The organism is Psychrobacter sp. ASPA161_6 (assembly GCF_051970285.1).
Lineage (GTDB): Bacteria > Pseudomonadota > Gammaproteobacteria > Pseudomonadales > Moraxellaceae > Psychrobacter > Psychrobacter glaciei.
In genome coordinates, this window is record NZ_JBEFNJ010000001.1 from 1,211,101 (window position 1) to 1,441,786 (window position 230,686).

Annotated in this window: 214 protein-coding genes, 1 tRNA gene and 3 pseudogenes (2 of these 218 running past the window's edge); 78 read left to right on the forward strand and 140 right to left on the reverse strand. The window is 43.2% G+C overall.

Annotated elements, in window-relative coordinates; genetic code table 11:
• From cysT to ACTQ9T_RS04950, 3 genes are all read left to right on the forward strand, one after another.
• A protein-coding gene (gene cysT / locus ACTQ9T_RS04940; RefSeq protein WP_010198024.1) for a sulfate ABC transporter permease subunit CysT crosses the window boundary here: on the forward strand, positions 1-726 show its 3' portion. It extends 159 nt beyond the left edge of the window; 726 of the gene's 885 nt are visible here — the last part of the coding sequence; the start codon falls outside the window, past its left edge; it ends in the stop codon at positions 724-726.
• Between the two features lies 1 nt (position 727).
• Positions 728-1,663, forward strand: coding sequence for a sulfate ABC transporter permease subunit CysW (gene cysW / locus ACTQ9T_RS04945; protein WP_440464245.1), 936 nt, complete (start codon positions 728-730; stop codon positions 1,661-1,663).
• Positions 1,664-1,773: 110 nt separating this feature from the next.
• Positions 1,774-2,496: a sulfate/molybdate ABC transporter ATP-binding protein gene (locus ACTQ9T_RS04950; RefSeq protein ID WP_440464246.1), complete on the forward strand. Its 723-nt coding sequence runs from the start codon at positions 1,774-1,776 to the stop codon at positions 2,494-2,496.
• A gap of 399 nt (positions 2,497-2,895) precedes the next feature.
• Here ACTQ9T_RS04950 and ACTQ9T_RS04955 read toward each other — a convergent pair whose 3' ends face one another.
• Positions 2,896-3,225 (reverse strand): ArsR/SmtB family transcription factor, encoded by a 330-nt coding sequence (locus ACTQ9T_RS04955; RefSeq protein WP_189581943.1) that lies wholly within the window; start codon positions 3,223-3,225, stop codon positions 2,896-2,898.
• Between the two features lie 394 nt (positions 3,226-3,619).
• Between ACTQ9T_RS04955 and ACTQ9T_RS04960 the strand changes: the two genes are divergently transcribed.
• The 3 genes from ACTQ9T_RS04960 (at position 3,620) to bfr (ACTQ9T_RS04970) (ending at position 5,249) form a co-directional block, all read left to right on the forward strand.
• A complete protein-coding gene (locus ACTQ9T_RS04960; RefSeq protein WP_025652034.1) occupies positions 3,620-3,811 on the forward strand; it encodes a (2Fe-2S)-binding protein in 192 nt (63 codons plus the stop codon).
• Positions 3,812-4,216: 405 nt separating this feature from the next.
• Positions 4,217-4,705 carry a bacterioferritin gene (gene bfr / locus ACTQ9T_RS04965; RefSeq protein WP_440464247.1) on the forward strand — a complete coding sequence of 163 codons (489 nt, stop codon included), beginning with the start codon at positions 4,217-4,219 and terminating at the stop codon, positions 4,703-4,705.
• A 61-nt stretch (positions 4,706-4,766) separates the two neighbouring features.
• Entirely contained in the window at positions 4,767-5,249 is a 483-nt protein-coding gene (gene bfr / locus ACTQ9T_RS04970) for a bacterioferritin (RefSeq protein ID WP_440464248.1), read from the forward strand.
• 143 nt (positions 5,250-5,392) lie between these two features.
• Here the strand turns inward: bfr (ACTQ9T_RS04970) and ACTQ9T_RS04975 are convergent, their stop codons facing one another.
• Entirely contained in the window at positions 5,393-6,769 is a 1,377-nt protein-coding gene (locus tag ACTQ9T_RS04975; protein ID WP_440464249.1) for a DHA2 family efflux MFS transporter permease subunit, read from the reverse strand.
• A gap of 387 nt (positions 6,770-7,156) precedes the next feature.
• Between ACTQ9T_RS04975 and yghU the strand changes: the two genes are divergently transcribed.
• From yghU to ACTQ9T_RS04995, 4 genes are all read left to right on the forward strand, one after another.
• Complete coding sequence (gene yghU, locus ACTQ9T_RS04980) at positions 7,157-8,011, forward strand: glutathione-dependent disulfide-bond oxidoreductase (RefSeq protein WP_440464250.1); 855 nt, start codon at positions 7,157-7,159, stop codon at positions 8,009-8,011.
• Between the two features lie 412 nt (positions 8,012-8,423).
• Complete coding sequence (locus ACTQ9T_RS04985; RefSeq protein ID WP_440464251.1) at positions 8,424-9,509, forward strand: DUF1176 domain-containing protein; 1,086 nt, start codon at positions 8,424-8,426, stop codon at positions 9,507-9,509.
• Between the two features lie 606 nt (positions 9,510-10,115).
• Positions 10,116-11,783 (forward strand): DEAD/DEAH box helicase, encoded by a 1,668-nt coding sequence (locus ACTQ9T_RS04990; protein WP_189581957.1) that lies wholly within the window; start codon positions 10,116-10,118, stop codon positions 11,781-11,783.
• Between the two features lie 313 nt (positions 11,784-12,096).
• The gene (locus ACTQ9T_RS04995) at positions 12,097-13,341 is read left to right on the forward strand and encodes a DUF819 family protein (protein ID WP_440464252.1); all 1,245 of its coding nucleotides are present in this window, start codon (positions 12,097-12,099) and stop codon (positions 13,339-13,341) included.
• A 120-nt stretch (positions 13,342-13,461) separates the two neighbouring features.
• Here the strand turns inward: ACTQ9T_RS04995 and ACTQ9T_RS05000 are convergent, their stop codons facing one another.
• The 3 genes and pseudogenes from ACTQ9T_RS05000 to ACTQ9T_RS05010 form a co-directional block, all read right to left on the reverse strand.
• Positions 13,462-14,202, reverse strand: coding sequence for a peptidase (locus ACTQ9T_RS05000; protein ID WP_440464253.1), 741 nt, complete (start codon positions 14,200-14,202; stop codon positions 13,462-13,464).
• Positions 14,203-14,236: 34 nt separating this feature from the next.
• Entirely contained in the window at positions 14,237-15,022 is a 786-nt protein-coding gene (locus tag ACTQ9T_RS05005) for a transglutaminase family protein (protein WP_189581966.1), read from the reverse strand.
• 951 nt (positions 15,023-15,973) lie between these two features.
• Positions 15,974-17,614: pseudogene (locus ACTQ9T_RS05010) on the reverse strand (circularly permuted type 2 ATP-grasp protein); the annotation flags it as partial.
• A gap of 238 nt (positions 17,615-17,852) precedes the next feature.
• Here ACTQ9T_RS05010 and ACTQ9T_RS05015 point away from each other — a divergent pair.
• Positions 17,853-18,491 (forward strand): GDSL-type esterase/lipase family protein, encoded by a 639-nt coding sequence (locus ACTQ9T_RS05015; RefSeq protein WP_194618522.1) that lies wholly within the window; start codon positions 17,853-17,855, stop codon positions 18,489-18,491.
• A gap of 159 nt (positions 18,492-18,650) precedes the next feature.
• Here the strand turns inward: ACTQ9T_RS05015 and ACTQ9T_RS05020 are convergent, their stop codons facing one another.
• Positions 18,651-19,745 (reverse strand): DUF2855 family protein, encoded by a 1,095-nt coding sequence (locus tag ACTQ9T_RS05020; RefSeq protein WP_194618520.1) that lies wholly within the window; start codon positions 19,743-19,745, stop codon positions 18,651-18,653.
• Between the two features lie 42 nt (positions 19,746-19,787).
• Positions 19,788-21,227, reverse strand: coding sequence for an NAD(P)-binding protein (locus ACTQ9T_RS05025; RefSeq protein WP_440464254.1), 1,440 nt, complete (start codon positions 21,225-21,227; stop codon positions 19,788-19,790).
• A gap of 119 nt (positions 21,228-21,346) precedes the next feature.
• Here ACTQ9T_RS05025 and ACTQ9T_RS05030 point away from each other — a divergent pair, with 119 nt between their 5' ends.
• The 4 genes from ACTQ9T_RS05030 to rhuM all read left to right on the forward strand — a co-directional run bounded on the left by ACTQ9T_RS05030 (position 21,347) and on the right by rhuM (position 26,196).
• A complete protein-coding gene (locus ACTQ9T_RS05030) occupies positions 21,347-21,940 on the forward strand; it encodes a TetR/AcrR family transcriptional regulator (protein ID WP_440464255.1) in 594 nt (197 codons plus the stop codon).
• 199 nt (positions 21,941-22,139) lie between these two features.
• Positions 22,140-24,194 carry an autotransporter domain-containing protein gene (locus tag ACTQ9T_RS05035; RefSeq protein ID WP_440464256.1) on the forward strand — a complete coding sequence of 685 codons (2,055 nt, stop codon included), beginning with the start codon at positions 22,140-22,142 and terminating at the stop codon, positions 24,192-24,194.
• A 191-nt stretch (positions 24,195-24,385) separates the two neighbouring features.
• The gene (locus ACTQ9T_RS05040) at positions 24,386-25,129 is read left to right on the forward strand and encodes a zinc-dependent peptidase (RefSeq protein WP_189581987.1); all 744 of its coding nucleotides are present in this window, start codon (positions 24,386-24,388) and stop codon (positions 25,127-25,129) included.
• 71 nt (positions 25,130-25,200) lie between these two features.
• Positions 25,201-26,196 (forward strand): RhuM family protein, encoded by a 996-nt coding sequence (gene rhuM / locus ACTQ9T_RS05045; RefSeq protein ID WP_440464257.1) that lies wholly within the window; start codon positions 25,201-25,203, stop codon positions 26,194-26,196.
• 143 nt (positions 26,197-26,339) lie between these two features.
• On the opposite strand, the gene ACTQ9T_RS05050 is transcribed toward rhuM, so the two are convergent.
• Entirely contained in the window at positions 26,340-27,011 is a 672-nt protein-coding gene (locus ACTQ9T_RS05050; protein WP_440464258.1) for a hypothetical protein, read from the reverse strand.
• Positions 27,012-27,213: 202 nt separating this feature from the next.
• Here ACTQ9T_RS05050 and ACTQ9T_RS05055 point away from each other — a divergent pair, with 202 nt between their 5' ends.
• Positions 27,214-27,711 carry a hypothetical protein gene (locus ACTQ9T_RS05055; protein ID WP_440464259.1) on the forward strand — a complete coding sequence of 166 codons (498 nt, stop codon included), beginning with the start codon at positions 27,214-27,216 and terminating at the stop codon, positions 27,709-27,711.
• Positions 27,712-27,933: 222 nt separating this feature from the next.
• Here ACTQ9T_RS05055 and ACTQ9T_RS05060 read toward each other — a convergent pair whose 3' ends face one another.
• The 3 genes from ACTQ9T_RS05060 to ACTQ9T_RS05070 form a co-directional block, all read right to left on the reverse strand.
• Positions 27,934-28,872, reverse strand: coding sequence for a response regulator (locus tag ACTQ9T_RS05060; protein WP_440464260.1), 939 nt, complete (start codon positions 28,870-28,872; stop codon positions 27,934-27,936).
• A gap of 33 nt (positions 28,873-28,905) precedes the next feature.
• A complete protein-coding gene (locus tag ACTQ9T_RS05065) occupies positions 28,906-31,263 on the reverse strand; it encodes an ATP-binding protein (RefSeq protein WP_440464261.1) in 2,358 nt (785 codons plus the stop codon).
• A gap of 315 nt (positions 31,264-31,578) precedes the next feature.
• Positions 31,579-32,979: a PLP-dependent aminotransferase family protein gene (locus ACTQ9T_RS05070; protein WP_440464262.1), complete on the reverse strand. Its 1,401-nt coding sequence runs from the start codon at positions 32,977-32,979 to the stop codon at positions 31,579-31,581.
• Between the two features lie 168 nt (positions 32,980-33,147).
• Between ACTQ9T_RS05070 and ACTQ9T_RS05075 the strand changes: the two genes are divergently transcribed.
• Positions 33,148-34,098 (forward strand): EamA family transporter, encoded by a 951-nt coding sequence (locus tag ACTQ9T_RS05075; protein ID WP_440464263.1) that lies wholly within the window; start codon positions 33,148-33,150, stop codon positions 34,096-34,098.
• Positions 34,099-34,199: 101 nt separating this feature from the next.
• On the opposite strand, the gene ACTQ9T_RS05080 is transcribed toward ACTQ9T_RS05075, so the two are convergent.
• The 3 genes from ACTQ9T_RS05080 to ACTQ9T_RS05090 all read right to left on the reverse strand — a co-directional run bounded on the left by ACTQ9T_RS05080 (position 34,200) and on the right by ACTQ9T_RS05090 (position 37,845).
• On the reverse strand, positions 34,200-34,433 hold the full coding sequence (locus tag ACTQ9T_RS05080) for a DUF1272 domain-containing protein (RefSeq protein WP_440464264.1): 234 nt from the start codon (positions 34,431-34,433) through the stop codon (positions 34,200-34,202).
• A gap of 156 nt (positions 34,434-34,589) precedes the next feature.
• Positions 34,590-36,998 (reverse strand): TonB-dependent receptor, encoded by a 2,409-nt coding sequence (locus ACTQ9T_RS05085; RefSeq protein ID WP_440464265.1) that lies wholly within the window; start codon positions 36,996-36,998, stop codon positions 34,590-34,592.
• 205 nt (positions 36,999-37,203) lie between these two features.
• Positions 37,204-37,845 (reverse strand): RraA family protein, encoded by a 642-nt coding sequence (locus ACTQ9T_RS05090; protein ID WP_440464266.1) that lies wholly within the window; start codon positions 37,843-37,845, stop codon positions 37,204-37,206.
• 76 nt (positions 37,846-37,921) lie between these two features.
• Between ACTQ9T_RS05090 and ACTQ9T_RS05095 the strand changes: the two genes are divergently transcribed.
• Positions 37,922-38,272, forward strand: a complete 351-nt coding sequence (locus ACTQ9T_RS05095; protein ID WP_025653320.1) for an IS630 transposase-related protein — start codon at positions 37,922-37,924, stop codon at positions 38,270-38,272.
• Entirely contained in the window at positions 38,259-38,771 is a 513-nt protein-coding gene (locus ACTQ9T_RS05100; RefSeq protein ID WP_037025933.1) for an IS630 family transposase, read from the forward strand. The genes ACTQ9T_RS05095 and ACTQ9T_RS05100 overlap by 14 nt, the downstream gene beginning before the upstream one ends.
• Positions 38,772-38,813: 42 nt before the next feature.
• Here ACTQ9T_RS05100 and ACTQ9T_RS05105 read toward each other — a convergent pair whose 3' ends face one another.
• The 11 genes from ACTQ9T_RS05105 to ACTQ9T_RS05155 all read right to left on the reverse strand — a co-directional run bounded on the left by ACTQ9T_RS05105 (position 38,814) and on the right by ACTQ9T_RS05155 (position 55,839).
• Positions 38,814-40,952 carry an IucA/IucC family protein gene (locus tag ACTQ9T_RS05105; protein WP_440464267.1) on the reverse strand — a complete coding sequence of 713 codons (2,139 nt, stop codon included), beginning with the start codon at positions 40,950-40,952 and terminating at the stop codon, positions 38,814-38,816.
• A 4-nt stretch (positions 40,953-40,956) separates the two neighbouring features.
• Positions 40,957-42,912 carry an IucA/IucC family protein gene (locus tag ACTQ9T_RS05110; RefSeq protein ID WP_440464268.1) on the reverse strand — a complete coding sequence of 652 codons (1,956 nt, stop codon included), beginning with the start codon at positions 42,910-42,912 and terminating at the stop codon, positions 40,957-40,959.
• 120 nt (positions 42,913-43,032) lie between these two features.
• Positions 43,033-44,532 (reverse strand): MFS transporter, encoded by a 1,500-nt coding sequence (locus ACTQ9T_RS05115; RefSeq protein WP_440464269.1) that lies wholly within the window; start codon positions 44,530-44,532, stop codon positions 43,033-43,035.
• The gene (locus tag ACTQ9T_RS05120) at positions 44,532-45,134 is read right to left on the reverse strand and encodes a GNAT family N-acetyltransferase (RefSeq protein WP_440464270.1); all 603 of its coding nucleotides are present in this window, start codon (positions 45,132-45,134) and stop codon (positions 44,532-44,534) included. The genes ACTQ9T_RS05115 and ACTQ9T_RS05120 overlap by 1 nt, the downstream gene beginning before the upstream one ends.
• Positions 45,135-45,195: 61 nt before the next feature.
• Positions 45,196-46,590: a lysine N(6)-hydroxylase/L-ornithine N(5)-oxygenase family protein gene (locus ACTQ9T_RS05125; RefSeq protein ID WP_440464271.1), complete on the reverse strand. Its 1,395-nt coding sequence runs from the start codon at positions 46,588-46,590 to the stop codon at positions 45,196-45,198.
• A gap of 103 nt (positions 46,591-46,693) precedes the next feature.
• Entirely contained in the window at positions 46,694-48,523 is a 1,830-nt protein-coding gene (locus ACTQ9T_RS05130) for an IucA/IucC family protein (protein WP_440464272.1), read from the reverse strand.
• A 1-nt stretch (position 48,524) separates the two neighbouring features.
• Positions 48,525-50,030 (reverse strand): pyridoxal phosphate-dependent decarboxylase family protein, encoded by a 1,506-nt coding sequence (locus ACTQ9T_RS05135; protein ID WP_440464273.1) that lies wholly within the window; start codon positions 50,028-50,030, stop codon positions 48,525-48,527.
• 140 nt (positions 50,031-50,170) lie between these two features.
• Positions 50,171-51,520 (reverse strand): diaminobutyrate--2-oxoglutarate transaminase family protein, encoded by a 1,350-nt coding sequence (locus ACTQ9T_RS05140; RefSeq protein WP_440464274.1) that lies wholly within the window; start codon positions 51,518-51,520, stop codon positions 50,171-50,173.
• 380 nt (positions 51,521-51,900) lie between these two features.
• Positions 51,901-54,042 carry a Fe(3+)-hydroxamate ABC transporter permease FhuB gene (gene fhuB / locus ACTQ9T_RS05145; protein WP_440464275.1) on the reverse strand — a complete coding sequence of 714 codons (2,142 nt, stop codon included), beginning with the start codon at positions 54,040-54,042 and terminating at the stop codon, positions 51,901-51,903.
• Positions 54,039-55,025 (reverse strand): ABC transporter substrate-binding protein, encoded by a 987-nt coding sequence (locus ACTQ9T_RS05150; RefSeq protein ID WP_440464276.1) that lies wholly within the window; start codon positions 55,023-55,025, stop codon positions 54,039-54,041. Before ACTQ9T_RS05150 ends, fhuB begins: the two co-directional genes overlap by 4 nt.
• A gap of 49 nt (positions 55,026-55,074) precedes the next feature.
• The gene (locus ACTQ9T_RS05155) at positions 55,075-55,839 is read right to left on the reverse strand and encodes an ABC transporter ATP-binding protein (RefSeq protein WP_440464277.1); all 765 of its coding nucleotides are present in this window, start codon (positions 55,837-55,839) and stop codon (positions 55,075-55,077) included.
• A gap of 193 nt (positions 55,840-56,032) precedes the next feature.
• Here ACTQ9T_RS05155 and ACTQ9T_RS05160 point away from each other — a divergent pair, with 193 nt between their 5' ends.
• The 3 genes from ACTQ9T_RS05160 (at position 56,033) to ACTQ9T_RS05170 (ending at position 59,639) form a co-directional block, all read left to right on the forward strand.
• The gene (locus ACTQ9T_RS05160; RefSeq protein ID WP_440464278.1) at positions 56,033-57,358 is read left to right on the forward strand and encodes an SIP domain-containing protein; all 1,326 of its coding nucleotides are present in this window, start codon (positions 56,033-56,035) and stop codon (positions 57,356-57,358) included.
• A gap of 677 nt (positions 57,359-58,035) precedes the next feature.
• Positions 58,036-59,307, forward strand: coding sequence for a tyrosine-type recombinase/integrase (locus ACTQ9T_RS05165; protein ID WP_440464279.1), 1,272 nt, complete (start codon positions 58,036-58,038; stop codon positions 59,305-59,307).
• An 86-nt stretch (positions 59,308-59,393) separates the two neighbouring features.
• Positions 59,394-59,639, forward strand: coding sequence for a hypothetical protein (locus ACTQ9T_RS05170; RefSeq protein WP_440464280.1), 246 nt, complete (start codon positions 59,394-59,396; stop codon positions 59,637-59,639).
• 275 nt (positions 59,640-59,914) lie between these two features.
• On the opposite strand, the gene ACTQ9T_RS05175 is transcribed toward ACTQ9T_RS05170, so the two are convergent.
• Positions 59,915-60,364, reverse strand: a complete 450-nt coding sequence (locus ACTQ9T_RS05175; protein ID WP_415228446.1) for a hypothetical protein — start codon at positions 60,362-60,364, stop codon at positions 59,915-59,917.
• Positions 60,365-60,522: 158 nt separating this feature from the next.
• Between ACTQ9T_RS05175 and ACTQ9T_RS05180 the strand changes: the two genes are divergently transcribed.
• The 3 genes from ACTQ9T_RS05180 to cueR all read left to right on the forward strand — a co-directional run bounded on the left by ACTQ9T_RS05180 (position 60,523) and on the right by cueR (position 64,341).
• Positions 60,523-60,960, forward strand: coding sequence for a hypothetical protein (locus tag ACTQ9T_RS05180; protein WP_415228445.1), 438 nt, complete (start codon positions 60,523-60,525; stop codon positions 60,958-60,960).
• A gap of 413 nt (positions 60,961-61,373) precedes the next feature.
• Complete coding sequence (locus ACTQ9T_RS05185) at positions 61,374-63,851, forward strand: heavy metal translocating P-type ATPase (RefSeq protein WP_440464281.1); 2,478 nt, start codon at positions 61,374-61,376, stop codon at positions 63,849-63,851.
• A 97-nt stretch (positions 63,852-63,948) separates the two neighbouring features.
• Positions 63,949-64,341 (forward strand): Cu(I)-responsive transcriptional regulator, encoded by a 393-nt coding sequence (gene cueR / locus ACTQ9T_RS05190; RefSeq protein ID WP_440464282.1) that lies wholly within the window; start codon positions 63,949-63,951, stop codon positions 64,339-64,341.
• Positions 64,342-64,536: 195 nt separating this feature from the next.
• Here cueR and ACTQ9T_RS05195 read toward each other — a convergent pair whose 3' ends face one another.
• The gene (locus ACTQ9T_RS05195) at positions 64,537-65,010 is read right to left on the reverse strand and encodes a winged helix-turn-helix transcriptional regulator (RefSeq protein ID WP_440464283.1); all 474 of its coding nucleotides are present in this window, start codon (positions 65,008-65,010) and stop codon (positions 64,537-64,539) included.
• A 102-nt stretch (positions 65,011-65,112) separates the two neighbouring features.
• On the opposite strand from ACTQ9T_RS05195, the gene ACTQ9T_RS05200 reads away from it, so the two are divergent.
• From ACTQ9T_RS05200 to ACTQ9T_RS05210, 3 genes are read left to right on the forward strand one after another with little or no spacing between them, the layout of a single operon-like run.
• Positions 65,113-65,841 (forward strand): SDR family oxidoreductase, encoded by a 729-nt coding sequence (locus ACTQ9T_RS05200; RefSeq protein ID WP_440464284.1) that lies wholly within the window; start codon positions 65,113-65,115, stop codon positions 65,839-65,841.
• Between the two features lie 57 nt (positions 65,842-65,898).
• Positions 65,899-66,486, forward strand: a complete 588-nt coding sequence (locus ACTQ9T_RS05205) for a 2-hydroxychromene-2-carboxylate isomerase (protein WP_440464285.1) — start codon at positions 65,899-65,901, stop codon at positions 66,484-66,486.
• Positions 66,487-66,498: 12 nt separating this feature from the next.
• Positions 66,499-66,648, forward strand: coding sequence for a chlorhexidine efflux transporter (locus ACTQ9T_RS05210; protein WP_440464466.1), 150 nt, complete (start codon positions 66,499-66,501; stop codon positions 66,646-66,648).
• Positions 66,649-66,662: 14 nt separating this feature from the next.
• Here the strand turns inward: ACTQ9T_RS05210 and ACTQ9T_RS05215 are convergent, their stop codons facing one another.
• Together ACTQ9T_RS05215 and ACTQ9T_RS05220 are read right to left on the reverse strand one after the other, a co-directional pair.
• Positions 66,663-67,409: a carbon-nitrogen hydrolase family protein gene (locus tag ACTQ9T_RS05215; RefSeq protein ID WP_440464286.1), complete on the reverse strand. Its 747-nt coding sequence runs from the start codon at positions 67,407-67,409 to the stop codon at positions 66,663-66,665.
• Positions 67,410-67,482: 73 nt separating this feature from the next.
• On the reverse strand, positions 67,483-68,373 hold the full coding sequence (locus ACTQ9T_RS05220; RefSeq protein WP_440464287.1) for a LysR family transcriptional regulator: 891 nt from the start codon (positions 68,371-68,373) through the stop codon (positions 67,483-67,485).
• Between the two features lie 139 nt (positions 68,374-68,512).
• Here ACTQ9T_RS05220 and ACTQ9T_RS05225 point away from each other — a divergent pair, with 139 nt between their 5' ends.
• Positions 68,513-69,382, forward strand: a complete 870-nt coding sequence (locus ACTQ9T_RS05225) for a DMT family transporter (RefSeq protein ID WP_440464288.1) — start codon at positions 68,513-68,515, stop codon at positions 69,380-69,382.
• A 96-nt stretch (positions 69,383-69,478) separates the two neighbouring features.
• Here the strand turns inward: ACTQ9T_RS05225 and ACTQ9T_RS05230 are convergent, their stop codons facing one another.
• Positions 69,479-70,390, reverse strand: a complete 912-nt coding sequence (locus tag ACTQ9T_RS05230) for a LysR family transcriptional regulator (protein ID WP_440464289.1) — start codon at positions 70,388-70,390, stop codon at positions 69,479-69,481.
• Positions 70,391-70,552: 162 nt separating this feature from the next.
• Here ACTQ9T_RS05230 and ACTQ9T_RS05235 point away from each other — a divergent pair, with 162 nt between their 5' ends.
• A complete protein-coding gene (locus tag ACTQ9T_RS05235; protein WP_440464290.1) occupies positions 70,553-71,230 on the forward strand; it encodes a glutathione S-transferase family protein in 678 nt (225 codons plus the stop codon).
• A gap of 118 nt (positions 71,231-71,348) precedes the next feature.
• Positions 71,349-72,476, forward strand: coding sequence for a zinc-binding dehydrogenase (locus ACTQ9T_RS05240; RefSeq protein WP_352309138.1), 1,128 nt, complete (start codon positions 71,349-71,351; stop codon positions 72,474-72,476).
• Positions 72,477-72,660: 184 nt separating this feature from the next.
• Here the strand turns inward: ACTQ9T_RS05240 and ACTQ9T_RS05245 are convergent, their stop codons facing one another.
• Complete coding sequence (locus ACTQ9T_RS05245; RefSeq protein ID WP_440464291.1) at positions 72,661-73,326, reverse strand: hypothetical protein; 666 nt, start codon at positions 73,324-73,326, stop codon at positions 72,661-72,663.
• A gap of 237 nt (positions 73,327-73,563) precedes the next feature.
• Positions 73,564-74,571, reverse strand: coding sequence for a hypothetical protein (locus ACTQ9T_RS05250; protein WP_440464292.1), 1,008 nt, complete (start codon positions 74,569-74,571; stop codon positions 73,564-73,566).
• Between the two features lie 242 nt (positions 74,572-74,813).
• On the opposite strand from ACTQ9T_RS05250, the gene ACTQ9T_RS05255 reads away from it, so the two are divergent.
• The 9 genes and pseudogenes from ACTQ9T_RS05255 to prpF all read left to right on the forward strand — a co-directional run bounded on the left by ACTQ9T_RS05255 (position 74,814) and on the right by prpF (position 85,930).
• Positions 74,814-75,824, forward strand: coding sequence for a LysR family transcriptional regulator (locus ACTQ9T_RS05255; RefSeq protein ID WP_440464293.1), 1,011 nt, complete (start codon positions 74,814-74,816; stop codon positions 75,822-75,824).
• 458 nt (positions 75,825-76,282) lie between these two features.
• The gene (locus ACTQ9T_RS05260; RefSeq protein ID WP_440464294.1) at positions 76,283-77,554 is read left to right on the forward strand and encodes an NRAMP family divalent metal transporter; all 1,272 of its coding nucleotides are present in this window, start codon (positions 76,283-76,285) and stop codon (positions 77,552-77,554) included.
• Positions 77,555-77,915: 361 nt separating this feature from the next.
• Complete coding sequence (prpB, locus tag ACTQ9T_RS05265; RefSeq protein WP_010200405.1) at positions 77,916-78,809, forward strand: methylisocitrate lyase; 894 nt, start codon at positions 77,916-77,918, stop codon at positions 78,807-78,809.
• Positions 78,810-78,910: 101 nt separating this feature from the next.
• On the forward strand, positions 78,911-79,561 hold the full coding sequence (locus ACTQ9T_RS05270) for a DUF2059 domain-containing protein (protein ID WP_440464295.1): 651 nt from the start codon (positions 78,911-78,913) through the stop codon (positions 79,559-79,561).
• A gap of 91 nt (positions 79,562-79,652) precedes the next feature.
• The gene (gene prpC, locus ACTQ9T_RS05275) at positions 79,653-80,792 is read left to right on the forward strand and encodes a bifunctional 2-methylcitrate synthase/citrate synthase (protein ID WP_189582089.1); all 1,140 of its coding nucleotides are present in this window, start codon (positions 79,653-79,655) and stop codon (positions 80,790-80,792) included.
• Between the two features lie 277 nt (positions 80,793-81,069).
• Entirely contained in the window at positions 81,070-83,703 is a 2,634-nt protein-coding gene (gene acnD, locus ACTQ9T_RS05280) for a Fe/S-dependent 2-methylisocitrate dehydratase AcnD (RefSeq protein WP_440464467.1), read from the forward strand.
• Positions 83,704-83,961: 258 nt separating this feature from the next.
• Positions 83,962-84,219, forward strand: a pseudogene (locus tag ACTQ9T_RS05285) (type II toxin-antitoxin system Phd/YefM family antitoxin); the annotation flags it as partial.
• 104 nt (positions 84,220-84,323) lie between these two features.
• Positions 84,324-84,584 (forward strand): Txe/YoeB family addiction module toxin, encoded by a 261-nt coding sequence (locus ACTQ9T_RS05290; protein ID WP_180958073.1) that lies wholly within the window; start codon positions 84,324-84,326, stop codon positions 84,582-84,584.
• Positions 84,585-84,664: 80 nt separating this feature from the next.
• A complete protein-coding gene (prpF, locus tag ACTQ9T_RS05295; RefSeq protein ID WP_440464296.1) occupies positions 84,665-85,930 on the forward strand; it encodes a 2-methylaconitate cis-trans isomerase PrpF in 1,266 nt (421 codons plus the stop codon).
• Here prpF and ACTQ9T_RS05300 read toward each other — a convergent pair.
• Positions 85,927-86,391 carry a DMT family transporter gene (locus ACTQ9T_RS05300; RefSeq protein ID WP_010200434.1) on the reverse strand — a complete coding sequence of 155 codons (465 nt, stop codon included), beginning with the start codon at positions 86,389-86,391 and terminating at the stop codon, positions 85,927-85,929. The two genes, prpF and ACTQ9T_RS05300, sit on opposite strands and share 4 nt — an antisense overlap.
• Positions 86,392-86,505: 114 nt before the next feature.
• Here ACTQ9T_RS05300 and ACTQ9T_RS05305 point away from each other — a divergent pair, with 114 nt between their 5' ends.
• The 3 genes from ACTQ9T_RS05305 to ACTQ9T_RS05315 all read left to right on the forward strand — a co-directional run bounded on the left by ACTQ9T_RS05305 (position 86,506) and on the right by ACTQ9T_RS05315 (position 90,759).
• Positions 86,506-88,371, forward strand: coding sequence for an ABC transporter ATP-binding protein (locus ACTQ9T_RS05305; RefSeq protein WP_440464297.1), 1,866 nt, complete (start codon positions 86,506-86,508; stop codon positions 88,369-88,371).
• 72 nt (positions 88,372-88,443) lie between these two features.
• Positions 88,444-89,070: a GNAT family N-acetyltransferase gene (locus tag ACTQ9T_RS05310; protein ID WP_010200440.1), complete on the forward strand. Its 627-nt coding sequence runs from the start codon at positions 88,444-88,446 to the stop codon at positions 89,068-89,070.
• A gap of 144 nt (positions 89,071-89,214) precedes the next feature.
• On the forward strand, positions 89,215-90,759 hold the full coding sequence (locus tag ACTQ9T_RS05315) for a bifunctional 2-methylcitrate dehydratase/aconitate hydratase (RefSeq protein ID WP_440464298.1): 1,545 nt from the start codon (positions 89,215-89,217) through the stop codon (positions 90,757-90,759).
• A gap of 130 nt (positions 90,760-90,889) precedes the next feature.
• Here ACTQ9T_RS05315 and ACTQ9T_RS05320 read toward each other — a convergent pair whose 3' ends face one another.
• Entirely contained in the window at positions 90,890-91,657 is a 768-nt protein-coding gene (locus tag ACTQ9T_RS05320; protein WP_440464299.1) for an SDR family oxidoreductase, read from the reverse strand.
• A gap of 255 nt (positions 91,658-91,912) precedes the next feature.
• On the opposite strand from ACTQ9T_RS05320, the gene ACTQ9T_RS05325 reads away from it, so the two are divergent.
• From ACTQ9T_RS05325 to ACTQ9T_RS05340, 4 genes are all read left to right on the forward strand, one after another.
• Positions 91,913-93,301: a DUF2868 domain-containing protein gene (locus ACTQ9T_RS05325; protein ID WP_440464300.1), complete on the forward strand. Its 1,389-nt coding sequence runs from the start codon at positions 91,913-91,915 to the stop codon at positions 93,299-93,301.
• 237 nt (positions 93,302-93,538) lie between these two features.
• Entirely contained in the window at positions 93,539-95,194 is a 1,656-nt protein-coding gene (locus tag ACTQ9T_RS05330; RefSeq protein WP_440464301.1) for a DUF3482 domain-containing protein, read from the forward strand.
• Between the two features lie 366 nt (positions 95,195-95,560).
• Positions 95,561-96,229 (forward strand): hypothetical protein, encoded by a 669-nt coding sequence (locus ACTQ9T_RS05335; protein WP_189582129.1) that lies wholly within the window; start codon positions 95,561-95,563, stop codon positions 96,227-96,229.
• A 90-nt stretch (positions 96,230-96,319) separates the two neighbouring features.
• On the forward strand, positions 96,320-96,883 hold the full coding sequence (locus ACTQ9T_RS05340) for a hypoxanthine-guanine phosphoribosyltransferase (protein WP_189582132.1): 564 nt from the start codon (positions 96,320-96,322) through the stop codon (positions 96,881-96,883).
• 78 nt (positions 96,884-96,961) lie between these two features.
• On the opposite strand, the gene ACTQ9T_RS05345 is transcribed toward ACTQ9T_RS05340, so the two are convergent.
• The 4 genes from ACTQ9T_RS05345 to ACTQ9T_RS05360 all read right to left on the reverse strand — a co-directional run bounded on the left by ACTQ9T_RS05345 (position 96,962) and on the right by ACTQ9T_RS05360 (position 109,064).
• A complete protein-coding gene (locus ACTQ9T_RS05345; protein WP_440464302.1) occupies positions 96,962-97,483 on the reverse strand; it encodes a MepB family protein in 522 nt (173 codons plus the stop codon).
• A gap of 54 nt (positions 97,484-97,537) precedes the next feature.
• The gene (gene recD, locus ACTQ9T_RS05350) at positions 97,538-99,745 is read right to left on the reverse strand and encodes an exodeoxyribonuclease V subunit alpha (protein ID WP_440464303.1); all 2,208 of its coding nucleotides are present in this window, start codon (positions 99,743-99,745) and stop codon (positions 97,538-97,540) included.
• Positions 99,746-99,819: 74 nt separating this feature from the next.
• Positions 99,820-104,361 carry a UvrD-helicase domain-containing protein gene (locus ACTQ9T_RS05355; protein ID WP_440464304.1) on the reverse strand — a complete coding sequence of 1,514 codons (4,542 nt, stop codon included), beginning with the start codon at positions 104,359-104,361 and terminating at the stop codon, positions 99,820-99,822.
• A 248-nt stretch (positions 104,362-104,609) separates the two neighbouring features.
• Positions 104,610-109,064 (reverse strand): exodeoxyribonuclease V subunit gamma, encoded by a 4,455-nt coding sequence (locus tag ACTQ9T_RS05360; protein WP_440464305.1) that lies wholly within the window; start codon positions 109,062-109,064, stop codon positions 104,610-104,612.
• A gap of 440 nt (positions 109,065-109,504) precedes the next feature.
• Between ACTQ9T_RS05360 and ACTQ9T_RS05365 the strand changes: the two genes are divergently transcribed.
• From ACTQ9T_RS05365 to ACTQ9T_RS05380, 4 genes are all read left to right on the forward strand, one after another.
• Positions 109,505-110,053, forward strand: coding sequence for a hypothetical protein (locus ACTQ9T_RS05365; RefSeq protein WP_440464306.1), 549 nt, complete (start codon positions 109,505-109,507; stop codon positions 110,051-110,053).
• A gap of 79 nt (positions 110,054-110,132) precedes the next feature.
• Positions 110,133-110,927 (forward strand): hypothetical protein, encoded by a 795-nt coding sequence (locus ACTQ9T_RS05370; RefSeq protein WP_440464307.1) that lies wholly within the window; start codon positions 110,133-110,135, stop codon positions 110,925-110,927.
• A gap of 73 nt (positions 110,928-111,000) precedes the next feature.
• A tRNA-Arg gene (locus ACTQ9T_RS05375) sits at positions 111,001-111,076 on the forward strand.
• 174 nt (positions 111,077-111,250) lie between these two features.
• Complete coding sequence (locus tag ACTQ9T_RS05380; protein WP_440464308.1) at positions 111,251-112,468, forward strand: tyrosine-type recombinase/integrase; 1,218 nt, start codon at positions 111,251-111,253, stop codon at positions 112,466-112,468.
• A 151-nt stretch (positions 112,469-112,619) separates the two neighbouring features.
• On the opposite strand, the gene ACTQ9T_RS05385 is transcribed toward ACTQ9T_RS05380, so the two are convergent.
• From ACTQ9T_RS05385 to ACTQ9T_RS05625, 49 genes are all read right to left on the reverse strand, one after another.
• Positions 112,620-113,045: a hypothetical protein gene (locus tag ACTQ9T_RS05385; protein ID WP_440464309.1), complete on the reverse strand. Its 426-nt coding sequence runs from the start codon at positions 113,043-113,045 to the stop codon at positions 112,620-112,622.
• Positions 113,046-113,054: 9 nt separating this feature from the next.
• Positions 113,055-120,020 (reverse strand): SNF2-related protein, encoded by a 6,966-nt coding sequence (locus tag ACTQ9T_RS05390; RefSeq protein WP_440464310.1) that lies wholly within the window; start codon positions 120,018-120,020, stop codon positions 113,055-113,057.
• Positions 120,021-120,164: 144 nt separating this feature from the next.
• Complete coding sequence (locus tag ACTQ9T_RS05395) at positions 120,165-120,932, reverse strand: Gp49 family protein (protein WP_440464311.1); 768 nt, start codon at positions 120,930-120,932, stop codon at positions 120,165-120,167.
• A 26-nt stretch (positions 120,933-120,958) separates the two neighbouring features.
• Positions 120,959-121,687 carry a glycoside hydrolase family 19 protein gene (locus ACTQ9T_RS05400; RefSeq protein WP_440464312.1) on the reverse strand — a complete coding sequence of 243 codons (729 nt, stop codon included), beginning with the start codon at positions 121,685-121,687 and terminating at the stop codon, positions 120,959-120,961.
• 304 nt (positions 121,688-121,991) lie between these two features.
• Complete coding sequence (locus tag ACTQ9T_RS05405; protein ID WP_440464313.1) at positions 121,992-122,468, reverse strand: hypothetical protein; 477 nt, start codon at positions 122,466-122,468, stop codon at positions 121,992-121,994.
• A gap of 56 nt (positions 122,469-122,524) precedes the next feature.
• Entirely contained in the window at positions 122,525-122,713 is a 189-nt protein-coding gene (locus tag ACTQ9T_RS05410) for a hypothetical protein (RefSeq protein ID WP_440464314.1), read from the reverse strand.
• Between the two features lie 10 nt (positions 122,714-122,723).
• Complete coding sequence (locus ACTQ9T_RS05415; RefSeq protein ID WP_440464315.1) at positions 122,724-123,458, reverse strand: hypothetical protein; 735 nt, start codon at positions 123,456-123,458, stop codon at positions 122,724-122,726.
• 15 nt (positions 123,459-123,473) lie between these two features.
• Positions 123,474-124,319 carry a hypothetical protein gene (locus ACTQ9T_RS05420; RefSeq protein ID WP_440464316.1) on the reverse strand — a complete coding sequence of 282 codons (846 nt, stop codon included), beginning with the start codon at positions 124,317-124,319 and terminating at the stop codon, positions 123,474-123,476.
• Positions 124,319-128,206: a hypothetical protein gene (locus ACTQ9T_RS05425; protein WP_440464317.1), complete on the reverse strand. Its 3,888-nt coding sequence runs from the start codon at positions 128,204-128,206 to the stop codon at positions 124,319-124,321. The genes ACTQ9T_RS05420 and ACTQ9T_RS05425 overlap by 1 nt, the downstream gene beginning before the upstream one ends.
• Before the next feature lie 143 nt (positions 128,207-128,349).
• On the reverse strand, positions 128,350-128,970 hold the full coding sequence (locus ACTQ9T_RS05430) for a hypothetical protein (RefSeq protein WP_440464318.1): 621 nt from the start codon (positions 128,968-128,970) through the stop codon (positions 128,350-128,352).
• Positions 128,960-130,591, reverse strand: a complete 1,632-nt coding sequence (locus tag ACTQ9T_RS05435) for a hypothetical protein (RefSeq protein WP_440464319.1) — start codon at positions 130,589-130,591, stop codon at positions 128,960-128,962. Before ACTQ9T_RS05435 ends, ACTQ9T_RS05430 begins: the two co-directional genes overlap by 11 nt.
• A 13-nt stretch (positions 130,592-130,604) precedes the next feature.
• Positions 130,605-131,252, reverse strand: coding sequence for a hypothetical protein (locus ACTQ9T_RS05440; protein ID WP_440464320.1), 648 nt, complete (start codon positions 131,250-131,252; stop codon positions 130,605-130,607).
• Complete coding sequence (locus ACTQ9T_RS05445) at positions 131,249-132,136, reverse strand: hypothetical protein (RefSeq protein WP_440464321.1); 888 nt, start codon at positions 132,134-132,136, stop codon at positions 131,249-131,251. Before ACTQ9T_RS05445 ends, ACTQ9T_RS05440 begins: the two co-directional genes overlap by 4 nt.
• A gap of 8 nt (positions 132,137-132,144) precedes the next feature.
• A complete protein-coding gene (locus ACTQ9T_RS05450; RefSeq protein ID WP_440464322.1) occupies positions 132,145-132,414 on the reverse strand; it encodes a hypothetical protein in 270 nt (89 codons plus the stop codon).
• On the reverse strand, positions 132,414-133,292 hold the full coding sequence (locus tag ACTQ9T_RS05455; RefSeq protein WP_440464323.1) for a hypothetical protein: 879 nt from the start codon (positions 133,290-133,292) through the stop codon (positions 132,414-132,416). Before ACTQ9T_RS05455 ends, ACTQ9T_RS05450 begins: the two co-directional genes overlap by 1 nt.
• Positions 133,289-133,555 (reverse strand): phage upper tail fiber protein, encoded by a 267-nt coding sequence (locus ACTQ9T_RS05460; protein ID WP_440464324.1) that lies wholly within the window; start codon positions 133,553-133,555, stop codon positions 133,289-133,291. Before ACTQ9T_RS05460 ends, ACTQ9T_RS05455 begins: the two co-directional genes overlap by 4 nt.
• A 9-nt stretch (positions 133,556-133,564) precedes the next feature.
• On the reverse strand, positions 133,565-133,834 hold the full coding sequence (locus ACTQ9T_RS05465) for a hypothetical protein (protein ID WP_440464325.1): 270 nt from the start codon (positions 133,832-133,834) through the stop codon (positions 133,565-133,567).
• Entirely contained in the window at positions 133,819-134,325 is a 507-nt protein-coding gene (locus ACTQ9T_RS05470; protein WP_440464326.1) for a hypothetical protein, read from the reverse strand. The genes ACTQ9T_RS05465 and ACTQ9T_RS05470 overlap by 16 nt, the downstream gene beginning before the upstream one ends.
• A 34-nt stretch (positions 134,326-134,359) precedes the next feature.
• Positions 134,360-134,986: a hypothetical protein gene (locus ACTQ9T_RS05475; protein ID WP_440464327.1), complete on the reverse strand. Its 627-nt coding sequence runs from the start codon at positions 134,984-134,986 to the stop codon at positions 134,360-134,362.
• Positions 134,987-135,124: 138 nt separating this feature from the next.
• Positions 135,125-135,583 carry a hypothetical protein gene (locus tag ACTQ9T_RS05480; protein ID WP_440464328.1) on the reverse strand — a complete coding sequence of 153 codons (459 nt, stop codon included), beginning with the start codon at positions 135,581-135,583 and terminating at the stop codon, positions 135,125-135,127.
• A 100-nt stretch (positions 135,584-135,683) separates the two neighbouring features.
• Positions 135,684-136,313, reverse strand: a complete 630-nt coding sequence (locus ACTQ9T_RS05485; protein WP_440464329.1) for a hypothetical protein — start codon at positions 136,311-136,313, stop codon at positions 135,684-135,686.
• 1 nt (position 136,314) lies between these two features.
• Complete coding sequence (locus tag ACTQ9T_RS05490) at positions 136,315-137,778, reverse strand: hypothetical protein (protein ID WP_440464330.1); 1,464 nt, start codon at positions 137,776-137,778, stop codon at positions 136,315-136,317.
• Positions 137,762-138,091, reverse strand: a complete 330-nt coding sequence (locus ACTQ9T_RS05495; RefSeq protein ID WP_440464331.1) for a hypothetical protein — start codon at positions 138,089-138,091, stop codon at positions 137,762-137,764. Before ACTQ9T_RS05495 ends, ACTQ9T_RS05490 begins: the two co-directional genes overlap by 17 nt.
• Complete coding sequence (locus tag ACTQ9T_RS05500) at positions 138,088-138,504, reverse strand: hypothetical protein (protein WP_440464332.1); 417 nt, start codon at positions 138,502-138,504, stop codon at positions 138,088-138,090. Before ACTQ9T_RS05500 ends, ACTQ9T_RS05495 begins: the two co-directional genes overlap by 4 nt.
• 32 nt (positions 138,505-138,536) lie before the next feature.
• Positions 138,537-139,082 (reverse strand): hypothetical protein, encoded by a 546-nt coding sequence (locus ACTQ9T_RS05505; protein ID WP_440464333.1) that lies wholly within the window; start codon positions 139,080-139,082, stop codon positions 138,537-138,539.
• A gap of 135 nt (positions 139,083-139,217) precedes the next feature.
• Positions 139,218-139,454 (reverse strand): hypothetical protein, encoded by a 237-nt coding sequence (locus ACTQ9T_RS05510; RefSeq protein WP_440464334.1) that lies wholly within the window; start codon positions 139,452-139,454, stop codon positions 139,218-139,220.
• A 9-nt stretch (positions 139,455-139,463) separates the two neighbouring features.
• On the reverse strand, positions 139,464-140,378 hold the full coding sequence (locus tag ACTQ9T_RS05515; RefSeq protein ID WP_440464335.1) for a hypothetical protein: 915 nt from the start codon (positions 140,376-140,378) through the stop codon (positions 139,464-139,466).
• A gap of 73 nt (positions 140,379-140,451) precedes the next feature.
• Complete coding sequence (locus tag ACTQ9T_RS05520) at positions 140,452-141,828, reverse strand: hypothetical protein (RefSeq protein ID WP_440464336.1); 1,377 nt, start codon at positions 141,826-141,828, stop codon at positions 140,452-140,454.
• An 81-nt stretch (positions 141,829-141,909) separates the two neighbouring features.
• Positions 141,910-142,470, reverse strand: coding sequence for a hypothetical protein (locus tag ACTQ9T_RS05525; RefSeq protein ID WP_440464337.1), 561 nt, complete (start codon positions 142,468-142,470; stop codon positions 141,910-141,912).
• Positions 142,471-142,520: 50 nt separating this feature from the next.
• Entirely contained in the window at positions 142,521-142,799 is a 279-nt protein-coding gene (locus tag ACTQ9T_RS05530) for a hypothetical protein (RefSeq protein WP_440464338.1), read from the reverse strand.
• Positions 142,800-142,871: 72 nt separating this feature from the next.
• A complete protein-coding gene (locus ACTQ9T_RS05535; RefSeq protein WP_440464339.1) occupies positions 142,872-143,714 on the reverse strand; it encodes a hypothetical protein in 843 nt (280 codons plus the stop codon).
• A 115-nt stretch (positions 143,715-143,829) separates the two neighbouring features.
• Positions 143,830-145,647 (reverse strand): hypothetical protein, encoded by a 1,818-nt coding sequence (locus tag ACTQ9T_RS05540; protein WP_440464340.1) that lies wholly within the window; start codon positions 145,645-145,647, stop codon positions 143,830-143,832.
• A 160-nt stretch (positions 145,648-145,807) separates the two neighbouring features.
• Entirely contained in the window at positions 145,808-145,966 is a 159-nt protein-coding gene (locus ACTQ9T_RS05545; protein WP_440464341.1) for a hypothetical protein, read from the reverse strand.
• Between the two features lie 493 nt (positions 145,967-146,459).
• Positions 146,460-146,705 carry a hypothetical protein gene (locus ACTQ9T_RS05550; protein ID WP_440464342.1) on the reverse strand — a complete coding sequence of 82 codons (246 nt, stop codon included), beginning with the start codon at positions 146,703-146,705 and terminating at the stop codon, positions 146,460-146,462.
• Positions 146,698-146,985, reverse strand: coding sequence for a hypothetical protein (locus ACTQ9T_RS05555; protein WP_440464343.1), 288 nt, complete (start codon positions 146,983-146,985; stop codon positions 146,698-146,700). Before ACTQ9T_RS05555 ends, ACTQ9T_RS05550 begins: the two co-directional genes overlap by 8 nt.
• Positions 146,978-147,544: a hypothetical protein gene (locus ACTQ9T_RS05560; protein ID WP_440464344.1), complete on the reverse strand. Its 567-nt coding sequence runs from the start codon at positions 147,542-147,544 to the stop codon at positions 146,978-146,980. The genes ACTQ9T_RS05555 and ACTQ9T_RS05560 overlap by 8 nt, the downstream gene beginning before the upstream one ends.
• Positions 147,541-148,731, reverse strand: coding sequence for a hypothetical protein (locus ACTQ9T_RS05565; protein WP_440464345.1), 1,191 nt, complete (start codon positions 148,729-148,731; stop codon positions 147,541-147,543). The genes ACTQ9T_RS05560 and ACTQ9T_RS05565 overlap by 4 nt, the downstream gene beginning before the upstream one ends.
• Positions 148,724-149,029 carry a hypothetical protein gene (locus tag ACTQ9T_RS05570; RefSeq protein ID WP_440464346.1) on the reverse strand — a complete coding sequence of 102 codons (306 nt, stop codon included), beginning with the start codon at positions 149,027-149,029 and terminating at the stop codon, positions 148,724-148,726. Before ACTQ9T_RS05570 ends, ACTQ9T_RS05565 begins: the two co-directional genes overlap by 8 nt.
• 28 nt (positions 149,030-149,057) lie before the next feature.
• Positions 149,058-149,807 (reverse strand): hypothetical protein, encoded by a 750-nt coding sequence (locus ACTQ9T_RS05575; RefSeq protein WP_440464347.1) that lies wholly within the window; start codon positions 149,805-149,807, stop codon positions 149,058-149,060.
• Positions 149,808-149,809: 2 nt separating this feature from the next.
• Positions 149,810-152,041: a hypothetical protein gene (locus ACTQ9T_RS05580; protein WP_440464348.1), complete on the reverse strand. Its 2,232-nt coding sequence runs from the start codon at positions 152,039-152,041 to the stop codon at positions 149,810-149,812.
• 196 nt (positions 152,042-152,237) lie between these two features.
• Positions 152,238-153,788, reverse strand: a complete 1,551-nt coding sequence (locus ACTQ9T_RS05585) for a hypothetical protein (RefSeq protein WP_440464349.1) — start codon at positions 153,786-153,788, stop codon at positions 152,238-152,240.
• A gap of 9 nt (positions 153,789-153,797) precedes the next feature.
• Positions 153,798-154,343 (reverse strand): hypothetical protein, encoded by a 546-nt coding sequence (locus ACTQ9T_RS05590; protein ID WP_440464350.1) that lies wholly within the window; start codon positions 154,341-154,343, stop codon positions 153,798-153,800.
• Positions 154,344-154,345: 2 nt separating this feature from the next.
• Complete coding sequence (locus ACTQ9T_RS05595; protein WP_440464351.1) at positions 154,346-155,236, reverse strand: hypothetical protein; 891 nt, start codon at positions 155,234-155,236, stop codon at positions 154,346-154,348.
• A complete protein-coding gene (locus tag ACTQ9T_RS05600) occupies positions 155,233-155,694 on the reverse strand; it encodes an HIT family protein (RefSeq protein ID WP_440464352.1) in 462 nt (153 codons plus the stop codon). Before ACTQ9T_RS05600 ends, ACTQ9T_RS05595 begins: the two co-directional genes overlap by 4 nt.
• Before the next feature lie 9 nt (positions 155,695-155,703).
• Positions 155,704-156,630 carry a hypothetical protein gene (locus tag ACTQ9T_RS05605; protein WP_440464353.1) on the reverse strand — a complete coding sequence of 309 codons (927 nt, stop codon included), beginning with the start codon at positions 156,628-156,630 and terminating at the stop codon, positions 155,704-155,706.
• A gap of 76 nt (positions 156,631-156,706) precedes the next feature.
• A complete protein-coding gene (locus ACTQ9T_RS05610) occupies positions 156,707-156,985 on the reverse strand; it encodes a hypothetical protein (RefSeq protein WP_440464354.1) in 279 nt (92 codons plus the stop codon).
• A gap of 134 nt (positions 156,986-157,119) precedes the next feature.
• Positions 157,120-157,845, reverse strand: a complete 726-nt coding sequence (locus tag ACTQ9T_RS05615; RefSeq protein ID WP_440464355.1) for a BRO-N domain-containing protein — start codon at positions 157,843-157,845, stop codon at positions 157,120-157,122.
• 1 nt (position 157,846) lies between these two features.
• The gene (locus tag ACTQ9T_RS05620) at positions 157,847-158,434 is read right to left on the reverse strand and encodes a Rha family transcriptional regulator (protein ID WP_440464356.1); all 588 of its coding nucleotides are present in this window, start codon (positions 158,432-158,434) and stop codon (positions 157,847-157,849) included.
• Positions 158,421-158,597, reverse strand: coding sequence for a hypothetical protein (locus ACTQ9T_RS05625; RefSeq protein WP_440464357.1), 177 nt, complete (start codon positions 158,595-158,597; stop codon positions 158,421-158,423). Before ACTQ9T_RS05625 ends, ACTQ9T_RS05620 begins: the two co-directional genes overlap by 14 nt.
• Positions 158,598-158,749: 152 nt before the next feature.
• Here ACTQ9T_RS05625 and ACTQ9T_RS05630 point away from each other — a divergent pair, with 152 nt between their 5' ends.
• Complete coding sequence (locus ACTQ9T_RS05630; protein WP_440464358.1) at positions 158,750-159,043, forward strand: Arc family DNA-binding protein; 294 nt, start codon at positions 158,750-158,752, stop codon at positions 159,041-159,043.
• A 597-nt stretch (positions 159,044-159,640) separates the two neighbouring features.
• Here the strand turns inward: ACTQ9T_RS05630 and ACTQ9T_RS05635 are convergent.
• The 19 genes from ACTQ9T_RS05635 to ACTQ9T_RS05725 form a co-directional block, all read right to left on the reverse strand.
• Positions 159,641-160,798: a restriction endonuclease gene (locus tag ACTQ9T_RS05635; protein WP_440464359.1), complete on the reverse strand. Its 1,158-nt coding sequence runs from the start codon at positions 160,796-160,798 to the stop codon at positions 159,641-159,643.
• A 67-nt stretch (positions 160,799-160,865) separates the two neighbouring features.
• Complete coding sequence (locus ACTQ9T_RS05640) at positions 160,866-161,222, reverse strand: hypothetical protein (protein WP_440464360.1); 357 nt, start codon at positions 161,220-161,222, stop codon at positions 160,866-160,868.
• On the reverse strand, positions 161,179-163,458 hold the full coding sequence (locus tag ACTQ9T_RS05645) for a hypothetical protein (protein ID WP_440464361.1): 2,280 nt from the start codon (positions 163,456-163,458) through the stop codon (positions 161,179-161,181). The genes ACTQ9T_RS05640 and ACTQ9T_RS05645 overlap by 44 nt, the downstream gene beginning before the upstream one ends.
• 73 nt (positions 163,459-163,531) lie before the next feature.
• Positions 163,532-164,386 carry a hypothetical protein gene (locus ACTQ9T_RS05650; RefSeq protein ID WP_440464362.1) on the reverse strand — a complete coding sequence of 285 codons (855 nt, stop codon included), beginning with the start codon at positions 164,384-164,386 and terminating at the stop codon, positions 163,532-163,534.
• Positions 164,379-165,101: a helix-turn-helix transcriptional regulator gene (locus ACTQ9T_RS05655; RefSeq protein ID WP_440464363.1), complete on the reverse strand. Its 723-nt coding sequence runs from the start codon at positions 165,099-165,101 to the stop codon at positions 164,379-164,381. Before ACTQ9T_RS05655 ends, ACTQ9T_RS05650 begins: the two co-directional genes overlap by 8 nt.
• Before the next feature lie 286 nt (positions 165,102-165,387).
• Positions 165,388-165,576: a hypothetical protein gene (locus ACTQ9T_RS05660; RefSeq protein ID WP_440464364.1), complete on the reverse strand. Its 189-nt coding sequence runs from the start codon at positions 165,574-165,576 to the stop codon at positions 165,388-165,390.
• The gene (locus tag ACTQ9T_RS05665) at positions 165,573-166,043 is read right to left on the reverse strand and encodes a DUF1064 domain-containing protein (protein ID WP_440464365.1); all 471 of its coding nucleotides are present in this window, start codon (positions 166,041-166,043) and stop codon (positions 165,573-165,575) included. The genes ACTQ9T_RS05660 and ACTQ9T_RS05665 overlap by 4 nt, the downstream gene beginning before the upstream one ends.
• Before the next feature lie 20 nt (positions 166,044-166,063).
• Positions 166,064-166,369 carry a hypothetical protein gene (locus ACTQ9T_RS05670; RefSeq protein WP_440464366.1) on the reverse strand — a complete coding sequence of 102 codons (306 nt, stop codon included), beginning with the start codon at positions 166,367-166,369 and terminating at the stop codon, positions 166,064-166,066.
• On the reverse strand, positions 166,366-166,692 hold the full coding sequence (locus ACTQ9T_RS05675; protein WP_440464367.1) for a hypothetical protein: 327 nt from the start codon (positions 166,690-166,692) through the stop codon (positions 166,366-166,368). The genes ACTQ9T_RS05670 and ACTQ9T_RS05675 overlap by 4 nt, the downstream gene beginning before the upstream one ends.
• Before the next feature lie 268 nt (positions 166,693-166,960).
• Positions 166,961-167,224, reverse strand: coding sequence for a hypothetical protein (locus ACTQ9T_RS05680; RefSeq protein ID WP_440464368.1), 264 nt, complete (start codon positions 167,222-167,224; stop codon positions 166,961-166,963).
• Between the two features lie 3 nt (positions 167,225-167,227).
• Positions 167,228-167,614: a hypothetical protein gene (locus tag ACTQ9T_RS05685; RefSeq protein ID WP_440464369.1), complete on the reverse strand. Its 387-nt coding sequence runs from the start codon at positions 167,612-167,614 to the stop codon at positions 167,228-167,230.
• Between the two features lie 123 nt (positions 167,615-167,737).
• The gene (locus ACTQ9T_RS05690) at positions 167,738-168,631 is read right to left on the reverse strand and encodes an ATP-binding protein (RefSeq protein ID WP_440464370.1); all 894 of its coding nucleotides are present in this window, start codon (positions 168,629-168,631) and stop codon (positions 167,738-167,740) included.
• Positions 168,632-168,637: 6 nt separating this feature from the next.
• Positions 168,638-169,567 (reverse strand): replication protein, encoded by a 930-nt coding sequence (locus tag ACTQ9T_RS05695; protein ID WP_440464371.1) that lies wholly within the window; start codon positions 169,565-169,567, stop codon positions 168,638-168,640.
• A gap of 20 nt (positions 169,568-169,587) precedes the next feature.
• The gene (locus ACTQ9T_RS05700) at positions 169,588-170,556 is read right to left on the reverse strand and encodes a GIY-YIG nuclease family protein (protein WP_440464372.1); all 969 of its coding nucleotides are present in this window, start codon (positions 170,554-170,556) and stop codon (positions 169,588-169,590) included.
• A gap of 78 nt (positions 170,557-170,634) precedes the next feature.
• Positions 170,635-171,660: a hypothetical protein gene (locus ACTQ9T_RS05705; protein WP_440464373.1), complete on the reverse strand. Its 1,026-nt coding sequence runs from the start codon at positions 171,658-171,660 to the stop codon at positions 170,635-170,637.
• Between the two features lie 26 nt (positions 171,661-171,686).
• Positions 171,687-171,938 (reverse strand): hypothetical protein, encoded by a 252-nt coding sequence (locus ACTQ9T_RS05710; RefSeq protein ID WP_440464374.1) that lies wholly within the window; start codon positions 171,936-171,938, stop codon positions 171,687-171,689.
• 7 nt (positions 171,939-171,945) lie between these two features.
• Positions 171,946-172,158 carry a hypothetical protein gene (locus ACTQ9T_RS05715; RefSeq protein ID WP_440464375.1) on the reverse strand — a complete coding sequence of 71 codons (213 nt, stop codon included), beginning with the start codon at positions 172,156-172,158 and terminating at the stop codon, positions 171,946-171,948.
• Positions 172,159-172,202: 44 nt separating this feature from the next.
• Positions 172,203-172,430 (reverse strand): hypothetical protein, encoded by a 228-nt coding sequence (locus tag ACTQ9T_RS05720; RefSeq protein ID WP_440464376.1) that lies wholly within the window; start codon positions 172,428-172,430, stop codon positions 172,203-172,205.
• 3 nt (positions 172,431-172,433) lie between these two features.
• A complete protein-coding gene (locus tag ACTQ9T_RS05725) occupies positions 172,434-172,679 on the reverse strand; it encodes a Cro/CI family transcriptional regulator (RefSeq protein WP_440464377.1) in 246 nt (81 codons plus the stop codon).
• 133 nt (positions 172,680-172,812) lie between these two features.
• On the opposite strand from ACTQ9T_RS05725, the gene ACTQ9T_RS05730 reads away from it, so the two are divergent.
• Positions 172,813-173,538, forward strand: coding sequence for a helix-turn-helix domain-containing protein (locus ACTQ9T_RS05730; protein WP_440464378.1), 726 nt, complete (start codon positions 172,813-172,815; stop codon positions 173,536-173,538).
• Between the two features lie 130 nt (positions 173,539-173,668).
• Complete coding sequence (locus tag ACTQ9T_RS05735) at positions 173,669-173,938, forward strand: hypothetical protein (RefSeq protein WP_440464379.1); 270 nt, start codon at positions 173,669-173,671, stop codon at positions 173,936-173,938.
• Here the strand turns inward: ACTQ9T_RS05735 and ACTQ9T_RS05740 are convergent, their stop codons facing one another.
• Positions 173,939-174,391: a hypothetical protein gene (locus ACTQ9T_RS05740; RefSeq protein ID WP_440464380.1), complete on the reverse strand. Its 453-nt coding sequence runs from the start codon at positions 174,389-174,391 to the stop codon at positions 173,939-173,941.
• 355 nt (positions 174,392-174,746) lie between these two features.
• On the opposite strand from ACTQ9T_RS05740, the gene ACTQ9T_RS05745 reads away from it, so the two are divergent.
• From ACTQ9T_RS05745 to ACTQ9T_RS05820, 16 genes are all read left to right on the forward strand, one after another.
• On the forward strand, positions 174,747-174,920 hold the full coding sequence (locus ACTQ9T_RS05745; RefSeq protein WP_440464381.1) for a hypothetical protein: 174 nt from the start codon (positions 174,747-174,749) through the stop codon (positions 174,918-174,920).
• 36 nt (positions 174,921-174,956) lie between these two features.
• Positions 174,957-175,214, forward strand: coding sequence for a hypothetical protein (locus ACTQ9T_RS05750; protein WP_440464382.1), 258 nt, complete (start codon positions 174,957-174,959; stop codon positions 175,212-175,214).
• Positions 175,211-175,438 (forward strand): hypothetical protein, encoded by a 228-nt coding sequence (locus ACTQ9T_RS05755; protein ID WP_440464383.1) that lies wholly within the window; start codon positions 175,211-175,213, stop codon positions 175,436-175,438. Before ACTQ9T_RS05750 ends, ACTQ9T_RS05755 begins: the two co-directional genes overlap by 4 nt.
• A 79-nt stretch (positions 175,439-175,517) precedes the next feature.
• Positions 175,518-175,688, forward strand: a complete 171-nt coding sequence (locus tag ACTQ9T_RS05760) for a hypothetical protein (protein ID WP_440464384.1) — start codon at positions 175,518-175,520, stop codon at positions 175,686-175,688.
• 55 nt (positions 175,689-175,743) lie between these two features.
• A complete protein-coding gene (locus ACTQ9T_RS05765) occupies positions 175,744-176,256 on the forward strand; it encodes a hypothetical protein (protein ID WP_440464385.1) in 513 nt (170 codons plus the stop codon).
• On the forward strand, positions 176,253-176,825 hold the full coding sequence (locus tag ACTQ9T_RS05770) for a hypothetical protein (protein ID WP_440464386.1): 573 nt from the start codon (positions 176,253-176,255) through the stop codon (positions 176,823-176,825). Before ACTQ9T_RS05765 ends, ACTQ9T_RS05770 begins: the two co-directional genes overlap by 4 nt.
• Positions 176,822-176,995 carry a hypothetical protein gene (locus ACTQ9T_RS05775; protein WP_440464387.1) on the forward strand — a complete coding sequence of 58 codons (174 nt, stop codon included), beginning with the start codon at positions 176,822-176,824 and terminating at the stop codon, positions 176,993-176,995. The genes ACTQ9T_RS05770 and ACTQ9T_RS05775 overlap by 4 nt, the downstream gene beginning before the upstream one ends.
• A complete protein-coding gene (locus ACTQ9T_RS05780) occupies positions 176,995-177,654 on the forward strand; it encodes an ATP-binding protein (RefSeq protein WP_440464388.1) in 660 nt (219 codons plus the stop codon). Before ACTQ9T_RS05775 ends, ACTQ9T_RS05780 begins: the two co-directional genes overlap by 1 nt.
• Positions 177,655-177,675: 21 nt before the next feature.
• Entirely contained in the window at positions 177,676-178,488 is an 813-nt protein-coding gene (locus ACTQ9T_RS05785; RefSeq protein ID WP_440464389.1) for a hypothetical protein, read from the forward strand.
• A 65-nt stretch (positions 178,489-178,553) separates the two neighbouring features.
• Positions 178,554-178,985, forward strand: coding sequence for a hypothetical protein (locus ACTQ9T_RS05790; protein WP_440464390.1), 432 nt, complete (start codon positions 178,554-178,556; stop codon positions 178,983-178,985).
• A gap of 71 nt (positions 178,986-179,056) precedes the next feature.
• Positions 179,057-179,593 carry a hypothetical protein gene (locus tag ACTQ9T_RS05795; RefSeq protein WP_440464391.1) on the forward strand — a complete coding sequence of 179 codons (537 nt, stop codon included), beginning with the start codon at positions 179,057-179,059 and terminating at the stop codon, positions 179,591-179,593.
• On the forward strand, positions 179,590-180,348 hold the full coding sequence (locus ACTQ9T_RS05800) for an exodeoxyribonuclease X C-terminal domain-containing protein (protein WP_440464392.1): 759 nt from the start codon (positions 179,590-179,592) through the stop codon (positions 180,346-180,348). The genes ACTQ9T_RS05795 and ACTQ9T_RS05800 overlap by 4 nt, the downstream gene beginning before the upstream one ends.
• 49 nt (positions 180,349-180,397) lie before the next feature.
• Complete coding sequence (locus ACTQ9T_RS05805) at positions 180,398-180,862, forward strand: DNA N-6-adenine-methyltransferase (RefSeq protein WP_440464393.1); 465 nt, start codon at positions 180,398-180,400, stop codon at positions 180,860-180,862.
• 1 nt (position 180,863) lies between these two features.
• Positions 180,864-181,016: a hypothetical protein gene (locus ACTQ9T_RS05810; protein ID WP_440464394.1), complete on the forward strand. Its 153-nt coding sequence runs from the start codon at positions 180,864-180,866 to the stop codon at positions 181,014-181,016.
• A gap of 11 nt (positions 181,017-181,027) precedes the next feature.
• Positions 181,028-181,219, forward strand: coding sequence for a hypothetical protein (locus ACTQ9T_RS05815; RefSeq protein WP_440464395.1), 192 nt, complete (start codon positions 181,028-181,030; stop codon positions 181,217-181,219).
• A 326-nt stretch (positions 181,220-181,545) separates the two neighbouring features.
• Positions 181,546-183,018 carry a tyrosine-type recombinase/integrase gene (locus ACTQ9T_RS05820; protein WP_440464396.1) on the forward strand — a complete coding sequence of 491 codons (1,473 nt, stop codon included), beginning with the start codon at positions 181,546-181,548 and terminating at the stop codon, positions 183,016-183,018.
• A 149-nt stretch (positions 183,019-183,167) separates the two neighbouring features.
• Here ACTQ9T_RS05820 and ACTQ9T_RS05825 read toward each other — a convergent pair whose 3' ends face one another.
• Positions 183,168-183,734, reverse strand: a complete 567-nt coding sequence (locus ACTQ9T_RS05825) for an IS630 family transposase (RefSeq protein WP_440464397.1) — start codon at positions 183,732-183,734, stop codon at positions 183,168-183,170.
• Positions 183,661-184,011 carry an IS630 transposase-related protein gene (locus ACTQ9T_RS05830; protein WP_352310224.1) on the reverse strand — a complete coding sequence of 117 codons (351 nt, stop codon included), beginning with the start codon at positions 184,009-184,011 and terminating at the stop codon, positions 183,661-183,663. Before ACTQ9T_RS05830 ends, ACTQ9T_RS05825 begins: the two co-directional genes overlap by 74 nt.
• Positions 184,012-184,152: 141 nt before the next feature.
• Between ACTQ9T_RS05830 and ACTQ9T_RS05835 the strand changes: the two genes are divergently transcribed.
• From ACTQ9T_RS05835 to ACTQ9T_RS05855, 5 genes are all read left to right on the forward strand, one after another.
• On the forward strand, positions 184,153-185,013 hold the full coding sequence (locus ACTQ9T_RS05835) for a hypothetical protein (protein ID WP_440464398.1): 861 nt from the start codon (positions 184,153-184,155) through the stop codon (positions 185,011-185,013).
• Between the two features lie 86 nt (positions 185,014-185,099).
• Positions 185,100-185,450, forward strand: coding sequence for an IS630 transposase-related protein (locus tag ACTQ9T_RS05840; protein ID WP_025653320.1), 351 nt, complete (start codon positions 185,100-185,102; stop codon positions 185,448-185,450).
• Positions 185,437-185,949: an IS630 family transposase gene (locus tag ACTQ9T_RS05845; RefSeq protein WP_037025933.1), complete on the forward strand. Its 513-nt coding sequence runs from the start codon at positions 185,437-185,439 to the stop codon at positions 185,947-185,949. Before ACTQ9T_RS05840 ends, ACTQ9T_RS05845 begins: the two co-directional genes overlap by 14 nt.
• Positions 185,950-186,037: 88 nt before the next feature.
• Positions 186,038-186,319, forward strand: coding sequence for a helix-turn-helix transcriptional regulator (locus ACTQ9T_RS05850; protein WP_440464399.1), 282 nt, complete (start codon positions 186,038-186,040; stop codon positions 186,317-186,319).
• 2 nt (positions 186,320-186,321) lie between these two features.
• Positions 186,322-188,205, forward strand: a complete 1,884-nt coding sequence (locus tag ACTQ9T_RS05855; protein WP_440464400.1) for a DUF927 domain-containing protein — start codon at positions 186,322-186,324, stop codon at positions 188,203-188,205.
• 240 nt (positions 188,206-188,445) lie between these two features.
• Here the strand turns inward: ACTQ9T_RS05855 and ACTQ9T_RS05860 are convergent, their stop codons facing one another.
• From ACTQ9T_RS05860 to ACTQ9T_RS05920, 13 genes are all read right to left on the reverse strand, one after another.
• Positions 188,446-188,886, reverse strand: coding sequence for a hypothetical protein (locus ACTQ9T_RS05860; protein ID WP_440464401.1), 441 nt, complete (start codon positions 188,884-188,886; stop codon positions 188,446-188,448).
• 215 nt (positions 188,887-189,101) lie between these two features.
• Entirely contained in the window at positions 189,102-191,780 is a 2,679-nt protein-coding gene (gene pglZ, locus ACTQ9T_RS05865) for a BREX-1 system phosphatase PglZ type A (protein WP_440464402.1), read from the reverse strand.
• Positions 191,780-195,364, reverse strand: coding sequence for a BREX-1 system adenine-specific DNA-methyltransferase PglX (gene pglX / locus ACTQ9T_RS05870; protein ID WP_440464403.1), 3,585 nt, complete (start codon positions 195,362-195,364; stop codon positions 191,780-191,782). Before pglX ends, pglZ begins: the two co-directional genes overlap by 1 nt.
• A complete protein-coding gene (locus ACTQ9T_RS05875; protein WP_440464404.1) occupies positions 195,361-196,113 on the reverse strand; it encodes a hypothetical protein in 753 nt (250 codons plus the stop codon). Before ACTQ9T_RS05875 ends, pglX begins: the two co-directional genes overlap by 4 nt.
• Before the next feature lie 7 nt (positions 196,114-196,120).
• A complete protein-coding gene (locus tag ACTQ9T_RS05880) occupies positions 196,121-197,290 on the reverse strand; it encodes an AAA family ATPase (protein WP_440464405.1) in 1,170 nt (389 codons plus the stop codon).
• 8 nt (positions 197,291-197,298) lie between these two features.
• Positions 197,299-200,970, reverse strand: a complete 3,672-nt coding sequence (gene brxC / locus ACTQ9T_RS05885) for a BREX system P-loop protein BrxC (RefSeq protein WP_440464406.1) — start codon at positions 200,968-200,970, stop codon at positions 197,299-197,301.
• Between the two features lie 40 nt (positions 200,971-201,010).
• The gene (locus ACTQ9T_RS05890) at positions 201,011-201,589 is read right to left on the reverse strand and encodes a DUF1788 domain-containing protein (protein ID WP_290177309.1); all 579 of its coding nucleotides are present in this window, start codon (positions 201,587-201,589) and stop codon (positions 201,011-201,013) included.
• Positions 201,586-202,185, reverse strand: coding sequence for a DUF1819 family protein (locus ACTQ9T_RS05895; RefSeq protein ID WP_440464407.1), 600 nt, complete (start codon positions 202,183-202,185; stop codon positions 201,586-201,588). Before ACTQ9T_RS05895 ends, ACTQ9T_RS05890 begins: the two co-directional genes overlap by 4 nt.
• A gap of 359 nt (positions 202,186-202,544) precedes the next feature.
• On the reverse strand, positions 202,545-203,069 hold the full coding sequence (locus tag ACTQ9T_RS05900; protein ID WP_440464408.1) for a hypothetical protein: 525 nt from the start codon (positions 203,067-203,069) through the stop codon (positions 202,545-202,547).
• A 303-nt stretch (positions 203,070-203,372) separates the two neighbouring features.
• Positions 203,373-206,522 (reverse strand): tyrosine-type recombinase/integrase, encoded by a 3,150-nt coding sequence (locus tag ACTQ9T_RS05905; protein ID WP_440464409.1) that lies wholly within the window; start codon positions 206,520-206,522, stop codon positions 203,373-203,375.
• On the reverse strand, positions 206,515-208,827 hold the full coding sequence (locus ACTQ9T_RS05910; protein WP_440464410.1) for a hypothetical protein: 2,313 nt from the start codon (positions 208,825-208,827) through the stop codon (positions 206,515-206,517). Before ACTQ9T_RS05910 ends, ACTQ9T_RS05905 begins: the two co-directional genes overlap by 8 nt.
• The gene (locus ACTQ9T_RS05915; RefSeq protein ID WP_440464411.1) at positions 208,814-209,266 is read right to left on the reverse strand and encodes a hypothetical protein; all 453 of its coding nucleotides are present in this window, start codon (positions 209,264-209,266) and stop codon (positions 208,814-208,816) included. Before ACTQ9T_RS05915 ends, ACTQ9T_RS05910 begins: the two co-directional genes overlap by 14 nt.
• Positions 209,267-209,626: 360 nt before the next feature.
• On the reverse strand, positions 209,627-209,845 hold the full coding sequence (locus ACTQ9T_RS05920; RefSeq protein ID WP_089554762.1) for a helix-turn-helix domain-containing protein: 219 nt from the start codon (positions 209,843-209,845) through the stop codon (positions 209,627-209,629).
• Positions 209,846-210,095: 250 nt separating this feature from the next.
• On the opposite strand from ACTQ9T_RS05920, the gene ACTQ9T_RS05925 reads away from it, so the two are divergent.
• Positions 210,096-210,416 (forward strand): hypothetical protein, encoded by a 321-nt coding sequence (locus ACTQ9T_RS05925; RefSeq protein WP_440464412.1) that lies wholly within the window; start codon positions 210,096-210,098, stop codon positions 210,414-210,416.
• Between the two features lie 219 nt (positions 210,417-210,635).
• Here ACTQ9T_RS05925 and ACTQ9T_RS05930 read toward each other — a convergent pair whose 3' ends face one another.
• The 6 genes from ACTQ9T_RS05930 to ACTQ9T_RS05955 all read right to left on the reverse strand — a co-directional run bounded on the left by ACTQ9T_RS05930 (position 210,636) and on the right by ACTQ9T_RS05955 (position 215,158).
• The gene (locus ACTQ9T_RS05930; RefSeq protein WP_440464413.1) at positions 210,636-211,256 is read right to left on the reverse strand and encodes a hypothetical protein; all 621 of its coding nucleotides are present in this window, start codon (positions 211,254-211,256) and stop codon (positions 210,636-210,638) included.
• An 18-nt stretch (positions 211,257-211,274) separates the two neighbouring features.
• Positions 211,275-212,519 carry a PD-(D/E)XK nuclease family protein gene (locus tag ACTQ9T_RS05935; RefSeq protein WP_440464414.1) on the reverse strand — a complete coding sequence of 415 codons (1,245 nt, stop codon included), beginning with the start codon at positions 212,517-212,519 and terminating at the stop codon, positions 211,275-211,277.
• A gap of 45 nt (positions 212,520-212,564) precedes the next feature.
• Positions 212,565-213,008: a DUF1810 domain-containing protein gene (locus ACTQ9T_RS05940; protein ID WP_440464415.1), complete on the reverse strand. Its 444-nt coding sequence runs from the start codon at positions 213,006-213,008 to the stop codon at positions 212,565-212,567.
• A gap of 89 nt (positions 213,009-213,097) precedes the next feature.
• On the reverse strand, positions 213,098-213,775 hold the full coding sequence (locus ACTQ9T_RS05945) for a hypothetical protein (protein ID WP_440464416.1): 678 nt from the start codon (positions 213,773-213,775) through the stop codon (positions 213,098-213,100).
• A gap of 27 nt (positions 213,776-213,802) precedes the next feature.
• Positions 213,803-214,894 (reverse strand): helix-turn-helix transcriptional regulator, encoded by a 1,092-nt coding sequence (locus ACTQ9T_RS05950; RefSeq protein WP_440464417.1) that lies wholly within the window; start codon positions 214,892-214,894, stop codon positions 213,803-213,805.
• 123 nt (positions 214,895-215,017) lie between these two features.
• A complete protein-coding gene (locus ACTQ9T_RS05955) occupies positions 215,018-215,158 on the reverse strand; it encodes a hypothetical protein (protein WP_440464418.1) in 141 nt (46 codons plus the stop codon).
• A gap of 441 nt (positions 215,159-215,599) precedes the next feature.
• Here ACTQ9T_RS05955 and ACTQ9T_RS05960 point away from each other — a divergent pair, with 441 nt between their 5' ends.
• Both ACTQ9T_RS05960 and ACTQ9T_RS05965 read left to right on the forward strand, forming a co-directional pair.
• A complete protein-coding gene (locus ACTQ9T_RS05960) occupies positions 215,600-215,770 on the forward strand; it encodes a type I restriction-modification system subunit M N-terminal domain-containing protein (protein ID WP_440464419.1) in 171 nt (56 codons plus the stop codon).
• Positions 215,771-215,932: 162 nt separating this feature from the next.
• A pseudogene (locus tag ACTQ9T_RS05965) lies at positions 215,933-216,736 on the forward strand (HsdM family class I SAM-dependent methyltransferase).
• Positions 216,737-217,477: 741 nt separating this feature from the next.
• Here ACTQ9T_RS05965 and ACTQ9T_RS05970 read toward each other — a convergent pair.
• From ACTQ9T_RS05970 to ACTQ9T_RS06025, 12 genes are all read right to left on the reverse strand, one after another.
• Entirely contained in the window at positions 217,478-218,932 is a 1,455-nt protein-coding gene (locus ACTQ9T_RS05970; RefSeq protein ID WP_440464420.1) for a NosD domain-containing protein, read from the reverse strand.
• A gap of 159 nt (positions 218,933-219,091) precedes the next feature.
• On the reverse strand, positions 219,092-220,699 hold the full coding sequence (gene mdlC / locus ACTQ9T_RS05975; protein WP_227680878.1) for a benzoylformate decarboxylase: 1,608 nt from the start codon (positions 220,697-220,699) through the stop codon (positions 219,092-219,094).
• 123 nt (positions 220,700-220,822) lie between these two features.
• On the reverse strand, positions 220,823-221,869 hold the full coding sequence (locus ACTQ9T_RS05980) for a TRAP transporter substrate-binding protein (RefSeq protein WP_197101021.1): 1,047 nt from the start codon (positions 221,867-221,869) through the stop codon (positions 220,823-220,825).
• Positions 221,870-222,008: 139 nt separating this feature from the next.
• A complete protein-coding gene (locus ACTQ9T_RS05985; RefSeq protein ID WP_440464421.1) occupies positions 222,009-223,463 on the reverse strand; it encodes an aldehyde dehydrogenase family protein in 1,455 nt (484 codons plus the stop codon).
• A gap of 128 nt (positions 223,464-223,591) precedes the next feature.
• Positions 223,592-224,881 (reverse strand): TRAP transporter large permease, encoded by a 1,290-nt coding sequence (locus tag ACTQ9T_RS05990; protein ID WP_440464422.1) that lies wholly within the window; start codon positions 224,879-224,881, stop codon positions 223,592-223,594.
• Positions 224,878-225,405, reverse strand: a complete 528-nt coding sequence (locus tag ACTQ9T_RS05995) for a TRAP transporter small permease (RefSeq protein ID WP_440464423.1) — start codon at positions 225,403-225,405, stop codon at positions 224,878-224,880. The genes ACTQ9T_RS05990 and ACTQ9T_RS05995 overlap by 4 nt, the downstream gene beginning before the upstream one ends.
• A gap of 171 nt (positions 225,406-225,576) precedes the next feature.
• Positions 225,577-226,221: a 3-oxoacid CoA-transferase subunit B gene (locus tag ACTQ9T_RS06000; RefSeq protein WP_440464424.1), complete on the reverse strand. Its 645-nt coding sequence runs from the start codon at positions 226,219-226,221 to the stop codon at positions 225,577-225,579.
• Positions 226,218-226,892: a 3-oxoacid CoA-transferase subunit A gene (locus ACTQ9T_RS06005; protein ID WP_440464425.1), complete on the reverse strand. Its 675-nt coding sequence runs from the start codon at positions 226,890-226,892 to the stop codon at positions 226,218-226,220. Before ACTQ9T_RS06005 ends, ACTQ9T_RS06000 begins: the two co-directional genes overlap by 4 nt.
• Positions 226,893-226,937: 45 nt before the next feature.
• Positions 226,938-228,128, reverse strand: coding sequence for a 4-hydroxybenzoate 3-monooxygenase (pobA, locus tag ACTQ9T_RS06010; protein WP_440464426.1), 1,191 nt, complete (start codon positions 228,126-228,128; stop codon positions 226,938-226,940).
• A gap of 75 nt (positions 228,129-228,203) precedes the next feature.
• The gene (gene pcaG / locus ACTQ9T_RS06015) at positions 228,204-228,836 is read right to left on the reverse strand and encodes a protocatechuate 3,4-dioxygenase subunit alpha (RefSeq protein WP_440464427.1); all 633 of its coding nucleotides are present in this window, start codon (positions 228,834-228,836) and stop codon (positions 228,204-228,206) included.
• A gap of 3 nt (positions 228,837-228,839) precedes the next feature.
• A complete protein-coding gene (gene pcaH / locus ACTQ9T_RS06020) occupies positions 228,840-229,568 on the reverse strand; it encodes a protocatechuate 3,4-dioxygenase subunit beta (protein ID WP_201614317.1) in 729 nt (242 codons plus the stop codon).
• Positions 229,569-229,644: 76 nt separating this feature from the next.
• A protein-coding gene (locus ACTQ9T_RS06025) for an alpha/beta fold hydrolase (protein ID WP_440464428.1) crosses the window boundary here: on the reverse strand, positions 229,645-230,686 show its 3' portion. It continues 131 nt past the right edge of the window; 1,042 of the gene's 1,173 nt are visible here — the last part of the coding sequence; its start codon lies off the right edge, out of view; it ends in the stop codon at positions 229,645-229,647.

Consider the following 230,686-nt stretch of genomic DNA (forward strand, 5'->3'; position numbering starts at 1 on the left):
TATACCACAACGCAAATGGGCTGGACCGGCTTTTGGGAAACCATTACCCAGCCGCAAGTGACCGCTGCTATAAAATTAAGCTTGTGGATGTCGTTCTTAGCGATGCTCACTAATATGGTGTTTGGTACGTTGGTCGCTTGGGTACTGGTGCGTTATGAGTTTTGGGGCAAATCTTTAATCAATGCTTTGGTTGATTTGCCTTTTGCACTGCCAACCGCTGTCACCGGTATCTCTCTTGCCACTCTTTACGCACCTAATGGTCTGATTGGTCAATGGTTCGATAAATTCGATATTCAGGTGGCTTTTACGCCTATTGGTATTTGGCTCGCCTTAGTAGTGGTCAGCTTTCCGTTTATTGTTCGTGCGGTACAGCCCGTACTGGCCGAGCTATCGGTTGAGTTTGAAGAGGCATCTGCGGTATTAGGCGCAAATCGCTTTACCACTTTTCGTAAGGTTATTTTACCAGAGCTGTTACCCGCTTTACTTATGGGTGCAGGCATGATGTTTGCTCGTGCGACTGGCGAGTATGGCTCGGTGATTTTTATCGCTGGTAACATTCCGATGCAGTCTGAGATTTTACCGCTCATTATTATCAGTAAACTTGAGCAGTTTGATGTTCAGGGTGCCTCCGCCGTGGCGTTATTTATGCTGCTGATCTCATTTGTGATTTTATTGACCATCAACATCGTACAGTGGAAACTGTCGCGCCGTGTAGGAGCTCGCTAAGATGCAGATATCCAATAGCTACGATTATCAAAGTAATCCAGCGACTAAAGACAGCCCATGGATTAGACGTACCTTTATCACGATTGCTGTTTTATTCATGGTTATCATGTTGGTGGTGCCATTGTTTGCGGTGTTCTACGAAGCATTTAAAGGTGGCTGGCAGCTGTACATTGCCTCGTTGGTCGATCCAGAAGCCTTGCAAGCCATTAAGCTGACATTAATTACGGCTGCTATCGTGTTACCCATTAATATGGTGATGGGTATCGCGATTGCATGGTTGGTCACGCGTTATCAGTTTAAAGGTAAGCAGTTGGTCACCACTTTGCTTGATTTGCCATTCTCAGTATCCCCTGTTGTCGCAGGTCTGATGTTTGTGTTGTTATTCGGGCTGAACTCTACCATGGGTGGCTGGCTTGAGAGCATGGGTTTCCAAGTGATTTATGCCGTTCCTGGTATCATTTTGGCGACCTTATTTGTGACGTTCCCCTTTGTCGCGCGTGAGCTAATACCCTTGATGCAGACGCAGGGCGACTCTGAGGAGCAAGCAGCACTGACTTTGGGCGCAAGTGGCTGGCAGATTTTTTGGCATGTGACACTGCCTAATATCAAATGGGCGCTGCTATACGGTTTGATTTTGACCAATGCCCGCGCCATGGGTGAGTTTGGTGCGGTCAGTGTGGTGTCCGGTCATATTCGCGGTGAGACAAACACGATGCCGCTACTGGTTGAGATTGCTTACAATGATTATAATTTTACCGCGGCTTTTGCCTTATCAAGTTTACTTGCTGCGCTCGCTCTAGTGACGCTACTGATACAACAAGTCATGACCAAAGTACAAGAGCGTAAATTTGCCAAATCTGAACGGCTGGCAAGTGCCCCTGAGCTGCCAGTGAGTGCCAATGCCACCGTAGCAAAGAACGAAAATAACAGCCTGTAAATGGTTCAAGTAGCTGTTAATAGTTCGCTACTTATATTTAGCTACTAATAAAACAGTAATCGAAGACAATCTGCCACGATAAGACAAAAGATATAATAAGAGACACTATTATGAGCATCGAAATTAGGAACGTTAATAAAAGTTTTGGCAATTTTACTGCCTTAGACAATATTAATATCACTGTGCCTACTGGTAAATTGACGACCTTATTAGGCCCATCTGGTTGCGGTAAGACGACACTGTTACGTATTATTGCTGGGCTTGAATATGCGGATTCGGGGCAGATATTGTTTGATGATTTAGACGTTACCAACATGCCGGTTCAAAAACGCCATATCGGCTTTATGTTTCAGCACTATGCCTTGTTTCGCCACAAAAATATCGCTGATAATATCGCCTTTGGCTTAACGCTGTTGCCAAAGAACGAACGCCCAAGCAAAGCTGATATCAATAAGCGGGTGGCAGAGCTGCTAGAATTAGTACAGTTGCCGCAGATTGCCAATGCTTACCCACATCAATTATCTGGCGGTCAGCGCCAACGTATTGCACTGGCACGAGCACTGGCGGTAAAACCAAAGTTATTACTACTGGATGAGCCGTTTGGCGCACTTGATGCCAAGGTGCGTAAAGAGTTGCGTACCTGGCTAAAAGACATTCATCATGATCTTGGTATTACCAGTATCATGGTGACCCATGATCAAGAAGAGGCGCGCGCAATATCTGATGAGATTGTGGTGATGAATCATGGTCATGTCGAGCAGGTAGGTACTTCAGAGGAGCTGATACACCATCCAGCTAACGCTTTTGTCAGCGACTTTTTAGATTTAGTATAATCAGACTTCTTTAAGTCATATAGTCAATGCAAAGTAATATCGATACATCATGCAATGCTGATATCAATTTTTCTTGCTTGCTGTGTCTATGCAGACAGAGGCTACAAAAAATTAATATCAGCAGTATCGTAGCGTTTTTGGGATATTTTGACTATATCTCATCGCGTTTTAGCTATGTTTAAGACAACCAGTCTGTGCAGTTGCTGTCATTTGCAAATAAAAAAAGACCTAAATTATTAGGTCTTTTTTTATGGATTAAGCTATTTATAAGTGTCAACTTGAGGGGCAGAACAATGGCCAACCCAGCAGATAGTAACGCTTAATGAATAGCTTTTAATTACCTACTATCCTAATCGCTTACCATCTAATCACTTATTAGTAGTAACTACTTAATAGTAACTACGCAAGTTTTTGCATATCACCGTCTAAGTCTCCGAGTGAGGTTTGCTCATAAGTGATGTCTAAGATATCTTGGCACCAGTCAGGCAGGTCATCTGCTACTTCATACCACATCCACGTACCGTCGCGAACACAGCTTAAAATACCCAGTTTTTTCAAATGGTTTAAATGGCGAGAGATGGTTGGCTGCGGTTGATCCAATATTTCTACCAATGCGCCTACACAGCGTGCCTCTTTTTTGAATAAAATTTGGAAGATTTTTAAGCGTGTCGGATCAGATAAAACTTTAAACAATTCGATAGGTTGTATCGTAAAATTATTATCAGACATAGGGTAATCCCAAGAGAGCTTTTATTAATAGGATGTCAATATAACAGCAGTTATCAATAAAATCGATTAAAAAGTGAGCAAAATTACACTTCATCGTCAATTTAATACCGTTAAAAATGTTCGGTTACATGTTTGTGTGTATGCAGTTACATGAATTGAGCTTTTATCAAGATTCAATAGCAGTAGATTTATGACGGACAGATAGGTCAATGCTATTGCAAATGGTAATAATTATCGTTATTATAACGACCAACAAGATAAAGTATTGAACATCAAGTAACCTATATCGTCCAAAACATATCTCTTCATTTTTAAGTACCTCTTTATTTCTAAGTACCTATTTATTTTTAAGTACTTCAGCAAAGCATATAGTAACCATCGTAGGAGCAAGCACATGTACGTATGTATCTGTAACGACGTAAAAGAAAAGCAAATCAAAGCCGCTATTGCTGCTGGCATCGATACCCTTGACGGTCTAAAAGATACCCTTGATGTTGCGACGTGCTGTGGCTGCTGCGAACCTATGGTCAACGATTATCTTGATGAACACCATGCTAAATTAGATGTCCTAGCTTATGCCGTTTAACGATTGTTAGATAAGCACCGTTTACGCTTGCGCATGACAACTAATCCTACCTTCGAACAACCGCCTCTTCTATTATCGCTGTTTACCCTTTATAGCTAGATTAGCTGTTATGAAGGGTAGGGCAATTATCATGCTTATATCCCGCACTGAACTTTCTCTATATTGCTCAAATATCTATTGAGCGTCTTCAAAAAAGCTGGCTAATTATGATTCTCAATTAGCATCGTATTCTTAGTTAATAACGTTACAAGTCATACAGCGTCTATATGCTACTATATCTATCTTGATTTAGAAGATTTTTTGTTGTTTTCAATTTGACCGTGCAGGTTACTGATAATGCTATCAATACAGGTATTATTACTATTACTGTAATCTGAAAGACGAATAAATATAGGAGTGCGTGTGATGATAGGTAGCCCAAAAGTTATTGAGTATTTAAATTTTCTATTAGGTGGCGAGCTTGCAGCTCGTGACCAGTATTTCATTCACTCAGAGATGTATGCGGAATGGCATTACGGCAAATTATACGACCGTATCAATCATGAGATGCAAGATGAAACCTTACACGCACAGGCTATCATTCGCCGTATTCTAATGCTCGGCGGCACGCCAAAGATGAAAGTCAACGATATCAATGTTGGTAGCACCGTTCCTGAAATGCTACAGCTTGACCTTGATCTAGAGTATGAAGTGCAACAGCATCTAAAAGACGGTATTGCGCTGTGTGAAGAACAACTTGATTACGTCACTCGCGAGATGTTGGTTGTGCAGCTAAAAGACACTGAAGAAGATCATGCGCATTGGCTTGAGCAGCAGTTGCGTCTCATCGATATGATTGGTCTACCAAATTACCTACAAAGTCAAATGGCTGAGGTATCTCCTCATCTTGTTTAATAGCTATCGATAGCGTTACACGACATTTAATTTACTAGGTAATGATAAAGGGAGAGATATTATGAAAGGGGATAAAGACGTTATTCGTGTACTCAATAAAGTGCTTGGTCAATCACTAATCGCTATTAACCAGTATTTTTTGCACGCACGGATTGCTCGGCATTGGGGTCTCGAAGCGCTGAATGACTCGCTATACCATCAATCAATTGCTGAGATGAAATGGTCAGACGATTTAATCGAGCGTATCTTGTTACTTGATGGTTTACCGAACTTGCAAGAACTGGGTAAAGTGCTGGTGGGTGAAGATGTGCCAGAGATTATTGATTGCAATTTGCGTTTAGAAAAACAGAAATTCGACATTCTTACCGATGCGATTACTTTGTGCGAGACACATCGTGATTATGTATCTCGTCAGCTATTGGTGAAGCTCAAAGATGGCAATGAAGAATATCAAGACTGGCTAGAGACACAAGAAGACTTGATCGAAAGCATTGGTGCAGAACGCTACATCCAATCACAGATGGATGATGACAAAGCGCCTTAGTCCTTCATCGCTTAAGCCCTTCATCGATTAAAAAGCCAGTAGGCGTTTGATATCATTCAAACCTCTACTGGCTTTTTTGTGTCTGGTATTTATGAGTATGTTTATGACATCATTTGTCTTCAGCTTTTAAATGAGGACATGCCCTAATACAAACCGCGACCATCTTCAGGTTTGAGACGTAAGAAATACAGTCCTGAGAGAATCGTTAGTATTCCCAATATCCAATACGTTGTTTGAAAGGCAGCCAAGGTATCAAGCTCAAACCGCTCACGTAGTAGATTCAGTAGCGCAGCCCCAAAGGCAATACCAAAGCTAATCGCGAGCTGCTGATTAACAGCCATCAAGCTGTTACCGCTACTGGTTTGTACGCCTTCTAAATCACCGATGGTAATGGTGTTCATTGCGCTAAACTGCATAGAGTTACAAGCACCCATTACGGTCAAAATAGGGATGAACCAAAGCCACTGTGAGGCATCATTAAACTGTGCCAACATAATGATGAGCGTACCCATAAAAAACGTATTGTAGACCAATACCGTGCGATAACTATAACGCTGAATAATTTTACTCACCCAAGGCTTGATGCCAATTGCCCCAACCGCGATAGGCGCTAGTAGCCAACCTGCCTGCGACGGTGAGTATTCAAACACCACTTGTAATAGTAACGGTAGTAGAAACGGCACGGCACTAATGCCTAAGCGCGTAAATAAGTTACCCGTAATCCCAATCTTAAAGGTACGAATATCAAATAGGGTCAAGGGGAATAACGGCGCTTGACGGCGTTTGGCATGCCAGATATAAGCACCTATCAGCAGGCTTGCACCCAAACCACAGAACAATCCATAAAGCTCTCGTCCTGCCTGTGAGCCAAACTCTACTGCTAGCGTAAACCCACAAGCCGCAGCGGCAAATAATAAAAACCCTGTCCAGTCTAAATGCTTAGTATCTTCAAATAAAGCCGGTACCAGTTTTTTGCCCATAATAAAACCAAAAATACCCATCGGTATATTGATCAAAAATATCCACTGCCAGCTGGCATATTGCACGATATAACCGCCGAGTACTGGCCCTACCAAGGGTGCTACCAATGCTGGAATCACCGCAAAGTTCATCACGGTCAATAGCTTATTGCGAGGATATGACTTGACCAATATCAACCTAGCAACAGGTGTCATCATCGCACCGCCAATGCCTTGTATCACACGTGAACCAATTAAAAAGTCTAGGGTTGGTGACGCCGCGCACAGCAATGAACCAATACAGAAGATGATGATCGCGGATAAAAACACCCGACGTGTGCCATATTTGTCCGCTAAAAACCCACTGATTGGTATAAAAACAGCTAAGGTTAATGCATAGCTAATCACGGCCCATTGCATCTTAAGTGGTGACTCACCCAGTGCTTGTGCCATTTGTGGTAGCGAGGTATTCAAAATGGTGGCGTCTAAAATTTGCATGAACAGCGCCACCGCCAGCACATAGGGTAGGTATTTATTTTGTGTGGAGGTTAGCGTTACCATACTGACATCACCATATCTTAAGGCTAGGGTATTCAAAGAGCGTGCTCGTGAGCGACTACCTTTATCTCTAAAGACCGTTAAATTGTGCGTAGTATAGAAACAATGGCAAAGTAGTTAAAGGTGAGCAAAGTAACCAAAGGACTTTTTATCCTAAAAACCACTACATTAATTACACGACAGGACTTTAATAGGTTGAGAGATAGCCGTTATAGTAGAGCACACATTCAGTCAGTCTCATATAAATTGGATACATGAATTAAATAATTCGTTAGGTTTGCTCAGCCTACTGTTTATAGTGCTTTTGCCTGCTTTTTTATCCAAATTATCTTGAACGGGCTATTTTTAGTAAAATTATATTTTGTGACACAATAACAAATAGGATCTCTGATGAGTAATGACAACAATCAATCAACGACCAATAATAATGTAAAAGAAGCGACTTATACGCCACCTAAGGTATGGACACAAGATAAAGAAAGTGGCGGTAAATTTTCTAGTATCAACCGCCCAACGGCTGGCGCGCGTCATGAAAAAGAGCTGCCAGTAGGCAAGGCGCCATTACAGCTCTATTCACTAAATACGCCAAATGGTGTCAAGGTTAACATCTTATTAGAAGAGCTGGCCGAGCTTGGTGTGGAAGGCGCTGAATATGACGCCTATAAAATTGACATCTCAGAAGGCGATCAATTTGGTTCGGGCTTTGTGGCGATAAACCCTAACTCAAAGATTCCAGCCTTGGTCGATCATTCTGCCGATACCGCTGGCGAGCCTATTGCGCTTTTTGAGTCCGGTGCCATCTTAATGTACTTGGCAGAAAAATTTGGTCAGTTCATACCTGTAGCCGCTGGTAAAGCGAGAGCAGACTGTCTGTCTTGGTTGATGTGGCAAATGGGTAGTGCTCCTTTCTTAGGCGGTGGTTTTGGTCATTTCTATGCTTATGCGCCGGAGCCGATGGAGTACCCCATCAATCGCTATGCCATGGAGACCAAGCGCCAGCTCGACGTACTCGATAAACACCTAAAAGACAGCGCATACATGTGCGGCAATGACGAGGCAGATTATAATATTGCGGATATCATTATTTGGGCATGGTATGGACAATTGGTTTTGGGTAAGCTTTATGAAGCCGCTGAATTCTTACAGGTCGACGATTATAAAAATGTACAGCGCTGGGCGAAGCAAATAGCTGAGCGTCCTGCGGTAAAACGGGCAGTCGATCTGTCACTAAAACCAATGGCTTAAGTAATTAAGCATCATAGGTCTTCATTAGAAAAATAAAAATAATGAGACTGTCAAACAAGGCTGGTAAGCAATTTGCTTATCAGCCTTGTTTTTTAACATATTGATAGTGCTATCTTTATATATCGATATATTAAATTAGCAGTATACTTGTATCTTTACATAATGGTACATTAGTACAACAGATAGAAACATTGATACGTTAAGATAACAGGTCGCCGTCTTAAAGGACGTGTGTTTATAATTCTTCTATTGATGAGTCATTATTATGAAGAAGCATAAAGTTCTAAGTGCACCATTATTGTTAACTGATAACAATGCCAGTTGCTATATCAATATTCATAAAAAATTTAATGCAAAAAATGTGACTCATTCTGCAAATAAAGCTAAAACAACAACAAAAATAAGCCTATTAATGTCAAAAAATAAAATTTTATTACCCATACTGACGGCACTGACTATCACATCATTTAGCTCTATGAGCCACGCTCATGCTGCCGCCGTTGAATTTACCAGCCAAGATTGGCAGGTTGCTTGTGATAATACCCGTACTTGCCGGCTGGCAGGATACCAAGCAGAAAACAATAGCCAGTTGCCCGTCTCGGTATTGCTGGTGCGCCGTGCGGGGGCCAATGCCACCGTAGACGGTCAGGTTAAGTTTGGCGGTGCTAAAGAAAGCGCTGCGAAAGCCTTGATGCAACTGGGTAATCGCCATCGCATTTCTTTGGTTATCGACGGCAAAGACTTGGGTGAAACCAAGCCTTTCTCCGCAGCAGCAGGCAATGCGGAGCTGACCTCGTCACAGGTGACCGCACTGCTAGATGCCTTGACTAAATCAAGCAAAATCGAGCTGGTACTACGTAACTCACGTTGGCAGTTGTCTGATAAAGGGGCTAGCGCTGTCATGCTCAAGGCAGATGAGGCACAGGGCCGCCTAGGCACATCGAGTGCCTTTATCCGTAGCGATGATGCTAAAAAGCCCAATAGTAGTGTCTTGCCACCTAAGCCTGCACCATCGCTCCGTTTTGTAGCACCCAACCCTGCTGCTATATCTAGCAGCAACAAAAAATTTGTGATGAAATCCTCGCAGTTGTCAACAATGATGAAAACTACCATGCGAGATGCCGATAGTGACTGCCCAAATTTGTTCGATGAAACCTCATGGCGTGTCAGCCGTTTGAACAATACGCAGTTATTAGCACAACACGAATGCTGGGTAGGGGCTTATAATGCAGGTATAGGCGTCTGGGTGATAAATGACAATAAACCTTATAAGCCGACCTTGGTTACCACCAATGCAACCGATTACGACAAAGGTAAAATCACGTCGGTACAAAAAGGTCGCGGGATTGGTGACTGCTTATCCAAAGCCGACTGGATGTGGACAGGTAAAGCTTTTGAAAAAAGTCATGAGAGCACTACGGGGCTGTGCCGTATGGTCGAAGCAGGCGGGGCATGGCAAATGCCAACTTATGTGACAGAAGTAAAAATTCTACGCTAGAACATTCGACGTTCATTTTAGTGACCAATCATTTACTTAAAGGCTGAGGCATGTCTTGATTAAATAAATGATTGGTTATTAAGAAGATAGCGCTTATTTTGATAGTAAATGGAAAAATAGATACAGATAGTGTTTGTACTGTGCTATACTGCGTCGCCACGTTAGCATTGACTAGCGTGAATTATGAGATTGATAACATCGCCTGCGATTTTGGGTCTAGGATGACCATAAGTAATTGTTGCCGATGATTTTGTGTACTTAAATAACCTTTTAAAAAATATCAGTTATTTTTGACTCATATCTTATCTACTGGCCCATATAAATATGGTCTAGATTGGTTGTTGTTTGCCTTTATCTGCTTTGGACAAAGCATTGATAATGCGCTGATATCAGGCAAGGATAAGACACTCGGCACTACCACCAAAATACGTCAGACAGCACGAACGCATTTATTGAAGAAGTAGAGCTTTATTAGCTTGGCTTCTGATTATCGACATTTTCATATTGCTCGGTAATTTTTTAATAAAAGCAGCGTGGTGAACGGTTATCAGTGGTATGCATCAAGTTTGCTGAATTTACAGCAACTTATACTTACCAAGGATTCTCATGACTGACATCTTATCTGCAATCGCCGCTGAAAATGGCATTATCGAAGACACCACTCAAAACACAACTACTAATGAAGCAGCTTCTACTGACGCTGACGCTTCTGACGAAAATCAAGTTACTTTTACTGACCTCGGTATTGCCAAGCCAATTTTGACCGCGCTTGATCGCAGTGGTTATACAAACCCAACACCTATTCAAGCACAAGCCATTCCTTTTGCTCTAGCGGGTCGTGACCTTCTCCTATCAGCGCAAACCGGTAGTGGTAAAACGGCAGCTTTCGTTATCCCTGTACTTGATCGTTTAAGCCGCGCCACTAGCTTTGACAAACTAACCAAAGCACTTATCCTAACACCAACGCGTGAACTTGCTCAGCAAGTACATGACAGCGTTCGTACCTACTCTAAAGATATGCGCGGTTTGTTCTGTGTGCCATTAGTAGGCGGCGCACCGTACAACGGTCAGATTACTGCTTTGAAAAAAGGCGTACAAGTTATCGTTGCGACCCCTGGTCGTTTACTTGACCATATCAATGCCGGTCGCGTTGACTTGTCAAACCTAGAAGTATTGGTACTTGATGAAGCTGACCGCATGCTAGACATGGGTTTTGCTGATGACATCAGTGATATCCTACGTGCTGCACCAACGGATCGTCAAACCATCATGTGTTCAGCAACTTGGGATGGCCCAGTAGGTAAAATCGCTGCCAGCTTCACTAAGAACCCTGAGCGCGTATCAATCAAAGTAGAATCTGCACATATCGAAGAAAAAGTGTACTACTGTGATGATTTTGATCATAAAAACCGTTTGCTTGACAAAATCGTTTGCCAGCAAGACATGGAACAGATCATTATCTTTGCTGCTACCAAGCGTAGCACTGAAAAACTGGCCAAACAGCTACAAGAAGCGGGTCATAAAGCAAGCTTCCTACATGGTGATTTGCCACAAAGCAAGCGTAACCGTATCGTTCAAGACTTGCGTAATGGCAAAATTAAAATCCTAGTAGCGACGGATGTTGCCGCTCGTGGTCTAGATATCCCAGCTATCTCGCACGTTATTAACTATGACTTGCCACGTCAGACTGAAGATTACGTCCATCGTATTGGTCGTTGTGGTCGTGCCGGTCGTACTGGTATCGCTATCAGCTTATGTAGCATGGATGACCGTCCACAGCTAAACGCGATCAACCGTTATTTAGATCGCAAAATGGAAGTATGTATCATCGAAGGCATGGAGCCTAAGAAGACTTACGTACCTAGCGAAAACAAAGGCAATGGTCGTGGCCGTGGTCGTGGTCGTTCAAACGGCGGCGGCGGTAATGGTCAAGGCCGTGGTCGCTCAAGCGGTGGCTATCAAGGTAATCCTGCTAATGCTCGCGGTCGCTCAAGTGACAGTGCTTCAACCGGTCAACGCGCAAGTAATGACAGCGGTTATCAAGGTAAGCCACGTGATTCATCTGGTAAGCCAAATGAGCGTTCAGGTGGCAAGCCGTATCAAGGCAAGCGCACTGGTGCTCCTAGCCGTGGTGATAGCACTGGCGTTCCACGCGGTGAGCGTGCTGCAACGGGTCGTGGTCGTCCAAGCGGCAGCCAAGGTCGCCCAGCTGGTCGTGCTGACAGCCGTGGTCAAGGTCGTTCAAGCGGCGGTAACCGTAGTAACAACTCGTAATACCGTTATATTTAATGATTAATAAAGGTTATTAATAAAATAGTCCTTACTTAATCGGATAAAATAGCGTCAAAAAGCCAGATACTTGTTATCTGGCTTTTTTGTGCACAGTGGTTTTATATGTATCCGATTAGGGCGTGTTCTCATATCAATCCAGTATTCTCCAAATGGGCTAACAATGAGGACACGCTCTAGGACTGATGAGCTGCCAAAACGAACAAATATATCTTTGTAGTCAATCGTTGCTTGCACCTGTTTTTCGCCTTATCTATACTGATTCACTTTTGCTAGCTGTAACTCTTGGAGTACCTTGATGCCTGATATTTCTCATTTAGCCATTGATAGCTTGCCGTTAGCCTTTGGTATCATCATGGCTGTTATCGGATTGGTGTTCTATACTCAAGGTTTGCCCGGTAAGTTTTGGCAGCGCTTTTATGCGGTATTGCCGGGTATCGTACTGTGCTGCTTTATACCAGCCACACTAAACAGTTTGGGCGTATTTGCCGATGGCATTGGTTCGCAGATTTATGGTTTTACTGCTACTTATTTGCTGCCAGCAAGTTTGCTATTGATGACGCTATCAATGGATGTACCAAAGATATTGGGGTTGGGATGGAAAGCGATTGCTATGTTCTTTGCCGCCAGTATCGCCATTGTCATCAGTGGCCCGATTAGCTTAGGGATAGCCAAATGGATATCGCCTGACATGTTTACAGATGACACGCTATGGCGCGGATTTTCAGCAGTGGCGGGTAGTTGGATCGGCGGTGCCGCTAACCAAGCGGCCATGAAAGAGCTATTTGGGGTTAGCGATGATTTATTTGGCATGATGATTTTGGTCGATACGACCAATGCCTCATTGTGGTTATTGGCGATATTAATCATGGCAAAGCATAGCGATAAGATAGATCGCCTATTAAGAGCGGATACCAGCAGTATCGATAAAGTGATTAAAGCGGTTGAAAGCTACGAGCGTGATCATACGCGTCCAGCGACTTTAAATGATTTGATGGTGATGTTTGGCTTATGCTTTGCGATGGTTGGGGTGGCGCATTTCATAGGCGGTCAGATTGCAGAGTTTTTTGCACCTTATAGCTGGGCGGTACAGTATAGCTTTGCCAGCTCGTTCTTTTGGATGGTGGTGATTATCACCCTAATAGGTGTCATCTTTTCTTTTACTAAAATTCGCAGGCTTGATCATGTGGGTGCCTCAAAAATCGGTACCGTATTTATCTTTGTATTAATTGCGGCTATTGGTATGCAAATCAATTTGGCTGGTATCGTCTCGCAGTGGCGACTACTACTCATTGGTCTATTGTGGATGAGTATTCACGTTGTTATCATCTTTGCTGTTGCTAGAGTCATTCGTGCGCCATTTTTCTTTCTAGCAGTTGGCTCTAACGCAAATACTGGCGGTGCATCATCGGCACCGATTGTCGCAACGGCCTTTCATCCATCGTTAGCACCAGTTGGCGTATTTTTAGGTATTTTGGGTTATGCAGTGGGCACGTTTGGTGGTTATATCAGTACGCAGCTAATGCGATTGGTGGTGACATAACCTTATAATTTGAAAAAATGGTTATAAAAAAAGCAGCATAAGGTCGATTTATGCTGCTTTTTCTACGTCTGTCGGTTGATCCGCACCATTCATTTAAAACAGTTTTTGCCCTTCATATACCTATCCCCAATAACCATCAGGACATTTAGGCAATTCAATCAAAATACGACGCAGCTCCTCTGACCATTGATGGCGAATGCTATTAAAATATGCATCATTCTCATCAATACGTCGGCCAGTGGGCATGGTCAGGCTGTCATTGTCATATAGTATAAAATCAATTGGCATGCCCACTGACAAGTTGGATTGAATGGTTGAATCAAATGACAGCATCAACGCGCGGGCTGCATGTCTTACGTCTGTATTGTAGCTGACAGAACGATCTAGAATGGGTTTGCCATATTTGCTTTCACCCAACTGAAAAAACGGGGTGTCTTCAGTGGCTTTGATACAATTGCCTGCAGGATAAATCATGTACAGCTCAGGCGGCTGGCCTTTTATTTGACCACCCAGCATAAAAGAGCTGGTAAAGGCGCCATCGACACTAGAATTAGCAACTTTTTTTGCATGGTTCATTTTTTCACGCATGCATTCACCAACCATTTGCGCGGCATCAAATAAAGTCGGGACCGTATTGAGATTACTCTCAAGACGCTGGTCAATATCATTTTGCAGCTTGTTAAACACCGCCTGCGATGTCGCTAAGCTGCCAGCTGTCTGTAATACGATAAAGCGCTCGCCCTCAACGCCATATTGATAGAGTTTTCTAAAGGTTGAGATATGATCAACCCCAGCATTGGTACGTGTGTCGCTAGCAAAAACCATCCCTTCTTTCAGGCGAATAGCGGCACAATAAGTCATAACTGATCCTTAGTAGAATAGGCTTAAAAATAGCCTATGATAATCTCGAAACCAATACTTGACTGTAAAGGTTTTCATAACCGCCGCCCATTCTAACACCGCGGACAGGAGCTGTATCTAAATAGTCTCGACCAATGGCGACGTAGACATGAGAGCTTGGTTGAAACAGCTGATTTGAGATATCAAAGGTGTACCAGTAACCGTCCAGCCATACTTCTGCCCACGCATGACTGGCCATATGGTTTTCGGTATCGTCGTATAGATAGCCTGACACATAACGGGCTGGGATATGCTGATCCCGTAAGCAGCCTAAAAACACATGGGTGTGATCTTGGCAAACGCCAGCGCCTGTCGCAAAAGACTCAGTCGCTGTCGTACCTACATGAGTCACATCTTTCACAAACGGCATCTTCATGATAAGGGCATTGGCCATCGACTTTAGGCTGTCATGCGTGGGGTTTTTTAGATAGGGCGCTGAAAACTCACGCATCTCTTGTGAACATTTGGTCAATGGCGTTTGTACAGTAAAGAGCAGATAGGGGACATGTGCCATATCCTCTAACCGTTTGGTCTCTGTATCAATCTCGACGATACCTGACGCTTGCATCTGCAAGTTATTATGCGCCTCGTTACGGCTGAGGGTAAGCCAGTCATTGCCAAAGCCGTCCTTTTGATTGGTCGCCACTTTGGGGAGCATCACCTCCCATTTGTGAATGATTTGGTGCGGCATCTGCATTGGCGTCATGCGTATATACTGGACACTGCGCTGTGCAAGCTCGCCGTAATAATAGTTGGTTTGATGGCTGATTTGAAGTTTCATGATAGCTTCCTATTTTTCTGTTTATTTCATATGTATGGTCAATCCCATATAAATCGGATATGGCGTTAGGCTTGCTTAGTCTACTATTGGTAGTACTGTTACTCGCCTTGCTATTATCCAAATTATCTGGAATCGACTGTATCATTAGCGCCTGTAATCATCTTGCGACTAGACACCTTGACGCAAGATGATATTAAACTCTTTGCTAATCAGCTGAAAATCACTAAATTTCTTCGATCTAATCATCTGATTGGCCAGACGTGTCAGCTCACGCCAGCGCGTGTTTTCAGGCAGCTCATTGATCCAGTACTTAAACTCAAGACTGACTTCTATTGAGTCCTCTTCCAGTAGCACAGCCCGCTCTAGCTGCTCAAAATGACGCCCTAATTGCCAGAAGCAGGTCACCGTTGGATGCTCTTGTTTCATAGCTGCGTTACATGCGTGTAGCTGTAAGGTTGCAGCCCGATAAGTACCAGCACTTGAAAGCCGCTTAATCAAATTATATAACTCAGCCGTGTCTTTACCAATGACGCCTTTGGCCTCTTGCACATTGTCATCTATCGATTGAACGATGTTCGGTATGATATTTCGTTCCAGATCAGACAGCATCTGCGCTTTCATGGTCTTAAACGATTCATCCGCATCCGCGTCAAAACCTAAATGGCTGATTAAATGCTTCAGCTGTGATTTTTTGAGATCGTCTTTGACCAGTTGCTTCATGACATTATCATAGTAATACAGGCGCTCGCTGTATCGGCCTAGCCATATGAGATGACTGGCAGTGGAGAGTAGCAAGATCATTGGTGCGTCATCTAGCATCTCATAGCCTGCTTCTTTAGGCTGCACACGATCATAATAGTTGGCGTGATCTGAGTTGTTGGCATCTAAAGGCACAGGCGTGTATTTGCCAGCTTGACCATTACCGTTTGGTTTTTTGGTTTCAGATTGTAGGTGACTGTCATCGACGACCCAAGTGTCCTTAATACCGCCACCTTGTGATGAGTTGACGACTAATGAGCCCTCAACCATGGCCACACGAGTCAAGCCACCCGGTACGATATCGACTGTGCCATCGCCGTGACTGAGGATAAAGGGACGCAGATCAATGTGACGTGGCGCAATGCCATCGCTGACAGCAGTGGGGTTGGTCGATAACGAAATAGTCGGCTGGGCAATAAATCCAGCTGGGTTTTCAAGTAAGCGCAGGCGATACTCTTCGATCTCCTTTTTGGTAGAAGTCGGCCCAATAAGCATGCCGTAGCCTCCCGAACCTTGGGTTTCTTTTACGACTAGCTTGTCTAAATTATCAAGCACGTATTTGAGCTCATCAGGCTTGCGGCATTGATAGGTTTCTATATTAGGCAGAATCGGCTCTTCGTTTAGATAGAATTTAATCATGTCTGGTACAAAAGGATATAGGCTCTTATCATCAGCCACACCTGTACCTGGTGCATTTACGATAACGACATTACCAGCGCGATAGGCGCTCATTAGCCCTGAGACGCCCAATATCGAGTCAGATTGAAAAGCGAGCGGATCAATATAGGGGTCATCAATGCGTCGGTAGATCACATCGATTTGTACCTTGCCACGAATACCTTGCATATAGACTTTACTGTCCTCAACTACCAAATCATAACCATGTACGAGTGGCACATTCATCTCATGTGCTAAGAACGCATGCTCATAATAGGCACTGTTAAAGCGGCCAGGTGTCAAGATGACAACTTGTGGATCATATTTGGAGGTTGAGCTGGCAAGACAGGCTTTGAGGCGGTCGGGATAATCACTGATGCCCATAATAGAGGTGTCAGCAAACATATCAGACAATAATGTCTCTGATATTTTACGGCTCTCAAGCATATAGGAGACACCAGACGGAGTACGCAAATTGTCCTCTAATACACAGAACTTGCCAGACTCGTCACGGATCAAGTCGATACCACTGATATGCGAGTAGATGGGTTTGTCAAGCTCAATACCCATCATCCAAGGCTCATAGCAGCCGCTGGCATAGACATAGCTGGCAGGCACGATGTCGGCCTTCATGATGGCTTGGTCATGGTAGATGTCATGCAAAAAAGCATTGAGTGCGGTGATGCGCTGCTTACAACCGGCTTCTATCAGACGCCACTCGCTTGCAGCAATAATACGGGGGATAATATCAAACGGAATCATACGCTCGATGTTTTTGGCATCGCTATAGACGGTAAAGGTAACGCCCTTACGATAAAAGATATTTTCTGCTTGTTCGTTTAGATAATTGAGGGCATCCATGTTGATGTTATCAAGCCAATTACCAACGGCTTTTACCACTGGACGATACTGACCTTTAGCCGTTTGGAGCTCATCAAAGCTTGGTGCTCGTGATGGGGGAGTATCTGCTAAATTCTTGACGGGTGTATCCTCTGACTGATTCTGTGATTGGCTTTGCGATGGCTCTGAAGCGTTGTCTTTTGTACTTGTTTTAGGGGCAGCCGTGTCCTTATTTGTGTTTTGATTCTGACTTTGGTCTTGCGACTGGTCTTCTTGTGATTGATTTTGGCTCTGAGACTGAGACTGAGACTGAGATTGAGATGATTTTTTATTCATAAATACCACACGTATCCTTGGTAGAATCTAGATGATAGTGGACAGACAATAGCGTCAATTCGCCATACATAGCGCCTGTATCTTGTATGAACTATACAACGTCTACTGGGCAATATACAACAATCGTTCTATAATAAAATGGAATATATTCAATATGTTATGAATTAGAATATTACAAACAAGTGTTCTATGGTCCACTAAATAAGACAAGAAATCGTTGAACAAGGTCAATAAAACTATGAAAAAATACCATCGTTCTTTAATACTGGCAGGTATAGGATTGTCAGCGACTATCAGTGTGACTGGCTGTGGTAGCGAACCACAACAAGATCTCTTGCCCGCTGGTAGCACAGTGATAGCGCTTGGCGATTCATTGACTTATGGCTATGGCGCGAGTCCAGAAACTGCCTATCCTAAGATACTTGCAGACTTGAGCAAATGGAGAGTCATTAATGCAGGTGTCAATGGCGATACTTCTGCAGATGTGCTGGCTCGAGTGGACGAAATCACTAAGCAAAACCCTGACTTGGTACTGCTTGGCGTCGGCGGCAATGATGTGCTGCAACGCGTTCAATCTGATACGACGCGTGCCAATATTACCGAAACGATTAATCAGTTTAAATCCGCTGACATTTCAGTGGTACTGATAGCACAGCCTTATTTTAGTACCAGTGCGCTGTTCGGTAAGGCCAGTGACAACCCTATTTATGAAGACGTTGCAGATGCTGAAGATGTGCCATTATACTCTGATGGCTGGTCGACTATTCTGTCAGATGACGCATTAAAATCTGATAGAATTCATGCCAATGCGGCGGGATACAGACAGTTCGCCGAAGGGTTACATGGTTATTTAAAAGACGAAGGCTGGGTACATTAAGCCGCAAATATTAACCTTGAAAACGGTAAGTAGGGCGTATGCGTTTGGCATCTAGAATACCATAAGAAAAAAGCAGAGTGCCTAGTTAATAGACGCTCTGCTTTTTTCTTAATGACGAATCAACAATTTTTATAGTCAGGCCTTTATAGCCCTGTCATTTTATTCATCGTCACCCATGACGACTACTAAACCTTCATCAGCGGCTATTTTGCCCTCGCAAATGTTTTTATAAACCTCCAGCAAGCCATTAACCCCGTCAAGCTCTTGAATTTTTAGCCATGCATTGGTTTTCGCGGTGCTATTCATGATATAGCGCATGGAGCGTTTGTTAAATTCTTCAGGGCCCCATTCTTTCATGCATTGCTGTACATGGCTGGGCGCAAAAAACTGCTGGCTACGTTCTTGAATGATACCGTCTACATGGCGCGGTTCGTCCCAATGCGTGAGACCGACATTGCTGGTGTAGCGCATGTTATCGCCTAAGTGTCTATGTAGACGGCTAAGCACGTCAGTATTGGCTGACATATCTACAATGACCGTCGGCTTAGTCGCATCAATCTGCTCCAGCGTGTCATAGCTCAGCACACCGTCATAAGCATCGATGGAATTAACAAAATCTATATGACGGTTTGATGTGAGACCGATAACGTGCGGCGCGTCTTTATCATCAGTGAGGCCATAGGCTAGGCCGATACTGGTTTTACTAGAGGCACTGATAATCACCACTTGTTCTGCGCCAAACCAGTCATTGCGCTTTAATAAATCATGCAAGCAGAATGAGGTCAAATGTAAGACAAAAAGGAGCATCCGCTGATTATCATAGGCACGGTCATAGTTTGGTTCGTGGTTAACGCGCTGATACATATTGTAGCCGGGTGGCAGCTCGGCACGATGGGCACTACCATCGAGCAGGCTGGTTTGCGTGACTCGCTTGGGGGTAATAACCAATTCGCTGGCAGGCGGAAAGTAACCAAATAGCCGTTCACCGACGGGCAGCGCCTCACTATTTGATTCGATGACATCGGCAAAGCCCCATACAGGAATAATGCCCCATTTTTCGGGTTCATTCCCATTTGGCGGAAAAAACTGCCAATAGCGTAATTGGTCGCCCATGACTGCATAAGTAATGTTGTTGGCAGTAAAAGCAAAGCGATCAACTTTGACGCGTACTTCACCATCGCCAAGAGTGTGTATAGGCGTCTCTTGCAGGCGAGCTTGGGTTAGGTTTGCTTTGTTGGTTTGAAATTCTGTCATAGTCGCTTCCTTGATAGATATTATTGGCAGTTCTAGCATTTTTTAGGCATTAGCGGTGTTGGCGTGACGTGCTGCCGTGATTTGCATAATTTCACCCATGAGCTTGGGCATGTTTGCAGCGGCTTTTGGTCCTGCTTCTTTTAGACGTTTAAGGATAGCTAGCTCTTCAGGTGGCGTATCTTCGCTGGCACGTACCAATTTAGTGAAACCGTCTAAGCGATTGTTAATCATCCATTCACGTAGCGCAGGCTCTTTTGACCAACGCATTTGATTCTGCATTTGTTTAACGAGTCCAACTAGAAAGTCCGTATCATGATTTGGGATCGGTACCACTTGGCACAACTCGTTTTTGACAGTTTCGTCATCGTAACTGGCCTCGATGTGGGCGATGAACGCAGCACTGAATACAGGCTGGTAGGTACGTACGGTTTGTACCACCACAGTATCACCTTTGAACACATCGTACGTCTCTGTCACTGGTACTGCTCGTGCTGAGCAGTCGATATGCATTGTGTTGGGCGTGGTAGCAATGCTGTCATCACCGAAATAAATCTTGTCAGTATCTAAACGGGTCACACGACCTTTGCGCACAATGTTTTTAACACGGCGTAACTGCTTAAGCTCTTCACTACTAATGGTGGCGCCATGGAACATTTGCGGGCGTACATTTGGATCAATACGCATTAATACGCCGCCTTTTTCTAAACGATCAAAAAGGTCTTTGATATTTTCAGCATCAGCAATCGCTTCTGCCTGAGTGGCCTGTGCTCCAATAGTGTGGATGAAAAAATCACGAGAGGGCTGGGTGTTTTTACGATCGATTAGCCAAGCGTCTCTGGGCATAATCCATGTGATATGGTCTGGATCAATATGGTTCTCCAGTAGCCATAATACTGCATCTATACCTGTTTTGCCGCCACCTATAATGACATAACCATTATGTGATGTGGTTAGACTCGGCAAGTCATTTAACGGGCCAAATTTCACGCCTTCAGCAATTTCAAAGTTTGGGGTATGGGTCGCTGGTACTGAAGTTTTGAAATAAGTACCATCAATGATTTTTTTATTGACCTTAACCTCATAACTGGTATCAGACAGTAACGATGAAAACTTGCCGTCGCCTTTGTATTCACACATAGGGAAATACTTCACACGGCCACTCGGTAAAAACGTATGCTTCATGACTCTATCAAAGTACGCCATAACTTCTGCGCCTGATGCCAGCTCAGACAAGCCTTTGTTTAAACCAATCTCATCAATCATACCGCCGCAAAGCTCACGTGAGCTAACACCATAAAAAGACGATGGCTGATGTAAGGTGACAAACGAATAAGCATCGTTCCAATGACCACCGGGCTTATGATGTTTATCGACGATAATAATATTAGCATCCGTTTCTGTCAGCAAGACGTCAGCGAAGGCCATGCCCACCGCGCCACTACCAATGATTAGATAATCCGTTTCTAGCTGTTGAATACTCATAGTGTCCTTACTCTCAAGTGAAGTCTTTATCAATACAATCAATTCATAATAGTTTGTACATAACAGTGTTATATACTAGAATAACACTGTTATAATTGTCAAGACATAGTGAGAATCTAATGGATGCCAGAACCAAAATACTAAATGCAGCATCTGAGCTTTTTTTAGAAGGGGGCGGGGATGCCCTAAGCGTGCGTGCCATCTCTAAACGTGCAGGATTGTCCACTATCGGTATATACAGTCATTTCCAAGGTAAGCAAGGCATATTAGATGCGCTGTACATAGAAGGGTTTAATCTGGTACGTGAAGCTATGGATGTGATTCCAGAAGGTAGGGCAAGCAAAGAGCAAGTATTGGAAGCATGCTTGGGTTATCTCAATGTGGGCGCGCAACATGAGGCACACTATCGGCTGATTTTTGGGGAGTCTGATGCAGGATATCAGCCCTCAATCGAAGCTATTGCTGCAAGAGATAGTGCTTTCTCAAAGTTGGTACGAGTGGCTGGCTCGTATCTACCAGATAGTGCTAGCGCGACGGAGCGTCGACAAATAGCGCTAGATATCTGGGCAATCGTGCACGGCTACGTGAGTATTAGTCACCATATGGTGTTTACCGATGATATGGATTTAGATTGGAAGACGATGGCTCTGCGAGTGGTAGCAGTGCAGTTGGATGCTATTGGCATAACTAAAGCTAAAGTAAAACCCTTCTAAAAACGATCGTAATTAGCAATATAGATATCAAACAGCAATCAATAAATACTCATAATAATCAGATAAGTGGCATTTCAATCAACCGCCGCTTTATTCAAAAAAAATAAATAAGTAAACATGGATTTTTTGTCTTGTAAACCATATTTTTTTAGGTTATTTTTTAACATTGATTACATTTCTTTGACCAAGGAGAGGCCGTTTGAATACTATCTTATCACCGCTTACCGTTTCAGTCGTTGCGGCTCTAGCAATGCTAACAGGCTCGCAAACATTTGCAGATGCTCAGTACGGTATTTATGGTGAAGAAACGGCATTAACGCTTGCCCGCGATTATGCTGGCAGGTATACAGGATCTGACAAAGAAGTCCAAGCTGCTGACTATATGCAGCAGCGTATGACCATCGATGGCAGTAATAACCAAGTCAATCGCCAAACTTTCGATTTCGTAGCGCCTCGTGGTTTATTTAGAGGTGAGACGTTAACGAGCAATAACGTTGTCGTGACCCAAAAAGGCAGTGCTAATACCAACAGAACGCTGTTTGTCGGTGCACATTATGATTCTGCCGTCGCCTATCCAAATTATGAGAATTTAGAGGCGCTGGATGATAACGCTTCTGGATCTGGCGTTTTGACTGAGTTGACCAGAAACCTGACTGGCATTGAGACGGAGCATGACATTCAGTTTGTGGCATTTGGTGCAGAGGAGGGCGGTCTCAATGGTTCAAAGGCGTTTGTTGATCAGCTCACGGACGCAGAAAAAACGACAGCACTGGGTATGATTAACCTAGACAGTCTGATTACAGGCGATAGAATGTATGCCAACGCAGGGCGAAATGCTTACGATAATAACGGCAATGAAGTGGCTGCCAATGTAAGTTTGCGTGAAAATGCGCTGCGTATTGCTAAAGAGCTTGGTATTACAGTGGAGGTCAATCCAGCCATTATTGCACCAGGTAATACAGAACCATATGAGCCTTATGGCGTTGGGTGCTGTAGTGATCAGGAGTCTTTTGATAGCGTCATGCAGGTCGTCGGATTTGAGGCAACCAACTGGAGCCTCGGGCCTGACTATGATGGTTACACACAAACTGAAAACCCAGACATTCCAGGTGGCTATACGTGGCACAACCCTGCATTAGATAATGAGGAAGTGCTTACTGCTGCTTTTGGCGCAGAACGACTATCACAAAGAATGCGCGACTACTCTCGTATCATTAGTAAATTGATTGTCGAGCAAACCAATGCCGATATCATCGCCTCAACCAAAAGCGCTATCACTCTGCAAAACATGATGGGCGCCGCGTTAAAAATTAATGCTACCGACTCACATTCAGCTGTGCTTGAACGTGCCAATGCTTTGGCGCTACGGGCAATGGATAACACCAATCTAATGGATTATGAGTCGCGTGCTCAGGTTTGGGTAGATGGCTCTCAAAGCTATGTGGACGCTGATAATGCACAAGAAGGCACTCGTGCCAATATTGGTCTATATGGCGAATATATGGTACAGCCGAGCTGGCGTGTTGGCGCAGGTGTGCAAGCGGCCAATCAAAACAATAATACCGTAGAAAACGGTATTAAAAAAGACACAAGCTATGGTGTTCAGGCCTACTCGTTACTGGGCGGCAAAGACACAGCTTGGTGGAATACTACTTCTTTAAGTCTGTCTAAGCATGACTTGGACGTTAATAGAACCGTCAGGCTGGATGGTAATGATGGTATCAATATTATCAACAATAGCGAACGTGGTAATTCTGATGCCGATGTGTTTAGCGCACACAATGAGCTTGGCTACAACTTTCTTATGCAAAAAAATATCGCCCATGGTGCCTTTTTGGGTCTCAATTACAGTGATACAGACATAGATGGTTATACCAGTGGCAATGGTAATTCTCGCACTGCGCTCAAGATTGATGATACCTCTAGCGAGGCATGGGATTCAGAGCTTGGTTACCAGTTACAGTATGGTTTTAATTTGATGGGCACGCCTGCCAAGCTTCAAGGCAAAGTCGCTTATGTACATGTGATCGAAGATGGTCTGATAGATAATTTATCGACCACGTCTTTAGCTGATGGTCGGACAAGAGAGGTTAGCATCACTCAAGCAGATAAAGACGACGATTATGGACGTTTTGAGCTGAGTGTGAGCAATAAGGTTCATAAAAACGTTTATGCGTATCTGAATGGCGACACCACCTTTGCACGTGACGATAAAGACAGCTCAGTACAACTAGGATTGCAATATCAGTTTTAAATCTCAATGTATGAATGTCATAATTTGTGAATATAAACCTGCGCTGCTCAATAATTGATTTATGAGCAGCGTTTTTTTCTTATACATTTCAATATACCAATTATAATGGCGTATTATTGGTTACCGCTATAATATTCAGAGGTGGTAATAAAAAATGTGTTCCAAATATTATAAGAATAGGGGTGACGTGTATGTTTGGCATTATAAAAGACTGGCGTGAACAGCGTATATTGGACAACAGCGAGTTTACCCATGCCGATTGGGTACAAGCGGCTGAGCGTATTGTGATACTGGATAGATTAAACAATGACGAGATGACGCATCTGTTTGAGCTGGCGACTTTGTTTTTGGCTGATAAATCCATTACTGGTGCGCAAGGGTTTGAAATAACCAATGCTGTTAGGCAGTCTATTGCGCTGCAAGCCTGTTTGCCTATCTTAAACCTAAGCCTTGAATGGTATGCTGGCTGGTCATCTGTCATTATCTATCCAGGTTCATACAAAAGCGACAGCACTACGGTAGATGAATTTGGTATTGTCCACGAAGGCAGTCAGCACCGTAGCGGGGAAGCATGGCAGCGAGGTCCTGTTATATTGTCATGGAAAGATGCCAAGCATTCTGGCGAACGTGATGGTCATAATGTCGTGATTCATGAGTTTGTGCACAAACTTGATATGATGAATGGCCGCGCCAACGGTTTTCCACCGATGCAACCTGATATGGATCCTGCGCGCTGGACTGAGATTATGGCGCGAGATTTTGAGGACTTTCAAACCCATCGCAAGTCAGGACTAGATCGCTATGGAACGACCAATCCTGCTGAGTTTTTTGCCGTACTCAGTGAGGTGTTTTTTGAGACACCGCAAAAGCTAGTGGACGCGTATCCAGATATTTATGAGATTATGGTGAAATTCTTTAAGCAAACACCACTATGAATAAAGAGTACAGAACCTAAAGCCTTCAATACGGGCTAATCAATTGAAGGTTTTAGGATTGGGAAGCTGAGATGATTAACGCTATAAATGATGACATGTCAAAAGTAGAGATCTATGAAAGTGCTGATGGAAAGGCGCAAGTAGATGTGCGTTTTGAGCAAGAGACCGTCTGGTTGTCACAAGCCCAAATGACCGAGTTATTTGGGCGTGACCAATCAGTGGTTTCTCGTCATATTGCCAATGCCATAAAAGATGAAGAAATCGATGAGAAAAGCAATATGCAAAAAATGCATATTGCAAACTCAGACCGTCCGGTGACTTTTTATGACTTAGACGTGGTTATATCAGTCGGTTATCGCATCAAATCTCCTCAAGGTGTGCAATTTAGACGTTGGGCAACGCAGCGCTTACGTGAATACTTGGTACAAGGCTATACGCTCAATCAACAGCGCTTCGATAAAAACTCTACTGAATTGCAACAAGCGCTAAAATTAATCAAAAAAACCGCCCAAAGTCCCGAGCTTAACACCGACGAAGGACGCGGACTGGTTGAGATTATAAGCCGCTATACGCAGACATTTTTATGGTTACAGCGCTATGATGAAGGTCTACTTGATAATCCTACAGGACAAGACGGTGGTGTCTTACCCAGTACGGCTGAGGCGATGGCAGCGCTGACAAACTTGAAAGCGCAGCTGATAGATAGGGGTGAGGCGACTGAGTTATTTGCTAAACCTCGTGGTGATGGTTTGGATAGTGTATTGGGTAATTTGCAACAAACTGTCTTTGGTGAGCCTGCGTACCCAACTATCGAGAGTAAAGCGGCACATCTACTATACTTTATGGTAAAAAACCATCCTTTTACTGATGGTAATAAACGCAGCGGTGCGTTTCTATTCGTGGATTTTTTACACCGTAATCACCGCCTGCTGAATGATAAAGGTGACATGGTCATCAATAATACTGGGCTTGCGGCATTAACCTTATTGGTCGCTGAATCTGACCCCAATCAAAAAGAGACTTTGATTAAGCTGATTATGAATATGTTGTCGTTAGAGGGCCAATAAACAAGCTTGTCATCAAAAACCAAGTAACATAAGTTGCAAAATATATCTTAATATTTGAATATATTGTATTTATAATCAGATAGATCAGGCTGCCATTTTAAACGCACCCTATAAAAGTGGTCAGTCAATCGTTTCTATACACTCTAAACCGTCCATTGGTCATTAATAATCGCCACCAGATAACGCTTGCCTTGATACTCATCAAATACCAAACGCATCGCACGCCAATCCATACCGCTATATTTTTCACTGCCATTACTGTAAAACTCAACGAAGTCAGAATTTTGATATATTTTATTTAAGTTGTTAATACTATTGCCCATAGCTTTACTACTATTAATACCAATCTCTGCATTCTGATCAAATGCACTAGCAGCGACCCAATTGCTCAAATAGTCAGGTAGCGGCGTGATCAATAAATCACCCGTGCCATCTTTTTCACCCCACGTAAAGCGAATATTGGACTGTTGTAGATACTGTGCATACTGCCCGTGACTAAAGACTTTATCAGACTCAGGGCGCACATAAGCATACATCGAGAACCGGACGCCACGTGTGGGATGAATATCATTGGTGATACTGGCATAGTCGCCATTAGCCAGTGCGTGCTGAATGCGCAATGATTGCTGTTTAAGCGTTTGCTGACTGATATCAGCATTGCTAGGCATTGATGAGCTACTGGTTGGTTGAGACACAATGGCTTCGCTGGACTCAGAAGTAGACTGGCAGCCAGTCGCGGTCAAAGTAAGCAATAAAAGGCTACTAGAGGCCAATGTCGCAGATTTTTTCTTAAAAAAAGCAGGTAATATCGTCATAAAATCATCCTTAACACGATTATCAGAGATAAAAAATCACTCAAAATTGTCATGAGAACAAATAAAAAAGTAGCATAAGCGCGCTATGAAATGGTTCTTTTGGTAAGTAAACCTGAATGATACGATAATACAGCAGAGTCCAAATATGGGTATGATGTAATAGGTTGTAACACTTGTAGAATAAAAGCTTGTAGAGAACATCATGCCAACATATAAATCACTCATATTTCTGCTAACCATAGGACTGATGCCTGTCGGTAGCGCTACAGCAGATGTGACAACATCAGATCAGAAACAAGCTGTTATGGCTGCCATGAAGATTGCGACCATCACAAAGATGTATCAACAAGATGCTGATGACCAAGGGTTGAGCAATCCTGCTGCGCTACAGCAATATGCAAATGCTGATTTACAAGCAGCCATGCAACTTGAACAAGATTATTTTGATAAAAATAAAACGTCCTGCAATATCGATTATGATGTGCTGTGGGATTCTCAAGATCCTGACTATACACAAGACAAAAAGTTTTCGATGACTGAGCAAGGTTTGGTTCAGGTTAGCTTGGCGCAAGGTAGCGATATCTATTATGAGTTGTCATGTGATGCTAATAATAAGACTGCTGATTGCAAAGTCGCAGATGTAAGTTTAAATGACGATGGCAGAACTTTACGCAGATATTTGCAGGAAACGTGTCGTTAACAGTTGAACTTAATACCAGAAATATCTGAGCTAAGACAGTATTTAAGTATAAGATACTTACCTTCCAAGACCGTTGGTTTGTTTTCGCATAATGTATATTATGTTAAATAAACAGTTTAATACTTAGTGAGTTGACACTTATATGTAATGGCTCTTATGCTTATATGAGACGATGATTTTTTCAAACCATGGATAGAGAATGTTTAACATGCCCTATTCTTTTTATCTACTAATGCGCCAACCTCTGAATTTGGCAAAGAAACCTTTCAGTCTTTCAGAAAAGTTAAAAGCCTCTGACTCCGGTACTTCTTCAACATGGTGGCGAGCCGCCAGTATCGGCTGCTGCACCAATCTTTCGTGATGATCAAAAGCCCGATCAAGACTGATACTCATGATAGATAAATTAGTCGGACGTGGTAGACAGCGATACACCTGACCCTTATTAATTAAATCAATGACCATATGAGCGTCTTTGAACTCAGTCAGCATCAGAACCATTAGATCTGGCTGGATGTTTTTTAAGGCATAAACAATAGGTGTAATATTTTCTTTATTGAGCGTCGAATCCGTAATCGTGACGCCAAAGCGTTTTTTTTGTAGTAACTTTGCGGCCTGTTCAAGGTTACTGGCCCAGCTCACGGTATAAGCGCTCTTAAAATGACTTTTTATTTGTTGATAGACGCTCTCATCGTCATCTAATACCAATATATTGCGATTGCTAACCGTGCCACTATCAGCATGGTTTTGAGTCGCATCCTTCTCCATAGGATTTTGCGTTATTTCTTGGGTTTTCTGAGCAATTTCTGTGGCTTTATTAACGATTTTTTTAAGCTCATCATTTTGCCATGGTTTAGTGATATAGCGATAAATTTCGCCCTCATTCACAGAATCCATCACGGCATTTAGATCCGCATAACCCGTTAACAAGATACGAATAGTATTTGGTGAAGCCGCTTTGATGTCACTCAATACTTCCGTACCTTGCTTATCTGGCATGCGTTGGTCGCTGATGACCACTTGCACCTCATTCTGGCTGACATATTCCATCAGCTCAGTAGCATCGGTAGTAATAAATACGTCATGTGACTGGCGAAAATGCATTTTTAAGCTGCGCAAGATACGCGGCTCATCATCGATAAAAGCGATTTTTGGTTTTTGCATGACGCTCTCTTTAAATAAGTGGCTGGAAGTCTCTTAACTTTCAAATAAGGCTTGCGAAGGTTTCTTTTCATGAGCGATAGACTTTATCGGTAGCATGAGGGTAAATGTCGTGCCCTCCCCAACTATTGAGCTAACCTCAATGCGTCCATCATGTTGCTCCATAATTTGTGCTGTAATGGCCAATCCTAACCCTGTGCCATCGCCTGCTTTTTTGGTGGTAAAAAACGGCTCAAAGATATGATTTAAAACATCCTCTTTGATACCAGATCCATTGTCTATAATGCGTACCACAACATACTGCTGCGCCTTATCCACAGACGAGCTGACTTGTAATGTCCCTTTATGATCACTCGGTATGGCTTGGGCGGCATTATTAAATAGGTTCAATAGTACTTGGTTGATTTGCGAAGGATTACATTGAATCAGCGGCAGCTCGGCTAAATTGGTTTTGACGTCTAGAGTTTTTAAGTGATTGCGAGCCATAATCAATGAGGTATTGATGCACTCATTGATATCGATATCTTTTACCTTAGATTCGTCAATTCGAGAAAAATCGCGCAAACTGACGACCAGTTCAGCAATTTGATCAACACCATACAATCCGTCCTTAATTAGATTGGTCAAATCTTCACTGACTTCATCTTCTTTGATTTCCTCACAGCATTGTAGCGTTTGCTCTATCAGCTGTTTGACTTGCTCTTGGTTGATAGTTGGCGCTTTTAACGCTTGCAATAATTGATCGGTATGTTGTAGCAGCTCATCAAAACGAACAAGATTATCGCCGACCAGCTCCATGTTACTACGCACGTAGCCCAGCGGCGTGTTGACCTCGTGTGCCACGCCTGCCACCATTTGACCTAATGTAGCCATTTTTTCGGAGCGCACCAGATGCACTTGTGAGGCTTTTAACTCATTCATGGCTTGCTGCAAGTCTTGCGTACGGGCGGCGACTTGTTTTTCTAGATGAACATTGATTTCAGCAAGTGCGCCTTCATTTTCGACGACGCGGTCGATCAATTGGTTGGTCTGCTCACTGATGATTTGAATTTCGCTGACATTTGAGTGTGGTAGTTTAAGCGCGCTTAATTGTTGATATTTTTTTTGCTCAATCAATGCGCCCATATCAGCCACTGCTAGTGCCATATACTTTAGCGGTCGCGTAAAGTAGCGACGGAACACCCACGCGGTCAACAACAGGATAGGAATAAAACCCAGTAGCATGGTTTGAATCAGCTGGTTTGACAATGCATTTGCCACGCTCATCATGTCATTATTGGGCTTGACGATGACCATCTTCCAATAGGTAAACGGCATACGAAACACAAAGGCGGTGGCAGGCTGCTGCAACACAAAATCATTGGGCACAGCGATGGTCCCAATCAAGTGACTGTCTACCAAATTAAATGTTTGGTCAATATTTAATAGCAGTAATGCTGACAGTAACTTGGATTCTTGTTCGCCGATTTTATTCAGGTTAGTCGTACTCAAAATACTACGTGCCGCGAGCGTATAACGACCTTCATCTTTGGCAACGGCCTCATCAATGAGTGTTTGGTTAATATTATCTAGGCTATCCGCAATAGGTGCAAAGGTAGGGTTTTTCTCGGCCAATTGATGCGCAGTTACCATCTCGCCTTGGGGGTTGTCCTCAGTCACTTGCGTGACTATAGATTGATCAGGAAAGGTCAAAAATCGATTGTCCAAGTCTACCAAAAAGACATAACCACCCAGCTTATCTTGCCACTTTTTCATGGCGTCATCGAGGTTATCTAATAGCAGATTAAAACTCACTACCCCATCAAAAGCTTGATTGCGACTGTCATACAATGCCTTGGCGCAAGTCATCATCGGCTGATTGCTTTGCGGATCAACATACGCACGGCTCCAGACACAGTGGTCATGGCGTGCGTACATCGCAGGAATGTACCACCACTCTCGATAATAGGGACTCGGCGTTTGGCGCACTTGATTATAATACTCTAACGGCTGCATGTTTCCTGAGTCATCACGCGCCCACACAAACGACTGGCGCTCTCGGTTTTGAGCATACATATTTGGATCAAACCACACGCCGCCGCCCACAATCCGTTGATCGGTTTGTTGCATGAGATTGCCAAAGGTTTCTTTATAAAGGCGGTCTTCTTTTGGCAACCCGCCAGCCATCGCACTGGCTGCCTTTGCCAGTCCGTCGACGTGGCTGATATTCGCCATAATGCTATTAATGGCTTCGTTACCCGTTTCAACCACCGTCTCTGAGGTCATCTCCAGTATGCGCGGCTTAGCTTGAGTTTCGATGACCCAGTACACCATCAGGATAATTAGTAAAAAAGCCAATGCTAAAATAATCAGCATACGTGTGGAAATACTACCCAGCCGACCAGCAACACTCATAGATAAACCTTATATTGATGCGTCTACCAACATCAATAAATCACTTAATGAATAAAGACATCAGTGATACGCAACCACCATTTATAGTGGGCTCAAGGATACGATGCCGTCATGACAATATGATGACAAAAGTTTTGTTTTATCAGGTGTTAACCAGTAGCTTTTAATTTTAGCGACAACTGTGGTGATGTTAGGAGATACAATCCTGCCAGCATTTGTCTTTGCTACTTGCTTAGTATAAATTAGGTAGGTGTGAACATTATTTTGCTTACTAGTGGTAAAATTATATTTTTGATAGAAGGCAGTTACTTATATTTAATTATCTAAATACTTCCTTAACCACGCCAAAAAATCATCGCCCGTTGTTGATACATTGAGTCGTAGATGGCTTGAGGCGCTCGCATCTGGATAAAACAATTGCCCCGGTGCGACCAGCCAGCCTTCTTTGTAGGCATCTAGTGCCAGCTGGCTCGTATCCTGCCCAGTATCTACCCAAACAAAGAGACCTGCTTGTGTATGCTCAGGGTAGATAAGTCCTATCTTTGGTAATGCTTGGCGCATTCTTTCATGAGCGCTATATAAATGCTGCTGCACTTTTTTAATCTGTCGACGATACTCACCATGCGTCCATAAATGATGACAAACTCGTTCCCCAAATTCTGGCGTGTTTGAATTACTCAAGGTTTTCATACGTAATACATCATCGATATAGTTATCAGGACAGACTAACATGCCGACTCGCCAGCCGGACGCCATCGACTTTGAAAATCCTGTCGCATAAAACACCCGTTCAAACTGGTCAAGACTGGCATAACGCAGCACTTGGCCACCCGGTACGAATGCAGCGTATAAATCATCTTCAAAAATATAAACATCGTACTCATGAATAAGATTGAGTATTTGGTGCGCGCGCGCAGGATGTAGATTATAAGAAGTCGGATTATGTAGCACACTGTTGGTTAAATATAGCTTAGGACGATGCGTGGCAAATAGCTTTTGCATGTGCTCGATATTAGGCCCTTGATGGTCACGTTCTACAGAGACGACGTTTAAGCCCTGTTGTTGCAGGCAGCTTGATAGCCAATACCAGCCCGGCCCATCAACGACCACCGTATCCCCAGATTGAGTAAGAAGCCGCGCCACCATGGTCACGGCTTGCGACACTCCTGCTGTAGTAATCACATGGTCAGCATTAGTTTGCATGCCTAGCGTATGCAGGTGTTGAACCAGTTGTTGACGTAGCGGTAGATAGCCGTGAACATTGCCATAATCATAGATAAAGCTATCGGCTTGCTGGGTGACCTGCCGTATGGCCCATTCCATCTTATCATTACGTATCCAGTCTCTCGGTAATGTTCCCAATCCTGGCGAGCGATGATGTGGAATATCACTAAAGACTTGCTGTACCAGCCAGCGCGTATCTATTACTGGGTGCTTAACGACCACTCTTTTATCATTATTTGGCTGGACTACTTTTGCTTGCGTATTGACATAATAGCCCGAGCTGGGTTTGGCGATTAATACGTTGGTAGCGACCAGCTGTTCGTAAGCTTGTACCACCGTAAAGGTTGATATATTTAATAGTTTCGCTAACTTTCGCACCGATGGTACGCGTTGGTTGGGCAAGTAAATCTGCCAGTTAATACGCTGCTGTAGCCATTCAGCGACGGCGGCAGTTTTGGTTAAATTAGGATTGAGTGTATAGGTTTCGACCATAATGAAGGACGCCTATTTTTATATGAGGTTTATGAATAAAAGAAGTGTCATGCTGAGAATAACTATACACTTTGTTCACCATTAGTGAAACTGTATCGGGTCTGTTATGGAAATTTAAACTATAGTTGAGTGCATCAACAACGAATAATCATTATTTAGGATAATCCTATGACCCCAATCCACATTGCCTTAGCCGTATTGGTTACCTTTATATGGGGCGTGAACTTTACCTTTATTGCATGGGCGCTTGAAAGCTTTCCACCACTAATGCTCACTGCCCTACGCTTTTTCTTTACCGCTGTGCCCCTTGTTCTTTTTCTCAAGCCGCCTAAATTTAACCGTACGCTATTTATTTATGCGATAGGCACCTTTGTCATGCAGTATGCTTTTGTATTCACCGCCATGCATTTGGGTGCATCGGCAGGATTAACGGCGTTATTGCTACAAGTTCAGATTTTTATTACCGTATTACTGGCTTTTGTCATACTGGGTGAAGCAGTGAGTCGCATGCAGATCATCGGTATGGTAGTCGGTGTGCTAGGACTGGGCGTGATTGCGCTTAACCTTGGCGGTGATATGCCCTTGGTTGGCTTTATCTGCATATTGATTGCGGCCATAGGCTGGAGCTTTGGCAACATTGCTTCAAAACAAGCCTCAACGCAGCAGAGTACCAGTAATATTTCTACTGCCTTGCCTGTCAATAGCAACAAAAAAGCTTCAAATAAGACATCGGCACTGTCGGCGCTAGCACTGGTGGTATGGGGCGGTCTGATCGCCTGTGTGATTTTGATGTTATCTTCTCTACTGTTCGAAACCGAAGCATGGCAGCTTGCAACATTTACGCAGGCATCGCTCAAGTCTTGGCTATCGCTTGGGTTTATAGTCTATATCTCAACCCTGATTGGCTTTGGACTGTGGGCACATCTGCTGGCGCAAAATACCGCCTCCAAGGTTATGCCCTTTGCTCTACTGGTGCCCATATTCGGTATGGCGACCTCAGTGCTGTTCACAGGAGAGGTGGTGACATGGTGGAAGATGCTAGCGATGATGCTCATCTTATCTGGACTGATATTGGCAAATGTGAAGATAGGATTGGGAAGGAAAGCTGTTCTTACTTAGTAGCGGATAACGCAGCGCATTTATTGATAACGACTGAATTGAAGACGCGCCCTAGTAAATGGCAATAAATAGACATCTAAACACTATATTTTAACTGTCTTTTAACTGTCTTTTTTGACCACACGCTTTAATGATGCCGGATACTGCTGAAGTAGAGACGCAGGACGTATAGGACGGACAGTTAAATTACCACCACAATTAGGCCAATAGTTATTTAAAACATTAGCCGCACAAGAGGTGCAAAACGTACATTCAAAGCTACAGATCATCGCATTTGTAGCATTAGGCGGCAGGTCCTTATCACAGCGTTCACAATTGGGTCTTAGCTCAAGCATATTGTCTTCCATTTTCAGTAGTAGTATTAAATAATATCAAATAGAGAGACTTTATTTCATTTTTATCACCATTTTTAAAATGAGGACACGCCCTAAATAAAAAAGCCTTCCATACTATCAAACAATTAGTATGAAAGGCTTTTGAGTACTTATTATTCAATAATCAACAGTATAGCTTAAGCCATAGGTGGTGCCTGATGCCGGTAAGCGGTTCAGGTCTCCGTAAGTGGTTTGATGATAGACTGTTAGATAGTCTTTATTGAGCAAGTTATAAACACCATAATCTACTCGTCCGACTGGCATTTTTACTTGTCCCAATACATCAAGTGTCATATAGCCGGTGACAGGCAAGGCACTAGAGTCAGGATCTTTTTGTTGATCTTTAAAGGCTTTGTCATCGCCGCCTATCGCTAATGCCTGCAAGCGGACATTGCTGCCTTCATCAAAGTTGTATTGTGCAAATGCGGTACCTTTGAGCGGTGTTAGACGTACTGCATCTAGCTCCAACCAGTCACCATCTTTGTCATACTGACCGCGGGTATAGGCAACACTACCACCCACTTGCCATTTATCACTAATGTCATGGCTGAGCGATCCTTCTACGCCATAAACACGCTCATCAGTATCGACCACTTCTACGGTATAGCTGTCAGTAAAGCGTACTACTTTGTCTGATTCGTTATAAAAACCGCTCAAGCGTGCCGCTGTATCACCGTGTTTTCCCTGCCAACCAAACTCGTAGTTGTTGGTTGCAATCGGTTGAACATTGTCTGAATTAACCACGAAGCCGGCACGCACATCACGTAAAGCTCGCTGTATATCTGCGGTATCAAGACCTTGTGAGAAGTTGGCAAACAATTGATTTTTCGGTGTGATCTGATAACTGGTACCAAGATTAAAGAGTACTTTATCGTGGTCGGTGCTGCCAGCTTCTACGTCGCCTGCTTGATAGTCAATGCCATAAGCTGCGCTTGTCGCACTGATAGCAGAACTATTGAAGTACTCTTCAAGCAGCTGCTCATAAATAGGCGTAAAGGTATCAGTCTCAGATTTTAGCTTTTGGTAACGTACGCCAGCACTGGTATGCCACTTATCGGTCAAATCTACATCTGCATTGACAAAAGCGCCCCATTTATCGATGGTAGTATCTGGTCCACCGTTATAAGTAAGCCCATTGGTTTGGGCGCTTAAGCCATTACTGGCAAGAAATGTGTTTAGGTTTTGACCATAATAGGTCTGCTCACTGTTTTCACGTTCGAAATCAGCGCCATAGCTAAATAATGTCTTTTTACCCGCGATTTCACTATCCGTTTGCATGGCGGCACGTAGGCCCATTATTTCGATATCAGCTTCTGACTGAGTGACGACGACTGCCCCGCCCAATAATTCTTCTAGCGTACTCTTATCGGTAAGACCATTAGCTACCCAGACTTTGCCCGCTTGTTTAGGGAAATCTTTACCAGAAGGATAAAAACGGCCTTTTTCATCTCGGTAGTAACCCGTCAAGCTTAAGCTAGACCCTGAGCCTACAAAGTCATCATCGCTATAGCTTAAATTTACTGAGCTTTTTTCGGTATATGGCTCATTTTCTACGTTAGCACCATCGATGGCTTTTAAAGACGGTGGTGCGTCCTTAGGTTTTAGCAAGACCTGTAAGTTATCGCCATAGTCTGGACCATAGTCGGTGTCTTGTTCATCCTTATAGTAAGTCACGGCGAGATCAAGACGTTGGGTATCCGTTAGCTCTATACCTAAGCTACCATTAACACTTAGCGATTCGGTATCTTGTTGGTCCGTTTGGTTCACATCTGGGCTGATACGATCGCCATGACTATCAAACTTGCCACCTTTGGTCTCATAATCAACATCTAAACGCCCATAAACCCGCTCGCCACCATATCCTAAGGTTTGCCCTACATTATAGCCAAATGAATCTGAATCAAAGCCACGACTGCTACTGACGCCGACTCTGGTTTGTCTGATGGGACCATAACCGACCAAAGATTTGGTCACAAGGTTGATAAGACCACCTGCCGCGCCAGCACCATAGATACTGGTGGCACCTGAGAGTACCTCTACCCGCTCAAGCTGTGACGTATCAATACTATTTAGCTCACGTGAAAGACTGCGTGAACCGCTTAATGGTACGCCATTCAGCAAAAACTGTACTGGACGGCCATGCATGGTGGTGCCGTAGTTACTGGTTGAACCGCTACTGGCACCTAGGCTTGGAATCAGCTGCGCCAATATATCACCAGTGGTACGGTCACCCGTTGCCTGCATCTGAATCTCATTTTCAGTAATCACTTGCGTGACGGCTGGCATCTCGCTAATTTTTTGCGCCAGTGCCGTACCTGTTCTGGCCTTAGCAGTGACATTGATAGTGTCTAAAGTCACATTGGGAGTTTCAGTTGATGCCGAACTTGATGTTGAATTTGAGGCCAACGCTTCTGACGTAGCCGCATTGAAAGCAACGCCCGTAGTACTGACATCGGTTTGTGCATATAATTGCTGACTGATGCAAAGGGTAAGAACGGATAGAGCAACTTGATGATGGCTTTTCATATTTACTTCACTTAGTTGGATAGTCAAATAGTGGTATCAGTTATATTTAGCTAACAATACTGTGTGTACTAACTTTGTGAACGATATTGTAAATGATAATCGTTTTTATTTCTATATGTATTTATACTTTGTTAGTAAGTGCTTATTTATGATGATTGCGGCTTAGCTGAAAATCTAATTTTTGATAACTTCACTAGGACACGCCCTAGCTCTCAAACAACTTATCTAACTGATTATTACGATACGCCTCAAAAAATAGCTGAAGCTTAACCTCATCTTCTTTATGCTTCTTTTGGCAATCTGGTAATAGCTGCTGCGCTACATCAACAGGCAATATAAACACACCATCATTATCCATCATAGCGATATCGCCTGAACGGATAATCGTTGTCTGCTCACCAAAGCGATAGGCAATATCGGATGCTAGCGTGCCTTGTATGTGATCGCTTTTAAATGTGGTCACAGCACTGATACCTTGTGCAAATACAGTAAAGCCCAGCTGCTGAATTTGTATCGAATCCGTTACCTGTCCAATGACAATGACGGCGGACAGCTTCTCGTAGATAGCGGCGCAAGTGCGTAATGCCCCCCAACATGCCTTGATGCCTAATACTTGAGCATCAATACATAACACATCATTAGGCGCTGCTTGAATCAATGCTTGATTGATCACATCCGTGTTGTCAGAGGTTAGCTGGACTGTTAACACTCGGCCTACTATAGTATTTGAGCAAGGGTTGAGTGGTTTTATATCTGGCAAATACCCTTCCCTCGTTAGATGACCAATGGTTGAGGTGCCTATCTCTTTATAAATATCTATAAGGTCGTGAATATCGATGTCATTCATTATGTTCTCACTATAGTCAATCCCACCTAAAAGTGTTATAAACTAACTATCAAATTCAATTGTTATTATAAAGACCATGACTTACTCGCTAGATTTTCGCAAACAAGTACTAAAAAGCTTAGACGAGGGTATGACCTTTGCCGAGGCAGCTGAGTTTTATAATCTGAGCCCAACCACCATACAAAACTGGAAGCGGCGTGTTCATAGTAAAACAACCAGGCAAACCAAACCCTATAAAATACCAGATGATGTGCTACTTAATGATGTCAAAGAACATCCCGACGATTACCAGTATGAGCGAGCACGTCGTCTAAACTGTAGTAAAACAGGCATTCATCATGCCCTAAAGCGTCTAGGCATCAGTCAAAAAAAAGACTTTAGAACATCCAAAAGCCTGTCCGATCAAAAGAGCGATATATCAGAATAAGCTTGAGCACTTTAAGCAGCAAGGCTACCCCATTGTATATATGGACGAAAGCGGCTTTGAGCACGAGACCATTCGCTCTCATGGCTATGCACCGATTGGTGAGCCTTGTATCGATAGCTACAACTGGCAAGGTAAAAGGCGAACCAACGTTATCGGTGCTCTATATGAAAAGATGCTGTTTGCCCTAGATTACTTTAAGCACAACATCAACAGCATCGTCTTCTATCACTGGTGCAAACACAAGCTAATCCCAAGTCTTAAAACCAAATGCGTGATTGTGATGGATAATGCCAGATTTCATAAGAGTAAGCGTATTCAAAAGCTACTGAATAGGCATGGTCATCGCATTTTATGGCTGCCACCCTACAGCCCTGATTTGAACCCTATTGAGAAGAAATGGGCTCAGGTGAAGTTTCTACGCCAAGGCTGGATGGAAAACGACTTATCCAAATTGTTTTATGATGTTTGTCCTAACCATAACAATTTTATTTTGAGCTGACTATATAATACTTTTTAGCTTTTGTTTATTTCTCGATAACTTTTATCGCATTATTAAGTAGCTACTAGTTAAATGGGTTAATTGGCTAGCTATTTTTTTGACACGCTTGAACGGATTAATTGTTTTACTTTCTCCAGCTGGCATACTGCCATGAGGGTCAGAGCCACGGGCAATCACAGGCAATAGCAATGTTTTATGCGGATAGTGTGAACTGCTTAATAACTCTTCATGAAGTATCTGACGTTGATCGTCATCAAAATCGATAGTCACTAAGGATTCCTCGATACTGGTCATTGCCTCGTGCCACAGCGTATTTTCATTGATATGATAGTGCTCAACCAATGACTCGATAATCGCTCGAATGTTCACTAACAGCCCTAATGACTGTAGATAAAATATCAGCGCTTGCGGCGTCTCTCGATATAGACGGTTTTTAAAATCTGGTGGGCTCAGATATTCAGGGTCTGCTATTTGATGACGTGCCAGCCATGGTAGATAAATACGTACAGAGTCATGGTCACGCAATAACAGACTGGTAAAACGATTGTCTTTTAATACGATGACTATATTCTGCCCATGCATCTCAGGTGCGAACCCTAGGCGTAAACAGCGCAGCATCGTACCCAAAAACACATCACAAAGATTCTTAAAGCACGCTATGACAGCAAGTGTTTTGTCTTGTGTCGAACCTTCTTGAAAGCTGTCTTGACCACCAGTATTCTGAAAAATCCCGTCAAAAACGTGATGACTAACACCTTGCTTGTAGACCAACATACCTAAGCTTGCCATGGGAAACAGTTGAATCGAATCGTCGCAGAGATCTGCTGGTAGTTGGCGTAGCATCGCGCCTAAATGCGTGGGTTTTTCTTGATAAAATTGCGGATTGATAGCGCTTTTATCATGCAAATGAGACGGAGACATATAACCCCACCATAGGCGCTCGTCCCATAACCGTAGCTGTGCTGATAGTACAGGGTCTAACGTTCTTGCCTGCATCAATATGGCTTGGTTTTTTTCACCATTGATCAGCTTGAGGGCTGGCAAGTAGCGTTTTGAGTTCAGTGCGTACACACCTATAGGCAGCTTAATGCTATTTGGCGTATCAGCATCAATTAACATACTGCGCATAGATGAGCTGGCATAAGTGATGAGCGTATCAAACTTGAGGGCGACAACTGTGCCATTGGCAAGATCGTCGGTATACATGTCATCAATCATATGAGTCATTTGCCAAGGGTGTACGGGCATCGCAATGTGCGTCTCCGTAATACCTTTATCATCTAGCTCTCGCATCAACTTCTGCTGCTGAGTAGTATCCAAAAGATATTTCGCTGGATTTTGCGTTGTTGTGTCTTGAACATGCTCTGCCACCATGACATGGCTTTTGGCAATGGCGATCCATACCAGCGTAATGGGCTGGTTAAACTCTGCCATATAGCGTTTATATTCTTGTGCAGTAAAACCCAACTTGCTCTTTGCCAATGGATGAAACGGACGATCCATCAGTGAAGCCCACTGCTCCGCTGCAATCAAGGTTTGATGCCAATGCGGATGCTGACATACTGTAGTCGTGATGTTTGCCCTGGCTGATTGATGTTGCGCTATAAAGGAGGCTTCTAAGCTCTCTTTTAGCTTTAAGACACCGATATCAGATAAGCTGGCACTATCCATCATTGATAAAAAGATGTCTAACAAGTGCTGTGCTGAGCTTACTGGCTCTAGCAAAGCGCTATTTACATGGTGGCTATTACTAAGGTTATTATCAAGACTGTCATTCAAGTTGTTGTTCAGACTGGCATTGACGTTATGTATGACAGGCAGACAGGATTTAGATAATCGCCACGGTGACGCGTAAGCAGGCTTTACCGATAGTAATAACTGTCTATCTTGGTCAACTTGCATCACCATCAATGAGTCGTCTTGGTCAAAGAAATATCGATACTGCTGTGGTAGTGACTCTAAAAATTGATGCGCGTCTTGAGCTTGAGTCATCTGATGATTTGCTAAATACTCAGCGGTGGTTGTCACTTGAATAAGGTGCTCATCCACCCACTGCTCTAATAGAAAGCACTCTACTAAATGGCTAATCAGCGACCATTGAACAGCCTCGACATCTAGCTCAGGGTTTGCATCAAGGTGGCTGTTTTGCGAAGAATTTTGTACAGGAAATAAGGTATGCATCGTCTTACCCCTGACTTTTAAACAATGGGTTATTGATGTATTTAATCGGGAATGCTTTATCTCCGAATAATCGGCGCTTAGCCAATGACTCAATGCGCGTTTGTTCAGCGAATACATCAAACAAGTCGAACCGTACTTGATGCTCTGGATGAGAGGTTTGATAGTCGGTCACGCAGTCAGCAACCTGCTGCCAAAACGCCACTTCAGAATAGTGATAATGCGTCTGCATAAAAATCGCAATATCTGACAACGCCACAAAAAACAAGCAAGCAACCGTCATATCTCGAATGCCGTCGGTATCTTCGGTCTCGATAAATGAGCCTCTATTCAAGGCAGCATGAGCAGGTGGCAAGCTATAAAAGTCTGGACGCAGATGTTGTTGGGTTAAGTGCTCAGGTGAATAACGAACCCCATCATGCAAATCTTTTAATAATATCTTGATGGGATAGCCATTTTCATGTACTAAGACGATGTTTTGCGCATGGCATTCTAGTGCCACACCATAACCAAATAAAATATGTAGTAAAGGGGTGACAGTGACCTTAATTAACTGCGCAATCCATGTCTCTACACCATATTTATCAAGCCAAGGTGCTATCAGATGCGAGCCGTCAGCATTGATATAACTGACACCATTGAGCGGAAATGCAGTTTGACCTTTTGATAGATACTGACTGACATTTTCCCGCCAAATCGCAGCCAGCCCGCCATACATATTTGGATGCTGATAGCCACGTGTGCGTAACGCCTCATGGTCGAGACTGACACCAACGGTCTCACCCAAAAACGCAATGGGTAATGCTTGGGCAGTTTTGTCATCTGCAATCAGTTGATTCAACCAAGTAGTGACAACAGCCGCATTCATCACGGTATGCTTTGCTAGTATTCGCGTGCTTGAGGTATTAATCAGGTGCATACTCAGCTTTAAGTAGGCTTTATTATTACTAACGTCATTATCACCATTAACATTGTCATCGCTATTACCAAGCATCGTCAATGAGCGAATAGACTGCTGAGCGCGGTACTGATGACCTGCACTACCTAAGTAGATAACTTCTTGCGTGGCAAGCAGTGGCTGTAATGCTTGAATTAAGGTATTTTGCCATTGCCAAGGATGTGCAGGTATTAGGCAATAATTATTAGCCGTCTCGTCTACTTCATGACTAGCCGTACCTTCGTCTTGCTTATTTGCGATTGCAAGTACTTCTGTGAGTTTGGCATTGAGTGCATCAAATTCATCAGCGCCCATATAATCTTTCACCCATTCATTTATATCGATGCCGGTAGTGGTATTGCTCACCAGTAGCTCTTTTTTGACCGCCAACCACACTACGTCGATGTTTTGATCAAACTCTGGGCCATAGTCATAGTTATCTTGCAAATCAAAACCAATACGAGACTTAAAACACGGATGATAAGGATGCCCTGCCGTCAAATAGCCTTCGAGTTGCTCATAAGTGAGCGTATCAATAGGTACAGGTATATTAGAAGTCAGTATCTGAGCTTGTATTTCGTTCACTAAGGTATGGCGTAGCTCTTTGATAAAGCTGTCTTTGAGTTCTGCACCTTCAATATTGAGCAAGATATCACTGATTACATGTTCAAGAATGGCGTCTTGGGCAACACCATTAACCACTCGCTGCACATTTAACTCATTTAAGCGGATGATGTCAAAACTGTAATGAATATGGCCTTGCGCGGTATAACGGACATCATCACTTGCTTGTATGACAAAATTCAGCAGCGACTTGTTACCAGTACTTTCATGAGCGGTGTTCGCACTTTCAAATTCAAACTCAATGATATTTTCATATAGTAATGCTTGTAGTAATTGCTTGATCACCCGTTGCTCAGCGCGTGCTATGATCTTAGAATCGACAGGTGCTTGCCACGGTTTAGTCGCACAAGTGACATTTGCACTATTATTATTTTTGATAGAGTTTGCTAGATGATTGGACATAGATATAAACTTCCTGTCTGAAAATTGAATCAAGTAAAAGTATGAATTTAGATGCGTGTAAAGCGAATGATAATTATTTACGTTAATAAGTTGAAGTAAACCCCGATACGGGGTATTTGTTTATGGGGATCGTGGTAATTTGCACGCTGAAGGAATCGTGAATAATAAAATCACCGCGATTACTACCAGTATTTCTTGGATCGCGCTTGCCATGCCGTTACTACTACCTGCTGCTAATAACTGCGCACTTCGACTGCCTATATAAAGGGTCGACAGCGTGATAAATATAGTAGATATGATGCGGCGACTGATATTATTAAGTGCGGCGCCTTCAGTAACAGAGTCTTTTGGTAAGCTGCTAAACCCAACGGTCGTGGTTGGTAGGTATGCTAGACCCACTCCGACACCTCGCATACTCATAATCAACATTAATAGCCAAAGCGTGGGCTGATACAAGCACCATGCCAGCATCAAGGTAGACAGCGCACTAATCGCAATTCCTACGATGCCAATCCCTCTGGCACCTTGCTTATCTACCATCTTGCCAGCGTAATGCGTGGTGATACTGGCCACGAGGGTCGCGACCATTAGGACAACGCCTGTCCATAAGGCACTCTCACCCATCACATCTTGTATCAACACGGGTAATAGTAAGAGACACAGCATCAAACCGACTGTTTGGCTAATGCTAATGATATTACTGTGCAAATAGGTCTTATTATTGAACAAGCGCACGTTTAATAATGGATGACGCTGACGCCGCTCGTATGCCCACCAAGCCATCGCAGACAGTAAAAATACGACAGACAATAAACCTAAAGTGGCTATCTTTAATAAGCCCTCACTGCTGAATAATCCACTAGTAAAATCTATCTTCAGCGTGCTCAGCCAAACCATCATCGCAAGCAGCCAAATGAGCAAACTGACAAACCCGATGGTATCGAAAGGGCTCTTTTTGTCATGTGAGCGTATATCGGGTATTAGCCGCCATACCATCGCCATGACCGCCACACTGAGTGGCAAGGTAATGGCAAACAGTGTCCACCACGCAAACTGCTCAACCAAATAAGCCCCCACCAAAGGGCCAAACGCCAACGACATCATAATAACAATGCCCCATAGCGCCATTACTCTGCCATGCTGCTGCTGCGGATAAATCTGATACAGCATACCAATAGATAGCGGGATAATCAGACCGCCACTCAGTCCTTGTATGGCTCTAGCAATGATGACAAAGCTCATGCTAGACGCCAGCATGCCAATGACTGAGCCCAACATAAATCCAAGAATTGCCGCCAAATAAACATGCTTAAAAGGGAACTTTTTATTTAAGTAGCCACTCAGCATCAGCCCTACACTCATGGCCAAGACATAAGCATTTAGCACCCAGCCACCCATCACAATATCGACATCAAACACCGACATAAAAACAGGAATTGCTGGGTTAAGCGCACTATTACTAAAGCTGACGACCGTACCGCCGAGTAATAGTGTCAGTAATACCTGCTGTACTTGTTTATTGCTCAAGCCATGACTACTATTATTCGAGGCTTCGCTTATAGGCGACTCATTGGTAGATGCCTTATTTATAGGTGCTTTATTTATAGGGGCATTGCTCATTAAGCAGTGGCACCATAAAAACTGAGATACCCTCTAGATTCCAAAAACTCATCGCGATTGCAAAAATACAAGGCGGCGGTCTTTTCTGGCATCTCAATCAGGCGTTGTACTCTATAGGCAAAGCTATCTGCTAGCCATTGATACACCTCAACCTTGCTATCGGGCTCACCCACGATTTTTTTGGCCTCAGTATGCTCAAATATAAACTTACTAATCATCATTCCTGTGGGCTTTAGATAGCCTTTGCCAACCACCGCTGGATCGCCAAGCAAAATATGCCACCCCATGTCCGTCTCTTTGGCTTTGTAATACTGAGACAACTGGTCACGAGCCGTCTCATAAATCTCTGTATAGCCAATCGGCTTATCATCACAAAGTATGAGGTAGAGACGCTGATGATCATCAGCCAGCATTTTTTCAAAATGTGTTTTTAGCTGCGGCATCGGGAGATGTAGCTGCCACTGATCGACCACATGCTCAGCATGCATCCATTTATACAGCAATGGCATATCATCTGGATATTTGACAGGTCTCAACGCAAACGTCTTTTGATAAGCTTCAATGCTAAACGTATCGGGCAGGTTTTGGGTGATGGTCGGCATGACTTGCTCCTAGTTATTATTTTATTCGATGGTTTTTATGAAATACGATGCTTATAGAAAACTACGCGCCAAATTTTTGAAATACTTTTAAGGCGTCAGTGTCGTAAGTTTTTTCACCTGTCAACTGATTGATGATACATCCTGCTCGATAAGCACCCAGCCCCAAGTCTGGTGCGCCAACGCCATGAGTATGAACCTCTTGGTTTTGTACAAAAATTTTGCCATCAGTTGCGATATCTTTTTGATGCGTCAGCACATATTTCAGTGCATAGTCTCTATCAATGATTGGCTGCTCAAACGCATCATGCGCGATGCTAGGCAGTAGCGTATTTAAACACTCAGGCAGACCGTAACGATAGCCTGTACCAGCAATCACACAATCATACTCAGCAGTAAAATCTTGATTCTGTTCACGCTGTCTACCTACCAGTTTTATGGTGCCTGTCAGTTCTGGCTCTTCTAGCATTGTTGTCAGAGTGGCTTCAACCACTTCACAGTTGGACAGCAGTGTTGAATGCAAATCTTGATTGGTAATACTGCGCTCATAGAGACGGTGATAAATACCCTTTATGGTCTCAAAGCCCATGCCTTTATAGAGCAGGTCTTGCTTGGCAGTAACTTGTGGCTTGGTTGCTGAGTCTAAATCATAAAAGTAATCTGTATACGCAGGGCTAAAATGCTCTAAACCTAATGGGGAGTATTCCATGGGGAAAAATCCTGCCGAGCGCGTCATCCAATCTAACTGAAACTTAGGGTCGTCATTAGTACTATCATCGCCATCAAACTGCTGATCAAACAGCGTTCGATATACCTCTGCTGAGGACTGCCCAGATCCCAGTACCAATACTTTAGTCAGCTTGTTGTCTGTCTTGGTGCTATTCACATCAGGACTACTAGAGTTGAGGCTGTCCAAGTCAAAATTGTCTGCAAAATGGGCGGTGTGCATACAGCGGTTGGGCGCTTGTTTGGCAATGTCCTGCAACGACGGTGGTAGTGTGGCCTGTGTGCCCGTACCTATGACCAGGTTTTTAGCATGATAGGTGTTTGGTTTGCCTTGTTCAGAGACTGTCACTACAAACCCATCATTATTGTCGTCAAACGCCACGTCTATCACTGCCGCATCAAAATTTAGACTATCCAGCTGCCCTGCTACCCATTGGCAATAGTGGTTATACTCTTTACGATAAATTTTAAACTCTTCTAAAAAGTAAAACTTGAGCAATCGCTGCTGAGTATGTAGATAATTCAAAAAAGAATACGGACTGGTTGGGTCTACCAATGTCACCAAATCTGCCATAAAAGGCACTTGCAGCGTAGTGTTTGGCAATATCATGGCTTTATGCCAATTAAACTCAGCCTTTTGCTCAAAAAACTTGGCGGTTACATCGGTTTTTGTCAGTAATGCCGCCAAACTTAAGTTAAACGGCCCTACGCCAATCCCAATAATATCTAACACGGTCGCCCCTTAGTGATTTAGTGGTTACGTTAATTCTGATGCTAATTCTTGTTGAACCGTAATTTCTATTGTGTGCTTATCTTTGCCGTCACAATATGATTTGCTACATCGCCATAGGGTTTGGGATATCGACATAAATAGACTGAGTCTCAACAGGTGCGGTCAGCTCATCGAGCGCATAGAGTCTGGTGAGTAGATTGCCCTTGAACGGCAATGTAGGGCTACGCAACAACAAGTCAAATAACGAGCGATGCGGGTATTGTTGCTCTAACGCTATTAGACATGCTTTAAACGTCGTAATTAATGTCTCCTCACTCACAAGCTGAGTACGAGCAATAGCAGTGATTAAGCCAAATATACTGTTACCAACTAAATAATAGGCAAATCTTGAGTCGGCAAAGTCTTCTGGAATGACACACTCTCCTTCGCTAATCAGCTCTGGATAAGCATCAATGAGCGGCGTGGCATACTCTGCAATATAGCCAAACCCTTGATTGTCTCTAGCCCAAAATTTAGTAGGATAGCCGTCTTTTAGCTCAATCAGACTGTTTTGCTGATGTACCTCAAACCCAATACCATGCTGATAATACATATGAACCAGCGGTATAAAACCAACTTGTAAATAAGTGTCAAACCACTGGATAGCCACCTGCTCTAAAGCTTCATCTGTCCGTTTATGAATAGACTTAAACAGTGTCTCTAAGCGATTGGTCAGACGAGTTGGATGGTCTTGGCTTAAGCTGGCAAGATTGGTGACTTGTGTATCCTCTGTAAAAGGGTTGTCACGTAAGATACAAATAGTCTCATCAATGATTTTGCCGTCGACACGTAAGGCAATCCAAGCAGGATCATTCAATACGGCAATCGTAGGGTACTCGGTTTTGAGCTGAGTACCATAGTCGCTACGCCATATTCGGCAGGCATGCATCCCGCGTTTACATTCTTTGGGCAGGTTAATCCGCACCGAATTGGTAATCGCTACAGACAACGACAGTTTAAACATCCAAGGCGCATCAAAGGCTGCTAGCGTGCGTACTGATGTAGTCGGATGCAGATACCAACCGAGTTCACCCAAGTCGAACAATTGGCCTTGTTCTAGCAGCTTTTGATACCACGGCTGCTGCTGCAAAAACCTTGCTTGCCAAGGGTGCAATGGCAACAGCTTATAGTCTGGATGCTCATCGACAAGTTGCTGCTGATAGCCACTCATATCAGCTTGTAGCTTTGATTTGAGCGCTGTGGTAATGCTGTCGCCATCTACGAATTCTTCTGTAATGCAGCTGGGGTACACTAGCCAATAATGCAGCTGAGTTTTGCTACTGGTCTCGGGCGCATACTTTGCCCATTCGGCACCATAAAAACCAGCACGGCCTTTGGGTGTAGGATGCATGGCATGACCGTAAATAAGGTTTTGTTCGGTTTGAATGAAATCTTGCTGATAGTCAATGATGTCATCAATCTCATCATTGCGATGCTCTAAAATAATTTGTAGCCCCTCATAACTCTCAATCCAGCGCTTTAATACACCATTGGCATCTAGCGTCGCTTTGTCTTTATAACGATGTACGATGTCTTCAATAATCAAAGATGCTAGGCTCATAGCAGAGGATTTTATCCATCGGCTGTTTTGCAAAGGGTCGTCCAGTTGCGTGTCTAATTTTGATTCTGATCGTATGCTTACCTGCTTATTCAATATAAGCGGCGTGCCCGCCAAACGATGCTGACCCAATTGGCTCACTCTATCGACAGGTACGACCATTACCGTGTTCGAAGGCAATAGCATTAGCACTAATAGAGGCTTGTTTTGTGAGGCCTGCTTCTGTATATCATCCTGCTGCTCTACGGCAATAATATCGCCGCGCCCAGTCTCAAAACAGTAAGCATTGATTAGATTTTGTAGTGTGAGACGATCAAGCGTTTTATGCTGCATCATGTTATTTCTTCCCATCAACGTTCAGGTTGTCAGAATTAAGTTGGTTAAAACCAGCAATAGCCATCTGCTCAATGATGTCTGCAATATCATTGATTTGGGTACTGGGATTTAGAATGGTGAATTTAAGGCAAAGGCGCTGCTCAAACTGGGTGGTGGCCACATTGGCGATATTGTTGACCAATAATGCTTGTGCAATGTGGCGATTGAGCTGTGCGAGTTGCTCATCAGATAGCGTGGTATCTTTGGGTGTAAAGTAAAACAAAACACTGCTAATAATAGGCTCATGTACCAGTACAAAATTTTCATTTGCATCAATCAGCTGTGCCGCCTGCTTGGCAGTATCCAGACAGCTATCAATCAAGGTTGCATAATCATCTGTCCCTAGTAAGTCCAGCGCCATCCACAGTTTTAAGGCATCGAATCGGCGTGTGGTCTGTAAAGAGTACGTCACTAAATTTGGGATATTGTCTTGTTCGTCATTAGCAGAGTTTAGATATTCGCTATGATGGCGAATGCTCTCGAAATTTCGATTGTCTCGTAAGAGAAAAGCGCCGCAGCTGATCGGTAAGAAGAAATGTTTGTGAAAATCTAGAGTGATAGAGTCAGCTTGATTCAGACCGTCAATCAAGTGTCGATAGCGCTGTGATAATAGCAATGCCCCGCCCCATGCTGCATCGACATGTAGCCATATCTGTTCATCACGGCAAATTTTGCCAATAGCCATTAGAGGATCAATTGCACCCAAATCGGTAGTGCCAGCAGTTGCGATGATGGCCATCACATTGTCCGCGCCTAGACGATCTATCTGATGCTGTAAGTCAGACATCAGCATGGCGCCTAATGCATCGGTCGCTATTTTAATGACGGAACGTTGGCCTAGACCCAGCAGTGTCGCGTTTTTTTCAATAGAAAAGTGCGCCTGGTCTGAGCATAGAATACTGCCGCTAGGCTGACCCATCAGGCCATCCTTTTGCACATCAACGCCCTTAGCTTTATAGAATTGATTGCGTGCCAGCAGTAGACCCATCAGGTTACTTTGCGTACCGCCACTGGTAAAGACACCACCAGCGTTATGGCCTATCTGTTCATCAAAGAGGGCACCAGAGATGTCATCAAACTGACAACGTTGACACAGCCAATGGATTAAGTCTTTTTCGATATAGGTCGCTGCTGGGCTTTGGTTCCACGAGTCCATACTTTGGTTAGTGGCTGCGATAATCATCTCAGCAATCTGACCGATGACCAGTGTGGGTGGATGTAAGTGGGCTAAGCAATTCGCATTGGCCGTCGACACACAACTGGGTAAAAACTTACTTTGAATATCAGCGAGTATCGTGTCGATGTCTCGGCCTTGCTCACGGATGCTAAAGGTATTGGTCGCTTGCACTTGTTGCGGTGTGCCGCCCAAATACACGTTATTGTCGTCTAACCACTGTTTGATGACAGCGCTGGTTTTTTGCATATGCGTGACATATTGCTCACTGGTTTGCTGGTTTAATAAATGCAAGATGTCCTCACTTGTTTATTCTACGAATGTATAAATCGCAAATAAGTGACTTATTATTAGAGTCGTTATTAGAGTCGTTATTAGAGTCGTTATCAGAGTTTTCTTATAAATGTGTGAATCATGCTAAAGCGCTGGCAAGACTATTGATTGTCTTCTAGCGCCATATCAAGCCTTTGCAAGACTTGCTGCAGCTCATCTTTGGTTATATTGAGAGGTGGCAATAATCGCAGTACGGTGCCACCGCGCCCGCCCTTTTCAATCACCAATCCATGTTTGAAACACGCTTGCTGGATTTTGGCAGCCACATCGCTGTCTGCTGGATAGCTACCGTCATTTTGCTTAGGTAGATTAGGATTGATAATTTCTATGCCAATCATGAGACCACGCCCTCTGACTTGACCCATTTTTGGATAGCGCTGTTGGCGTATTTTTAACTGCGCCATGAACCATGCGCCTATTTCTAAAACATAGTCAGCAACGTTATTATCTTTTAAGTAATTAAGGGTGGCAAGGCCAGTTGCCATGGCCAATTGATTGCCTCTAAATGTGCCAGAATGATTGCCCGCCTGCCATACATCGTATTGTTTTTTGATACCTAATACCGCAAGTGGCAGCCCACCACCGATTGCTTTTGACATCACAATCATGTCGGGATCAATATCAGCGTATTGATAGGCGAACCAACGTCCTGTGCGGCAGAATCCTGTTTGTACTTCATCGATGATAAGCATGATACCAAGCTCTTTTGTCACTCGGCGCACATGCTTCAACCACTCTATGGGTGCCGGGTTGACACCGCCTTCCCCTTGTATAACTTCTAAAATGACCGCGGCTGGTTTTACCACACCGCTCTCTACATCTTTTAGGAAGTTTTCAAAGTAGCTCATATGGGCATGAATGCTCTGCTCAAAAGGCAAGCCAAACGCGCAGCGATACATATTGGGATAAGGTAAGAACTGTACCGAGCTCATCAGACCTTCGATACCTTGTTTAGGTGCCAAGTTCCCTGTCACCGCCAGCGCACCATGTGTCATGCCATGATAGCCACCGCTGAAGCTAACAACACCTGAACGACCAGTGACTTGCTTGGCCAGTTTAATAGCCGCTTCTACCGCATCAGCACCCGTCGGGCCACAAAACTGCAAGCAATACTCATCGCTATTGGTGGCGAGTAGTTTGTACATGAACTCGCTGAATTTATCTTTTAAAGGTGTTGTGATATCTAATGTATGCATCGGTAGGTTGCTGTCCAATAGCGCTTTGATGCTTTCTATGACCACAGGATGATTGTGCCCAAGTGCCAGCGTGCCAGCACCAGATAGGCAATCGATATACTTATTACCTTCCACATCGGTAATCCAAGCACCTTTAGCTGATTGAATCGCGAAGGGCAGCTTACGTGGATAACTACGAACCTTCGATTCAAATTGTTCTTGACGGTTTAAGTAGCATTCGTTATCAAGTGGTTCGTCTAAAAGGATCGTGTCCATAGCTTCAGCCTTGTTATTGTCAGTCGTCTTGGATAAACATTCGAAAGTAAGTTGTGACGCTTACTTCTTAAAATATCGTTCATTTATATTGAATGATAATGTAAATGATAATCATTATTATTATTAATGAAGCGTAGTATCTACTACCAATAACTGACTGTCAACCCAGTTTGCAAACTTTCTATCGGTAAAAATGATAAAGATAGCCGTTAGCGTGAATCTAAGAACGCTAAATCAAGAGCGAATAATTAAGAACAAAGAACAATGTAGGATACTTCAAACTACCGACTAATCAGTGACACACAGCTACCCAGCACAGATAGTTTTAGACTATCTGTGCTCACTTATATCGTTGATTAATAGCTATATAAAGACAGCAGCTATCTACTCGCTGAAGCTGGTACCTTACGAATGAGCCATAAGAAGTAGCCACCACCGATAATAGCTGCAATCGTGCCAGCAGGCAGCTCATAAGGGAAAATAACATAACGGCCAATCCAATCTGCTATCACCATCACGCCTGCCCCTAACAGTGCAGCTAATGGCAATTGCCGTTCAAGCTTTACAGCGCCTAGCGAAGTAGCTAAGTGAGGCACCATTAAACCAATAAAGCTCAATGGACCAACGGCAAGCGTACTGGCCGTGCTAAGCGCTGCTACTAGTGCCAGTAGTGACAAGGTAACGGGCGTAACTGCCACACCTAGATTACGCGCCACACCTGTGCCTAAGCCAAGGACACGCAAGGGTTTTATCAGCAGTAGACTGAGTACAAATAAGATAGCGGCAATACCAATGAGATACCATACCGTACTGGGCTGGGCGCTATAAGTTGTCCCTGACAGCCAGCTGAGCATCGCCTCCAGACGCGGATCTCCTGAAAGCTTGACCATATGCATCACCCCGTCCATCATGGCGGCAATACCTATACCTACTAATAATAAATAACCTGAGCTGACCCTGCGTGCTAGCCAAATAATCAATAGCAGCACAGCCATCGCACCTGTCAGTCCTGAAACCAGCAACGTTCCTGCTCCAGCAGATAGCCCTAAACTTGGTAATAGTAAGAACCCTAAAATAACCCCGAGTGCAGCACCTGAACTGACACCCAACACCTCAGGACTGGCCATGGGGTTACGCGTTAAAGTTTGCAGTAGTACACCGGCGACTGCCAGCATTAAGCCTGTGGCCGCAGCGCTCAAACTACGAGGCAAGCGGTACTGCTGCGTGAGCACCCACTCCGTACTGAATCCCCACCCATTGATATCTTGCACAAATAGACAAGCCAGCAGGATAAGGGCGAGCACACCAGCGCCCCATCGCCAAAATGCAATGGAGGTATGCTTACCTGTAAGCATCGGCGTCACTGTCTCTATCCGCGCGCGGCGCTGAAGTAAAATTAGCCAAATAATCAATGGTGCACCCAAGATACCTGTCATGGCACCAGCTGGAATCTGCATATCAAGTATCGGCTCAAGCAGTAATGCGACATTGCTGGTCAATAATAACAGCAGTGCTCCCAACCCAAAGGCAGTGGCTAAACGCTTACCAATCGCGGAGATGCCAAGCGCATTAACCAAACTTGCCGCACCAAGACCAATGAAACCAATCAAGCCAACTTCACTAATAACTAAGGCGGTCACAACGGCAACAACCAGCACAACAAGTGCACGAATGCCATTAATAGGCACACCCAGACGTTTTGCTTGGGTGTCATCTAGGCTCATCAGCGTTAATGGCTTTAGTAATGGCAGACATACAACCGCCATCAAAATAGCAGTGATGACTAGCGCAATACTGGTATGCCAGCTGTTTTGTGCCAAAAACCCAGCCGCCCATGACAGCATGCCATTGCTACGCTCAGCAAAAAACAACACCAGTACATTGGCCACTGCGGCCAGCAAAATATTAACCACCAAACCGGCCAATATCAAAATCAATGGATTAAATCGGCTGGGTGCTGATAAGGCAAAGACTAGACCCATACTGATGATAGCCCCTACAAAGGCCACATAAAGTCCGCCATAAATGGCTAAGCTTGGCAAAAATAACGTGACGATGAGCATGGCCAACTGTGCACCCACGCCCACACCTAGCGTCGTATCTGATGCTAAGGGATTTTTTACCAATTGCTGTAGTAGAATGCTGACAACACCTAATAGCCCACCAGCCAACAACGCCACTACGCTGGTCGCCACTATATGCAGCTGTATCGCCATACTGGCAATATCTAATTGCGAGCTGGGTATAAGCAAGTCACTAAGTGGGCGCGTCCACTGCTGATCTAGCAGTACCCAACTGCTCCATAATGACAAAGCCGCTAGTCCGATAAGCATAACCCACAGTCGCCAAGACATACTGGCAAACAAAGAAGTCTGGGGATTAGGTTGATTCGGTGGCGGCAATAAAGATGACGACGATAATGGTTTTAGAGTCGTTACGGTTTCAGAAGCTGATGTCATCGTATGAGCACTGTCGGTGTTGTTATTGATATGATTGTTGTGAGTATTTATATTGGCGCTCATAGTACATCCCCGCCTTTTAATGAAACGTCTGACAAGTTATTTGCTAGGCTGACCAATGACGACATCCCACCATAAATCCATACTGGAGGTAGCTCACCCACACAGCGGGTATTGCCATAACCTAAACGCTGCCAAATCAAGCTGTCATCAATTTCAGCGCTAGTGATTGGACTGAGTGGATCGATAATTAATAAACAAGTCTCATCATCTAACTGTGCCAAATCTCCCATTCGTATCGGCACAAATCCCCAATTATTGCCTTTGCCCAATACCACAAGCTCTTTACCCATCTGCTCTAACGCAGGTTGAAATAAGCTGTTTGCCACATACATACGCATATTGTTAGCATCCGCAAACTGCACCACCGCAAACTTTTTGACTCTTGGATAACGCTGATGCAATTGCTGACTTGCCAGCTGTATGTCTTTCTGACTTTGTACAATATAGTCCTCAGCCATCTTTGGGTTATCGATCAGCATGCCAAGCTTCCGCGTTGGTTCGGTATAGTCAGCCCACGTTGCTGTCTCTCCTTTTGCCGCAGACATCACAGACTCAGCAGGGACATCACCGTATAAATTACGTGCATGCTCATAAAAGTAATTGTCTATGACCATATCAACAGGCAGTTGGGCGATTAGCTCAGCATTGGGCTGATAGCGGATGCCCAAATCTATGGTTGATGAGGGCAATTTAGGGCTTCCAACCCACCTATCCCAAACCCTTATATCACCTGTCGCAATTGGTGCATGCCCCATCGCTGTCAAAGTCGCCGCATTGCCCCAGTCAGGAGAGGCGATATTCATCCTATCGCTATGACTACTTTTTGATTCTGAGGTAGTGGATGTCTGATTATTACAGGCCGTCAATACCAAGCATAATGAGAGCGCGAACCATTTCAATATTGTCAATGACGTCACTGATACTGGCTTAAGCTTAGCTATTGGGCGTTTCGATGAGTGTTCTGTATAAAGAATGGGAGGCATAGAAGCATATCTTTGTAGGCGAGTTAAAAAAGGGAGCAAAAGTAAGACGTTAAGCCACTGCAACAGGCTGTCCAGTGATAGGATGACTGAGCAGCTGCATATCGACATTAAAGATATCGCGTAGCACGGTAGGTTGCATGGTACTGGCGATATCACCGTTGTGACATACTTGGCCATTTTTTAGCGCAATGATCCGATCGGCATACTGCGCGGCCAAATTAATATCGTGGATAATAATCACGACGCTCAGGCCTTGTTCGTCTACCAAACGACGAATAAGCTGAATAACCTCAATTTGATAATGCATATCAAGAGCAGCAAGTGGTTCATCGAGCAACAAATACCGCGTATCTTGTGCCAGACACATCGCGAGCCAAGCACGGGCGCGCTCACCACCTGATAGCGTGGCAGTGATGCGATCAGCAAACGCTTCGGTTTGAGTCACTTTCAATGCTTGCGCGACTTTGTCTTTATCTATTTGGGTAGGCTTTTGCAGCCATTTTTGATGTGGATAGCGCCCTAGCATAACCAGTTCACGCACCGTGAATCCAGCCGCTTCTGGCAATTGTTGCGGTAGATATGCCATCTGCCGTGCCAACTCTTTACTGCCATAGTTGTTGATGCTGCGCTCGTCTAATGTGACATCACCACTACTACTTGCCATCTCGCCTGCCAATGCTTTAATCAAGGTCGACTTGCCAGAGCCATTATGCCCAACCAAAGCCACCAGTTGATTGGTATCAATCTCACAGCTCACATTGTCTAATAGAGTATTTCCTTGACGGCTGATAGTCAGCTGGTTTGCACGTAGCATATAAGCACTCATTGTTGATAAAAGTAATATGTCATAAGAATGATGGTGTATCGATCATTGGTTATAGACCAATTTTTGGAGACCAAACCACAATAAGAATTGATTTTACTCGTAAATGATAACAAAAACAATTATCATTAACTAAAAACTCATTCACTTTAATTTCAACGCTCTGTTGATTGCGAGTATTTATATGACTAAACAGCTTTTAGCTACTACAGAAAACGCCAACAACCAAAACAGCCAATACACCTCATTAAATGACCCTGAAATAGCCAATGTCGTCGCTCATATCAATGAAGAGCATCTCGATGAATTACTCGGATTTTTAAGTGTATTTACCTCACTATCCACAGCTGAATTGGATCGCGTAGATGCACAGATAACCGATATTTATGCTGAAGGCATTACAATACAAACTCGCCAAAAAAAATTAAAGTATCAACCGACTGACGCTCAAGATAACTCCCTCTATGACCAGACTTTCTTTATCGCTTTTACTGCACCTATCTCCCAGCTTGATGACTTGCAAGCCCAATATATCTTGCTAAAACAAAGAGCAGATAAAAAGCTAGGCAAAAAAACAATCAAACTGACCAAGCAAGTATTTGATGTACAAAACAGTTATAACGTCAGCAAAAATATGCTGCGCCTTGAATTGAGCATGCCGTCATTAAATGACGCTCAACTAAGTGATGACGTTCAATTAAGAAATACTAACAGCGCAATGTCAGTACCTATCAACGAAGCAGGTTACGCGTACTTATTTGATTTAGAGCACAATGCGACAACGAATGCATTGATGTCTGACGAGGTTGATGACAGCAAAGCTGATGACAATGCGGTTAATGACAGTGAAAAAAATAACGTACGCCCTACTCGTCCTCACTGTTATTACACGCTAAGAAAAGCATGGCAAGCTGATGATGAGATAAGAGTTTGGGTCGATGTTTTTTTGCATGGGGATACGCCGGGCGGCAACTGGGCTCAGTCGCTACAAGCAGGCGAGACCGTTGTCACAAAACGAGAGTTTCCTGAAAAGGTAGAGCACTTGCGAGGTGGTCAAGCGGTATTGATTGTTGATGAAACATCGATGCCAACGGCAGCACGACTGCTGGAGCTATGGAATAACCCTAAGCCACCATTAATCATTTGTGTGACGCAAGATGCAGACGATCAAAGTTATTTTGATACAGTGAAAATGCGCAGTAGCCTTGATAGCATTGGTAGTGACAACAGTAGCATTGATAATAAAATTGATTGCGACACCGAAACCCACGGCAATGACCACTTTGCTGTATTGCCTATAGTAACCAATCAAGCAAACTCAGGAGCAGAGTTAGCCACACTGATTGACAGTACACTAGGTGATTATTTAACTGACAACCCTCTACAGATTGATAAAGTTTGGGGCGCACTAGAAGCAAATACTGCCAAAGCATTGCGCCCATTGTTGAGAGAGCGACTGACACTCAGTCGTACCGATGTTGTGGTAAAAGTATATTGGCGTCACGATTAGTTTGCATAAATGACGTTATGTCTCTGACAATACCGGAGCGCTTTATTTTGATAGAAGGAGTCACAATAGCTTTGCGCTAGTACTCAGCGCTTTGCACCATCAAAAAGTGTTTCAGATTAGAGAATCACTTATTAGAGAAGCATTTATTAGAGAGTCACTTATTAGAGAAGCAGTTAGTGGTCTTTTGAATATCTCTTGTTCCCATTAAGCTATTTAAATCTAACGCATTGAATTTAATGCCGTCCAAATTTGCACAGAACAGTACTATGACCCTGATTAAGTGATTCTGTGCAAGTACAGGAGCATGCGTTTTTACCTAAAGGTGCTCAAATCCTCTTTTATCCAATGCAAGCCTTGATAGGCTTCTCCATATTTATGATGCTCACCAATCATTAATCGCCCGCACGCCAATTGAGATATAGCTTAGTCACTCTATCTCCACTATACTAGATTTATCCCCAAGTGAACCTTGGGAATAATTAAGACTTAAGTTGCTATAATAAATAGTTTTATTCAGATATCTGGCGATAATTAGTGTCCATAACAGTGTCCAATGATCTTTGTAATTTATACATAGCAGGACTTTCAGTAGTCATCATTGTTTTAGAAACTATACTCTCAATCTATCTACAAATACTTTGAATGCATTCCACCTGCAACATTTACGGATATACATAATGGCTGTCAATACTATAAACGATATCAATAAACTTGAATACCGAGATAAAGATTATTCAATCAGTATTTCAGGCACTTCTGGTCTAAGTGTTCGTATTTACCCAAATGGCAAAAAAGAATACTACCTTCGTTATTCGCATCCACATATCGACGGCAAACGACCTAGGATGATGCTTGGTAAGGTTGATGATATTAGCTTGTATGAGGTGAAGCATAAAGCCGAGTCCATACTCAATCTAGTCTCAAAAGGCTCTGACCCCAAGGCCATACAGCAACAAGAACAAGTTAATAAGTATGCTCATCTAAAAAACGCTACGTTTGCTGAGGTTGCACAGGCTTGGAGAGACCACAAGATAGGGAGTCGTCATCATAGTAAGGCTAAAAAGCCCTCGTTTAGTGAGTCGACCCTCAAGTTTTGGGATTTGTGTCTAGGATATATGTGTCGTGAGATTGGCGACTTAAAAATGAATGACATCACCAGCGAGATTATTTTGGGTGTATGCGAGGCCATTCAAAACAATGAAAATCAAGCAACCTTTGTGGGCGCAAGTACCCGACTTTATACTGAAAAAGTATTTTCGTTCGCAGTAGCGCGAGGATTATGTGACAAAAATGTGGCGATGGACACGCGCGGTGAGCTTGCCCCAGCCAATTCGGGCAATCATTTGCCAGCCATTACTAAGCCTGATAAGTTTGCAATATTGTTACGAGACATGGACTCATTTAAAGGCGCAAGCGCCATTACAATAGAGGCAATGAATCTGCTGCCTTATGTGTTTGTGCGTAGTATCGATTTGCGATCTATGCGCTGGCAGGATATAGACTGGGACAATAAGCTATGGGCGTTCTCCCCTACCAAGGGCGAAGGTCGTGAGGACATGGTGTCGCACTTAGTTGTACCATTAGCGACACAAGTAATTGCACGTCTAAGAAATATACAGTCAATCACAGGTCATAAAGAGTACGTATTTGCATCGATGCGCGCCTCAAGCAATTCATATATTAGCAAAGCAACCCTAGTACAGATATTTCATCGGCTTGGATATAAGGATGTGCAATGCGCTCATGGATTTCGGGCATCAGCCAAAACCTTGCTGATGGAGCAACCCGAACTGCGCTATTCGGACATCGTGACAGAGTTGCAGCTGGGCCATAGAATCAAAGACACGCATGGCGGTGCTTATAACCGGCTTGATGAGATCGATACCAGAGTGCAAATGATGCAGGATTGGGCCAATTATATAGATGGGCTACGGAATCATTCTGAATAGCAATTATACATCAGTCATAACATCATCATAAATCAAGTATAAACTTTAGCAAAACATGACAGAACGTACCTATATGCACACTTAAAATGCATCGAATAACCGCGCTAATCTCTGCATACTATGCATTGAATAGCATTGTTGTTAATCACCGCATCCTCCTCAATACCTTACTAACAAGTTTTTATGGCAAACTGACCACCAAAAAATGGGCAACGATAACCAAGTGCTCGGCTGATACTGCATTAAGAGATATTAATGACTTGGTAGAAAAAGGCATGTTAAAAAAATCTGATGCCTTAGGGCGTAGTACGAGTTATGGAGTCATGCTGTGAATTTAGAATATTAATAAACAATTTTCTAATTACACTTTACAATTTGAGAAACGTCCAATTAGGGATGATCTAGAGTATCAAGGCTCGCGGTCTATTATTAGTGGTTCCATTATACCAGTCTGTTTTAAGTAGTCTATTAATTGATTTGAAGGCTGAAATAACTGGCTCCCTTGGGGTATAGTCAAAGTTTCTTGCTATATATTTTGATGAGTTGAACCCAAAATATATGCTTTGATTATGTCAAAATCAATTAGACAGTGCAGTTAATTTCTAGCTTAACTTGTGACTTTTTCAAGAGTCATAGTCTTCAATTCTATTTTTTTGCATTCAAAAACTATTTCTGTATCACCTAATAAAAATAGTGAATGTATGATATTACTATCAGGCGTTACGTCTACTTCATGTACCATTATGGTGATTGGTAATATACAACAATTGATATTAACATTTACAATATCGGAATAGATGATTTCTATTAGATCTTTGCCTTGTCTTTGCTCGATCTTCAACGAAATCCTATCATTTTCTAAATCATAATAAATCGTCTGGATTATGCCTTTATTAAGTGTCTTCTCTCTATTGTCTATTCCGTTTAAATCACTTGATAAAATCAGGCTTAACTCCTCCCTATGTTTAAGTATCTTAGGAACTACTTCATGATAGTAGTACGTAAAATCCCAAGTACGCTCTCCATAAGAATTTACAAAGTGTTTGATGTATTTCATTATAACTATCCTTACATCTGACCCATGCCGTTAATCTCGTAGAAATTAACTTGGAAAATTTTCATCATATAGTTCGATGCCTGTATAGCGCACCGAACATATACTGATAACTCATTGAGTGAATATACCACTTTGAAAATGGGTTTAGAGACTGAATTATGTTTAAAGAAGAGTTAATAGAATTTCTATTGTCTACCGAGAACTTCAACGAGCTTGGTGAATGGTATATGTCTGATTTTGATGATAAGCATGTCCAAGGTATCAATTATGAGCAAGGCTATCCTATGCTAGAAGACTGCTGTGAGGTCTGGATACAATATCCAGAGTATACTTGTGAGTTAATAGATATTATGGGTAGTATAAGAAATATAATATCAACCAATACATTCCCAGATATTTTTATTGAGAACAAACAAAATATCTTAGCTATCTATTTTGATACTGAAAATAGAGTTCGAACTATAATTAGTAGAGTTCATGAAGGTAATAATATTGATGAGAATTTAATTAAAAGCTCCATAGAGTCAGGAATCAAGGATGAGAAACTTATGTTTGCTAAGCTTTTCTACCGTTCTAATATTAACTGGTCTGTTTGAACTGTGAGATGCTTGCAAATATATCCCTAAAATCCTTATTGCACCTATAACAATGCTTATGATGAATAAAGATGATGTTATCTACTACCAAAAGCTTACTGCATGTAAACCATGAAGCACATTGTGACTATTCCAGTGTTTCAAAACGTTGATACCATCATCCTACAGCCTAGTGTTCAAGTCCTGAATAGGGTACCGCCCCTGTTTCCATGAGATAAGTTATCGGCAATACCCTTCTTTGTTATCTACCACTCCTCTCATTTTAACCTTCCGCACCTTCACCTCGTCACCGCAATAAGGCTCAAGTATGCTTTTTTGAAAGTATTGTAGAAATACGCTTGACCTTACCATGATGTCAACCTATATGCTGTCACTATAGATTAAAAACAGAATTAAAAACGACAGAGGTTGTTATGAAAACAAAAAATACTAAAGCCCCTATTTATCATGAAGTGCTGAGCATTGAAGGCATGAGTTGCGCATCTTGCGTCGGGCGTATCGAAAAACAATTAAAAAATATTGAACACGTTGAAAACGCCGAGGTAAACCTTGCCACCGAACAGGCGACTGTTTACTCATCTCAGCCTGTAGATGTCGCCCAATTAAACAAAGCGGTAGAGCGCGCAGGCTATAAAGTAACTGAAACCAAGCCTATCGAGCTATCCATAGAAGGCATGAGCTGTGCATCGTGTGTTGGACGAGTAGAAAAATCCTTGGCAAAAGTCGCTGGCGTGCAACAAGCTACTGTAAACCTTGCGACTGAACGTGCTTGGATTAAAGGCGATGCGCAAATACAAACGAGCGACTTAATTGAGGCCGTTAAAAAAGCGGGCTACGAGGCCAAACTGGTAGAACAAGACCAAAGTGATCGACAAGATAAGAAAGCATCAGAGCAAAATCAGCTTAAACGAGATTTAGGGCTTTCTGCGCTGTTATCACTGCCCGTATTCATTTTAGCAATGGGCTCGCATATGATTCCCGCCTTTCATATGTGGGTAGTGAATAACCTCGGCACTCAGCAAAGTTGGCTGATACAGTTTGTTTTGACCACACTGGTACTACTCTTTCCAGGCCGACGCTTTTATCAAAAAGGCGTGCCAGCCTTATTGCGTTTTGCGCCAGATATGAATTCGCTAGTGGCGATTGGTACTATCGCAGCGTATGGCTTTTCTCTAATAGCGACCTTTATCCCGCAAGCGTTACCTGAAGGCACGGTGCACGTCTATTACGAAGCCGCTGCCATGATTGTAAGCTTGATATTATTAGGTCGTTATTTTGAAGCAAAGGCTAAAGGTCGTACTTCTCAAGCCATTCAGCACTTAGTGGGCATGCAGGCAAAGACCGCCCGTGTACAGCAAGATGGTAAAGTCATTGAAGTCCCTGTAGAAGACGTCACTGCACAAATGATGGTTGAGATTCGTCCAGGCGAGCGTGTGCCTATCGATGGCGAGGTGGTTGACGGTCACAGTTATATTGATGAATCTATGATTACTGGTGAACCTGTTCCTGTGAAAAAACAAGCAGGTGATCAAGTAGTCGGCGGTACTATCAATCAAAATGGCACCGTGAATATTCGGGCAACGGCCATTGGTGAAGATTCTGTGTTGGCACAAATCATTCGTATGGTAGAACAAGCCCAAGGCTCTAAATTACCGATTCAAGCATTGGTGGATAAAGTCACCATGTGGTTTGTACCAGCGGTGATGTTTTTATCAGCATTAACCTTTATAGTTTGGTTGATTTTTGGCCCTGACCCTGCCTTAACCTTTGGTTTAATCAATGCGGTTGCCGTGCTCATTGTGGCTTGCCCTTGTGCAATGGGATTGGCCACTCCCACCTCTATTATGGTCGGCACGGGTCGTGGTGCAGAATTGGGTGTGCTATTTCGTAAAGGTGAAGCGCTACAAATGCTTCAGGATGTGAGCGTGGTTGCCGTTGATAAAACAGGCACATTGACTGAAGGCAAACCTACGTTAACGGATTTTCAAGTACAACAAGGGTTTGAGAAAGAACAAGTCTTACGTGTGGTGGCATCGGTTGAAGCAAAATCTGAGCATCCCATTGCCTTAGCCATTGTTCAAGCCGCAGAACAACAGAATATTCAACTGCTTCCTATCACTGACTTTGAGGCGATGACTGGTCTAGGTATTCAAGCAAACGTGGCAGGCCAAGTGGTTCATATTGGCGCAGATCGTTATATGCAACAATTGGGGCTCGATGTTGCGCCTTTTGAACAAGATGCGCTACGTTTGGGGCAAGAAGGTAAAACTCCGCTTTATGTATCTATTGATCAGCAATTGGCCGCTATCATTGCCGTTGCCGACCCTATTAAAGAGACGACTCATACCGCCATCGCCGCACTACATCAGTTAGGCTTAAAAGTGGCCATGATTACAGGCGATAATCGCCATACCGCCCAAGCGATTGCCGCAAAATTAAATATCGATCAGGTAGTGGCAGAAGTATTACCCGAAGGCAAAGTAGATGCAATACGCCATTTGCAAGAACAATATGGCCGAGTGGCGTTTGTTGGTGACGGTATCAATGATGCCCCAGCATTGGCTCAATCCGATGTTGGACTGGCCATTGGTACAGGCACAGACGTGGCGATTGAGGCGGCTGAAGTGGTGCTAATGTCAGGTAGTTTGCAAGGCGTGCCTACCGCGATTGCCTTGAGTAAAGCAACCATCAGTAATATCAGACAAAATCTGGCTTGGGCGTTTGTCTATAACATTGCTTTAATCCCAATTGCGGCAGGTGTGTTATATCCTGCCTTTGGTATTTTACTCTCACCTATTTTTGCAGCAGCCGCAATGGCCCTGTCTTCTGTTTTTGTATTGGGCAATGCATTACGCCTCAAGTACTTTAAAGTACCCGTCATTACAGAGTAAATATAGAATCGTAAAGTATATCCATATAGGGTTTAAATAAACAGGTTATTTAAACCCTTTTGTTATTTAAGTCCCTTTTTAAGTTAGGAGGACAATTATGAATATTGGTCAAGCATCAAAGCAATCAGGTATCTCTACCAAAATGATTCGCTACTATGAGCAAATTGGCTTGCTAGAAACAGTAAATCGCTCGAACTCAGGTTATCGCTTGTATTCTAAAGACGATATAGATGACTTATGCTTTTTGAGACATTCTCGTGACTTGGGATTTTCATCCAAGCAAATGAAAGAGTTACTGTATTTGCGCAAAAATGCCAACCGTCAGAGCGCGGATGTTAAGCAACTGACACAAGAGCATATTGAAACGTTAAACCAAAAAATTGCCCAATTGCAGGAGATGGTCAATTCGCTACAGAACTCTTTTGATCATTGTGCAGGCGATGATAATGCAGACTGCGCCATTCTAGAAGATCTAGGACAAAATCAGTAATTCACGAACCTGCCAGCCTAGATGAGCAAATCTATAATAGACTTGCTCTTATAATGAACCTGAAAAAGCGACAAATAATATCATCAGTATCAGTGAGACGATATTGACAATAGAACCAAAGCTGATGGTAAGCAGTACAACCCCCTACTCGAATAACTTATCATAGAATAATTTTGTATGTAAAATGACGATTTACTAGATACTCACCTCATCGTCACCTATCCACTTAGGGCCTATCTCCACCTCAATATCACGTGCAGTGATGGGCTCAGAACATTCAGAGCATACCGCTACAGGATGCATGATATGGCCACATTCTTTATGTCTATGTAATAGTGGCGCACCGCGTTCATCAGCCATGTGCTTGTCTCCCCAGCTAACCAATGCGAGAACGATAGAGTGTAGATCTAACCCGCGCTCTGTCAGCCTATACTCCTCGCGCAGTGGTTTTTGCTGATAAGCTATCTTTTTCAAAATATCATACTCAACTAACTTGCGAAGACGGTTAGACAGGACGTGACGTGTAATACCTAAGCGTTGCTCAAATATATCAAACCGTCTAATCCCTAAAAAACAGTCACGTAAAATCATGAGTGTCCAACGATCACCGATGACTGCCAACGTACGAGCCACCGAGCAAGACTGCTTATCAAGTTCATCCCAACGCATATACTATCTCCCTCATCTTTGAGTAATAGGTTAGCTTGACAGTGCCCAAAAATAAAGATATATTTTTATTAGTTCTAAAAAGGAACCTATAAGGAAATAGATATGTATAGAGCACCTGTAGCGGTTGTCATTGGCGCAGGCGATGCCACTGGCAGCGCTGTTGCAAAACGTTTTGCAAAAGAAGGTTTTACCTTATGCGTGACCAGAAGGAGTGTCGACAAACTGGACACATTAGTCAGTGACATTGAGGCGGCTGGCGGAGCAGTTAAGCCATTTGGTTGCGATGCGCGTGTAGAACAAGAAATGGTTGAGCTATTTGCTCATATCGAACAAGACATTGGGCCGATTGAAGTGGTGATATTTAACATCGGTGCGAATGTGCATTTATCCATTGTAGACACTACAGAAAGAGTCTATCGAAAAGTATGGGAAATGGGCGCTTTATCTGGGTTTCTCACAGGTCGGGAAGCTGCGAAAGTCATGATCCCGCGTGGAAAAGGAACGATTATTTTTACTGGCGCAACCGCTTCTTTGCGAGGCAGTAAAGGTTTTTCTGCTTTTGCTAGCGCTAAATTTGCCTTGCGGGCTTTGGCGCAAAGTATGGCACGTGAGTTGGGACCAAAAGGCATACATGTGGCCCACCCTATTATTGATGGTGCCATTGATACCGCCTTTATTCGTGATAACTTTCCTGAGCGCTATGCACTTAAAGAACAAGACGGTATCTTAAATCCAGAGCATATCGCGGAGCAGTATTGGCAATTGCACTGTCAGCCAAGAGACAGCTGGACACATGAGCTGGATCTGCGTCCATGGATGGAGACTTTTTAAGCCCATCTAACTAATAATCTCCAAAATTTTCTAATATATATTGCAAGGAATGCAAAGATGAGTAAACAAGTAGAGTTTTTCTTTGATGTGGGTAGCCCAGCCAGCTATTTGGCATGGACACAATTAGAGAGCATGGCACAGCGTCACAACGCTGAGATCATTTGGCGACCTATATTACTTGGAGCGGTTTTCCAAGCTGTTGGCAACACCTCACCTGCTGCGGTACCTGCAAAAGCTGCTTATATGCTCAAAGACCTTAAGTGTTTTTCAAATATTTATGGGGTGCCTTTTCGCTTCAATCCGTTTTTCCCCTTGAATACCATGCAGCTCATGCGCGGTGTTACGGCTTACTTGGGGACACCTGAATTCCAGACTTATCTAGAAGCCATTTTTACCGCCTTATGGTCTAAGAAATTGAATATGGAGTCACCAGAAGTTGTTGCTCAAGTCTTGACCAAAGCAGGCTTCAATGCAACTGACTTTATGACTCGTATCAGCGAGTCTGAGGTTAAGGAGCATTTGAAAAATACAACTGAAGAAGCTGTAGCACGAGGGGTATTTGGAGCCCCAAGCTTCTTCGTAAATGGTGAGATGTTCTTTGGACAAGATCGTTTGAGCTTCGTCGAGGATGCTTTGAGAGACTGATTTTGATGGGCCATAGTATTAGGTATCAGCCTGTGGCAGGCCTTTATGATGGATATTGCGATGGCTACTTTCTATGTGGTCTATGCCTTCTTCTATAACTTAAGTTACGACAAGGTATTCCCTATTCCAGAAAATCACCTTGCCACTCAATTTAATCGTTAAGTCTTATGGTTGAATCAAGCTAAGTCTATATAGCGGTAGTTTTTCTTAGAGTGTTCTATGTCTGTTAAATCGATGTCCACTACTGCTATTTCTTGCATCGAACCAAGTTTTTTTATAATTTGTCCTGTAGGAGAGACAACTAGACTTTCTCCTACAAACTCACCGCCATGACCGACGCCCACACCGTTGCAGGTAATCACAAAACATTGGTTTTCAATGGCACGCGCTTGAGTCAGTACATAATGGACATTTGCATAGGGAGACATGTTGCCATTTGGCATAAAAATAATTTTTGCCCCTTTCTTTGCCAGTGCTCTCGAGCCTTCTGGAAACTCTAGCTCAAAACAAATCTGAGCACCATAAACTACATTATCAATTTCAACGATGGAAAACTCATCTCCGCTGGTAAACACGCCAACATCATCTAGCCAAAGTTTTGACTTTCGGTGCTTATAAATGATTTCGCCGTTTTTTATAAAAAAGCATGCGTTGTAGAACCGTTGATCATGTTTTTCAATGTGCCCAATAATAATGGTTGAATCCGTATGTTTGCTGGCTATCAGTAGGTTTTCAAAATGCACTTGTGACTGACTACATAAAGAGTCAATGTTATCTGCTGTCGGAAATCCTGTAAAAGCGAGCTCTGGAAAAATCATAAAGCCATTGCAAGCTTTATGATCATTGATTGATTTCAATATAAAGGCGGCATTTACCGATACTTGATAATCAGTGATATCAATCTGGTTGATGACTATTTTCATAGAATTTTATTCTCATTAGTGAGGGATGGTTATAATGGCTATTATTGCTAATATTCTTTAATAGCAATACTCTTTAATAGCACTGAGACTCCAACCAACGACTCAATTTAATAATGTCCGCTTGGTTAGATTTTAACTCATTGTAAAAAAAATAAAACTCATCCCCTGTTAGTAATTCATGCATCGGTATTTTGATAAGATTTTGCTTATGTGCTTGATCCAACATCATATAGTTATCAATAAGCGCAATACCTAAGTTATAACGTGCAGCCTCTGTGGCAAGTAATACATGGCTAAATTGATTGATTTTTACATCGCTCGGCAATTCAAACCCACCTGCTTTACACCACTTTAGCCAATCATTGGCCGCATTTTCACTTTTGCCAGAATATTTTACGGACAGGATAGGGTGTTGCCATAACGCCTCTGGCAACGACTGATCCTTTATCTCTTCCCAGAGCTTTTGACCACAGACAGGAAATAGCTTTTCAGCGAATAAAAACGTGCTGACCACGTTACGCTTTGGCGGATTGACGGTTATAAAACAATCAGAACATTGCTCATTATAATCGTCTTGGTCTGTCACCATGTTTAAGGTGAGCTCAATCTCTGGGTGTTGTTTATGGAAGTCTTGCAATCGAGGAATCAGCCAATTAACAGCCACCGAGCTATACAGTGCTAGGCGAATATGCCCAGGTTGGTCATTCCGAATGGCCTGACTGGTATTAGAAATAGCCGCCAATGATTGATTTACTTCTGTGAAATAACGCGCCCCTATTTCTGTCAACGAAAGTGTCCGACCCTGCCTATAAAACAAAGCTTCACCAAGGTATTCCTCAAGTGTTCTGACTTGATGGCTCACGGCGCTTTGCGTCACATTGAGACTTTCTGCTGCTTTTGAAAAGCTATTCAGTCTTGCAACGGATTCAAAGCACTGTATCGCGCGTAACGGTGGCAATTTCATTATTACCTCAGCTAATACTAAAGAGTTTTATATCATTATACGTCATGTAAATATATGAATATACTGCTTACTCAAGTATTAAATGAACGTCACTTGATGTCAATTTTTAACTGTTTTTAGAGTAATGCTAAGGGTTGTTATGCCAAAGATGAGTGTTGGGTTTGCCATGATTCTATTGGTTGTGGGGAATATGATTGCCGTCCTATCAGATGCGTTGATAAAAGAGTTGCCAGATGGCGCAGCGGTCTATCAATTTGTTCTATTGCGTCAGCTGACAGCCGTTTTGATGCTACTGCCCTTTTGCTTTTTGAATAAAAAAACCAAGTTGATTAGTAATATAAAATGGCATTTTGTACGGGGTCATATTTGGTTATTTGGTGCGGTATTCATGGTGTTGTCTATTCAAGCGCTACCGCTGGCTACGGTGAATGCTATTTTTTATACTGCTCCTCTGCTCATGTTGCCGTTAGGATTTTTGTTTTATAAAGACAGACTCACAGCGCCAAGCATCGTTGTGGCAATGCTAGGTTTCGTTGGCATTCTTATCATTGTAAAGCCAACGCAAATTAATATAGGTGCTATATTTGCGCTGATAGTGGCCTTAACCATGGCCACTAATAATCTATTGGTTCGCAAACTGCCTTCGAATCACACCGTTGCACAAACATTGTTTTTGACCAATTTAGTGGGTATTCCATTTGGGCTTAGTTTGGCTATTTGGGAGAATGAACCTTTGAGTTGGTATGCGCTATGGATAGCAGCGGGCTCAAATTTGTTTATTTTGATCTATGCGGGTATCTGTGTACTGGTCTACCGATCGGTGGAAGCCCATAAAATCTCTAGTGCAGAATATACGGGACTGTTAGGGGCAGTATTTATTGGCATCGTGTGGTTTCATGAGATACCGGATATCAGCTTATTGATAGGTTCAGCATTGATTATTATTCCTCTCATTTGGCTAGCCACACGAGAGTCTGTCAAATATAAGAGATCGGTTCCGATAGAGTGAATATTAACCTTGGCAACCTACTTAATCTCTCTTAGATATCAGACATCACATCAAAAAAATCACATCGAGTTAATGTGATTTTTAATCAATGAAATCTTACTGCGCATTTTTCACTTTTATCCTCTCAACCAAGAAGTCTACGGCGGCTTTCACTTTGGGTACGAGATAGCGCTGCTTTTGATACAGCAAATACACAGCCATATCAGCATGTTGCGTAATCGCTAACGGATGCTCAAATTTAATCTCTTGTAACGCGCCTGACTCAAGATATGACGACAACGCCCAGTGGGTAGACATTAAAATACCTTCCCCATCACAAGCCTTTTTGGCAAGCCATGGTCCGTTATTCGAAATTGCCACTGCTGGCCCCGAGACATCATGCCACTGATCATCCACATGACATAACCAAGGCGTTGGCCCGTTTGGCGCTTTGAAATACAGGCCTTTATGTTCTTTCAACTCCATCACATGATTGGGTGTACCATGCATCTCCAAATAACTGGGAGACGCAACGGGAATAAACCCATTGTCCATTAGCCTAATAGCAATCACGCGCTCATTGGGTGCATAACCACCGCGAATCGCAATGTCTACATCGTCACGTCCTAATGCTGATAGTTCATCGCTGAGACTAACATCCAATACAATCTCTGGGTATAACTTACCAAGTTCGTCTAACAACGGCAGCAGTATCTTTTCACCAAAACCCACCATCGAGCTGATTCGTAAGCGCCCCATAGGCGTGGTCTGGTAACTGCGCACCGTTTCTTTGCTTTGTTCTAATTGGTTCAATATCTGCTGCACGTCGTTGTAATAGACTTGCCCCACTTCGGTCAGCTTAACGATGCGGGTCGAACGCTTTAATAATGTCGCGCCCAAACTCTTTTCTAAATCAGAAACACGTCTCGACAATGATGATGGCGGCACATTAAAGGCACTTGCCGCTTTGGTAAAACTACCCATTTCGACGACTTTACTAAAATACCGTATTGCACGTAGTTGATCCAACCTATTTCTCCATTCAATAAATATTTGAGTATTTTCGCTCTATTATTGTCTTAATAACAATAGTGATTCACGTTTTCCCTTATATATAACCATATTAAAACCAGTAATAATGTGTTTAACTTAAAAATTACAACTTTTATATCAACAATGGAAAATGGACTTATGATTACTTTGCATGGTTTTGCTGCGAGCAACTATTACAATATCGTGAAACACACCCTTTTATTCAAAGAACTATCATTCCAAGAAAACCTTGTCTACGGTAGTAGTGACGAGTTGATGAAAGTCAGCCCAGTTGGCAAAGTACCTGCCATCACAACCCCTGATGGCTTTGATTTGTCAGAATCGAGCGTTGTTTGTGATTTTTTAGAAGAAACTTACCCAGAAAAGCCGTTATATCCTAAAAATGCGGCAGAACGCGCAACTGTGCGTCAAATTATGAAGATATCAGAGCTTTATTTTGAGCTGCCAAGCCGCAGGCTAATCCCTTATGTTTTTTCAGGCACTGATGCCCCTGAATCTGTCAAGGATGAAGTCCGCCAAGTATTGAGCCGCGGTATTATTGCCTTGAATCGCTTGTGTCAATTCTCGCCTTGGATTGCAGGTGACGAATTCACGATGGCTGACATCTATGTTTATTATGTGAATACTATTGTCAGCGCATTTGCCTCTACCCAACTTAACTGGGATGTGCTGGCAGAGATCCCAGGTATGAAAGAGTGGAATGCTGCTGTGAAAGAGTCTGATACTGCCAAACAAGTAGAAGAAGGTCGTCTAGCAAATATGCCAGAGTTTATGCAGCATGTGACAGCTCAAATTAAAGCCGCAAACGCTGGCTAGTTTGATATCAAAAAGTACTTAACTACAGAACAACCTTTGTATTCAATAACCAAAAAATAGGGCCAATACAATACTGTCATTGGTTCAATAACTATAACGATTTGCAGGAGCAAACCCTATGACTGATAAAAACATCCAACTGACCTCAACCATCAGTGAAGACAATAAATTGACATTGGCGTTACAAGAGATTGATATGCCGCAGCCTGGTGCCGATGAAGTCGTTGTGCGCATTGAAGCGGCCCCATTGAATCCATCTGATTTGGGGGTTATGTTCAGCGCCGCCAATATGGCAACCGCTGTACAATCAGGCACCGACGAAAACCCAGTCATCACGGCTGATGTCCCCGCCCAGTTTATGCCATCGCTAAAAACACGTGTGGGTAAAGCCACGCCTGTGGGCAATGAAGGCGCAGGGACTGTGGTCGCAGCGGGCTCATCAGATGCCGCACAAGCATTGATGGGTAAGACGGTAGCTGTGATTGGCGGTGGGACTTATCGTCAATACCACTGTGTCAATGTACAGAGCTGCCTAGAACTAAAAGAAGGCACGACGGCTAAAGAAGGCGCCTCTTCTTTTGTGAACCCGCTTACTGCGTTAGCGATGGTTGAAACCATGCGTGCTGAAGGGCATAAAGCCATCATTCATGCAGCGGCAGCCTCTAGCCTTGGTCAAATGTTAAACCGTATTTGTATGGCTGATGGCATTGATTTGATCAATATTGTACGTAGAGATGAGCAAGAAACGCTATTGCGTGATATGGGCGCAAAATATGTGGTCAACTCAAGCAGTGACAATTTCATTGCTGATTTAACGGCAGCGATTATCGAAACAGGTGCTACTATCTCATTTGACCCTATTGGTGGCGGTCAGTTAAGCAGCGATATTCTGAACTGTATGGAAACTGCTATCACTCGTGATGTAGAAGAATACAGCGTTTATGGGTCTGATACTTTTAAACAAGCTTATATTTATGGCGCACTAAACCGCGGCCCTATCACATTGAACCGTAACTTTGGTTTTGCTTGGGGTGTTAATGGATTCTTATTGTTCAATGCGCTAGGCAAACTGGGCACCAAGACAGTCATGTCGATGCGCAAACGTGTTGCAGAAGAAATCACCACGACATTTGCCAGCAGCTATACGCATGAAGTGTCATTGGCAGAGGCATTAAAACTACAATCAATCGCCGCTTACGGTAAACAAGCGACCGGTGAGAAGTACTTAATCACGCCTCAAGCTTAATTGTTGTTTAAAAAGTAATTTAGAAACAAAAAAGCAGATATCGATTATGATATCTGCTTTTTTTATTTGCATGTTCAACAGACCCTAATGACCATTAACTCATTTATAGTTTCTCTAAAAATTAACTATATTGGTTGATAGTACGTTTTGTTGTATCAGCCTGAATCTTGGTAAATAACTGGGCTTAATATTCGTTATCACGGTATAAGGGATTTTGCGCCTCTGCCATGAAATCCTCGTAAGTAATAGCAGGCTCAATGCTGACAGACCTATTCTCTACTATTATGTTTTGGTTGATATCTCTTGCATTGCTATGAGCACCCGCATGATTGACTGTGTTTAAACTGTCATCAACGGTATGTTGGATTATTGAAACTGCCTTTGCTACGAGCTCATCTTCAGCAATGCCTGCATCGGTGCTCGTCATTGGCGTTTGCTCAATAAACGAAGTTGAGCGCTCAGAGAAAGCGGCTAAAATACCATTCATATCAAGCGTTACGACGGTAGCGGCAATAATTAAGGCGCTGGTTATAGCAGTCACAGCCATCAATTTGATATTGCTGTGAGACTCACTTGCTGATTTTTTTGGGGTATTGGGAACTGGCTGTGTTTGTTCAAATGCAGCCTCTATAGGTGTTTGATTGAGATAATTATAAGTATCCCGATCTGCTGTTTCTGCTGCTGCGGTTTCTGAGATAGGCTCTTGCGCTTGGACCACGTTTTCTATGGTGTTTTTCAAATATTGTTCGTAGACACCACGAGTACGCTTGTTAATATTCAGCTCAATGTCACCATGTTTAGGTAACTCGATGCCCTTATTAAGGCTACTTTCACTATCTGCAATTTCCATAAGTCAATACCAAGTCAGTCTTCGTAAGCAACGGCACATAATCGTGTTGTATATTCGTAATAATACAAATATATTGATTCTATTCAACTTATTTTGGTATGAGCGCTATGACTGACAGACAAACGGTACATTTTTTTGCGAAAGTATCATTTTGGGTTGTCGTTTTTCTAAGACAATTCTCTAAGACTATTTGGATGGTAGTAAAATAAATATCAATGCGTTATTTGGTTGATAGCATCAATCACTGGTCTCACGATACAGCGTACTTTGTGACTCTTGCCTAAAATCTTCATAAGAAATCGCGGCTTCGTTGTCCAAGCCATCGGTAGTTGCTTCTACTATCTGCTCTGTCTCTTTATCCGCTGCGACACTTGATGGCGCATCATTTTGATTGGGATTGATAACTGCTGATGGTTCAGCGTCAGTCACTGGTGGATTATTCGAGAGGGTTGTCGCCTTAGCTGCCTTAGCCTGAGTTTTAGGTTGAGTATCGCTACTGACATTGGTGTCAATAGCGCTCGCCACCTCTTTAGAGGCGTCAGACACTGTACCTTCTGTCGAAGGAGATAAGATGCCACTGGCATTAATGGCTAACACAATAATAGCGGCCAATAATGTCCCGATAGCAATGCCAATGATGAGAGGCTTTTTATTACTGGCGAGCTTACCCTGCGGTTTTACTGCTTCGTTGTTAGCAGGTTCTGCCATGTTTTCAACGACTGTATTTTCAGCAACTTTGCTTTCAACCACTTGCTCATCATTATGAGCTGGGTGAAAAGTATCAGTATCATCACTGGTATGCTCAACATGACTGCTGTCTAGTTCAAGGTCTGAATTTTCATCCAAATCATAGCTATCTGGATAGTCTTTATTTGATGATTGAGGCGTATCTGCTAGTGATTCATCGTTGCCAAATAGTTCCTCTTCATTAATAAAGTCAAAGCTGACATCTGTAGTTGTCGTATCTGATATATCAATGTCTATCCCCTCATTACCCTCTGAGGTGGCAAAAAACTGCAATTCTTCTGAGCTTAAAGACTCATAATTAGGAGATTGTCGTATATTTTCCCATGGCGTTAAGTGGTCAGACTTGCCCTCGTCCTGATTGTTATCCTCTGTACCGTCAACACGACTGATAAAGCGTTCATAGATATTATTTTTGACAAGCTTACGCGATTTTTTATTAACAAGTTTGGCCAACTCCTCGTCGAAATCAGTACCGATGTCTTTTTTTTCATCGTTCATAGAATAACACCAAGCCAGTTTATTCTACTGGCGTTAAATGACTGCTAAAATAAAATTGTAATTTTTCTTGCGCAAGTGTAACAATGTTACCAACCCTCAATATAGTTGCTCACCTCACTATCTTCAAGCATAATTTATTCGATATCACTAATATTTATACGTCGCCTCTCAAACAGTAAGGTGAATACGTATGAAAAACCGATCTCTATAGAGACACCCTATACCATAACAGGCGCAATAATATGGATTTAAAACAGCTCAATGCGTTTATTGCTGTTGCAGATTTGCGTAGCTTTAGCGCAGCAGCGACTAAAACTGGATTGTCACAGCCAAGTCTGAGTCGCCTGCTCAAACAGCTTGAGACCGATATGGGCGTGGTACTCATTGATCGCTACCATCGACCGCTCCATTTGACTGAAGCGGGTGCGTTTTTTTACGATAAAATCAGTACCATACTGACAGAGATTGATACCGTTACCAGCATGACGCAACGCTTATCAGCGCCAAGCAGCGTCTTAAACATTGGTTTTGTGCCGTCAGTGCTGTATGGACTACTGCCTGAAATAATTGCAACGCTCAAGCAATCCAATCCTGATATTGAGGTCAATTTAAAGGATATTAGCTCTTATCAGCAAATGGATGCCCTAAAAAGTGGTGAAATTGACATTGGTTTTGGTCGTTTTGCTCATCAGGATGCATGGATTCAACAGATACTATTGCGTCATGAGCGTTATGTGGTGGCGCTTCCTAAAGCCCATCCGTTGGCTCATGTGCGTGAGCAGCGTTTGATTGATTTGGCAAATAACCGCTTGATTCTATATCATCAAACGCATCTGCCAGTCTTGACGACGACAGCAAGCACATTAACAGCTCATACGGGAAGTAGCGCGGTAAACGCCAATAGTGAGCAGCCACCGCTGAATGAGCCCATCACCGAACCTTTGCTACATCTGTTTGCACAATATGGTATTTCACCATTTATGACCACCACAGTGAGCGATTTGCAAGTCGCACTTGGTTTGGTGGCTGCGGGCGAAGGTATTACCTTAGTGCCTGCCAGCCTACAAACGGTACGCACGGAACAAATCAGCTATCAACGTTTGGTTCATGAAAACGTCACCTCGCCTATTTTTCTGCACACCCTCAAAGATTTTGTGCATCCAAAAATACCTGATTTGCTCGTCGCCATTTATCATGTCTATGAGCAGCGCGGCATCACATACCGGCAGCAGAAATTTGTGTCAGAGCCTTAAATTATCAGCTATCGAATGAATATTGTGTTATAAAGAACCGCCAAAAAATAATCAATCCTAATGCTTGATATTATGGATTGATTATGCTAACTAAAAAGAATGGCAATGCAAACAAATAGTAATAATGATTAGGGTGTGTCCTCATTTTAAAAATGGTGATAAAAATGAGGTAAATTGTAGTCAAACAAGGAAAATAGTGCAGATAATATCGAGATATTACCTAGCTATTTGACGATGTTTGGCAAGATTTAACCATTTTTAGCCCATTTAGAGCCCTATCGATTGAATTGAGGGCATGCCCTAGAATAATCGTTCTCCTGAGTAGCATTGGTGTGCTAAAGTCGATACAAGATGAATCGTTTTATATTTAAGCAAGTGATAGACCGATTCTCTAATGATCATTGGCAAGCTGACACAGGTAAGTGATAATTTGCCGTTTTAACCATTTCGAGGTATTTATGACCACACAACGTATGAACAACCCTGATAGCGCTACTGCCCAGGAAGGCTTTAGTTGGCGCATCTTTGGTCCTGGCATTCTGATGGCAACGGCTGCCATTGGCGGCTCGCATTTAATTTCATCAACGCAGGCGGGTGCTATCTATGGCTGGCAGCTGGCAATCATGATTATTTTGGCCAATGTCTTCAAGTATCCGTTCTTTCGTTTCGCGACAGATTATGTCTATGACACAGGCGAGAGCTTAATCGCTGGCTATGCCAAACGCTCAAAAGCCTATCTGTGGATTTACTTTATATTATCCATTTTATCAGCCGTCATCAGTACTGGCGCAGTCTCTTTGATCGCCGCAGTGATATTGGGCTTTATGCTCCCCGCCTCCCTCGGGTTATCAACGATGGCGTTGTCGTTAATCATCGTTGCCGTTTCTTGGTTCTTTTTGATAGCAGGACATTATAAGCTGCTCGATGGCCTGACCAAGTGGATTATGATTGCGCTGACGACGGCGACCGTTGCTGCCGTGATTATTGCTGCTGGCAAGCCGACAGTGATGACCGTTGACTTTGTTGCTGCCTCTCCTTGGAATTTGGCGACCTTGGGTTTCATCGTCGCGCTAATGGGCTGGATGCCAGCGCCGCTCGAATTTGCCGCCATTACCTCTATGTGGACGTCTGCTAAAGTCAAAGCCGACCATACAACCAAGCGTCAAGGGTTACTGGACTTTAATGTTGGTTATTCAATTTCTGCTATTTTGGCGTTGTTCTTTTTATCGCTTGGTGTTTTTGTGCAATATGGCTCGGGTCAAGAGATTGAGCTGGTCGGCGGTGCGTATATCAATCAGCTGATTAACATGTATACCGCCACTATTGGTGAATGGTCGAGATTACTGGTCGCCTTCGTCGCCTTTATGTGTATGTTTGGCACCACGATTACCTGTGCGGATGGCTATGGTCGCGCCAATGCAGAGTGCTGGCGTTTGATTAAAGGCGAAAGTGAAATCACCAAAAAACAAATTGCTTTTTGGACGACCTATGCCATCGGTGGTGGCTTGGTTATTATCACTTTCTTTACTGGACAATTAGGCTCTATGCTCAAATTTGCCATGATATCCGCTTTTGTCTCCGCGCCTATCTTTGGCTGGTTAAACTACTCGTTGGTTCGTAGTCATCAAAAACTATCGGCAGGCATGAATGCGCTATCAGTTGCAGGCTTAGTCTTCTTAGGCGGCTTTGCGCTCCTATTCCTAGCTAATTTGGCGGGTCTGTTTGGTTAAACAAACACTGACAACCTAACGCGTCTAGTCGTATGTCATAAAAGCCCTAATAGCTGAGTTATTAGGGCTTTTTTAATGGCTATTGATAAATAGACAAAGCGATAATGCTTCCAATAATTGTAACTAAATGTAAAAAATTAGTAATAAGAATTTTGATTGCTTGAGAAAAATGAATAGTTAGCCAAGAAGATCGTTATAAAATACATAATGCTATTCGTATTATGAATAATATTAAATTTGATACATTGACTTATTAAAATAAATAAAAAATAATTCAATGCGTAGCCTTTGCAGGGGTGATTAATTGGGTATAATCAATAACAACAAAGATAAAACTATCCCTCCACGTAAGGACTACGACATGACCTCACCATCCGCTGGCGCGCGCTTCCGCAGTGCAATGAAACAAAAAAATGATAACAATCAACCATTACAGATCGCTGGCGCGATTAACGCCTATACAGCGATGATGGCGACGCAGGTCGGTCATCAGGCTTTATACCTCTCTGGGGCTGGCGTGGCCAATGCCTCATTCGGCTTACCTGATTTGGGTATGACTAGCCTTGATAATGTCCTAGAAGACGCCCGCCGTATTACGGATGCGGTTGATACGCCGCTGCTTGTCGATATTGATACTGGCTTTGGTGGCGCATTCAATATCGCCCAAACCATCAGAAAAATGGAAAAAGCAGGCGTGGCAGCGGTACATATCGAAGATCAAGTCGCTCAAAAGCGCTGCGGTCATCGCCCAAATAAAGAAATCGTTAGCATCTCAGAAATGGTTGACCGCTTAAAAGCCGCTCTTGATGCCAGAACGGATAAAGACTTTGTCATCATGGCTCGTACTGATGCCTTATCTGTTGAAGGACTTGATGCAGCCGTTGAGCGCGCTGTTGCCTTTCAAGAAGCGGGCGCTGACATGATCTTTGCAGAAGCCTTAACCGATATCGAGATGTATCGTAAGTTTACTGATGTGCTTGATATCCCAGTACTAGCGAACATGACAGAGTTCGGTCAGACGGATCTATATACTACGGAGCAATTATATGCTGTCGGTGTTGATATGGTGCTGTATCCACTATCAGCTTTTCGCGCGATGAACAAAGCGGCATTAAACGTTTATCAGCATCTATTGAATGATGGCACCCAAGACAAAGTTGTGGATACCATGCAAACCCGCATGGAGCTGTATGATTTCTTGAATTATCATGAATTTGAGCAAACGCTAGATAACTTGTTCGCTGATAATAAGTAGTTAGTCATTAATAGTTAGCACCTGGCAACGCCGTAGAGATAGATCACCTTTGGGTGTTTTTATCTCTATGAAATTCGTCTTTATTTAATTTTAGGTTATTTATGTCATTTTTTAATTCTAGTTCTGTTGTAAAAGCTTCACTACTTAGCAGCACGCTTGCCGCTTTGTTATTCACAACAGGCTGTGATAAAACACCAGAAACCGCTGATGACACGACCAGTAATGCAAGTGACGTTGCTGTTGCCGATACGTCTGCTGCACAGCCAGCCAGTCAAGATGATCTTGTGATGACGACAATTACGTTAGATACCGTCAACAGTCTGTTGTTCGCCCCGATTATCACTAGCGGTGCGCTCAGTGCAGAGCAAGTAAGCTGCCTTGAATCGCGTGACAAAGACTTGGGCAAAGCCGAAGTCGATAGCTTCTATAAAAGTCAGTTCACTGATGCTGAGTTAAAAGAGTTGGATAACTTTTATACCTCAGATGTAGGGGAAAAGTTGATTGCTTTTGGCAATGAGCAATTGCGCGTCATGAATGGTGAGGAAGTTGCAACGCCAATGGCTGATCCCACCCCAGAAGAAATGACTGAAATCCAAACCTTTATGGAATCACCGCTTGGCGTCAAGTACATGAAAATTAACAATGCAGAAGGCGCAGGCAGCGCGATGGAAGTATTGAATGTGCCTATTGAAGCTGAGTTTGAGCGTTGCAATGTCGATTTAGATGATACACAGCCTGAACAGCCTACATAGCTGTCAGTCAGCGATATAGTAAGTCATAAATTAACGGTAAGAAATACTCCCTTTTCAATTCAAAAAAGCTACCCACAAAAGGAATTTAATCATGGCAGCACAGAACCCATCAACAAAAGTATTGTCAGGCGCAGGACTACGCGGTCAAGTCGCTGGCAAGACCGCTTTATCTACCGTTGGCAAATCAGGCTCAGGCTTGACGTATCGCGGTTACGATGTGTCAGAGTTGGCAGACAAATGCATCTTTGAAGAAGTCGCCTATCTATTGCTTTATGGCAACCTGCCTACTCAAAGTGAGCTTGATGCGTATCAAACCAAGTTAAAAGGTCTACGTGGTCTATCACAGCCGCTAAAAGACGTGCTTGAGCGTATCCCAGCTGACGCCCATCCGATGGATGTCTTGCGTACTGGCTGCTCTATGCTCGGTAACCTTGAGACTGAAATGAGTTTCGACGAAGAAAACGACCAAGCTGATCGTATGCTTGCTGTTTTCCCATCTATCATTAACTATTGGTATCGCTTCACGCATGACAATGTACGTATCGAAACCGAGACGGATGATGAAACCATCGGTGGACATTTCTTACATCTACTAAAAGGTGAGAAACCAAACGAGCTACATACCAAAGTAATGAACGTTTCGCTTATTTTATACGCTGAGCATGAGTTCAACGCTTCAACCTTTACTGCGCGCGTCTGTGCCTCTACCCTATCTGATATCCATTCTTGTATCACTGGTGCAATTGGTACCTTACGTGGTCCTTTACATGGCGGTGCCAACGAAGCCGCGATGGATATGATTGAAGGCTTTAGCTCACCTGATGAAGCTGAAGAAGAAATGATGGGAATGCTGGCTCGTAAAGACAAAATCATGGGCTTTGGTCATGCCATCTATAGTGAGTCAGATCCACGCAATGTCGTGATTAAAGGTTGGGCGGAAAAACTGGCCGCTGACGTTGGTGATGAAGTGCTGTACCCCGTATCAGTACGCTGTGAGGAAGTGATGTGGCGCGAGAAGAAGCTGTTCTGTAATGCGGACTTTTTCCATGCGTCTGCCTATCATTTCATGGGTATTCCAACCAAACTATTCACACCTATCTTTGTCTGTTCACGCTTGACGGGCTGGGCATCTCATGTATTTGAGCAGCGTGCGAATAACCGTATTATTCGCCCAAGTGCCGAATATACTGGTGAAGAGTTGCGTTCTGTACCAGATATGAGTGCCCGTTAATTTAGCACTTAATGTTGAGTAATTTTTAGCTTGGTAGGGTGTGTTCCATCGTATTAATAACGACTTTCAGGTATACAGGTCGCACCCTACCTTTTCTTATTCTTACCTTTATTTCCCTTGCAAATTTATACCGTTTTTTTAGCAAAGCCTGCCAGCACTACTAATGACAACATTAGCGATAACAACGGCATAGCAATGATTTTGCTAAAAAAATTTTAACCTAAATTAATCAGCCAACCGCCGAAGGTGACTTATGGACAACGCCCTAGTACAACCCATGAATGAGCAATTCAAAAAGCCATTACCTGATACGGATTTATATTACTTTGATACCCGTGAAGCCGTTGAGAATATCGAAGTGGGTGCATATGACAAACTACCGTACTCATCCAAAGTACTGTGTGAAAACTTGGTTCGTCGTTGCCCACCTGAAGACTTAACTGCCGCATTGACCCAGCATATTCAGGGTAAGCAAGACCTTGATTTTCCTTGGTATCCGGCTCGCGTCGTCTGTCATGATATATTGGGTCAGACAGCGTTTGTTGATTTGGCGGGCCTGCGTGATGCCATCGCTGAGCAAGGCGGTGACCCATCGAAAGTAAACCCTATCGTTCCTACTCAGCTCATCGTTGATCATTCACTAGCTGTTGAGCATGCCGGCTTTGAAGAAGACGCGTTTGAGAAAAACCGTGCCATTGAAGAGCGCCGTAACGATGACCGTTTTCACTTTATCAACTGGTGTGAATATGCCTTTGATAACGTCAACGTCGTACCGCCTGGTAACGGCATCATGCATCAAATTAACTTAGAGAAAATGTCGCCAGTGGTACAAGTCGTAAAAGGCAAAGACGGTCGTGAAGTGGCCTTTGCTGATACCCTCGTTGGTACGGATAGCCATACGCCTATGGTTGATGCCTTAGGTGTTATCTCAATCGGTGTTGGCGGCTTAGAAGCCGAGAGCGTCATGCTGGGGAATCCATCCTATATGCGCCTGCCTGATTTTGTTGGCGTAAAATTAACTGGCAAACTGCAAAAAGGCGTTACTGGTACTGATTTAGTCCTCGCCATGGCTGAGTTCCTACGCAACGAAGGCGTGGTCTCTACTTATATTGAATTTTTCGGTGATGGCGCACGCCAGCTAACCGTTGGTGATCGTGCTTCTATCTCTAATATGACCCCTGAATATGGCGCAACGGCAGCGATGTTCTATATCGATGAGCAAACCATCGATTATCTGCGCCTTACCGGTCGTAGTGAAGCGCAAATCAAACTAGTCGAGCAATATGCCAAGCAAACTGGCCTATGGGCTGATGGCATGGAAAACGCCGAATACGCGCGCGTCCTTGAGTTTGACTTGTCAGCAGTCGTACGTAATCTGGCTGGCCCTTCGCGTCCACATGCACGGGTATCGACCACGGATTTGGTTGCCAAAGGCATTGCTCATGGCGCTGACGAAAAACTACCTGAACCAAAAGACGGTCTGATGCCAGATGGCGCGGTTATCATTGCTGCCATTACCAGCTGTACCAACACCTCTAACCCTCGCAACATGGTTGCCGCAGGCCTCGTCGCCCGTAATGCCAATGCAAAAGGCTTATTACGTAAGCCTTGGGTAAAATCATCGTTAGCGCCCGGCTCTAAAACCGTCAAGATGTACTTAGAAGAAGCTGGTCTCATGTCTGAGATGCAGCAAATTGGCTTTGATGTGGTTGGCTTTGCTTGTACCACCTGTAATGGTATGAGTGGCGCGCTTGATCCTGATATCGAAAAAGAAATCATCGATAATGATCTATTCACCACCGCAGTTTTATCAGGCAATCGTAACTTTGATGGTCGTATCCATCCGTATGCCAAGCAAGCCTTCTTAGCATCACCACCATTAGTTATCGCTTACGCAATCGCGGGTAATATTCGCTTTGATATCGAAAAAGACTCATTAGGCCAAGACCAAAATGGCAATGAGGTTTACCTAAAAGACATCTGGTTCGACGATGATGAAGTGGATGCTATCGTGGCAGAAGCCGTGAAGCCTGAACAGTTCAATGCCGTCTATATTCCGATGTTTGATGAGGCCAAAAAAGACACTGGTAAAGCATTAAGCCCATTATACAACTGGCGTGATCAGACTACTTATATCCGCCGTCCGCCGTATTGGGAAGGCAAAATGGCAGCGATGAACAAATTAAAAGGTATGCGTCCGTTGGCAGTATTGGGCGACAATATCACGACCGACCATATGTCACCATCGAATGCTATTTTGGGTGATTCAGCGGCTGGTGAATATCTTGATACCATGGGCTTGCCTGCCGAGGACTATAACTCGTATGCCACCCATCGCGGCGATCACTTAACGGCACAGCGAGCAACTTTTGCCAATCCTAAATTGCTTAATGAAATGGTACGTGATGAAGACGGTGAAGTCATCCAAGGCTCACTGGCGCGCGTAGAGCCAGAAGGTCAAGTCATGCGCATGTGGGAAGCGATTGAGACCTATATGAACCGTGAGCAGCCGCTCATCATCATCGCAGGTGATGGCTATGGTCAAGGCTCAAGCCGTGACTGGGCTGCCAAAGGTGTGCGTCTCGCTGGTGTCGAAGCCGTCGTTGCTGAGGACTTTGAACGTATTCATCGTCAAAACTTAGTTGGCATGGGCGCGCTACCTTTACAGTTCGAAGAAGGTACGACTCGTCATACTTTAAACATTGATGGTTCAGAAACCTTTGATGTCACGGGCGAAGTCTCTGCTGGCGGGTTGATGACGCTAGTTATTCATCGTACTGATGGCACTACTACTGAGACACCTATTATCTGCCGTTTAGATACTGCTGACGAAGTAAAAATGTACAACGCTGGCGGTATGCTACAACGCTTTGCTAAAGAGTTTATCGAAGGGACTTTAGATATTGTCTAAGGGTATCCTGTAGTTTTTAGCGTGATAAGCAGCAAAGTATAAAAATCGCCGATGTTGTATAACCTGTTTATATGACATCGGCTTTTATTTGCTAATGTTAAAGCTTAGTTCAAAACATGGTTTGCACGCTACACACTGAGCCTTCTTACTTATATCTTAATATTGAAAAACAGCTAAATATTGAGTTTGCTTCACCAATAGCGTAATATGTACTATATACTGTACAAGTTATAGAGTATGTCATGAAAGGAGTAAGCCATGAGAGTCGTTAGTTTTTCAGAAGCCAGAAAGCACTTAAAGTCCGTCCTAGACACGGTAAATGATGATGCCAACGCCACTATCGTGACCCGCCGTGACGCTGATGATGCAGTGGTTATGTCATTAGACTATTACAATAGTCTGATGGAAACCGTCTATCTATTAAAATCTCCTGCCAATGCAGTACACTTAGCGGAATCTATTGCCCAATATAAAGCTGGCAAGACTGTTACGCGTGAGCTAATTGACACGGCAGAAGGCAGTGATAAAAGTGACGGTAGCAGCGATGACAATGAGCATACGGATAGCAATATTGAGAATGCTTGAGCTCAAAGGCTTTAATAAACGTAAAAGGTCTGATAATGAGTGAGCAATTAGCATGGACAGATGCTGCGTGGAAGGACTATTTGTACTGGCAGACACAAGACAAAAAAACACTCAAACGTATCAATAAGCTCATCATCGAATGTAAGCGTAATCCGTTTGAAGGCATTGGTAAGCCTGAGCCCCTAAAAGAGAATCTATCAGGGTTTTGGTCCCGACGCATTGATGACGCCAATCGTTTGGTCTATGCCGTCGATGATAATTACCTCACGATTATTTCTTGTCGCTATCATTATTAATGAGCGTTCTTAGTCGTTAGGGTTTGTTTGTCGATTAAACTACACCCAATCTTATAACCATATAAAAAGGACTTAACACAGTGACCCAAACCAATTCTAAATCAGAACCAACATTCGCCCCACAAATCTCAGTTCCAGCTACCTACATGCGCGGTGGCACTTCAAAAGGCACTTTCTTTAAATTATCTGATTTACCTGAGCGCTGCCAAGTCGCTGGCGAGTCACGTGATAAGTTTTTGCTACGTGTCATCGGTAGTCCAGATCCTTACGGTAAGCAGATTGATGGTTTGGGCAATGGCAGCTCTAGCACGTCAAAGACGGTTATTTTATCGGCTTCTGATAAATCAGATCACGACGTGAACTATCTGTTTGGACAAGTCAATATCGCCAAGCCAATGATTGATTGGGCGGGAAACTGTGGGAACTTAACCGCGGCCGTTGGTGCTTGTGCCATTAATATGGGTCTAGTTGATGCTGACAAAATTGCTAGCAGCATCGATGAAGGTGCTGAAAGTGGTATTTGTGAAGTACGCATTTGGCAAGAGAATATCGGTAAAACCATTATCGCCCACGTGCCTGTGTATCAAGATGAGCAAGGCAAGGTACAAGTTCAAGAGACGGGCGATTTTGAATTAGATGGCGTGACCTTCCCAGCTGCTGAAGTCAAAATTGAGTTTATCGACCCTGTAGATGCCACTAGCGATATGTTCCCTACTGGCAACTTGGTCGATGACTTCGATGTAACTGGCTGCGGTCTAGATGCTGATAGCGTCAAAGCCACCTTTATTAGCGCAGGTATCCCAACCATTTTTATGAAAGCCGAAGATTTGGGCTTTATCGGTACTGAATTGCAAGGTGATATCAACAGTGACGGTGAGCTACTTGCCAAGCTGGAGAAAATCCGTGCCACAGGCGGCGTGGCAATGGGATTGTTTAAAGATGTGAGCGAGGCGCAGACCAGCCAGCACATTCCTAAAGTGGCTTGGGTAGGCGCAGCACAGAGCTATACGGCCTCTAGTGGTAAATCGGTCGATGCAGACGAGATTGACTTAGTCGTACGTGCTATGAGTATGGGTCAATTGCATCATGCCATGATGGGTACAGCAGCAGTTGCTATTGCTGCCGCGGCAACCACACAAGGCACGCTCGTCAATCAAGCGGCTGGTGAAGGTCAATCTGAAAAGCAGCTTAATGAAGTACGTTTTGGTCATCCATCAGGTACATTGCTTGTCGGCGGAAAAACTGAACTGGTTGATGGACGCTGGCAAGCCAAAAAGGTATCGATGAGCCGCTCTGCTCGCCGTATCATGGTTGGTGAGGTTTTTGTGCCAGCGGATGCTTTTTAAACGTTAACTCTCGTCTCACCATATATCATTAACATCCCACCTATAGTAACTAATGCTAAGCCAGCGATTTTATAGATATCTATCGCTTTAACCTCTAAGCCAAACAATCCAGTTTGGCTTAGTATCAGGGCAAAATACATTTGCCCAAGAAACACCCAAAGCAGCGTATTCCCTGCGCCTATCTTTGGCGCGGCAATGAACATGAATAAGATATAAAAACTGCCCAAAAATCCTGGCAACCACATCCACCACGTCGCGTTTTCGATCATTGGCGGCTTGATACCTCCGCTCATTATATACGATAGTACTAAAGAAGCTAATGCACCTCCTAAGTATAAATAAAAGGTAGATTGTATTTGAGAGGCTTGTGTACTTTCTCGAAAAGCATTGACGATAGCCAGTTGCAGCGGAACAATAGCACCACCTAAAAGGCTGATTAAGACGTAAGGAAGGATTTTCAAACGGTATTCACCAAAATTAAATAAAAAATGTCTTTATATAATACTAAACTTTATTTCAATAATTTAATATAAATACGATTTAGTGAAATATTAATACCTATGAGTTAAGCGTTTATGCCAAATTCTCCCCAACCGAGCCGCGTGTCACTAGATAAGCCACTAGACAAGAAACCTCCGATCAAGAAAACTGAACGGCGGGCGTTGCTGTGGGATATTTTAAAAAAACTGGCAGTATTTGCCGCGCCTTACAAAACCTTAATTATTGCCACTTTAATATTAACAGTGCTTGGCTCGTTTACCGCTCAGGTCAACGCCTTTGTACTGCGTTATACCGTTGATACCTTGACCGAAATTGCCACGCTTGCTGATCCATGGCAGGCTGGTCTACACATGCTCGGCATCATTAGTGCGGTGCTCTTGACCAAAGAAATACTGTCGATATTTATCTCTTTTGGTCAGCGCTTTTTTGGCGAAAAGATTCGTATTAACTTGTCTCGCGACTTGTCCCAAAAAATCATTGAGCGCATTCTTACTTATCGCATGGCGTTTTATACCAGTAGCGAAAACGACAGCGGCAAGTTGCAAACCCGTATCGATTATGGCGTCAGCAGCTTAACCAGTTTAGTGCAAAACTTCTTTATCGATATGCTGCCGCTGTTTGCCAGTGCGATCGTCTCACTCATCATTATGTTTTCGACCAATTTTTGGATAGGCTTAGTTGGTCTTATTATCATTCCGATATATTTCTTCATCAGCCAAAAACAAGCGCGGCGTCTGCAAGGCTTCCGTCGTCAGATGCGTGGCTATAGAGAAGCTAAGAGTGGTTTGGTTATCTCGCTGATTAACTCTATCAGCGTAGTAAAATCCTTTGTCCGCGAGTCCATCGAGGCTGAAAAGCACTTAGCCATTCAAAAAGAGATGACCGACAATCAGCTGCGTATTCGCAGTATCGGTTTTATTTATGATGCGATAAAGACCTTTATCGAGCAGATTGGTGTGGTGGTTATCATTCTTCTCACGGCTTATTTTGTGTTACAAGGTGAGATGACGATTGGCATGATTTTGTTTCATGTCATGCTGTTCCAAAACGTCGCGGCCCCTATCCGTCAATTGCATCGCATCTATGATCAGATTAATAACGCCCTGACCTATGCCGAAGGGTTTTTTGAGATATTAGAAGATGACGAGCAAGTTGAAAATATCACGGGCAGAAGTAGTAAAGATTTAAAAGGTCACATTGAGCTAAAAAACGTCGATTTTACCTATCCTAATGGTACACAAGCACTAAAAGATGTCAGCTTTACTATTAAGCCAAATCGTATCACTGCACTGGTGGGCTTAAGTGGTGCTGGCAAGAGCACGATTATTAGCTTATTGGTAAAATTTTACGCGCCGGATGCTGGCATGATATGCTTAGACGGGCATAATTTAGCCGACTGCGATACGCATGAATTGCGCCAACATATCGGTTTGGTACTACAAAGCAATCATATTTTTTCCGGTACGATTAGCGAAAATATCCGTTATGGTGATATGAATGCGACTGATGAAGATATTATCATAGCAGCAAAAAAAGCCTCCATCCATGAGCAAATCATTAATTTATCTAAAGGTTATGAGAGCACCGCAAAATCCCTATCAGGCGGTCAACAGCAGCGTATCGCCTTGGCAAGGATGTTTTTAAAAGACCCACCTATTGTGTTTTTGGATGAGCCAACTGCCAGCCTCGATGCCATCGCTAGCCAACAAGTTAAGAAAAGCCTAGATCTCATCAAAAAAGATCGAACCGTGATTATGGTCTCACACAATATTGCCCAAATCATCGATGCTGATGACTTGGTCGTGATAGAAGATGGTCGCGTGGTTGAAACCGGTACGCACGAGGCACTTTATGCCCAGCGTGGCAAATACTTTGAAATCTTTAGCGCCATGTCGGATAGTCTAAACTTAGATAAGATCAGCCAGACCCTAAACGGTTAGGAATGGTTAATACCTGCCTAAATCGTTATAATGCCCATTATTTTACCGCCTATTGCCAGAAGCTAGCCCACTATGACTTGTGAATTTTCTATAAAAACCTTTGACGAGCTGACCGCAGTTGATCTCTATCATATTTTAAAAGCGCGCTCGCAGGTCTTCGTTGTCGAACAAAACTGTGCGTATCAAGATATGGATGAGGTGGACTTTGATTGTCTGCACTTAGTTGCGCATAAAAATGAAACGTTGATTGGCTATTGCCGCATCATTCCACCTGAATTCAATAAGCTGAAGTCCAATTTGTCGGTCGCCGATCCCGCCGTTAAGACCAATCATACGTCTATGCCTGCCATCGGTAGAGTGCTGGTATTATCAGAGCATAGAGGGGACGGCCTAGCACGGCAGATGATGAATCAAGCCATTGCGCATTGCCGCAAAAAGTATGGTAAGAAGCGCCCGATTATACTCTCTGCACAGGCTTACTTACTCAGCTTTTATGAGTCTTTGGGTTTTGTACCTGAAGGCGAGCATTATCTTGAAGACAATATCGAGCATGTAAAAATGGTGCTATACGTTGCTAAGAAAAACAAAGTCAAAAAAGAGAGCACGGATACCGCGACAACGACGACCAAAATTTTGGGATTTTTGCTGTTTATTATGGCCGCTTTGTTTATTTTAGGTCTGCTGTATTTAATGATTTAAACGGCTGCTAACGTCTTAATTCTTAACATAATTCAATTTGGTTGTTCCATATTGAGTATGCTACTTTTAAATGATGACTGCTTTAAAAAGATAACCAAGATAATTGGTTAAAGAAGTAGCACACTCAAGGAAAAGGAGACGACCATGTCAAATACCAACTCAGATACCACCCATTCAGATATAAGTAGTGCGACAGTAGAAAGCAACGTCCGTCCAGAATATGACGATGAAATTCAAAAAATCGCCGACTATGTTTTAACTTACTCTATCGATAAAGACTCCGAAAACAGTGATGACGCTTGGAGTACTGCCCGTTACTGTTTAATGGATACACTGGGCTGCGGTCTACTGGCGCTACGTTTCCCTGAATGCACCAAGCACTTGGGCCCCGATTGCCCCGATCAAATCACCCCAAATGGCGCGCGTGTGCCCGGCACGAATTATCGCCTCGACCCTATCAAAGCCGCCTTTGACATAGGCTGCATCGTACGCTGGCTAGACTATAACGATACGTGGCTGGCGGCTGAATGGGGACATCCGTCAGACAATCTCGGTGGTATCTTGGCGGTCGCAGATTATATTAGTCAGCAAAACGTCAGCCAAGGTCGCGCGGCGCTCACCATGAGAGACGTGCTCGAATCGATGATTATGGCGCACGAAATTCAAGGCGTACTGGCACTAGACAATTCCTTTAACCGCGTTGGGCTTGATCACGTATTCTTAGTAAAATTGGCCTCAACTGCGGTCGTCGCCAAGCTCTACAATCTACCGCGTGAGCGCATCATGGCGGCTATCTCACAAGCCCTCGTCGATGGACAAGCACTACGCACCTATCGTCATGCGCCCAATGCAGGGAGCCGCAAGTCTTGGGCAGCAGGTGACGCGACCAGCCGTGCGGTACGCTTGGTAGATATCACCAAACGTGGTGAGATGGGTATTCCTGGGGCACTAACCGCACCGCAGTGGGGATTCTATGATGTGTTGTTTAGCCACACCAATAAGGACTTAGCCACCAAGCCCGAAAACGAGCGTCGCTTTACCTTCCAGCGTGACTTTGGCAGCTATGTCATGGAAAACATCTTATTTAAGATAAGCTTCCCCGCTGAGTTTCACGCGCAGACGGCATGCGAGGCGGCCGTTATTTTGTACCCACGTATCGAAGATAGAATTGATGACATCGAAAAAATCGTTTTGACGACCCATGATTCAGCGATTCGCATCATCTCAAAACAAGGCGAGCTTGCCAATCCTGCTGACAGGGATCATTGCTTGCAATACATGGTGGCTGTGCCGTTGCTCACAGGAGACCTAATGGCAGAAAACTATGAAGACGATTATCATGAGCAGCATCATATATTGATCGATGAGTTGCGCAGCAAGATGGTGGTAGAGGAAGATCCGCGGTATTCAAAAGACTATCATGACCCAAGCAAACGTTCGATTGCCAATGCCATTCAAGTGTTCTTTAAAGATAGCACCAGTACCGATAAGGTCGCTGTAGAATATCCTATCGGTCACAAACGCCGCCGTGAAGAAGGTTTGCCTGTATTAGAAGCCAAGTTTCGAGCCAGTCTGGCGACGCGCTTTATTGACAGTCGCTGCGAGGCTATTTTTGCATTATGCAGCGATCAAAAACGTTTGGAGCAGACACCCGTGCATGAGTTTATGGACTTGTTTATGGCGAACTAAGCATTTGCTCACCTAGAGATTTACGCTAAATTTATCCTTGTCTTATCAATAAAATAGGGCGTGTCGTTAATATCATGATAGCGACACGCCCTATTGAGTTGAATCAATTTTAATATTCAATCGTTTGACGCTACCAAGGTATAGATTCCCCTGCCCAATCAACAAAGCTGCCCGATTGCGCAGCCGTCATGCGGCTTAGTACTTCTAATAAGCATTCTGCACTATAGGCTGGCGAGAATAATTGCCCATCAGCCACATTACCTTGAAAAGGCGCTGACAGCTGCGTGTTGACGGTTCCGGGTTGCATGACCACCACGCACACATCTTTGAGCGACCGTGACCATTCGATACTTAAATTTTTCATGCCCATATTGAGCGCCGCCTTGCTCATCCTATAGCTGTACCAACCGCCCAACTGATTATCGCTGATACTACCGACTCGTGCAGAAATGGTCGCAAAAACGGCAGGATTGTCATTACTACGCTCAGATTTGGCCAATAGAGGTCTAAAATGCTTAGCAATAAGCAGACCGGCTAAGGCATTGACCTGCATATTCATTAAGAAGAAATCTGTCTCAATCTGCCGTAGTGATTTTTCGGGTTGCTGCGTCGCAGTATGCAAAAGCCCTGCACAGTTAATGAGCCAATCAATATGGCTGGTATGCTGGCTAATGACATCCGCCGCTTGTTTGATACTCTGTTCGTCACAGATGTCCATGGGCACCCAGTAGAGATTGTCCGCTGCAAAATCAGGAACGCTCTTATGATAAGTAGCAAAGACGCGCAGGTTGTCCTTGTCTCCATCATTATTGTTGGCCGTACTCTCTACCAATTGCTCTACCATGGCTTTGCCAATGCCACCCGTACCGCCGATGATTAGATAAGTTTTGGTACTCATAACGATTCCTTTTTTTGTGTTTCTAAAATGAGGACATGCCTAGTGTATGGCTTATCTTTATGACTATCCTGTCTATCATTCATTCTGGCTGATTTTTATCACCTTTACCATGACAAAAATGCTTAATAATGGCTCATTTAGTTAGCATTGGTTTGTGACGCTGCAAAATAACAGCAGTAATCATCATTATATATACGCTACAATAATCAAAAATTGTCTTCTAAATGAACGCTTTTATACGGATATTATCACCTTATGCTCTCACCCCAAGATCAATTGACTGAGCTGGTACGCACGCTTGAGACGCAGCAACATGTCTTTGCCACTGACCCGCTATTAATCACGGAAAAACTGCAAAATGAGGACGGAAAACCCATCCAAAAACTGCATCGCCGTGCCTCACGTATCGACAGTAACGGCGCGCTAGCACGAGTATTGGGCAAGATTGATGGGCGCATAAAAGGCATCATGGTAGTCATGAGTGTGGTCTGGTGCATCTCGGGTTTTTTAGGGTTATTTACCTTACTACAAGCCAATGTCGTCAATTTCTTTTATGTCTTGGTCTGTTTGCTTGGGTTTCATACCCTTATGCTGGCTGGTTGGCTGGTCATGACCTTGCTTAACCAAGGTCGTCAGTCGCCCAGCTGGTTTGCCAGTTTTGTCAGCCCCAGTTATCTTATCCGTGGTAAGGACGATGTCACCCAAGCGGCGGTTGACTTGTACGAGCGTCAATTACAGCACAGTGGTATGCGCTGGTATTTGGGTCGTTTTAGTCATCAGTTATGGCTTGCCACCTTAACCGGTATGCTCTTTGCGATTATATTCTTATTGATCGTGCGCCAGTATAGCTTTAGTTGGGAGTCGACGCTGCTATCCGATCAGGCACTGATTACCCTCACCCAAGTGCTCGGCTGGCTACCCAGTATGGTCGGATTTGGTGTACCTGACAATGCTGCTATCGTGCAGAGCCGACTGGTGACAGATGCCATGCCATTGTCTGTCGCGCGGCAATGGGCAAGCTTGTTAATTGGTAGTTTGCTGATGTATGGTATCGTGCCACGGGTGATAGCGTGGGCGTTTTGTGCCTTCATGTTCCGTCGTAAAAAAATGCGTTTGGACATCAAGCTGCCTTATTATCAAAAAATCCTAAATTTTTGGCAGCGTCATGTGGTTGATGCCGATGATTTTACGGAGGTAGCGGCGCCTATCGCTCCAAAGGCAACTGTCAGCGCTGGCAAGAAGCTGGTTGCGCTACTGGAATATCCGTCAGAGCAAGATAACTGGTGGCAAAAAGGTCTGGATGCCAATACTGATGATAATAGTGAGATAGAGAATTTCGGCATTGTTGATGACCGTGATGATATGGATCGATTAACCGTGTATCTAAAGACCCATCCAGTACAAGTCTTGCTTGGTATTCATAGCAAAGCCCTGCCCGACCGTGGCACGCTACGCAAGCTCGATCAAATTGCGGCTCATGCTAAAGACGGGCTGATTGTGCAGCTACTTAATGATGAGTCTGACACTACTGACGCCTTGCAACAAAAATTTTCGCAGCAACAAAATGTGCGATATCAACAATGGCAAACAGCTCTATCAGCACGAAAGATTGGCTTGGTAAGTACTAGTACTTATACTGCTTAATAAAAAATGATAATAACTTTTTCAAATTTTCGCCAGACTCTAGGGCGTGTTCTCATTTTAAAAATGGTGATAAAAATGAGATAAATTGCAGTCAAACAAGGAAAATAGCGCAGATAATATCGGGATATTAACCAGCTATTTAACGATGTTTGGCAAAATTTAGCCATTTTTAGCCCGTTTAGATATGATCAATTGAATTGAGGACACGCCCTAATAAATATAATACGGAACCAGATGATGGATAATAATAAAACGAAGAATGAGCCTGTTGGTCTCTTCGCCGACAAGGCATTAAAAGATGAGCCTATCAACGTAGAAAATTCAACGACAGCACCTACCCAGCCTATTAATATTAATAAAACCAGTGCTAGTCATACAACCGACGTCGCCACTTTCATCAATACCAGTTCTAATTCTAATTATGAAGCAGAAGATTCAACAACTCGCGAGAGTAAGAAAACCACGATAGCCAGCGGTGAGGCATTAAAACTGGCGGTGGTTGGTCATACCAATACGGGTAAGACCTCTATTTTGCGTACCTTATTACGTGACGTGTATTTTGGTGAAGTCAAAAACGAAGCCGCGACGACACGCCATGTCGAACGCGCCCAACTGACCGATAGTCAGACCGGCGAAGTATTGGTGGCGTTATATGACACACCAGGTCTAGAGGACGCATCGGGATTGATGGATTGGTTAGAGGACAATACTGCCAGTCGTCGCGATGGTATTGAGCGCCTACAGCAATTTTTGGCGGCTGATATCGCTCAAGGTGGTGATGCATTAAGTAGCAATGAGGACTATAGCCAAGAAGCCAAAGTTATCCGCCAATTGCTGGCAAGTGATATGGCAGTTTATGTCGTCGATGCGCGTGAGCCAGTATTGGGTAAATACAAGGATGAGTTGACCATTTTATCGTGGGCAGCGATACCTGTTATGCCGGTGTTCAATTTTACTGACAGCCAAAATGCGAATATTGATGAGTGGCAGACCATGCTGGCAAGACGCAATCTGCACATTTCTACCCGTTTCGATTCAGTCGCTTTTGAATTCGAAGATGAAATGCATTTGTGGCAAAATCTTGCGACCATGCTTACCCATTCAGAGATGCTTGAACAGCTCATTCAGAGACGCACAGAAGACTGGGCACAGCTATACGATGAGGCTAATATCATCATTGCGGATTTTTTATTGAATGTTGCCGCTTTCGTGCGTGAGATTAGCGATGATGACGACCCGATGCCAGTATTGCAGCAAATGCAAGAAGCCGTTAGGCAAAGTGAGCGCGCGATGCAGCACAACTTACTTAACCTTTATAAGTTTTATGACAATGCGGTCGCAGCAACACCGCTTGAACTACAAGCGTATCAGCAAGATCCTTTTGACCCTGAATTGCTCAAAAGCTATGGCATTCGTACGACATCGGGCGCGGCAGCTGGTGCACTGCTTGGATTGGGCATTGATGCGGCAGCACTTGGCACGACGTTGGGATTGGGTGCGGCAATAGGTGGTATCGCAGGTGGGCTATTATCGAATACCAGTAGCATCGCCGACCGGATTACTGGAGTAAAACGCTTATACATTGACCCTGCTACCCTAACCTTGCTCGCCACTCGTGCGATAGATTTACTCACTGCCCTACGCCATCGTGGTCACGCTGCGACTGATGCCACGCAGCTATTATACAAAGGTGATAAAGATAGTAACGATCTGTCTGGAGAAGACAATAACGTGACACCATGGCCAACGAATAAGCTACCAAGCGAGCTTAAAAAAGCACGGGGCAAACCACAATGGTCATCGCTCAGTAGTGGTAAAGCAGAACTTGCCCAAAGTTTGCGGCTCGATATGGCATGGTCGCTTTCTGGGAAATTGCAGTCACATAAGTGCTAGCAGTCGTTGAATAGTTCTTTGGCCTCTGTCGTACAAATCCATGTAATCGCAGGATTGCAATAGCCTCAATGTTCATTAGATAAGTAATTAGATATTCTTATGAGTTCAATATTTTTAAATCAGCATATAAAAAATATGCTAAATTAGTGGGCGTTGAGCGACTCAGATCACTGGTTATTATGGAAATCACAGCGCTCCCGTCAGGTCATTGCTGGTTAACATAGCCTTGCATTTATAATTGAGGCATGTCCCTCATCAGCATAAAGTATGGCGAGTCTTTACTTAGCAGGTTATTTAAATGGTAATCGACTTGATGAGGGATGTAACGCTGGTTAAACATGAAAAACAACAAATAAAGGAAGTATCATGGAACATTATTTTGGATTCGTACCTTCAGATAAATTAAAAGCATTAATCATTGAGGCCGAACAAGTCATTGCTTCAAATGAGCAAGTGGATTATTACCCGTATCGCGATGCGCTTACGCATCAGACGGCTCGCGACCTTACAGATAACTTATTGGTTGGCTTGGTAGATATTATTCCTAATCCCGAGCGTCAAGCCTCTATGCGAAAAATTGTTGTAACGATTGAGCGTGCGACCGATACTCTACTCAATATTTTATTGGGTAAAGAAAACAATGAAGAAGTGCTTCCTAGCTTTCACTTCTTAAGGGATCGTGCCACATTTATCGACAATGAAGGTGTCAAGCGTATAGGTTTCAAACTGTCAGACTCAGATGCAAAGACCATCGATGAAGGTTTTGCCGCTATTACACCTGAGCATGTGGATAGAGCGAAGTTCAAAACAGCACTCGAAACTGTCAATGAAGAGACGCTTACCCACTTTGTCAGTCGCTTTGCTGAAACGCTGAAGCTCGGTATGATTAAACGTAAGTCTGTGCCAGTTGCCAAAGCCGCCATTGATAAAGGAATGAGCATGGCGCTGAACAAGTTATTGCCGGACCTACCTGATACATCACTGAATCGTTTGGCCAATTATTACCGTCCGTTCATTGTAAAAAAGCCATCATAGTAAAATTTATATTCTTATTAAAAAGGTAGTGTTGGGCAAATTTGCTAAAATTTGCTAAAATAGGCGGCACTTTTATCCAAGGCGCAACTCATGACCCAAATTAGTAATCAAGAAATTGAAAAAACCCTACGCAACTCAGAGTGCCTTATCAGCAGTATCGAAGTAGCCGCTGCTTATGAGCGCCTTGCAGCGCAGCTCAACCTACATTATGTGGGTTTAAACCCAATCGTTATGGTCGTTATGAACGGTGGTCTTATCCCAGCCGGTCAACTGCTTACTCACCTTACTTTCTATCATCGCATGCATTATATCCATGCCTCACGCTATCGTGATAACGAAGGTACCAGTGAGCTTGATTGGAAATTTAAGCCTGATGTTAACATCGAGGGCGAACACGTTTTATTGATTGATGATATTTTTGACGAAGGCATCACTCTAAAAGCCATCGTTGAAGAACTGGGTAAAGAAAAGCCATTGTCTATCGAGTCTTGCGTCCTACTCAATAAGCAACACGATCGTAAAGTTGAAGGGTTTGACGTTGATTTTGTGGGTATTGATGTTGCAGACCGTTATGTTTATGGTTGTGGTATGGATTTTCATGGCTACTTGCGCCATCTGCCTGGTATCTATGCAATCAAAGAAGGCAAAATTTAAGTCTTATACTTTAAATGCTTAAAAATATTTGAGTTCTAAAAAAGCATTCAATTTGGATGCTTTTTTATTGCTTAGATTTTATGATTCATACAATGCTCGTATTTTTTCTGTAGGTAGTATGCCTGTATCAGTAACCGTGAAGAAATAATCGAGCTGCCAATTCTGAGTCTTTACAGCAGTATTACTGGTTGGCTTATCCCAGCTAGGATACACCCTCATACCCATCTTACCTTTTGTAAAATGAGATTGAAGAATATTATGCTTAAGCAAGACATGCTTCGGAAAAACAAACTGACCAAATGTATGATTGTCTTTAAATGTCGTGATTACTAACAAGTCTGGTGACTGATCATATTGGAAAGGTTGATTAATGCCTGTGGTGTCCTTTTCCCAAAAGGTAACGAACTGCCCTATTTTGGTAGTTGTTTGCTTAGCCACTCTACCTCTAGCTGTTTTAATAGCCGACCGAGAGGATAAGGTAAATAATCCTGCTGCGTATTCAGAGTTTTGTACCTCCTGTTTAATCGAGGATACAATGAATTGGTGAGGCTCATAAATGATTTCATTGATATGATCTAGCACACTATCAAAGGTATGCAACTTTAACCCTCCTTTTATACATCTTGTACTTTCATGTCCTGTAATAGTTATCTATTAAAGCTTAGAAAACTGTAATGCCAAGCCTGTATGGCGCTCAGTTGGTGTTTTGACAGCGCGTTCGAAAGCTTGCTTGGTACTATAAATGGTCACCTGTTTCTTAGCACGGGTCACTGCTGTATAAATAAGCTCTTTGCTCAATAATCTTGCATGACTATTATCAAAAGTAATAGCCACATGATCAAACTCAGACCCTTGTGACTTATGAATGGTCATTGCATACGCGGTGGCGATCACCTCTTCATTTAGTAAATTAACCGCAATTCCTTGTGTTTTATTCTCAAAAAATACTTCTAGTCGACTTCTATCATCGCTGGTCTGTAAGCAAAAACCAATATCACCATTAAACAATCCCAGTTCATAGTTGTTTTGTAGAACCATGACAGGACGGCCATGAAACCATGTGTTTTGACCCAACGGTAGCTTTAGTTCAGCCAGATGCCACTGGGTGAGATAGTTATTAATATAATAGTCGCCCCACTCGCCATTATGACCAGCACTTAAGACTCTAAATTGGTTAAATGTTTCCATTAATAGAGATACAGTATTTTTTACTGATTCTGGCATAGATTTTTCTATTGGATTTTCCAGTAAATTTTGAATTTTATTTACGTATGAATGGTAATTTCGAGCTATTTTTGATAACATATTTTTATTGCTTAGGCTATTTTTTTCTTTATTATCTAATATAGACTCTGCTTGTAGCGTATTCACATATCGAAAGCTCAATGCTTTATCTTGTTTTAACAACTTCCAAATAGCTTGCGTATCTACCTCTGCTTCATTAATTTGCGAGGCCAGCTTGCCGATACCTGAATCAGCGCTAAATCGGCGGCTCTCGGTTAGCTCTGCATGAATAGATTGCAGTAGTGGAATACGACAGAGATCAGCCAATACAGCCCCTGCATCTACTGCTGCTAACTGGTTCGCATCGCCCAATAATATCAGCCTAGCACCTGGTTTTACCGCACTCACAAGATAATTGGCCAACTCTACCCCGAGCATCGATGCTTCATCAACGATGATAATATCTTCTCCTAGTGGGTTATCCGCATTGTAACGAGGCCTGCCTGTTCGGCCGATACCTAGCAGACGATGAATGGTTTTTGCTTCTTGCAATTGTAATTCTACATTCGCCGCGTCTAGAGCCGCCTGCAGAGACTCTTGCATTCGCTGGGCAGCCTTACCAGTCGGTGCTGCCAATGCCAAACTGGCACTGTCCGTACTGAACCGAATATGCTCAGCCCCATCCCCCCCACTCTCTGTCGCTTGCTGCAGCGCAATGACCAATTGAGCCACGGTGTATGTTTTACCTGTACCTGGGCCGCCAGTAATAATACTAAACGCGTTGTTATTAGCGACATGAATCGCCTTTACTTGGTGTTCATGAAGGTTTTCAGGCATTGCTATCTGTAAAGGGCTTACTTGCTGATTTAAGATATTGTTGATATTTTTTGCTAAATTAAACTCTGCTTGCCAAGCACGATGTAACCAAAAAGTGAGTGTTAGCTCCGTTTCATTATTAGCTTGATTTTCTTGTATTTGATATATGATAGGTTTGTTTTTGCTTAGGCTATTTTTAATATTACTATTATCTATATTGACGTCAGAAAACAACTCATGCTCGTGAATTGACTGAAGGAAAGTCGTTAAGTCCGTATTTTTTAGGCGCTGATATAGCATAGCTATCGTATCAAACCGTTTGACCATCATTTCTCTTTCATGGCTGCTAAGTGCTAACTGCGCCCATAGCTGAGCTCGTTTACTAAACAAAGCATCTAATGAGCCAAATAATGGTGGCTCAACTGAAGAATCATCTTCTAGTTGCGTGTCTGCTTGAGCATCCATCAATGCGAGTATCGGGGTTGCCATCATCTCTAATAAGTGCTGCTGCCACGCATATAGTGCGACCAACTCACCATTGATTTGACTTTGTAGCGGTGTGTCATGCTCAGCTGCCTCAATGGTCAATACGGTATGACCCTCCTCCAAATGAGTGGCCAACATAACGAATAAAGCCGTAAATAAGCCGTTATCCTCTGTCTTACCGATATGCTTACTCTCAGCCTCTACCTTTATATCTGTCACGTTATACGCTACATGCGTTTGCTGACGACGCAGCAAAATATAATCACTAAGATTACTGGCCCAACTCTCTTGTAAGCTAATAGCTGACTTGCTCTTCTTATTATTATTATTACTCATCGTGTGCTTGTCTCTTTTTGATCTGATTAAGTGTTATAACAATTTTTGCCCATCTAATTGTCATATTAAGTTTATTAATCTGGCGTGCCAAATAGTGCGTCTAAACCTTTAACAAAGTCGATAGGAATGTCCCAAGTGACCAATCCATAGCAGTTATAATTCTCTAAATTGTTACTGCTCGGCTTATTATTATCTTGAGATATAGTGTCAGCGATTTTAGCATTCGGATCATACACACCGCGTAAAAACACATACTCTACAGCGCCTAAGTACTTATCTTCGTTACCCGTATAATCACTGATTCTCATGGCAAGGAACCGATGTAAAGCCACTTGATAAATCGCTGCTTGTAGCCAATACCCCGCCTTAGACATTGCTTGTTTGAGCGTATTTTCATTATAATCGCTTAGGCTATTTCCTAAGAAGTTACTTTTATAGTCGACCACATAATACTTGCCAGCATGCTCATACACTAAGTCAATTTCACCACGCAAATAACGATACAGATGAGCTTTGTTTTGTGGCACTAAAGTGACGTGCTTATCTATCTCGTCAGGTAAATACTGTTGGAAAAGCTTACTGATATCCTGTGCTTTAAACCTTTCTGACAGCCCCATGTTGAACTCTAACTCAGCAAATCGCTTACCTTTGCTGAGAGCGATCAAAGGTTGGTTGGAAGATAGTAATGGCGCATGCAGTACCTCTTCAACCCAATTGATTAATGCTTCATGCTTCGTTGTATCTATTGACTCAAGATCAAACCCATCACTATTTCTTTGTTTCTTGCCTTGTGATCTGCGGCTCTGTTGTTCAGCACTACTATATATGAGCGGCAACTGATAGCTACTAATCGCTCTATCAATAACCTGAGACCACTGAGCTTTATTGGTGAAATCTATTTGTTCAAATATCTCATGCAAAAACGTACCGGCATTGGCACCTTTTACAAAGGTAAAGCGGATATCCTCTTCTAACTTGAGGCTTAGTTCACCGTCTTGTTCGAGAGACTCTTTGCTATTCAGTGAAGAAAGGTCTGAAACTGAAGACTCTGTCATATCAATGTCTATCGCATCATCAATACGCTCATCCACTATCGCCATTGCTTGTGTAGATTCATCTAGCTGACGCGCTAAGGCGGTAAAGCTGGTCTTAGCCCAACCATAAAAATAATTGGTTTTCATCACCTCAGCAAAGGGTGCGTACTCAATAGCCTCTGTTGTAGGCTTATAAGCATTTGATTTGGTTGCAGCTAGCTGAGCACTGTCATTTATACCTGCTGAATCAGCAGCATTGCTTACGTAATTATTGTCATAAAACTCATTAACCTTATGCCCTCTGAGCATGCCTATGGTACCTTTGAGTCTATCTGGTAGCTCAAATTTTGCTTCTGGCGATTCAAACCAATAAAACACTGGCTTTAGCTCAAACCCTGTCTTGTTACTCGGATCTCGCAGCACCACATAAAGCTGCTCGCTGGCCCGAGTAAATGCCACATAGCCAAGCCGTCTTATCTCATCAAAACCTTCTTGTGTTTCGATATCCGTATAGTAACCCTCAACCGTGGCAGAGCCTTGCAATGGTGAGAATCGGCGCTGATTACCCGTTGATTGACTGTCTATCGACTGCTGCACTTCTATCGACTGCCGCACTAGCGCTGAAGGCGCTTGTTGCGCGTTATATAGATACAGCCCATAGTCTTCCTTATTCCCAGATTTCCTACTGGCATCACCCATTCCCAATACATAGACAATAGGGAACTCAAGCCCTTTTGACTTATGAATGGTCATTAACTGTACGCCAGATTCTGTCGGTAATGGGTATTGCTTAGCCCAATCACTGTTGGGCGCTGCATCTATGTGCTGCCTGAACCACGCCAGTAGCTCATACTCACCCATGCCTAGACCATACTGCGCCAAGATGTCCATCACATGACGCAAGTCCATGATATGACGGTCACCTTCTGGATGCGCAGCTAAGGCCTGCCAAACACCTTGCGGCTGTACAGGGCTTTTATCTAATAAATAATGTAGCGCTGATAATATGCCAAAGTGCTGCCAACGCTGTGCACCTTCTTTTAGATAGGTAATAAAATCTTGATAGCTCTTTTTATTATCAGTCGTTTCATTGGCTGGAAGGTCTTTCGAATTAGAGTTTTGTGAATGGAAGCTTGTTGTACTGCTGCCCTCAGTAACGCCTGACTCATGATCCGTCATCATGGCTTTGATGTTTTTAATACTCAGTCCATATAGGTGACTGGTCAATACCCGATTAATCATGTCATGACGATATGGATATAGCATGGCACTCAGTAGCGCCGCCACATCTTCTGCCATGATAGTCTCAAAGATGCTGACATCACTGGTCGTCAAGGTCGGCACATTAAGTTTTACAAGCTCATCTTCAACGCGTTTCAGATCTTTTTTGGCACGTGCCAGCACCCCAATATCACTCGGCTGTATCGGCTTACCTTTTAGCGTCTGACCACTAGCAAGCAAAGTGGCTATATGGCGAGCTGTTATTTCATGCTCATCGTAATCAAACTCTTTGTCCTTGTCATAAGGCAGGTGCAATAAGCTCACTGGCTGAGCAGAAAGCACCTCTGTCACCAGTACATCATCTAGACTATTTGACTCATTAAACCAAGACAGCTCATATTCCGGTTTTGCTGCTTTGATGTGTTGGTAGTGAATACCCGTACCCAACTGCGACAGCTTATTCTCAGCAGTTGTTGCATTAGCCATACCAAACCAACAGTTCAATGCGTTAATCACACCGGCATTTGAACGGCGATTGATATCAAGTGTCCAGAGCGTACTCTTGTCAAACTGGGCTTTCATGTAGTTATAGTTGGCCACATCACCGCCACGAAACCCATAAATAGCCTGTTTGGGATCACCAACCAATAGCAGAAACTCATGATTGGCTTTCTTAGTGGTTGACTGCTTGTCACTGTCCGACTGTTTACGCTTATTCTTTGGCAAGTAGATGCTTTCAATCATAATGGCTTGCTCGCCATTGATATCTTGCGACTCGTCAATCAATGCCACTGGGTAATGATGACGAATATAACGCGCCAGCTTGTCTCCTTGGCGACCAGTTAATGCTTGGTTTAAGCGTACCATCTGCAAACTAAAGGTCGTCTCGCCGCGCTCTTCCAAAATGACTGGTAGCCTATTACGCACAGCCAGCACAATATGACGGTTAAGATTGGCTAAGACCAATAAAACATGCTGATTTAAACTGTCTAGCATGTCTAAGATAGCCATTAACTTACTAATGGTCTCTAACTCAAAAAGCGTCTGATGCTCTTTTTCTTTATTCTTATTAAAGTTCTTAATTTTGCCATCTTCATCGGGATATCTAGAATCCTGCAATGATGTCAGAATCTTATTCTCGCTTTCATTTAAATAGCTATTAAATGTCAGCTGATACTGCGATATCTTTTGATGCACCTCGATAATGGCATCAAACTGTTTAAATAAGTTAGAACGTCCATTGAAGCCTTGAGACTTTCTATAATCAGGATTTAAATAAGGCTGGATATCGGCTAAATCTAACTGAGAAAACTCATTGATTAGCTTCTCGTATGCATCAAAATCAAAGCCTTTCTCAATCCTTATCTCATCAATCGGCGCAGAGATAAAATTAAGCGATCGAGTCACATATTTCTTATGATCGCCTACTGCAGACAGCTTACCTTGCTGATCCATTAGCGCGTAAAGTTTAGGCTGCTCATAGTATAAGCGGCTTTGAAATTGACGCAGCTCATCATGAACAATGCTATCGGTAACCTGTTCAATACTGCTGTCTTCAATAATCCCCATGCCCTGCTGGTGACCAGTCTCGCTACTGTATTCCGTCAACCATTTTTGCGCCAAGCTATCGAGAGTACCTACGAATAGCTTATCTAATGTGGTGAGTACCAATGCGGTACGTCTGATAGCTTCAGCCATTGGGTAACTGTACACGTGATCTAGCAAATAACCGACAAGATGCAAGTTAATAGGATCTTGCATGATACCGTCTAAGCGCACATATTTGGCCTGATTAACCAGCCAATCTTCACGGTCTTTCTTTGCCTGTTTACGTTGCTCAGCCACCGCTTGCTTATCAGCAGCAAGGTCTTGATTTAACTCGTTAATGCCCGTCTCAATGTTTGCGTCTACGTCTGAATCATTGCTTGCTTGTGCGTCTTTATTACCCTCAGGCATGACTTGCAGTATATTGGAATAGAGACTCTCTTTATTGCTAATATCAGCACTTAGGCTATTGACCCATTGTAATAACTGATAGAAATCTACCAAACGATCGTGGATACGCTGACGCATTTCGGCAGCGGCAGCTCGAGTAAAAGTCGTGGCGATGATTTGCTCTGGCGCACGTCGCGCTTCAATCAGTAGGCGCAGTACAATACCAGTCAGCGTCCAAGTTTTGCCAGTACCAGCTGAGGCTTCAATCAGGTGCTTACCCGTTAGGTCAACGTCAACTGCCGGTATGACATCAGCTTTACGTTCAGGTATAGCAGCCGAGTAAGGCAGCTCATCTGAAGGTTCATTGAATAAGTTCGGTTGTGTCGACGAGTCAATGGTATTGGTTGGGTCGCTAAGGTCTGTCATATGGGCGCATACTTTTAATTATTATTTATTAGGGCGTATCTTCAATTCACTCGATAGTTATCTAAATGGGCTAAAAACAGCTAAATTTTGCCAAACATCGTCAAACAGCTGGTTAATATCCCGATATTATCTGCACTATTTTCCTCGTTTAACGGCAATTTATCTCATTTTTATCACCATTTTTGAAATAAAGACACGCCCTAGAACAAAATAGCAAAAATTAATTAGGGGCTGCTTTAGATAATGAGCTAACCATCTAAGTTAGTTAACGCATTAAACATCGGCGCGTATAATGGCTGAGCTAATGTAGTCAACGCTGCTGACAAAGCCTTAAACGCATCTTGGTCACGCAGTACATATTGCCAAATGGCATGCTGCGAGCAAGTATCATATACCGTGTCTGAGTTATAGTTAGGTCTTAACCAGTCGGAGAAGTCGGCCCGTTTTGGCCAGTAGCTGTTGCCGTCACCTTCTTCAGGCTTTAGATACTTATCAAGGTAATTAAGTGCATATTCTGGCAGTAATGTAATAGGCACTTGCCCAGATAGCTTGGCAAAAATCGCCCATTTTATCAGCTCAATCACAGCGTCTTCATAGACAATGGGGCTTAGTTTAAATGCGATTACTTTCTCGTACTTTTTGACTTGCGAGCTGGCCTTATTAAAGCGCCAAAGACTTACGCCATCATTTAATACCACTTGCTCGGCAGTGGTACGTCTAGCCACTTGCCAATACAAATGTGACAACCAAAATTTGAGTAAATGCCTAGGGCTGGCAGAATTGGGCAATATATTTAACCATTGCTTGGGCGATTGTTCAGCGTAGGACGCGTCTGCCTGAATAACAGATGTTGGTACTGATGTTGATATTGGTACTGAGCCTTTTATCTTAATGGATTTTGGCAACAGCTTGAGCAGTGTTTTTTTGTCTTTGACATCTGTTAATACAGTTGCCAGCTCTATCTTAACAGGATGCTCGGCGGTTGGCGTTAGTAGCTGCAAACCTGTCGTACCCTCTATCCCATCTTCATTAGGTACAATATTTTCGCCAAAACCATTAGCCATTAACTGCTCTTTGAATTCCAAGCATTGCTGTTGCAGTTTCTGTTGTTGATTGGGTAGCGTGGTTTGGCGAGCGATACCAGCTGGCATGATTTTTTGATACATCAGGATTGGAGTAGTGGTTTCAGCCGCTGCATTACTATTATTCTTACTCTCATCAGTAACCAACTGTTTAATCAAATGCTCTTTGATTTGATAGGTAGTCAAACTGTTTAGAAATAATGGCTCTTGATGCGACAGTGCTTCTTCACCTTGTACCACATGTACCTTTTGAGACCGTAAGAACGCTTTGGCAGGATGGCGCACTTGGTAAGCCAACACCCCTTCAATATCTATCTCTCCGATGTTAAATACGCTATCAGATAACACTTGGATGAGCGCTTCCGTCATGCTACCGACATCGCTAACATCAACAGCTGTATCTAGCGCCAATAGTTCGACCAATGCAGACAATGTTTGGTTGTCTACTTGACCTAGCTGACCTAAGCCTTGACCAAGCACCTGAGCGATTGATTCATACTGCGCTTTTGTGGGTAGGCCGACCAGTTGCATAGGCTCACCAGACACTCGCCCTTTCAATGTATCAAACACCGCTTGCCAAAGCGGCGCAGGCGGAAACTGTTTTTTCTGAGCCAGTTTGGTTTTGCGCATGGCTGCATTTAATAGAGTATCCAGCTCATCAATCATATCGACAAGGCTAGAGTCCTGAGCATTGATATTAACGTTGGCATTAGCATTATCATCAATATCAGGAGACGCTTGCTCAAAAACATCAGTGCCTTCGATTGCTGTCTCAAACAGACTCTCATGAAAAGGTAGTGCAGGATGCTCAGTCACTAACCACTGCTTAATCAATTTAGGTAAGTAACGCTTGAGGCTTTCGGTGGTAGGATCAATATTCTCAGGCAACGTCTCAAGCGAGTTCACCTGCCATTGCACCTCGCCTTGTAGGAATTGCAATAGCTCACTCACTGGGTTGGCTGGCAGATGCTCATGAGTATCCGTCAAGCTTTGACCATTGTAGAACATCCAGCATGCACTGCGCGCGCACAATAGCGCATCTAAAAATGCGCCATTGTCATCATCTTCACTAACTCTGTCACCGCGGCGTGCATTGGTCGCTTTCATCAAATCATAGCGGTTATCACGGTCACGCCCAGGAAACTCAGAGAGATCCATATTGAGCATCACCACCAGCTCAAAAGGCACGTTTCTTAGTGCACCGAATCGACCAAAGGTAATCACCCCCGTCGGCTCCGCACTGACCTGCTGACTCTCAAGCTCGTTTTCAATACTGTCTAACATAAAGCTCAGCTTGAGCGGCAACTGCTCCACACCTGCCAGCCTCTGCTCTACTTCTCTGTTGTCGCTATCACCACTAGCGTACTGCCTATAGTGACGATTGGCTCGCAGACTGGACTTAAAACCATTCATTGCGTTGTAAATGGCACGCATAGTACGCGTTTGGTCCACATCGCCAAAGTAGCGATGGATAACTTGTGTCTCAATCTGGTCGAGCCAATCTTCCGCTTTCATTTTTTGTGTATGGTCATCACGTCGTGCGACCAAGCCAGTATAAATGCGGCAAAGCGCTTCAACAATCAACGCATCATTTAGGCTCACTTGTGGTAACGGTAAGGTCATTTCTGGCAACGCAGTGCTTGGCCATTCATCCTCATCTAAAGGATACAAACAGTCACTTAACTCGGCCTCTGGCATCACCAGACCTAAGGTCAATCTATCTAACGCTTGCGCAAAGCTAAAGCGATAGTCGTAATCATTACTGTCCAAGGTTTGCTTAAGATGCAGCTCATCAAAACCACGAATAAAGCCTGCCTCTACCAACAAGTCACAACCACGGCTCATCTGCTCATGAGTCAGTCCAAAGCTTTCAAATAAAGGCGGTAACATGAGCCAGTCTAAGACTTCAGCTGCTTCAAAACGAGCGCTATGACTACCCAATAGTTTGTAAAAACCAATAATGGCTTCCCATAACTGGCGAATATCGGCATCAACAACACCAGTCACTTTAGCAGGCAAAGTCAAACCGTCTTGACCCTTACCATTGACGAAAATAGAACCAATCAATGCATGATGACGCTCAACATCGGGTAGCAGCACAACAATGTCAGAGATATGGCGTTTTTTCTCACCCAGCTTGATAGGTTCGTTCAACCAGCGGCCAATCATGATACGCAACACTTCAAGCTGGCGCTGCAAACTATGACACGAATGAATGCTTAGGCTATTATCCTGCGAAGAGATTGCCCAAAAACGATCTATCTCAAAGCGCTTATTCTCTAACACCTCATCTTCATACCAAGCCGTTTCTGGCTTCTCTTCATCAAAGCTTGACTCTAGTTGCTTACTTACTGCTTGCGAGACTGTAGCGGCCGTTGCTTGCTGGGTCGATTGCTCATCAAGCATCAACACATCGTTCTGTAAACGCCTTAACAAACTTGGACTATTTTGAGTACTACTAGCATCATCAATATACTCAGCAGCAACCTCATCATTGAAACCACTATCAAAATTATCTTGCCATTCAACCAGTGCATCGTCGTACTGCTCATTACCAGACAAGTTAGCAAGCATTGCAAAAGCATCACGCGATTGCTTCCCTAGACGCGACAACAAACTGTGACCATAATCACGCAAGAACACACTTTCAGGGTTAATGATCTGCTGACGCTGTAACCATGATTTATCGACGATATCCGCCCAAAACAGCTTTGATGGATTATAATGTAATAACGTGATATTCATGTATTGCGACAGGCGCTGTAGGAAATCTAGCTCTGTCTGTGGTAGTTGCTGGATGGTAAAAATACGCAATATGGTTGGCAACTGGTCGCGCTCATTCGCCTTGTTATTTTTTAAGGCCGACCAGAACGCACGCTCCAGTGCCACACGGTGTAGATGAACATCAGCAAATAAATGCGACCATAAGAATCGTTGGGCGATTTCTAACTCAACATAATGCTCGACCAACCACTCAGGCGTGCCACGCGCATATTTATCAAAACGCAATGACAGTGCATCTTTATCCGCTATCAACTCATCCACATTCAGCGGTTTATTATGTGACCATAGCGCCAGCCAATCCTCACGATGGGTTAAGTATCGGTTAAACACCCTTGCCAAATCGCTTGCCAGCTGCCAAATACGGGCATCTTGTTGCGCCTTATCCTGTCGCACATTGTCCTGTTGAGCATCTGCCTGCGGTTCATCAATCAAAGACGCCAGTAGTGGATTGACTGGATGTTTCTCATCTGCAACAATCGACTCTTGATAGTAAGTCAAATACCCAAACAATCGCCATTGCATTACCGTTGGTGACAACACCGCCACTTCCGGCACGTTTAGAGTTGTCGCTTCAGGGTTTTGCGCCAGTAAGTACGCATTATGGCGAGTCAATACATCTTGCATCAGCGTCCATTGATACTGACCCCAGAACTTAGTACGCACCAAGGTACTAATGCCAGCGCGACTGGCAATGGTCTTATCCAACCAATCGCCCAATACCATTGAGGGTACAATGACAATAAAAGGCTCAAAGACAGGCTGATCCTTGGACTGATATTGTACAAGCAATTGATCTACAAGGTTTTCGGTACGGTGCGACTGAATAATAGTGAACATAGACAATAATCTGATTGGAATAAGGGTGAGATACTGGGATTGATAAAAAAGGCTTAATTTATAGATGGGATGTCTGTATCCAATTTCAAAAACGCTATAAAACGTCCAGACAAAACAAAAATCAATACTCATCAATCCATGTTTGATGGTCGTTACTGTTATGCATTTCTGCTAGCATGAGGGCCATAAACAAAAACAACCATAGTAGCAAATTCTACATATCCATTGATGACGTTGACATGCCGAATTCACTATCAGTGTGCCATTGATGGTTATCGTTTACTAGTGTAGATGCCGACATTATAATAAGCTTGCGACATTTAGTGTCGTTTTATACTATCATTCATATTTATTGTGAAATAATTTCATTGCGGTTTTTAAATTGGCCTTTACAACCTGTATATAAATAACACTTTCTATTGACGGGATTACTTAATATTATGCCATTGCGTCCCATTGATGCCATTTTTGTCCATCCAAAACAACGCTTATACGTCGTGTATTATCGCGGTGAGTTGTGGCAATTGCCACGTATGAAAATCGATGACAGATCATGGCAGAACAGACGACCCTATAAGGATGATAGTAGCTCACTTTACCTGAGTATTCATCAAGCTATCAGCGATCCTCTACTTGCGCAGAAATTGAGAACGCTAGATCTACCTGTGGCGGTACGTGGTAGCACGTTGCCACGTTTTGAAGCATGGTGGGAGGCACATGGGTTTAAATGGTTAAAAGACAGACTATTAACAGGTGAATCACCACTAGCAGCGCATACTAAGACAGGCGCTATCAATAATGGCGAAACTGACTCTACTGCCCCGCTAAACAGCAAATCACCCTCAGTCGATAACAATAGCACTGGACAGCAGAGCCGTGTGCAAAATAGCGATACTAAAAAAGCACGCAAACAAGATGATAACTTGCAAGCAAAGGATGTGTTTGCTGATATGCTGGCAGACTTGGTAGAGGAAGTGTTGCATAAATAGCTTTATATTTAGCAGAAAATCACTCACTATATGCCATTTGAAGATTTAATTAAATCCACCAAAACAAGAACGATAATATATGAAAGACTACAAGCTGCTATTGGCTGGCCTGCTTTTGCTGCTGCTGATTATACTTATCGCTGTCTTTACTTGGCTGTGGAGTAGCAACCGTAAAAACATAGACCCGCTGCCCATTATGGCAAGCGAGAATGAGCCAATGACTGAGACAACTGAAGACGATGCTAAGGCTGCCAGCGATAGCACTTTATATGTGCAAGTAGAGGACAGTTTGCAAACCCCACTAGACCATGTTATCGCTCGCTTTAAAACCCGCTATCCGCATGTGCAGGTGTTGGCAAGCTATGTACCTTCGACAGCGCTTTTGACTTTGCCAGAGGGCGATACTAATGGCACGTCTGTTATCAACAATACCGATATAATTATTGCTGATGATGGCTTGTCAGCCGAGCGACTGTCACCCTTACAAACCCAGATCGACGTCGAGCAAGGTAAGCACAACCAGCGCAAAGCTAAGACTGATAGTACCGCTAAAGATAACTCTGATAGTGTGAAAGCAAATAAAATTGCAGTAACGGATAATACTGAAGCACGTCGCCTGAATTCTTTCAGCTATGCGTTAAAAGACGAGCATGCGCTTGATGGCGTTATTTTGACACACAACCCTACAGCGATCGGCTTTCGTAACTTTTTACTTTCGAGTGTAGGGCAAGACATATTGAAGAAGTATGATTATGAAAACATCAGTGGCTACAAAAACAGTGTAAATGACTTATTTAAACCAACATCACGGGCAAAAAAAGCAACAGGCAACAACCCAGTAGATGTCTCTGATGCGCTGAGCAACAGCGAATAAATTTAAATTGTCTCTATTTGTCTTTTCTTCATTGCTTTTGTACAGGCTTTTTTTTACAATAGCACTCCATAATGCGCCTATAGCTCAACAGGATAGAGCAGTTGCCTCCTAAGCGATCGATCCGAGTTCGAGTCTTGGTGGGCGCACCATTAAAGCTACCGATAGTCCACGATAAACCACGCTAAGCCCCGATTATAAAGGGTTATAAGTCACGATAGTCACCGATAAGCCACGATAGGAAACGGTACTAATAGTTTGTAAACGATGTTTTTTACAGTATTATTAACGGTATCAAGCCAGCGCAAAAACAGGATACCGTAAAGATGCCGAAAGTCTCTAAGCCATTAACCGACAGCCAAGTCAAACAAGCCAAGCCATTAGATAAGGCTTATAAGCTGACCGATGGTGCTGGCTTGTACCTTTATGTTAGCACCACTGGCGTTAAGTCATGGCGTATCGACTACGCTAAACCAGTTACCAAAAAGCGTGCCACCCTCACCATTGGCACTTATCCTGAAGTAAGTTTGGCGCAAGCTCGCACATTTCGAGCTGAGGTGAAAGCCAACCTTGCAATAGGTGTTGATCCCGCTGACAAACGTAAAGCTGATGAGCGCGAAGCATTACTACAGTCAAACAATACCTTTGCGGCTATTGGTGCGGAGTACATGAGCCGCAAGACGCATATAGCCCCCTCTACTACCACAAACAACAATAGGCAGCTTAAACGCCTAAATAAGTACATTGGCGATATACCCATTACCGATATCAAGCCAATGGATGTGCTGGAGGCTTGCAGGTCAGCGGAAGCGCAAGGCTATCTTGAGACTGCGGTGAAGATGCGAACGATGGCGGGGCAGGTTTTTAGATATGGCGTACAGACTGGACGATGTGAGCGCGATATTACACAAGACTTATTGGGCGCATTAAAAACACCAGTAGTTGAACATCATGCTACTATACTCGATACTACTGAGCTTGGTCGCTTACTAAATGATATTGATGACTACCAAGGATCATTCGAGGTTAGGACTGCCTTAAAGCTTATCCCTATGCTGTTTGTACGTGCTGGCGAGCTGCGTTACGCTCTCTGGACTGACTTCGACCTTGATACTGGTACATGGACGTTTACCCCTCGCAAGACGCAAAGGCGCACTGGCTTATCGCTTATCGTGCCACTACCCACGCAAGCTATCGAACTTATACGTGAGTTATCCCTACATGCGCGTAGCAAGTATTTATTTCCTGCGATTCATACCACTGTGCAGCCTATGAGTGAAAATACGATGAATCAGGCGCTAAAAAGGCTTGGTTACAGTGGCTCTAAGCAAACTGTGCATGGCTTTAGGGCGACAGCTCGCACACTGATTGTAGAGAAGCTAGGTTTTGATGAATCATTGGTTGAGCAGCAACTGGCTCATAGAGTGCGAGATATGCACGGTAGGGCCTATAACCGTACTGTGTTTTTAGATGAGCGTCGTATCATGATGCAAGCGTGGGCAGACTACCTTGATAATCTAAAAGCAACTACCGAGGATTCCTAATTAGTTCGGTTACAATGTAAGTCTCTCTCATTCTTTCTCTCAAAACTCTCTCACTTCTCTCAAATTTTGCGTTCATTTATCGTGAACGCAAATAAAAAAGCCGCTAAAGATATTTAACGGCCTTTTTTTGTTAGTGATAAATCAATAACTGTTAGTAGGTCAGTGTGCTATCCGCTACGCTGGCTCGCTCTTCCATATCGCTATCATATAGCACGTAGTCACGCTTGCGATCATCAAGCGTCCAAGTATTGTTATTAACCGGCTTAGTCTTACTCATATCAAGATAGAATAAATCAGCCGCCACTATTGTCTCAGCGTCACTACTACCGCAATACTTGCCAGCCATATCGCTGTCTGTCTCATCGCCCACATTGTAATCCATACGGCGTAGCACGTCTTTTAGTGCCCACCAATAAGGACCATAAACGCGGTATCGCTGTATATTGCTCTTTAGGCGATCAAAGATCACGCCAGCGGCAAACTCAGTAAAGCTAGCATCTGGCTTGCTGCTTGCCAGCGCTGTTTTAGCCACTTCTGTTCTACCTGCTAGATCATCTTTATCAAATAAATAATTCATAAATATTCCTTATATTTTAGTTTGCATGGTGAGTTCGTCTGCTAGGGCCGGTCTATCTTCTATCATTTTCTGCCATGCTACAAAACTTGTTACCCATACGCTATTGGAACCATTCCAGTATGCTTTTTGTTTAGTACCTCTAATCACTACGCCGTGTGAGTTAGCATAAGCCTTTATGGTTTTCTTATTAGCCATCGTCTCACCGCCAATATAGACTATCGTGGCTGGTGAGATATCGCCCTCACTTTCACTTTCACTTTCACTTTCACTATCTACAGCCTTGCTATTGTTCAATATAAACGCTCTTAATGTAAAGTCGACTTTCATATTGGCCTTGAGTGCGGTAATACTACCACCTTCAAAAGCCTCAAAATACGCCTTCGCCTTTTCTTTATCTACCGTGCTTTTTAGGTCATCAAAGCGTCCAAACTCATTGATATTATGCTCAGTCGCCCCGCTATCTAAAATCGCTTGCAGTTTTGATCCATCTAAACCTAGATTTTCTGAAAACTGTTCAACGCTATCACCATTTTTTGCCGCATTGCTTACTGCATTGCTGATAACAGCTTTTTTTAACGCTTCAGCGAAATGCTCGATCACATCAAACGATCTGATATAACTAGGTGAGGCTTCTTTATAAGCGGTATTAATCAACGCAAGCTTAATATCGTCGCTAAGCCCTTTATCAATATACTTACCATCATACAAATGGTTATCGAAAACATCTATAGCAATCTTATTAAAGCTTGCCGGATCAGTATCAGCCGTTATTGATTCTTTAGCGGCTTTTACAGCGTCAAAAGTAGCGGCGCCATTTTCTTTTAGTAAGCTATAGAGAATACGATCATTATCAACAACAACTTTATCGCTCGCTGTAATCTTGGCCCCGCTATTTTTGATGAGATCAGTAACGGCGTTGAAGTAATCCGTCTGTCCGGGGTAGTAGTGTTTGCGCTTAACAGTAACATCGTCTTTAGTGATAAAGGTCCCGTTATCAATATTAACCTCAAAGCCTTGTTTTTCGTACTGGGCCAACATAGCTTTAGCAAACGGCGTGCCAGCGTTTAAAGCAAACAAAGGAAGCATGATAGCCAAAGGGCTGTTATCAATGCTGGCATGACTGCCTTCAAAGTCTGCACTCATATTCCAGATAGGCTTAATGCTGTCGTCGCGGTATTCTGCGACCTCTGGCAACATATCGCTATACTTGACCGATATCGGCTTTAAAGCGCCTTGTAGGTGCAAATCATCTTCAAAGGCGGCTATTTGCTTGATCGCACTTAAGTAGCGACTACTATTAGGGTTAATCACCATGTCCGCTTCGATAAACATAGTAATGGATGGTGTGCTATCTGATACAGAATAAACACCGCTACTACCGCTAAAACGATCCTTGCCAATCTTACTTAGTACAAGTTTTCCGTCATTCATGCGAGCGACATAGATATCATCAGGTCTATCGCCAGATTGCGGTTTAATAACGATTGATCCCGCCTGAATATAAACACCGCTAACAATGACCGCCTCTTTTTTAGCGATCCGCTCGCCAGCATCAGCGGGCAAGCTAATACCATCAATCCCCGTCTCTTCAGCAATATAATTAGCAGCAATAACAGACTGGTTGATAAGTCCTTCAGCGGTTTCTTTGACTTCATCATAAGCCGCTTGGTAGATACTGCCCTCGTTGATAACAAGTTTGTCGTTACTGTGATTATAAGAGCTACCTAAAATCTGCATATTAGAAAATTTCTTGGCCCATTCATCGGTTTTACTTGGTGGGTACTCAGTAGTATCATTCATTATACTGTCATAGATAGCGTTAGCCGTGGTACTAGGACTAATAATGCCGCCGACGGGCACATACTTGTGTGTCTTATCCCAATCCTCGGCCTTCTCGTAGGGCTGCACACCCACTGAGTCTAGGATATCGCTTAACTGGTCAAGCGCGATCTGTTTTGAGTTCTCATAAAGCAGCTCATTCTTTTTGCGAGTATCAGCTTTAGCGGTCGATTTCTGATTTTTGGTAAGTAGCGTTCTATTGTCACGGATAAGACTGACTACATTGATGACGGCCTGCTCATAGAATTTATCAATAGTAAGATCAGCCATCATGCTAGCCTGCTCACGCACTACGTCCATATTGATACCTTGGCGCTTAACTGCGGCGTTATATCTGACCTCCTTCTCTTTAGCGTCCTTAGTGGCCTGATACTCGCGCATGGCCTCCTTGTTACCCATTGTAGCGATAAGTGCGTCTTGCTCGGTACGTGAGATACTACCAGTCACTTCAATAGTATTTTTGCCATCGTCTTTTAATACACTGCTGATCCACTCATCTTTTTTATCGATCATCGTGCGCTTAAATTCATCAAATGTGCCATCAGCATCATAATGATAGATAGCAACCTTTTGCGTCTTGTTACCTTGACGCGCCCCGCGACCGTTACGCTGCTCTAAACTATCGGGCGTCCAACCAGTCGTTAAATGGTGGATTGCTTGCGTGCCACGCTGCAAGTTAATACCAACCTCAGCTTTTTTATTGGCAATGATAACCTGGTACTGATTGTCGTCACTCTCAGCATTAAAGCCATCTTGAATATCTATCATTTCATCCGGCTCATTGTTGATCTGCCCGGTAATGATCGCAATCTTACTGGCTGGCACGCCTGCGCGCTTAGCAACCAATTTTTTAATCTTGTTATGCAAAAATAGATGATCGCAAAAGATAATCTGCTTAACGATAGTGCTGGTTGTACCGTCTGAATTGGCACCGCGCGGCTCTGCCTGCTCAGTCTTAAAGTTCTCAAGCATGGCCGCGATTTTTGCGGAGGTGGTCACATCAAGATTAAGCTTATCTTTATCTGCAATATCTTCAAATCTTGATTGCGTTTTACCGTTTAGGGTATCGACGACAATACGCTGGCGGCCATCATGTAACACTATTTTAGCCTCAACCGTAATCTTATACTCTTTGAAAACCTTTGTATCACCGTCTTTAGTGTAGACCGATTTAGCATTTTCCTCGTCAGTGTAAGGGCTTAAGCGTTTACGGCTGTCTGAGTACGCTTTTTTATTAAACTTATCAATAACCGACTGTGCGAGCTTTTCTTGCGACTTCTCGAAGTCGTAGAAGGTTGCCATTTCGCTAAACTCGCTGTCTGCAATCATGACATCCATTTTGCGAATGAGGTTAAACGGGTGAGCCATAAGCTCAACATCCTCGCCATACTTTTTCTGAATAATACTAAACGGGCTATTAGGGTTAAAAGGGCTTTGCGGATGATTGATGTCTGCAAGCTCGTTATCCAGCTTATCTTTCTCAAGCTGTTTAGCGACGGTATAAGCATCTTGGAACATACGAAGCTGATCCATTACGTCTTTACCTAAATTAACCTCGGTAGAGACCTCTTCACGATCTGGGATAACCACCGACATACCGACATCTTGCGCGTCTTTGATAACCGCATTTGATCCAATGACAGTACGCAAGATATTAGCGTTACGAATACCGGTAAAGACGTTTTGTGAGCGTTCGCCGCCATCAATAGTGGGCATCACCTCTTCTTGGATTTGGCACATGATCTGAATGAAGTCATCAGCACCATTGATGCCGCCACACATTTTATTAATCGTATTACGGCCACTTGCCAGCGATAACATAGAGTAAATCTCAAGCGGACTATTGGTAATAGGCGTCGCTGTGAGTAGCTGCACACCATCGTTATTAGGCGTGCTGCCACGTACATACCAAAGCTTGGCTTGTGCATCCTCACCACGCGCTGATTGACCAGGCTGTGACAAGTATTTAATGCGATCATCAGTATTAGGCGCAGTGATAGAGTTTTTAAAGGCGTGGGCCTCATCGATCACCACGCTATCAACGCGCATATCTTCCAAAAATGGCGCGTTACTGTTCATGGTTAGGCGCTCGATAAGATCAGCGGTTAAACCGTTAACTTTCTCATCGTCTTTTTGCAACTCTTTTTCTGAAAAGGCGGTATCGTTTTGTTTGATGTAGTCCGCATAATCGCCTAGTGTGCTGTCTTTTAAGCGAATGCGCTTGAACGCCTCAAACGTCATGAATATTTTGCGGTACTTGCCATCGATAGCGCTTAGTAAGTCCTCGTCATATTTGTTTGACATGACACGGAATTTTTCGCCGTCCTCACGTAAGCCCACAAAAATACAATCTTCGGTATTTTGGTAGGCGAAGTTAGCTTCTTTGCGCCAGTTGGACAGTACGCTATTAGGGACTACAAAAATGGTTTTCTTTTTAACGCCGATATTATGCACATGCTGCACGCTGGCAAGTGAGGTAAATGTTTTACCAAGTCCAACACCGAAGCCGTTAATACCACCAAAGAAGCGACCTTGTTTGCGTACCTCAGCGTTTTGATAGCCGTGCAAGCTTAATGCTGGATTCATGCCAGCAATATCAATCGGCGTCTCATCTGCATTTTGAGTAAAGTATAAATTATCCTCATTGGTCATCATGGCCTCAAGACCTGACATGATGTTTTTGTTGGCTTTGACCCACGAATTAAACTTGATGTTAGCGGTATTGATCTGCTCCGTCATCCAGTTTAGGGCCTCACGTTGGCTCATAGTCTCAAGCTTAACGCTGCCTAGCGTGACGGTTCCTTTGCCAAGCCAGTCACCGATACGGTTATACAGCTTGTCCTTGTCTTTTTTCTCAAGGCTGTCTTTGGTGCTACTGCCTTTAATATCGATGTCTGCAATACCTCGACCTTGTGCGTTATAAGCGACAAAAGCGTCTTTATGGACCGTTTGCTTTAAAAACCTCACCTTGTCTTCAGCACTAATAAGAGGAGTGCGAAGATCAAGCTCAAGGCGCTTCACATCGATACGCGCCACGCTGTCACGAGCAATGGATTTTTGCTTAATAAGCTTGGCTTTAATCTGCTCATCATCAGCAAGTGCAATCTGTTTATCGATATCTTTTAAGCGGTCCGATAAACTACCGACTAAGAAGTCATTAGCGGCGATAATCTGGCTGCCATCATGATTGGTAAACCAGTCATCGTTATTGATAGGATCAGCGGTAGGATCAATCTGTTTTAGCTGCTCAGGCGTGACATGAAGGCTTTTATTTTCGTACTGAATACGTGCAATAACGCTTTGATAACTCTTAGCGGCACCATTATCGACGATCTCGCTATTAATGTTACCAAGCCAAGCATCGTTATATTGACCGTTGGCATAATACAGTGCCACGAGTTTATGATCTTGCTTGGCATCGCCTGACAGCTTAGTATTTTTGCCATCTAAAAAGGCGTATTTCATAAAGTCCGTGATTTCAGGCTCGCCGCTTTTAAAGTCGTAACCATAATCACGTTCAGCAATAGCATCTTGAATAGCTTGCGCGCACAATACACAATTCCATGCAGCCGCACGATCAGCAACCGCACTCTTTGAGGCGCGATCCAACATTGCTAGAGCGCCGCTAGGGATTAATCCTGCTTGACCAGTTTTTTGGCTATACTCAAAAGTGGCGCTTATCTGCTCATAGGTCACGCGAGCCATAACCATGTCAATAGCACCGCCCATGTTGGCAAGTTGCTGTTGTATCTCAAGCTCAGTGCTAGTGACTTCTTTTTCTATCGCCTGCCAGCGCCCATCTTGATATTCTAATTGCTTGCCGTCTTGGAATATGACATCGCCGTTTTTGTAATCAACAATTTCAACGCCTGCCGCACCTAACATATCCCAATCGATACGGCTGTCACCAAACTTCTTAAGCATTTTTGATACTTTAGGGTTTTTCTTATTCTCCTTAACGGTATCAATCTCTTTGCCCCACTGATTTATGGCTTTAGTTTCGTCACCTAAGATGAATTTTTTATGTTCGGTTTTTTTGAAGTAATCACCGCTTAGGTAGTCATCCCAAAATACTTTTGATTGAGCAAGGGTGTCAATACCGCCGCTATTGTATAGGTCCATTATCTGATCTGTGGCGTCGCTACTATGTTTGCGATAGATGACAATATCAGTCACAACATTAGCGCCTGTTTGATCAAAAACCTCTGTTGGCATACGATACGCCCCCAGGAAGTCAGCTTTTAGGCTGGTGAGCTTGCGTAGTTTTTTCTTATCATTCGCATATCCCGATATGACTGAGGTAGGCGCGATAAATACCGCCAATCCGCCGTGCTTTAGCTTCTCAAGCGATCTTAAGATAAAGTAGTTCTCAAGCGTCTCGCTTTTATAGCAATCATCCTTGCCAGCATTGGCACCGCGCACCTTATTGCCACCAAAAGGTACGTTGGTAATAACCATATCAAGGCTATTATTCGCCATGATTTTGGCTTGCGCCTCAAAAGGAGAGACAATCGTTTTACTACGTTCGCCATCATTCAATAATTGAGCAATAGCGCCTGATGTTTCATCAAGCTCGATACTGTCAATAACGGCGCTTTCTGGGCTAGTTGCCGCAAACACACCGGTCCCCGCACTTGGATCAAGCACTTTACCGCCACTAAAACCCATCTCGCTTGCTAGGTCCCACAAGGCGCTAGCAACATCTAGCGGCGTATAATACTCGTATTGGCTGCCACGAAGTCGTTTACCCTTCTCATCGGCTTTAGCTTTTAGTCCGCCACCACTACCGGTATATTTAGCTAAGGTTTCTAGTTGCTCATCGGTTAGGTCATCACGGGTTAGCCCCTGCTCTTTAATACTTGCCAGCAACTCAATAGCGGCATCATTGGCCTTTTGACGGGCGGCTTGCTTGTCTGGAATAGCGACAGTAGATCGATCAACTATCTTTTTGGTAGTAGCGTCTTTACTGGTAGGCGCTGTGCTATCTAGTGGCTTGGTTTTGGCGAACGCACCAAGCTCTCTTAGTGCAGTGGTCAGCTCTTTTCCAGCACTTACACGGCTCTTGATATCATTAGCCACTTTAAAGCTGGCAAGCGCGGTCTGCAGTCGTTTTAATCTAGCAAGTTTCTCGTTCATAATTAATGGCCTGGTTGGTGTTATCGTCCTCTTATTATGAGGGGTGATAGCGCGCCAGCTTTTAGCGTGTTCCACAAGCTTGCAATAAAAAGCCCCACCATCTAGGCGGGGTTTACTGAGTAGAGGCAATATCTCTCAATATGACTAGCTAGCCAGCATCCAGTCTGTAGCAAGTGCATCTGACTGACTGATAGTCCAAGGCACAACTTCACCGCTAGCAGATTTCAAGGCGATATAAGCGCTGTACGGCACCATATCATTAGGATAGTCGCCCACTAAAACGCCTTTAGCGTTACGCTGCGCTGGATAGCTAGCGGCTGGCACGATGTAAATAAACATGCCTTTGCCGTTCCAGCCTTCACGTTGCATACGCTCGCCCAACTCCATCAAGTGTAAGGATGTGCCAAAGTCAACGTGGTCGCCTTCTTTTATCGGATGCGGCTCATCAATATCTTCACCCGCCTTCTCGTATGACCAAGAGACACTATCAAAATACTCGTCATCGGGCGATACCACCTCGCAACAATCGCATAACGAACCACCGCTTGCCAACGTCGCAACTTCATCTTCGGTCAATTCTTGGTCGGGGTCTTGGGGTGCGGTGCATTTAACTGGTAAGTCGCCTGCCTGATTTTCAAGCCACTCAGTGCGACCATGTAAGTGTGCATCTAGCAAGTAGCCCTCAAGCTCCCATAGCTTTTTAATGGCGTTTTCGAGCGCGTATGTCTCGCCAAGCTCTTTTTTAAAGTTTTTCGCGTCAACACAAGACGCCTCACCAGTGACTTTAAACTTATTCGGCAAGGTGATAACAGCTACAGTAAGTTTGTTATCAAATACTGCGTACTCAACTTTGCTTCTAGCAACCAAGTCGTCTAACTGCTCTTTGGTTACTGTGTTCGGTAGGTCTGTCATGGTTAATCCTTTTTTATTGGTTTGTTTTAGGCTGCAAGCATATTGGTTTTAACGTCTTTAAACTGCATAGCGGTCATAATGGTTTTAGCATACCCAGCAATCAAATGGCGCTTATCACGACCATTGATAACATAGCGCGCCTGCACAAACTCATCAAAGGTGCCAAACGTAATGTAATGCGGAATACTCTTACCCGTAAACAGCCCTTGCATTGATCCAGTTACCAGTATGTCGGCTGAAATATCAGGATCGAGCGCAAGATCGGGGTTGTTAGTAAGATCCACGCCTAGAATTAGCCCTAACTTAATGTAGTTATCTAACCAAGTCAACTGGCAATCCCCGCGCCCAAAATACAAATGCGGGTAATCAGACTTTAAGTAAGCAGGGCGTAAAATATGACCGTTACGAATGCCATAGATAACGCCTTTGCTGTTTTTAAACCATTGACCATAACGCTTTTTAATGCCCTTGCCGTACTCGTTGATAGGAGTCATGGTTGTGGCGCTTTCATGCCATACAGTCGCTAGAATATAGGCGGCGTGCTGCGGCGATAGATTGGCGCGATTGCAAGCCGCCATAATACGGTTAAAGCCATCTACTTGAGATTGACTAAAAGAGTTTACTAGCTTGCGTCTTAGGTAAGCCCAGTTAAAATCAAGCTGTCTGCCTTGCGCTAGGTAGGCTCGTTGCGAGTCACCGCCCCACCAACCATCAGCAAGTACGCCTAATTCCTTTTGCATTTCAATAACTGCCATGATTACACCTCTTTTCATTTAATTGGTTTGCGTAGGCCGTGCGCTCTTTTGCATCGATTGATGATTAGTTTTTTAAAATGCCAGATATTTAAAATCAAAACGATTGTTCGAGCTGCTGTGGTAGACCATGACGGCTCAAAACTACTGCTTGGCAGTGACGCGGCGACTAGGAATATCCATACAATAATCCAGCAACCTAGCTGACCAAGTATTTCTTTTGAGGTTGTATTAAATCGATCTGACAATAAAAAACAGGTGCATATAATGAGGCCAGTAAAAGCCAATAATGTGTTGATGATAGGTATCACTTATCACCCCCTGAGAATCTATTGATCCATTTTAATATAAAGTTTTTGACAATAGACTGAACACCCACCTTGAGATCATCGTCTGCTGATAGCTCTAGTATCATGCGTAAAAATATCGTACCAAGTAGTCCACCAAAAAAAGCGGTTAGCATCATAATGACGACGGTTGGCTTATCATTGATTGCTGGCAGTATGACGAAGGAGATGATAAATCCGACGACTATCGCTAACAGCAAGTTACCCCAAAATGTGCCTTGCTTCTTCATATAATCGTTGGTCATTGCAAGCCCTGCGCCCACAAAAACCAGTAAAACTGTGGCTACTAAAAAGTACCAATACGGCAAGCTTAGATATAAAAAGGTGTGAGGCTCATTAAGTTGCACCATCACACTGACTGCGCTAATAACCGTGCCGCTACCTGACAATGCCAGTAGCTTGGTTGTCTGCACAGCCGAATAGTATTTGTCTGGCATTGTCTGTCCTAATTAAATTAATGATTAAATATAACTACTGTTGTAATTTGACGGCATCATCTACGGCTCTGATTGGTTTTAATAATGGCATCAAGCCGACTAATAACAGCGATTTTATGTAGATTCTCACTTTCTAGTCGCTTAGATACCAAGTCAAAGCTTGATGATGTTTTGTACATCGCTACAAAAGATAGTCCTATTTTAAGCGCTTCTGGCAAGCTCATATTGCCGTGTTCCATCATCACAAATGCGTCATCAAGCAATGCACTCTGCAATAACTCGGGCGATCCCTTGTAGGCCGTCAAGGGTGAGAAATCGTGACGGCTCGTTACCGTCACCTCCTTGACTGATAACGGTTAAACCTTTATTTTCACAACCCAACACCAAGAAGTGAGATAGCGCATCAACGCCTATACTATAAGCATCATGTAGGATATTAAAGTTACCATTAGCGCCCAACTCATCGATAATCTCGCTACGCTTTTGTATGACTTCGTTGATCTCGTTATCGCTCATGCCAGCGTCAATAACATCCCATTTCAAGCCATCGCTGTCACCACCTACTACTGATGAGAGATCACCGCTAAGCTGGCACGCCATCTGTCCTTTAATCCAGTCATAAACGTTCTCGCAAATACCCTCAAGCACGACGACATGAGCGCCCAGTAAGTGATTAATATACATATCGCCTACTTGGTGACGCTGTGGCACGTCAGCTTGTACCGTGGGGATGGTGTAGCTATCAATATCATTGACATCACTATGCTGGCTTTGCGATATGGCTTGATGGCTGAGCAAAATAAAGTAGCGCTCTTGTGCGGTCAACTTACCAGCCAAGCTAGGATCACCGGTTAGGTGCGAGATCATGGCGCTTAATCGTTTTTCGTTGAACGCCACTGGTATTTTGGCGATATCCATTGCTTGGCCTATCTGAAGGTCAGGCAGTAATACGCTAGTGTCTAAAAGCTGTGCATCTAAAGTAGTTTCCATATCTATCCTTTTGGGTTAACGACCCATATCTATAATATTTTGTTGGTCCCATGCAGTTAGGGATAAGAAGGTGACTTGTACTTTGACAGCAATACGATTACCGTCTTTGGTCATTGGCGCGGTAATAGGTGCTGACACGCTCTCAATCACCAGTGGCTTATAGGTTTTACCGCCGTATTGTAGTTGCACCATTGGCGGTATCTCTGACGGGAACATGGCTGACAATCCTTCATCAAGCGCACCGACAATCAATGATGTGTTTGATAAGCTCTTAGCGGACGCCCAGCGCTGTAACTGACTTACGGCGGCTTCTACTTCGGTTGCCGCGTCGCTCCATGCTTGAAAGACAAGGCTACCGGTGATACGTACTGAGTTTGATGAGGTGAAAATTTGGCGGCTATTGAGCTTGGTAAAGTTGGATTTACCCATCAGGCCCTCTAGTTCAGCTTGGCCTTTTTCAACAATGCCTTTGGCCCCAATGAAGCTAGCAGTCGCATCAGCCACATCAGCGACTACGCCGCCGCCAGCAGCAGCAAATATACTGTAACCAGCCGCCGCCGCTTGCCCTGACTGAATCATACCCATCAAGTTAGGCAGACGCCCTTCAGGGTTCGATGACTCAAAAGGCGTACTGTACTGTGACTCAATGGTAAATTCAGCATCTTCAAAGATGGATTCAACGGTTGGCTGACTAGCATCAACATCATAAGTCTGCGCCCCTTGCCCGCCTTCAATATTGCTCTCGATTACTGGCCGTATTTTGACAAGAAGGTTTTTGTTTAACCCCTTCTCGCCCCAAGTGCTACCAATAGTGTTGCTATTGGTAGTCTTGTTTTTATTGGTGGCTGGCGCATTTGGCATTAGTTACCTGCCATGTCAGACATTGCTTGCATGGCGATAGCGATCAGCTTGTTTTGATAGACCTCGCTTGCGGCCTCAAGTTTGGCGGTCAGATCGCTATTACCTTTAGCTTCGTCTGCAATGCTTGCCAGCGCATCAATATCAAAAATCTCTGGATCAAAGTCGCTTGCGTTGATCTCAGCGACTATACCGTCAACTTTAGCGGCTAGGTTAGCTGTATTGAAGTCGTCAAGCGGGGTGTTGTTTGTGACCGGCTCAACTGGCTCATCTGTTACCGTGTCATCTACTACCGTCTCGTTAAACATATCAAGTGTCCCTATAGTGTCGGTATTATCATTAACCTGGTTGTTGGCGTGTGCGATGACATCAGCGAGTGATAACGGCTCAGGTTCACCGAACATATCTAGTGTTTGACGGCTTACGCTGTCCTGCTCGATGTAGCTTGCCATTGCGTTAAAGTAGTCGGTCATTTTCTTAGCGCTGCGAGCATTAGCGGCTAGGAATACCGCAAGTTCAGCGGTGGCATCGTCCACTTGCTCAAAAAGACCTTGCTGCAGTACGTATTCTTTAATGTCCTGGTTGCTAAGCTTGGCATTCATAATCATGTTGGTGGCATCAACAATGGCGTTTTTAACCTCGTCGCTTAGCGACTGCTCGACACTATCAACCACTTTTTCAGCCAAGTCCTGCGCGTCACTACGGTTGACCGCTTGTGCTGCTACAAACTTAGGCGCGGCCATTGTTAGCGCGTTTAGGGTGTTTTGTAGCTCAGGCTTGGTTTGATCTGCCATCATTTCAAGCAAGCGGTCATCGTCATAAGCTTTGCTAAATAACGCGCCCTTAATACGCGCCACTAGCGCTTGAGTTGGATTGCCGTTACTGTCGGTATATTGCGCCGCTTCGGTTGCGCCTAGGCTGGCTAGAAACGATTTTACAAAGCTGCGGTTACTGGCGGCTAAGATGTCGCCTGACTCGCTAGGATCGAATAGCTCTAACATGCCAGCATTAACACGCTTAGCATCTGATTTGGCGCGTTCTGAGGCGGTAAAGCTTAGCTTGTCGTCTTGGTTCGCTTCTACTGCAAACTCGCTACGGTTCACTTGCGTGGTACGCATACGCACAAGAATAGGCTGCTTATAGCTCTCTACTTGCTTAGCGGTCATACCGAACATATCAGCGTTCTCAGCAAGCCATTCTCTGTACTCGCTAGCATCACCATTGGCGTAGGCCATCTTGATCGCAATAGTGCGACCGTTGCCGCTTTCTACCACTAGGTCATCACCAACGATAGGCGCACCGGTATCAACGCGACCAGTACGACCTAAGCTTTCAGGATCAAGTTCTTTTGAGGTTTTTTGTACCCATGCGATAGAAGACTCGCGGGCACGGTCACGCGGCTGTAATTCTTGTGGGTATTTAGGGTTTTTACTACCGTTCGCGGTATGTGAAGCGATCAAGAATTTAGCGTCGACCAAAGCAAAGACGCTTTCAATCTTGGTGCCTTTGGGGGTTTTAGCCTTGTTTGATTTGCCCTTAACGATTTTTTTGTTGTTGGGTCCATCTGGCGTGTTATCAGGATCAGGCGTATTGTCCTCACCTAGTAACGCAAGGTATTTTGCGTGCATGTCTTTTGCTTGAGTGACAAACCCATTGATATCGTCAACCTCGGTCATTGCGTTATTTAGATTGCTGCCATCGCCGTTTTGAACAAAATAAACGGTTGATAGCTCACCGTGCTTCAGCTTAAACGAAAAAGCGCTATTATCGGTTTTTGTACCGTACTCGTACTCGTTATTCTCACTAGATGTAAGCGTTAAACCTAAGTCAGTGATTAGCGACTGTATTCTAGTGTCGTTAATAATCTCATCATTACTTGCGGTATCGACATCGTAACCAGCTGGTAATACGGCGGCATCCTCAGCGCCCCAGTGGATAGCGGCGGTTTTTGACTTATCAAGAATGTCATTAAAAGCGCTTTCTACACTGCTATTGGTAGCACCCGTGTAGCTAGACTCGTCATCTAAGCTCATAAATACCGTTATAGGGTATTTGCTATCGTTGACCGCAACCACCCAATCGCCTATGGCTTTGCCAGCAAGCGCCGCTTCTGCCTCATCGTTATTCTTGATAAACCCGTTAAAGCCTGCATGGGTTTTGGCGAAGTCCGTTACTGATGTTACAAGCTGGTCTTCTAATGGTTCGCTGGCTGGCGCGTCGCTATCGTTATTTTCGGCCAATTCTAGCTCACGCTCACGATAAAGACTTTTCAAGCGCTTTTTAACGCGGCCCATCTCACCGTTATTATTGGTCATCTGATAATCAGCAAAGCCAGTTCGACCAGCGTAATCAGGCTCTTTTAGGGTTGCGATTTCTTTATCGTTTAAACCCATCTTACTAAGCGCGGCGTCATCACCTTTACGCACATGCTTGTTAGCAGCACGCATCACGGCTGCAAACGCTTGCAAATAACCCAGTTTAGCTTCTAGTTTCTCGATAGCGTCCGGATCATCTGATTTGATAGCCTCACCAGACTTAGGTGCTAAGTTTCTAAGGCTTTTAAGCTCTTCCATTTGGCTTGGTCTGGCTAGTGCGATATCTGCTTCGGTATCGTTGGTAGGTTCAACAACTGGCTCGACTTCAGGTTCGATAATCGGCTCAACTTCAGGTTCGATAATCGGCTCAACTTTAGGCGCTTGCATAGCCGCATCAATCCGACTGTGCAGACCTTCGATATCTTTATCCAACTGCTCAATAGTAGAGGCTTTGGTATCAACCAGCGCTTGAGCATCTAGTAAGTCTTGCTCAAGTTTAAGCTGGCGCGCCTGAGTGCGCTTAAAGCGCGTAGAGTTCTTGGCGGCCACGCGCATGATCCGACTTGCCAGCACGGGCAACTGGACGTTATCGCCCTGCTTTGGTGACAAGGCGGCGGTCACATCACGCTTGTTTAACATCCACTTCCAGCTAATCATAATATCGCTTGGCATAAGCTTGCTTGGCGTGCTGTCAGGATTGTGGAACCAGATAGACAGTTTTTGACCGTCCGATAGATCAAAGACGAAGGCGATATTGGTCACGCCTTGGCGCTTAAACGGCTTGGTTTCAGTGACATTGGCAACTGACACCGTATCGTTACCGGCACGGCTCATGGCGTTATACAAACGGTCTTTAAGAAGTCCTAAACGGTTCTTGGTGTCCATCAAAGCATCAAAAGCTTGCTCAGGTTCAGCACCCAACATATCAAGCACGTCTGCAAGCTCAAATTCATTCACTAAGTCACTGCGAGTATCAGCGCGTGTCATATCGAGCATGAGCGTACTGTCACGACCATCATGACTTAGTAACTCATTACTATTATCAGCCCACTGCACACTATCAAAAGTAACGCGGTCTGTCTCATAGGCCAGTTCTGAGGCGGTAATGATCGGCAAGTAGCTCTTATCTTGTGAGGAGTTGTCCATAAGCTTATTGATGGCATCGATTGAAAACGTGCCAGCGTCCGACCGATTGAGGCTGTCAAACTGAATTAATCCAGTGTCAATAAGTTTGAGGCTTGATGCGCCTAGGCTTGATGCGCCTAGGCTGTCAAGCTGAGTCTGTGCGACTACGACAGCATGATCGCTATCCATAGCACCGCCTACTGCGATAGTGTTCACGTATGAGCCATGCTTATCGAAAGCGTTTAATACATGCCAGCTATCGTCATCACTACCGACTGCGCTATCAAAGCTATAACCGTCACTGCCCGTACTATTGGCTAAAATGGCTGGCAAGTTGCGCTTGTTGCCAGTAATTATGCCCGTCTCATAGCGGCTATACTGGCTAGCAGGCTGACCATTGATAGTCGTTTGATGGTGGGTGTGCGCTTTATTGAGGGTGATATATGCCATTGCCTGATGCCTATGTTTATTAGGGGATAATAAGATAGGTTTATTGTGGCAAGTTTTGGCGGCTAGGCTGTGGGGGTGTTCCGTTGGGGTTTAGGCAAAGAAAAACCCACTCGTTAAAGTGGGTTGTTATTAAGTAAGGTATATCACCTTTCAAACATCAATGGTCGTAACTTTTGAAAGGTCGCTGTCACTTTCACTACCTCACTACGACCCGTACTACTAATCTCAGGACGGGCGCTTTTGGCACCAACCAACCATGATCTTGTGATAACTGGCTCGCTATTGGGTTTTTTATGATTAATAAGGCCAACACTTAATTTGAAAGCGTATTTTTTAGACTCGTTCACCGTGCCGTCATCATTAAACGCAAGTTTATGACAAGCTCGGTAGGAGTTGGATATATCGCCATTGATGGTCTCAATAAACGTAACATCCATATCATCGGCTGTTTTTTGCGTCAGATACCCTGCTTGATACGCGCCAGCGTAAAAGGTCTCACTATCAGCACTACCCAGCGACATATCTGCCTCAGTTGCTAGGTAGCATAATGTTTTATCTCTAAACCAAGGAATGTTAGGGCCATTGCCGAATATGTCTTCAATCTTGACCACATACATACACTGCAATAACGCTTCATGTACCCGTAATCTACCATAGAGTAGCTGTAAAGACTGCATGTACTCTGAGTTGGTTGCCGCGCCTAATTTTACACGCCCAACATCATTCTTGCCAGCGACTAGCGCTTGTACTAGATCAGTCCTCATAGTCGTCATCCATATCATCCAGTCCTTCAGGCAGCTCGTCATCTTCAAAGTCGTCATGCTTGCCGCTGTCACTAGGAGGTTGCGGCATCCCTGCTGGCAAGCCACCTTCCTCACCTATTGGCGGCGCGGTAATAGCAATAGCGACTTTTTCAGCAAAAGCTAAGTCATAGTCTAAGCGATCCTCAAGCATTAGCTGTGTCGCTTCTTTGCCAAGCCCTAAATCTTTTATCATCTGCACCGCTTGCATCTCGATAGTCAATGTATTGGCCTTGTTTTGCTTATTGCTCAGTGCTTGCGCGGTTGCAGCTCCGGCATCTGAGAAGAAGTCGAACTGCCACGGATATTCTTTAGCATCAAAATACTCATCGTACTTAATACCCCAATGAATACTCATTAAGTGATTAAAGGCATCAATCAATGCGGTACGGATAAGGTTGGATCGGCGCATGATCTGTGCCGACGTTTGAAAAGCTGCACCATCACCCAATCCACCTGCCAGCATATCTGCCCAGCCCACTAGGGATAAATCAATCCCTAGGCCACCTGCCACGCGGCGAAGGTTAAGCATTAATGTCTCAGGGTTAAGCGGCATGTTACGCTGTGATAAGTCCCCTACTGATTGCAGTATTTGCTTATCGCCCCACTGTGGCAACACATGATACTTAGTGCCGTGCAATGCCTCACCGCCTTTAAACGCCTCTTGTATCTGATCGCGGTAATTGGTCAGCATTTTAGTAATACTTTCTTTATATTTGTTTTGCTGTTTTGGCGGCATACCTTCCATATTGACCGTTAAAAAGGCTTGCTTAACACTATCGGCTATTTGCTGATTGTTGAGTCCAGCAAGGCTAATCACAACATCTTTCCACGGCCCCTCGACTGGATAAAGGAATGAGCCGCCGATTTCCGCTGGCAAGATAGGATTGTCACAGCGCTCATCATAGATTAGTGTTTTCTGATCTTGCCATACCTGCATGGTCATCTGCGGGATAACTTCAATGCGCTGCATTTTGACGCGCAATAGCTGCCTAGGGGTAAGCTTGGCAATAGATCGCTCGTAGTCCTCTTCTTCTAACCCATGAAAGCCGACGGTCTCGCCTGCCTGCTCAAAAGGCATGATAAGCGATGGCGCGGTATGGCGATTGTTCATAAGCCCTACTACGCCCTTACGCTTGTCAGTGTAGATACGTGCGTAACTGTCCCCATAGGCGATGGCTTGACGCGCTAAGGTAAAAGCGTATCGGTTAATAATGGGCGCGATATGCAATGCTTCACGCTCGACCTTATCGCGCAATTCTTTTGCACGTCGACCTTTACCACGTACACGCTCATGTGGGGTGATAAAGATCATATCGCCAGTAGTCTCATGCCCGCCTAGTGCTGCGGTAACATGCAAGCTTAATGCCTCTGCTATTTGCGGGTCCTTTTGCATCAGCTCCCACGTTGAGTAAATATCTTGACGGGTTCGCGGTGCGTTTTCAGGACTGTTAAAGGTGCCAAGCTCCATTTGGTTGAGCGCTTCATACTGGCGGTTGACATCACCAATGCTAGCTGGCGTGATAGACCGCTTGATCTCACGATTGCTAATCAGCAGGTTTGACATGGTGTTAAGTAGTTTCATTTTTTACGCCTAATTAATTGGGTTTGCTGACCTGACCGCCGCTATCACCTGTATGACCATGATATCTAACTGATATATTCCCGGCTTTTACATCTACTGTTGCGTAAATACTACCGTTGATCTTTTGATTGCCGTATGACACGCTATCGCCATTAATCGTTTGGCCACCATTGATTGTTTGATTGCCTGCCATGAAGTAATCGCCTACTTGGTTGATATCGCCTTTGGCGTTAGTCTGTGCGGTAATATTAAAGTTACTAGCCTTAAGGTTTACAGTGCTTGCATCAAGGTTGATGGTTTCAGCTTTTATATTTACAAAGTCTTTAGCATCAAGGGTAATGGTTGAGCGTGCCAGCAGCTCGATGTTTTCTTGACGAATACGCCTGGTATCGATAACTGCCTTTCCCTGTCCATGGCGGCGGTAAAAAGCAATCACTGGCATTGAGGTGTCGCCTTGCTCAAAAAACACCCAAACATCCGCGCCTGGTAGTAATTCGCGCTCAGTATCTAAGTCGTCATCGCCTATTGGATAGGCAAGCATGGCGGTTATGCCATCCTCTACACCATCAGTTAATCCTGCAATGGATACCTTAGCGGTGCGATTTACCTTGTCGTAGCTGATAAGTTTGGCTGGGTGTATGTAGGGTGATAAAAAACTCATGATCTATCCTCCACTGTGGCAAGCCATGCTTTTGTTGCCATGACAGCGGGACCACCTAACGCGCCTGACTCAAAGCGATGGGCGGCAGTTAAAGCAACTAGGGTTTTTTCATCAACCTCAATTAGCTTGCCTGCGTCCAAGCGCTCATCGAGCTGGCGGGTAATGGTGGCTTTGGTGATGAGTATGCGGCGCAAGTTTTGCAATTCACGGTTATCTGCGCGTGGGTAGTATTCTATTGAGCGTTCAGGTCTTGCCGTGCCTAGAATATCCGAGCCATTGTCATCGATAGATAGGTAATTGACGTTACCGTGCCGGATGGCATTAGGGTGATCGATCCACTGTACTGCGCTTTTGTCAAACAAGGTTGGATCGCCTATCATTAGCTCGTTTAGACGGATAACTGATAGCCCTTTTCCGCTGTGCTTAATAACAGCCGATTCCTTTTGCAGTGCTTTAGCAATAGCTACGGTTGGCATCTGTCCTTTTAGGCAGACGAAGCTGGCAAGTTTGATATCACGCTTTATTCTTATCTTAGCGCCTAATGCGCGGTACACCTCGTTAAAGCTGGTATTCTCTAGGCTAACGGCTTTTTTGGTGACGCCTAGCAGTGGCTCGCATCCTGTTAGTACGGCAATGATATGCAGCGCAGCAATACGCTTGCCAGCCTTGATAGATTGCTCGTTGATGACTTGTGATTTAACGATGGTTAATGACACGCCTTGCGGGGTGGTTAGTTTTTTATCGATCAATAGTAGCTTATGCAGTCGGTCATCAGCCTTGACGACCAGCTCAATGGTGACGGGCACGGGCACAAGATCAGTGCGGTATATTGCACTGATTAGATTATTGCCGATTGAACTGCCATCTTCGATCTGAATATTCATGTAGACGCCTAACTAAAACTATGAACTGGATTATCTGCTACGATTACGTACTCATCTAATGAATCGCTAGCTGCACGTAGTCGCAAATCAACATGATACTTATCACTGACTACTATGACAGTAGGTTCGGCTTCTAAGTTGTTCTCGTCGTATTCATAGCGTTTTATATTACCAATATCGTATCTAACGTACTGGCTTGGGTGTAACTCACCTGTAACTTCCTCTATTACATCGTTAGCTTGAGACTCACTATCAAACACTAATTTATAATCAATCATTAGTTAATCTCCAATGAACGTATGCGACCATAACCACTGTGTACTATCTGCCCATTGCTGATTGATAGAGTTAATGTGCTATCCCAATCGCCTGTAATGGCTGTGCATGTTACCTTGCTTTGAATAAAATCAGCAGGACGTGTTACTGGCGCTGTGGTTGTTGGGATATAGCTACTAGATACCTTACCTATCTCATGTTGCTCATAAAGGGCAGTAGCTGCTAGATTATTGCCGATAGCGGTATAAGCGGAGCTAGGTGGAGTATAACGCATAGAAGTGCTAATGTTTTCTGAACCGCTACGAGTAAATACTATTTTGCTTCTCCCATTTACCTTACTTATTTTCATTGTAGGGTCTAATGTTAGTGCGTGGTCAGAGGTTTTTACGTAAGTTGCGTCTTTTACGTTAACCGTAAATGTAGTTATTCCTGCATCACCTATCGTTACCTTTTCAAAAGCTGTATGCTCTGACTTTATATGTATAGTTGAAGTCATATATCTACCTATAGCATAATACACAGCAAAGCCAAAATAGCCGAATGTACTCTCTGTAGTTAAAGATACATTATTTCCATTCCACGTACAATTTACGACATTTCTACTGGTAGCTAAGTTAGTCGCTGCTTGCTCTATTAATAAACCATCATCAAATCTAGGTGTATCAACTGCGTACTCAACTAAGCCAGTCTCTTTTACTAGCCATGCTTTACCTGCACGATTGAAGTCAAAGACCTCCGCGAAAGTCTTAGTTACGCCACTTGCTTTGTATTCACCCGTGATGAAGTTAGCGGATAGCTTAGGTGGTGCTTGCCACACTAAACTTTCACCTAGGTATGCTCTGATAGTATTTGTTACACCTATCGATATATTTTTTATCATAGCTTTATCACATATAAGGTATTAGCATCTTTTGGCGTAACAGCGTCATACTGAACCTGTGCGCCTGTCCATACCTTGATGCTTTTCTGGGTGCGTTGGTCGATAATAGTATTACCATCTACACCATCAGCGCCTTTGAGTGACAAAAGCCATTCATTTTGCGTGCCAGCAAAGCCATTAATAACCGCAATCTCATAAGCTGATTTACCATCTTGACCCTCATTGCCAATGACCGAAGCAGGACTACCAAATTGTTGTGACATAATTAATCCTTATCTCGTGACAATAACTGACTGATCGCTATCAGCATTGAGTACATTAAGTCGCAACCACACTGGTGCGTCTCTATGAAAATTAGCGTGCTCAGCAAGGGTGATACGCATGAAAACATCTGTGTCGCTGGCAGGTTTTGTGCCGCCTACCACTAAGTCAAAAAACGTCTTATTGTAGGCGTCTCTATCATTAACAGACTGCACCTCACACTGACTAGGCGCTAACCGCACCCATTCACGAGTTACTAAAACTTCTACGGTTTCTGCCATGTTGTACTCCAAAATTTATCTTTAAAAAACTCGTCTAAGGCGTTGTTTTCAGGAATATCTACACTAAACGGCTGACACTGGAATGCCTCACGCTTCATAACCTCAAGTGACTCTTTGTAGTATTGCAGCGCCTCGCTTGATGACATGCCAGAGGGTTGTACGCCTAAATTCTGTGCGCCCTCCATACGGCGGGCTTGCACAAGGTCGCAATGAGCACGAACGACCGGCTCTAGTATCAGCCAGTCATCCACACCTAAAACGGTATTCTCAGTGATCGTAAGTAGTGGCTTAACGCATGAGGCATCGTCTTTTGGGCAATGCTGCAATTCACCTGACCAGCCAGCGTATTTCTTGGTATTCACGATCATGATCTTAACGACATCGCTAAGCATGACCGATGAGCCAGTCGTTAGCAGCTCGTCATACAGCTCATCGCTAGCATCTTGCAATGATCCGATAACGTGATGGGCGTCTGTGTCAGTGGTGCTCATAGATTAGCCTTGGCTTTATTGATTGAGATTAGGGTTAACCGAAGATAGTTACATCGTTTGAGTTAAACTGCGGGGTTAGGCCGCCAAGACTGCTAAGCGCATTAACCAGCGTGTTAGCAAACACATCAGCACCGCTACCGGTTGCACCGATCTTGCCACTTTGACCAAAATAGTTATAACGACATGAGGCTTGCACCTGCAATATCTGGCTACGGCTGGCTGCATCAATCTCACCGCCGCCATCGGTAAAGGTGATCGCACAATCAATCAATTCATATTCACGACTGCCCTTGATGTTGTCGCCGTCACCGATAAAGCCGTCATAGATACGTACTAGCGGCAAGATACCGCCATGCTTGACTGCAATTTCTTCAGCGAATTTAGAGATCGCGCCTGACTCAGTTTCGATTAACGTCCACTGACCCTCAAAGTTGGTTTTAAGTGTACCTGCTACGTGCGCTTGCAGACCACGCGCATAGTCAACATCAGCACTATCGTTATGACTCATGATAGGGCGCTGAAAGTTTTGAATAAGCATATATAGATTGTTGTAACCTTCAGGTACTAAAACCGCATTACACGCCAGCATCGCCGCGCCTAGTGATTTTGCGGTTTCATACTGCTTGCGGTACGCCTGAGCGCTAGGTGTTTTGGTTTTCATGAAGTAGCCCTATAAGATGATAAGTAATAGAGCTATTTTGACTTGCTTTGGGCGGGCGTGTTTAGGGGTGTTCCATGTGCTAGATAAAGAAAAACCCCACTATTTCTAGTGAGGTTGGTTGTTAGATATATCGGTTTTTTACGTGGGCTTAATTTCCCAGTGTGTCAGTGCGTACTTAACTTGCGTTTTAGATTCAAATGCTAAGGCTATAATCTCCTCATCGCACTCATCGCAATTAACAACAAACTTTTCACAAAGTCGCGCCCATTCAGTATGCCAGTATTTTGTGTCCAGATCGGCTTGGCAGTGAGGGCAATTTAACTCTGATTCGTTATCATAAACTCTGTTGCGAGTATCATCAGGACTTTCACCGTCATACATTAGCAAGTGGGTGTCCATCAAATCCTTTATAGTTTCTGTTATCTCATTTTTGCCACTCAAAGTATCATTAGTAATACCCCATGACACTGATTCTGCTAGATGGTCATAGCAAGCAAGGCGTATTGAATCACTATCAATATACACTACATGAATTATGCAGTTAAGTGCACCATCTGTAGCAAGCCACCTTTGCCCTACCTTTACTTGGTTATTCATATCATTAACACCTATTCAGATAAAACACCCTACAAGGTGTGGCAATCGGGGGTGTAATCCGACTTTCGAGAGCTACTCTAGCCACATAATCATTATACCACTAATAAGGCGAAAAGTTAGCGACTTGAAATATCTCACCTGCCAGCGCGACCTTGACGCCCATGTTCTCAGTATCAATACTAACTGCCACCTCTGGCACAATCTGCCAAGGCACTAAGCGCGATAGCGTGGGCGCAAGCTCTGACAATTCAGTGATATCAATATTAGAATCTATCTTGATGCGAATGCGGCTGGTTAAAAAACTATTAGCCCCTTGTGACTCGCTAAGGTATAGCGGATAGCTGCTTGCTTGTGCTATTGAGTGCCAAAGCCTGGCTATCTCGTTTTGATTTGGGTATAGCATATCAAGCATGAATTGCAAAAACGCTAGCCCTCGCTCACTAGCCATTGATTCCCAGTTCGCATAAATAACGCTCATAAGCTTATCGGACAAGCCACCATCATTGCGACGTAGTACCGCTAGGCCGTTAAGTTTGGTGAAGCGCTCAACCACAGTAGGACTACCAAGCCACGGCACGCCATAACTATAAATATCATTAAGCTGATCTACTTGATAATCCTGAACCACAGCAGTAAAAACCCCTACCATCGCTCGCTCAAGCTCATTAGCTTTGTGAGTAAAGGCAAGCGGTGCTAAAAAGTCACTGGCATTTAGGGTTGTGTTGTCCATATCACATTGTCCATATCGCATTACCGCTGTCAGCAGTACGGGTTAAGTTAATAATGATACTATCGGCATCCAAAAAAGCCCATTCATGCGGTTTTACCGGCTGGCTTGCCACGTCCTCACCACTGACAGTAAAGTCACTAATGCGATCTTGAAAAGCGCTTATCGTTGAACGTATGCGCGTGGCAATTTCCTGCAAGTTAAAGCCATCAGCATTATGATGAATGGCGGCAAGCGAGCCTTTACCATAGTCTGCTAGCAATAGCTCTTTAATTTGCGTGCGTACCGAATCGATATCATGCACCGCTGCTAGTCGACCGGTGATATTAATCGCATAAGGGCGTAATGCTACCGCTTTTACCCTGACGCGGCCCTCAAGCAAGCTATCAGCACGCGCCACCAGTTGCTTAATATCCGTAATAAGCTGCTCACGCTCAACTGCATTGCTCGACTTAGCGACTACGGTTAAGTTTAGGTGATTAATATCGTTCACGTTAGCGCCATAGTAGCGCTCATGGATGGTTTCATTCCATATGGCCATGTAGTCAAAGCGATTCATAAAGTGCTGCATCACCAAAAAGGTGAAGTTACCCATAAATACCGCGTTTCGGTCATACATAGACGGGAAGCTGGCTAGCAATCTAAGCTGATTGATGGTCAAGGGGTTAGCCCCTGCCCGCACCATGTCACCCGCTTTAAAATATAGGTTTAACTGGCTCTCGTCGCTGACATTAATCTCACTAAGCGCGGCTTGCCTTAAGCTGCTAGGGTCAACCTCTCCATAGCACTGAGTAATCGAAATTTGGTACACCTCACCTGCCTGTACTGTCTTACCAGCCCTATCGCTTGCCCCAAAGATCACATTAATATTGGTTAGATTGTCGCTTTGCAGCGTGTAGGCTGGCGCGTTTATTGCGGCATTCATAAAGTTTGGCGTGTGCTGATAGACTTCGCCTGACGTGGTATTGACGACACTGATACCTGCAAAATAAGCGTCATCCGTGGTAGACAAGCCAGCGGTATAAAATGGCTCGTTAAGCGGTACAGTCATATCAATACGATTAACAATACTTTGCTCAGCCAATACCGCCTTGCTTCCACCGCTTGCCACCGTGACCGCTGCTAGTAGTCGCCATTGTCTGCCTGTGCCATCCTCGACAAGCCGACCTTGCGATAAGGTAAGCGTGACCGCCGACCCGTTCTCAACGGTAATTTTATGCTGGCAAGGTGTGGCAACCGGAAGTATGCCTTTGTTAATAGCATCGGCAATGATGGTACGGTTTTTTGACTTGATAAACGGCTCAATCGCATTAACATCGTTGTCGCGTTTTAAGAAGATAACCGCCTCAACGATTGAGGTCATCATGGCGCGCACCGTCGGATCACCTGCTCGCCAGCGCTCAGCTACCTCTGGGTAATCATTAATATGACTGTTAATGCTATCAAGTATCTTACTGCGCTCTGACATCGTAATAATCCTGATCTGAATTTTCGGTTTTGGCCTCACCTAAATCTATCGCAATGTTGCCGATAAATAGGTACACGTAGAGCTTGTCAAAGTCGCGGGTTTCGGTGCTGATACTAAGTTGACTGTCATCGAACTGAGCCAGTAACGGTATGTCGCGCCTAAGCTTTTTAAGCAAATTGTCCGCATTGTCGCTAGATAGTTCGCGTAGCAGCATATTACGCACGTCAGCGCCGTAACTTTGACCAAAATAGCCGTTTGGCGGGGTATCGAGCCAGTGATTGACCATCGCTTTGATTTTGTCCGCATCAATCATGAGTACGCGCCCCTAGCGGTGCTTGGCTGCGGCATTGGCTTGTCATCATCGACTACTTCGGTAGAACCAATAAAGCGGCTATGCTTGACGCAAACAAGTAGCACATACAGCCATATCATAGGAGCGCCTGTCGCAAACATGATAACCAAAAGCCCTATACCGCCTGCACCCCACGCCTGACTTGCCAGCATGAGGCCATAAAAGCGCCATAACATGAAGCTTAGGATGGCAATAAAAGGCACAGCGATAATGATGGATGTTTTTAATAACCTGGTGATCGCCATCAAAAATGATTCAGGCGTGACCAAGTTATTAAGCTCGGCAATCCGTGATCGGCAAGTAAAGTATAGATAGATGAGCGACACCCAAACGGTGCCAGATAAAAATGCATCGACAATATAGCTGTTTTGCATAACAATCCTTACAATACGTGGCTTGTGACAGCTTACGGCTGGCTAGTTAAGGTAGTTAGCTGCTGCTCAAGCCCTGCTTTCTCTTTGGTCTTGATATCAATAGTCTTATCAAGATCACCTGCGTCGTTGACGAGCTCGTTAAGTTGCTGGGTTTTATTCTTAGGTGCGGGACCGGTGCGCGGCTTGCGTATTTTTTGCTTAGCACGTTTTTTATCAAAAGCGTTTTGGCCGGTGCGTAGCATATTACCCAGCGCGGTCACTGAGGCATCAAAGGAAGGCTTGTAGCTGTTATCGTAGTCGCCTGATAGCGGTGTTGACTTGCCGTTAATATCAATACGGAAGATATCAAAACGCTCAACATCCTTGCCGTTGTCATCTTTAGCAGTGACCACACGCAAGTATATTTTAACGCTCTGCCCGTTCTCTAGCACCATATCGACAGGTCGAGCGCTAGCACCTGAGACGCGCGCGGTTTTACCTACCTCAACAATAGGGATGGCTTGCTTGGTTGATTTTTTGAGCTGCGCCACAAAGTCTTTGACAAGCGGTGTTTTTTCGGTGATATCGGATAATTTCATAGTGAGCCTAAATAGATAGTTGCTGATTGATCTATTGTATCGCTGTCCATGCTGGCTCGTTTGGTGTGTTCCATGGCTTCATATGGAAAAAACCTAGCCATTGCTGACTAGGTTTTTGTGATTTAACGGCTTGTACTACTGCTTTGATCGACAGCCTATTGAGTAGCAACTAACAATCAGTATTACAACCAATCCCACCAAGGTGCACTGCTTTAGCGTGATACTAGAAACTGTACCCTCTAAGAAGTCAGTGTTCATCAGAATTAGCGCCATAATGATAAGCTGAGATATTAAAAAATTGAGCTTTAGTGAGCCAAGCTCGCTGCTAATATCAAAGCCATTTTTCTTTAAAGAAGCAATTAATTGGTTCATGGTCAATCCTTAGTTCTTGCCAAAATTAGCTTTCGTGCTACGCGCATAACCCGCATTTTTAAGTGCTTTTAGGCGGTTTGGATTGCCTTTGTAGATATTGGCTCGCAAGCCCTTACCAAACGAGCGCATTTGCTTACGAATAGCGGAGGACGTGCCAGCTTTGCGACGTGCTTTTTTAAGCCCGGCGCGTTGCCCAGCATTCAGTTTGACTTTACCGCTAATACGCTTATTGATTGTGACCTTTTTGCCGTTACGAATAGCCTTAACCGCTTTGTAGACCAGTGTTTTACCATTAACTTTCTTAACGGTTTTCTTGCCAACACGCAATTTTTTCTTAGCAGCATCAAACTGGTATTCATCACTCATACCATCAAAGCTCTCTTCGTCGTCTTCGTCGCCGCCATCATCGCTATAAGCAAAGCTTGCGACAAACTCATCAAACGCTTCGCCATCGTCCGGCATGTTTTCAAGTACGGTCTCGCTTGCAGCCAAACAAGCCGCATCAGCCACATCAATCTCATCATCAAACAGATCGGCGATAACCGCATCTTCAACGCCCAATGTAGATAGCGCGTCTGATACGTGAGCTGAGAAGGTAATACGGACATTTTCGTCGATCTCGTCCATATCGCTATCATCATCATCGTCGTCAGTAAAGGCTTCGATCATAAGCCCGTCTAGCACTTCACTTGGCAACAGCTCTTCATCGTCATACTCGCCATCCGTTAGTACAGCGGATAGCATAAAGGCGACATTTAAAGCAGCAAGGCGCATCTGGCTAGTGGCAGTAATTGCCATACGCTCAGAGATAGGATCAAGCTCCATCTTATCGGCGGCTTCTTGCGGGGTTAAGGCATCAAACTGTGCTTGTGCTTGGTCGTATTGACGGGCAAGGCGGCGCTGGGTAATAAAATCTCGTGACATAATAAAATCCTTTCGATATATATGGGGTTAGGTGTAGCGCCATACCCTCATGACGCTGTTTAATGTAAAAACGCTACTTAGTGACCGTCCCTTCAAAGAATACTTGACGGGCGCATCCTTCAGGACGGCGGCTAAACTTAATATCCGCTTTACTAAACGGATCATCAGCGCGTGGGGTTATTTGCAGTAGATAATACAAGCCGCCAAGCTCAGATGGTAAAACGAGCAAGCCTGCTGCTACGCACGAATCAAGGGCGCGGCTACATTCGTCTGTGGCATCACGTACAAAACTGGTCATACCCTTAAGCATGTGTTTTTTGACGATAGACAATACAAGATTGGTCGTATAGGTCTCAATCTCAGCGCTATTGGTTAAACGCAAGGCGCTATTTTCACTATCGTACTGAGTGATTGCGTCGCCATAAATCCAGCGATCACCACCTTCAAAGCGCTCGTTAATAACCACGTTCACGCCAGCGCTGGCAAGTGCGTTTTGCGCCTCTTCATCAAGCACTACGCCTGCCATTTTTTCCATATCACGAAACGCCACTGGGAAGTCGTAACCAGCCACGGGGCGATTGATAGGCGGTATGCCTGAACTATTGGTACGCGCATTGCGTAGTAGCGTTTGCGCCAAAAGATCACCAACGCATGGACGCCACTTTTTACGTGCCAGCACGGTTGCCGCATTGTTAGGACGTGACTTGTTGGGATTCCAGTAGAGCGTTAAGCGGTGATCGTCGATACCGATAGACTCAGCCAACGCGGTGACAAGCTCCCAACTGGTTAAATTGCCCACATCGACCATCACATGGCAGTTGATCTTATCCATCACCTCAGCAAGCGCTTCGATGTATGGCAAGCTGTCGGTCTCAGCACACACTAAGTAGCGCGGCTGATCCTTCATATCAAGCAAGGTACGCTTTAGCTCATCGGCGGTTGCTGGCACGACGGCTGTGGCTGGCACAGCAATAGTCTTACTTTTGATGCGATAGTCGCCCATCTGATTTAAGATGCCATTGGTGGTGAGCGCGGTTTTAATAGCAGCGGCTTGAGCGACGGTATATTTGGTCTCGACACTTTCAAAGAAGTCGTACTCGCCATCAAGCGCACCGTAAAAATCAAGCTTGCCTACAATGTAGCTAAGGTTATTAGGGTATTGCTCTTCTAATGCCTCAGCACCGCCACCCGTGAATAGGCGACCTTGCATCTGCGTGATTAGACTGTTATCAATCTTATCGCGTAGCTCGACTTTAAAAACGATGTTATTGAGTGGGTCTGTGGCGCTGACAGCTGACTTTTCATCAACCGCTACGATGGTGGCGACAACATTGTCATCAAAGGCGTAGTGCGTGGTCATCTCAATGCTGGCAAGTGCTGCGGGGTTGGCAGCGTCACTCAACGTCATGGATGACGCAAGGATACTTAGGAATAACGTCTGAGGGGTCATGGTAAAATGCCTATACTGTGTTGGTATTCCATCAGTATAGGCAAGGTTAAGGTTAGAGGTTTAGGGGTGTTCCAGTGTATGCTAGTAGTCCGGAGGCAGCATTAGTTGAGAATTAATGGTGTACGAGCCATCTGGGTTTTTAATGGCTGGTGTAACGCCTTGCTCTGCGAAATACTGTAAATCAGCTTGCGTATACTCAGCAGGGTCAACGATGTAATCAAATAAATCTTGGTCAATGTTTGCACTAGGTAGCTTAGATGCTGGGTATAGCGTTATGACGAACTCACCCTTATTATCTGTAAAACCATCTAGCAACAGTTGACCTGCTGCCACAGAAAAGTCAGTAAATATTTTGTCGTTTATACCAAAAATATAAGCAAAATTTGAATCTAGTGGCAGTGGCACTGGTGGAGTGGGTGATCCATTCCCCAATAAATCAGTTTCATAGGCTAAAAACAAAAAAGTAAGGTCGTCCCCATTACCAGTCATTGTAGTTGAGGTAACAGCTCTCGACGCATGAACGTACTCGGAGCTTTCTCTTATTGACGCTCGGATTGGTTGGTTGTTTAGCTTGTAAACTATTCCTGCATTGACATCTGAGGTAACCTCTATAATTTCTGATATGAGCTTCAAAAAATTCATTTCGGGTGTATCATCACCATCGCCACCGCCCGAACCATCAGACGGCGCCGTTACTTTCCCGACGTACCAACTCTCCGAACGCTAACCTGACTCACGCCACGATTAAACACATCCTCAACCGCTTGATAGCTAGGGTTAGACGGATCATGACCTAGCATGGCTTTGTAGTTATCACGAGTGACAACAAACGCCTTATCCATGCGCCCACGCTTAAACTTGCCAGTGATAACCGCGTCCCCTGTCGATGGGAGGCTTGTACCTTCTGTTTTATCTATAACGCCTTGGTTTTGAATACCAACCGCTGCACCTAAAATATTACTCTCAATCATGGTGATTCCTTGATAGTTTGATTTGGGATGAGCAACCACAGTCTAATTGCAGCCACTCAGCAAGCCCATTTTTTAGTTGGTGATAGTCAGCTTATTACCACGGGTGTGATTGTACTGAGTGATATTGCGTAGCACCTGCTCTTTGGTAGCATAACCTTTGATGTAGACTTTAGTGGTCTCGCCAGCGGTCACCAATGTACCGGTAGCAGGCTCTAGCATATTAAAGCCGCCATTATTTTTGACTTCCACGTACTCAAGCTCACTTACGGCCGTTTTGGTAGGCGCTTTGTCAGTGGGTACTGAGCTGCTATCGGCTGCTTTATCGCCTGTTTTTGCTGGCTGGTTAGCTTCGTCTGCGCTAATGTCATTGCTGTTACCAGTATTCGACGGCGCATCACTGTCGGCAGTGTCAGCCACTCCATCAGATTTTTCGCTGTCGTCCGTGCTTGCACTATCGGAGCCGGTATCGGTGTTTGCTTCACCATCGACCTGAGCGCCATGCTCATCGCTAGTATCGTCTTGAACCGTCTGTGCATTTTCATTGCTATCGCCTTTGTTGATTGAGGTTACTGATTTAGTAGAGTTGCTAGTATCGCTATCGCCACCGCTGTCACCGCTAGTAGCAGCGTCAACGCGAACATCGTCATCAGTGCTGCTATCAATAGCCTTAGCGCTATCAATAGTTTTTTCAGCATCATCTTTAGTTTCTGCATCATCATTACTCTCAAGCTTGCCTTGATGGTCAAGCAAGCGCCACACCAAAGCTGCTTTATTGTCTGCACTCAAGAACTCAACGTCGGCTTCTATAAGCTGCATTTCAAGTTTATCGACAGTATTATTGTCATACGTCTTTTTAAATTCAGGGTTTTGTTCAAACGCCTTGATATTATCGGGTAGTGCCTTTGCTTCTGACATGATATTGATCCTTATAATAAATAATTATGCTTAATATATTTAATTGAAAAACCTTGCTGCCAGCTATGACAACAAGGTTTTAGTGGCTATACCGTTTTAACTGTTTGCTAGCAACTTATAACGCTGGCAAGTTAATCATCTCAATCAGCATGAACTGATTAGCGAAACGCGGGATAGGGTTCGTCTCAGCAGCAGTGCGGCTATAGATAGCCACGTCTTTCTCATAAGCATTGCCATTAGAGGTCATAACCATAGGCGGTACAGCGACCATACCGACAAACGGTGCTTGTGCTGGGCTGATTGCGCGTGGCACTAGCAAAGCGTGAGCTGTGGTAGATGATCCGGTCTCATTGAACACGCCCATAGACTTAGGCACGTAGTAAACGTTAGCACCGCTGTTTTTAAGCGTACCAATACGATAGATACTGGTCTGGTCACCAGCACTCTGACCTGTTGATGTGTAGTTCTCACCACTTAAGCCTGAGAAGAATGCTTGCCCGCGATCTGAGACGTACAAGTCATAACCACCAACGGCCAAGTTAATAGCGGTTGAAAGACGGGTACGCGCCATACCAAGAGTGATGTTAATGTTAGCGAAGGCATCAGCGATATTAGTCGGTGATACGCCGCCTTTAGTGAAGTCAAACGTGACCACACGACCAGTTTCAGGGTCTTGATTAGCCAAACACATATTGATAGCGGTACGAAGCAAGCGACCTGTCTGCTCGAAGTATTGCTTTTGCATAGCGATGGTCTGTACTGCACCGAACCAAGATAAACCAAGCTCGTTCATTAGCTGGGTAATTGCATCGATGGTTGCCACTGAGCGAGAACGGTTAGGGAAAGCGTAGATTGAACGATGACCAAATTCCATGTCGATTGATGGCTCACGTAAAATCTGATTGCCATTGTCGTCTTTACGCTCATAGTCAAAGAATAGCTCAGCAGTCACATCGCCTTCAGCGGGTTCAGCACCAGCAGAGATATCGAACTGTACGTTGATTACATGCGTATCAAGATCGGCGGTTGCGCTGGTTAAGATATAAGTATCGGCACCAATAGTAATCTCATCAATCGGCTGTAAAGTGCTAACACCAGAAGTTGTTGGATGACGACGGCTTTCATCGCTGCCGATTTTAATACCTTTTACAAATACCGAAACACGGCCACCTAAGAATGGGGCTTTAGTAGATGAGGTATCAACTTTAAACTGAGTAGTCTTGTCCGCTTTAACGCTGGCAGTGTAGGCCACATGCGAGGTTAAGCTAAACGCACCAGTAGCACCTTTGTCCATCGTCAAGATATGACGGTTTTCAGTGTAAGGCATACCCGCCTTATCACCATCCATCGCGTCGCCTTTACGCATAACGCCCATATTCATGCCAGCAACCGCCGTACCAAACACGATAGGCAGCTCGTTTGAACCCATAGGGTTAGGTAGCATAGATACTAGCGGCAAGCTGTTAGCGATACCATAAGTGATAACCACTTGTGTTGCGGCTGGCACGACTGATAACGCTTCGTGATGACCTAGTGACAAGCTGTCAAACGTAGGTTCTACAGTTGAGTCGTACTGGTCAGCACCACCAAACGGCATAGCAGCAGTCGCAAGGGCAGCAGCTACAACATAGGCTGACGGCTCTTCACCACCATTACGGCGTTTATATTCGATAATACCTTCGCTAATACCATCAAAAACCGCTTCAGGGTGATCCTTGATGACGGAATGGCTAAGCATACGCTGCATAGACGATGGCAGCTTGTTAAAGCCTACACTGCGATCAGAGTGTTCGTTCTGAGCTAGCATAGAGTCAAACGCGGCGACTTCTTGACCCGCATTCGCTTTGTTGGTGAAGATATGCATGATACCGCGCGTGGCTTGCACCTCTTTATGGGCGGCATCGTTTAACTCTCGTGCTTGTTTCTCTTGCATGGGGATAATCCTATACGGTTGGTTGGTCAGGTGATTACATATAACTGATATGATTATAGTAATGCCTAGCCAAACGGCTCGTTTAGGGGTGTTCCATACAGCAAAAAGCCAGCGGTTAGGCTGGCTTGATGGTTTGATATCTTACTTGTGTTGTTTAGGGTTATCTATCAATATTGAAATTCAAAATAGCTTTAGTTATCTTTTCTGCATCTTTAACTAGACCGTCAGTTTCAGAAGAAAGGTATTTATCCGCGATTCGATTGATTACTTCCTGCATCAAAGCCTGCTCTTTCGTTAGTGGTTCGCGTTCTGTGCTCATAGGTATTGCCTTTTGGTTGGTGGGTTATACTGGGTTTGAGTTACGATTGATTAGTAATTTTCGTTATTAATTTTTACTCATGAAAATAGGTGCTTCAAAGATTGGACTGTTTGATACATACGTTGGACGTCTTAATTCGATATGTTTTGTCTCCTTTATTTGTAAAAAACTATGGACTATAGCGGCGTTTATCATAGGATCGGGTATATTGCTTGTTCCCATTAGCTGTAAATAAACAGCGTCATGTGACGGTGACGATCTAAATAAACCCACACAAACTCTAATAACGCCGTCCTCCATTGGTATCTTGTAGTATAGGGAGTATAGGCGATCAATGCCAGATTCAAACGCCTCATTAAACCCCACCCAAACATTACGGCCCTGTAGATTTAACTGCATGTAATAGCGGCAACCACTTTGCATGGCCTTGTCTACAATATCACCGATATCGCGGTATCTTAGCTTGATCGTGTCGTTGTAGTCTGTGTAGTGTCTAGTCATTAGTACCTCTTACGTGCTTATCGAATGCTTGATTAAAACTAACAGACAAATCGCGCTTAACTCTAGGTAAGTTTGGGTCCATTATATCAATGGTCGCCCTACCCGTAATACAAAACCATTCTTTACCGTCATAAACCATATCATGCAAACTAATCATGCTCATTGATCCGCCAGTGAACTCTACTTGTTTGCCTTTAAAGTTTCGCCGCAAGTAAGCCAATATTTCATCTTTAATCATTAGTAGCTACCTCCATACTCTTAGCTGTCAAATACCCTTGAATAAAAGTGCTGGCAATTCTCACACCGTCTCTTAACGTGCCAGCACTCATATCAATATGTGATAAATTATCGCGACCTATGTTGCGCAGTGCAATATCAAAACACTCGTTGCAGTAGTCTATGTTTTTACTTGATCTCGCTATGCTATTTGCTATCAATCGATGGTTAATTACAGTTGTTGCGAAATCTTGCCGTAGATCGTCTATCTCTTGTGGGGTTATGGTCATATCATCACTCATAAGGCACCGTCACATCATTAATATCTTGCTCATCAAACGCATCAAGATAGTTAAGATCAAAGCGCTGAGCTAAGGCGTATTTCTTACCATGACTTGCCAGCATCGACTGCCCCATTATACCAGTAACCTCATGATACTCCTTGTGATTATTGAGCATAAAACAAAACAAGTCGCCCTTCTCTGGCGTCCAGTTTGGCTTAAGTTTAATACGATCATCACCTTCTAGCGATATGTCGTAAGGCTCAACCAATGCCATTGAAGACAACTCCTCACTGGTGACAAACATACCGCCATCATGAAACGCGCCGCCTAAGCTATCAAGGATCAATACCATGGCGTGACCTAGCGGCTCATAGTCAATAGCATGTTCATCACTATTGCTGACCGTGCCAAGTCCTGACCATGTGACAAAATCACGGCTATCATCACCAGTATTGACTGGCAATACCACACGCCTGAAGGCAAAAACAGGTATCACCGACTGACTACGCAAGGTAATGATGCGATTGGTCAGAGCTTGCCCGCCTGCGACCAGCTCGTTTTCTATTCTTAAACTCACGTATTACCCCACTTACCTTGATAGGTATTAATCTCGGTTTGATATATCTCTTTAAAGTTGTCTGGCACACCTTTTTTGCCTATCTGCCCTTTCGCGTACTGGTAGCTGGCTCGTTCTGCTTGTGTCGGTTGATTGGGCGATTTGGCTTGCGCGCGTTTTTGCTCAGCCTTGATCTGTTTCTCAGCCTTAATCGCCGCTTGCTTAATCTTTTTCGACCAATGAAGGCGACCGTTCCAGTTGTTAAGCGCCTCAGTCTGCCTTGCTGCTTCACGCTCTAATTGCTTAGACGTTTGACGGTGAGGCTTGACCTTGTTGCTAGCCTTAGCGATATCATCTGTGGCATAGCCTTTCACCTTGGCGATCATGTGCGGACTCATCAGATGCTTCATGACGCGCAAAGCGTGCTTACAAGCCACACCCGTTAATTTAGGGTTACGGGTTGAGGGATAGCGGTTCTCATCGATACCAAAGTTATATTTACCCACAGTGGCAAGGTAGCGAAACCAATACCTATGACGCCCGCAATCGCAATCAAAGTTGATTTTGCCATCAATGACCGCTTTTTTAACATCGACCACACTAGGCGCACGGGTACGTCCTAGCAATAGCTCTGGATAGTCTAGTAATTGCACTGAGACATAATGATGGGTATCAGGACTGCCCACGCCAGCATTGGTGACAAACTTTATAATATTGCCTTGGCGCTTAAAGACGCTGGCTAGAAATATCTGAGTATTGGCGCGGTTGATATCCTCACGCCTTGACTGATTGATGACATCGGTTGGTGTTATGCCGCCTAAGAATTTGTTGGATGCTTTTTTGACGTTGGCAAGGTAGGCATCGAGCACCGCCGCATTCATGGTTTTCTTGAGCTCATTATTACGCTTGGTATCGCCTAACGTGAACTCTAATAGCTCGCTAGCACTGATACCAGCGCGGCTTTTGGCTGACTTGATAAGAGAGGCAAGCTGACGGTTATTTAGCCGCTCGCCTGCCTCAATATCTTGTAGCGTCTCCTTTAGGTACTTGTTATGGGTGCTGGCATGTTTGCGCTGATCGCCCACGCTTTTACCAGTACGCAATCGCCATGCCCTAAGCTCATCAAGGGTCATGTTATTGGTCTTGCGATCCTGCCAGCTTGTCGAGTCCTCGCGCTCTTCACTGAGATAATTGGTAGGCTCAGCCATTTAGTACACCATCTGTCAATCCGCTATTGGTATAAGTGCGTTTTATTTGAGCTAGGCTGGCTGGCAAGGGCAAGTAGATGCGCTTATTTGGTAGCGCCTCACCTATCCTATTCGTGCCAGCGCACAGCATGACGATATCCGCATCATCACGGTTGCCATAAGCGCGGTAGGCGATAAGCGTGGGGTCATGGGTTTCATCACGCCCTACGTCCCACACAATGAGCTTATCGTTACGCGCGCGGCGTACCAATAAGTCAACGTGAGATCGGACGGTATTTAAGTAGATATTATTTAGCATGTTAGCGCCTTGTTAGATAGCCGTAAGGTTATATTCTTTCCCATATATGTGTTGTGTGCAGCGGGTATATCTGTGGTCGCTGCCCTATCGCTTCAGTTGTCATGCCTTTTTGTCCAAACGTATCACCCACAGTATCGATAAAGCCATCGCTGTCATCGGTTGCAACAATAATTTTGCCGGTAATACGCCGCCAGTTGGTACTAACTCCTAGCAGCTCATCAAACAAAGGTTTTGGGTTTATATCGCTATGACTAAAGTACAAATAGCCAATAGGTAGTGCTGTATCAAGTAGTCGCTGCAAGCGCGGCGTGTCTAAATATTGGCTGTGTGGGTTCTGCGGACTTAAGTGATTCTCTACTACTGATAACGGCTTGTTGTAATTATTATTACTGACAACCGACACCTTAGCCGCGTCACTCTCGCTGAGTGAGATGCCGAACGAGGCCGCAAAATCCACAGTCTGGCATACAGTGAAGAACGGCATAGCATTTGAGCCAGCAATGGCAAATAGCAGATCACCTTCAGCAATCACACCCACTTCAAACACAGATTGATTGCTCGTTGCGGTAATATCGGCACTGAACCGTAGTACATGGCTTATCGGTTCAACACCGCCGCTAATGATAGGTGCTCTAGCCACTTCATTTGTTAGCGAAACCTCACTACCTGTAGTAGATCGCCTGCCCGCACCTACTGCTACGTGCGATAGTTTAACTGCACCGCTGGCAAGCGCCTGCCTGCCAGCATTGGTTATCTCAAAAACAATAGCATTAACCATGATTAGCGCCCCTTGGTTGTGCCAGACGAGTAATTATTGATAGTGACACTACCTTGTTTGATGTATCCTGCGAGACCGCCAGCAGCTGAGCCTAAAACTTTTAGCATGTCAGTATCTGTGCTCTGTATCTGACTACCATTTGCATCATAATATTTTTCTATATTGCCATCGGAGCCGGGCTGACCAAGGTTTCCACCATCACCACCTTTGTTTACGGCTATGTCAGCAGCGGTAATGACAGTTATGAATCTAGCCCCTTCGTTGTCACCTGACTGATAGCCACCTACGCCATTGCTACCACCTACGCCACCCTTATCCGTAGTGGCCGGTTGCGACATAACTAAATCACAACTAAGACTTCTACTTTGACCACTACCATTGTTTACTCTTATTTTGTGCTTTGTGCCTACAACAGAAGTTGAAGCATAAAATACATAGGGTTTATCAGCAGATGGCGAAGTGCTAGCACCAGTGCTATCTATAGTTGCATCCCCACCAACAGAAGAAACGCTGGCACTATTTACAAGAATAGCGTCTAACTCTCCGGTATAACTGGCTTTAACAGGGAATCTATCATCTTGTAGATACGCTAACAAAGAGGACTCGTTAGGACTGTTTAACCCTAGTGGCGCACCACCACCAGTACCGCCACCACCACCGTTTGTTTGATTACTATAATTATGGTTTTCAAAATTCTCATGTACCCATGCGCCCATACCACCACCGCCACCGCCGCCACCAGAAATCAGAGAGTAGTTCTCAACATTAATAGTTCGGCTTAGAGATTTGATAGCCGTACCACCGTTGCTACCAGCGACAGCCACATCTTGAGCAAACGGTAAATCATACTTATACACACCAAAGATTCGAGCACTGCGGCCACCATTGCCACCGCGCCCTAAAATACGACCACGGTTTTCAACAATAGGGTTGGTTGCGGCTGGCCAATTGGCACCTTCAGTTAAAGCAGGGGTTGCAGTGTTTGGCGCAATGATGTCCACGCCATCATCGACGATGAATCGAACCTTATCAGTGGAGGATGGGTAGCTACCGGACTGCGCTTTGTAATACTCTGCTAAATTAATACCACTGGTTGTTGATTGGCTGATGTGTAGCACAGTCTCCGTGTTACCAAGATCATTTATTGGCACGTTGATAGATAGGTTGGCTGGTGCTCCAACGGTTAGGCGCACATGCTTTTGCGATTCCACTTCGTTGTCGTCAGGCGTGGTGGTAAAATCGATTGTCGCACTGCCATTTTTTAAAATAACCGTGCCACTTTGGGATTTCTCAGGCGCAGTTATATCATTGCTGCCACTATTGAGCGCCCCCTCCTTTACTGTCCAGCTAAGTATTTGACCATCGGGGATATTGTTCGCTGTTACCGTAAAGCGTACCGCACCGCCCTCGGCTACCGATGTTTTATTAGAGGTTACTCTCCATACCGTCTCTATCACGTCATCAGGATTATAACGCTCAAAAATATGCTTGGTATAAAGCGGATAAGCGTTTGGGCGCTCACTGCTTCCTGCCAGCTCAGTCATACCTTTTTGACCTAGAGTCACACCCACGTCTTTGATGTAAGCATCATTAGGGTCTGTACCGACAATGATTCTACCTGCCAGCCTGCGCCAAAAAGTATTGATACCTAGCAGTTGATCGAACTTGGTTTTTGGGTTGGTTGTGCTGTTGGTGTGATGTAAATAACCGACTGGAAACATGACATCCAATAAAAGCTGAAAGCGACTTAATGCTACATATTGCGGGTGCGGGTTGGCGGCTGCTACATGATTCTGCATAAGTATGGTTGCTAATCCGCTATTGCTATCTATACTGACAGTAATATTACCTGCATTGATATCATCAATAGAGATGCCGAATGAGGCTACAAAAGCGATGTCAGGATAAACCGTGACAAGCGGAGTTGTATTAGATGCAGCAACAGCAAACAACACGCCTGTTCTAGTCAATATTCCCATCTCATATACTGGCGTTACTTCATTAGCATAAATAGTGCTAGAGAAACGCAAGGTATTGCCTACCACCTCCCCTGATACGATATCAGTGCGCACCGCCTCGTTTTTTAATGAAGTCTCATTACCAGTCGGCGTGTATTTACTTTTACCTACGGCTACGTGGGCTAAGTCGATAAGTATCTTGGTGTTGTCATTGATGGCTTGCAATGCGGCTTGCTTGCCAGCCTCGGTGATCTTAAAAATAATAGGGTCTGCCATCTCTTTTATCCATAACCGTTTAATTATGGTATTAGTGTAGCGTGTGCTGGCAAGTACGGTGGGCGGTGTTCCAGTGGTTAGATAATCTCTAATAACTGAACTGTTCGGTATTTCCGAACTATTGATAGCTGTGGTGTGGCTTAGACATTCACGTCCAACTTTAGACCAACTTTAGACCAACTTTAGACATTCACAGCTAAAGCATAGCTGCCAGCTCGTTTAAATCCTCCCATTGCTCTTTGTCCTTCACGCTACCGACAAACTCAGCTTTATTGACTGGTGAATAGCTTATCCGCTCCATAAAGCCAAAGGCGAAAGTATCCGCTAAATCGGGTGAGGTGATACCATCTTTTGCCATATCTTTTTTACTAACAATGCCCCAGCGTGAGCGCTCATCAAAGAAGTACGGTAAGCGGCTCATTTGCGTTTCCATATCCTTAATCATCTGGTACTGACTACGCACTTTGTCACTAACACTAAAGATGCCGCGCTCAACCGATTTTGCCATTGAGACATAGGCATGAGCACGTTTGTTGAAGTAAAGCGCTTTTAAATTATTGTTAAAACAAGGAACGCCCCAGTTGACCGTCTCAAAGTATAAGCCTTCGGACTTGAGTAATTGACATAAGCCCATGCCGGCGCCCATTGGATCAATAACCAGCGTTGCCCCTGCATACTCAGCCATGACGCTATAGATATTGGCTTTTAGCTCGTTAATATTTGCCCTATTGCTAAATAGCGGTATATCAACCACATGGACATGACGCTCAATACGCCCGTTATAGTCTTTATCAACAACTTTCATAACGGTGATAACGCTATGATCTCGCCCAACGTCCCCGCCGACATCGACTGTCACAATATAACCGTACTCATCGTCCTCAGTCACAGCAGGCTTACGTGCCAGCATGTTAGTGATCTCAGTACGAGTGAGTAAGTATTTGCCTTTGAGTTCGGGGAATAACCCACGTATGCGGATTAGATAGCCCGGATGATCGCGGCTGCCATACTGATACAATGCCTCGATCAGCTTTGTTTTGCTGACTAGTGGCGACTCTTCACCATTAAATATAAGATTTACCCATATACCGCCATTGGTGAGGCTCAGACTGTGGTGCGTGTCATAGAAAAACCCCGTGCTAGTGGCAGGCTGGCTTGTGAGTACGGCGCGGTTATTCTCATGCGTCAATGCACCAATAACGACTTCCATTACCTCGTCATCAATACCGGCAGCCTCATCGCCCCATACCATGTAATAATCACCATGTTGACCGGCAATGTTGGTAGGTGAATGCTTGGGTGCGGTTTTAGCGAACACAAACCACGTATCTTTAAAGTTTTTGATGTAAATTTTTTCAGCCAGTACGACCACAAAATCAGCTAGCCAGCCAAGCGACGGGTTGTTCTTTAGTCGCTGCAAACAGATATTAATCTCTTTCCAAACGACCGTGCGTAGCTGTCCAATTTGCGGGGCCGTAAACAACATGACTGATTCAGGATAAAAAAGTAGATGCCATAGGGCGACGATGCCAGCGCTGCGCGATTTTCCGGTACCATGACCAGATGCTACCGTGGTACGACTACCAGGCACGACAATAGATTGGAATAGTGTTTGTTGCTGCGGGGTCACACCTTGATTATTGGCATAAGTCATGCCCAGCGCTTCGACAGCAAAGCGCGTTATGTTGTAGCGATACCGCTTGCAAGCCTCTGCCCATTCAGGCAACTCATAAAGGTTTTCAATCACTCAAGGCCCTTAGATGCTAAATGGCATCATTTCAAACTCGCTATCGTCGTCGTCCTGCTCTTCATCGCTATCATCTTCAGGCTGGCGCGTTATCACATAGCCCCCATGTGCCTGTCTTGCCGCCCAAATAGCAAGAAGTACCGCGATATGCCCGTTATTCATACCCATACTGTCAAAGTCTAATGCTCGTCCGCGCTCGTCAAACTTGCGCGTCTGGATAACATTTTTAGGGTCGTAACGTGCCAGCGAGTCATCAATACTTAACAAGCCAGCCGCATTAGCCGCCTTGTAAGCACTCATAACTGTACTCATCTGCTCTTTTTCGTTAAACGCCATGCCCCAGTGACCAAAAAGGTTAGGCGTATCAGTAACGACAATCGTACTTTCTTTGGCTTTTGGCTGGTCTTTCCAGTGATCTTGCTTGGCGACCAGTATCTTGCCGCTGTCAGCCGATGTGACCGCAAGTATGCGTACTGGATCACCGTCGTAGCTTGCGGCTCTGGCATCAATGGTGATTAGATTGGGATTGGTAGGTTTGGCTGGCTTGGTGGTCACGGTTAATCCTTAATTTCAGTCTGAGTAATAACCCCAGTGTCAGGATCAGCATTAACCCGCGTATGGCGACCATGCGCTTTATCGATAACATCTGCCTCAATAACGACACCGTTTAAGGATTCAGGCGGGTCACGATGGCCTTGTACTGGTGGCAAGCCCGGCGGGATACTACCGTCCGGCTCTCCCGTATCGGTTATATCATCGTCAAGATGCCCTAATCCGACCACAGTAGGCTCAAGCCCAACCACCACACAATCAACCGTCGCTCCATGGATGTTTTTAATGCCAACATCGATCTTGTCCGGGTAAAGCGTGTTTTCGACGACCTTAAAATTCCAGTTGTCTTTAACGATAGACGTGCCAGCAAAGCCAAGCTCATAGGCCACGTCAAAACTACGTTTGCCTTCATGCGTCCAGTAGTTTACAAACTGCTTGGCAATGGATGAGGCAGCATGTGGATTGGGCGCAAAGAAGGCGATCTGACAACGATAAGCGATAGCAGCGGTACGCAGTTGCACCACACGCTGTAATGGGTCCGCTGGCACGATAACGTTTATCCAGTTAGCGTTAGGCTGAACAATATCGCGCTCAGGCGGTGATTCAATAGCACTAATGGCTGTCACCATCATAGGCAGGTAAACGGATGTGCCACTGTTGGTGGTATCGCCCATTGCCTTGGCATTCTCATTTTGCTGCACCGCTTTTAGCATGGCCTCAGCATCATCAACCATCTCAGATTTTGAGACGATGATAGCGCCCTCAATGCGGCGCGTTTTCCAGTCACGGATAGACTTTTGGCCAGATGGTGAGCACCACTGCCTAAAGTCCCTAAGCACCATGCCCCACGCCATTTGCATAGACTCAAGGGGTGATAGTAGTCTTTGATTGCTCATGAGTAGCCCTGCTTATTGTGGTTGAATAGATAAACGCGTTCACGCTCACGCCCCACATCCTTGTCTAGTGCACCCTGTTTATTCCAGATAGTTATAGTGTCGTCATTTTTGTAACGCGGGACTATATGTACATGAAGATGAAATACTGTCTGATCGGCATTAGCGCCTTTATTGACGATCAAGTTATAATCCTCATAACCTAAATCGTCTGCAATCATAGCGGCAAGCTGGAATGTCAAACCTGTGATAACTGGCTCATCGTTAGCGTCATTAACATGGATTACCGGTATAACAACCAGGTGTCCTTGCGTTATCGGATTGAGCGGTGTGAATGATAGGAAATCAAAGCCTTTTAGCCGATACTCTTCTATGTTTGCCGCCTGTATCTTGGAGTGATCGCAAAACACACAGCCAGACTTTTTGCTTCTAGCTCTAGCTTCATCAATGGTCATAAACATGCCAGCCCCTTAGTGTTTGCCAAATAAGAAAACGCGCTCAGTCTTACGCTCGCTATCCAAGTGCGTTTTTTTAGCGCTCTCAGTCGTGCGTAAATCTTTGTCGCTAGTATCTTGATCGTTAAAGCTATCCCATTGCGCAGTAATCTCGCTAAAAGGCACTGACGGGCAAATTAGGCTGTCAAAAATAGCTTCTTTACGGCTTACACGGCTGGCACGTATGTTATTTAAGCGCACCTCACGATTGATCGCCTCTTCTTGCGCGGCAACCACCTCATTTTGATAATGGTTAATCATGGCGTCCGACTGAATAGCCGTTAGTATGCTGTCGTACTGGTGGACAATGGCGGTCTCTAATGCCGACTTGATGGCAGATTGATGCGGTGTCATGCCAGCGATACTATCGAAGGCAAATTCACCCTCTTCTTGCTCGATGAATAGCGCGTCAAACAGTCCGTCACCGCGATTGGTGTTGTAGTTTGGCTGGCGCACAAAGTCATAGCCGTAAAAACCTGTGACATCGTATAACCCGCCAGCACCGCGCTTACGCATGACAGCACTAGAAAAGCCGCCTACCTTGTTTGCATATAGGCGCTCTGAGTATTTACCGCTGTCAGTGTCTAAAAATTCATGCTGAGTTGAGACGTTGCCGCTATTGTCAGCCGATAACTTGATGGTGCGAATAGCCGGTTCAATACGGATCGTTTCATTGGTATTAGGGTTTACCCAAACGTCCGGCGGATTCATACCAAAGCGTCCGCGCAATTCATGACCGTAATAGCCGTACATATCCCCGCTATTGACCAGTTCTTGAGTGCGACTTGAGTTGATGTTATCAACCATTGACTGAACGCTTACGTCTGATCTGTCTGTACCGATATCGGCTGAGCGACCACGATCACTTAAATTATAAGTAATCAGTTTTGTTTTCTTTGGCATGAAAAAAGCCCCTTAAATAAACGTTGTGAATACGTTTAGTTTAAAGGGCTTTGCTGTGGTGCTGGCTAGGGTGTTCCTAGATGGGTAAACCTAGATCGTTGAGCTTAATATACGCACTACCTTCACAATCCCTTAGCTCTTTGAGATAAGCGAGGTTGCCGATCATACGCTTAGCCTTATCCTCATCAGACTCATTCTGCCAGTCGTCAAAACGTTTTTGACTGCGAATGTCGCTTATCTTTTTAAGTGCGTCATCAAGCTCGCCAAGCGGCACTAATACCGATTCATTATTAACATCATCAAGCAAGATGATAGCCGCTTCATCCGTGCCAGCCAGTAACACTTGTATAGCCATAATATTATCCTTTATCCTTTAGGCTGGTGTACCAGCGTGGATAGTTGATTAAATGCCTAGCGCTATATTCATACCAGCGCAAGTAAAGAAAGCCCTATCATAATACAGAGCTTTCACTAATTAATAGGATTGTTTTATTTATTGCACAGCGATCTGTTTATTAACTTGGCAGCACTCCAGCCTTCGTCAAAATGACCAGAAATATACCTTGTAACCTCTGGGTTTAAGGCCTCTAATGCTGCTCTTACAGAGTTAAACCACTCTTTGCAATACACCATATGTACAGATAAGGCGTGGCTATTAGTCTCAAGGGCTACATAATTCATTGTATTTGATGGTTTCTGACGAATTAACATCATCTCATACACAAATGCCACTGCTTCGGGTAATAATGGCGTTGGTATCTGTGTTACCTTTTCATAACCAAAGTGATTGGCGACCATGGTATATACATCGCTGCGCAATGTATTGCCTATTGCTAACTTGTCACAAGCTGCAACGAGGGATTCTCGTTGTTTGGCATCGGTACGTGTGATTACTTCTCTATCAAGAATATCGAGCACCCATTTACGGAACTTCTTGGCGATATCGGTACGGGCGAACATGGCGAGTAAGTGGCAGCCGCGAAGGGAGAAGATTCGCGTCTTCATCATTACGTTACCTGTTTTTCTAACGGTCATCGAATCAATGACCGTTGTCATTCTTGTAGTAAACTCATCGAAATTACTATTATAAAGATTATTAACTGACTTGGTGCTTTTGTACCCAAGAGCCTTTGCAACTTCGCCAGAAGTTAACCATATTTGACCATTGCGCTGAACTGGGTTAAAATTAACTTCATTAAAGGTTAAGGTATTCATATTAATTTCCTTTGATTAGTAAATTAGCAGACTCATCTTCGAGGGTGGTGTCTGCTTTTTCTTGTCCAAAATTTAGCACTAACTGCATTTGCTTTTCCAGCTTATCTAAGCGCTCCTGCAAATCGGGTTTGATCTGCTTACCCAACATTGCTAAAGCTCTACCCGCATCACTAGCATTTTTAGTGGCTGCATCATAAGCGATAGATACCTTGTTGTATTGATACATCAAACTATTTTGACGCTGGTTAAGAATTTCGCTCATTCTATTAAATTCGTTTATATAAGCCTCCTTTAGTTTAGCGGCTTGCTTACCCGTAAATCCCATAACTAAGAATATCAAGCCGTCTTTGGTCATACTATAATGATCGGCTCTTTTTGTAGTCTTGTTTTGATGAACCCCGTTGCTATCAACGTAAGTCATTGATTCCATTACTAACTCAAAATTGAGTCTCATAAAATCACCTGAGCAATCTAATCGCTCTATATCCCTTATTACATTTGCATGACGCTTACCAAAAAACTTAGCGACGACTAATGACGTGGTTTTTGGAACTTCATTTTCGATTGATACTAATTCAAGTGGTAGCATCTTTATTGTCCTCCTGCTGCTTAATCATAGCTTTTTCGATATGATAATTAACTTCGGCGGTTAGTGTGCGGTGATTGATCTTAGCTTGCTCTGCTATCCAATCTTTCATTTCTTGCGAGCTAAAACGAAGCTTTAGCTGTGGTAGTAGACGACTTGGGTACATGCGTTGGTTTCCTTATATGGTAGTTTGGGTTAATATACATCCAGTAGGTATATATAAACATACCCACTGGATATGTCGCAATATTACGCCCATCAAATATTCTTGTCAATACCCAGTGGATAGTAAACATTATTTTTATTTGGATATTCTATATGAGTGACCAACATACAACCGTTCAGTACCAACTTAGGTTACCTCAAGAACTTAGAGATAAAATAAAAAAATCATCTGGCGAGCACAATCGTTCAATGAATGCGGATATCGTTGCTCGTTTAGAACAGTCTTTTGAAGCTAGTGCTGTGCTTACAGATATAAAGAAGGCGGATTATGAGGAATTGAAGCAAAATTTGACGCAAGACCTCAAAAAAGATATGAGACTTATAACCGAAGAGCTTAGCACTCTGATAGATAAATTCAATGAGTACAAGAGCGGCAAAAACCCTTGACCGTCAATTTGACGGTCAAGGGTTAAGCTATTGTTTTTAAAGCAAACGCAAAATTTCGTAGTGGTATTCAATCATTGAAAAACCCTTGTTTTCGACGAGGCGGTCAAATTGACCGTCTGGGATATGTCACCATCAATCCCACTCTTTTTCCTTGACCCTCGATATGAGGGTCAAGGGATAACCCTTTGATATTAAAGCAAACGTTAAAATTGAGTTTTGCAAATTAATCCCATAAAAACTCACTGCGCGAAATTGCGTAGTGAGTTGCATAATCGCAACTCGTTCACCAAAAGTGGTGAACGCTAATATCTAGCGAACCCTTTGTTTTCGCCGAGGTCATCGAATAAATGACCTCGCTGATAATAGTTTGTATTGGGCGTCAATACGGCGGACAACGTCCAAGAATTTCTAAAGGGTGGCATTTGAAATGCGACCCTTAAAGACTCTCGTTAATATTTTAGCCAGCGCAATTTTGCGTTGGCTAAAGCGATGTCCACAATCGCACATCACTCCTCAAATATGAGGAGTGCGTCTATTACACAGCCTACAGACGAAAAACCCACCGATTGATTGGTGGGTTTCTGCTTATACTGCGTACTATTTCTTTCTTATTTTCCTAAAGAACGATTTATTCATGACTAGCGTTTCGGTTTGTACTTTCTCTAATCCTATTTCATGCTCTAACATCAAATCCAGTAGAGCTATCTGATTAACCAGAATCAGGTTATGGCTATTCAGATTTTGAGCATACTCCTGTGCTGGCTTGGTAAAATCACTTGTAGTGATAAATATACCGTGATGACGCTCAGCATTAGGAGGAAAGCCACCAACGAAGTTACGCAACTCTCTGTTTGATATATTATTGGTCTCACTGTATTGCTTGGCTTGAATGTAATAAGTATGAATCTCGCCAGCGCCACAATCCTGAGTAACAATCCCGTCGATACCGCCATCGTTGCTTTTGCCTGTATGTCTTGCACTAATAACGCTATCAGGCGTATCTGATTTTTTATCTTCACTTATTAATGAGGTTTCAACAACCTTCAAGCAAAGATACTCAAACTGCAATGGGTTTAATTGAAACACCTCATCCAATATCATTCTTGGCGTCACTTTTACATGGTCATTCGCCGTAATGACATCAGCATAATTATTCATGAATACGGAAGTACGCCGCATTGTCTCATCAATCAAATGGTTGATGAGAGGATCACCCTGTGTCCCATAACAGACTTTATTAACCTCACGTAAAACTCGAAAACTCTTAGAATCAAATCTATCTAAGTTAGATTCGTATGCATTAGAAGGAACATCAGCATGACGGTGATTTGCTAAATTATCACCTGCCAGCCAAAAATAAATCTTACCAAATGGATCTATTTCTATTAAATTTTCAGGAGTAATCTTACTATCAAAAGCAATAAGGTGAACGGAGGATTGGCCTAAATTCGCTTCAATATTAAAAACTTCATCTTTTATAGCGCCAATAGCAACCAAGCAAGTTAGCATTACCTCACTCAGAGATTCATAGCATAGGTCAAGCATACCTTCATCTTCATCATCCGCATACATAGGGTATTCAGGATTTACAAAAGGCATTGTTAGATGCTCGTCTGTAAGACCTGCAATTTCTGCCACTTTTTTTTCAAATGCTTTGGATGTAATACCATTGGTTCGATTGCATAACTGCTTAATTGCCTGAATACCTGCGTTAAGTATGCCACCAAAGGGTGGCATATCTGAAGAATTTGTCATTAATCTACCTTTGATTTTTAATTATAAACAAAGTTTCAGTTGAAAAAACAAACCATAAGCGCATTGATTAAGGTTTTACAAACATAGAGAATTGATCTGCAAATTCGCTACAAATACCTGCTTTGTTACTGGCTACCTCATACTCCATTTGAAAGTCAGCCAAGCCTTCTTTCAATGCGTCTTTGAGTTGTTTTGGCTTTCCTTGTCCATACTGATCCGCCAATGCCATACATCTTGCACCGCTAGCAATTATCTCTTCATTATAATACTCATATCCACAATATAACTGCGCTGACGTAGCCAGTCCATGATCGTACATAAGCTGCGTACAATTTTCATCGCCACTTGCCAGCGCTGGCGTGAGCAAGCTTAATGACAAACTAACCCCAATACCGATCTTGACCAAAGCCGCCTGTAACCGCATGTGCTAACCCTCTATCTGACAAATTTTGATTAATTGTATCATTGCTTGATTGCAGCATGATAGGTTTATTGCTACCGCCGCTGTCCAGTCGCTCTTTAATCTTAGGCATGGCGGGTATTTTTAGCACGGGTGTGGCTGGCAAGTTGGCAGGCTTGTAGCTAAAATCCTTGCGGGTTGATGTGCTTGAGCTGAAAATCATGGGTTTGTTTTCGCTAAAGCTGCTGCTAACAATGTTTGCTTTTTCGGGAGCCATACCGCCAATATTCACCCCAAGCGCACTACTGTTATTCTTGGCCTTATCAGCTACCGATCCTTTAACTTCTTTGCTGGCAGGTTGTTTTTTTGCCGCCGCCTCTTTAATTGAGGTTGCAGTTTTAGCTACCTTTGCTTTAGCCTCGTCAATAACCGTAGTGTCTTCTAGCGGCTTAAGTTTCTTATCTATTGATGCCTTGTACTGATCTCTGTAAATATGGTGTTTTGCGTACTTAGGATCAGTAGAGCGCCATTTTATGAAATCTTTAGCTAGAACTTCTGATGCTTTTTGATAAGAAACATTAGGATTATCTAGAAATTCACGCTTTGTTCGCTTGTACTGAGGCTTGTTCATTTCATAGACAGCGTATCTTGCTTGCTCATCTAAATTCTCCTGAGTCTTTTGCATTTTGCCATTTACAATATGGCCTTTATCTTTTAGTCGGTTATAAACATTTTCACCCCTATCTTTCTGCCAAGACATCATGCCTACATTTCGTTTGCCATTAGCGGGGTCAATATGATTGCCAAACAAATACTTATCTTGATATCCATTCTCACGCCCTATCTCGGCTGTCATAGCTCTTGATTGAGCATCTGACATCCCTGCATTTCTAAACGCCTTATAAACCATCATTTGGTTTTTGTTCTGTTTCTCACTTAAGTTTGCTGGTTGAGCACCGTTAGCGCCTGCATTGCCTGACGTAATACCGTCCACGCCACCAGTCACAAAATCAACCACGTCATCTGCAAAACCATTAGCCGCATTAACAGCACCCCTCGTCTTGCTATCAATCCATGCGCTCATCTTGCCAGCCATCTCATCCATACGACTAAAGAAAGGCTTAATACCATCATTCCACTTATCACTCATTTTCTTAGGCAAGTTATAAGCAGTAATAGAGTTCGTCCAATCCTCAATATAAGGGGATGCCGCTGCGCCTAGCGCCTCCCCACCCTCACTACCAATCCAATAACCAATACCCCCACCGATTAAGCCACCGATAGCCGTACCGATAACGGGTACTACAGAACCGATAGCTGCACCAGCGCTGGCACCAGCCAACATACCAGCACCGCCGCCCGCTAAGCCGCCTATGCCCTCGGACTTGCCCTTATGATCGAGGTTATCCCAGTCCATCGCAAGTGAGCCTGCACCGATCAAAAGAGCTAATGGCTTGGCTGCTTTTTTTAACACCTTGGTTAGTAGGCCACCTGCTGCTGCTGCACCACCAAGCAAGCCTCTGCCTAGGTTACCGCCTCGCCCGCCTTGCTTTCTAATGGCCTTCCAAATTTTATCGAGTAGCTTTTCATTCTCACGATTGTGTCGTGTCTCATCATTAGATAGCGGCTCACGTCGTTTCATTGACTTAAACTTTGACCAGCTAAACTTAGTGGCACGACCTGCCAGCTTACCAGCGCGTCCAATAGGAGATAGTAGCTCTTTAGCTTCTTTTAAGCTATCAAGCACGGGGTCCATGCCGCTAACGTCACTACCAAAGCCGCCCATACCGCCACTAGGCAAGCCAAAGCCTCTTTTGCTGTTACTGCCATCGGATATAAAACGCCCATTAGCATCACGCTCACGGCGATTATTGCCAGACGAGCTATCACTTGATCTTGTACTGCGATCAGATGAGTTACTGCCACGATCAGCCGCCCCTACGCTATCGCGGCTAACCGTTGGTCGATTAATAGGCTGGCTGGTTGATCTATCGGTACTGGCTGATGAGGATATGCGAGGGCGTCTATCCAGCGAGTTTGAGCGAACGCGGCTTGTACTTGCGCTGGCTTGTGATTCGCTACGGTAGTTTGCAGACTTGACAGCACGGGTAAGCTCACGCATTCGAGTATTGCCAATTTGATTTTGGCTTTTGAGTATCTGGATAATTTCTTGCGTATCATCATGGACGTTATCGATACCGTCCTTCATGCGGTTTATGCCAACGATAAAGCCGTTAGCGTCGTAATTTAGGGTAGTCATAATTAAGCGCCTTGTGTGTATATTAAGTCCCTCAATTATGCCACCTGCCAGCATTTGGCTGCCTTAGTGTTCCTTAGTCATCGACCGCCGTATAATCAATATCTTCGACATCATCATTATCAGGCTCAGGCGTTCGCCCAAAGTCGCCGCTGTTGGCTGTCTCTTTAATCCATTCAAGCCTATCATCAAGCTCAGCTTTCAATCTTGTCCGCGCCGCTTCCTCTTCCGCGTTAATATCGCCCAATGCCTCAAGCGCTCCTAAGCGACGTTCTTGATCGGACTGGCTAAAGTCCTCTGGGGTGATACCGCATAGGGGTAATTCAACCTCGGAGATTATCTTAGCGGATCTTGTCGATACATCCAGCGTATTAGCTAAGATGTTTATCACGGCTATTTTTTTCTGGATGGTTTCAGGATCAGCATCTATATCTTCCAAGTCATCAAGCAAGCTTAGCGCAAGCGAGGTTAAATTATCCTGAATATCGCCTTGTGTTCTCCATCTTTTTCGGTGTTTTACGATGATAGTGGCGCGCTCTTTTGCGCTCATGACCACATTGTCGGTTATTTCCTCTAATTTCCCATTTAACATTTCCTGAGCGGGTGATATTTCCCGTTTTTGTGCTTTATTTGTTTTACGAGAAATGTTGGTGATTTCCTTGCTAGGTGGATTTCCCTTTTTGGGCGAATTTCCCTTGCTTTTTGCCTGCTTATTTCCCTTTATTTCCTCTTTTTTTGGCAATTTAAGCGGATTTCTTTTAACCCATTTCTCTTTGGATTTTCGCTTACTCATAGAGCCGTTAGACTTAGGCACCTCATCGCCGTAAGTCGGCGTTAAATAATCTCGTATTTCATCGTAAGTGATCTCAGGCGTGTTTTCCCAAAGAAGCTTTATAGCATCCCATACGTCATCCGATGGTTGACTAGCCACAAGTCACCCCCACGAACACGTCGTCAGGGCTGGCAACAAAAACATCGTCGTTCAAGGTCTTGGGCTTGGCTAGCGGTATGCTGTACTGGTAATGCTTATCACGATCCGCAAGCAACCTATGTCGATCCTCTTTATCGACGCGCTCTGCTATCTGTGCCATCTGCATATCAACGGCTTGTACCTGTCTTGCCTGCTTAACCTCGATATCTCTAATAACCTGCATAACATCGCCTATCGCCTGATAAGTAGGGCTACCTACTACCGTATTAGCGCTATCAGTCTTAGCAGTCTGGCAAAGTCGTTTTGCGCTGGCAAGTAATGCTTCATGATCGTTTTTACAGATAGATTTGACATGAGTAACCATGACGCTGGCAAGCTCAGTCGTTAGCATCTGAACGAGCGCTTGCGATTGATTAACCACATGATTGACCGTACCTGCCAGCATATCCATTTCAGGCTCACACGATAGGCCGCAAATATAATCAAGCGATTGCCCGTATAAATCTTGAAAGATAAGAAGATCAGCGAACGATAGATTATGCTTGCCGTTCTCAATCTCGCTGATGCGATTGCGATTGTTCGACACACCCCATACCGCTTGCATAACTTCCGTTTGACTCATGCCAGCGTTACGCCTTGCCGCCGCCAAGTTTAGACCGATAGTTACATTGATACTTTTTAAATCGCGCTTGGTAAATCCTAGTCGCTTAGCCATAGTGCATCCCTGAGATAATGAACATTGCAGCCGCTATGCAATGCAGATATAATCAACTCGTTATCGTTGCTCAGATCAAACACTTATGTAATATCCAAAACACTCATGCGTCCAACATGGGTGTTTTTTATTTCCTAACCGTTATTATTTTTAGGATCATTGAGTATTAAATCTTTTGCCTGATAGCATCTAGGGCAAAATAGCATTGGAAGATTAAGTAGATAATTTTCATCCAACTGATTTTTAGTTAACTCCTTGCCACATGATTCACAGCACTTGATATCGCTCACTCGCTTACCTCGCTACACGCTTTGGTGATTTGGTAGTTATTCAATGCACTTACCAAACCCTCAATAGAACCACTCATCGCATCGGCATAATAAATCTCGCCGCAATCCTCACTCTCTTTGTGCTCGTAAAGAGAGCGCCTAACCGATCTAGCAGCTTCGATTAACGCTTTTAGTTCGTCACTCATAAAACAAATTCCTTATTATTTTTAACCGTCGTTTCGTAAATGATAATTCCGTACTTGTGGGCCATTTGTTTTGATTTATCGATATAAGTTCTAGTGCGCCTGCCCTTAAAATCCTCTACCACCTCGCAATCCTTTTCAATGTTGAAGTACACAAAGTCAGCGATATAATTCATGGCGTTATGAGTGATCTTGCCAGCCTCATCGCGCATGGTTGGTGTCAGCTCAAACGGTACTTGCAAACGTATGTCTCTAATCCGTCCCTGCCTCTCAAATCGCTTTAAGTGACAGTAGCGATCCCCTTCACCCGTGCTATCAAATCTTATGCCGTCGATAACGACTGGAATATTATTATGCTTAGATTTTTTAGCGCCTTTTGTGGGCCACAATCTCGCTATTTTTGCAGCGTTTGCCTGACCTGCTTTGCCTTCAGTGATGTTCGACCATCTAATCGCTGTTTTACGTGCCAATTTCACACCCTCCTAGCTGTTTATATCGTCCTGACTGACGTATGTACCGAACTAACATTCAAGTCACTTAAATCGTCGTCTAGCGCTTTACCGTCTTTCGACCACCGACAAGGATCATTAAACCGAACTCCGTCAATCTCGATAGCGCTACATGAGTAACGCTGATAGTCATTACTAAACGATAAGCCGATCACTAAATCACCTGCCAGCGTCACCGCTATGTTCTTGAAGTACGTGTAAGCGTTCGGTTTGCCATCCTTGACCGCTTGCTTACGTGCTGCGTACTCGGTCTCGCCTTTGGTGTAGTCGGCTGGGTCTTTTTTCACTTTTGTAACTCTCTAAGCGTTATTTTCATCGCCTCAACAGTCTTGCAATACTCGCTTGCTCGGTAGTCAGCTGCAAATCTTGCGGCTCGTTCTTCTTCGTAGAGTTTTTGCAATCCCTCCAAGTCCTCAGCGACCCATCCTCGTTCTTGCGCTCTTGCCTTGCTACGCGCTTTCTTTTTCTCTATACGTACCTGCTTGTGCTCTGACCAATCATCTTGTGCATAACGTCGCACCGCATCACGGAATGCCTTGGCATCACGCACTACCGTTAGCTGCACACCAAACATGGCAAAGCAAAGGTAGTTATTAGCGCCACCTGTCACGCTCTGGCTTTTAAATCGTTTGACTCTCGGTAAAATAGCTTTTGTTGTCTCAATGATAATCACTTGCCCTTCTCCCTAAAGTCCGTAACCACCACATCATCCGCGCCTACTCGCTGGCATGAGTAAGTCGTACTTGATGGGCTGCTATAAAACATGCCGAAGTGCTTGCACTCATTCGCTACCGATTGCTTGCCTATGCCGAACCCTATCGCTATAGCAAGAACCCCTAGAACTAGAATTATGCTAAGCCAAAACCAACTGTCTGTTCTCACACCCCAACCTCCCAATCTTTACTACCGTTTATAAAACTTAAAAAATCCGTATGGCTGAGCTCATGCAAATTATTAAGCACGACGCCTACTGCTAGTGGACACGCCAGCTTGACTGCGCTGACAATATCGTCATAGGCTGGCATGTCGGGCTGCTCGAATAAGACGATCTCGTTAGATACCGGCTCCCACGCTTTAGAGCTACTGCACCACGGCATGTCAATGCGAACGAAGGCGATAAAGTAGCGGTCTAGTTTGCTCATACCCTAACCCCACTTCTTAAAATCAATAACCCAAACCCAATCATTATTTTTATACGCACCTAGGCCGTACTTTTCGTCCCACATATCATCAAAATAACAAACATCCTCGACAAGGCTTAACTGAGACTGGTCGCTTTTGCTGCCCTTACGCTTAGGGTATCCGCAAGCCCTAGCGTCCTGCTCGTTTACATCCTGTATGCGCTCAATCCTAATGCCAGTTACTTTTACATTTAAACCAGTACCAATGCCTACCCTGCTATCAATCTTCAGTGATGGATGCCACAATCCACTTCTAGGGTAGTTATCAGGCGGTATCGGCATCCTGGCTTGAGTTACTCTGCCGGTGATGACTCCTACTTTTTCAGCATCATTTAGTATTATTGCTTTCATGCCGCCTCACCCTCTAATTCCGTATAACCTGCCAGCACTTCCGGGCTGATATAACCCTCGCAACATCCGTTGTACTGATCGTAGCTGTACCAGCGTTGATCCATAGACTGCCTATTGTGATTTTCATAGCGTCACCACTCGACCAGTCAATATTCGATAGCTTGGCCACACACAAGGAATTTGCACAATGTTCTGCTTCAGGCGGTCCGATGCTCTATCGCCCATGTGGTCGTAAAACTCGTTTGCGGTCATGTTAGTGGTGATAATCGTTGGCAGGCGTAGCTGATAACGTCTATCGATGATTGCAGACAGCTGCTCACGGTCTTTATCAGCCCACTTATCGACCGCTGACGTATCACCCTCGCCTACTTCATCAATTATCAAAGCGGTAGAACGACTCAGACGCTCAATGTAAGTCGCTGCGCTGTCACGGCTAGTCTTATCCCAAGTGGCTTTTATCTCTTGCTGAATCTGACCTGAACGCTTAAATGAAACGGTCATCTGTGCGTAGTAGCGCTGACGTACAATCTCATTTGCAAGTAAACACGCCAGCTTCGTTTTACCTGTGCCTGTATTGCCTGTTAGCAAGATATTGGCGTGGCCTTTGCTGTAGTTCGCTGCATAATGCTTAGCAAAATTGATGATCTTAGCGACTCGTGCGCGTGTCTCGTCGTCACCGCCAACTGACCACTGGCTAAAATCAGCGTTAATGTGCTCGCTTGGTATGTCTAGGCTGGCAAGCATGCCGCCTTTTAGCTCTTCAAGCTTGGCTTGCTGCGCGTCACGCTCCCACTGGCACTTTTGGCACTGCACGTTACCAGTTTTGGCAACCGCTTCTGTGACTTGCCAGCGCTGCTTGCCATGCATAGGGCAATCTGTTGTCACTGACACGGTGTTGAACGATGGCATGCGGCTCATGATGTTATCTAGCGCGTTATTGCGACCTGCCGTATGCGTAGGATCAAGCAATTCAGGCTTAGGATTTCTGAGTGAGGCGTTTTCGTATGCTGTATTCATGATGATTTACCCGTAGTAGTGGCTGTTATCGTTGTCTGAAGTGGTATCGCTTGGCATAGTGCTGTCTGTGCCGCCTGCGAACCATGCACGCTTCTCTTCGTCGGTCATTTCGGTAGGTACGTCATACTTTGCGTTGACTGCAAGAGGATCTGGCGTGCTGCGTGTTCTGCTGGCTGGTGACTGAGTTTGCTGCGATGCCACCTTAATTAATTTCTTTTCTAGCTGCTCGGTTGACCGAATAGCAATCTCAATTAGGTTTTGGCCATTGGCAACATGCCAGATGTCAGTAGCAACGTAAGTCATGGCATCTATGATTTGTTGTTCTGTGAAGTCATCATCCAATCGTGCATTGATGTGGCTAAGGCGTTTTTTGGATGGTTTGATTTTTTGACCAGACAATTCGATCCATTTATCAAAAAGAGAATTGACCAATAGTTCGCGTTCTTGTTTTGCTGGTGATAGTTTTTTAACGTCGGTTTTTTTAACTTCACCAGTCTCTATAGTTTTATTTAAAGAAGTTTTATTTATGTTTTCTTTAATACTTCCCATATTTTGGGACACAACTGGGTCATATTTTGGGAATCTAATGGTCATATTTTGGGATGCTAGATTTTGGGATGCTAAATTCTGACCATGTTTTTTGGCATCAAAAGCAGCAATATTTTCATAATTTAAAGTGTAAATAGCAGTCTTTCTTTGCTGGGCATCTTGGTTTAAAAAACCAAATTCAACCAATTCACCTACCGCTTTTGACACTGTGTTTTTGCTCATGTTGCACATTTTTTGCAAAAAGGTATTGGACAAGGCTGTATCATCATTCCCATAACCTACGATCATTCTGACCATCCGCATAAGCACACCAAAAGCAATAGGAGTTATAAACGACTGTGCGTCAAATATCTTGTTATCTACCTGCGTAAAGCCTGTTTCATTCATTGCGTATCTCTTATTTGTGTTCATTGCGCCACCCCATTTAGCCTAAAGTACGCCTGTATAGAGCCGCCTTCATCGGTGAACCACTCGCTGTAATGACATTGCGTAGCAAACTTCGTATGTAGTTCGCGCTCTACATCACTGTGTATGACATACAAGAGCTTTAATGGATTTCCTGCCATACCCTGTATATCGACAACTCTCTTTTCAGGGTTTATAGACTTGCCTATCTTGTATAGGTTGCTATTTGGGTTGTGCACTAGGTAGGTTTTAATCATCTGAGCTTTTTTACGCTTGGAGATAGTGATTTCAGTTTGATGCCTTAAGTCCCAATACATCATCGTTTCAAAAAACCCCATTGATACACCTAGTCTTTTTGGGCTTTTTGCCTTTATTATTTCCTCTAGCTCAATAATCTCAATAAAACACTTATTAGTTAAAACCTCACCATTCTCTACAATCTGCCAACCATCTATCAGCTCTACCACTAAGTCGTCCTTACTTAGCGTTATAAGCACACCGTCTTTGATACAATCGGGGATGACTACTTGAAAGCCTGACAAATCATGGTAATAACACTTCAGGATAAAGTAAGCATCATCGTATGATTCGAACGTCTTTGGCTCGAACATGTCAACCGACCGATCTAGGGTTTTACCTTCTTGATCTCTTGCTACCATTGCGGCGGATTGAGCGTAAAAATCTATTACTTTCTTCTTAGTTAGGTGCTTCTCGTACATGACGCCAAGTTCCAATTCAAGACCAAACTCTATTACCTTGCCGTTGGCAAGTAACTCTGCTTTGAAGTCTCCATCAGGGTCAGCTAAGCTAAAGACAGCATCACTTTTGGTGGGTAAGTCTATTGTGTAATTAAATACAGTTAAGTATTTATGCATCATAAAAATGACTGCAACAGACATATCGGGAAACACCATATCTTCGTGGTCTTTTATGTCGTCAACTTGCTTGTTGTTGCCAGTTAAAATACTCATGTGATATACTCCAGTTTCTAGGTTAGAATTTGTTTAGATATTGAGAGGCGCTCATCAACTCCCATTGATGAGCGTTTTTTATTGCCCGTCTTTTACTGCCAACACTTCACTGACAGTCGAACCAGCATCTTTGGCCACACGTTTGAACTCACGATAAGCAGCTTCCAATATTTCGTCAGGCGTAGAAGTTGGCATGCGAGCCGCCACTTCTTTTTCGACTCTGAGGTAATCCATCGCATCTAACATATCGCCCAAGTCGTCAATGTCTGACTCTTGATTGCTTTTGACTGGTGCCGTGTCTTTGGTTGCATCGTTTGGCATAATCCAACCAATCAAGTCACGACCACTGCTAATGACTGCAAAGATATCCATACCGTGACGACTGGCCAACTGAGTCACGCTTGCTGCCACAGCTTTTTTACCTTTAGTGACGTTTGATACCTCAAAAACCTTGCCACTGCGTAGTGCCTTGATAAGCGGCTCACGGTCTGGCCCAACCAAATTACCTGTTAGCTTGACTGCCTCGTGACGCTCAAAGTTATCGATCATAAAAAATGAATCTTTGGTACCAACACGACTCAGGCGAATCAACGTCATGTTTGTATTTCTTTTGATGTAAATTAAATCAGCGCGCTGTTTCTGATACTCTTTTTGCCCACTGGCTTTTTTAGACCTGGGCAACACCTTTATCATCTTGCCAGCGTTCAAATCAGCGATGACCGCATCACGTCTTACCTTAGCCATCTGTTGTAATGTTGGCTCTTGCTTAACCGTAATGACTCTGGCTATTTTCTTAGCTGGTTTAGCTAATTTTTTAGCTGTCTTAGCTACCTTTTGAGCTGTTGCGGTGCGGTCTTTCTTTTGGCGTAACACTGCTGTGCCGCTATCGAGATTAAACATGGCATCAAGGAACGCATCTTGAGCCGCTGCTTCTCGCACCTTCTTCGCCTTTTGTCTTGCCAGCTCAGACTCGTTCACATCATTGATAATCGTGCGAACTTTCGCGCCTAGATCATCTAAGTTTGTGATACCGATTTTTTCTGCGAACCACTGAACATTGTCAATCGGTGTTGATGTCTCGCTCACTTTCGGATAGTTACTCATATCGCTAAAAACTTGCTCTCTTAACATCACTTTCCCCAAAAATTTATTAACGTGTAAATGACAAGCGCAATCAATGCGACGTGGAATAAGACATAAGCAACTTTCCAAAATGCCGCTTGGTCAGCTTCCTTGTCTCTCTTTTCCTGCTCGCATTCATCAATGGTCTGACGTGCCAGCCTTGCTTTGCGCTCATGCTTCTGTTCGCGCTCTAAGTGCTCGCTGGCAAGTTTTGCGCTGAACTGCTCGCAGGGGAATAGCTTTTTATCGGTTGATTTCACAACATTCTCACTTATCATCTTTTCGTACTACGTTTTGAAGGCCAAGACTTTGGCGTAGTTTTGCGCCGCCCGTCATGACCCCCATTCCCTTGTTAACCTGCTCATTAATTAAATGTTTTATCGCTTCTTCTCGACTGCTATAGCCATAAAAGTCAGCAATCAAATCAAGATTTTTCAGGTTTTCTTCGCCAAGATCATCTTCTTTAAAATCATTAGACATACGCACTACCTTTGTTACGTTTAAAAAATTAAAACGTAATCTGTTTAGATGACGTCCGTATCGATATCATGAGACTCATGACGCGATTGTTTTGAGCTACGCATTGCATTTAGGCGAGCGTCGATAGCCTCTTCGCAAAGCTCTCGAACCATCTCGCTAAATCTTGAACCCTGCCAGTTGGCGGCTGCTGCGATGAATTGCTCTTGATAAGAATCGAATCGTATTGACTTAGGTTCTTTGACCAGCTTTCGGTCTTGGTGATGGTTAGACATGGGTTACACCTCCTCTGGTTGTTTGTTGATTTGCGCTAGCTCCGGACACAATTCATCCGCCTTAATCGCGCCATTAGTAAGTATTTCTGCTCGCATGGCGTTTAAGCCGCTAACACCGTGAACGCAATTTAGCCAGCCGCTTACGGTTCCTTGCTCAACACTTAAAGCTTTAGCGGTAGCAACTTGCCCGCCAAAGTGTTTGATTAGCCGAGCTGCTGGCTCAAATTTTTTCTTAGGTTGTGGGTTCATAGTTGACTACCTTTATTATTTAACTCAATAATAAAGGCTTACCTTTATTTAGTCAATCATTAATAACGGTAAACCTGTTTGCTCAAGTATAGGAACGCCTATAAAATAGGATAGGTTTAAACTGGAGAGTTTTATGGAACTAAAAGACAGGCTTAAGAAGGCTCGTAAGTACGCCGGCCTCACTCAAAAAGAAATTGAAAGCCGCATCAAAGGCCTTAAGCAATCTAGTTACAGTGAATTAGAAAGAGGTGAAAGTAAAAGCTCCACCAAGTTAATAGAGCTGGCAACATTGTTCCAGGTTGACCCGGTGTGGTTGGCTACCGGTGATGGTGAAATGCTAACCAAGCCAAGCCCGTCCGAGTTGATGCAGAAAATAAAAGATATTGAGAGTGGCGGTACTAGAGATAGCGGTATTGCACCGAAAGGCACGGTAAACGCACCTATGGCAGATACATCAGATGAAGTACCTATCTTGAGCTGGGTAGCGGCTGGCAGCTGGTCTAACGTAGAGGCGGTTACTTTTGACGACGCTATAGGCAAAGTGTCAAGACCGAAAAACCTATCAAAGAACGGTTTTGCATTGATTGTGCGCGGTGAGAGTATGCTACCCAAGTTTGATCCTGACGATATTATTTACGTTGAGCCGCAAACTGGATTGTTTGCGCTAAAAAACAATGATCTTGTGATAGTTCAGTGTAACAATGATACAGAAGCGACTTTTAAGCAGCTGGTGCTTGGCGAGACATCGGAAGATATGTACTTGCGCCCTCTCAACCCGAACTGGCATGAACAAAAAATGCTACCAATGGGCGAATGTAACTTAGTTGGCAAGGTAATAGGGAAATATGTCGAATACTAATGATTGGGCTTATATTTGGGTATGCCACTTAATCAGACATGCCAGCCTAGTTGAGACGCTACCTGCTGGCTGGTGTGTCTATTGTGAGGCGTCCGACTGGGATTAAATCAAAAAAAGGAATGACATTGAAATGAGTAAAAGACTTATTGTGTGTATGATGAACGAAAATCAAAATGATATTGATTTTATTAAGTTAACAGAAATTAAGACTAAATTGTCGGCTGTTATAACCTCTATCGAAGAAAAAGGGTGTTCTGGGTTTACCACATCCTTTGATAAGGGCGGCCAGCATATTGAGATGCTGGCCTACTCTGTTATGACAATAATGGATGATGAGGATATCAAGAAATTAATTAAACCTATTTGCGAAAATCTGTATGACGTTCATATCCTCAAGTAGTCAGCCAACACTGCTACCTTCCTTGACCTTGGCTACAGTATTAGGCATTGCTTGGACGGACTCTAGTAACTCAAACTCCTGCCCATCCACACTAACTATTGTTTTTGTGTTTAGGAATCGCCATCCGCTTTGTTCAGGCTCAGATTTTCTTAACTCATCAAACAAATAATGCCCATTTGGTCTTTCGTGCTTCATGGGGCTGTATAGTGGGTTACTAATGTATCTAGGGTCTTTTGATTTCTTTAGGGCTTTTCTTGCCAGCTCAATATTGCGACCACCGCGCATAGGTCCATTTTCATCCCACGGGCCGGGCAGCACCATCGTACTTATTGAAAACTCGGTATCTCTTAGGCGTACCATTTCATCACTGAGGTGTGTGATCCTGTGACCTAGCTTGCGATTGGCCAAGACGTAAGCCAGGCTATCTATTAAAAAACTACGAATTTGACTCATAACACTTACCTTTAACAATTAATTTCAAATCATTCTAACAACTAACCGCCTTGATTGGCGGTTTTTTTGTGCCTAAATAAAGGTATGTAAATATCTTTTTATTAATTTACCTTTATTTACCAATATTAAACTTGACTTGTAATATCGGTATACCTATAATTAACTACATCGAAACGGCAAACGCCCTGCGAGCAATCGCTAAAACTATTTAAAAACACCTGAATACATAGAACCATCTTGAAGCGCGTTTGACCAGGTTGGGCGCGTGAATGGATGGCTATCGTAAGTGATGCAAAGTGCATTGCTTACCATAGCCATTTAATAACGGTCTATGACCAATAATGAGGATGAATATATGGATCACGATGAGGCAGACCTTGATATGTACTGGCATGAACTAAAACGCCTCGGTACAGCACATGGTGAAAACATTCAAGATAAAGAAGCTTGGTGCGAACCGTTCTTGCTTGAAGGTAAAAGCGCCAAAGAAGCCTTTTACGAAGAATTTCCAGAGCACCTATCTAAATAACTAACGGTCTATGACCACTACTACGGAGATAAAGGCATGGCGTGCGAATGTATTAATGAATTACCGAAAAAGATTATGGCTCACTGTAATGAGCAAAAGGCGTATCAAACCAAACCAGTTTTGGCAGCCTCGTTTAAAGATATCGTGTTCCCGATTAGCTATCAAGGTGAAATGAGCATGGTATTGAAGTCAGACGTTAAGTTGACAGTTGAAGGCCGTAAGTCGCCAAAAATAACGACCCTGACTTATACCTACTGCCCTTTTTGCGGTGTGAAGTATAAGGAGGATGTATGAGCCAAGAAACCATCATCAACAAACTGTCCGATGGAATGATCGTAAAAATTAAGCATTACCAATCAGTGCAAAAGAAGGTGAATTTTGAGACTGGAAATAGCTCAACCAAGCGTACTGACCATTACCAGTTCATCACCGAGTCAAACGGCAAGCAGAAGACAACAAACATACCCAAGCGTCTATACGTTGCGCTACGAGCGTTTGAGATTGACCCAAAATTTTAAACCCAGTTATTACAACATAGCCGATTGCTCGCAGTCGTCTATCTCGTAACAACTAACCCAATCAAACAAGGAGCCAATCTTGGGAACCAAAACAGAACAGTTAAGTAGACGCGACCAGTTAGCCGCATCAGCAATGCAAGGTCTTATCATTGCGAACGCTGGCAAGCAAGTGAACAGCGTTGAGATAGCAGCGTCAGCAGCGAAACATGCTGATTCATTAATTGCTGCCCTTGCCAAAATTCAGGCATAAAAAAACCCAGTCAATTTGCCTTGACTGGGGTAATTCCTACTACGGAGTAAACATTATGAGTCAATTATTAAAGTTAGTCAAGAAGGGTGATAGATATGCGCCCACGGTTTACCAATTTGGTGCCAATGAGCACTTAAACATCCATTGTAGCGAGCAGTATGCAGATTTAACTGATGCAAGCACTGGTAGCTACATCCGCGCTATCGGCTGGCAAGGACTGCGTGACATGGGTTACTCGCCAGCCAAACTGCTAGATGGTGACGAGACTGACCAGTTTTTACACCGTGTCACGCTCATGCAGCACACGCGAGAATGCGTTATTCATATATTGGGCGGTCTAGCAGTTGCGCTCACGATAGCAGTCGTCGGATCACTCACTGGTTGCAATAACTATGTACTGTCTCAGATCGATAAAGATATAGCGACATCGACTAGCCAGCCGTTACTTGCTGATAGCGTTAATCAAGACGACTTGGATGATGATGTCAGTTACTTAGCGTCTAAACACTATGCGGATGCTAAGCACGCGAATGACGTTATCGCTAAGGCGTATGGGAGAAAGTTATGAGTAAGGTAACTAAGAAGCAGTTGCAGCAAAAAATAGACCGTCAAGAGACGCGTATTGACCGATTGGTGGGAATGCTTGCGAAAAAAGGATTTTACGATAAATTCAAAAATCTTGACCAATCAATTTTCGATGACGAGCCACCGCACTTAACATGGGCAGCTATTGAAGAAGATGGGAGTGTTTATCTTTTTGCTAAAAAGCCGTTTATTGATTTGCACAAGTGGGCTGCTGGCGTGGACGAGATTGAGGTTTATGTCGGTAATGAGTATGACGCCTCAAACTGGCAAAACTCGCTAATCGAGCGTGAGAGCAAAGAACTGATAGGTAGTGACTTGTGCAGAGCGATGTTGGCGAGGGGTGACTTAATGGTAGTTGTTTGGTCTGGTCGAAGTGACGATGACGCAAGGTTGCAGGCTAAAAATGCAGACTTAATTGACCCAGCAATAAACATAGTATCTCATTTTAACGGTGGTTATTTTTACGATGTTTGGGGTAGTGGTCACAAAGGCGCGGTTCCTATCTCGCTGTCCACAGGCTTAGAGCTAACCTCTAGCGAGGCGGGGCTATGAGTGACTATCAACAAGCCCAAGCAGGTTTTGAATGGATGGATCAGGAAGAGCAACACTGGTTCGCTAAAAATATCAGCGAGCAAGCCAGCAATGAAGCTGAAAAACAAATGATAGGCCAGATGCTAGCGCAGTTTGATAGCGTGTTTGGTCAAAGCGAGGAGAATATCTGATGGCTATCGTGACTTTAGTGTTAGGTAATAGCGGTTCAGGCAAGTCGTTCAGTATGCACAACTTAGATCCGAATCTCTGTGGTGTGATTAACGTCATGGGTAAGCCGCTACCCTTTCGCGCTGGCAAGGCATTTCGTAAGCTGAACACTGATAACGCTTATGAAATCAATGATCGTTTGCCAACCTTTAAAGCGCCCATTGTGATTATTGATGACTTTCAATACGTCATGGCTAATGAGTTTATGCGCGGTGTGACTGACGAAGGTGGTGGCAATTCAGTATTTCAGCGCTTTAACCGAATTGGTCAGAACGCTTGGAATATCTTAAATACTGCTATTAATAATACCAGCCCCGATCAGCGTATTTATATCTTATCGCACATCGAAGAGATTGAAGGCAAGACGAAGATTAAGACGATGGGCAAGATGCTCGATGAAAAGATTGTACTAGAAGGCATGGTCACTATCGTACTGCAAACTGCTATCCGAAACGGTGAGCACTTCTTTATGACTAAGAATGACGGCACAACCACGGTTAAGACACCGCATGAAATGTTTAACAGTGAGTTGATACCGAATGACTTAAACGCTGTAGATGACGCGATATGCGACTTCTACGGTATAGAAAAAAACCAAACGCAACAGGCGCAAACTGCCTAATTTAAATTTAAGGATTTACTTATGAACTTTCCAACTATACAGCTAAATGAAACAGCCGCATTAAAAGCGGGTTCTGGTGGCGGTCAATTCTTTGAAGGCAACAGCGAACAACTTGTCAAGATTGCTCGTGCTGAGTTTGTTGTATCAGCCAACACTGGCACAACCGGTATGGGTTTTGATGTATTTAATGCTGACGGTCAAAAAGGCTACTTTACTCTTTGGTTTATGAAGCAAGACGGCAGTTATATCGAAGGTTTTTACAACCAACTGCAAAGCATTATGGCGGTCACTGGCGTTACGACACTGACACCAACGCAAGCCAATATCGACAAGTATGATACTGCCGCTGGCAAGGTAGTGCCCACTCAGATGGCGGTGGCTAATGAGTTGATGGGTAAACACTTCACCGGCTTGTTTATTGATGAATTTGAAATTTACAACGGTGAGAAACGAAAAAAGACACAGCTATTCGCTGCCTTCAACCAAAAGCGCCAAACACTGCAAGAGCAAAAAGATCAGTCGGCACCACATCAAATTGAGGTGCAGATGGAGCGTCTAATTGGTTACTCGCTAAAGTCAGAAAAAGAAGTTGATGCACAGATGGGTGGTAATCAAGGTGGCTATAACAATCAGCGTGCTAGCCAGTCACCACAAGGCGGTCAGCAAAATAACAATACTTCTTATCAGCGTGGTGCACCAGTTCAAAAGAGCAATCAGCAAGGCTATAACAATCAACAGGGGAACGGTGCATCAGCCAATAATCAGGCACCGAATGGTGGCGGTCCAGTCGAGGATGATATCCCATTCGCTCCCTACTTTGATGGTCAATTTTAACTTTTCAGAATAACAACTGGCAGCCGTAAGTTGCTTAACCCCACTCTAATTTAAAGGCAAGAACCATGACTTCTCAAAAAGAATTAACCCCAATTTTAAAAGGCCAGCCGCTTGCTGATGCCGTCGCTTCCCTACAAGACGCTTGCCACACAGCCAGTATTAACGGTGGCTGGTGGACTTGCCCTAATACTGGTGAGTATCTAGGCGATACCGACGGCACTGGCATGAAGCGCAATACTGGTCAGATGCTAATGTTGTGCGTTAGTGAGCTTAGCGAGGCAATGGAAGGTGATCGTAAAGACCTGATGGACGACCATCTGCCTAATCGTAAGATGATGGAAGTTGAATTAGCGGATGCAATTATTCGTATTTGCGACTTGGCTGGCGGGAAAGGTTACGACTTGGGCGGTGCTGTGGCTGAAAAATTGGCTTACAACGCTCAGCGAGCAGATCACAAGATGGAAAACCGTATCAAAGACGGTGGCAAGAAGTATTAATCAGTAATTATTTAGGCTGGTAGTTCATGCCAGCCTAAACCCCTATTTTTATCTACTACGGAATAATGATTATGGCAAAGGTTAAGAACCGCGCAAGCCGAAAGAAAGCGGCAGTCAAAAAGGCGAACCAGGTTAAAGCTGGCAAGCCTGAAATGTACGAAGGTTTCATGCGTGTGCCCCTCAATAACTCATTCACTGGTGACGAGATTAGAATCAACACTGAGTACGAAGGTGATTGGATCAATCGAAAGCTACGCGCAACGATCATGAATGAGCCGCGCATGTTCGTAGTCACTGCTCACGTCTTTATGACTGACGGCAAAAGATATTGCGCGACTATCGAGTATCAAAGCTATGGCGGTCGAGAAACGATACCGGATGCCGCGAATATGGCAGTCGATGCGGCACGTGGCGGCAGTGGTCTAATGAATATGAGCGAGTCTTATATTATCGTTCGCGCTCAAAAAGATATGACTAAGTTTCCAAAAGAGATTGATGTTGAAGCGCTTAAAGCGAAGCAACAGAATAAAGTGCCGGTCATGGGCTTATCGAATCCATTTGACTATGACTACCTATGGGATGAATTTGTTAAGGAAGCAAAAGCATGAACACGCCAGCAATGATTATAGATTTTGAAGCAACGGATGTTAGCAAAGAAGCTGAAGCAACGCAGCTTGGGTATCGTCGCGTAAGCTTTGATGACGAAGGGTGCTTGTGGGCAGAACCTATGTATAGCGATATCACTGAAGGAGTACCTAGCCACACAGTCAGCTGCAAGCCCGACCGCCGTATCAGCTACGGCGCGATGGCTGTTAGCCACATCACACCTGAGATGGTGGAAAATGAGCCAAGCCACAAAGAGATAGCTAACTTTGTTTTACCCAAAGGTGAAGCCTACATCATCGCCCACAATGCAGACTACGACATTCAAGTCGCGGCCAACGCTGGTGTCGATGTTAGCCAGTACAAAGCGATTTGCACTCAAGCGCTGGCACGTCAATTAATACCCTGTATTGATAGCTACTCACTAGGCGCACTTACCTACTACATTAATCCTGATCGCGCTAAGCAGTATTGCCGTAACGCGCATGATGCTGGTTACGACGTGACATTCACGCTTTGGCTGCTTGAGTATCTATGCAAGGTTGGTAGCATCACAAGCATGGAACAGCTATATCTTGCCAGCGAGGAAGCGCGGATTCCGCTTACTTTTACGTTTGGTAAGCACCAGGGTAAAACCATCAAAGATATAGCGGTCACTGATCGCAGTTACTTACAGTGGATTATAAAAAATCATGATAACGCTTATCTGGTCAAGGCGTGTCTTGATGCCATAACCGGCAATATTAATATTAACGTATAAGGAATACAGAGATGGACGTAAGTTTTGAGCGTGAAGCACAGAAAGACGAATGGCTAACCCCCCCCATATTTTAGCGGCATTAGGTGAGTTTGATTTAGACCCATGCGCGCCTATTGGCAGACCTTGGGACACAGCGAATAAGCATTACACAGTCGCAGATGATGGGTTAAATCAAGAATGGGAAGGGCGTGTGTTTTGCAATCCTCCTTATGGACGCGAGACGCAAAAATGGCTTAATCAATGCGCTATTCATGATAATGCTATCGCTTTAGTCTTTGCACGTACCGAAACAAGAATGTTTTTTGATTCAATCTGGCAACAAGCGACAGCAATATTTTTCATTAAAGGGCGTTTAAGCTTTCATTCAGTAGATGGCGCAAAAGGCGGTACGGCTGGTGCGCCAAGCGTATTGGTTGCTTACGGCAGAGATAACGCCGATTACCTTAAAAATTTAAAAATAGCTGGCTGTTACGTGGATTTATCAAACCGCGTGATAACCATAAAAGGAGATTGATATGGGTGATGCTAATTGTCCTGAGTGTGGCGGTGGTTATGAAGTACAAGATAACCACCCTTATGACGGCGATATTCAAACTGCCACTTGCCGAAACTGCGGTACAAAGTTTGAAGTAGAAGCCGAAGTAACCACTGACTTTAATATGGCTTGATGGAGAATGACATGAAAGGTATTTACTACACCACAGCAGACATTAAAACACTATTTGGCTGGAGTTCGGATGATACGATTGCACGCCGCATAGAGTCTGGTTTTTTGCCATCGCCAGACATACGCGGCAGGCCAAACAAGTGGATTAAAGCTAACATCGATGCGCTAATAGAGGATATGACCACCGAAAAAGACGAAGCCTAGCGCTTCGTCTTTTTTTATGCGGTATTACTCACGGTATTGAGTATATGTAAAATTATATAACCTAATAATATCAATTACTTGCGTTTACAGTGTGCGGCTTGGTGGGCGCACCAATTATTGTATTTAGACATAACCTCGCATTACCCCAATCCGCTACAGCCCCCGATTTTACTTACATTACGTCTTCCTGCATCACTTGTCATTACCTAGCAGCACCACTACACTGTTGTTAAATATGTTGTTAAATATTCAACAAGAGCGTTATTTGTTGTTAAATTCTCTTAGGTTTTGTTGTTAAAACCTCTCCACGCCTTTAAGGCCAAGTCATGACAAAGAGAAAAGACTACCAGTTGACGGATGCTGCCGTAAAATCTATTGCCAAACAATCACCACCTAATAAGATTACACGCCACGGCGATGGCAATAATCTATATCTAATACAACATCCAAATGGCTCCCTATTTTGGCAAATGGCTTATCGCTATCAATCTAATAAAGATCTCAAACCTAAGCAAAAAACCTATCAGATAGGTATCTACAAACCAGCCAAGCTAGATATAGACTCCTCCTTCAAACCAGAAGTATCGTTAAAGCAAGCACGATTAGCACGTGATAAAGCTAAATCATCACTTGACGACGGTATTGATCCTACCGACCAAAAAAACCATCATAAAAACAACTTTGAGCAGAAAGATTTATTTAAGATTATTGCTAACAGTTATATCAATGAAAAGTCAGAGACCACGCCCAAGAATATTCAAAAGCTGCATACCTATTTAGACAAGCATGTCTCACAACATATAGGTGACTATCCTATAAATGCTATTACTGCTCAGGATGTTATTAAAACTGGATTAGCGATTCAAACGTATTTTGAAAAGCAAGGTAAGTGGACGACTGACACAACACACAAGTGCGTGGCGTTTATCAGTTCGGTTTTTGAGTATGCTATCAACACACTAGGTTATGATCTTATTAATATTGCTCATGGACGCAGTAGAGCGCTAAGACCTCATAAGGCTGAGCGCATGAAAGCAGTTGAGCAACACCAATTCCCTGAGCTACTACGTAATATTGATCAATACAGTGCAGATAATCCAAATGCTCATGAACAGACCGTCGCGGGCATGCAATTAATGACGCTGTGTTTTGTTAGAACAAAAGAGTTGAGGTTTTTTGAATGGTCAGAGATTGATTATCATAAAAGCGTTTGGCGAGTGCCAGCGCACAAGATGAAGATGCGTCAGGATCACATTATCCCCCTATCACCACAAGCTATGGCTATTATCGAGCGTATGCGCTCCTTAACTGAGCGGACAGGTTATGTTTTCTACAACTTTGAGCGCAGTAATCCATATAGCGAAGTATGGTTTAATCAAGCATTGAAGCGCATGGGCTACACAGGCGACCCCTACCCTAAAATGACGGGACACGGATTTAGGCAACTTGCTAGCACAGGACTGTATGAGCTACAGTTTCCAGAAAACATTATTGAAGTCCAGTTAGCCCACCTTGAACAATCCAGTGTTAAAAAACGATACGATCTCTCAGCCCACTTAGCAGAACGTCAAATTATGATGAACCGTTGGGCAAATCATTTAGATGACCTTCGAGCTGGTAAGGCTGTTAATTTTGACTTAATGACGCCAGATGAAATTACTAAAAAAATGCGTAGTCGTGATGAGCAAGCGGTCGATATAGCTTTGCATGATAAAGATATTTTAATAAAAAGCTTACAAGCACAAGGTGTGTCGCCTAATCTATTAATACAGATCGTTAAACAAATTAAATCAAACTAATTACAGCTTTCCTACATGTCAAAATAATATTAAATTAAAGTTATACGTCCCTGATAAATTTACCAGCTACTAGAATTCTACATGCTTTCTCACGCAGTCACATATAGAAATTTTATTTAAGACAGAACGAATTTACTTTTAAAGTATAGTTAAGTCTTTATAAAATCGATACAGCCCATATCATGAAACAGTTTAGGTAGATTATTCTCCATCCACCCTTGGCGTAGAAACTTAGCCTGTGCCCATTTTTTCTCGATAGGGTTCAGATCGGGGCTGTACGGCGGCAGCCAAAGAATACGGTGGCCATGTCTGTTGAGTAGTTTTTGAATACGTCTGTTTTTATGAAACCGAGCGTTATCCATGACAATCACGCTCTTGGTTTTAAGACTTGGAATAAGTGTGAACTTACACCAGTCATAAAATATATTGCTATTGATATTTGTCTCAACGTACTCAAGCGCAAACAGCATTTTCTCATAGAGAGCTCCGATGACATTCGTACGCTTCTTTGCTTGCCAGTTGTAGCTATCGATACAGGGTTTACCTATCGGTGCATAGCCATGAGAACGAATGGTTTCAGCCTCAAAGCCGCTTTCATCCATATAGACAATGGGATAGCCTTGCTGAGTAAAGCGATCAAGCTTACTCTGGAATATCGCTCTTTTTATCGGACACGCTTTCGGGTGTTCTAAGGTCTTTTTTTTGACTGATACCAAGACGCTTTAAAGCATTGAAGATGCCCGTTTTACTACAGTTCAAGCGACGAGCTCTTTCATAGTTATAATCATCTGGGTATCTTTTTACGTCTTCAATCAATGCGTCATCAGGTATTTTAGTTGGTGCTTTATTTCTGGTTGTTTTAGGAGCTAGGTTCTGCTGCCAGCTATGAATGGTGCTGGTGCTAAGTCCATAAAATAGCGCAGCTTCTCGTATGGTCATACCATCAGCTATGCTAGAAAGTACCTGTTTGCGATAGTCTATTGAATACGTCATCGTTTATTTCATTAAATGCAATTGTTAATAGGATTGTATCGGTTTTATTTGGATTATACTATATTAAAAAATTAGTAAGAAAAAGTATATAAATTTCATAAATATCTTTTATGAATCTTAACTATTATATAGGCATAATCGATGAAATCCAGTAATCAATCAACCACCATCTCTTCAAACAAAAAGTCTTTTGAAAACTTCTTAACAAAGCAGAATTTTAAAAACGTAAATACTGCTATAGAACAGACTATATCTAAGCCAAGAACTATAGATATAGCTAGACGAATTCTAGAGCATGAAACATGTCATATCCATAAGCAAAGAAATAACATTTTCTTTTTAGATAGCGTAGAAGTGTTTGCTAAAAACTATGTAGATACGAAATTTGAATTTGATGATAAGTATTTTTTTAAAAATATAAAAAAATACTCAGAAGGTTATGACCTTGAGATACATAATGTTGATATAGATCAGTATGCTTTGAACCGATATATAGAAAGCAACTTCATTAAAATTGATGAATCTTTAGATGATATTGAGAATAAACGTGAAATTTTTTATAAAATATTAGATCCTCATCCCATTGAAGAGATTAAAAGAATTAGGATTATGCTAGATGAGATTTTTAGAATATATATTTTTAAGAGTATAGCTCTGATAGCTTATGAGTCAACTGCATACGAATTGTGTTTAAATTACCATGACTTCGCAATGTATCTTTTCGCTGGCAGTGCTGTGCAAATTGGTTACGATAGAAATGATTATTTCGAAAAAATGGCTTCCTTAAATGGCACTATAGCATCTGAAGCTAGATGGGCTCCACAGTCTGAGTATAGACAACAAAAGAAAAAAGAGTATCTTGCAATAATGAAGGAGCAAGGTTTTAAAAAATATGCTGAAACTGCGAGGTATATTAAAGAATACATAGATACAGATGCGAAACCTACTTATGAATATGTTTATAAATTGATAAGTGAAGCTGCAAAAGGTAATTTATCATAAAATTTATTATGCGCGCATAACTATAGTCAATCCCACCTAAAAGTGTTATAAACTAACTATCAAATTCAATTGTTATTATAAAGACCATGACTTACTCGCTAGATTTTCGCAAACAAGTACTAAAAAGCTTAGACGAGGGTATGACCTTTGCCGAGGCAGCTGAGTTTTATAATCTGAGCCCAACCACCATACAAAACTGGAAGCGGCGTGTTCATAGTAAAACAACCAGGCAAACCAAACCCTATAAAATACCAGATGATGTGCTACTTAATGATGTCAAAGAACATCCCGACGATTACCAGTATGAGCGAGCACGTCGTCTAAACTGTAGTAAAACAGGCATTCATCATGCCCTAAAGCGTCTAGGCATCAGTCAAAAAAAAGACTTTAGAACATCCAAAAGCCTGTCCGATCAAAAGAGCGATATATCAGAATAAGCTTGAGCACTTTAAGCAGCAAGGCTACCCCATTGTATATATGGACGAAAGCGGCTTTGAGCACGAGACCATTCGCTCTCATGGCTATGCACCGATTGGTGAGCCTTGTATCGATAGCTACAACTGGCAAGGTAAAAGGCGAACCAACGTTATCGGTGCTCTATATGAAAAGATGCTGTTTGCCCTAGATTACTTTAAGCACAACATCAACAGCATCGTCTTCTATCACTGGTGCAAACACAAGCTAATCCCAAGTCTTAAAACCAAATGCGTGATTGTGATGGATAATGCCAGATTTCATAAGAGTAAGCGTATTCAAAAGCTACTGAATAGGCATGGTCATCGCATTTTATGGCTGCCACCCTACAGCCCTGATTTGAACCCTATTGAGAAGAAATGGGCTCAGGTGAAGTTTCTACGCCAAGGCTGGATGGAAAACGACTTATCCAAATTGTTTTATGATGTTTGTCCTAACCATAACAATTTTATTTTGAGCTGACTATATACTATTTATTAAATCTGTCGATTATCATTACTCAACAGCACTAGCCACTACTGGCCATAACCATGCTGCGGAGTAAACTATAATGAAAACGAATGAAAAATTTCTACGAATGTCAGACCTTGCTAATTGTCCCGAGATCAAGGCACGAACATATACTACCCAGTCTGGTCGCCAGAAAACAGTTACTGCTAAAAGCGCCAAACGCGGTATCGTCGGATTTTCTGCAAAACATATTTATAAGATGATTAGACAGAATCGATTCCCAGCGCCCATCAAAATAGATGGAGCTAGTCTTTGGCGTCTATCTGATATAAACGCATGGATAGAGAAACATTCTGCCTCTTCTAATAATGAGGAGGCATAATCATGAGTAAACACAATCAGACTTCCGATCTTAAGCTAGTTGATGAACAATCAGCTAACTTAATAAAAGGGCCGGTCATCTTGCAGGATGACCAGCTCTCAGAAAACATCTCAGATGACATTGACCAGCCATCATCTGAAATTATAGCAGAAACCGAACTTAATGAGCGATTCATTTATGAAAACGGGATCTTTGAATCACGTTCGAACGGTTTGTATTATGTACACTCTCATGATGAAAACTCCTCAAAACCACCTGAAGAGTATGGCATTTTTATTTGCTCACCCATAGAGGTTATTGCCAGAACGCGAGATGTTCACAGCACTGCATGGGGTATATTAATTAGATGGTTTGACGCTGATGGAGTAATGCATCAACACTCTATAGCAATGGACTCATTCCATGGCGATACACGCGAATATCGTAAATATTTGGCCAGTCAAGGTTTAATTATCACACCTAATACTAAACATCGTCAATATTTAGATATTTATCTACAGCAGCATCCTATTGAAACTAGATCATTGTGTGTTGATAAATTGGGCTGGCATGGTGATCGATACGTACTACACAATCACTCGCTAGGTGAAAATACTAGTGAAATGACTGTCTATCAATCTGATAGTACAAATAGTAGCGCACTCTCTCAGAGAGGTACAGTTGTTCAATGGCGTGATGAGATATGCAAACTAATTGCTGAACAAAGTCGTCTCGTATTCTCAGTATGTTGCGCTTTTTCAGGACAGCTACTAGAGCCCTTGGGTTATGATGGAGGAGGTTTTCACATACTAGGCTCATCAAGTATCGGTAAGTCTATTACCATGTGTTTAGCGGCTAGTATATGGGGAAATCCTAAGCAAACAGTCAGAACTTGGCGGCAAACGGACAATGCACTCGAAGGTACCGCTAGTGAGCATAATGATAGCGTTTTATTTCTCGATGAAATCAGTGAAATTGATCCTACTATCATCGGAAAAACAGCGTATATGTTGTCTAATGGAACAGGTAAATTCAGAAGTTCGACATCCGGAACCAATCAGAAACCTTATACATGGCGAACAATATTTTTATCGAATGGCGAACAGTCAATTCAACAGCATATGAATAATGTGAGTCAAAGAACTAATGCTGGTATTGAGACCCGCGTGGCTCATATTGAGGCTGATGCAGGTTTCGGTCATGGAGTTTTTGATAGTATAGTGATGGCAGAGTCTGGCTCAGCACAGGCAGACATGATTAAAGAACTTGCCTCTCAATATTACGGCACTGCAGGGATAGCTTGGCTTAATTATATTACTGCCGATAAAGCAAAAACTACAGCAGAGGCTAAACAAAAAATCGAAAGTTTCATGTCACAGTACGACGGCCTATCTTTACAGGCACATAGGGTTGCTAAGCGTTTTGCGCTTGTAGCTGCAGCAGGAGAAATGGCAACGCAGGCTGGTATCACTGCTTGGCAAGAAGGTCAGGCAACGTCAGCTGTTAAAATTTGCTTAGATAACTGGCTTGGCAACTACGGACATGATGGTGAGCATGAAAAGCGACAAATTATTAACAACGTTAAAGCATTTATTGAGAAGCACGGATCGAGTAGATTTCAACCTTGTTATGATAAAGCTTCTACAGTCTTTGAAGACAAGATTAGCAATTGTGCTGGCTACCATAATCGCGACACAAATGATTTCTACTTTTTTACTAGTGATTTTGAAAAAGATGTATGCTCACCATTTAGCAAGCGTAAGGTGTTAAAGGTAATAGAAGAAGCTGGACTTTTAATTATGAATGAATTTGGTCGCAACACTTATAAAACTCCGACAACTTGTATTAAACAACGTCCCCGTGTTTATGGTATTAAAGGGTCAATACTAAACTATGAACCTGCTTAGAAATACCAATAAGAGTTTACTAATAAAGGTCCCAGTCGTCCCTTAACCTGAAACGACCAGGACTGCTTTAGAACCTTTAGCAACGGGTGTTGTCCCACTGTCCCAATCGTCCCTTGCTAAAAAGGTAGCTAGACTAAAAACTCGGATGATTTGCACATAGTAATTTGATAATGGGAAAATAAAAGCTCTCTTATTCACTGAATAAGAGAGCTTTTTAAATAGAATATTTAGTTATATATTTTAAGAACAATAATACGAGAAGATACCTCCGACCGCATCTCTGTCTATATGATTGATAAAGTTGTCATCCCAAGGATCATCTGGGTAAGCCATTGACACTTTAAAGCTAATTTTATTCCCATCAGCTGTCATAATATGAGACTTGACTGGCTCCTTACAGTTTATTTCAACGTACTGGTTGAAGGCACCTGTATATCCGGTTGAATACACCTGAAGCCACATCACCTCAGGCTTCAAAGCATTGTTTTCAGGTAGCTGTATTCTTAATGGTTTAGCATACCAAGTCGTTGACTTCACGCCATCACCCAGAGGTTGATTAAATACCTCTACCTGCTGATTCTTAAAAAAATCATTGCCATTATTAATTTTAGCGTTTGCCGAACTTAAAGATACAGCTGTTATTGCCAAGCAAGTTAACAATCCTCTTGAAAATTTCATCATAACTCCTCTATATGATTATATGTAAGATGCATTTTATAAATAAAGTATAAATTTAAACAACTTTATTCATTCAGCAAAAAACAACTCAATACAAACCTTGGGACAGATGGGACTAGTGGTACAACTTATACAGCATAAGGGCTAATACTTGTCCCGACTATCAAAAACCCTTGGGACGAATGGGACACAACAATTTAACTCAGGACTAATCATCCTCAGAAAAAATCATCCAAATGAGCCAAGTCAATTGTCACACTATACTGACTATAGTTAATCTGTGTTTTAGCATCTTCTAATATCAGGGTATATTGCGCATTGCGGTCAAACAGTGACCCGATTAAGCTAAGCCTAGCTTCGCGAGTACGCTCATCCATAATCTTGCTACTACTATCAAAGTTTATCGTCTCTCTACTAGAAACCTCTTTACCACTACTATCTATGATAAACACGTTAATCTGACGAGAGACAAATTGCTCGCCTACCGCATCCGTTTGAATAAATTTAATTTTATCGATATTACTGACTAGTTTAATTGGCTGGTTTGCCACAACGACACCCACTGGCTGATTCTCAAACTTAGTCGCCTGCTCTTTATCTAGCTCTCGAATATGGATAACAGGCACACATATCTCTTGCAGCATCGCACCACCATGAACAAACTTAGCACCACTGACAAAATGAAAGCGCTGGCTAGATTTGGGTATCAAAAATTCAGTCTGATTCTGATTTTGACATGAGGAATCAGCCAAGCCATTGGCTGTATTACTGATAGATCCTTTCCAATAAGCGTCGTCTGATGGCAAGTTATCACCAATCACGTAACGCTTTTTGGCTTCCATGACACCACTAGGTTTTGTGGTTAGCTTGGTTTTATTGTCGGCAACCAGCTCTTTTTGTTGAAAGAGAAATCCATGATCAGCAGTTATTACGACGTGGCTTCCATTCAGACGATTGATGATACGACCTACTAAGTTTTTTAGCTCGTCAATGGCACTACGGCAAGCTTCAAAGGTCTTTTCTTCATTTTTCGAGTTATCGCCCATAGCGTCAATTGTGTCATGATAAATATAAACGACCCTTGCATTACGAATTTTATCGCGACCTTCTTGATTACTCCAGCTCATAAGATCTTTGGCACTGACTGCCATACCCTCTACTTTGTTCAAGATTTTATTTCGGTTATCTAAACCTGCTGATAAGACGCCATCAACATAGACAGATTTACCCTTTTCGGGCTGATAGCTTAGAGATTCATGAGGCAATAGCGCCGCCATACCTAGCTGAGTATAGCTCGGCAATACACCTAACTGTGTTGAGATACTGGCCTTGAAACGTTTTTCATTATTAATAATTGACCATAATTCAGATGCCACCTCATAACGCAAAGCATCAGAGATGATGACAAAGGCTCGTTGTAGCTGAGTCGTGTTCAATCGTGCTTGCACTTCATTGTTATAAAAGTTGTATTGATTTGGGATATCTGTTATCTGCCATTTATCTAATAGTTGCTCATGACCTAAATGATAATCCCAAGCCAGCCCTAACTCATAGAGATACCAGTTGGTATATATACTCTCGATCTCTTCATCTAGCCGTCTGAGCATATCAGAACCGATGCTTAGCGAGATAAGCACATGCTCATTGAATAAGCGATAGGCTTGATCAAACTGGTAAATATCACTGACGTAGGCATCATACATCGATTTGGCACTATCAAAATGAAAACCATCAACATACGTGTTACGAAGATAAATCAGCATTTCTGCACTACGTAACGCTTGATAAGAGCTAGTATAGGCAGAATTAGACAAGCTCCAATGGCTTGCTAGCCTAGTTGAGACAATACTGTCAAACTCAACTCTATCGAGTGTTATGCTGCTGTCTAATAACGTCTCTACCAAGCCGCGAATGATGTTTTTCTCAACTGCCTTAAAGGTCTCGCATCGAATGAGATCAATCGGACGGTACTGGCTGCTTTTAGCACTGATATCAAGCTGCTGACCCAATTGATGAGATACAACCTCATAATACGGGCAATACGTACGACTATCACGCCAACTGACCATGAATGCCAGTGCTGTGGCGCGACCTGCATTACCCTTTAAGACATTATTAGCGAGCCAGTCACGCTCGATGCCTTCTGTCTGAGTCCAAAAATCCGTGCAAAATAACTTCAATACAAATTCTGAAAATGAAGGCTGTTCTGTGACGTAGCCATAATTTTTATCAAGCTCTGTCCAGAGTGCCTCGACCAAATCAAACTTGGTCAATTGCTCCCATAAAGGCAATCCACTTGTATCATCCTCTAAGTAGCTTGCATGCTCTCTTAACAAGCTAAATAAAATATCAGACAGATGGCTTGAGTCAGACTTAACGACCACAGCGATCATCTTACGATCAAGAGTCAGCGCATCGTCATTGACTGTTACTCGTTTTTTCAATCCTGCTAAGCGCTGCTTATTGGCAAAGAACTTTTGGCGTTTTTGAATATATGAGCGCAGCGCCATGTTAGTAATGCCAAGCTCATTGAGTAACATCGAGCTATGATCTGCAAAAAACTGCTCACTATACAGGCGTATATCAAGCAGCCAATCACGCTCAGGCTCAGATTCTACCTCTGGAAAATAAAGCAAAAACCGGTTTTTAGGTTCGTCGATTTCAATACGCTTTTTGGTGGCCAATACAGATTCATCAGCCATATTTAGAACCGTTACCTCGGTTGAGAAGTCCTCATCACTATCAACGTTATCAGCATTAGCGTTAATGGCAGCGGTCAAAGGCTCACTGAGACTATCTAACTCTTCTATAAAGCTTTGGTCAGGATCGTGCCAAAATACGATTCTATTGTCTTTGAACTTGGCAACGATACCTTGAATGAGTTCACTTGCCTGCATCAGATGACCTCCGGTGCTGATCCAGTGATGGATTTCACATCAGAGAGCAGATCCCCAAACTTGCCGTAGTTTACTTTTACGCCATCATCTAAGTCTAAAGAGATACGCATGTCTGCATAGTGCTTGAGCTTGTCATCGAACTCGCGCAATTCGACTTGTTGCTTCACTAAAGCGGCAAGCTCTTTTTTGAAGCGGTTGGCATCACTGGTGGAGTCGGCATTGTCTATTTGCTTATCCAACTGTTCGGCATAGGCGTCATATTTACCCAGTAGCGGCGTGACATACTCTGTACGCATACGTGACAATGTGCCTTCATTGTAGCGATGCAAGTACACTAGGCACTCAAAAGCTTTGTTTTTACCTGAGCTAAATAGCCAATATATCGGGCGCTTTTTATAAGTCTTTAGGTGGTCTTTGTAGAATTGGGTCGATAGGTAGCGGCGTATGGTCTCAAGTGCGGATTCAGACTGCCCTTTTTTAGCAAGCGGTTTGATGGCGTGTAAGCATAGTGATTCCGCGATAAAGTCTAAGTTCTCTTGCAAGTGCTCAGAACCCCATACCACTTGCACAAACTCACGCAAACGGTCGGTGGCATCATCTTTAAACCACTCTTGATCAGTCAATGGAATGATAGCATTCTGATCAGCGGGGAAACTTTTGTAAGCACCATCATTGACTAGCTCATCAAAGCCTTCATTACCTGAGTTTGCATAGACTAAGCCTTCACGATCTAGTGAGTAGCGACCCATCATGCAACCTAATGAATAGGATAATATTTGAGTAATCCATTTCCCATGAAACTCAGTATACGAACAATTAAAATTAGAACTTATTGACTCTCTATTAACTACTGACAGTTCTACAGGAACATTGATATCCTTTATAATATCAGAATTAACTTTTCTCTCGATGTTATAAATACTATCAAAAAAAACCTCTGCATTCTTATAAAATGTATTGAAATCTTCTCTTATATTATTTTTACTATATATCGCACTAATGAAGTCAAATGAAATCTCCCACATATCCCATTCAGACTTAGCTAACTCTATCACTTTGATGATATCGTTATGGTCAACCTTTGAAGATATATCTGGAAGAGCTTCAATATCTCCAACTTGTATATTTACAGAAGTATTTAACAATCTTACTAAATAGCTTGCAAGCGGAGTATTCAGTAAGCCCATTACTCTATACATATCATTGTCATCTTTTAAAGTAATAGATGATCCTCCGACATCGTAAGTAGCTTCTTCGGGCAATAGTCTAAATCCTGGGTGGGCAGTGGTAACTTTTGTCCAAGTTATTCCTTTTTTATACCATAGGTTTTCAGGAATAATTCTTGCTGTTTTATTGTGCCTATAAAAATCTATAGCCTCTTCAGACCAGTTAATCACATAATCAAAATTTCCATACCATTTTCTATAAGTACCTCCTTTAGCGTAGAATAACCACTTCCTTCCTCTGCCTACTTCTCTATGATTAATCTCCCAAAAAAACCGTAAAAATCTATTATTATCTCCAGTTAAATTTAGACTTTTATTTATTGTAGACTTTCCAATAGTTGAATTTTTTGCAAAAAGAGATAACATTTCTTTTGTTGCCCAATAGCAAATGCTTGCGGAAGGTAATAATATAAAATCTTCATTTGATAATTGAGAATAAACAGGCGCTTCTTTTGTGATAAAGGCATGTTCTTTTGCATCACAACTTGAATAGCTTTGTAAATTATAAAAACAACTCTGTTGTTTATTATTTTTTCGTGTATTTAAGACAAAAGCACATGTTTGTACTACCTCTCCTCCAATCTCTTTAAAAGCTCTTGTTCCTAAATGTAACATTGAATCTATTTTATCTTCTCTTAATATGTGTGTACGTAACTGTTCAAAAGCGGATAGGAACATCCAACTATGCATAGTAATCATTGCTAACTTACCTGAAGCAAGAACAAGATCCCTACATCTCATAATAAAAGCAGCATAAATATCCCAAGTACAATCAGGAAAACGTTCTAATATAAAGTTTTTGAGGTTGGTAGGCATTCCTTTTCGGCCCATATACGGCGGATTAGCAATCACAGCATCATAACGAATGGATAGAATAAGCGCCTGATGGACAATATCAATTAATTGCTTGGCAGCAGGTCTTTGAAATGAGTCACCAGACTCCGCCAACTCTACTAAAATCTCACGTATCTCTTTTAAGTCATCATACTCATCCGCAGGCACCTCAATCAGAGAACCAAAAGTCTTCGCCTGACTAAAACGCGCTAGCGTACGCTGTAATAGCTGATAGCAATTGTCCGCCTCAAATGAGCTAAGATCTTGCGTCTCATTAGCGAACATATCTTGGGATGTGCCATTATCCCAACCACCAGACAGGTTCAGCTCACGCCACACTGCTGGCAAGTTGATATGATTGCCTTCTTGCAGTGCCAGTACATTGAGACTGACATGACGGGTAAAGATACGCTTATCATCAGCACGTGCCAGCATCATCAGTGCAAATCCTGACAGTTGGGCCGCACGGTCATCAATATCTAGACCATATAGATTATTTTCTAGTATCTTCTGTGGTATCTCACGAGAGCGAAAGCCGCGCTCTTCATAGATTGCCTTTAATACATTATAAGCTTCGATCAATATATGGCCCGACCCGACCGCTGGATCTAGCACCTTGATACTCTCAGGATCGATACTATCAGGAGTCATTGCTTGCAGTTGCTCATTGACCTTGGATGATTGCTCGGCAGGCTCGATATAGTATTCCATCTGGGTTTTGATTGCTGACTCAGGATAAGTCTGTAGCCACTGACGACCGACTGAGTTTTGTACCAAGTACTTTACAATCCAATTGGGCGTGAATAGCTGAGTGGCGGCTGGGATATCTTCGCTTTTGACTACCTTACCCATGACCTCGTCTTTTTTCTCAGAGATATAGAACTGATACAGCCAACCGATGACCTCAACCTGATCCCAGTCCTCTTCAGGAATACCATCGACCAAGCCGCGCAGTATCGAATCGGTACGAGTAAGATTATCTGGTAATAGCAGCTCAGTCGCATCATTTAAGGCTTCAAACAAAAACGGCATGGCTTCGTGCAGCTTATGACACTGCTTTAGCAAAAGCCGCCGATATAACGTCTCGTCTTTATTACCTGCCAGCTTTAACTCAATAATATAGTCACGGTCTAAGTCTAACTCGTCAGCCGCATCTACTGCATGATCGATAATCTCAAATCCTGTAGGATTGTCTGGATGCGACAATACGCGAAAGCCATGACCAAGATAATCATGAATCTCCATATAACGAATCGCGCATAGTCGGTTAAACCATGTATAAGCTTCTTGCTCAACTAGTTGAGCATAACCAACTAATTTAACTTTCTTGACCAGCTTCTCTCGGGCAAATCTAATATCAGGCGTGAAAGCTTTGCCTTCAATAAGCAAGACCGAGCCTTCCTCTTTAACGTCAGAAATTTGTTTATCGCTGTAAATGCCTAGCTGATTTAATTGTTTTGAAATAGCTGTGATAAACTCTCGCCTAGCTTGCGGGGCATATCTTTTTAAATTTGCAGTATTCATAATTTTCTCGCTGTTCTATGTCCACAGATACCTTCAATAGCGTTGGTTAAATCTGTTTTGAATTGGTTATAACTAGGCATGTTAATCTGTCTTATATCTACTGTCTCTGCCTCAGAGTACTGCTGCTCCGTTGTTGGCCCAGCTCCAGTTGCCAATCCCAATAATTTTCCCAGTACTTTCTTTGGTGCATTGTGTTCTGAAGCAGCATCATTTCCTGATAAATTAGTTTCCAAAGCTGCACAACAAGCGCAAGGAGGCTTTTGTCGACCACATATAAACCAAGCCTCTGATGTAGGCTTAGGAATCATAGGTATCCCTTGGACTCCGTTATTTCCGTTAAAACCTAACTTAATAGATTGATGCAAATCAGTAAAATCGTACTTATCGGTATCATGGAAATAAAAAGCCAATTGATGCTCATTATTTTTTGCATAATCAGCCATTGCTGCGGCTCTATTTGCATGCTCCACAAAGCCCTTCTTTAACTTTGTACTTGGTCGATGTTTATTCCTAAGACTTTTAGTTTTACGAGCTAGCTCATTACTAGATATATATGTAATCCAATTATTTGGTGATTGGAAGTCTAAACACTCTTCGTTCCACTTTGGTAGTAATTCTTGCAATAAACGTATAGCTAATAACGCCATCGGACCTAAATTATAGAATTCGCCGGTTGACAGTGGCTGGCCATTATTTGAACCGCCCATATCCGAGCTACCCTCACCTGTCACTAAAACACTTGTAATCATTATAAACCTACTCACTTATTTTAGATGGATTTACTAATGACTCAGCTTCTTTAGCAGCATCTTTTAAATAAATATCAAGCATTGCATCACCGGGAGCTAACGAATCGAGCTTATTAGTAAGCGACGGTAAAGCAAATAATTTATGAGCCTTGGTATGACCTAATTTGTTTTTATAAACAAATATTACTGACCGTCGAGCAATCTCATCCTCGATATAATTCAATACCATTGGACTGTGTGTAGTAACGAGAACCTGCTGAGGTGAATTTATAAATGCCTCTACAAGTTTTTCTGTAATTTCAGAGTTAACACCATTTTCAATCTCATCAAATTGCTGGAACTTTGAGCTTGATCTTTGAATTGCTAGGATTGTAAGGATACGCAACATTCCATCATTAATATGCCTTGCATTGGTCACGACCTTAACATTTGAGCCGTCTTTATTGTAAAACAGCTCTGTTAGAAAGAGGCTTAATGTACCGTTCAACTCAGTTTTAGTCTCGATTTTCACAACTTGAGGAAAATAGCTACGTAGGTTTATTGAAAGCACATCTCGTGACTTTTTGTCCAAGTTATGAATATAGCTAATTAAATACTCACCTGCACTGCCAACCTTACCTGCTGAGGCAAAACGTCCAGCTCGCATTACCTTAGGTGACAAGAGATCATGGCTATCGATACTAGTCATAAATTTACGAAATATAATAGCTTCTTGAGGTAAAGCGGAATCATCTAAAACCGATAAAATTGAACCTGAGTATTTGAAAATAAGCTCAGGAAAATTGTCTCGTTTAGTTTTCAGCTTTCTTTGATGTACATGTACAAATTGTTCATTATTCAACAAATCAGTTAATGTTTCACTAGTACAGAATCCTTTTTCCCAATTATATTTTGCTTTCCAACGCAATTGTTTACCTGAAATATCTATATCAACTATTAAATCCATTGTTGATCGATTAGGAAAGAAATGCGAAGCAACATCTTTAGCCTCCCACTCTCTTTCATTTAGCCAGTGATCTACGTCTCCACTGAATAGAGCGGATACATAGCTAAATAGCTGCAAGACAGAGCTTTTTCCTGCACCGTTTAATCCGATGATACAGTTAAATTTGGAGTCTAGTATTAACTCAAAGTCTACTAACGACTTGAATGCATTTACGCTTATTCGTCTAATCATGGTAGCCCCTATTTAATCCGTACTCGATCACCAGCTTTTACCGCAGCTATTAGCTGCTCTCTTAACGCGTATAGATAATCCTCTACTTCGGCAGTGCTTTCGATAAAGTCGCCCGATACCGAGCGCGTCATAACCTCTTTAGGATCAATCGTAACGGTACGTTTGGCGACTGGAGCAGGGATAACGGGCTTAGGTACAGACTGCGGTACAGTCTTACCTTCTTTTGCGGCTTCTGCCTGTTGCCTTTGATACTCAAGAGCACGCTGACGCTGCTCATTTTCGACCTGCTTACGCTGCTGTTCGATAAAGTCATTTAATAATTCATTCGCGCTTTCCTCATAATCTCCAGCTTCCGACTGTTCGCTGAAAATTTGCGGAATAGAGTTAGTCTCTTCTATGCGCTCTCGACATAACTGCAGGGGACGCAGCGCTTTATTCTTAATATCCGCAGGTGCTGTCGTTTCTGCTAACGCTTGATTGATACGCTCAATGCGTTCATCCACTCTAATAAGAGCGTGAGCGCGCTTGTCTTCTACCAAAGCCAAGTTAATCTTATTAACCTGCTCAATGAGTGGGCTGATACGGCGCATTTGACCGTAAGGCGCTGGCATATCATAAATGCTCTTGAGCTCTTGTAGAGACTTTGATGCTTGCGAGTCTTTTTCGAGCGCGTGCAAGTTCGCCTTAAAGCGCTCATTCAATGCAGTAGAGAGAGACTGCCATATTTGAAACTGACTATTATAAAAGTCATCGAGGTCTTCCAACTCTTCAACAAACGCTTTTAGTGCCTTGGCATCTTGTAAAAATCGCTCAATGAATTCAAAGCTCGACTTCTTTTCTAGTATCCCCGCTACCAATACCAACCCATCATTAATCTGTGGCTTACCAGGAAAGTGTCCGGTTTGCGATTTTGTGCGAAAAGATTTTAACGCTTCATTCCAGTTTTCTAATGCTTGTTTTATGAGTTCATACAGCTCTTTTTCACCAGAGCCAATAAAGGTCTTGGAAAATAGATTTTTCACCAAATTAGAGGCTTTTTTAACCTGACTATCATTAACCTGACGAATTTTATTAACTCGTATGTCGCCACGCTTACGTACGCTATTAAACGGCTCATAAGCTCTATTAAGTGCCAAATCGCTACCTTGCAGACTAAACGCAAGCTTACCTGCCAATCCAAGCCGTGCGACTAACAGTAGTATCTCATTGACAGGCCAGCCATAAGGACGCTTACCAAAGTGAGTGACTATATCACTCAAATAAACTGGCTCATTGCGCTCTATTCTGAACGAAACATACTGCTCTACTTCGCGAGTGGCGTTTGGGTTGCATTCATCTGCTTGAAGGTCAAGTCCTAGCTGGGCGACATTATCTGCTACTAATACTTTCTGTAGCTCAGGCAGCACTTCACCTGGTGTCACATTTAGTAAATCTAGTTTGGCAAAGGTATTTTCAACGATGTATTTATAGGACTCTTCAACGATAACGCTTGGCGTCACTGATTTCTTTGGCATTTTAGTGCCAATAGCATAAACACTAGCTTCTGCAAATAATGTCTCAAAACCCATCTTTAAGCGTTTTTCACGTGCCATGTTCTCCATTTGCTTTTCACGCAGTAAATGCTCTTGCTCTGGTCGCTGCCCTGAGTTCTGTTTTAAGAAACGATCCGTCTTTATAAATACCTTCAAATCATCCCATAGACGCTGGTCATCATCTAACTTGATTAGGACAGAGCCCTTATCTTTTAGACTATGCTCAATACATGCCTGCTCATGAGAGAAGCTCTCGTAATGGCTATCTAGCGGTGATACGACTTTAATGACTAAATCTTCAAGGGTGGTTCCATCTTTGGGGTGCCCATTACAAAATCGGCTAACCATAAAGTCTTGTTTATTTATAGGATAACGGTAGGTTCGGTTATTCTTAAGAATGTCATTAAACACAATAGTCGAAAGTTTATTCGATACCTCAGACATCTCAAAATCTGTTTGACGGATCTCGTTTTCAATCTCTTTTTCTTCATTAGTCAAAAAGATAAATACATCATTATTGCGTGCAATCAGCAGCTGTTTTTCTAACCGATTTAAGCTATCTTCAATTTGCTTACGTAACTTAATTTTATCAGCATCGATACGATCAATCGATAGGGTTACTAGGTTATCTAAAGTGCTTTTGACCACATCGACATAACGAATCAGAAATAAAGTTTTTAAGATATTTTGATCAAACTTAGTCAGTGATTCTGACTCACAGGCTTGATCAATAGTACGTTTGATTGCTGGCTCTAAAAAACTCTCAATAGGTGCGTAGAAACTATGAAAAGGAACGAGCACATCAAGCTCATTATTCTTCATCTGCTTTGCTGCAGATTGAAACGCATCTAGTAAAGAGCGTTCACCCATAGCCAGATTCTTACCACTTGCCCCTTTAACCCTAATAGATTCAAAGACTTTTTGAACCAAATTATAGTGATAAGGGACAAAGGGATAGTTATCTACAAAGGATAGGCTATCGGTATAGCCTTTTAGGTCAGCTGTGGTTGTCTTATCGAAAGTTAACTGATTGCGTAGGATGTCGCCTTTTTCAGCGAATATATCTGTGAGCTGCTCATTGGCCTTGTCTGTTTTAGATAACAGACGCTTTTGGATAACCTCAGAGGTGTTTGAACTAGACAACTGCAGACGAGTATTAAAGCGACCTTGAATCTTAGAGAAGTCTTGACCATCACCTTTACTCATCCCACCAATAGCAGCATCAATATCTGCCTGTGATGTGACAACTACCCAAGCACGACCACCACAGTACGTCCCTAAGTCTTCAGTAATAGTCTGCAGCTTAAGCATCATTTGGGTGTTTTTACCAATAAACTGCCCCACTTCATCGACCATAAATAATAAATTGCGGTCGCCACTACTATCTAGGTAGTCATTTACCCACTTACAAAAATTTTGGATATCGAGTGGGAAGTTATTCTCTATTTGCTGTACCCAGTGTTTAGCAGACTCTTTGGACTGATCGCTGGCATGAGCCAAAGCTTCTGATAGCTCATCGCGGTAAAAGTCATAAGCATCACGCTCTTCTTCCCACGTAGATAGGGTTAACTCAGCGAACTTGGTCTTAAATGAATCATATTGGTCACGCTTATCAAGCTCGCGTTCTAAATGTGCAATGTGAGGAAAGTCAGCACAATAACCAACACGCTCGTTGAACACCTTTAAGAATACTTTAAGAATGGCATTCTCACGATCTTCAGTATTCGCTCTTGAATCAATATTAAACAAGATAACATCGGTATCTTTGCTAACAGACTTTTTGATATCTGTTAATAAAGCGGTATCTGTAATCTTGTCCTTAAAAAAATCAAAGGCTTGCCGGCCTTCACCATCTTTCTCTACTGACTTATTTTCTAATAAGTATGACAATATTTTTAAAAAATGTGACTTACCAGAGCCAAAGAACCCAGAAATCCAAACCCCGACTTTTCCAGACATAGCAGAACCACTATGATCTACAGAAGGCGCATAAGCGGCAAAAAACGCTCGAAAATGCCTATTAAGCTCTTGCGTTATGACATACTCATCTAGCTCAACATAGATACTGTCGTTGTCCTTTTGCTCAGCTTTGACAACGCCATTGATATCACGAGTCAGCTGCTTTGAAAAAATCTGTTCAATATTCATCTAGTAGGCTCTCTATTTTATTTCTTATCATTGATAAATTTTATTTGCCACTTTCAGACACTAATTTAAAAGCGCGATAGTAGTTTTTGGATTCAATCATGCCAAAAGGATACAAATCTCTTCCGCTATACTCACCAGGATAAAACAAAACCAATGGGGTACTACCCATGATATCTTGTAATGCGCTAAGCAGCTCATGACCTCTAACCAAAGGCCATGCGCTTCCTAAGCCTGATAACAATACAAAATCCAGCTCAGAGGGTTGATATTTATTGGCAATGAATTTAGCCACCTTATCTTGGCTAAGTGGCCCTGCTAGCGTTTTACGTAAACTATCAACACCCACTTGCTGTTCACGTAAGCAGGCACGTTCAAATAAGCCGCGATCTTCAAGCATATCAATAAGCACTGTAAATATATTTAGATGAACAAAACGATAATCACGCTTATCTAACTTTTCAGTAATATGCTCAAGGTGGTCTCGTACTACCAATTCATACTTTGCTGGATAATCGAAGATCCAAAAACCAATCTCGTTACCCAAACCATCGTTTTTTAAGAATTTTGGGCTCTCTATACGTTCAAGAATTAAATCCAGCCGTCTCTTAAGCGCATTCATATCGTGCACTCCATAACATCGATCAAGTCTTCCCTATTGATGCTTATAAGACATTCTTTTACTTCTGGTAGCAGGTAAACAGGTTGGATCTGACGTTTACGACTAGTACTTAGATAGCCACTATCTACTAATGACTTAATCGCATTATTGCCCATTTTATTAATAGTGGACTCAAAGAATTTATTTAGCTCTGGATATACACGTATCTGTGTGTCATAAAACTCAGTCCAAGCATCAGACGCCAATGCAGGCTTGTAGGTTCTGCGCGCTTCAGCAAGACTTAATCGCATAAAATCAGCTACTATCGGAGAGTCAATCAGCAATGCTGCCATTAATAGCTGAATATAGGCACGCTCAGTAGACTCAAGCAACGATGCTATAAAGTCGTCACCAAGCCTTCCAACACGATGGCGAATCGTTTTCGTATAGCGGCTTGCTGTCTGTGCTGATCTCTTTTGAAGGATGTTTTGCTCGATAACAAGTGATTTCCATTCATCATCAGATAAATCCTTTAATAGATAACCTGCAATGATTCGTGACTCAGTAATCAGCAAACTTGCTCCGATTAGATCACCAACGTAATCTTTTACATTCATATTCTAGTTACTCGCGATTGGTAGTACAGTCGAACCTGACAGTTTCAACTTTTAGATAACAAAAAAAACTCACGTAGGTAAGTCCCAAATAAGTGCTTGTGCCTTTCTTTTATCAGAGCACTAATTGACGAGCATAGCCTACATCAATTGGTCAGCTCATACTACAGATTGAAGCAAATTATGTGAAAGCTTTTCAACTTATATTATTTTCATGCCTTACTCAAGTCACATTATTGACACACGTCATCATAATATAATATGAAAATACTTGAGCCTATTTTAAATAAAAAAACACCCTAAACATTTCATTTAGGGTGGCTTCAAAAACCATAGGGGAATATTAAGAAAATATGGATGCTTTAGTAATACTCTCTTACCAATTCTTGCTCTGTCTTGTCAAACTTAAAACAGAAAGGTTTGCCTTGCTTATAATTATCAGACATTCTATAGGCATCAATATTTCCAGAGAAACAAAAACGGTCAGACCCAATATTGAAATCAAACTCAACAATAGCGCCCGCTTTGTTCACAGCAACTGGATTCCCATAAGAATCACTTGCAGGTGAAAGTGCATATCCAAAGGGATGCACGGTTTTTTTACTAGTATCAATCACAACTAAACGATAAGGTTTTTGACCAACAAACCCTGTTTCATTAGTCTCAAAAAGGTAAAGTATTTTATCACCATCGAAGTTGGGTTCACCAGTTTTTAGAACATTGGCATAGCTCTTTAGTCGATCATCTGTACAGAATTTTTCATTCTCATAATCAAAATCGCACTCAGATACAGTTACACCGTACTTTGTGACGGCAGCATTAGAGATAGAAGGAAAACCCCATACGAGTATTGATACTGCAAAAAGCAATTTTGTACTTCTTAACATTAAATTCATCCTAGTAATTATTTGGTAAGTTTTATCAATTTTAAAAGAGAGTTTTGATACTAATGCACACCTACAGGGTTTTAACGACTCTTTGATTAGAGACACTTAGATTATGTATGAGGTGATTGATGCTTATAGACATCATATCAACTCGTATAAGATGTGAAAAAACTTTACGACGAACGGTAGCTGTTTTATAGGTTCAATCAACTGATTTTAGAACTTAAAATAATAATTTAACCCTATAGAAGATACCTTTGTTTGTACCTGAAAGACAATTTTAAGTAAAAAATCACTTTTGCCTTAATATTTAACTAATATCATCATTAAGTAACCCAAATATTTCAGTATACCCGACGAAGCATAATAATCATCCGTCATAGCCAAATTTTTATCAGACCGCCTACGTTTTTTCTGCACTACCCGTACTTCATAACCATGAAACCTCTCACGAGCACCGATACGTATTGAGCCGTCTAGTCCTAGATATTTTTTAATATCTCTTGCTGCTTGCTCACTATGAGCTCTAACTTGCCAATGACTAGCATTGATAAGTTGACAACCTACTGCCATAAAATTCTGTAGCATCTCAATCTGGGTTTCTTTAATGCCAAAATGAATCGATGAGGTATTTAAGTTTTGTTTACCTGTAAATATTTCTACAAACAATTTCAGTCTAGCAGGCTCATCAATTGACATTTGATACGCTCGATCAAACGCTCTAACTAGAACCTCTTGGTTTTTATGTCCCGTTGGCGCACTTAGCCACAATCTATCATCAGTAAAAACCTGACAAGCTCTATCGTAAATTTGTCTAGCTTCGTTTATAGCGATCCCATGCCTTAGTGCAACCTCTGGTAACCGCTCAGCTCTTTTATCAATATTTATGTTTTGTAGCTCTTCTAACAGCGCAATGACATCATAAACTTTAGGATGAATAAATATAGATGATTGAGTATCTACTGCATCATTTTTTATGTTTTGCGGGCAATCTGTATTAGCTGGTGTGCTATTATCGATAAATAAAGACTCTTTGCTTGCAACTTTGCTAATCAAATAGCCACGTATTTTATTGAGACAAATCTGTTTAGTAGTAGCATTATATGCTCTGCCATCTTGTCTATTCACCGTCTGATAACCAATACCTGTCACCATCTCAAATACGGTTATAGACATAGCAAGCTTAGCTTGACTCATTTGCCAACCCGCCAGCAGGTGTGCGGTATGAATGTAGTGCTCGAATGTCGTATCAGGTGTCAGATGCCCAGCAAGACTAGCCAGCCCAAACCATATGCCTTGTTCTTTACTATTAGCAAGAACGGCTTTAACAATAGCGTCACTATGGTATTTCTCATAATCTGTCATCACCTGCGCAAGTGGCGATCCGCTTAACACCAGTGCCAATTGGCTAATGGCGGTATGCCGAAAGCTATGAAAGGTAAAGTCATGATTATTTAATAAGCGATCCCATATTATTTTCATCATATTGCTGAAAAACATAGATGGTAGTGGTTGATCGCCTGACCCTTGTGAGAATAAATAGCGGCGCTTTAGCCTTTTTTGTTGATAATAGAATGCGATGAACGGTTGCAACTCATCAATCTTGAAAAGCTTATCTATCGGTATCACTCGTTTGGCACTACTGCTTTTTAGACGGCGATAGCGGTTGGGTTTGAGAATTATTTTTGGCATTTCAATCACTTTTCCATTAATAAACCCTATATCTACAACGTCGTGAACCTTAATACCAATAATTTCGTTAATTCGCATACCAGTTCGATAAGCAAGCGCTAAAACAGTCAAACAAAGTTGCTTTTGCCCAAAATCTAAATTTGATGACTGAATATAATCTTTCATCGCATGATACACATGCGGTGACACCATCTCAGATTTTACTACCTGCCGATTATTGCCCCATGGAAAATAAACGTAAGGCGCATCAAAGTGCATACGCTGGTGATCGTGAAATGCTTTCAGACGCCCATAAGTAAATTTCTGGCTGTCTTTCATGCGGTCAAGATGAGATAGCTGTTGACCAGTAGCATTGTTATCATTATCTATACCACTAGACGTATCATCAAACTCTGATGACTTGCTCAGCACAGATACCCTGCGGCCATCTTTTACCTTACTCTGAATAATCTGCTCATAAACTTCCTCAAAGTCACTGCCTTCCCACTGATCAACGTCCTCATCCACCGTTACCATCAGCCAGTCGCGGCCAATGCAGCCTACATACTTACTGATAGTATTTAGTCTAATACTAGTATCACCGAGCAACGACAGAGTCCAACTAAGCAAGCGCTGTGCATTGGGCTGGCTAGCGTCTATTTTTAATATTGTGATAGTGGAAATAGCAGCGTTTCTAGTTAGTTTGAGTGCATCTTGTAGCTCTTTGATCAAATTTTTACTAAAGCTTGGATAAGCTGTAGCATCTCTCTTGTCTTGTGATTTTCCTGCCGTCTGATAACTGGCATTAAACAACTCAGACCACTCGAGTGGCTCAGGACTTGGCTTAATGGGCTCTCGGTTATAATGAATAAGTTTCTCAGTCGGTAGCCCCGTGGTTTTTATATCACCTTGTTTTACCACGGTAAGCGCACCATCAATCAAGCTACCTTCTATTTGCCGCCAGTGATAGTTGGCATATTTGATGAGCAGTGAGTGCTGCGGGCGATCGATATCTTTATTGGTAAGTTTAAGCGTTTTTGAGATATCGTTAATTATGGTATTAAATGGCTTTATCTTGGCCGTGTTTAACTCCTTATCCTTTAGAGCATATAAAAAACACAAACTCATATCATCGGGAACATAATCAACAAAACGGTGTAAGCTTTCGCTGTCATCTAGCGTAGTTCCATAATTATCATCACGCACTCTAAGCGGTATTATAGCCAAATATCCTACTCTGCTTTTTTCATCAGTTGCTGGCATGTCAATTTTATACATACGGCGCTCACCAAACAGCCAATCGTATAGCGCTCTTAACACCTCAACATCACTAATACCGCCATACATTATGCTGCAATACAGCACCCCTTCAACCAAGTCGTTTACTGAGAAACGCCGTTTTCGTTGCCAAACTTCTATCATTGTCGCACTACTGTCTGCCACAGCACATCCATTCACAAACCAGTCATAGTTAATGGTCAAGCGCTCACGAGTCGCCAGTATCGGTACCACAGGCTCATTAAGGTATATCTGATGAGCTTTATTATAATCACGAACAAACTCTAAAAACCCGCGACGCGCCAATTGGAAGTTTTGAGCGGTATCGAATGTCCCTTCTAGTAACTGGTTAATCGCTTCATAATGATGCTGCAGCTCACAAGGCGATTGCATAGGATATTGATTGATATATTCTTTAATTAGGGCTTTAGCGTCACGCTTAACACTTTTTTTGGATTCTTCTCTATTAAGCTGTCGCAGTTTATGAGCGCTAATATTATCCATATAGGCGAACCTCAATTTGTTTTAAGTGAAGATCTGTAGCAATCGCATCTATATGAGGACTGAGCTGGTGCAGCTGATTGATAAAGCTTGATGACATCGGATGCATAAATTCTTGATCAGGATGCTCATGACCGTAAAGGGCGCAAATCAGATAATCAGGCACACGCCCTGTAAGCATAGATCTAAGCTGATGACGCAGCCAGTTGTCCTGATGACTAAAAAAGTCTTGCAACTGATAGCGAACGCGGCTTGGCGTAATACTGGCAAAGCCTTTTGGGTTTTTTTGGTAAATTTGAATAAGGGGTTGTTCTGATTGCAAGATGTCATTGATGGGATAAGGCGCTGCTGGACATAATGAATTATAGATAGCGGCAAATTTCTTAATATAAATAATGTAGTTTTGAATAGCCGTTATCAAAAACTTGCTAAGAGGAATGAGCCTGCCATCAGACTGCGCATAACGCTCTTCTTTGTCAGATACCCATAACATGCGCCGCTGAAAGTCAAACTGGTGTAGCAAGCCTGGTGCATGCTTGACTGGGCGAATGCCGGTTTGGATCATAACAATATGCCATAGCCAAATGCTATAACTATTGAACTGCGCAATATAGCGATCCATGTGCGATTTTAGCTTGCCATTAAAGCTCTCGGCACTTGTAGCAAGTTGATTAAAGAACTGCTGGCACATTGTGGTCTTTAGTGCCATATCACTACCAATGTGGCTTCTATGCCCGTTCATCGGTACGCTGCATTCATCTATTAAAAGTGCTTTTTGCTCATCATTGCAGTATTCAGTTATCAGCTCTACCGCTTTTATATAAGTTTGCTCTAGCTCTATCGTTTTAGTGCTGGTGTAATAGAGCGCAGAGCTATGCCTTACATCAACGCCTGTGATCATGTCAGCATGTAGAGGCTGATTAAGCGTATTTTTGATCAGTATAAATAGCCCTGCTTCAATATACTGGGGACTTAATGCTGGCAAGTTAAACTGGTTTTTGGCATAAGAGATAGCGGCTTTAACAATATCGGATGAAGCGGTAATTTTATCCTCGAGCATGGTTTGCAAAGGTTCAGGCAGTGCGCGATAAAAGGTACTGCCGTAGCTTTGTCTGTGGGCAAGCAGATGACTTCGAGTATTGGTCGTCACATCAATCGTAATGGCAATACAACTGATTTTACGGATACGGTCATAAATGAAATACCTCCGTTGACTAAGACTACATTGCCAATCAGTAATGATGCTATCAATACTAAGACCGCTTAACAGTGACAGCAGTAAAATGGCATACCCAGTGCCACTCTCTTTATCAACACTCATAAAGCGTTGCCAAAGCGTGGCAAATAGCATCTGATATCCGGTAATGCTCAGCTGGCGATGATTGGTTGGGAAATGAAATTGATTACGGCGGGCATGTTGATGGTTATTTTTCAATCGCCATTGCTGTAGCTCAGAGGATTTAGCAATTTGTGTGGCTGGCTTAAAGTCATTGTCTAGCAATGGCACTTCGTCGTCATCGGCAATATTTTCAGCGATTGCCACGTTACTGTGCTTTTTTGATTGTTTCGTACTAAACAAGATCTCTTGTAACGGCTCACCATCGATATGTAACACTCTTTTAGTCGCTATTTGAGCAGGCTTTAAGCGTTTAATACTTTTATTATAGGTTTTACCGACAAAGGCTTTATCCTCAATTACCACCTCATAGGCAAGCCTAATTTGCCTAATTTTATTAGCAAGCTGCTTATTGTCCTCGTCTCCTGTTGCCTCACCTTGCTTGATGCTGGCTTCATATTGTTTGATATGGTTCAAACATGTGGATAAACCATCATACTGCACATGAATACGAATCAATTGATTAATAATATCACGTTGTGGATTAAGAGATTTTAGTGCCATACGAATACGAACGCCGAGCTTATCTATTTTGGCGAAATGTTCGTCGTGGCGTGCTGCAATCGTAAACATCACTTTTAAATAGCCACTCATAAATCGCCAAGCATTACTGTTACTATTAACTTTGCCATATGTCTGATAAAAGACAATTAGCATATAGCTGACCGCCCACTCTCCAGTTTTACTTTGCCGAATGATTTGTTTAATCACATCTTTACAGTCTATACCATTAAATTCTGCAAAATTCTCACGTGGTTTTGAATACAACAAACCAATATCATCATCTTGCACCAGACTGATTACATCAATCACGAGCTGACGCATTTGTACGTTATGCGGTGAGTCTGTTGGGATAAGCTTATCCAACATTCGCCTGTCGGTCACATCATCAAATAGTCTAGTTTGACTCATAAGAGGCATCCATCCAACTCATGTTTTTCTGCAATCCCAACATCATCTCATCATTAGCCGCTTTGCCCTGCTGATACTCATAGGTGCTCGGGCTTATACCAGCAAACCTACAATAATTATTCACCGTCAGGCGATCAATATTCATGAGTTCGCAAATAATGCTTTTTGGCGCATTGGTATTTAATGCCTTAAAAAACTCAGGATGGTAAATTCCTCTTGAGAAAGCCAGCTCGACAACCTCACTCCAAGCCAAGCGTTTAATGTCTTGCAAGCTTTCAGCCGCAACCAAGCAAGGCTGACGTAAACTGGTCTCTTCTGTAAGAATCTTATTTATTCGTCTAAACTCGTTAAAAAAATAGTAAGTCGAGTCTTTGCCAGTGATTAAACGTAGAGGTGGTCGATAATAGTCATCCAAGCCACCTATATTTATACCTCTCATTCTTGGCCTAAATTGATGCCATATCAACAATGCCTTTTGCGCATCTTGATGAATAAGCAGATTAGATTTACTAAAAGTTATAAACTTCTGAGTAGGCTTTAGGTGAATATTATTCATTTTAATATAATTAATAGTGAATTATATTAATTATGATATGTTATAACTTATCATTTGTAAACCCTTTAATATCACTGTTGTATTTTTATCTTTGGGCAACTCATATACTGACTCACAACCATTTTTTAGACAAAAAAATACTCTTCAGCCTATTTCTATAAGGGCATGAAGAGTATTTAAACATTTCAATTTTAGTTGGGTGAGGAGGTTAACGTCTTATAGCAATCGACCCTCCTATCAAGCTTAGTTCTCTTCATTCTCATCGGGAACATACTTTAAAACATCCCCTGGAGTGACTTTTAATACTTGGCACAACTTACTCAGGGTATCGAATTCTATGCGAGTTGTCTCATCGTTATAAATTCTATGAAGCGTTGATTTGCTGATGTCTGTCATTCTTACTAAATCTGCAACTCGCAACCTTCTTTCCGCTAAAAGCACTGGTAGATTACATAAAATCACAATAAAATCCTTATTGGTAAGTAAAAAATACTTGCCAGTGACTACTTTTCTGTTAAAATAATACTCGTTGGCAATAACTAAGTTTCCGTCAAAAACTATTTTGTGCTGACTAACGCTTTATTATGTCATAGACTCATCTTGCTGCTCAATAGCTGGCTAACTATGATGGGTGCGACATGTTCGATAGATATAGTTACTATAAAAAGGTGACGCCAATCATAGTTATCGTGTCATTAAAAAGGAGTGCATTATGGGCATCAAGATTGAATGGAGCATGACACGAAAAGCTTGGGACAAGCGAGTCTGTGAGGATTATTGGGCTTATGATCATAAAATCAGCTATGTAGGTTATGTGCGTATGCTCTGTCAAAAACATAATGTCAGCTCATCCATGTTATTTGAAACTATAAGCCAATGCTATGCTTGCTTGGATGATGTTTGCTGTGAGTATTGTGGGAGCGCCTGTCCCATTGAAGTACCTGCTGATATCGCCTATATGCGGGCAAAAGAGAGTTGGTTTTGTGCAGTATGTGAGCATGCTATGTGGAGAAGTGACTTTATGAGCAAATAAATTATAAAGTGTAATGACTATGATAATAAGCCACCCAGCAAATATAGCTAGCTTGGAAAGCAGCAAGTTATAACCATACGTTTAATACGTGTGGTTCTATTCTTTATATTATGCTAGTCATAGATTTGAACCTTTTCCCAATTTGGACTTTATCATCGGTCAAAAAGGCATTTGTATAACCAAATATATCCGTTTGTGTCGTGACATCACATAGCCTACTCAATCCTCAACATATATCGCCTTTAACCGGAAATTATTGAGCTCATCGCTCATATTTGAGCTGTAATAAATAGACACAGCGTCATTAGATAACAACCCTTCAACAGCTTCTGTTACAGAAGCCAAGGATTCCAATGGTAAACTTTGCACGCTCTGCATTCCGACAAATATTCCTTTAGTATTATGAGCTTTTGCAAGTAGACTAATCAGCTTGTTTGTAGCTTCTTTCATAATATCTAATTCAGGCTCACCTGTAGCGCTTGTTTGAACGAACTGGAATGAATTACCACGCTCAAGTAAGTTTATAACATCTACCGCATCTATGCCGATAATAGTGCTTGCAGAAGTTACATCAAGCAGTTCAACTACATCATTTATTTCATCAGGCTGACACTTAATAACTGCTTCTACGATATCTAAGCTTTCATGATCATCTGTTTGTAAGCCTACTAAAATATCAGCCTTTACTTTCTGTTTTAGCTCAAATAGTGCCTGCTCACTCCATTCATCGTTCATAATAAAACAACCAATGATAGCTGGTAGAACACACTCTATTTTTGGTCGATATAAAGCGGCACAGGGGGTGTCATCTACTTGCGAGTTGTCGAGCTGATATTTCATGATTATACTCATTGATAATTAGAAATTTTCATTCAATAAATCGTTTTCATTTAAAATTCTAAAAACCTTATCCATTTCTTCCAAGATTTTATCTGCCATCGTACCTTTGTTTATCATTAACCATGCCTCACTCGAACCTTTCCAATCCTGCGGATCAAAGTAATAGTAAGCAGGCCATTGAGCAGAAGAGCTCACTTTTTTATCAGTCAGCATCGTATTCAGTAACGTTTTCATAGTTTCTGTATGTGGACACGCTTTCGCGGCTTCTACAGAAGTGAACTTAATTCCTAGAATTGGACGATCAAACCCTGCATTATCAAACTCGAAGCAAACCCAACCCATATCATAGCCAGGAATTATGAATCTAACCTGTTCGTATCTTCTGCCCTCGCCGATATAACTAATATCTAATTCGTAATCAGTTTTTTTATATTTTGCTAACAAATCTATTTTTAACTTAGCTATCAGCTCTTTCTTCATTCGATCTACAGTGTTAGATACCTTGATACTGGCATCAATAGTAGCCGCGTTTTTTTTAATAATATCTAAAATTGCATTGTCTTCGTTCATATCTTCTATCCCCATAAACTGTTTCTGAATAAACTTAGTTAGCTGTGCAATAAATTCACTGACACTATGATTTTGGCATTCTACTTGACACGCTTTGAGCCAACCAATCAGATCGCTAAATCTAAGATGACTATATTGATTACCGGTTATCCAACCTTCTAAAGTTGTAGTATCAACGCTATACTCGCTTGGTACGTCATTATCCTCGTTTAAGTACACAAGATGCCAAGGCTTGTGTTTTTTCTTTTCAAGTTCAATAGCATAGTCTTTCATTTGGTCAAGCTGATCTGCTGCATAAGGTTTATTTTCAACACAAATACCGTAGCTGTCATCACCTACCAAACATCTTAAGTAAATATCCATACGACGCTGGGTGTTACTTTTTCCCGTTATTTCTTCAAGAAAAACCTCTGTTTTCTCAAGATTGTTAAGAAAAACCTGCCAGTTATCATTTTTATATATAACAGGCAGACAATGCTCAACAAATAACCTTAAAAAGCCTTCCTGTTGAGCATGACTCCCTTTAGGATCAAGTAGAGCTGCCAAAATACGACTAAGTCCTAATTCATCGGTATTGATATAATCAAAAGTACTGAAGTCTGGAGACAATTGACGGCTATAGAGTGCTTGCGCAGTCTCTAATGCATTAATCTTTTGGCTAACATCGTTTATCAAACTTTGCACGGTACTCATACTCATTTATCCTCTTAAAATCTTATTCAGTTTTGTTTGGCGCTACTATTGACTGCTCAGTTGCTTTAACATTTTTATAGTGTTTAGATCGTAACTGCCTGCGTAGAACTGATATAAAAGCTGCTCAAATATACACTTGTTACCAGCAGCAAAGGCAAATAACGTTAGCGAAGATTGCAGCTTCAGATTGTCCGGTGAACCAAGGATATCTAAAGCGCTTTTATTAGGATGCAACAGCAACAATTCAGCGCACTCTATTAGCCGTGCTCCAAGCATCTCATGCTGCAAATACGCTTTTGCTTGCTCCAGACTCTCTATTGCAAATCGTCGAGACATTTTACTATGCCCTAACCCTTTCACTTGTGGAAAAATAAACCACATCCAATGCGTACGTTTATGCCCTTGGGTCAATTCTTCAATCACTTGTGAATAGATAGTATCTTGAGCTTGGATAAAACCATCAAATAAATCTTTATCTATCGTTGTCATTTTCTGCATTCCTTACGATTTAGTTAATGAGCGTTTGTCTACATGCTGCATTCACAGCGTAGCTCAAGCCATATATAGTCGATACTAGGCTAACCAGCCACATATATCGCGCCCATCCAATAATGGTTAGGTTTATCAATCATCCTATTGCCGTAAAACACTTCTGAATCATCAGAAATCCGACTTTCAACAGCAGTTGTGATACTAAAAAACTCATCAAGAGATAGCTTATGATCACTTTCAATATCAAGCATCATATACTCGATACTAAGACCTTTAGGAATTTGATTAAGTAGCTGATTAACGGCACTCTTTACTTGTTCTGGGTCTGGTATGTCCGTTACCCTAGCCTGTATAAACTTGGCAGGCTTCTCAGCCCCACAGGATTTCTTGATATCATTAACATCTATACCAACTTTATCCCGATCAGATAGTATCGATTCAAATACAGTTGTTACCTGCCCGACTTCATCCGCTTTGCAAATAATAATACCGTCTATAACCTCGAATCTATCAATGTGCTTATCTGTGGTTTGTAGCGCAAACAATGTGCCCAAACCTGTTTGCTGTTTTAACGCTAGTAGTGACTGTTCATCCCAGCCATTTTCTATAACAATAAACCCAACCTCAGACAGGCGATAGCTATCTGCTTGTGGCCTATATAAAGTAGTTAAAGGTATGGGCTTTATCTGAAGCTCATCATTACACTCTTCGTTAATATCGTTTTTTAGAGCCTGTTTATCTTCAAAGATACTATCTACTGTCATACCTGGTTCCTCTTTAAAGTGAAATCATTAATTACTGTTATAAAGCTGCATCCCACTTTCTAGGCGCTCAAGAATAACTGCCCTTAGCGCCAATGGTTCAATCACTACAGACAATTGCGACATACTTACTAGCCAATCTTGCAGACGAGTAGTATTAGCAACTGTAGCGCTGACTTGATTCCAAGTATCATCGATAATAGTAATTTGCTGATCTATCGATAATGGGCGTTCATAAAGATGCTGACAGGCATACCTTTGCACCTTTAAAATCAATTTAATTTGGGTATCGTCGGTCGGCTCTAACCTACCTAGTTTGCGCAGATTCTGTAATGACAAGGCATCTCTCCCTACCCAGTCAGGTAATGGCTTATCTATGACTACTGCCTCGGTAATACGGTTGACCGCAAAGTTGCGATGCGCTTTTAACAACTGCTTATCATCAATATGATCATCTACCGGATTAAAGCCTGTGAGATAGATCATATTGTCAATAAAGATCAATCCTTTGGGATACACCACTCTTACAGCTGGCTGCCCTTCCCATTTATTTTGATAGACTATCCGTAATTGACGATTCTGTAGCAAAGCTTGATGAATACTGCCAAACACCTTACTATCAAGATTTGGCGCTTGCACAATACTAGGCAAGGTGACGAGATGATCTTGCCATTGCCCTAGTGGACTTTGATGAAAGTTATCTTTATCTTGGCGACGTAATTGAGTGAGCTTGTCTGTGATTGCTTGTTTAAAAGAAAATGGTAAATAGTTTGCAGTATATTTATCCAGCATCTCCCAAAAGAATACCGTTTGCTCGTTAATGACATCGATACTAAAGCTCGGTTCAATGTAGAACCGTGCCGTCTTGCCACTGATATTCTTGCCCCATGCTGGCACCCGAATTAATGCGTCACTATAGAAAATATCGTTAAAGACTTGGTTTAAGCCAATCAGATCGTTCTCTAAGTTTTTACGCTCATTTGTATAATTATCAGGATCATAACCGTAGTTTTGCATAAGCTCTGTCAGTGACACAGCATCAGCTTCACTTCGAGGAAGGCTTTGATATAAAGCAAATAGACGTGCTGACTTTGTATAGCTGGCGATTGGATGTGCAGGCATAGTAGCTTCTCTATTGGACTGATGAAGTAATCAACTCATTATTAAAATACAGGCTGAATCAAAACGAACCAAAATCGCAGTGTTATTATCATAAGCATTGCCATCTGAGTCATACACTTGATGCTAAAGCGTCTGTAGCCAATCATTGCTCGGTACTAAATCATGAATGCCGTCACTACAAATTTCGAGACTAAATGCAATACCACAGACTTGGGCTATTGTTTCAGTAAGAGGTTCATATTCATCACTTAAAGTAGCTGTCATATTCATTCGCTTATTGTTTATTATCATTAAGACAATTATAGTGGACTACCTAGTAATTTATTTTCTAGGTTATTTATTATTATAAACCTCATAGATTATCCCAAAACAATAGTTAGCTTTGATTGTTGTTAGGTCTAAGGGTATATCGCTAGCAAAGATAAATTAATCTATATACTATAGTCTAATCTTTCACTCCTACTTATAAGTCATCAACACGTTAGACCTGCCATAAAAACAATAAAATACTCACTCTTGCTGATTATTGTAGATTTATCAAAATCTATTACTCAGGTGAAAATACTAAAGTTTTCGGGGGTACGTTGTTATCAACTTTAATAGGACAGAGAGTCAATTGTTTAATACACCCTAGTACTAAAAATTGATAATAAGCGCCGTCTTATATAGCTTGGCGAATTTTTTATTTTTCAAAGAAATACTCAGGTGGCTTGGGAAATATTGGGGTTTGATGCCGGCGACTACAAGCAGTATATCTTTCCTTTACTATTCTTTAAGCGTATCTCCGATGTGTACGATGAAGAGTTTGAAAAGGCATTGGCTGAATCAGACGGAGATATGGAATACGCAGCCTTTGCTGAAAACCATCATTTCTAGATTCCAGAAGGTGCGCGCTGGTAAGACGTTCGTGAAACTACGGTTAACATTGGTCAAGCATTGCAAAGCGCCATGCGTGCGATTGAGCAAGCCAACCCTGATACCTTGCATGGTATCTTCGGTGATGCCAGCTGGACCAACAAAGAGCGTCTATCTGATGCAATGCTCACGAACCTTATTGAGCATTACTCGCAGCACACACTTAATTTAGCCAATGTGCCTGATGATAAGCTAGGCAATGCCTACGAATATCTGATTAAAGAATTTGCCGATGACAGTGGTCATACTGCGGCTGAGTTTTATACCAACCGTACCGTAGTAAAGCTGATGACCATGATTATGGACCCGCAGCCAGGTGAATCAGCCTACGACCCTACTTGTGGCTCTGGTGGATTATTGCTTAACTGTGCGCTGCATTTAAAGGATGAAGGCAAAGAATACCGCACGCTAAAACTTTACGGCCAAGAGATTAACCTGCTTACCTCTGCCATTGCCCGCATGAATATGTTTATGCATGGTATTGAAGAGTTTGAAATTGTGCGTGGCGATACCTTAGCCAATCCAGGCTTAATAGAAAACGGTGAGCTGAAGAAGTTTAATGTGATATTAGCGAATCCGCCCTACTCGATTAAGTCTTGGGACAGACAGTCCTTTGAAAACAACCCTTATGGTAGAAATATCTGGGGCACACCGCCACAAGGGTGTGCTGACTATGCATTCCAACAGCACATTCAAAAAAGCTTAGACCTCGATGATGGCCGTTCTATTTCATTATAGCCGCACGGTATCTTGTTTCGTGATTCAGAAGCAGAAATGCGTCGTAAAATGATCGAGCAAGACTTGGCAGAATGCGTTATTGGTCTTGGTCCAAACTTATTCTATAACTCTTCAATGGTATCTTGCTTATTAATTACCAGAAATAATAAACCAGCCTCTCGTAAAGGTAAGATACTATTTATACTGTAGTGGTCAACTAATTTAGGACACCTGATAAGAGGTTTTGATTAAAGTAACATCTTTCTTTTTCAGCCGGCGTTAGAATCGGTGTGAATACAATGACGTGGCTAGTTTTATAGTCTATCTATGCTGAAAATTGAGATTAATACTAGAAATAGTTAACGTTGAAGTAGATCAAATTCTTATTAAGACTATAACTTATTAGATAGTAAATCCTTCCATATTGTGGTGTTTAAAATATCATCAATATGTGCATATGCCATGGATCAATCTTACTCTGGCAATTCGGAAAAGCTCTATATGCTATTATTTGTATAGTGTAGAGGGCTAGGTTATGAAACTTGCTTTTCTTAGGTGACGCTATTAATACCAGGGTTTGATATTTCATAGCTTGAAAGGCTTTATCGATCACATATTTTTATCTAGGTAAGGAGCTTAATATTGGGGTTTGACTATACATCAAGTTACTAATAATCAGATTTATCGGGTTTCTTTGTAAAAATAGGGTTTAAATCAGTTTTAATTTAATATTTTTATAAAATATATTGGGAGCCAAAGATTTTTATGTCAAAGAACTTAGAAGTTCAATACATCTTAAAGATATGAGAGTAATGCTCTACCCTCAAAATACAAAAAAGCATTTCAAGATTTATAATTAATAGCTTGAAATGCCTTGAAAACCGTGAATTTTACCTAGGTGAGAGCTTTCATACCAAAGCTTATAATAGTTTCTAAGTAAAAAATACGACATTAAGGAACAACTACAGCAGGACTCAGTTCAGAAGTTGCACCTAGGTGATTAGTTAATGTGGCTGTAACTGTTGCTACGCCCGTTATAGTCTTCCAAGACACCTTTGCTTTTCCTCTAGCATTGGTTACTACCATTTTTGATCCAAGATACTGTTCGGCCTCTTGAAAACCTGCCCGACTATTAGCAAAAAATTCTAGCTGATAACGCTGGTTTGGCTGTGCCTTAATCTCTGCCACAATATCCCCTTTACTTACACTTAATTTCGGTGTTTGAATTGCTTGATTGGGAATACTATTACAATTATCCTTATCTGACTTAGCACAAGTTTTTTGAAGATTCGCACCTTCAATTACTACACCACCACCACGAGACCCAATAAAATCAGCATGCTCCAATCCAGGAACATCAAAGATAATTGCGCCTAAATTTTGGTTAAGCACACAAGAACCACCCGCTTCGCAACGTTTAATATCCTTACTATTGTCCCAAATTAAATTTTTAGTTAAAGTAGTACGTGCGCTACTATCTTTTTCTGAGCGTATTGCTATACCTATACGGTTACCATGCACTTTATTACTATCAATAATATTACCATCACCCGATAAATTGAATCCAATTGAATTGTTGGTTAGTTCATTATATGCGATGTAATTGCGTTTTCCCCAGTTAATTTGCAACCCATCAGAATAATTTTCAAACTTATTACCAACTACAGTGTTATCGTTGCCCCACAAAATCTCAACACCTTGCGAAGGCTCTGGATTAGATTTAGTGGAAGTAAAAACATTGTTTGCCACAAGATTAAACGCAGCACCACGTGTGAGCTCTAAACCGTCACCGTTATCAATAAATAAGTTATCTAACACTTTATTGTTGATAGTTGTCGTTGAGGTGGGATTACCTTGACCATCATCACCAGTAAGCATCACACCAGAACCACCATAATTATTACTTATGCGATTGTGTTGAACTAAATTATTACTTGAACGATTAATTAGCACACCAATACAGAAACGATGGATATCTAAACCTTTTAACGTCACATCGTCAACATCTTGTATAACCAATCCTGGTAATGTCGTAGTACGTACATTTGTTCCATATTGTTTAGGATTAGCTCCTGGACACGCTTTCGCACCTTCGCCTTTGATATATTGCGAACCATCAATTGCAATATACTCTCCTGTTTTAGCCCATTCCGTTCCAATAATTTTCACTGAGGATTTTATTGGTGGCAATGGTTTACTAGCTTTAATTATATAAGGTGCTCTACCAACAGCTTGGATTAAGATCTCATTTCCTTGTGTGTTGTTAGTATTAGACTGTTCAATTGCCCAGCGTAGTGTTCCTTGTGAATTATCATCAGCATAATTATTAACTATATATGTATCAGCTTGTACAAGACTGCTAAAACTTAAGGCAATGATACCTAATACTGGAATAACATTCTTCATTTCTATCTCCTTATCAATGAATTATTATTTCTTGATGGTTTTAAGTTTATCCACCTAACTCAAGTAATCCAAAAAACCTTTCACACTCATATTTATATAAATATAAGTCTAAAATCATACTTTTTTATTGAATGGAACTCACAGCATCACAAATAGCTGCTAAATATTACCGGTATCTGCATCAACAATGATTTCTAATAGATAACAACCCGATGTATTGACTGCTTTATGGATTGCTTCGGGCAGATTTTCGTGCTCTTTGATACGAGCACCTTCACACCCCATACTATTAGCCAATTGAACAAAATCGATATTGGGCAAATCGAGCCCTGGTACAGACTGACTCTTCATGATTTTGCCAAAAGAATGCATGGCGCCATACCCGAAATTGTTTAGCACAATAAATGTCACTGGCAAATTCAACTGCGCAGCCGTCCAAACAGCTTGAATGGAATACATAGAAGACCCATCACCAATTAAGCACACAACCCGTTTATTGGTGGATAATGCGACTCCTACTGATGCCGGTAATGCATAGCCAAGACCGCCACTAGACATCGTAAAAAACCCTTGCGCTTGTGTAATGGGTAAAAAACGTTGAATGACAGATCGGTGAGAAGGCGCTTCTTCGACGATGATAGAGTCAGATGATCGTGCATGTGACAGTAGATCAATGGCATATTCCACTGGAATAGGGGTTGCGCCCATTACCTTGGGCGTAGCAGGACGCAGCGGCGTGACAAATTTGTCACTCTGAGAATCAGATAAAGGAAAGATTTTATCCAACATGGCACTAATACTGTGATTGATTGAACCGAATAAAGTGGTGGTTGCCGATGCAAATGCCGCATATTTTGGGTCATCGGTAATTTGATATATTTTGACTGCTGAATCAAATATCGTCACATCTCCTGCAATGTGTAGCGTAAACACAGGGGCGCCAATCACCAGAATCACATCATACCCAGACAGTTTTTCTGACAGATGCGCAGGAAGCGCAGGCAAAAACCCTGCAAACTGAGGGTGGTCTTCTGGAAAACTGGCTCGACTCGAATACGGTGCTGCCCAAACGTGTGCTTGTAGCCGCTCAGCCAGTTTAACAGCAGTATCAAATGCGCCCTGCCTATCGACATCTGCACCAACAACTATGGCTAAATTTTGACTGTTTTTGAGTACCTCTAACAGCTGATCAATGGCTGCCGCCGTTGGTATTGTGCCCTCAATCACTTTTGAGTAATGAGGCATATAGGTTGTTTTGTCCCAGTCATCAGAGGGTATCGATACAAAGGTTGGACCACGTGGATGCTGCATTGCAATATGATACGCTTGAGCGATTGCCAATGGCACATCCTCAGGACGCGCAGGCTCGATACTCCATTTAACATACGGTTTTGGAAAGTCGGCAGCGTGATCTGCGCCAAGATAAGGCGCAAATGGTAAGATGCTACGAGATTGCTGGCCTGCCGTTATGACCAAAGGTGTGTGATTTCGATATGCTGTGAATATATTTCCTAAGGCATGGCCAACCCCTACTGCTGAGTGCAGATTGACAAAAGCGGCATTACCAGATGCTTGAGCATAGCCATCGGCCATCGCCACAACAGATGACTCCTGTAAGGCCAATATGTATTCAAAATCTTCAGGAAAATCATTCAAAAAATTAAGCTCAGTAGAGCCGGGATTACCAAATACTTTTGTCATATTAAGTTCACGCATCAAACGAAACGTCACTTGTTGTACAGTATCTGTATGCTGCATAGAAGACATAAAAGACATCCTTGTCACTAATTGCTTATTGCTAAGCGTTGATTGTCAAAATTGTTAATACTAAGGTCTGTTGAATATTTGACTGCTTTACAGACCCTACTATCGGAGCAAGTGACCTAGCCATTAAGACTGACAAGCGGCACTAGCTTTTATAGTTTTTTGATAAGCTGTTTGAGCGTCCAAACCCAGCTTGGCAAGATCTGTTAAATATTTTTGTGTGCCCGCTTCTAAAGGTTTTTTCCATTCAGGATTTTCTAGTGGATTGGGGATATCTATGATTGAATCGCCCTTAGCTTTGGCTTCAGCCATATATCTTGCGTCATCTTCATCAAACACCTTGCCAGCTATTTTGGCCATCGCCGCACCCGAATTATTATCGATGACTTTTTTAAGATCATCTGGCAAGCTTTCATATTTATTTTTATTCATGGTCACAACAATCGGCGAGCTATAAAAAGGGATGTTGGTATGAGTGTTGGTTATCTCTGTCAACTTAAAGGAACCCATAGCATCCCAAGGCAAGCTTATGCCGTCCAATACACCCCGCTGCAAAGAGGTGTAAAGATCGGTCACTGGCAACCCCACTGGCGTGCCACCTGCCGCGTCAATGATATTGCCCGTTATGGCTGAAGGACCTCGAATACGCATCCCGGCTAAGTCATCTGGTGTGCGAATTGGCTTGTCAACCGTGTGAAAACCACCAGGTCCGGTACCCATCATGAACAACACATGAGTGTCTTCATACTCACTTGCAATCACACCATCGTCATATAGATTATGGAGCATACAGTTTAGTTGTGTTGCCGAGTTTGAGAGTCCTGGCAACTCAGAAATTTGAGTCAATGGAAAGCGGCCATTGGTATAGCCTTGGAGCGTAGACCCAATATCGACCACACCATTGGCAACCGCATCATAGGTTGCGTTTGGTTTACTGAGTGTTGCAGAAGGAAATATCTCAATTTTAATTTTTCCTTTAGAGTCTGCCTCTACTTTTTTTGCCCAGTATTCAAATATTTCTGTGTTTGTGGTCGAGGTGGCTGGCCAAAAATGTGAAAAACGTAGGGTTGTGACTTCTTGAGCACTTTGTGTGGCGCTATCACTTGAATTTGAACAACCTGTAATACCGATGACAGCGGCAACTATCAAACTCAATGAAATTTTTTTGCCCATGATAAATTCCTTTTTGATGGTAGACAATTATTATGATAGATAAATGGGCATAGCTTCCAATCTATGCCATTCTCATATGTCTGAATGATTGGTAATAATAACAATCATGTATATGTTAAAAGTCAATTGTTAATAATCACTAAACCGGATATGGACGCTGTTCCGTTTGTACCGACACCCATTGATAAGTCGTGAACTCATCGAAGGTGATATGACGACCGAAGCGGCCCACCCCTGATGCTTTTTCACCACCAAAAGCAACGCGCGGCTCATCATTGACACTTTGATCATTAATATGAACCATGCCTGTGCGCCATCCTGCCGCAAACCTTTGTGCTCGGGAGATATCTGCAGAATGCACAGCACCGCTCAATCCAGCATCGGTGTTGTTTGCTAAGCGTAAGGCATCAGCATCGCCTTTATGTGAAATCAACGTAACCACAGGGCCAAACATTTCTGTACGTGCAGAATAAACGTCATTACTGCCCTTTAGAACATATGGATAAACGAGCGCACCGTCACGCTCACCTTCAAGAAGTATCTCAGCACCTTCTTGCACTGCTTGTTGTACGGCCTGCTCTACCCGCACAGCTTCGCGCTCATCAATCAAAGGCCCCACCAACACATCAGGTCTTGATGGGTCACCAACGTTCAGTCCTCTTGTATATTCGACAAACTTTTCGGCAAACGCATCAAAGATAGACTCATGAACAATGACACGGTTCACTGACATACAAATCTGACCACTGTGTAAGAACCGACCAAAGACTGCAGAACGTGCCGCATAATCAATATCGGCATCGTCAAGCACTACAAAGGCATTATTGCCACCAAGCTCTAAAATAGAACGCTTGATTTCACGACCAGTCATCTCTCCTATGCGCTGACCAACCTCAGTAGAGCCAGTGAACGAAATCACACGAGGAATCGGGTGTGTATATAGCGCATCGCCAATCTCAGAGGTTTTTGGCACAACCACTGTCAACACACCTGCGGGCAAGCCTGCCTCTTCGAAGATTTTGGCCAGTAAGATACCGCCAGTAATGGGTGTGGTAGAGGCAGGCTTTAATAATACGGTGTTGCCACTTGCCAAGGCCGTGACTACCGATCGCATGGCTAAAAACATTGGAAAATTAAAGGGTCCAATGACCGTTACCACACCTACTGGCTTACGAATAATGTGGTTGAACTTATTGGGAATGGCTGAGCGTGCAACCGTAGTTTCTAATAAAAACGGATACTCGGCGGCCACTTTAATAACCCCAATACAGGCATCAATCTCGATATTGGCTTTTATCACGGTAGAACCGGACTCACGCACCAGCAAGTCAACCAACTCGTCTCGGCGATTGCTTATTACTTTTGCCGCTTGCTCAACAATCTGGCTTACAGCATAAGGGTTGGTCTGACACCAGTCTTGCTGTGCTTGCTCTAGTGCCTCATAAGACTCATTAATATCATCTAAGCTGGCAGCTTTAAACGTGGCGATATCTTCACCAGTGAACGGGTTACTCGTGACAATGCTGTGGCTCGACCTGCCATCACGCCACTCACCAGCCATATAATGATAATGTAAATCAGTATAGTTGGACATATAAATTCCTTATTAAAAACAATAACCTAACCAGCGTATTACTATTGCAGCACAAACAGCTTTTGCTTGATGTTCAGCATAATCATACGCTGTGTCATGAATCATGCGAGGTGCTCAGACAACAAAGTCTAGCTCAAAAGCACCAAAGATATCGCTGGAAAAGCGATTAAAACCACCAGTCGAACCAAGTCCGATACAATAAAGGGGGCAACGCCGCGAAACATATCAGCGAGCTTTATGTGCGGTGCAGCCGCCTTAATCACAAAAATATTCATGCCCATTGGCGGGGTAATCAACCCAAGCTCTACTGTCAATACGGCAATAATACCGAACCAAACTGGGTCAAATCCCAATGCCAAAATAATTGGGTATACCACAGGAATAGTAATCACCAACATAGCCAAGGCATCCATAAACAGCCCAAGCACAAAGTACATGAACAAAATACAGATCAAAACGACCATAGGACTAACGGCCAAACCACCAATCCACGATGCCAATGTATTGGACATCTGCGACACAGAAATAAAATAACCCAGCGCTTCTGCACCCAGCAGCATAAAGAACACGACTGCAGATAAGGCCAAGGTTTCTGTTAACGAACGCTTTAGCCCCTCAAGTCTCATGCCTTTAACAAAGGCATAACCCCAAGCAGCAAATGCGCCAACCGCAGCCCCTTCAGTGGGCGTAAACATACCAAAGAAGATACCAGCAATAATGACGATGAAAATAAAACTAAAAGGTATAAGACCCGTTAATGACAGTATTTTGGCTTTCCATGGCGTTCGTTCACCGCGGGGTGCCAAATGCGGCTTCCAGCGCACCATAATCATGACAGTGATTGAATACATGACCATGCCCAAAATACCAGGCAAAAACCCAGCGATAAACATGTCACCGACTGACTGTTGCGTTAAAATCGCATAAACCAGTAAAGCAATACTGGGTGGAATCATGATTCCCAACGTCCCACCTGCGGCCAAAACCCCACAAGCAAAGCCTGGCTGATAACCGTATTTTTCCATTTGCGGCAATGCCACTCGCGCCATTGTCGATGCGGTCGCTAAAGATGACCCTGAAATCGAGGCAAAGATACCCGATGAGCCAATACCAGCAATACCAAGGCTGCCTCTAACACCACCAAAAATAGTTCGTGTTGAATCAAAAAGCTTACTTGCCATACCCGAATGTGTCGCAAACACGCCCATCAAAATGAACAGAGGAATGGCACTAAAATCATATTTTGCCAACACGTCAACAGGGACGTCTTTTAGCATCTGTAGGGCACCACTTGGCGCAGTCACAGCACCAAATCCTACTAACCCAACGCCTAGCATGGCAAGTGCCACTGGCACTCGTAACATCACCATCACAATCATGCACAACAAACCGATCGCACCAATAATTTCTGGACTCATGCGCCTGTCTCCTCGGCGTCATAAAACTCGCCCGTTTTAAAAATAGTAATAGATTCGATAAGTGCACGAATGGCGAGTAAAAGACTCAAAAAGGCACTGATAAGATAGATGGGCATCATAGAGACTCGAAGGTCTTGCGTTACCTTGCCGTACTCTAGCGCATCAAAAGCACTCTCATAGAGCCCCCATGCAAACACGAGACCTATCAAGAAAAACCCCATCATAAAAGTGCCCATCATGTAGCCTTTGATAGACTGCAGCATTTTTTGGGTAAAAATATCAACAATGATTTGAGAACGTTCGACATAAGCGGCAAAAGCGGCCAATAAAGAAAACAGCATGAAATAAGAGACAATCTCTACGCTGCCCTTCACCGTGAACCCAACCTCACCACCAGTGAGCTTGAACACATAGCGAGTCACCACGTCTATCATAGTGGCCAAGACAATGATAATAAGACTGATGCCGCCAATAAATTGACATAACTTAGAGATTCCCTGACTGAGCTTTACTAAAGGTGTCATTTGATACCTCCTAGCTCGCTAAGTACTGCCATGCTATGGCCAGAGAAATTAGAGATCGCAGGCAATAGCGCCTGCACCCCTCTAAAAGAGAGATGATGATTCATCATTGAGTCCTTTCTTGATGGGTAAATACTTTTATATTGGTAGACTGTAATCGCGGGGTTTTTGGTACTAACCTATGAGCTTCGCACCTGTTTTGGCTTGTAGCGCATCAAAGGTCAGACCTGCGACCATCTCACGGACAACCAAGCCTTGCTCAGTCACATCAATGACGGCCAAATCGGTATAGATTCGATTGACACATCGTTCACCTGTGATAGGTAATTTGAGAGTCTTAACAATTTTTGGCTCACCATTTTTGCTGACATGATCCATGATGACGTAAACTTGTTTGGCACCAACGGCCAAATCCATAGCGCCACCAACAGCCGGAATGTCATTTTCTCGACCCAAAAACCAATTGGCAATATCACCGTTTTCAGCAACTTCAAACGCGCCCAGCACACACAAATCAATGTGGCCACCTCGTATCATGGCAAAAGAGTCACCATGATGAAAATAACTACCGCCTTTAAGCAAGGTTATGTATTGCTTACCTGCATTAATTAGATCACCATCCTCTTGACCCTCTTCAGGGGCAGGGCCCATGCCCAAAACACCGTTTTCACTATGCAAAAAGATATCTTTGTCCTTTGGTAAAAAGTCAGCCACTCGGGTTGGTTGGCCAATACCTAGATTGACATACATTCCCTCTTTGATATCTTGGGCAACGCACTGAGCAATCTCATCAACGGAACGCGGTTTATACTCACTCATGATACTTCTCCTTGAATACAAATGACTTCGTGTACAAAGATACCTGGGGTAACGATGTGTTCAGGGTCAAGTGCGCCCAGTTCTACCACTTCACTGACTTGAGCAATCGTGTGGTTAGAAGCCGCCGCCATAATGGGGCCAAAATTACGTGCCGCTTTTCGATATGTTAAATTGCCCCAGCGGTCTCCCTTAAAAGCTTTGATAAGGGAAAAATCTGCTTTGATGGGGTATTCTAATACATAGTTTTTACCATCAATAACCCGAGTCTCTTTGCCCTCGGCCAGCAGTGTTCCGAATGCGGTTGGTGTGTATATTGCGCCAAGGCCGCTGCCTCCAGCTTGCATGCGGGCCGCCAATGTGCCTTGCGGCACTACTTCTAGCTCAATTTTACCTGCTCGGTATAGACCATCAAAAATATGTGAGTCGTGCTGGCGCGGAAAAGAGCAGATGATTTTTTGTACACAGCCTGATTTTAGTAATAAGGCCAATCCTGTTTCACCGTTACCTGCGTTGTTACTCACAATTGTTAGATTTTTAGCATTACGGGCAATCAGCGCATCAATCAATTGTGCGGGCTGACCAGCCAAACCAAAACCACCGATCAAAATGGTTGCCCCATCGTTGATATTACTCATGGCTTCGATGGCAGAATCTGTCACTTTATTTAACATTGCATCATCCTATATAAAAGAGTTGAATCGCTAAATCAGACAGGTTTACTCTAAAGGCTCAACAGGCAATCCAACGTAGTTTTCAGCAATAGTCGCCTTCCCTGCTTCTGAGTTAATAAAGTATTCAAACTCAGCCTGTTGTACGCGAAAATCAAAACGTTCGCTGCTTTCGAAACGGTGTAATAGCATAGTCATCCACCATGAAAAACGGACCGACTTCCAAACACGGGCTAGACAGATTTCTTGATAGCGTGGAATCAGATCAGTCCGCCCTTCTTCATAGATTTTTACAAATAAACGAAACGCTGTTTCTACATCACTGGCGGCAAGGTTCAAGCCTTTAGCCCCTGTTGGCGGTACGATATGGGCAGCATCTCCCAATAAAAACAACTTACCGTATTGCATGGTTTCACAAACATAAGAACGTAGTGGCGCAATACTCATGTCTAAGGCAGGACCAGTCACTAAACGTTCCGTCATTTTTGGTGGAATACGGCGCTTTAGCTCATCCCAAAACATCTCTTCAGTCCAATCCTCAATTTTGTCAGTATTTGGAACTTGTATGTAATAGCGGCTTCTGGTTGGGGAACGCATAGAACAAAGCGCAAATCCACGTTCATGAGCGCAGTAGACCAGCTCATCGTTAACGGGCGGCGTGTCACTCATCAGTCCCAACCAACCAAATGGATAAACCTTTTCAAACTCTTCTAGCTTATCGGCAGGAATAGATTTTCGTGAGACACCATGAAAGCCATCACACCCAGCTATATAGTCACAATCTAAGCGGAATAATTGCCCATTAAGTTCATAGGTGGCATAAGGATTGTCTGATTCAAGATCGTGCAGCTCGACGTTATCAGCCTCATAGACAGTCACACCGCCAACCGTCTTACGCGCCGCCATCAAATCGCGAGTCACTTCTGTTTGACCATATACCGTGACATGTTTGCCGCCACTATATTTTTCTACATCTATTTGATGGTGCTCACCTTGAAAGCTAAAATCAGTGTGCGTATGAATCAAACCTTCTGCATCCATGCGTGCGCCAGCACCTGATTCACGAATCAAGTCAGTCGTCCCCTGCTCTAGTACTCCCGCACGGATACGGCCTAATACATACTCTGCTGTTTTACGCTCTAAGATAACGTTGTCGATACCAGCTTTGGTCAGTAGTTGACCAAGTAATAACCCTGATGGCCCTGCGCCAATAATAGCGACTTGCGTTTTATAATTCATGAAATCCCTCTCATTACTGTATACATTGCGATTGTTGATTGAATAGATTGACTGTGTGTTATTCAGAGCACCGACTTAAAAGTCAAAGAATACGGTTTCACCATCCCCTTGCAAATAGATATCAAAACGATAGCGAGGTTTGCCAGCGCTTGATTCTTTCTTAGCGATTAAAGTTTGACGGCGCTCGGTAGACGGCACACTGTTTAAAATGGGGCAATTGGCATTGGCATCTAGCTCATCATCAAAATAAGCACGGGTTTGCAAATGCAAGTTGATGCCACGCGCAAAAATAGCGATATTAATGTGCGGTGCCATAGGTTTGCCATGCTGACCATCAAAGGCCACTTGTCCAGGTTTAACCGTATTAAAATGAAAATCGCCATCTAGTGCACAAGCACTACGGCCAAAACTGGTGAATGGTTTTTTATTGTCAAATTCACTAATGTAATGACCGCTGCTATCTGCTTGCCATATTTCGATGAGCGCATCGTGTACGGCCTCACCATTGCCATCGTACACATGACCAACCAGCTCAATGTGCTCACCGACTGCATCTGCTTTGGCCAAGTCTTGCCATATTTCATCTGAGCGCGACTCAAAACCGGCGATTTCTAATGCCAAACCAATATGAACGAAAGGCCCTGCTGTTTGGGATGCGGTCTCGCGCAGCAAACCACTGTCATCTTGCAACTTGTATTGACTGTACATGGGTTACTCCTCAAAGTAGGTTTGTAATGCGCCGCGAACCACAATGTCAAAACGGTACGCTAAACAATCCATTGGCTTACTCATGGTCATATCTAGACGAGCAATCATCGTCTCGACTGCTTCTGGGTCTTTTAACACTTGTACAATAGGACACAGTGGAATAAGTGGATCACCTTCAAAGTACATTTGGGTAATCAAACGGGTTGAGATTGAAGGCCCCATGACTGATACGTGAATGTGCGCTGGACGCCATGTGTTAATGCCGTTTGGCCATGGGTAAGGGCCTGGGCGCACAGTGCGAAATCGATAACAGCCATCTGCATCTGTGATGCATCTGCCGACCCCGCCAAAATTAGGATCTAATGGTGCCAAATAACCGTCTTTCTTATGACGGTATTTGCCGCCAGCATTTGCTTGCCACATCTCAACCAAGGTATTTGCAACTGGCTTGCCAAACTGATCAATCACACGGCCGTGCATAATGATGCGCTCGCCGATAGGTAGACCGACTGGTGCACCTTCTGTCCTAAAGTTCATAAGTAAGTCGTTGTCATATTGACCAATCTCTAGGCCATTGAACACAGGGCCACTGCGCTCAGAGACGCTAGATTTTTGGATACTGACGAATGCTTGGCGCGGTGAACGTGCCACTGATGTTTTGTAACCTGGGGTATACTGCGCAGGTTGCCATGTCCGATCACGCGGTAAAAAAGAAGGATATTTATGGTTCATTGCATTGTTCTCCATTGCGATAAAGCAAATTTATCAATAACGTGTGCTTTTTGATTTAATGCTGTTAAATGCGACCTTAAAGAAGCGCATCGCCCCAGCCATTATCTTTGGCCAAAGAAAATGCATGATTGGCCGCAGGCACACCGCCATAAATCGACACATGCATAAGCACTTGGCGCAGCTGGTTTTCGTTAATGCCCAAACGCTTTGCCGTACGCAAATGCAACCCCAGCTCGCCATCACGGCCAAGCGCTGCCAATATTGCAGTGGTAATCATGCTGCGTTGTTGCACTGTCAAGCTGCTATCGCCCCATAGCTCACCCCATGCCGTGCGGGTGATAAACTGCTGAAACGGGCTATCTAAAGTGTTGGCATTTTTGGATGCTTTTGCCACATGCGCCTCTCCCAAAATGCGTTTACGCTGCTTCAAACCTTGCTCATAACCAATACCAGTTTCGCCAACCGATGTACGCTCTACATTACACTGCATATAGTTAACCAATTGCTGCGATGCTTCAACAGATGGCACATGACCCACCTCTTCAAATATGGTCAACGTTGCAGTAGTGAATGCCGTTTGTAGCACTTTGAGCGTGGCAGGCGGTGTCGACACATCTTGAGCGCCGCCCAACAACGCAACCATACCAGCATAGCCCACTAGGTTGTCACGGTTATCGACTTGTGCCAATGCCTCACAAAGTTTGGCATAGCTTTCATTATCATTGCGTGATAACTGTACTTGCCATCCTTGTAACACCTCAGGGTTTTGTTCGACATAGCTTGGTGAAAACCAGCGCGGCGTAATCGCTTCTACCATCTCAGTCAGCCCCAAACGGCGAACATTGTCCGCACGCTCAGCCCATGCCTCTTTAGTACCAATGACCGCACCCGTATTGGTCAGCCATACTTGCTCTAAACGCTGTGGCGCTATTTGGCATAAGTGTTGACCAATGACGCCGCCAATGGAAGTACCAATAAAACTAAAGCTTTCAATATCTAAGGCATCTGCTAGTGCCAGTGCATCATTGGCAAGCAGCGCTATTGATAAGTCATCTGTCGCCACACCACTACTGCCATGCCCTGGTAGATCCCAACGCACACAGCGATAATGTCCGTGT

What these genes read in the sequence shown, in the direction of transcription:
- ACTQ9T_RS05835 (WP_440464398.1), top strand. Translation starts at nt 184,153, where the DNA reads ATGAAATCCAGTAATCAATCAACCACCATCTCTTCAAACAAAAAGTCT.
- ACTQ9T_RS05065 (WP_440464261.1), bottom strand. Translation starts at nt 31,263, where the DNA reads ATGAGTGTTGCTGGTCGGCTGGGTAGTATTTCCACACGTATGCTGATT.
- ACTQ9T_RS05255 (WP_440464293.1), top strand. Translation starts at nt 74,814, where the DNA reads ATGGATTTAAAACAGCTCAATGCGTTTATTGCTGTTGCAGATTTGCGT.
- ACTQ9T_RS05250 (WP_440464292.1), bottom strand. Translation starts at nt 74,571, where the DNA reads ATGAACGATGAAAAAAAAGACATCGGTACTGATTTCGACGAGGAGTTG.
- ACTQ9T_RS05015 (WP_194618522.1), top strand. Translation starts at nt 17,853, where the DNA reads ATGAAAAAATACCATCGTTCTTTAATACTGGCAGGTATAGGATTGTCA.
- ACTQ9T_RS05075 (WP_440464263.1), top strand. Translation starts at nt 33,148, where the DNA reads ATGACCCCAATCCACATTGCCTTAGCCGTATTGGTTACCTTTATATGG.
- ACTQ9T_RS05270 (WP_440464295.1), top strand. Translation starts at nt 78,911, where the DNA reads ATGTCATTTTTTAATTCTAGTTCTGTTGTAAAAGCTTCACTACTTAGC.
- ACTQ9T_RS05025 (WP_440464254.1), bottom strand. Translation starts at nt 21,227, where the DNA reads ATGAGTATTCAACAGCTAGAAACGGATTATCTAATCATTGGTAGTGGC.
- ACTQ9T_RS05725 (WP_440464377.1), bottom strand. Translation starts at nt 172,679, where the DNA reads ATGAACCCACAACCTAAGAAAAAATTTGAGCCAGCAGCTCGGCTAATC.
- ACTQ9T_RS05155 (WP_440464277.1), bottom strand. Translation starts at nt 55,839, where the DNA reads ATGCTACGTGCAAACCAGCTGACTATCAGCCGTCAAGGAAATACTCTA.
- ACTQ9T_RS05175 (WP_415228446.1), bottom strand. Translation starts at nt 60,364, where the DNA reads ATGAAATACATCAAACACTTTGTAAATTCTTATGGAGAGCGTACTTGG.
- ACTQ9T_RS05195 (WP_440464283.1), bottom strand. Translation starts at nt 65,010, where the DNA reads ATGCGTTGGGATGAACTTGATAAGCAGTCTTGCTCGGTGGCTCGTACG.
- ACTQ9T_RS04975 (WP_440464249.1), bottom strand. Translation starts at nt 6,769, where the DNA reads ATGGTAACGCTAACCTCCACACAAAATAAATACCTACCCTATGTGCTG.
- ACTQ9T_RS05735 (WP_440464379.1), top strand. Translation starts at nt 173,669, where the DNA reads ATGAGTAAAAGACTTATTGTGTGTATGATGAACGAAAATCAAAATGAT.
- ACTQ9T_RS05180 (WP_415228445.1), top strand. Translation starts at nt 60,523, where the DNA reads ATGTTTAAAGAAGAGTTAATAGAATTTCTATTGTCTACCGAGAACTTC.
- ACTQ9T_RS05490 (WP_440464330.1), bottom strand. Translation starts at nt 137,778, where the DNA reads ATGTCAGAGCGCAGTAAGATACTTGATAGCATTAACAGTCATATTAAT.
- ACTQ9T_RS04990 (WP_189581957.1), top strand. Translation starts at nt 10,116, where the DNA reads ATGACTGACATCTTATCTGCAATCGCCGCTGAAAATGGCATTATCGAA.
- ACTQ9T_RS05485 (WP_440464329.1), bottom strand. Translation starts at nt 136,313, where the DNA reads ATGGACAACACAACCCTAAATGCCAGTGACTTTTTAGCACCGCTTGCC.
- ACTQ9T_RS05495 (WP_440464331.1), bottom strand. Translation starts at nt 138,091, where the DNA reads ATGATTGATGCGGACAAAATCAAAGCGATGGTCAATCACTGGCTCGAT.
- ACTQ9T_RS05715 (WP_440464375.1), bottom strand. Translation starts at nt 172,158, where the DNA reads ATGTCTAATGATTTTAAAGAAGATGATCTTGGCGAAGAAAACCTGAAA.
- ACTQ9T_RS05475 (WP_440464327.1), bottom strand. Translation starts at nt 134,986, where the DNA reads ATGAAAACCAAAACACCTAGCGCTCAGGCGTACCGCAAGCAGTATGAA.
- ACTQ9T_RS05500 (WP_440464332.1), bottom strand. Translation starts at nt 138,504, where the DNA reads ATGCAAAACAGCTATATTGTCGATGCATTTTTATCTGGCACCGTTTGG.
- ACTQ9T_RS05645 (WP_440464361.1), bottom strand. Translation starts at nt 163,458, where the DNA reads ATGACTACCCTAAATTACGACGCTAACGGCTTTATCGTTGGCATAAAC.
- ACTQ9T_RS05955 (WP_440464418.1), bottom strand. Translation starts at nt 215,158, where the DNA reads ATGACAGCTACTTTAAGTGATGAATATGAACCTCTTACTGAAACAATA.
- ACTQ9T_RS05310 (WP_010200440.1), top strand. Translation starts at nt 88,444, where the DNA reads ATGACTTGTGAATTTTCTATAAAAACCTTTGACGAGCTGACCGCAGTT.
- ACTQ9T_RS05050 (WP_440464258.1), bottom strand. Translation starts at nt 27,011, where the DNA reads ATGACGATATTACCTGCTTTTTTTAAGAAAAAATCTGCGACATTGGCC.
- ACTQ9T_RS05325 (WP_440464300.1), top strand. Translation starts at nt 91,913, where the DNA reads ATGCTCTCACCCCAAGATCAATTGACTGAGCTGGTACGCACGCTTGAG.
- ACTQ9T_RS05290 (WP_180958073.1), top strand. Translation starts at nt 84,324, where the DNA reads ATGAGTGAGCAATTAGCATGGACAGATGCTGCGTGGAAGGACTATTTG.
- ACTQ9T_RS05080 (WP_440464264.1), bottom strand. Translation starts at nt 34,433, where the DNA reads ATGCTTGAGCTAAGACCCAATTGTGAACGCTGTGATAAGGACCTGCCG.
- ACTQ9T_RS05565 (WP_440464345.1), bottom strand. Translation starts at nt 148,731, where the DNA reads ATGGCTGAGCCTACCAATTATCTCAGTGAAGAGCGCGAGGACTCGACA.
- ACTQ9T_RS05930 (WP_440464413.1), bottom strand. Translation starts at nt 211,256, where the DNA reads ATGAAATATCAGCTCGACAACTCGCAAGTAGATGACACCCCCTGTGCC.
- ACTQ9T_RS05390 (WP_440464310.1), bottom strand. Translation starts at nt 120,020, where the DNA reads ATGAACGAGAAACTTGCTAGATTAAAACGACTGCAGACCGCGCTTGCC.
- ACTQ9T_RS05790 (WP_440464390.1), top strand. Translation starts at nt 178,554, where the DNA reads ATGACTTCTCAAAAAGAATTAACCCCAATTTTAAAAGGCCAGCCGCTT.
- ACTQ9T_RS05745 (WP_440464381.1), top strand. Translation starts at nt 174,747, where the DNA reads ATGGATCACGATGAGGCAGACCTTGATATGTACTGGCATGAACTAAAA.
- ACTQ9T_RS05935 (WP_440464414.1), bottom strand. Translation starts at nt 212,519, where the DNA reads ATGAGTACCGTGCAAAGTTTGATAAACGATGTTAGCCAAAAGATTAAT.
- ACTQ9T_RS05860 (WP_440464401.1), bottom strand. Translation starts at nt 188,886, where the DNA reads ATGATGAAATTTTCAAGAGGATTGTTAACTTGCTTGGCAATAACAGCT.
- ACTQ9T_RS05555 (WP_440464343.1), bottom strand. Translation starts at nt 146,985, where the DNA reads ATGAGTGATGATATGACCATAACCCCACAAGAGATAGACGATCTACGG.
- ACTQ9T_RS05625 (WP_440464357.1), bottom strand. Translation starts at nt 158,597, where the DNA reads ATGTACCCAAGTCGTCTACTACCACAGCTAAAGCTTCGTTTTAGCTCG.
- ACTQ9T_RS05470 (WP_440464326.1), bottom strand. Translation starts at nt 134,325, where the DNA reads ATGAGCACCACTGACACAGACGCCCATCACGTTATCGGATCATTGCAA.
- ACTQ9T_RS05940 (WP_440464415.1), bottom strand. Translation starts at nt 213,008, where the DNA reads ATGACAACGATAGATAAAGATTTATTTGATGGTTTTATCCAAGCTCAA.
- pglX (WP_440464403.1), bottom strand. Translation starts at nt 195,364, where the DNA reads ATGAATACTGCAAATTTAAAAAGATATGCCCCGCAAGCTAGGCGAGAG.
- ACTQ9T_RS05095 (WP_025653320.1), top strand. Translation starts at nt 37,922, where the DNA reads ATGACTTACTCGCTAGATTTTCGCAAACAAGTACTAAAAAGCTTAGAC.
- ACTQ9T_RS05535 (WP_440464339.1), bottom strand. Translation starts at nt 143,714, where the DNA reads ATGTCAGAAGCAAAGGCACTACCCGATAATATCAAGGCGTTTGAACAA.
- ACTQ9T_RS05540 (WP_440464340.1), bottom strand. Translation starts at nt 145,647, where the DNA reads ATGCAAGAGAAACAAGCACGAGAGTTAAACGATGCCGCCCATAAAGAG.
- ACTQ9T_RS05435 (WP_440464319.1), bottom strand. Translation starts at nt 130,591, where the DNA reads ATGAAACTACTTAACACCATGTCAAACCTGCTGATTAGCAATCGTGAG.
- ACTQ9T_RS05320 (WP_440464299.1), bottom strand. Translation starts at nt 91,657, where the DNA reads ATGAGTACCAAAACTTATCTAATCATCGGCGGTACGGGTGGCATTGGC.
- ACTQ9T_RS05395 (WP_440464311.1), bottom strand. Translation starts at nt 120,932, where the DNA reads ATGACAGACCTACCGAACACAGTAACCAAAGAGCAGTTAGACGACTTG.
- ACTQ9T_RS05700 (WP_440464372.1), bottom strand. Translation starts at nt 170,556, where the DNA reads ATGAGTATTTTAACTGGCAACAACAAGCAAGTTGACGACATAAAAGAC.
- ACTQ9T_RS05380 (WP_440464308.1), top strand. Translation starts at nt 111,251, where the DNA reads ATGCCGAAAGTCTCTAAGCCATTAACCGACAGCCAAGTCAAACAAGCC.
- ACTQ9T_RS05360 (WP_440464305.1), bottom strand. Translation starts at nt 109,064, where the DNA reads ATGTTCACTATTATTCAGTCGCACCGTACCGAAAACCTTGTAGATCAA.
- ACTQ9T_RS05365 (WP_440464306.1), top strand. Translation starts at nt 109,505, where the DNA reads ATGCCATTGCGTCCCATTGATGCCATTTTTGTCCATCCAAAACAACGC.
- ACTQ9T_RS05260 (WP_440464294.1), top strand. Translation starts at nt 76,283, where the DNA reads ATGACCACACAACGTATGAACAACCCTGATAGCGCTACTGCCCAGGAA.
- prpC (WP_189582089.1), top strand. Translation starts at nt 79,653, where the DNA reads ATGGCAGCACAGAACCCATCAACAAAAGTATTGTCAGGCGCAGGACTA.
- ACTQ9T_RS05680 (WP_440464368.1), bottom strand. Translation starts at nt 167,224, where the DNA reads ATGAGCAAACTAGACCGCTACTTTATCGCCTTCGTTCGCATTGACATG.
- ACTQ9T_RS05205 (WP_440464285.1), top strand. Translation starts at nt 65,899, where the DNA reads ATGAGTAAACAAGTAGAGTTTTTCTTTGATGTGGGTAGCCCAGCCAGC.
- ACTQ9T_RS05685 (WP_440464369.1), bottom strand. Translation starts at nt 167,614, where the DNA reads ATGAAAGCAATAATACTAAATGATGCTGAAAAAGTAGGAGTCATCACC.
- ACTQ9T_RS05895 (WP_440464407.1), bottom strand. Translation starts at nt 202,185, where the DNA reads ATGAATGTAAAAGATTACGTTGGTGATCTAATCGGAGCAAGTTTGCTG.
- ACTQ9T_RS05085 (WP_440464265.1), bottom strand. Translation starts at nt 36,998, where the DNA reads ATGAAAAGCCATCATCAAGTTGCTCTATCCGTTCTTACCCTTTGCATC.
- ACTQ9T_RS05995 (WP_440464423.1), bottom strand. Translation starts at nt 225,405, where the DNA reads ATGACACCTTTAGTAAAGCTCAGTCAGGGAATCTCTAAGTTATGTCAA.
- ACTQ9T_RS05235 (WP_440464290.1), top strand. Translation starts at nt 70,553, where the DNA reads ATGATTACTTTGCATGGTTTTGCTGCGAGCAACTATTACAATATCGTG.
- rhuM (WP_440464257.1), top strand. Translation starts at nt 25,201, where the DNA reads ATGATTAACGCTATAAATGATGACATGTCAAAAGTAGAGATCTATGAA.
- ACTQ9T_RS05620 (WP_440464356.1), bottom strand. Translation starts at nt 158,434, where the DNA reads ATGCTACCACTTGAATTAGTATCAATCGAAAATGAAGTTCCAAAAACC.
- cysW (WP_440464245.1), top strand. Translation starts at nt 728, where the DNA reads ATGCAGATATCCAATAGCTACGATTATCAAAGTAATCCAGCGACTAAA.
- ACTQ9T_RS05445 (WP_440464321.1), bottom strand. Translation starts at nt 132,136, where the DNA reads ATGAATATTCAGATCGAAGATGGCAGTTCAATCGGCAATAATCTAATC.
- ACTQ9T_RS05520 (WP_440464336.1), bottom strand. Translation starts at nt 141,828, where the DNA reads ATGACCCCTCAGACGTTATTCCTAAGTATCCTTGCGTCATCCATGACG.
- ACTQ9T_RS05515 (WP_440464335.1), bottom strand. Translation starts at nt 140,378, where the DNA reads ATGTCACGAGATTTTATTACCCAGCGCCGCCTTGCCCGTCAATACGAC.
- ACTQ9T_RS04995 (WP_440464252.1), top strand. Translation starts at nt 12,097, where the DNA reads ATGCCTGATATTTCTCATTTAGCCATTGATAGCTTGCCGTTAGCCTTT.
- ACTQ9T_RS05105 (WP_440464267.1), bottom strand. Translation starts at nt 40,952, where the DNA reads ATGCATACCTTATTTCCTGTACAAAATTCTTCGCAAAACAGCCACCTT.
- ACTQ9T_RS05655 (WP_440464363.1), bottom strand. Translation starts at nt 165,101, where the DNA reads ATGGCTAAGCGACTAGGATTTACCAAGCGCGATTTAAAAAGTATCAAT.
- ACTQ9T_RS05890 (WP_290177309.1), bottom strand. Translation starts at nt 201,589, where the DNA reads ATGAATGCGCTTAAGAGACGGCTGGATTTAATTCTTGAACGTATAGAG.
- pobA (WP_440464426.1), bottom strand. Translation starts at nt 228,128, where the DNA reads ATGAATTATAAAACGCAAGTCGCTATTATTGGCGCAGGGCCATCAGGG.
- ACTQ9T_RS05575 (WP_440464347.1), bottom strand. Translation starts at nt 149,807, where the DNA reads ATGGTTAATGCTATTGTTTTTGAGATAACCAATGCTGGCAGGCAGGCG.
- ACTQ9T_RS05720 (WP_440464376.1), bottom strand. Translation starts at nt 172,430, where the DNA reads ATGTCTAACCATCACCAAGACCGAAAGCTGGTCAAAGAACCTAAGTCA.
- ACTQ9T_RS05855 (WP_440464400.1), top strand. Translation starts at nt 186,322, where the DNA reads ATGAGTAAACACAATCAGACTTCCGATCTTAAGCTAGTTGATGAACAA.
- ACTQ9T_RS05925 (WP_440464412.1), top strand. Translation starts at nt 210,096, where the DNA reads ATGGGCATCAAGATTGAATGGAGCATGACACGAAAAGCTTGGGACAAG.
- ACTQ9T_RS05905 (WP_440464409.1), bottom strand. Translation starts at nt 206,522, where the DNA reads ATGGATAATATTAGCGCTCATAAACTGCGACAGCTTAATAGAGAAGAA.
- ACTQ9T_RS05450 (WP_440464322.1), bottom strand. Translation starts at nt 132,414, where the DNA reads ATGATTGATTATAAATTAGTGTTTGATAGTGAGTCTCAAGCTAACGAT.
- ACTQ9T_RS05750 (WP_440464382.1), top strand. Translation starts at nt 174,957, where the DNA reads ATGGCGTGCGAATGTATTAATGAATTACCGAAAAAGATTATGGCTCAC.
- ACTQ9T_RS05600 (WP_440464352.1), bottom strand. Translation starts at nt 155,694, where the DNA reads ATGTTTATGACCATTGATGAAGCTAGAGCTAGAAGCAAAAAGTCTGGC.
- ACTQ9T_RS05630 (WP_440464358.1), top strand. Translation starts at nt 158,750, where the DNA reads ATGAGTGACCAACATACAACCGTTCAGTACCAACTTAGGTTACCTCAA.
- ACTQ9T_RS05160 (WP_440464278.1), top strand. Translation starts at nt 56,033, where the DNA reads ATGACTAAACAGCTTTTAGCTACTACAGAAAACGCCAACAACCAAAAC.
- ACTQ9T_RS05545 (WP_440464341.1), bottom strand. Translation starts at nt 145,966, where the DNA reads ATGAGCACAGAACGCGAACCACTAACGAAAGAGCAGGCTTTGATGCAG.
- ACTQ9T_RS05070 (WP_440464262.1), bottom strand. Translation starts at nt 32,979, where the DNA reads ATGGTCGAAACCTATACACTCAATCCTAATTTAACCAAAACTGCCGCC.
- pglZ (WP_440464402.1), bottom strand. Translation starts at nt 191,780, where the DNA reads ATGCAGGCAAGTGAACTCATTCAAGGTATCGTTGCCAAGTTCAAAGAC.
- ACTQ9T_RS05115 (WP_440464269.1), bottom strand. Translation starts at nt 44,532, where the DNA reads ATGAGCAATGCCCCTATAAATAAAGCACCTATAAATAAGGCATCTACC.
- ACTQ9T_RS05705 (WP_440464373.1), bottom strand. Translation starts at nt 171,660, where the DNA reads ATGAGTAACTATCCGAAAGTGAGCGAGACATCAACACCGATTGACAAT.
- ACTQ9T_RS05820 (WP_440464396.1), top strand. Translation starts at nt 181,546, where the DNA reads ATGACAAAGAGAAAAGACTACCAGTTGACGGATGCTGCCGTAAAATCT.
- ACTQ9T_RS05415 (WP_440464315.1), bottom strand. Translation starts at nt 123,458, where the DNA reads ATGGAAACTACTTTAGATGCACAGCTTTTAGACACTAGCGTATTACTG.
- ACTQ9T_RS05340 (WP_189582132.1), top strand. Translation starts at nt 96,320, where the DNA reads ATGACCCAAATTAGTAATCAAGAAATTGAAAAAACCCTACGCAACTCA.
- ACTQ9T_RS05640 (WP_440464360.1), bottom strand. Translation starts at nt 161,222, where the DNA reads ATGCGGTTACAGGCGGCTTTGGTCAAGATCGGTATTGGGGTTAGTTTG.
- ACTQ9T_RS05945 (WP_440464416.1), bottom strand. Translation starts at nt 213,775, where the DNA reads ATGACAGTAGATAGTATCTTTGAAGATAAACAGGCTCTAAAAAACGAT.
- ACTQ9T_RS05635 (WP_440464359.1), bottom strand. Translation starts at nt 160,798, where the DNA reads ATGACAAATTCTTCAGATATGCCACCCTTTGGTGGCATACTTAACGCA.
- ACTQ9T_RS05875 (WP_440464404.1), bottom strand. Translation starts at nt 196,113, where the DNA reads ATGATTACAAGTGTTTTAGTGACAGGTGAGGGTAGCTCGGATATGGGC.
- ACTQ9T_RS05910 (WP_440464410.1), bottom strand. Translation starts at nt 208,827, where the DNA reads ATGAGTCAAACTAGACTATTTGATGATGTGACCGACAGGCGAATGTTG.
- ACTQ9T_RS05915 (WP_440464411.1), bottom strand. Translation starts at nt 209,266, where the DNA reads ATGAGAGGTATAAATATAGGTGGCTTGGATGACTATTATCGACCACCT.
- ACTQ9T_RS05460 (WP_440464324.1), bottom strand. Translation starts at nt 133,555, where the DNA reads ATGTCACAACAATTTGGTAGTCCTGCTTCGGTCATTGGCAATGAGGGT.
- bfr (WP_440464248.1), top strand. Translation starts at nt 4,767, where the DNA reads ATGAAAGGGGATAAAGACGTTATTCGTGTACTCAATAAAGTGCTTGGT.
- ACTQ9T_RS05165 (WP_440464279.1), top strand. Translation starts at nt 58,036, where the DNA reads ATGGCTGTCAATACTATAAACGATATCAATAAACTTGAATACCGAGAT.
- ACTQ9T_RS05660 (WP_440464364.1), bottom strand. Translation starts at nt 165,576, where the DNA reads ATGAGTGACGAACTAAAAGCGTTAATCGAAGCTGCTAGATCGGTTAGG.
- ACTQ9T_RS06005 (WP_440464425.1), bottom strand. Translation starts at nt 226,892, where the DNA reads ATGTTAAATAAAGTGACAGATTCTGCCATCGAAGCCATGAGTAATATC.
- ACTQ9T_RS05005 (WP_189581966.1), bottom strand. Translation starts at nt 15,022, where the DNA reads ATGAAACTTCAAATCAGCCATCAAACCAACTATTATTACGGCGAGCTT.
- ACTQ9T_RS05690 (WP_440464370.1), bottom strand. Translation starts at nt 168,631, where the DNA reads ATGAATACAGCATACGAAAACGCCTCACTCAGAAATCCTAAGCCTGAA.
- ACTQ9T_RS05695 (WP_440464371.1), bottom strand. Translation starts at nt 169,567, where the DNA reads ATGAATGAAACAGGCTTTACGCAGGTAGATAACAAGATATTTGACGCA.
- ACTQ9T_RS05850 (WP_440464399.1), top strand. Translation starts at nt 186,038, where the DNA reads ATGAAAACGAATGAAAAATTTCTACGAATGTCAGACCTTGCTAATTGT.
- ACTQ9T_RS05580 (WP_440464348.1), bottom strand. Translation starts at nt 152,041, where the DNA reads ATGGCAGACCCTATTATTTTTAAGATCACCGAGGCTGGCAAGCAAGCC.
- ACTQ9T_RS06000 (WP_440464424.1), bottom strand. Translation starts at nt 226,221, where the DNA reads ATGAGTGAGTATAAACCGCGTTCCGTTGATGAGATTGCTCAGTGCGTT.
- ACTQ9T_RS04955 (WP_189581943.1), bottom strand. Translation starts at nt 3,225, where the DNA reads ATGTCTGATAATAATTTTACGATACAACCTATCGAATTGTTTAAAGTT.
- ACTQ9T_RS05330 (WP_440464301.1), top strand. Translation starts at nt 93,539, where the DNA reads ATGGATAATAATAAAACGAAGAATGAGCCTGTTGGTCTCTTCGCCGAC.
- ACTQ9T_RS05335 (WP_189582129.1), top strand. Translation starts at nt 95,561, where the DNA reads ATGGAACATTATTTTGGATTCGTACCTTCAGATAAATTAAAAGCATTA.
- ACTQ9T_RS05150 (WP_440464276.1), bottom strand. Translation starts at nt 55,025, where the DNA reads ATGCCTCCCATTCTTTATACAGAACACTCATCGAAACGCCCAATAGCT.
- pcaG (WP_440464427.1), bottom strand. Translation starts at nt 228,836, where the DNA reads ATGTACAGTCAATACAAGTTGCAAGATGACAGTGGTTTGCTGCGCGAG.
- ACTQ9T_RS05440 (WP_440464320.1), bottom strand. Translation starts at nt 131,252, where the DNA reads ATGAGTTTTTTATCACCCTACATACACCCAGCCAAACTTATCAGCTAC.
- ACTQ9T_RS05765 (WP_440464385.1), top strand. Translation starts at nt 175,744, where the DNA reads ATGAGTCAATTATTAAAGTTAGTCAAGAAGGGTGATAGATATGCGCCC.
- mdlC (WP_227680878.1), bottom strand. Translation starts at nt 220,699, where the DNA reads ATGTCTTCTATGCAGCATACAGATACTGTACAACAAGTGACGTTTCGT.
- recD (WP_440464303.1), bottom strand. Translation starts at nt 99,745, where the DNA reads ATGAGTAATAATAATAATAAGAAGAGCAAGTCAGCTATTAGCTTACAA.
- ACTQ9T_RS05815 (WP_440464395.1), top strand. Translation starts at nt 181,028, where the DNA reads ATGAAAGGTATTTACTACACCACAGCAGACATTAAAACACTATTTGGC.
- ACTQ9T_RS05610 (WP_440464354.1), bottom strand. Translation starts at nt 156,985, where the DNA reads ATGGCTATACAAGTGTTACTGGCTGGCACGGATGAAGCGGCTATCATC.
- ACTQ9T_RS05970 (WP_440464420.1), bottom strand. Translation starts at nt 218,932, where the DNA reads ATGAAGAATGTTATTCCAGTATTAGGTATCATTGCCTTAAGTTTTAGC.
- ACTQ9T_RS05985 (WP_440464421.1), bottom strand. Translation starts at nt 223,463, where the DNA reads ATGTCCAACTATACTGATTTACATTATCATTATATGGCTGGTGAGTGG.
- ACTQ9T_RS05830 (WP_352310224.1), bottom strand. Translation starts at nt 184,011, where the DNA reads ATGACGTATTCAATAGACTATCGCAAACAGGTACTTTCTAGCATAGCT.
- acnD (WP_440464467.1), top strand. Translation starts at nt 81,070, where the DNA reads ATGAATGAGCAATTCAAAAAGCCATTACCTGATACGGATTTATATTAC.
- ACTQ9T_RS05805 (WP_440464393.1), top strand. Translation starts at nt 180,398, where the DNA reads ATGGCTAACCCCCCCCATATTTTAGCGGCATTAGGTGAGTTTGATTTA.
- ACTQ9T_RS05615 (WP_440464355.1), bottom strand. Translation starts at nt 157,845, where the DNA reads ATGAATACCTTAACCTTTAATGAAGTTAATTTTAACCCAGTTCAGCGC.
- ACTQ9T_RS05240 (WP_352309138.1), top strand. Translation starts at nt 71,349, where the DNA reads ATGACTGATAAAAACATCCAACTGACCTCAACCATCAGTGAAGACAAT.
- ACTQ9T_RS05605 (WP_440464353.1), bottom strand. Translation starts at nt 156,630, where the DNA reads ATGCCAAAGAAAACAAAACTGATTACTTATAATTTAAGTGATCGTGGT.
- ACTQ9T_RS05030 (WP_440464255.1), top strand. Translation starts at nt 21,347, where the DNA reads ATGGATGCCAGAACCAAAATACTAAATGCAGCATCTGAGCTTTTTTTA.
- ACTQ9T_RS05990 (WP_440464422.1), bottom strand. Translation starts at nt 224,881, where the DNA reads ATGAGTCCAGAAATTATTGGTGCGATCGGTTTGTTGTGCATGATTGTG.
- ACTQ9T_RS05755 (WP_440464383.1), top strand. Translation starts at nt 175,211, where the DNA reads ATGAGCCAAGAAACCATCATCAACAAACTGTCCGATGGAATGATCGTA.
- ACTQ9T_RS05305 (WP_440464297.1), top strand. Translation starts at nt 86,506, where the DNA reads ATGCCAAATTCTCCCCAACCGAGCCGCGTGTCACTAGATAAGCCACTA.
- ACTQ9T_RS05055 (WP_440464259.1), top strand. Translation starts at nt 27,214, where the DNA reads ATGCCAACATATAAATCACTCATATTTCTGCTAACCATAGGACTGATG.
- ACTQ9T_RS04960 (WP_025652034.1), top strand. Translation starts at nt 3,620, where the DNA reads ATGTACGTATGTATCTGTAACGACGTAAAAGAAAAGCAAATCAAAGCC.
- fhuB (WP_440464275.1), bottom strand. Translation starts at nt 54,042, where the DNA reads ATGAGCGCCAATATAAATACTCACAACAATCATATCAATAACAACACC.
- ACTQ9T_RS05505 (WP_440464333.1), bottom strand. Translation starts at nt 139,082, where the DNA reads ATGAAATTATCCGATATCACCGAAAAAACACCGCTTGTCAAAGACTTT.
- ACTQ9T_RS05225 (WP_440464288.1), top strand. Translation starts at nt 68,513, where the DNA reads ATGCCAAAGATGAGTGTTGGGTTTGCCATGATTCTATTGGTTGTGGGG.
- ACTQ9T_RS05355 (WP_440464304.1), bottom strand. Translation starts at nt 104,361, where the DNA reads ATGACAGACCTTAGCGACCCAACCAATACCATTGACTCGTCGACACAA.
- ACTQ9T_RS05455 (WP_440464323.1), bottom strand. Translation starts at nt 133,292, where the DNA reads ATGATAAAAAATATATCGATAGGTGTAACAAATACTATCAGAGCATAC.
- ACTQ9T_RS05810 (WP_440464394.1), top strand. Translation starts at nt 180,864, where the DNA reads ATGGGTGATGCTAATTGTCCTGAGTGTGGCGGTGGTTATGAAGTACAA.
- ACTQ9T_RS04950 (WP_440464246.1), top strand. Translation starts at nt 1,774, where the DNA reads ATGAGCATCGAAATTAGGAACGTTAATAAAAGTTTTGGCAATTTTACT.
- ACTQ9T_RS05110 (WP_440464268.1), bottom strand. Translation starts at nt 42,912, where the DNA reads ATGTCCAATCATCTAGCAAACTCTATCAAAAATAATAATAGTGCAAAT.
- ACTQ9T_RS05130 (WP_440464272.1), bottom strand. Translation starts at nt 48,523, where the DNA reads ATGATGCAGCATAAAACGCTTGATCGTCTCACACTACAAAATCTAATC.
- ACTQ9T_RS05480 (WP_440464328.1), bottom strand. Translation starts at nt 135,583, where the DNA reads ATGAATAACCAAGTAAAGGTAGGGCAAAGGTGGCTTGCTACAGATGGT.
- ACTQ9T_RS05215 (WP_440464286.1), bottom strand. Translation starts at nt 67,409, where the DNA reads ATGAAAATAGTCATCAACCAGATTGATATCACTGATTATCAAGTATCG.
- ACTQ9T_RS05425 (WP_440464317.1), bottom strand. Translation starts at nt 128,206, where the DNA reads ATGGCATATATCACCCTCAATAAAGCGCACACCCACCATCAAACGACT.
- ACTQ9T_RS05385 (WP_440464309.1), bottom strand. Translation starts at nt 113,045, where the DNA reads ATGAATTATTTATTTGATAAAGATGATCTAGCAGGTAGAACAGAAGTG.
- bfr (WP_440464247.1), top strand. Translation starts at nt 4,217, where the DNA reads ATGATAGGTAGCCCAAAAGTTATTGAGTATTTAAATTTTCTATTAGGT.
- yghU (WP_440464250.1), top strand. Translation starts at nt 7,157, where the DNA reads ATGAGTAATGACAACAATCAATCAACGACCAATAATAATGTAAAAGAA.
- ACTQ9T_RS05730 (WP_440464378.1), top strand. Translation starts at nt 172,813, where the DNA reads ATGGAACTAAAAGACAGGCTTAAGAAGGCTCGTAAGTACGCCGGCCTC.
- ACTQ9T_RS05090 (WP_440464266.1), bottom strand. Translation starts at nt 37,845, where the DNA reads ATGAATGACATCGATATTCACGACCTTATAGATATTTATAAAGAGATA.
- ACTQ9T_RS05840 (WP_025653320.1), top strand. Translation starts at nt 185,100, where the DNA reads ATGACTTACTCGCTAGATTTTCGCAAACAAGTACTAAAAAGCTTAGAC.
- ACTQ9T_RS05370 (WP_440464307.1), top strand. Translation starts at nt 110,133, where the DNA reads ATGAAAGACTACAAGCTGCTATTGGCTGGCCTGCTTTTGCTGCTGCTG.
- ACTQ9T_RS05900 (WP_440464408.1), bottom strand. Translation starts at nt 203,069, where the DNA reads ATGTTAAGAAGTACAAAATTGCTTTTTGCAGTATCAATACTCGTATGG.
- ACTQ9T_RS05525 (WP_440464337.1), bottom strand. Translation starts at nt 142,470, where the DNA reads ATGAATTTTTTGAAGCTCATATCAGAAATTATAGAGGTTACCTCAGAT.
- ACTQ9T_RS05400 (WP_440464312.1), bottom strand. Translation starts at nt 121,687, where the DNA reads ATGGCAGTTATTGAAATGCAAAAGGAATTAGGCGTACTTGCTGATGGT.
- ACTQ9T_RS04985 (WP_440464251.1), top strand. Translation starts at nt 8,424, where the DNA reads ATGTCAAAAAATAAAATTTTATTACCCATACTGACGGCACTGACTATC.
- prpB (WP_010200405.1), top strand. Translation starts at nt 77,916, where the DNA reads ATGACCTCACCATCCGCTGGCGCGCGCTTCCGCAGTGCAATGAAACAA.
- ACTQ9T_RS05000 (WP_440464253.1), bottom strand. Translation starts at nt 14,202, where the DNA reads ATGACTTATTGTGCCGCTATTCGCCTGAAAGAAGGGATGGTTTTTGCT.
- ACTQ9T_RS05740 (WP_440464380.1), bottom strand. Translation starts at nt 174,391, where the DNA reads ATGAGTCAAATTCGTAGTTTTTTAATAGATAGCCTGGCTTACGTCTTG.
- ACTQ9T_RS05550 (WP_440464342.1), bottom strand. Translation starts at nt 146,705, where the DNA reads ATGATTAAAGATGAAATATTGGCTTACTTGCGGCGAAACTTTAAAGGC.
- ACTQ9T_RS05185 (WP_440464281.1), top strand. Translation starts at nt 61,374, where the DNA reads ATGAAAACAAAAAATACTAAAGCCCCTATTTATCATGAAGTGCTGAGC.
- ACTQ9T_RS05770 (WP_440464386.1), top strand. Translation starts at nt 176,253, where the DNA reads ATGAGTAAGGTAACTAAGAAGCAGTTGCAGCAAAAAATAGACCGTCAA.
- ACTQ9T_RS05140 (WP_440464274.1), bottom strand. Translation starts at nt 51,520, where the DNA reads ATGGACACGATCCTTTTAGACGAACCACTTGATAACGAATGCTACTTA.
- ACTQ9T_RS05405 (WP_440464313.1), bottom strand. Translation starts at nt 122,468, where the DNA reads ATGCCAGACAAATACTATTCGGCTGTGCAGACAACCAAGCTACTGGCA.
- ACTQ9T_RS05880 (WP_440464405.1), bottom strand. Translation starts at nt 197,290, where the DNA reads ATGATTAGACGAATAAGCGTAAATGCATTCAAGTCGTTAGTAGACTTT.
- ACTQ9T_RS05795 (WP_440464391.1), top strand. Translation starts at nt 179,057, where the DNA reads ATGGCAAAGGTTAAGAACCGCGCAAGCCGAAAGAAAGCGGCAGTCAAA.
- ACTQ9T_RS05950 (WP_440464417.1), bottom strand. Translation starts at nt 214,894, where the DNA reads ATGCCTGCACATCCAATCGCCAGCTATACAAAGTCAGCACGTCTATTT.
- ACTQ9T_RS05570 (WP_440464346.1), bottom strand. Translation starts at nt 149,029, where the DNA reads ATGCTAAATAATATCTACTTAAATACCGTCCGATCTCACGTTGACTTA.
- ACTQ9T_RS05220 (WP_440464287.1), bottom strand. Translation starts at nt 68,373, where the DNA reads ATGAAATTGCCACCGTTACGCGCGATACAGTGCTTTGAATCCGTTGCA.
- ACTQ9T_RS05785 (WP_440464389.1), top strand. Translation starts at nt 177,676, where the DNA reads ATGAACTTTCCAACTATACAGCTAAATGAAACAGCCGCATTAAAAGCG.
- ACTQ9T_RS05800 (WP_440464392.1), top strand. Translation starts at nt 179,590, where the DNA reads ATGAACACGCCAGCAATGATTATAGATTTTGAAGCAACGGATGTTAGC.
- ACTQ9T_RS05430 (WP_440464318.1), bottom strand. Translation starts at nt 128,970, where the DNA reads ATGAGGACTGATCTAGTACAAGCGCTAGTCGCTGGCAAGAATGATGTT.
- ACTQ9T_RS05775 (WP_440464387.1), top strand. Translation starts at nt 176,822, where the DNA reads ATGAGTGACTATCAACAAGCCCAAGCAGGTTTTGAATGGATGGATCAG.
- ACTQ9T_RS05315 (WP_440464298.1), top strand. Translation starts at nt 89,215, where the DNA reads ATGTCAAATACCAACTCAGATACCACCCATTCAGATATAAGTAGTGCG.
- ACTQ9T_RS05020 (WP_194618520.1), bottom strand. Translation starts at nt 19,745, where the DNA reads ATGACAGAATTTCAAACCAACAAAGCAAACCTAACCCAAGCTCGCCTG.
- ACTQ9T_RS05200 (WP_440464284.1), top strand. Translation starts at nt 65,113, where the DNA reads ATGTATAGAGCACCTGTAGCGGTTGTCATTGGCGCAGGCGATGCCACT.
- ACTQ9T_RS05420 (WP_440464316.1), bottom strand. Translation starts at nt 124,319, where the DNA reads ATGCCAAATGCGCCAGCCACCAATAAAAACAAGACTACCAATAGCAAC.
- brxC (WP_440464406.1), bottom strand. Translation starts at nt 200,970, where the DNA reads ATGAATATTGAACAGATTTTTTCAAAGCAGCTGACTCGTGATATCAAT.
- ACTQ9T_RS05980 (WP_197101021.1), bottom strand. Translation starts at nt 221,869, where the DNA reads ATGGGCAAAAAAATTTCATTGAGTTTGATAGTTGCCGCTGTCATCGGT.
- pcaH (WP_201614317.1), bottom strand. Translation starts at nt 229,568, where the DNA reads ATGAACCATAAATATCCTTCTTTTTTACCGCGTGATCGGACATGGCAA.
- ACTQ9T_RS05465 (WP_440464325.1), bottom strand. Translation starts at nt 133,834, where the DNA reads ATGGCAGAAACCGTAGAAGTTTTAGTAACTCGTGAATGGGTGCGGTTA.
- cueR (WP_440464282.1), top strand. Translation starts at nt 63,949, where the DNA reads ATGAATATTGGTCAAGCATCAAAGCAATCAGGTATCTCTACCAAAATG.
- ACTQ9T_RS05060 (WP_440464260.1), bottom strand. Translation starts at nt 28,872, where the DNA reads ATGCAAAAACCAAAAATCGCTTTTATCGATGATGAGCCGCGTATCTTG.
- ACTQ9T_RS05120 (WP_440464270.1), bottom strand. Translation starts at nt 45,134, where the DNA reads ATGCCGACCATCACCCAAAACCTGCCCGATACGTTTAGCATTGAAGCT.
- ACTQ9T_RS05780 (WP_440464388.1), top strand. Translation starts at nt 176,995, where the DNA reads ATGGCTATCGTGACTTTAGTGTTAGGTAATAGCGGTTCAGGCAAGTCG.
- ACTQ9T_RS05510 (WP_440464334.1), bottom strand. Translation starts at nt 139,454, where the DNA reads ATGAACCAATTAATTGCTTCTTTAAAGAAAAATGGCTTTGATATTAGC.
- ACTQ9T_RS05040 (WP_189581987.1), top strand. Translation starts at nt 24,386, where the DNA reads ATGTTTGGCATTATAAAAGACTGGCGTGAACAGCGTATATTGGACAAC.
- ACTQ9T_RS05170 (WP_440464280.1), top strand. Translation starts at nt 59,394, where the DNA reads ATGCATCGAATAACCGCGCTAATCTCTGCATACTATGCATTGAATAGC.
- ACTQ9T_RS05245 (WP_440464291.1), bottom strand. Translation starts at nt 73,326, where the DNA reads ATGGAAATTGCAGATAGTGAAAGTAGCCTTAATAAGGGCATCGAGTTA.
- ACTQ9T_RS05530 (WP_440464338.1), bottom strand. Translation starts at nt 142,799, where the DNA reads ATGATTGAGAGTAATATTTTAGGTGCAGCGGTTGGTATTCAAAACCAA.
- ACTQ9T_RS05595 (WP_440464351.1), bottom strand. Translation starts at nt 155,236, where the DNA reads ATGAGCAATCAAAGACTACTATCACCCCTTGAGTCTATGCAAATGGCG.